Here is a 230,686-nt window from a genome sequence, read left to right as displayed (position 1 = left end):
TAAAAAATCTAAAGGTTTTGGTGGTGAATGCTTTGCGTGTCGAACCTCATGACACACATTTTAATTTGCAGGAAGCTCTTGATTTCATCAATTTAGTCAAACCAGAAAAAGCGTATTTAACGCATATTAGCCATGTTTTAGGGTTTCATGAAGAAGTACAAAAAGAACTTCCTGAAAATGTCTTCCTGGCTTATGATAACTTAGAAATTACAATTTAATTATATTACAAAATGAAAAAATCCTTAATGCTTTACCTTTTTATCCTTGCGATATTAATGAATATTTTTACTTATATGTTTTACAGCAGAGAAGTGAAATTTGGACAAGAACGATATGATAAAACGACTAAGAAGCTTAGAGACAGTATAAATTTAGTATCAGGAAAATTGGCCGAAGCCGATTATTTTTCTTTAGAACATAATGAAAATGCTCAGAATTATTTTGACAATAGCGCTTCTGGTGGAAAAGTAATTTTATATGAAAAATTGATTCCGGTTGTAACAGAGAAATTATTGGATTTAAATGCTAATCCAAACGGGAATCCTTATACAGGTCAGGATAAAATTGGTCCGAACAAATTTATCATCAATAAAATAAAAATTCTAAACCACAGATGGATCATTGCAGATTACAGTAATGGAGAATTATGGGGAGAAGTCTTGTTAAAATATTTTGTTGATAACGATGATAATATTACTTTTGAGGTTAATCAAAGCTGGTTGTATCAAAAATAGTATTTAGAATGCTATTTTTTATCACCACTTTTTAAAAAATAGGATTTATGAAAAAGATATTTTTATTTTCGATTATTATTGGTCTTTCATTTTCTTGTGCGAAAAAAGTTTCTGAAGAAAAGAAACCCTCACAAGAAACTACAAAAGCTGCAAAAGAAGAAACTAACTCTCCGGCTGTTGTTGGAGGAGATTCAGATACTAATGGCTGTAAAGCTTCTGCAGGTTATACCTGGTCTATTCTTAAAAAAGAATGCATCCGGATTTTTGAAAACAGTACTAAATTATCTCACGCCGAAGACGGAAAAACCTATACAACAGTTGCCTACGTAATCTTTGATGGGGATAAGGCAGAACTTTTCTTAGATACTCAAAAAGAATCTATTATTCTGGAAAGAAAATCAGAAGGAGACTCCTGGGTAAAAGATGATCTACAGTTAATTCCCTGGAAGGGATATGTTCTAAAAAAGGAGATAAAATTATTTATACAGGACAATAGTCATGTAAACATAAAAAGGCGAGAAATATTTTTCTCGCCTTTTTTGTTATAAATCTTTAGAGTGTTTTTCAGTCAATTGTTAATGTAGAAATCGCAGGATTTCATTAATTAAACTATTTCTTTTATAAAATCAGAAGTAACAACCTGAGCAAATTCTTCATTCAAACTAGCTAAAGCAGTTTGGTGAATTGTTTCTGCAGAAAAATCTTCTCCGTTTATGCCTTTCTTATTAAAAGTTGCCGTTGCGTCAGAAACTAAATAGGTTGTATAGCCAAAGTTCCCTGCCATTCTGGTAGTTGTAGAAACACAGTGATCTGTTGTTAAACCTACAATTACAAGATTTTCGATTTTTGCATCATCAAGTAACTCTTTTAAGTTCGTTCCAATAAAAGCACTGTTTACGTTCTTTTTGATGACAATTTCACCTTCAATCGGTTTTACAACGTCCTGAAATTCGTTACCCGGATTTGTTTCATTTAAAATCGAATTCAGATTAGAGGAACAATGTTGTATATGGAAAATGGGCAGTTTTTTAGCTCTCCAAATTTCAAGAAGTTCACCAGCCTTTTGTTCTGCATTTACATTATTACGATCGCCGCCCCAATAGGAAACATCATTAAATCCTTTTTGAATATCAATTAGGATTAATGCGGGATTATCAATTTTAGTAATATCCATTTTTTAAGGATTTAGATTGTTGTAAACTGCGGCTGAAAACTGAAAACTAGCCCACAAGCCAATTCTTAAAATCAAAGAAATTCTGAGGAGCAACTCCGTGACCAACAGGATATTCTTTATATGTAATCGGAATATTTAGGTTTTCCAGAACAGCAGGAGTTTTTCTTGCCCAATCTACAGGAATTACCTGATCAACAGTTCCGTGTGAAGCAAATATTTTTAGGTTTTTGAAATCATTTTTCTCGAAACCTTCTTTAATAATCTCATTATTAAAATAACCACTCATGGCAACTACTCTTTGTACTTTTTCAGGATAAGAAAGTGCAACTGAATAACTTAAAATTGAACCTTGACTGAAGCCAATCAGCGTTATGTTGTTGGCATCAATAGGATAATTGGCTACTAATTCGTCAATAAATTTTGCAATTAAATCACGTGAAGTTTTAGCTTCATTATCTGAAAATTTATTCTGATCAGCATCAAAATTAATCGCATACCAGGCATAAGCTCCATATTGTAAATCATAAGGCGCTCTTGCAGAAATAATATAGTAGTTATCTGGAAGTTCAGTCGCAAACGAGAACAAATCGGCCTCGTTGCTTCCGTATCCGTGTAATAATATTAAAACCGGATTTTTATCTAAAATAACTTTTGGTTCTTGTATTTTATATTCTAAAGATAGATTCATTTTTTAATTGTGAATTGTAAGTTATAAATTGTAAGCCTCAGTTTACGTTTTCAACTTTGACAAAGTTTTTGGAATTTGGAATTTTCCCGAAACTTCGGGATTGGAATTTTATTTATCCTATCGATTTAAACCATTTTTGAAAAAGATTTCCAACTAAAGGAATTGGTCTTGTCTGTCCCTGAATAGCACTGAAAATCCCGTAAGTCCATAAAATTGAAATACAGATCCACATTGGGAAGGTGATCATAAAGCTATCAAAGTTGCTGATAATGGCTCCGAAAGAAATAAAAGTCAAAGACAAACCCAGAGCCTGACGAATATGAAAAGACGCAAAACTATTTTTATTTTCAGAGTTCATCGACATCGCAATTAAAACACCAATGATCAAAATATAACTGGTAATGGCGATTGATTTTCCCTCTTGTACTGAATTATTCATTTTAATTATTTTGTGATAACAAGTTTATTTTGATTTAAAATTCCATAAACAGAACCTTTAATTTCAGTTCCTAAAAAAGCAGAATTTTTAGATTTTGAAAGAATATTTTCTTTCGTAAAAGTTGATTTTCCTTCAGGAGTAAAGAAAGTAAAGTTGGCTTTAGAACCTTCGGCAATTGGATTATTTTTAATTCCGAACACTGCTTTTCCTAAAGTTAGTTTTTCGATTACTGTTTCTAAAGGTAAAACAGTTAATAAAGCTCCAAAAGCACTTTCTAAACCAATTGTTCCATTTTTAGCGGTATCAAATTCCATTTTCTTGAATTCAATATCAATCGGATTATGGTCTGAAGTTATCATATCAATTGTTCCGTCTAAAACTGCTTTCACAAGAGCAGTTCTGTCGGCTTCAGTTCGCAATGGAGGAGTTACTTTATATCTGGTATCAAAACCTTCTAATTTTTCATCGGTTAAAACTAAATGATGTACCGTAACACTACAAGTTACTTGTAATCCTTTGGCTTTAGCTTCTTTAATTAATTCAACTGATTTTGCCGTAGATATTGTTGGAATATGAAGTTTCCCTCCTGCATATTCTAATAAAAATAAGTTTCGGATAACTTGCAATTCTTCGGCTAAATTGGGAATTCCTTTTAAACCTAATTTTGTAGATACAATTCCTTCATTTGCAACTCCATTTCCTTTGATGTTGGCATCTTGAGAATAAGCAATTACTAAACCATCAAAATCCTGTACATATTGCAAAGCAATTTTTAACAGATTGGCATTATCAAGGCTTTTATTGTAATCTCCAAAAGCGATTGCGCCTGCTTTCTTCATGTCAAATAATTCAGCCATGTCTTTTCCTTCGCTGGCTTTGGTTAAAGCACCGATTGGAAAAAGTTCTGTAGCAAAACCATTTGCTTTATTTTTTACAAAATTTACCTGAGATTGATTATCAATTATAGGGAAGGAGTTAGGCTGTAACGCCACGCCTGTAAAACCACTTTTTGCTGCAACATTCAACCCATTTGCAATTGTTTCTCTGTCTTCGTAACCTGGCTCTCCAAACGAAACACTGCTGTCAAACCAACCATGAGAAAGATGCAAATTATCAAATTTTACTTCGGTTGTATCATCAATATCAAGAAGTGAAGTTCCTATTTTTTCAATTAAACCATCTGCAATTAAAAGATCAACGGTCTGATTGTGAAACGGACTTTTTGAATCGATAATTTTGGCGCTTCTGATTAATATTTTCATATGTAGATAAATTTATTTTAATTGGAATCTTAATTTTTAAACATTTTTAGTCATAAAGGTTGTCATTTCGACGGAGGAGAAATCTCCGCAAGTAACTCCGCAACGGAAAGCCAATCTTTGTCGAGCTTCTCGCGGAGATTCCTCGTTCCTCGGAATGACAAACTAAAAGCAAAAAAGAAAGACGATAAGTTTTACTTCACAAACTTGATAATTGCCATTTCTAATGCTAAAAATAACAGTGCAAAGATAACAAACCATTTCCAAATTTGGCTGTCAGTTCGTTCAGTTTGTAAGGTGTTAAATATGGTCGAAATTGTGTCGGCAGTTTTAAAATCTGAAACCACATTGGTATTGACCTGACTTAAATCACTTTCGCTTCGTTTGTAATTGAAACTTAGATTTTCAACAGATTGTTTTTTATCAAAAATGCTGTAATTCCCAGCCGTTTCCGGGAAGTCATTGAAAGTTAATTTTACTTTGTTATTCAATATTTGCTGAATCGGAATAAAAGAATCTTCATTTCCTTTTACTTCCAAAATGGCATCTTTCGTCAACAAAACATCCACAAAATAAGGCTGATTACTGCCAATTGTCAAAGCGTTTACACCCGTTTTTTGATTGTTTTGTCCCATTTTATAAAAAAGAGGCACAATTAAAGGTGATTGCTGAAAGTTTGAATTTTCCGAATTTATTGGCGCTGAAAAAACAGTGATTCCAGAAACCGGATTTTGAATGGCCGTTACAAATACACTTTGATCTTCATAAGATAAAACTGCCGGATATGGACTTGAAATATCAAACGAATTATTGGTTTTTGGATATTGAAAATTAGTGATTTTATTTTCGAAAACCCCAGAAAATAATGGATGATCAAAGTTGATCTTAGTAATTAATTTGCTTTTGTTTTCAAGATTTTTAAACTGAACTTTTCCAAAATTTCCAAGAAAAGAATTGAGATTTGAAACCGAAGTTTTTTCAGAAGGAATTACAACTAAATTTCCACCTTTAGAAACAAATGCTTTCAAAGTAGTTTGTAGTGCTTGTGGAACTTCAACTAATTCATTTAGAATAATAGTATTTTGTTTTTCAAGGCTATTGTAGTCTAAACTGCTGACTGAATAATTATTGTAATTGAATTCAGCTGAAGTGTAAATTCGGGATAAAAAATTACTTTTTTCTGGTTCTCCAATGCTGATAACGTTTGTTTTTTTTGCTTTTGAAATGCTGAAGTAAAGTTTGTTGTCGTAAGTCAGACCGTTATCTTCAATAGTTACATAACCATGAAAAGCTTCTTTTGGAATCGTAAAATTGATTTCCTTTTTCTTCTTGTCAAAATTAATAATGGTTTTGGCAATCAATTTATTTTGATTGTATAATGCCATTGAAATCGGAATAAAATCATCGCCATAAGCCGATAAGTTTATTCCGATTTCATAAAAATTTTCTAATGTCTGATTAATAAAAACACTGTCAATGGCAACATTATTTTTTTGTTCAGCTTCCGGAATAATAAAATAAGGTTTCTCTTCAGAATCGATGTTTTTTATATCCTTTTCGGCTAAGCCAACAGCATCAGTAATGATAACAATATCTTTTTTATGTGCCGATTTATGCGCTTTTATTTTTGCCATTATTGACGAAAGTTCAAAAGGCGTAGCGCTGTATTTTAAATTCTGTAAAGCACTTTTAGAAGATTTTATATCTGTATTCCAGTAATTCTCAGTGTTGGTTAATAACGAAAATTGAGCGGTTTCCGGCGTATTTTCCAGTAATTCCTGAACGGCACGTTTCAATAATTCACCTTTTTTACCTTTAGCCTGCATACTAAACGAATTGTCTAAAATAATATACATTTCGTTTGACGCATTTTTGCTGTCTTTGGCTTCGAAATAGGGCTGAGCAAAAGCTACGATAACACAAGTTAATAATAATAAGCGGGTTGCTAATAATAGTCTTTTTTTGATCTTAGAACTTTTTCGTGTCTGAACAGCAAGTTCTTTTAAGAATTTGACATTCGTAAAATAAGAAGTTTTAAAACGTCGTAATTGAAACAAATGCACCAAAATTGGAACAATCAATAAGAATAGAAAGTATAGAATTTCGGGGTGTTTAAAGTGCATTCCGGCTTCGATTTATTCACTACGTTTTGTAGATACTGGCCAAAAATACAAATTTGTTGAGAGTTAAAGCTTTCAAATCATAACTTTTTATTTAATTTTTTTGCCACAGATTAAAAGATTAGCACAAATTAGAATATGGAAAAAATCATTTTAATATGTGGAGTCTATCGCTATAAAAGTTTGAAAAATGTAACTTTTGATAATTCATTTGTAACAAAAAATGTAATTTCTAACAATATTATTGAGTATTTTAGCATATTAAAAAAACCACAAAAAACTATGAAAGGATTATATATGTTGCTTTTTTCGGCGTTAGCTTTTACCACTACCCAAGCCCAGAATAAATTTAATTTATTGATAGGGACTTATACGAATACTTGCCAGAGCAACGGAATTTATGTTTATGAATTTGATGCGACCTCGGGCGGATTTAAGTTTAAAAATTCTTCAGAAAATGTGATAAGTCCGAGTTATTTATCGGTTTCAGCAGATAACAAATTTATTTATGCTGTAAATGAAAATGGTGATCAAAGTGCTGTTAGCGCTTTTGGATATAATTCAAAATCAGGAAAAGTTACTTTTTTAAATACGAATAAAGCGTTAGGAGCTGATCCTTGTCATTTAATAAATGATGATAAAAATGTTATTGTTGCCAATTATTCCGGCGGTAATATTGTAGTTTTTAAAAAGAATGCTAATGGAAGTATTTCTACAGTACAACAAGTAGTGCAGCATGAAGGAAAAGGAGTAAATGTAGCGCGTCAGGAGAAAGCACACGTACATATGGTTGTTTTTTCTCCGGATAAAAAATTCGTTTTATCTAATGATTTAGGTTTAGATAAAGTGTTTATCTATAAATACAATCCTAGTTCTAAAAATGAAATGCTGACATTAAAAGGAAGTGTAGATGTAAAATCCGGAAGTGGACCAAGACATTTGACTTTTAGTAAGGATGGGAAATTTGTATATCTAATTCAGGAATTAGATGCAACGCTGACGACTTTTAGTTATAACAAAAACGGAAGCTTAAAAAAGATTGCCGAAACGAGTATTCTTGCAAAAGATTTTAAAGGCGGAACGGGAGCAGCGGCAATCAAAATTTCGCCTGACGGAAAATTTTTATACGTAACAGACAGAGTAGATGCAAACAGTATCTCAGTGTACAAGATTCTTAAAAACGGAAGTATTGAATTAGTAGAACAACAAAGTACTTTAGGAAAAGGGCCAAGAGATTTTGCGATTGATCCATCAGGAAATTACCTTTTAGTAGGGCATCAATACACTAACAATATCGTGATCTTTAAAAGAGATAAAACAACAGGTAAACTTACAGATACGGGTAAAAAAATCGAATTGTGTTCGCCTGTAGGGCTTGTTTTTACTAAAATATAGTTTTCAGTCGCAGTCACAGTTTACAGTTAGTACTGGAAACAGTGACTGTGACTGAAAAAATCCAATAAAAAAAATCCAAATTCCATTATATACTATTGGAATTTGGATTTTTTTTATTGGATTTTTACTTGTCCTTATCTTTTCTCTTCTTATCTCTCGTTTTCAACATATTTCGATTGACAGATCCGTGGGTTTTCTTTTTTGTTTTAGAAGGTCCTCCTAAATTGACTTTCTTATTCTTTTTGTCTTTTTCATGAAAAGCACCGTCACCTTTTAGTGTTTGTTTTTTCATTAAAAACTTAATAGGCTGTTTGTCTTTTTCAGGTTCAATTAATTTAGATGAAACTTCTACTTCTTCAGGAAATTCAGCTATTTCAAGTTCGTGATTCATTAAAACTTCTACTTCTACTTTAAATTCTTCTTCACGAGGTGTGATAAAACTTATTGCAGTTCCTGTAGCATCTGCACGACCTGTACGACCAATTCTGTGCATGTACAATTCAGGAAATTCAGGAAGTTCAAAGTTGATAACGTGAGAGATGTTCGAAATATCCAAACCTCTCGCCATAATATCTGTAGTAATTAATCCGCGAAGATTTCCTTCCTGGAATTCAGCCATTGTACTCAAACGATAATTTTGAGATTTATTCGAGTGAATTACACCAAACTGACCTTCAAAATCTTCTTCAATACGCGTGTGAAGCATATCTGAAATCTTTTTATTATTGACAAAAACCAAAACACGTTCCATGCTTTCGTTTGTTTCTAATAAATGTTTTAGCAGATTTACTTTTGTATTGAAATTAGGAACGTTATATGTAATCTGAGTAATATTTTCAAGAGGAGTTCCAGAAGCAGCAAGTGTTACTTCTTCCGGGAAATCAAAAAAGTCATTCAAAACAGCATCAACTTCATCAGTCATAGTTGCCGAGAATAGAATATTTTGACGTTTGGTTTTCATCATTGCCAAAAGCGCTGTCAATTGTGTACGGAAACCAAGGTTCAGCATTTCATCAAACTCGTCAATAACCAATTTTTGAGTTTCATCAAAACGAATTACAGCATCAAGAGCCAAATCCATTGTTCTACCAGGCGTTCCTACCAAAATATCAACTCCTTCGTAAACCGCTTTTTTCTGTGTATTAATGTTTACTCCACCAAAAATACCAAGTGTTTTAACCGACATGTATTTTGTCAATTTCTCAATTTCTTCTACAACCTGAACTACAAGTTCACGAGTTGGAACCAAAACAACAATCTTTGGCGTATTAGTTGGTGTAAATTTGTATAATTTTAAAAGAGGCAATAAATAAGCAAATGTTTTACCGGTTCCGGTTTGCGCAATTCCCATCATATCCCGGCCAGACATAATCACTGAAAAAGATTTTTCCTGAATAGGAGTAGGCGTAACAAATCCTAATTCGTCGATTGCTTTTTGTACTGATTTTGGAAGATTGAATTTTTCGAAAGTGCTCATTTGCATTAAATTTTGTGCAAAGATAGCTATAAATAGCTGAAAAATTGATGTTTCTTAGAAATTACGAAAGTTTGAGGCATTCGTATTTCTCAAAATTAGACTTTAAATTGCTATAAAAATCGTTTAATTCGCAATAAAAGTTCGTTTGGATTAAATGGTTTAGCAATAAAATCATCAACACCTAATTGAAATGCTTCTTCAACTGTATTTTCTTCCTCCCCAAGTGATGAGAGTGCAATCACCCGAATATTTTTGAAATTTTTCTTAATGTCACTAATAATTTCTAATCCTGACTTGAGTGGGATAGTTATCGTAGTAATAACCAAATCAGGCATAATTATCGGAATTCTCTCTAACGCACTAATACCATCTTTTGCAATACTTATTTTGTAACCTTCCCTTTTCAGAATAAATTTTAGAATTTCGATAGTCATTTCATCATTATCGATAATCAGAATTTTTTTTTCGCTATTATTCATCTCCCTGGCATTTATTTTTTATATAATTCTATCTCATCAATCATTACCATTGGTTTTTTGTTTTTTCGTTTTCTCCAATTTGGTATTTCTGTTTGGGGTTTAATAATTATTTTGATTTTTATAAAGCTACTGAATTTTTCATTGAGAATTTCCCATGATTTTGTTGTAATTTGATCACTTTCAGTTAAATTATCACAATTTTTTTCTTCTACAAGTTTCCATTTTTGATTTTCGTAGCCGTAAATGATTATTTTTTTTGGAATAAAAATCCAATGCCTCTGATCATCCAGAAAATTTAATTTTAAGGTATTGAAGTCTAGTTTTTTTGTTTCTATTTCAAATGATGGTTCCGTTCCATACCATCCAATCCAGTTGATATTGAAATCTTTATATCCTCTGGTGCCGTCAACTAAGCCCAAATTTCCTTTTCCTTTAAAATCACCTGAAGGTTCTGTTATAAAATTAACTTTCAAATCTTCTCCCAGATGAGTGGTGTTGTTTTTACAGATTTCCAACCATTCTTTATAATAATTATCCGGCGAAAGACCTCCTTCGCTCAATTCGTAAATTCCAAATTCATTACAGGATTTTGTAAATTTCAAAACTCTTTCCGTTAATCCTTTTTTTACTTCTTTTTCTCCTTTACTATTTACGACAAACATTCCATGTTGGTTTTTTCCGTAAAATTTAGATTGTTCGAAAAAGACGTATTCTAAAGCTAAACGTAGTTTTTGAACTCTTGAATTTAAGGTTTTATCTTCTTCAACTGCTGCCAGTGCCTTTTCGAGCAATTGATCATACTGATTCATGGCTTCCGGAGTTAAAAAGGTGTTTCTGGCCTGAACCGGACCAGAATAAATATCTAGATAAGCATTGCTTTTGTTTTGATTTTCAGTTAAAAGAGTCAAATAGTTTCCAACAAATGGCGCGGCTTTTCCATAAAATCCTCTTAAAAAATCGGCAGTTACTGCTTTAATATCAATATCAGTATCCCACAATAATTTAGCTAGCAGATATTGTCTTAATTCTGAAAAATCTCCCGGAATATCTGAATATCCCTGAGCGAATATTCCCTTTACTTTATTCTTTTTAAAAAGTTTATAGTTGTTTTGAAAAGGCTCCAAATTTGGAAATGGCGACATATAATTAGAAAACTGAACTGTATAATCCCAAAGAAAGAAATGTGGAGAAGTAACGCTCCAGTTTTCCAATGTTTTAACAAATGAAGCCGAATTTTGAGCCGTAATTGTTTTTCCGCGATTCAATTCAATCGGACAAAAAATAGTGTAAATATTAGGTGCTATTTTTAAGTTAACCGGTGGTTTTAAAGTGTGCAAATAGGCGAGTGTCGTGATTTTTGTTTTTGGAAAATGTGTAGCAATTTTATTCAGGAAATAATAGAAGGAACCTTGGGGACCTCCATGTTTTTCATTCATTTTTCTACATTCGGTACATTCACAATACACCACATCATCATTTTGGCTAACCGAATAAAATTGGGCATTTGGTGTATCTGCAATAATTTTGGTCATTTTTTTCTCGATCAAATCGACTACCGTGTCATTGGTCATGCATAAAGATTCTCCATTTCTTTTTCCTTCATACAAAGCAAAAAGTTTTGGATTAGTTTTGAAATATTCTTTTGGAGGAACCAGAACACTAAAAGAATGTCCCCAAATACCAAAATCGTCTACTTGCCAATCAAGTTTATGCCACTCTCTAAAATCTTCATCATAGCAATCAGGATAAAAAAGTGCCCTGTAATCAAATGAAGGCTGATAGCTTTTTTTTGTGTTTTTTGAAAAAGTCAGCTGTTCAACTTTTGGTATATAAGTTTCTGTGGAAGTAAATTTTCGAAACTCCCAAATTTCGAGTAAAGTATGGACAGCGTAGCGAAGGTACTTTGGATTTTGAGCAATTAAATAAATTGATTTTGAATCACTTTTGATGATAAATTCGTTTGGTTTTAATTTTTCAAGGTCCGAGATTTCTAAGATTATTTCTGATAAATCTTCTTCTTTCTTATTTTCAGAGATATTATCAAATGGTTTTGCAAAAGCCTTATCGAGATATTTTTTTAAAAGTAAAGCAGCACTCTGACTATCTTCAGATTTTGAAATAATACTGTTTTTATTGGATATAATTATTTCGGATTGTGCTATCATAGTATAACTAAATAAGAAAAAAAAGATTTGGGATACATAAACGTGAAACTTCTTTTTCATACTATTTAAAATTTATATTGCATTAAAAACGCAAAATCAAGTTCTGTTTGAAATTTATTTGCTACATATTCCTGTTCATTATCTGTAATGAGAATTCCAAAAATATAATGACTTTTAACCAATTTAAAAAAGCCGGCACTTAATCGATAGGAACGTAACGATATTCTTGTTTGATATTCTGCAGATCTTGTTCTGTCGTCTGGTGAAGTTCCGTAACCTGCAATAAACGTAACATAATCATATTTTGTTTTATAATAATATCTGGAGGTCAAAGTAAAAGATGTGCCGTCTTCCTGAATGTAAGATCTTAGATTTACCCAATAAGAACCAAAGTATTTTCCGATTCCAACATTCAGTGTTTTTAAATTACTCTTATCCTGCATTTCAATATAACGTGCTCCTAAATCAGCCTCCCAACCTTTGTTAAAAGTATGAAAATAAGAATAACCTAATCTCCATTCAGGAAAAGCAGCATCCTGGCTGTAAGCAACATCAATATAATGATAATTATTTTTCTTAGCAAAAAGATAGGATTCTGCCTCAAACTGAAGACCGCTTGACATAACAGAACTCGAAGACAATCTTTTGGCATAGTTAACTCTTCCAATTAAACTCCCCCATAAACGTTGTCTAACATAATCAGCGCTTGCTAAATGCCATGGGCCAACTTCGTCCCGATCAATTGTTGTTATATTATAATAAACGCCAATTCTGTCAAAGTTTACTTTTGAATATAAAATGTACAGACGTTGCTCTATTTCAGGATCATTTGGAAATTTTGCCCTAATAGATTTTAAATATTTTTCTTCGTTTGCACTATCATTTTGCAAGGAATAAATAGCAATTCTTCTCAAACGAAAAGATTTACTTTCGGGATATAATTCGATAGCTTTATTAGTCAGAATTAAACCTTCATCGTATTTTTTTTCTTCAATATCTAAATTAATAAGATCTAGAAAAGCGTCTTCGTAACCAGAATTTTTAGCAATTACATAGTTGTAGTAATATCTCGCACTGTCTTTTACTTTGATTAAATCATAATTTCGACCCAATACTAAATGAAAATCCAGATAATCGGGGGCTAATTTTTTGCCTAATAAGGCTCGTTGAATATTGAGCTTATAATCAGGATTATTGGTTTTCATATCTTTAACAATAACAGTCAAAAGACTATCTGTATCGATTTTTTTCTGCGCCCTTAGATTTTGATTGAAAAGTAGAAACAGACAAAACAACAGTTTGGCTATATGTATAAAATTGTTTTTCATCTTCAATTATTTTTTTACTGGTTTTTCATAACCTTTGCGCACCATTACGCCCCATTTTTGTTCTTTTTGTGAAAAGAAATACCAATATCCTTTTAATGACGCATAAACATTTATAGGATGATATACAAAAGGTTCTATTATTGCCATTCCGACCAGTACCAGTAATTCTTTGTAATTCGCATAACTCTTGTATAGTATTTCGTCAATCAAAATAGATATTATTGTTATTGAGAGATAAAATAGATAAACAATAGTGCTTATTATCAAGAGATATTGAAAATCTACTAAACCAAATGCCAGACTAAAAATTAAAGTTATTATACCTAGCAATTCGATTATTGGAACTAAAAATTCAAAACTGAAAAAGAAAGGCAGAACCAGAAAAGCTGTTCTTCCGTATTTTGGATTTAAAAACATTTTTCGATGCAAATAAAGCGTTTGTATCAATCCTCTTGCCCAACGAATTCTTTGTCTTAAAAAGACTTCTTTTGTGCTCGGAACTTCTGTCCAGCAAAGTGATTCCGGAATATATTGAATTAAAAATTTTTCATTTGTATCATGCATATATTTTCTCATGCGGGTAACGAGTTCCATATCTTCTCCTAAAGATTTATGCCAATAACCCCCGGCTTTTATAACGATATCTTTGTCAAACATTCCTAATCCGCCAGAAACAAGCAACAAACCATTTATCTGACTCCATGCCATTCTGCCAAATAAAAAAGACCTTACATATTCTAATTCCTGAAAGCGTGGATACCATTCTTTTGGATAATGCACTCTGAATAAAAATCCTTCTTTTATTTCACACGAATTCGAAATCCTTATTCCGGCACCAGTTGCAATAACCCTTATTTCATTTTCCATAAAAGGTTTTGCCAGTTTTAAAATAGTATCACTCTTTAAGATACAATCAACATCGGTACATAAAAATAAAGGGTATTGTGACGAATTAATACCTGCATTTGAAGCATCGGCTTTACTTTTACCGTTCATTTTATCTACAACGAGTAATTTTGAGTAAACAGGATTTTTTGATCTGTAATGGCCTCTCACAGGTTGTGTCACAATTTTTTCCTGATAGTAAAAATCAATTTTTGCCAAATCAAATTCGGATATCAGTTTTTCGAGCGTATCATCGGTACTTCCATCATTTACAATAATAATTTCGAATTTTGGATACGTTAAGGAAAGCAATGATTTTACATTGTATACAATGTTTACACCTTCATTAAAAGCTGGTGCTACAACCGAAACGCCTAAAATATGGTTAGAACGAAGCAACACCTCTTCTTCGAGATATTTTTGATATTTTAAATGTTTTATTATTGCCCAATAGGATAAGATTGATAAAAAAATATAAAACAAAATATAGCCAAGAGAAAAAGCAGTTACAAAAATATCATAACCACGAATCAGATAAGATAGAATATCATATATCATAGTTCTAATTTTCTGTTATGATTAATCATTTTTTGTGTGTCTGAATCCTGTTTTCCTAATGTATTTAATACCTCCCTGTCTAAATTATCTAAAGAACAGACCATTTTTAATTTTAAATCTTTTATTTCCTGCTTCGGAATTTCATTTTTCAGAAAATCGATCGTTTTTTCAGAACCAATTGCAGCCAAAGCTTCAAGCATTTCCAATTGAATTTCGATAGATTCGTTATAAAACAAAGACAACATTTCGTCTTCTGCTTCTTCTAAAAAAAGATCCTGAATTGCAGTAATTACATCAATTTTTAAGGCTTTATCTTCATGGTGTAATAGTTTTATTATTTCTGCCGATTTATTTCTGTAATTATAAAAAACCATCGCCATAATGGCCAATTTTAAAATCGTTGGGTTTTTAGACTGAATCCAAAGATCGATGTCTGACGGTAATGGAATATTTTCGGTGTGCAGCACATCCATTACTTTTATGGTTGTGATAATCGATATTTTAATCGGAAGTTTATCAACCGCCTGCCAATCACCTTTTGATAGTGCTAAATAGGCAATATTAGCATTTGACCTAATAATTTTATTGGGATCAAATAAGTATTTTTTAAGAAGAGAAATACCTGGTTTATAGCATAATGCCTGGAAATGATGAATTCCTTCGTATTTTTTATATTTTCTAAAATCCCGGATTAAACTAGCGGAGTAATGATTTAAATCTAATTTTTTGTAAATAACTAAAATGTTCTTTGCTGCTTTTCCTTTCAGATTGCTTCTCATCCGGATCAAATCCTCGATAAGCATCTTCTTACACCATGATTTACTTATAGGAATTTCAGATTTAAATTTGGCAATTTTGTATTTTAGAATGTTTTTGTCAGGTGAAGAGAGTGTAATCTCGGTTAGAAAAATTTCTGACTTTCGAATAATTCTGTGTTTATAAGGCAGGGTATATTGATAGTAGATTCTTTTGAATATTAAAACAACTATTAAAGACAGGCTGATAATAAAAAAAAATGGAATGACGAAATGCTTTATATACTCTATTAGTTTTTCCATACAGTATAAGTTTGTACTGTAATATTACGAAAAAAAAACTTATAAAGCTAATTTAAAAGCTTATATTTTGTAGTTAAAATCCTTCAAAAATACCAAGACCAAAAAGAGCAAAGTCGTATTTTACAGGATCTTGTGAATCCATTTCCCGAAGTTTGAAATCCAATTCGGCTAGCGCTTTTCCGTCATTTTGTTTTCGGGAAAGAATACCTAATTTTCGTGCCACATTTCCTGAATGAACATCTAGTGGACATGACAATAAAGATGGAGAAATTGTTTTCCAAATACCTAAATCAACACCTTTTGTGTCCTGACGAACCATCCAGCGCAAATACATGTTGATTCTTTTTGCTGCCGAATTATTTAACGGATCTGAAATGTGTTTCTGGGTTCGTGGCAAATGATCAATTTCGAAGAATATTTTTTTGAATTCATGAATGCTTTTCTGCAGGCTACCTTCTTCCTGATTTTTAGCAAATACAGCTTCTAAGCCATTATGATTTTTGTAGATATGCTGTAATCCTTTTATGAATCCGCCGAAATCTTTTCCGTTGAAGGTACGATGAACAAAGTTCTCCAATCTATTCAAGTCTTCATCAGAATGTGACATAACGAAATCGTAAGGTGTGTTTCCCATTAATTCCATCATTTGATGTGAATTTTTAATGATCATTTTACGATTTCCCCAGGCAATTGTAGCACTTAAGAAACCGGCAATTTCAATGTCTTCTTTTCGAGTAAACAAATGCGGAATCTGCACGGGATCGCTCTCAATAAAATCCTGATTATTATATTGAATGACTTTTTCGTCGAGAAATTCTTTTAGTTCTTTTTGATTCATTAAATGAAAGTTCTTGTTATTTCGAGAGCCTAGCCCTGATGGGATGGAAAATCCTTTTGTGTTAGCCACGGCGGATACAAAAGATTTGGAAGACAGCAGACACGAGCGATAGCGACTGACGAAGTAAATAGCTCCTAATTACTAATCTGTCCGTCGACCATTATCAATTTTCTATCGGCCATATTAGCCAACTCTTCGTTGTGTGTTACAATGACAAATGTTTGCCCGAATTCATCCCGAAGCTGGAAAAATAATTGATGTAAATTTTCGGCAGAATGGGTATCTAAATTTCCTGAAGGCTCATCAGCAAAAATAACATCAGGTTTGTTGATTAAAGCCCTCGCTACAGCAACACGTTGTTGTTCACCACCAGAAAGTTCGTTTGGTTTATGATTGATACGGTGTGATAATCCTAAAAAAGTTAGTAGTTTTTTAGCTTCTGTCTCAGTTTCAGCTGGTTTTTTACCTGCAATATAAGCCGGAATACACACATTTTCTAAGGCTGTAAATTCTGGTAAAAGTTGATGAAACTGAAAAATGAAACCTAAATTTAAATTTCTGAATTTTGATAATGTCTTGTCATTCAACCCCAAAATGTTTTCTCCATTAATAGTTAGCGAAGTCTCGGTTTCTGATTTTGAAGGTTTATCTAAAGTTCCTAAAATTTGTAACAAAGTCGTTTTTCCCGCACCGGAAGCACCAACTATGGAAACAATTTCACCTTTTTTAATATGCAGATCAACTCCTTTTAAAACCTCAAGCTGATCATAGAATTTATGTATATTTTTTGCGTGTATCATTTTAGAAACTGTTTCTACAAAGAAACAAAGATTCTGCCGATATAAAAATGGCTTGTAACAGAAATTTAAGAACAATAGTTATTTAGTGAATATTATCTTTTTACATTTATGGAAAATAATTCAAAAAGATGAAATTAAAAATTACAATACTAATATTTGCAATTGCAATTGTTGCCATTTTTCTTAATGCTAAAATTTACACTGATAATTCTTTTGTGACATATAAAGTTGATACAAAAAAACAAGATTTAAAATTGTTTTGGAAGGATGAAAATGGACAAAATTTTGGTAGTATTGAAAATTTGAAGTTTTGGATTGAAAAGCAAAATTTAAAATTAAATTTTGCGATGAACGGCGGAATGTACAAAAAAGACTATTCTCCACAAGGGCTTTATATTGAAAAACAAAAAACTGTAGTTCCTTTAGATACGACTAAAGCAGCGGGAAATTTTTATCTAAAACCAAACGGAGTTTTTTATTTAACAATTGATAACACAGCTAAAATTTGTACCTCAGAACTTTTCCGAAATAATGGAAAAATAAAATATGCAACTCAATCTGGGCCAATGCTGTTAATTGATGGCAAAATTCATTCTGATTTTAAAGAAGGTTCATCTAATTTGAACATTAGAAATGGTGTCGGTATTCTGCCGGATGGAAAAGTAGTTTTTGTTTTATCAAAAAAGAAATTAATTTTTATGATTTTGCTAATTATTTTAAAAGTTTAGGTTGTAAAAATGCTTTGTATCTTGATGGATTTGTGTCGCGCGCCTATGTGCCATCTGAAAAATGGATTCAGACTGATGGAAATTTTGGTGTGTTATTTGCAGTAACTAAATAAACGTGTGGGAATTAAGAAAAAAACTTGAAGAAATAAATAATTCTTTTCCAAGTATTATTTTTAATTTCCAAGTAATTTAAAATTAGAGTAATATGCAAGATTTACAAGTAATAAAAGAAGAAGATAGAATGAGAAAACTCCTTTTGGGTTTACTTTTGGATGGAATTGGTATGATTTCTTTCAGCATTCCGTTAATTGGTGAATTTTCAGATGTGATTTGGGCACCAATCGCCGCTTTTATCATGACCAGAATGTATAAAGGAAGGGTAGGGAAAATGGCCAGTATTTTGACTTTTGTCGAAGAGATAATTCCATTTACAGATATAATTCCTTCGTTTACACTTACGTGGATTTATACTTATTATTTTCAAAAAAGCAGCAAGGAAATTTAGTTTTTGAATAGAAATCCTAGTCCCATATTTTTAAGCATTTTCTTTTCGAAGTTCCAAAAGAAACGAAATTGACCAAAAACGGTTCCAATGGCAACTAATAAAACCTGATAAATAGGGAAGATAATCAATAAACGAATTAAAGTAAACCAACCTCCAAAATCTTCTTTGGTGATGCCCAGCCAAACACAAAAGGGTTTAGACAACCACGCAGATGCTGATCCTGTGATAGCAAAAACGATAAATATAATTATGGCTTGTACATTTGAGGTAATGCCCCAGCGTTTCTTTAGTTTATCCATGCTTTATTTAAAACGATTACAAATATAGCAACATTATCGTATTGGAACATACCCGCCAAGCTTTTGTTTGTATGTATTTTGAAAATAAATCATGTAATTGTAGATTAAGTAATTTACCTCGTAACCATAATGAATTTGTGGTTGGTAATCTATCCTCATTTCATATAAATTTGGATTATAACGTTGTGGTTGCAATACACGATTATTCCATTCAGTTACATATTGATAATTCTTGTTTTCGAGATAAGATAAGGAATAATAGTTTCTAGGTTGTGCCATTGACGCCAGCCAGAAACTAAAACCATTATCGATGATAATTACTTCATATTCTAAAGAGTCATTTGCAATTCGAACAGTATCATTTACTTCCGGATGTTTAGGCGAAGCAGTAGCAACTGCAGTATTTTTTGAACCCGTAGAACACGCAATGATGGTAAAAATTACGATAAGTATGTAGATTATCTTTTTCATGACGCATTTTTTGAACCTTAAATTTACGAATATTTTTTGGAAAAAGGCTCAAAGAAGCAAAGGTTCATAGGTTCAAAGGAAAAAAGGAGGAATTAAGACAAAAAAGCTGTTTGCAATTTATACAAACAGCTTTTTAAATATTTTTTAAAACCTCTGGGCCTTTGCTTCTTTGAGCCTTTGTAACTTAAAATTTATTTACTTTTAAACAATCTCCCTATAAACCCTGAAAAACCACCGCTGCTTTTAGCGACAACCATAACATCAGCTACATCCAATTTTCCATCGGCGTTTTGGTCTAAGCCAAATTGAGTACCGTATTTAGAAATTGTATCCATTATATTCGATGCTTGTCCGCTATTTCCTGAAATCGAGCTTATAATATCTGAAATATTAAAGCTGCTGTCATTTGGGTCTTTTGCTTTGTTTACCAAAGAATTTAAGACTTGCGGAATCATGCTTGAAGCTACACTGGAAGAATCGGCGCTGCTTAATCCAAATTTTTCACCAAGACTTCCACTCAATTGTTGCGTTAATTGCTGAACGACCGGATTAGAACTGTCTATTGAAGACGTTCCGTTAAATAAACCTGCCAATTGTTCTCCACCGCCTTCTGAAGCAATTTTTTGCAATCCGGCAAATATAGAATTACTAGTTTCACCAATTACAGCTTCATTATGTTCATTTGGGACAGCAGTGTTGTTTACAACAGCATCGCCTCCGTATTGTTGTACTAATTGTGTTAATTGTTCAAACATGATTTAAAGAATTTAGATTAGATTTATAACTCAAATTTAATCAAAAAAAGAAAGGGATTTATTAAACGATGTTAATAAATCCCTTCTAAACGTTTTATTTTTAATTAATTAGCTTAACAAAGAAATAATTTGTGATGCTAATTCAGTACCAATTCTGTCTTGTGCTTCCCCTGTTGCAGCTCCAATGTGTGGAGTCAACGAAATTTTAGTATGCATTAAAATGGCCATTTCTGGTTTTGGTTCGCTTTCAAAAACGTCTAATCCTGCAAAAGCAACTTTTCCAGAATCTAAAGCTTTTACTAAAGCTACTTCATCAATAACACCACCACGAGCACAGTTTACGATTCCAACACCATCTTTCATGATCTCAAATTCTTTTTCTCCAATGATGTAACCATCCTGAGCAGGAACGTGTAATGTAATGAAATCAGCTTCTTTAAATAAAGATTCTAATGATTGAGAAACGATAGTTGTAGTGATAGACTGTCCGTCAAAAAACTCAACTTTTACATCAACTTGCGGAATAAAACTATCAGCGGCGATAACTTTCATACCTAAACCAAGCGCCATTTTTGCAGTTGCTTGTCCGATACGACCAATACCAACAATTCCAAGAGTTTTTCCTCTTAATTCAGTTCCGTTAGCATACGCTTTTTTCAAACCATCAAAGTTTGAATCTCCTTCAAGAGGCATATTTCTGTTAGAATCGTGTAAAAAACGAACACCAGAAAACAAGTGTCCAAACACTAATTCAGCAACAGATTCTGATGATGAAGCAGGTGTATTAATTACGTGGATTCCTTTGCTTTTAGCATAATCAACATCAATATTATCCATACCAACACCACCACGTCCAATAATTTTAAGACCAGGACAAGCGTCAATAATATCTTTACGAACTTTAGTTGCACTACGAACTAAAACTACGTCTACATTGTTTTCATTGACAAAATTAGCTACTTGTTCCTGCGCTACTTTTGTAGTTATAACTTCAAATCCGCCTTTTTCTAAAGCCAGAATTCCACTTTTTGAAATTCCATCATTCGCTAATACTTTCATTTTAGTGTATGTCTTTGCGAGGAACGAAGTAATCGCATCCTCAATATTAATTTTTCTTTTTCTTTTTTTTGGAGCTAATTCCCGCTATCCGTTACAATCTTTTTTGTCCGCCGCGGCGGAAACAAAAAAGGATTTCCACTTCTATCGGGGCTAGGGTCTTGTTTCAATTCAAGTTTTCGGTATACTGAAAACTGCGACTGAAAACTAAACTTCACTTTCCAAAGCTTTCATTACATCTACTAAAACCTGAACACTTTCGATAGGCATAGCGTTGTAAATAGAAGCTCTGTAACCACCAACAGAACGGTGTCCTGGCAATCCTGAAATTCCTGCTTCTTTCCATAAAGCATCAAAAGTTGCAGTATGGTCAGCGTTGTTTAGTAAGAAAGTAACGTTCATATTTGAACGATCTTCAACAGCTGCTGCACCTTTGAATAATGGGTTTCTGTCGATTTCAGTATATAATAAATCAGCTTTTGCGTTGTTTAATTTTTCAACAGCAGCAATTCCACCTTTTTCTTTGATCCATTGTAATGTCAGTAAAGAAACGTAAACAGCAAAAACAGGAGGAGTATTGTACATACTTTCTGCTTTAATGTGTTTAGCGTAATCTAACATACTAGGAATTGTTCTTCCGCTTTTCTCTAAAATTTCTTCTTTAACCACTACCAAAGTAGTTCCTGCAGGACCCATATTTTTTTGAGCACCGGCATATATTAAATCAAATTTTGAGAAATCCAATTCGCGAGAAAAAATATCAGAACTCATATCGCAAACAACAGGAACGTTAGTTGCCGGGAATTCTTTCATTTGAGTTCCAAAAATGGTATTGTTACTTGTACAGTGAAAATAATCAGCATCACTTGGTATAGAATATCCTTTTGGAATATGGTTGTAATTTTCTTCTTTTGAAGAAGCTACAACAACAGTTTCTCCAAAATATTTAGCTTCTTTTATTGCTGCAGTTGCCCATGTCCCTGAATCTAAATAAGCAGCTTTTCCGTTTTCTTTCATCAGGTTATAAGGAGCCATTAAGAATGCTGTACTTGCACCACCTTGTAAAAATAAGGCCTGATATCCTTTTCCCTGAAGTCCTAATAATTCTAAAGCAAGGGAGCGAGCTTCATCCATAACAGCAACGAAATCTTTACTTCGGTGCGAAATTTCAAGGATAGATAATCCTGAATCATTAAAATTTAAAATTGCTTTTGATGCCTTCTCAAAAACTTCCTGAGGTAAAATACTTGGACCTGCGCTGTAGTTGTGTTTTTTCATGGTTGTTATTAATAGTCGAAAATTTTAAAGATGCAAATTTCGGCAATAGGAGCTGAAAAAGCGATAAATTATTCGAAATAATTAAACATATTTTTACTTTGTTGTTAACAAAAACGTTATAGTATCCACGTTATCTGCATAATCCCACAATTGAGGATTTTGCGTTTGCCCGAACGGGATACTATTTTCGATTAAGTCGTTGCTCACGATACACTGAATTTGTTCAGCATCAGCTTTTAGACGAGCCTGTAAATCTTCGATGTTTTCATAAAATTCATAAAAAACACTCGAAATCGGCGAGGCATAACTCGGATCTTCCTTTATAGTCAAGAATCCATTATCCAATAATTTGAAATTACTCATTAAAAATACGGCTTTGTTATAGTCGTAATTGTTAGCGTATTTTTCATAATGAATAACGTCCTGATATTTGAAAATACCCTCAAAAAAAGCATCAAAAGAATACCCTTTCGGAACAAAAATCTTAGAAACATTACGGCATCCTAATCCGAAATAACGGAAAATATCTTCACCTAAAGCTTCTAATTCTTCTTTGCTTTCTTTACCGTTTAAAACGGCTGCCGAATTTCTGTTTTTTCGTATAATTGAAGGTTTGTCTTTAAAATAATATTCGAAATAACGGGCTGTATTGTTACTTCCAGTGGCAATTACGGCATCAAAATTTTCAAGTTTGCCTTCCACGAAAGTGATTTTATCTTTTAAACTTTCATCAACAGCAATTAAATATTTAGCCAAAAACGGCAACAAATACTGATCGTTTGAAGAGGTTTTAATTAAAGCTTTGTTCCCAGTTATTAAAACCGATAAAAAATCATGAAAACCTACTAGCGGAATATTTCCGGCTAAAATTAGCGCCACTTTTTTTTCATTTTTATTGTTTTGAGAAAACTCAGTCTGGTAATTTGAAAGCCATTTATCGAGATTTTCTTCAGTCAATGCATCTGCCCAGGAATGTATTGCAAAATACACTTGTTCAGGAGTATACCATCCATTATGAGATTGTGATAAAAAGATCAGCTTTTCGAAATCATCAAAAAATAAATCGTTATGCAGAACATCCGATTTTCTAATTGTATCGTTTTCGGAAAATTGTTTTAGAAATTTTCCTAATTCAACAAAAACACTTTTTTTTGTTTCTAATGTCATAATGTTTGTTTATGAATAGTTTTGATTGTAATTTTGCACAAAAATAAGCTATATTAAGTTATAAGACAAAGCAGAATAAAATCTTCGCATTATTATTTCTCAACTTGTAACTTTTAACTCATAACTAAGAAAACAATGGCAATAATTATAACTGACGAATGCATCAATTGTGGGGCTTGTGAACCAGAGTGCCCAAATACAGCAATTTATGAAGGAGCTGATGATTGGAGATACAAAGATGGAACAAGTCTTTCAGGAAAAGTAATTTTACCAGACGGAACTGAAGTGGATGCAGATGATGCGCAAACTCCAGTTTCTGATGAAGTATATTACATCGTTCCTGGAAAATGTACAGAATGTAAAGGTTTCCATGATGAACCTCAGTGTGCTGCAGTATGCCCGGTTGATTGTTGTATACCAGATGATAACCACGTAGAAGATGAAGAAACCTTGTTGAATAGACAAGCGTTTTTACATGGAGAATAATATTTTTTTAATTCAATTTAAAGATCAAAAAAATCCTGAGTGTCGTTGCTCAGGATTTTTTTTTATCAAATATAAGTTTTTTATTATTTTTATGCTGTATTTTGCTGGTACATAATGATTTATTTTGTTAATTTGATAACAATATTTTAATAATTGCGTATGAGAGGACTGATACTTTTATTTGTTATTTTCGTTAATACTGCCATTTTTGCTCAAAAAGTGGAGTATTCTATTGTCGTAAAAGATATTGAAACACAATTGCCTATAGAAAATGCAACTGTGTTTATTATGAAAACGAAACAAACATTAATAAGCAATCAGGAAGGAAAGGTAACTTTTGAATTGAACGGTGCATCCAGCCTTCAGGTTTCAGAGACCAATTACGAAAAAGTGACACTTCGATGGGGACCTTTAAAACCAGATTTATTTGTGGTTTATCTTAAAAGCAACAACAATAAGCTAGCCGAAATTGTTGTCTCAAAAGAAAAGCCGGAAAAAAATCTTCAAAAAATTGTTTCTAATTCAAGGCAAAAATTGGCTAATGCTTATAGATTAAAAGTCTATGTACGAGAGTTTTTTATGCTGGATAATAAATATTCTTATTATAATGACGGATTGGTTAATTTTCAATTTGAAGGGAATCAAAAGAATTCAACTACAACATTATTAGTAGAGCAAAATAGATCTTATGGATTGTTGGAAACTGATGTTTCTGCTGATTTAATGGGATATAATTTGAATAACATTATGGAGAATTATTCAAATTTAAAATATTTTGACCCTCTTTTAGATTCAAAAACGAAGAAAGAATATGAGTTTACTACAACAGGGCACCCAAATAATAAGGATTATTATATAATGTCTGTAACTCCATTGGATAAATCTAAAAAAGCGCTTGATACTTTTGAAATTATTTACGATCCGACAAAAAAGTTAATTGTAGAATTTAGTATTGTTATAAAACCTGGAAATCTCGCCCAAATTGAAGAACAAACAAAAGTGGGTTCAAAGAATGTTACCAGATCACAAGTTAGGGTAACGTACAGAATTGATGGTGAAGATTATTATTTACTAAGTTCAAATGAAGAAATTGCTTATGATTTGATTTTAAAAGATCAGGTCAAAAAAAATATTCAGGTTCGCAATAATTTTATCACAACGAATTTCAACAGACAAAACTTTACTTATAAAGAAAGTGATGTTTTTAAAGAGAAAACCCTTTTCAATAAAAAGAATAAGATTCTGACCAAGTATTGGGATTTATCAGGATTTACAGCGACTGACGAAGAAAAAGGGATTATAAATGGATTAGAATTTAAGCTTTAATTTTCATAACAAAGAAAAAAAACACTGAATTTCAAACTCAGTATTTTTTTCTGGCTACAATAACATAAGTATCATAGGCATAGGTTTTTCTATCAATTGTTTGAAGTATTTCAAAATTATTTAAATATAAAAATAATTCCATTTCATTGAGTGTAAAAACACGAACTGTAGAAAAATCATTTTCAATTATCTCTTTTTTATTATTGTTTATAGCGTAATATTTTGCAGTCCATTCGAGCATAAAATTTTCCAGAGAATTATTGGTGTCCCAATGACTTTCTCTTATGTAATTAATGTTTTCGTATACAGCTTCATGAATTATAATGGGGTTTTCTTTTGTAAACGGAATAAAGCGGTTGGCATCAATAAAATCAAAAATAATCACGCCTTCCTTAGTTAGGTTTTTATAAACCGACTCAAAAGTTTTGTTTATATCATCATTGGTAATCAGATAACTTGTAGACCTTCCGGTAATAATAACAGCATCTACAGGTTCTTTTAATTTAAAGTCACGCATATCTCCCTGTATAAAAGATGAATTTTTATTTCGTTTTCTGGCAATTTCGATCATATCTTCACTGTAATCAAGGCCTTGATAATTTTGATTGTTTTCCTGAAATCGGCGGGCTAAATTTCCAGTACCACTTCCAATTTCCAGTACTGTAGAGGCATTATTTTTTTGAATGAGATTGTTGTAAAAAGTATATTCTTCGTCATAATTGACAAAAGTTTGATACATCGCATCGTATATCGCTGCCATTTTTCCATCATATAAATTTGCCATAGCTGTAATTTTAATCATAAAATTATAAAAAAAGGGCTTATCAAATGATAGCCCTTTTTAAAAATATTAAATCTTTTTTAAATTAGAATTTATAGTTTAATGATAAATTAAACATAGTTCCTAATTGGCTAAAATGGAATCCGTCGTATGTCATTTGAGAATAGCGTCCATTAAAAGTAATTAAGTTATATTGTGTTTTTGTCTGATCAGGATCTGCTAATATAGCATCCCCGGCAGCATTTTCGGATTTAAATTCCCATTCTGGTAAAACATTAAATAAATTGTTTACGTTTAAAGCCAAAGTTAATTTTTCTGTAGCATTAAAATTAACTCCTAAGTCAGTAACAATTTTAGGAATAAATTCCGTTTTTAAGTTTGCGTCTAAACCATCCTGATTAAAGGTTGTTTTTCCAAAATAAGTGTTGTTAAGAGAGAAACCAAACTTTCCGATTTCATAATTACCTCCTAATATCCATTTTGTATCAGGTCTTGATGTAAAAGTCAAAGAAGTCAATATGTCTCCAAATGAATTGTTTGTTACCGGAGAAATTCTTTCATTTTCAAAAGTAATATTTCCAGATAAATTAATTCCTAATTTACCTTCTCCAATTCCGATATTACTATAACCAGCAACTACATCTAAACCAGAAGTTCTTGAGTCAAAAGAGTTAGAGAACCAAGCTACATTTCCAAATGGAGTGTCTTGTCTATCTCCCAATACAATTCTGTCTTCTACTTTAATGTTGTAATAGTCTAAAGTAATATTAAAGTTTTGAAAAGGCTTTGCACCAACTCCTATTGTTATATTAGTTGATTTCTCAGCATCTAAAGGTGGAATATTTAACTGACGTGCCTGAGGTGAAACATTATTGATGATTCCACTAATTTGAATTCCTTGTCCTGCAACAAATGAATATTGCGATTTTTGAGTGTAAATTTGGTGTAATGTTGGTGCTCTGAAACCAGTTGATACAGATCCTCTTAAAGTTATTTTATCATCAAGGAATTTATATCTTGAACTTACTTTCCAAACAGTTGCTCCGCCAAAGTCACTATATTCCTCATGACGAATTGTACCATTAATTAAAAAGTCTTTCGTTATGTCATAAGCAAGGTCAAAGTAAACACCTACATTATAACGATTCCATTTTCCTGAATTCTCAGGTCTGTTTCCTGCAAAAGAGTCAGCACCCGTTCCATCCCAAGAGGCTTTGTCTCCTTCAATAACTGTGAAATATTCACTTCTAAACTCAGATCCAAATCCAATACTGATTTTGTCTGAAACAATTTTCGAAATATCAATATTTCCAACAAGATGATTAAAAGAAGTTCCACCTGGTTTAAAAGAAATTGGGCTATTTTCTCTGTAAACATTATTGCCGTCTGCATCAACAATATTCGATCTGTTAACAGAATTATTTACAGAATAAACTTGTTTGTTCCCGCCTACAGTAACACTGGCATCTGTATTCCATCCGTTTTTAACGTTTTTAAAACCAAGTGTTCCATTGTAATCCGTCAAATCTCCTTCAAAAGTAGGTCCATATCCATCGTAAGAAGGGTTGGCATCATCACCATTTCCAAAGAAGTCATTAAGATATGGATCACCTGATAAAGGTCGCCAGTACGGAGTTCTAAAGTTGGCAAAAGAGTTTACTTTTTTGTAAACGTAGGCAGCATTGTAGTATAAGTTTGTATTGTCACTAATTTCATTTCCACCATTAATTAAAAACTTCGCCGCAGCTGTTTCTGGTGAACCATTAACGTTTCTTGCATCAGGATGCCTTTTTAAATAATCATTAACGACTTGTATTCCGGCAGCATTATCTGCTCTAATAGAGGTCGGCGTTGCCCCGTTACTCCAATTTTCCGGATTTTCCGGATCTACATATACAAAATCAGCATATTCCCCGCCTTGTAGTGGTTCATTATCTGGTCCTAAATGACTTGTTCCTCCATCAACTGTTCCAGCCCTGTTTGCTAATTTTACTTTAGAAAAATCAATCGTATAGTTTAGAAAACCTTTTTCTCCAACAGTTGTGCCACTGTTTAAACTTACTCCAAGCATTTCTCCATCTCCTTCAGAAGTAATTCCACTTCTTAAAGTTACAGATCCTGCGTTATTGTTTTTCTTTAAAATGATATTCATAACACCTGCAATCGCATCAGAACCGTACTGTGCAGATGCGCCATCACGCAAAATCTCTACTCTTTCTATCGCATCTGTTGGGATAGCAGAAATATCTGCCCCCGTTTCTCCACGTCCCGGAGAAGTCTGCACATAAAGTAATGAGCTTAAGTTTTTACGTTTACCATTAATAAGGATTAAAGTTCTGCTTGGTCCCATATTTCTAATTTCGTACGGATCCAGTAATGAAGTTGCATCATTTACAGGAGTCTGTACTGTATTAAATGATGGAATTTTGTACTGCAATGCCTTATCGAAAGTAGCTTGCCCTGTTGAAGTCAAATCTTTAGCAGATAAAACATCAATAGGTAATGCACTAGTAGTATTACTTCTTGCAGCTGTTCTCGTTCCTGTAACTACAACTTCATCCAGATTTTGACCGCTCTCTTCAGATAGAGAAACATCAAGTACTGAAGTATTAGCTGTTTTTGTAACACTGCTGTAACCCATATAACTAAAAATTAAAGAAGCGCCTTCTTTAACAGTTATTTTGTATGAACCGTCTAGATCGGTAGATACGCCGTTGTTGGTTCCTTTTTCTAAAATGTTAACTCCAGGCAGAGGTGTTCCTGTGTTATCCTTTACTACACCTGTAATTTGCTTCTGCGCAAAAATGAAGACGGTGTTAAATAGAAATAATAGTACTGCAATTTTTCTCATGTTAAAACTAATTTTGGTTAAAAATTCAATAGTGGTTTGTTAAATATCTTGATAAATGTAATGTTATTTAACAAAATATTAGTAATAAGTTTGTTTTTTTTTAAGAAAAATCGGCAGAAAACATTAATCGTCATTTTTACTTCACTTACGAGCTATTAAATCTTATATTTGCAAAATTTTAAAGCTAAAAAATATCATTTTGGCAGAAACAAAAATCAATAAATAAAATTATAAACCATTAAAAATGACTTCTATATAAGTAGAAGTATTGATGGAAAAACCTGAGTAACTTCAGGATCAAATAAAAATAAACAGAAACAACAGATGAAAGCAGGAATTGTAGGATTACCAAATGTTGGAAAATCAACATTATTTAATTGTTTATCTAATGCAAAAGCGCAAAGTGCTAACTTTCCGTTTTGTACAATCGAACCTAATATTGGTGTTGTAAACGTTCCGGATCCAAGAATCAACAAATTAGAAGAATTGGTTAAACCAGAGCGCGTACAAATGGCAACAGTTGATATCGTAGATATCGCAGGTTTGGTAAAAGGTGCAAGTAAAGGTGAAGGTCTTGGAAACCAGTTTTTAGGAAACATTAGAGAGTGTAACGCTATTATTCACGTTTTACGTTGTTTTGACAACGACAATATTGTTCACGTTGACGGAAATGTAAACCCAATTCGTGACAAAGAAACGATTGACATCGAATTGCAGTTAAAAGATTTGGAAACCGTTGAAAAACGCTTGGAAAAAGTAAATCGTGCTGCTAAAACCGGAAATAAAGAAGCGCAAACTGAAAAAGCACTTTTAGACAGAATCAGAGAGTCATTATTGCAAGCTAAATCAGCTCGTACTATTATTCCTCAGGGGAATGATGAAGAAGTTTTAATGGAATCTTTTCAGTTGATTACAGCAAAACCGGTACTATACGTTTGTAATGTTGACGAAAACTCAGCTGTAAACGGAAACAAATATGTAGATCAGGTTCGTGAATTAGTAAAAGACGAAGATGCTGAAGTTATCATACTTTCAGTAGGAGCAGAGGCTGATATTACCGAATTAGAAAGCTACGAAGAGCGTCAGGTTTTCCTTGAAGATATGGGATTAACTGAGCCGGGAGCTTCAGTTTTAATTCGTGCAGCTTACAAATTATTAAAACAACAAACTTACTTTACCGCTGGTGTAAAAGAAGTACGTGCCTGGACAATCAACATTGGCTCAACTGCGCCACAAGCAGCAGGAGTTATCCATACTGATTTCGAAAAAGGTTTCATACGTGCAGAGGTAATTTCATACGAAGATTATGTTCAATACGGTTCTGAAGCAAAAGCAAAAGAAGCAGGAAAATTTAAAGTAGAAGGAAAAGAATATATTGTTAAGGATGGCGATGTAATGCACTTCCGTTTCAACGTGTAGTTTTTAGAGAATAGAATCAAGAATAAAGAGAATAGACAAACTGCTGAATTTTTTCAGCAGTTTTTTTTATGTTCAAATAAATCTGCCAGATCTGCTAAATCTGCGAGAAACAAAAAAGACAAAGCAAAAAAAATCACGCAAATCAGTCCAAATCCGTGTCATCTGCGTTCCATTTTTCAGGACCTGTTCCCAGCTTTACTCTCCAAGATTTTTTGTGAATTTATTTTTTTGTCCGGCATAAAAAGAGCTTCCTTCGGTCGCTTTTTTATCACCACAAAAAATATAAATCCACAAAAAAATGCTTTCCGTTTTAATCTGGGGTAGTCAGTAAAATATTGATGTTCTATGTTTTTCGTAAAAGGTGAGATGCAAAAAAAGTTACTTCTAAATTTTTTGGCTTAAAAATTGGTTACTTCAAAAAACACCTTTTATAAACCCAAAAAACATCAACCAAATGCTAAAAAAATCTTTCAAGGTTCTAGGCTGGACTATCCTCGGAATCATCACTTTTTTTGTTTTATATTTAATCTCTATGTACCTGATTTCAAAAATTACGGTCAATTCAGATATTGTACAAGTTGATGAAAAAGACGGAATTCCAATTTACATTCTTTCCAACGGAGTTCATACTGATATTGTAGTTCCGGTTGCCAATGAAATTAAAGATTGGCGAAAGGAAATACAATTCAGCCAGACACAGTCCAAAGATACATTGGCAACACTGGTAGCTTTCGGTTGGGGAGATAAAGGTTTTTATTTGCATACGCCGGAATGGTCAGACTTAAAAGCAAGTACGGCTTTAAAAGCAATCTTTGGAGTAAGTTCTTCGGCCATGCATACATCATTCTATAAAGGACTTTCAGAAAATGAAAATTGCAAACGCATTTATATTTCAAAAGAGAACTATAAAAAGCTAGTTTCTTATATTTCAGAAAGTTTCAATAATCCAACAAATCCCGAATGGATTCAAGGATACAGCTACGGAAAAAAAGATGCTTTTTATGAAGCCAAAGGAAGCTACAGTCTTTTTTATACATGTAATACCTGGGCGAATAGCGCTTTAAAAGCCGCCAATCAAAAAGCAAGTTTGTGGACGGTTTATGATAAAGGGATTTTTTGTCATTATCAGTAAAAGGACACAATTAAAATTATTTATAACATGGTAAAAATGTAATTTTTGTCTCAAAAGCGACAATTCAAAATTTTGGGAATTTCATAAATTTGAGAGAATATCAAAAATACTGTAAATGAAAATTAAAAATATATTCGCCAAAACCTGGTTTCTCTTAAAAAATACCTTTTTAGAGTTTGACGATGATAATGCGATTAAGCTAAGTGCAGCATTAGCTTATTATACCATATTTGCCTTGCCGCCTTTATTAATTATTATCATCACAATTTGTGGTTTCTTTTTTGGAGAAGAAGCTGTAACAGGAGAATTGTACGGACAAATTAATGGTCTGGTAGGTAACGGCGCGGCGAGTCAAATTCAGGAAGCTATAAAAAATGTGCAGTTATCTGGCGATAATGTTTTTGCAACAGTATTCGGAATCGTTATGCTATTAATTGGAGCATCTGGAGTTTTTGCTGAAATACAAAGCTCTATAAATTTTATTTGGGGATTACGTGCAAAACCAGATAAAGGAATTAAGAAATTTATTCAAAACCGCTTAATGTCGTTCTCGATGATTGCTTCGGTTGGATTTTTAATGTTGGTGAGTCTTTTTATAAGTACAACTTTAGACTTGCTTAGTTCACGTTTAAAAGTACATTTTCCGGAGAGTACAGTTTATTTATTCTATGTGGTTAACATACTTATTGTCCTGGCGAGTATTACAACTCTTTTCGCAATCATTTTTAGAACATTACCTGATGGAAAAATAAGATGGAAAGACGCTTTTATAGGATCAGGAGTTACAGCTATCCTTTTTATGATTGGTAAATTTGCAATTGGTTTTTATTTAGGAAGTTCTACCGTTGCATCTATTTATGGAGCGGCAGGTTCTGTAATTATTATTTTGATTTGGGTATATTATTCGGCAATAATTCTGTATTTTGGAGCAGAATTTACGAAAGTCTACGCAAAATCTTACGGAGGAAAAATCTATCCAAACGAATATTCAGTCGAAATAGTAAAGGAGATTTATGAAATCGACGAACCAAAAAAAGAACCAATAGAAGAAACATTACAAAAAGAGAAACCATGAAAATAGTAGCCTTTGGAGGAAGTAACAGTACGCAGTCAATCAATAAACACTTAGCCACTTATGCAGCAGGTTTATTCGAAAATGCAGAAGTTGAAGTTTTAGATTTGAATGATTTTGCCATGCCTTTATTCAGCGTTGATCTTGAAAAAGAAGTGGGTCAGCATGAACTTGCAAAAGCATTTCTTGCAAAACTTGGAAGCGCAGATATTTTAGTCGTTTCTTTAGCTGAGAATAATAACAACTATTCATCAGCATTCAAAAATCTATTCGATTGGTGTTCCCGAATCGTCAAAGAAGTTTTTCAGCAAAAACCAATGTTGTTAATGGCGGCTTCACCTGGCTCAAGAGGAGGTGCTTCAGTTTTAGAAATAGGACGTAATGCCTTACCAAGATATGGAGCTGACATAAAAGCCACTTTTTCATTACCTGCTTTCAATGCCAATTTTGACTTGGAACAAAATAAAATCTCAAATGCTGAGTTAGATAAAGAACTTAGAGACCTTATTAAAGAATGCTTTTAATTTCATGAAAATAAAAAAAATCCTCCTATTCCTTTTTTTAAATATGCTTTTTCTTCAATATTCTATAGCGCAAAAATATAGCGCGGTGGACAATATTGTTTTGAAATACCCGAAAAATTTTAGTACCACAGAAGAATTAGCAAAAAGAATCGATAAAGATTTTAATTCAGATTACGACAAAGCAAGGGCAATTTACAGTTGGATGGCATTTAATATTAAATATGATTTTAATGCTTTTTTGAATCCTCCGGGAACACAGAGTTTTTCTTATCGAAATGAAGCAGAAAAACAGAGAAAAATACAAGAGTTGAATGATAATATGCTTCAAAAAGCATTCAAATCTCAAAAAGCAGTTTGTGAAGGTTTTACGCTTTTATATCAGCATTTAGCAGCATTAGTCGGAATAAAATCAGAAATTATTCGCGGGGATTCCAAAATAAGATTAGCGGACATTGGCAGAAAAAGCACTTCTTCAAATCATGCCTGGAACACCGTTTTAATTGATGGAAAATGGCGATTGGTAGACGTTACCTGGGGGCAAGGTTATTATGATAGTACTAAAGGCCGAATGGTAAAAGATTTTGAGCCTGCTTATTTTGATACAGAGCCCGATTACTTTTTCGCGAAACATTTCCCTGACTCAGGCTCTTATTTAGGTCATAAATTAAGTAAAGAAGATTTTCTTAACGGACCTTTAATTTATAATAAAACAATTGCAGGAGATAATAAAATTATAGCCCCTGAATCTGGAATTGTCGAAGTGAATAAGGGGGATAAAATAACATTTCAAATAAAAAATATTTCAAAATCTAGTCCCTTTTATTATTTAAATAAAAGAAATCAGGCTGTTAGAATTACAAATGGAAAAGAGCGAAAAGGTGGTTTGGAATTTCAAGTTACTTTTGATAATTCCATAGGAGATTACATTACATTTTTTCTGGATACAAATAGTATTGCTTCTTTTAAAGTAGTTTCGAAATAAATACGCCAGGATCTTTGTTATGGCAATTTTATTCTTTTCCCAAATTGCCGTATCTTAGCAGTTAGGGAATTTGAAAACATAGCAACTTGTCTTATGGAAACTACTTTTCTGAAATCAATCTTAGATAATGATTTCTATAAATTTACGATGCAGCATGCCGTAATAAGACTTTTTCCAAAAGCAAAAGTACGTTATGGTTTTATTAATCGAGGTAAACACATTTTTCCAACCGGTTTTGCAGATTTACTTCGAAAATCTGTTGATGCAATGGCTGATCTTCGATTGTCAAAAGACGAAAAAAGTTATCTATCACACTATTGTCCTTATCTTGATCCTACTTATTTAGATTTTCTGCAAGGATATAGTTATGATCCGTCTGAAGTTCATATTTCTCAGGAAGGTTCTGAAATAAAAGTTACAGTTGAAGGTTTTTGGTATCGTACTATTTTATGGGAAGTTTCTTTGATGGCTTTAATCTCTGAACTTTTTTATAAATCAAGTCATTTAATCCGCTTAAATGATGAAGCTATCAAAGAGCTTACTAAAAACAAAATTGACAATTATAATAAACTCGGAGTTTCTATTTTGGAATTTGGAACCAGACGACGCCATTCTTACGATGTTCATGTTTTGGTTAATGAAACATTATCTGCTTTTGGTGCTCAAAGTTTCATCGGAACAAGTAATGTGCATTTTGCAATGGTCAATAATAAACGACCTTTAGGAACACATGCACATGAATGGTTTATGTTTCATGCCGCACAATACGGATTTAAAATGGCAAATTTTATGAGTCTGGAACATTGGACACAAGTTTACGGAGGTGATCTCGGAATTGCCTTAACAGATACTTATACCACTGAAGTTTTCTTCAATCAATTTGATAAAAAATATTCCAAACTTTTTGATGGTGTTCGACATGATAGTGGCGATTCGGTGGAGTTTGCTCAAAAAGTGATTACGCATTATACCAAAATGGGAATTGATCCAAAATCGAAAGTCATTGTTTTCTCCGATTCATTAAATTATGAGAAGGTAAAAAACATTACTGATTTTTGTAAAGACAAAATTAAAATGTCTTTTGGTATCGGAACCAATTTCACAAATGACGTAGGACTTCCGTCGATGAATATGGTTATAAAGTTAACCGATACTAAACCTGATAATACACATTGGCAAGGTGTCGTGAAACTTTCTGACGAAAAAAACAAAAATACCGGAACGCCCGAAATGATTGCTTTGGCTAAAGAAGTACTTGGAATCAAGTAGTAATTTTTTGTTTTAGAACTGATTTTATCTACTTTTAAAGCTTGAATTTTTTTAAAATCAATTTAAATAAAATTCAAAGCTGTTATTATTCATAACAAAAAAAAAATACGCTTTTATTTTTTACGTAGAAATGGTACATTAGCCAAAAATCCAATTCATTTATGCTAGAGCAAAATCAATATAACGAAGATAATATCCGATCACTCGATTGGAAGGAACATATTCGTATGCGTCCCGGAATGTACATCGGGAAATTGGGAGATGGATCTTCGCCGGATGACGGTATTTATATTCTTTTAAAAGAGGTTTTAGACAACTGTATCGATGAGTTCGTAATGGGCTCTGGAAAAACTATTGAAGTGACTATCAAAGACAAAACGGTTTCGGTCCGTGATTATGGACGTGGAATTCCGTTAGGAAAAGTAGTCGATGTAGTTTCAAAAATGAACACGGGTGGAAAGTACGATTCTAAAGCTTTCCAGAAATCTGTTGGTTTGAACGGTGTCGGAACAAAAGCGGTAAATGCTTTGTCAAATTATTTTCGTGTAGAATCTGTTCGTGATGATAAACAGAAAGCAGCTGAATTTTCAGGAGGAAATCTGGTTTTAGAAGAAGATGTAATCGAAACAACAAAACGAAAAGGAACAAAAGTAACCTTTACGCCAGATGAAACGATCTTCAAAAACTACAAATTCCGTATGGAATATGTAATTAAAATGGTTAAAAACTATTGTTACTTGAACAATGGTTTGACGATTATTTTCAACGGAGACAAATATATTTCTGAAAATGGTCTTCGTGATTTATTAGAAGAAACCATTAGCGAAGAAGATTTAGAATATCCAATAATTCATTTGAAAGATCATGATATTGAGATCGCTTTAACGCATAGTAAAACACAATATAGTGAAGAATATCACTCTTTTGTAAACGGACAAAACACTACACAAGGAGGAACACACTTAGCAGCTTACAGAGAAGCACTTGTAAAAACCATTCGTGAGTTTTATAACAAAAATTTTGAAGCATCTGACGTTCGTAAATCGATTGTAAGTGCGATTAGTATCAAGGTTATGGAACCGGTTTTTGAATCTCAGACCAAAACCAAATTAGGTTCTACAGATATGGGTTCTGATGACGGAACGCCAGCAGTTTCAGTTCGTACTTTTGTAAATGATTTTGTGAAAAACAAACTGGATAATTATTTACATAAAAATACAGCCACTGCGGAAGCTTTATTGCGTAAGATTTTACAGGCCGAAAGAGAGCGTAAAGAGTTATCAGGAATTAGAAAACTGGCTACAGATCGTGCTAAAAAAGCCAATCTGCACAATAAAAAATTGAGAGATTGCCGTGCGCATCTTCCAGATACTAAGAATCCTAGAAATTTAGAAAGCACCCTTTTTATTACCGAGGGAGATTCGGCTTCCGGATCTATTACCAAATCACGTGATGTGAATACTCAGGCTGTTTTCAGTTTGCGTGGTAAGCCGTTAAATTCCTACGGAATGACTAAGAAAATTGTGTATGAAAATGAAGAATTCAATTTGTTGCAAGCAGCATTAGATATCGAAGATGGTTTAGAAAAATTAAGATACAACAACATCGTAATTGCAACCGATGCCGATGTCGACGGAATGCACATTCGATTATTGTTGATTACTTTCTTCCTGCAATTTTTCCCGGAATTAATCAAAGAAGGGCATTTGTATATTTTGCAAACGCCACTTTTCAGGGTTCGAAATAAAAAAGAAACCATTTATTGTTATTCTGAAGAAGAAAGAAGAGATGCCATTGAAAAACTAAAACCAAAACCAGAGATTACCCGATTTAAAGGTTTGGGAGAGATTTCACCAGATGAGTTCAAGAATTTCATTGGAGAAACCATTCGATTAGACCCAATTATGATGGACAAAAACACTTCGATAGAGCAATTATTGTCTTTTTATATGGGAAAAAATACGCCGGACAGACAAGAGTTTATTATCAAGAATTTGAAGGTGGAGTTAGACGCGGTTGAAGAAGTATAGAACACATGAATAAAAAAACATTGATTTACGTAGTATTAGCATTTATTGTAAGTTTTGCACTGACTTATATTCTTATAAAAAGCTACAAAAAGAAACAAAACCATACCATAGAAAACGTTCAGGTTAAATAAAATAATTCGGAATCAAAATAAATGAAAGACGAAGACGACAACATAATTCCAAATAACGAAGAGAATAATTCAGAAGAAAATCAGTACGATGAAAATCAGGAAAGTGATGATTCTGAAGAAATAATCAACGTAGATGCTAAGCATTTTGAAGGACAGCATTTTTACGAAAATGAAGAAGAAGAGGGCGAAGACGTAATAACGAAAGTCACCGGTATGTACAAAGACTGGTTTTTGGATTATGCTTCGTACGTAATTCTGGAACGTGCAGTTCCGGCTATTGAAGATGGTTTTAAACCAGTTCAGCGTCGTATTATGCACTCTTTAAAAGAGCTGGATGATGGCCGTTATAATAAAGTTGCCAATGTAGTTGGTCATACCATGCAGTATCACCCACACGGAGATGCGAGTATTGGTGATGCCATGGTACAAATTGGTCAAAAAGATTTACTAATTGATTGTCAGGGAAACTGGGGTAATATCTTAACGGGCGATGGAGCTGCAGCTTCTCGTTACATTGAGGCACGTTTGTCTAAATTTGCTTTAGAGGTTTTATATTCTCCAAAAATTACGGATTGGGGCGTTTCGTATGACGGCCGTCGTGCAGAACCAAACAATCTTCCGGTAAAGTTTCCGTTGCTTTTGGCACAAGGAGCAGAGGGAATTGCAGTTGGTCTTTCAACTAAAGTTTTGCCTCACAACTTCAATGAGTTAATTGATGCTTCGATCAAGATTTTAAAAGGAAAACCTTTTACATTATATCCTGATTTCATGACGCAGGGTATTGCCGATGTGTCTAATTACAATGATGGATTGCGTGGCGGACGTGTGCGTGTGCGTGCGAAAATTGCTCAGCTAGACAAAAATACATTGGTGATCACGCAAATTCCGTTTTCGACCAATACAACGACTTTAATTGATAGTATTTTGAAAGCCAATGATAAAGGCAAAATCAAAATCAAGAAAATTGAAGACAATACTGCAGCTGATGTTGAGATTTTAATTCATCTTTTCCCGGGAGTTTCTCCAGACAAAACTATTGATGCTTTGTTTGCTTTTACAGCCTGCGAAACTTCTGTAGCACCTTTAGGCTGTGTAATTGAAGATAACAAGCCATTGTTTATTGGCGTTTCTGAAATGTTGAAAATTTCAACGCACAGAACGGTTGATTTACTTAAACAGGAACTTGAAATTCAATTAGAAGAATTAAAAAATAAATGGCATTTCTCGACTTTGGAGAAAATCTTCATTCGTGAAGAAATGTATATTGATTTCAAATTGTATTCTGACAGAGAATCGTTGTATAAATATTTATACGATCGTTTTGAGCCATTCAAAAAATCTTTTGTCAGAGAAATCACTGACGATGATTTACAAAGATTGACTCAAATCCCGATGATTCGTATCACTCGTTTTGACTCTGATAAAGCCGATGATTTTATCGCTAAGTTAGAAGATGAGATGAAGGAAGTTGAACATAATTTGGCAAATTTAACCGATTTTGCTATTGCTTATTTTACCAAATTAAAAGAGAAATACGGAAAAGGCCGTGAACGTCAGACAGAGCTTCGTGTTTTTGATAATGTTGAAGCTACAAAAGTAGTTTTAAGAAATACAAAATTATACGTAAATCGCGAAGAAGGTTTTGTTGGAACAAGCTTGAAAAAAGACGAATATCTTACCGATTGTTCAGATATAGATGATGTAATTGTGTTTTTGCGAGATGGTAAAATGATCATCACCAAAGTAGATGCTAAGACATTTGTCGGAAAAGATATTATTCATGTCGCTATATTCGATAAGAGCGATAAGCGTACGATTTACAACATGATTTATCGTGACGGAAAATCAGGTCCTTCATATATAAAACGTTTTAATGTGACGGGTGTAACGCGTGACAAACCGTATGATTTGACCAATGAAACGGCTGGTTCACAGGTCGTTTATTTTTCACATAATCCAAACGGAGAAGCTGAAGTAATTACCATTTTATTGCGTCAGGTTGGAACAATCAAGAAATTGAAATTTGATATTGATTTTGCCAAGTTAGCCATTAAAGGTCGTGCTTCAAAAGGGAATTTAGTTACTAAATATCCAATCAAAAAAATTGAATTAAAAGAGAAAGGAATTTCGACTTTATTGCCAAGAAAAGTTTGGTTTGATGATACCGTAAAACGTCTGAATGTAGATGCTCGTGGTGAATTGCTGGGCGAATTTAAACCAAGCGATAAAATTCTGATCATAAATCAAAGTGGTAAATTGAAAGTTATTATTCCGGAATTATCGACTCATTTTGATGAAGACATGATTGTTCTGGAAAAATGGAATCCGAAGAAACCAATTTCAGCGATTTATTATGATGGAGAAAAAGAGCGTTATTATTTGAAGCGCTTCCTGGTTGAAAATGAAGGCAAAGAAGAAAGTTTTATTACGGAGCATCCAAATTCACAATTAGAAATCGTGTCGACAGATTATCGTCCGGTAGCACAGTTGATTTTTGCAAAAGTTAAAGGGGTTCAAAAAGAAGATTTGCATATAGATGTTGAAGATTTTATATCTGTAAAAGGTTTTAAAGCATTAGGAAATCAATTGACAACAGATAAATTAAAACAAGTCAATTTGTTAGATCCGCTGCCTTATGAAGAGCCAGTTGAAGAAATTCCGGAAACACCGGAAATTTTAGATGATGATTCTGTTGAAACTGAATTAGATGATGATGGCCAAATAGGTTTGGTTTTAGAATAAAAACGAAAAACGCTAAGAGAAATTTCTTAGCGTTTTTTTTATGTATACTTTTAATGATAAAGTCTTATTTTAATGTTTTTAAGACTTATTGAGATTATTTTTTGATTGGTTAATTATCTCCTTTGTAGGAATAATTTTAAAATAGAAACCAATGAAAAAATTACTTTGTTTATTTACTGTGGCTTTATTAGCCTTTACTTCTTGTTCAAAAGATGATAATGATTCTCCAAATCCAGCTTCATCAATTTTAGTTAAAAAAATAACTGATATAGATATTGATGGGAGTTCTGCAACTAGAAGTTATGTATATAATGGAAATAAAATTGTTAGTATTACGGACGAAGATAGTTCTATTTTAAAATATACTTACACTGGAGATTTTATTTCAAAAATTGAAGAAATTGATAAGAAAGGGGATCTTGCAGTAACGACTGAATACAGCTACACTAATGGAAAACTGACTAATGAAATCGAAAAAACTCCTAATGGGACTTACTACTTTAAAACTAAATATACTCATAATGCTGACGGAACTGTTTCTTATGACAATTTTAGAGGTACAGTTGCAACAGGTGTCGAACAAGAATATGGTGCGACTGGAAAATACACATTTAAAGATGGTAATTTTGTAAAACTTGAAGTTTCTTATTATGGAAACGAAAGTTCATATGTATATGAATACGATACTAAAAATTATCCTTTTAAAAATGTTACAGGCTTGAATCTACTGTTAGATGATGAAACAACAGCTAATAATGTTGTAAAAGAAACTTCCACTTCAGGGTCAGGAGCTAATATTGGTACGACTGTAACAACATATGCTTATAAATATGATGTAAATAATTACCCAACAGAAAAAATAAAAACTTATCCAAGCGGTAGTTCTACTGCAAGTAAAACTACCCAAATAACTTACTAATCGTATAAATTCATAAAAAGAAAAAGCAGATATTCCATGATTATAGGATGTTTGCTTTTTTAACATGGAAACAATTGCATAATGGCAAAAAAAATACTAAGCTAAATGACGACTATTATAATGTTGATATTTATCCGTATTTATACAAAGACTATCCTTTAAATAATAATTTTTCTATAAACAATAGAGACACAGATGAATTAGGTATCATTCCGGCAAAAGCAGTTTTGCTTAATTCCTATTATATGACTAGTATTGAAAATGATATAAATCAATCCTGGACAAAAACAAATTTTCCATTTAAATACAATTTGCCTTTGCTCTACAAACAAGACTGGGTTGATCTGAATAATCAGATTATTAATGCTTATATTAATGGAGACAGGAATGTTGAATCAATTACAAAATGTTTCCTCAATAGTAACTATTTATTCATGCGTTATGGGAATTATGAAATTCTAATGAAGTACAATTTGCCGGGAGATAAGAAATTAACAGAGTATATATATAAGTACAAAAACAATAATAAGTTTAGATAATCAGCAAAATATAATTTTTATGAAAATCAGTTTTGTTTTTATTTTAGTATTTCTTTTTTACGGATGTACAGACAATAAGTTATGTGGTCATGTTTATGATTATGACTCTGAAAAACCTATAAAAAATGTATTTATTGATATTAATGGTAATAAAACCCACACAGACAATGCTGGATATTTTTGTATAAAAGTGAATTCAAATTCAGCGTGTAAAATAGTATTTAAAAAAGAAGGTTATGCTATTAAAAAAATATTATGCAAACTAGGATTATCTAAGAATTTAAATTGCAATAAAGTTTACATGTTTAAGAAAGAAAGTGATTTTCCTAAAAATTAAATTCATCGTATGTAAATCGTAAATTAAATAAGAAATTTGATCAATAGGGTCAAGTTTTTTATTTAAACAAATAATTCAATTAAGCTCTCTTTCAGTTTCTTTACAATTTTTAGGAACTAATGGGAGTGTTTATGTGAGAGCTTTATGAAACATCTTAAAAATAGATCCTCAAACGTATTTCCGTATCGAATATTTTTCTAATGAATAATAGATACGCCGAAAAGTAAATTTTTCGGCGTTTTTGTTAATTTGGAAATATTTGGTTTAATGGTATTTTTTATCGGTCAAAGTTTTCATAAAAGCAACAAGAGCTTGTTCTTCTTTCAAAGTTAAATTCAATTTATCAAAAGGAAGTGTCTGATTTTTTACTTCATAACCCAGACCTTTTCCACCTCCTTTGTTGTAAAACGAAACAACTTCTTCTAAGGTTTTAAAAACGCCATTGTGCATATAAGGCCCTGTTATGGCTACATTTCTAACGGTTGGAGTTTTGAAAGCATTTTTTAATTGCTCCATTTTATATTGATTGTACTTGCCTAAATCGGGACTTATTTCTTTTCCATTTTTATCTTTTGGAGTTCCAATTACTTCCTGTTCTGTTTTAGCATATCTTGGAGGTACAGTTCCATTAAACAGCGGTATGAAATGACAGGTAGCGCATTTTGCTTTACCGGCAAAAAGATTAAATCCGAGTTTTTCTTCCTCACTGAAATCATTTGATTCGCCTCTTATGTACAAATCAAATTTCGAATCAAAATCATTTAAAGAACGAATGTAAGAAGCAATAGCATTTTGCAATTGCCATTCTTCGATTTTAGTACTTTTCGGGAAAGCTTTTTCGAATTGCGCCTTGTATTTTTTATCTTTATAAATTAAAGGAATCATTTGGCTAAACGAACCATGCATTTCCTGCTCATTCTGGACAACATCCATACTTTGTTTTTCTAAATCAATTTGCCGTAAATCCCAAAAAAGAGCATTTTGGAAACCTGCATAAGTGAGGGTAGGCGTATTTCTTGGCAAATCGAAACCATCTAAAGAAATGTTTGTTTTTTTTCCGTCGGTAAATGCTTTTTCAGGAATGTGACAGCTGGCACAACTTCTTTTTTGATCTTTTGAAATTGAAGCATCAAAAAATAATTGATTTCCTAATGCTACTTTATCTTCAGAATAGGCATATTCATTGGAGGGAATGAAAGCATTAACATTAAAAGAATTTTTTTCGAAAAGCGTAGCAACCTTTGGGTTAATTGCGCTGCTTTTATTTACATTAAGAATATTATTTTGTTTTTGTAAATCATAAATAATTTGGGCAATTACATTCAGATAATTTTTAATAAATGTGGCTCTGTCAAAAGTATTAAAGACTTTATTTTTTGTGCAATACGAAATACTATTCGAAATGGTCTTTTTTAACTTTGATTTTAAATTAATGGATGCTTTAGAATTGTCTTGGCAGGTTTTTAAAACAATATCTTCAATCGAAATCAAACCGGGAGCTACTTCATTTATTGATTCCTGAGCTACAGGAGAGTCAAAACCTGTAATTCCTAATGTCAAAACTCGGTAAAGTTGAAATCGGGCGGCATCTATAACATGGTTTTCACCAATATTGATGGCGTCTATATGTTGTGTTACCTGCGAAATGTTCGCGTGCATTATGGCTATTTCCCGAAGCAAATCTGTTTTATTATTGCGATCATAAACCGGAAAAATAAGTTCTTCAATAACCTGAAAACCATTTGGAGCTAAAAATTTATTTTCCTCTACTTCAAGTTCGTCTAATGCCGGACCATTAATAAATCTGGCCGTTTCTGGCACGAAATATTCAACTGCCCATTCTACTTTCTTGTATAAAGCTCTATTTTCCCTAAAACAATTCTGAATTTTTTTGGAATCATTTTCGCTTTCAGCTATTTTTTTGAATTGGGTTATTTTGCTTTCAAGTTTCTCCAGATCAATCAAAAGTTCCTGTTTTACAGAAGTTTCGGTTTCTTCTTTTGTACAACTTCCAAGGAAAGTCAGAAGACCAAGGAAAGCAGAAACAGTTATGGTTTTAATTAAATCAATTTTCATTTTTGAACTACTTTTATAAATAGCAAAAACAACCCAATAAAAATCGGATTGTTTTTTTGCTGCTATTGTTGTAAAATTATCTTTGTACGTTACGAATAATCACAGTTTGACCGCCTTCTATCTGGGCTTTTGAAGTGGTGCCAAGATTGATACCACTACCATCAGCATTCTTAAATTCGTCTTTTCTCCATGTGTGAGGATGAATATTCACAATAAAAGTATTAGGAACACCAATAACATCTGATATATCTTCCATCGCACCAAACTCCCAGCTTCCAAATCTCATTTCACCGGATTGATTGTATGATGTATTCCAGGCTGTATCAGTTCTTTTGTGGTTCATGTTCAACCATGGTTTATTCGTTTTTGCAGCAATATTATATTGCCAGATATAAGAGTCATGTTTGGCTGCCGGATAAAAACTGTCACCATCTTCCTGAATGTAAACGTAATTTTCGGTCACACAAAGGTTATCAGGATTGATAATACCTGTTCCTGGTGTAGAATCCCCTTCTACAACTAATTCCAGTTTTCCTTTCAATGGATCTTTTTCATCCAATACTAATTTATACACTCTTCCCCACATGGTATAACCTTCTACAGGATTAGTTCCATCAGGAGATTGCCCTGTAGCTGTAAAATAAACTTCTCTGTTATTATTTGCAGATCCTTTTCTGTAATCGATATCCTCAACTCTTGAAAAACGGATTGCTTTTAAATTATTTACAGAAGTATTTATCTCAGCACCTGTGCTGTTTTTTGCATTTGGAATTTCGACAAATGATATATCAAATGAATTTCCAACAGTCATGGTTGTTTCTACCTGATTGTTATCATTTCTTTTTAAAGCGTATAATTTTCCATTGTTCAAATCTCCAACCGTAGAAACATACATAATTACCTGTCCGGCACTTGCATGAGAAGTAGCATAAGATTGATCTTCTCCCATAATAATGACAGATTTACCAGGATATGCTTCTTTTGTCAACGGAACAGCGTTTTCCATACTTGCTTTTCCTAAAGCAGGCAATACTCTGTCTTTTCTGTTTTTATCTGCTACAGTTCCAAAAGGATTAATACCATGAACCATACTTTCTTCTCCGCTTTCTCCTGCAGTTAGAAATATTGGGCCAAAACCATGAGTTTCCGGTGTTGCCAATGTTGCAGAGCAAAGTCGGGTCTGACCTCCAACAGCATCAACAATATAATCTCCTTTTACAGGTTTTAAGGTTTTGTCAAAGTAAACTCTCGAAACAGATTGTATGATTTCATGGTTGGTAATCATTACATAACCTTCACCATTCGGGTTTTTCATAAATCCTGCACCATCGGGTTGGCCAGCATAAATAAAAGCAGGACTTTCCGGTAGCACATCAGTTGTTGCTATTAATGTTGAAATTTTTAAATTTTCGAATCCTGACTGTGGAAACACAAAAACAGGAACATTGGATTTTGATGTAAAATCAATGTCAGCATTTACTTTGTTTGAATCGTTGTTGTCATCGTTCTGACAACTCATTACAGCTAAACCTGTAAATCCTAGTAATGCTAGTGATTTTAAAAAATTTGATTTCATGTTTTTTAATTTTGGTTATAGCAACAAAGCTATCTCTCAAAAACAAAATGTATGTTATGCTAATCTTTTAAAATTGCTATTAAATGATAAGGGATATATTACTAAAAAGTAAATTTTGTAGTCTAAATGTAAATTTAAGCTTCATAAATAAAACTTAAAATAAGTATTAATCTATTTGAATAATGAATTCAAATTAACCTCTTTTTTCTCTTTTAGTTTTTTTACGATTTTTAAAAAAGCAATAGCAGTTATGTAAGCATCTCCCAAAGCGGTATGCCTGTCTTTTTTAGAAATATCAAATTTATCAGCAAGGTCATCTAAAGAGTAATGGTCTTTTCTTTCAAATAAATGAGACTTGATTAAAGTTTTTTTGTACAGAATTGCCGTATCTAATCTATGGTTTACCAGCTGAGGTAAACCATTTCTTTCTAAAGCTTTATTGATCATTGTAACATCAAAAACAGTATGATGTGCTATAATAATCGAATCTCCTAAAAAAGCTAAAAATTGCTGTAAAGCTTCTGACTCACTTGGTCGTTTTAAAACGAAAGCTTTTAATATGCCATGAATCTGAGCTGTCGATTTATCATAATGCTCTTGCTCTATGTATACTTCAAAGCTATTTTGAATTGAGATTACGCCATTTTGTAAAACAAGTGCGCCAATACATAAAATTCGGTCGTTTTCGTAATCAAAACCGGTAGTTTCAGTATCTAAAACAACAAAACGAGTTTCTTCAATACTACTATTTTCATCGAATAGATCTTCGTCTTTTTTCCAGAAATTAAATAAACTCATAATTATACGACGTTTGAAACATTAAATCTTACGCTTATTAATTCCTGAAGCTCTTTGATGGTTTTAAAAGTTCTCTTCAATTTTATTTTCTCCATTTTTGATAGAGATTCTAAGGCAATAAATTGTCCTGAATCATGATGCAAAAGCCCTTGTTTGGTTCTGAATTTTAATAAAGCCTTAAAAGAATAAGAACACGATAAATACAACTCACTGTTATTAGGCTCTAATTCGGCCAATTTTTCAAATCGTTCTGCAGTGTTGCTGATCCCTTTAACCGAATGTGATAAAATTAAAACACGTGCGGCATCTGTCAAAGGCATTAAAGCTCTTCTTTTTATATCAAAATTGTCTTTGTTGGCTCCGTCCTGTTCTACTAAAAACTGTCTAAAAAAGCCTGTTGGCGACGGGCTCTGTAACGCACCGCTAACCAAATGAACATAAAAAATCGGATTTGCTTTTACATCTTCAAAAATAGAATCAGATAATTGGCTCGCTAACTCCGTATCACCATAAGTTACGCTGTAATCGAAAAATATAAACGATAATAAAACCTCATTTTTTCCAGGATTTGTAATCCAATGATGTACTTGGTTTTTCCACTCATCAAGACTCATACACCATTTTGGATTTGAAGCCATCATTTCTGCCGGACAATAGTCATAACCAATTTCAAAAAGCCCTTTGTTGACAAGACCAGCAAATTTCAAAAAGTATATTCTGGTTTCATCTCTAAAAACTTCTGAAACATTTTCGTACACAATAGCATTATCCTGATCGGTATGCAACATTTGTTCGCTTCGTCCCTGACTTCCTAAAGCTAGCCATGCAAATTTTGCAGGTGGCGGACTGCTCATTTTTTCGATACACATTTCGATAACGCGAGTCGTACAGGCTTCATTTAATTCGGTTATGATTTTAGAAATCAGTGTCATCGGAATATTTTGATCCAAATAGCCCTGAAGCAGTTGCATGATTCTGTTTCGGATGGGCTTAATTTCTTTGATTTTTTTAGTTCTTTTTAAAGCTTTGATCAAAACGGCTGGGTTATTCCCCAACGCCACCATAACATCATGTTTGGATAAAATCCCAACCGCTTTAGTATTTATTGTACCATCTTTCGTTAAACACAAATGACTTATGTTGCTTTTCATCATCGCCATTTGAGCCTCGGTAACTGTCATTTTCTTTGGATATGTAATAACAGGTTTCGTCATAATCGCTTCAGCTGTTGTTAGTATCGAGTAATCTCCGGTTACGATTTTATTACGCAAATCTTTATCGGTTAAAATACCTATTGGAAGCATTTCATCAACAATTAAAATTGCACCCACTTTTTTCTTGTTCATAATCCTGGCAACATCTCTTGCTGTGGTTGATGGCGAACAAGTAACAATTTTTTTAGAATATTTTATAGGTGTTAAATCAAAAGAATTGGTATCAGAATGCATTGTATCATGCGCCAAATCATCGCCATACAATTTATCTTTATGTATATCAGAATACGGGTTTCGAGTGTTTGAAGCGTAACTTTCAATCAAAAAATTTCCAACGATTCTATTCTCCAGAGCGTATGGCTTGAAAACGTCAATCGGAATGGCGTATAAAATACTTTCTTCATGCGCGACAGCTTCCATAATATAGTTTTCCTGCGCCAAAAGTGGACGTAATCCAAATATATCTCCTTCATCACACATGTCCAGAACCGTATTTTTTGTGCTTTTCTTTAAAGCGACAGCACCTTTATGAACGACATAAAAAGAATCATGTGTTTTTTCATTTTCGGCAAAAATAACAGCATCTTTATCTTTGTAGATAATCGAGATTTGCTCTGATAGCTTTTCTAAATCCATTTTATGCAAAAAACTAAAAGGAGGGAAGTCCTTTAAAAAGTCAGCAACTCTATGTGATATGGTATTTTTCATGCGTGAGATTTAGGTTCTAAAATACTACTTATAAATAGAAATGTAAAAGAAACACGTTATTTTTTTTAAAGCGACAAAGGCGCTAAGTCGCAAAGAATTATAAAACTTTGTGCCTTAGCGCCTCTGTGGCAGAATGTCCCAAATTGGAACTAATTAGTTTTGTGCTTGTTTTTTTCGGATTCGCATATTGACAAACTCAACTGCTAGTGAAAATGTAATAGCAAAGTATAAATACCCTTTCGGAACTGCTCCAATATGTTCACCGGCAAGTGTAGCATCTGATAAATGCATACTTTCAGTAATTAACATAAACCCAATAAGGATTAAAAACGAGAGTCCTAATATTTGAATCGATGGGTTTTTATTGACGAAATTTCCAACAGGAACTGCAAATAACATCATAATTAAGACAGAAATAATAACAGCTGTAATCATAATTGTTAAGGCTCCATGAACACCATTAGTCATACCAACTGCCGTTAGGATCGAATCGACAGAAAAAATTAAATCAATCAATAAGATCTGAACAATAACATTAGAAAAAGATTTCTTTGCAGCCGTTTTAATCGTTTTTTCCTCTTCTCCCTGATGATCTACCTTTTCACTGATTTCTTTAGTACTTTTATAAATTAAGAACAGGCCTCCTAAGAATAAAATTAAAGCCTGACCTGTAAAATCACCTTCAAACCAACCCCAGTGGATGCTGAATAATGTGGCTTTCATAGCAATTAAATATGAAATTCCCATTAAGAGTGCAATACGCATAAACATGGCCAAAAACAAACCAATTCTTGTTGCTTTTTTACGATCTTCTTCAGGTAATTTACCGGTTACAATCGATATAAAAATGATATTGTCAATTCCTAAAACAATTTCAAGAAAAGTCAGTGTCAATAAGGCGATCCAGGCGTCTGGATTAGAAAGTATTTCCATTTTTAAAACATATATTTATTCAATTCAATGAATTATCAGTCTACTCGGGTAACTGTACCGCGTTGTTTTTCTTCAGAACCAACCATTCCAAATTCAAAAGTATAAGAATCTTTTGAAGTTGTTAAAATCTTCATACTGATTGCTTTTTCCTCAGCCATATTTTTTGGGTGTTTCTTCTGCAAAACATATTCGCAGTCGCTTACCCAACGTACAGTTGAAGTATCTGTTTTACCATCAAAAGTTTCGATTTCAATGTTGTCTTTACGTTCAAAAAAAGTTGTTTTTTTTACGCCATTTACTTTAAACTCAAATTTGAATTTTCCGTTTTTAAAATCTTTACAGTTATGTTCGGCGTTATAACAAGAAACTAAAGCCAATACTGGAAATAAGAATAGTATTTTTTTCATTTTAAATTAAGTTGTTTTTTTAGGAGCTAATCCTGCTGTCCGCTGTATCTTTTGTGGCCTCGTTAAAAAGACGAGGCCATAAAAGGATGCCGCTTCCATCAGGGCTACAAAGATCTCGTATTCATAAGAAATAGTATTACAATAGATGCAGTGATGATATGAAGAAAACTTAAAAAATATAAATTTCGCCTCCTGTTTTTATCAGCTTGTTCATCAGCTAATTTTGTTCTGCAAAATCGAATGAGAATCCACCACCAAAGACCTCCAAAATAAGCATGAAATTCTATCATTTCAATCGCTGTAATTCATCATCGGTAAAGTTCTTGATTTCTTTTTCTTTGGCAAACTTTTCGGCATTGTAATTTCCGGATTTATTCTTCGGAATTGATAAACTTTCCCAATCACTATTTTTCAGTTGTTTGGCGTAAAAAACAATTTGGCCAACATGATAAGGATAATGTGCCAATTGACGATTTATAGCTTCAATAACCGTGTGACCTTCATTTCGAATATAAATAATATCAGAAAGTTGTTCCGGTTTTAAACTATTTAAAGCATCCAGAAAACAATTCCAGCCTTTATTCCAGGTTTCTAAAACCTCTTCTTTTGATTGTAAATCATTTTCAAATTCTGCATCACGGTTGCGCCATTCTTTTTCTCCGTCAGAAGTTAAAAAGTCTGTCCAACGCGAAAGCATATTGCCGGAAATGTGTTTTATTATGGTTGCAATACTATTGGTATCTTCATTTATTTGGACAAAAAGCTGTTCTGGTTCTAATTGATCCATCGCTTTTTCGCCCAGCATTTTATAGTACAAAAACTGTTTTTTAACGCTTTCTAAATATGATTCGTCGGCTTTCATCATTTATATTTTTATGCTTTAATATTTCGCTCCGATGGAGCTTTTAGAAATTCGTTTTTTTTCTATAAACATATTACCCCGCTGGGGCAGCAGTATTTATCAGTTCATATTAATAAAAATTGGTCAAAATAAACTCCTTTAGGAGTGTAATATTTATAGTGATTATGTATTTACAGTAGCTTCAGCCTCGTAGAGGCGACATCATCTAAGTTAAATTACAAGATTTTAATATCATACTTATCTAAAAGTCCCACAATTCCCTGATTAGAAAATTGCGCTTTTCTCATTGGATTAAATTCGGGATCAATTTTATAATTGTAAGCCGTTCTAAAATCAACAGCTGCCAATTGTGTTTCATTAAAAATAGCACCGTCCAAATCACAATTATCAAAAACCGAACTGGTTAAATTGGTTCCTATAAAAGTAACCTCTCTCACAGAACAATTTATGAATTTCGTTTTCGGCATTTTTTTGTTCGAGAAAATAGCGTAATCTAATGCCGTTTCTTCAAAATAAACCTGAAACAAAAAATCGTCACATTCGTTAAAAGCGATTCCTAAAAGTTTGCAGTTTTTAAAAGTAACATTCTTTAAATTGGTGCCCGCCAAACTGGTCATCGACAAATTACAATCGATAAATTCGCAGTCTAAAAAAGTGTTGTAAGCAAAATTGCTATTGGAGAAATCACAGTTTTTAAAAACACAATCTTCAAACTCCCGATTGTTTATTTTTTTGTCAATGTAAATAACCTTTTCGAATGTTTTTTGAATGTGGATTATACCTTCCATGAATGTTTTTTTGGTTTTTGTGCATTGTGACGCACTCTAAGAATATAAATAGTCTCATCAGTTATTTGATAAGAGATGCCGTAATCATAAACAGAATATACTCTAAAACTACCATCATTATTGGTTTTTTGTTTGTCGAGCTTATAAATTTCCGGCTGTGTTTTTAAAATTTCAGTGCTATCAAAAATAGTATTAACTACTTTGTCTGCAACTGTAAGTGATTTGCTTTCAAAAAAAATATAAAAATGAATGTCTTCCAATTGATCAATAGCATCGCTTGACCAAATTATTTTCTTCCCCATTTTTTTGCAATTTCTTTAGCTTGATCTTCAGTATAAAAATTACCTTTTCTAATGTTTTCTAAGGCATTTTCAATATCTAAATTATAAGCTGCATCTGAATCAATTGTAGAATTGTTGATTGATTGTAAAAGATGTTTTAATTTTTCTACAAAAGAAGGATCTTTAACTTTATCAATCTCTTGATGAATCCAATTTATTTCTGCTTGTATATCCATGATAAAGAATTTTAGTAAAGATACAAATTAGTCATTAAACAAACCCTTCATAATGATTTTCAATCCATAAAAAATCAAAAACATTGCACTTAAACAAGCCACAATCCCGATTCCTAAAACCAAATAATGCCAATTCGTATGCTGATTCATAAAAGCATTATAAATCAGTGAAGGCCCAATAAATAATAAAGGCAGTGAACCTGATACGTATTTAATTCCTTTTCCTAATAGTTCTTTATTTGTTGCCATTTTAATTTTGTTTCAAGTTTCAGGTTTTTTTAGTTTGCTTCGCCAGTTCAGCTTTCAGCTTCGGGTCAGGTTTCAAGTTTGCTTAATCTTTGTCAAGTTTGAAACTTTGACAAAGACGATCAGACAACAACTTTGTGATCTTAAAAAACTTGTTTTTAGATTTTAGACAAAGCTTTGTAAGCTTTGCGAAAAACCTTCGTGAACTTTGTGGTTAAATATCATGTTGTTTTCATCTCATATTTAATCAAAAACATTTCACTTTATAGATTATAATTATCAACAGCATTTCTTACACTGCCATATTTTTTCAATAATTCAGAAGCTTCTTCATACGAAACAGGAATTTCCCCCATAATCATTTTCACACCACGATCAACCAATTTGATGTTGCTCAACTGCATGTCGACCATTTTGTTTCCTTTTACTTTTCCAAGCTGAATCATAGCAGCAGTCGAGATCATATTCAAAACCAATTTCTGTGCTGTTCCGGCTTTCATTCTGGAACTTCCGGTCACGAATTCAGGTCCCACAACAACTTCAATAGGAAATTGGGCAGTCAAAGCCAACGGACTTCCAGCGTTGTTCGTGATACAGCCTGTAAGAATGTTATTTTGATTGCAGGTTTCTAAACCTCCAATAACATATGGAGTTGTTCCAGATGCTGCAATTCCAATTACTACATCATTTGCCCCAATGTTATTAGTTTGCAAATCGATCCACGCCTGCGTGGCATTATCTTCGGCATTTTCTACAGCACGACGAATGGCAGTGTCGCCACCAGCAATAATTCCGTTAACCAAATCAAATGGAACTCCAAAAGTGGGAGGACATTCTGAAGCATCAACAACGCCTAATCGGCCAGAAGTTCCCGCACCAATATAAAATATTCGCCCGCCTACTTTTAATTTAGCAACAACCTGAGCCACTAAAGCTTCAATTTGTGGTATAGCTTTTTCAACTGCATTGGGAACAGTTTTGTCTTCAGTATTAATATTGATAAGCAATTCATGAACCGACATTTTTTCTAAATGTTCGTATTTTGATGCTTGTTCTGTGGTTTTAGTAAATGTCATTTGCTGTGTTAATTGAACTTGCCCAAAATTAATCTTTTTTATTGCAATTTTTAGAACCTTTTTCAAAGAACTAAAATATTATATTTGTTAAATATTAATAGATAAATGGATAAATTAGATTTGCTGCAGGGGATTGGCCGAATCTCAGTTTTTGTTTCTTTATTGCTTGCATTTTTTTTATTGAGGGTTAAAACCGAAAATAAATTGGCAAACCGATTATTTGCATGGTTTTTCATTTTTTCTGCTATTGATCTTAGCGGATTTTTTATTGATGCTGTAACCCGAACCCAGCTTAATTGGGAGATTTTTAGGTCGACTGCCTGTTTATTCGGAATGCCTTTGTTCTACCTGTTTGTATTGGCAGTCTGTTATTCTGATTTTAAATTACAATGGAAGCATTTAGTTCATTTACTTCCTTTTGTGGTGGTCAATTTAGTTTTTATTCCGAGAATTTATCTCAACCTGGAGACAGATAGAGGTAGTTTTGCTTCAACTCTTAATCAATTGCCTGAGATTTATTTTATCCAGATTTTAATTGAATTTCAATATATATATTACATTGTCAGCGTATTTTTGATTTTGAAGAAATATAGAGAAATCTATTTAGAAAATTACGCTAATCCGAGTACTGCGACTTATAAATGGCTTTTTCAGATAACATGTGTTTTTCTTATTGCACATTCAATTGTCGCATTAAAAAACGTATTGCGCTATAGTGGTTTCAGAGAGATATTTCTTTGGGCAAATGTACTTGTAGGAAGTATTGCTCTGTTTATTACGTGCTGGTTTATAATGAAAGCGCTCAATCATCCTGAACTTTTTAGAGGCGTTAATTCGAAATTAAAATTAGCAAAAGACTTTCTGCCTGAAGTAGAAGAAGAAATAAAAGCAACTGTTGTTCAGGACGATTTGATTTCCAGTCAAATTTCAACTTTAAAACAATATATGGCAGAGAAAGAACCTTTTCTGGATCCGTCTCTTACAATTCAGGAACTCGCGAATCAAATTGATATTCCGGTTCGGGATTTATCTGTTTTGATCAATCACCAAATGGATCAGCACTTTTTTGATTTTGTGAATGAATATCGCATCCAAAAAGCAATGAATATTTTAAAAAATCCATCAAAAAAAGATTTAACCGTTTTGGAGATTTTATATGAAGTAGGTTTCAATTCAAAATCTTCCTTTAATACTTCTTTCAAAAAATATACTAATTTAACACCTACTGCTTATCGAAACGCTTCATAATTAGTAGTTTGTAAAAAGTCGTACTTCACGCCTTATAAAGTCGAACCAATTTCTAGTGAGGAAATTGGTTCGACTTTTTTTTGTCGGTCGAATCTGGAAAATTTCTAAGGCAACTTTGCTTCAAATTAATCGAACAAGTTAAAACTAGAAATTATGAAAACATCAAACCTCCTTATCTTTTTATTATTACCATTCTTTTGTTTGGCACAATCAACTTTAAAATTAAAAGGGAAAATAACAAATGAAACAACCGCTTTAGAATGGGCAGATGTTTCAATCTTAAATGCAGAAGGAAAAATTATTGACGGAACTACAACGAAACAAGATGGAACTTTTGAACTCAATCTTAAAAAAGGTTTTTATAAAATAAACATTAGTCTTTTAGGATTTGAAGATTACGAAAAAGAAATTTCAATAGAAAATGATATTTATTTAGGAATAATTATTCTAAAGGAAAACACAACCAATTTAGTTGAAGTTGTCGTTCAGTCTAAAAAGAAAACAGTCGAACAAAAAACAGATCGTTTGGTTTACAATTTGGAAAATAATGTTACAAATGTTGGAGGCGATGCCTTAAGCGCTATTAATACTGCACCTGGAGTTGTCGTAAAAAATGATGCGATAAATATCTTAGGAAAAGGAACTTCCCGCGTTATGATTGACGGAAGAATTATTGAATTAGCTGGCGAAGAATTAAATAATTTCCTGAAATCAATATCAGCAAGTGATATTAAAAATATTGAAATTATCAGTAATCCGCCAGCGAAATATGAAGCGGAGGGATCTGGCGGATTAATTAATATTATTATGAAAAAAGGAGTTCGAGATTCCTGGAAAAACACCACTACAGTTTCTTACGATCAAAATAAATATGGAATTTATACTGTGAGAGATAATTTCTTTTACAATAAAAATAAGTTTAGATTTTCTGCCAGTATGAACGGAAAAACAGGTTATTTAAATGCTACAGATGACTTAAAAATGTATTTTCCTGACGGGCTTTCACATATGAAAAGCACAACAAAAGTAAAAAGCGAAAATCTATCTGGAAAAATAGCTTTAGATTATGATCTTTCTGAACGTACGACTATTGGATTTCAGTATTTAAATGATAGAAATAATCCGGATTTTAAATCGGATATTACAATTAATAAATACAATACTCAAAATGAACTGGAGAATATTACGCTGAATAACAGTTTTACTGATAAAGGATCACGCAATCAAACGTATAATGCGCATTTGATTACGAAGCTGGATTCTTTAAAAAGAAAGCTTTCATTTGATGTAGATTATTTTAATTACAATTCGGAATTCGATAGAAGTTTTATTGCTAATAATTACACGCCGGAAATGATATTTGTTGATGTAAATCAGGCGGGAAAAAATATTTCGAATCAGGATATTGATAATTGGAGCTTTAAAACCGATATGGAACATCCGTTTCAGGCGATCAATTTATCTTACGGTGCAAAAATGAGTTTTACAAATAGTATCAGCGATGTACTTTATTACAATACAATTTCAGGAACTCCGGTCTTAGATCCGAACCAGTCCAACCGTTTTAAATACACTGAAAACAATCAGGCGATTTATTTTAATGCAGATAAAAAAATCAATGAGAAATGGAATCTTCAATTAGGATTAAGATTGGAAAACACTAAAACAAACGGATTTTCTGAAACAATGAATCAAACAACAGAAAATAATTATTTGAAATTATTCCCAACGTTTTATGCCTCTTATAAGAAAAATGAAAACAATAGCTTTAGTTTAAATTATGGGAAAAGAATCAACAGACCTCGTTTTGACTTATTGAATCCGTTTAGAATTTACATCAACAGTAATAGTTATTCAGAAGGAAATCCGTTTTTAAAACCTTCTTTTAGTGATAATTTTGAGTTTGCACATTCTTATAAAGAAATCCTGAGAACTAGTGTTTTCGTTAATGCAGTTACAAATGGTTACGGCGTTTTGTTTACTTCAAACCCGGAAACGAACACACAAATTGTAACCCGTGAGAATTATTTTAAAAATTTGAGTTACGGAATTGGAGAGAGTTATTCGGCTGGTTTTGCAGATTGGTGGCAAAGTGAAAATTCATTGTACTTTTTAGGTGCAAAAACAGAATTCATTAAAGACATTAATGCTACGCCATCAAATAGTTTGCAAATTGATTTTTCTACAAATAACACTTTTGTGTTAGGTAAAACGACAAAATTACAAATCGATTTTTCGTGTACTACGCCTTTTAAAAGTGGCTTGTATGAAGTAGGATATGCTTCGAGCTTTGATATTGGTTTTAAACAGGATTTGTTTAATAAAACGATGCAGATTGCATTTTTGGCCAATGATCTTTTTAATACTTCTTATTTAAAAGATTTTACTTCAGTGGTAAATGGTGTAAAACAGGTTTATAATCAAAAAGAAAGTAATCGATTTGTTCGTCTATCCCTGGTTTACAATTTTGGAAATAAAAAGATAAATATGAAAGAGAGAGCTTTTGGAAATCAGGAGGAGAAAAAGAGAACAGGAAATTAATTAGATAATCAGAAAATTAGTTAACTTAGATAATTGAAATTATGAAGTTTAAATAGAATTGTGAAAATGCAGGCACGAGACGTTCTTTTGTTTTGTTGCGTGAGGGATAGGAGCAATCCGCCGCAGCGGAGCGGATAGCCCGACCAGATTTGCGAAAGGCGCACATAAGCGGTTCGTTAAATAGCGCCTTTTGTAAATATGGGCACGCCCTAATTATAATAAAAATGCCAATAAAATTCCGAGAACAATCATGGAAACTTTGGCAACATTGAATTTATGTCCTTCACTACTTTCAAAAATAATAGTTGATGAAATGTGGAATAAAATCCCGATTACAACCGCCGTTATTTCAGTGTAGTATCTATTTAAAATCGGTAAATATTCGGATGCAATTGTACCAAGCGGAGTCATAATAGCGAAAGTTAGCATGAATGCAAAAATTGCTTTTTTGTTCAGATTGGCGTTGATGAAAAAAGTGGTTAAAATCACAGCAATTGGCAAATGATGAATCGCAATTCCGAGTGCCAAACCATGATGATGACTTACCGGGAAACCTTCTAAAAAAGCATGAATACACAAACTGATAAAAAGCAACCACGGGATTTGAGACATTTGTGCATGCCCGTGAACGTGCCCGTGTTCAGCACCTTTTGAGAAAAACTCCAATATGATCTGGAATAAAATCCCGACCATAATGAACAAACCAATATTATGCTTGTGTGATTCGTAAACTTCAGGCAACAAATGCATTACTGTCAACGATAATAAAAATGAACCGCTAAAAGCCAGCAATAATTTTAGATTGGTTTTGTTTTTTGGTTTTATAAATAAAGCCACAGCATAACCTAAAAGTACAGAAAATAAGGGTAGTAAGTAATTCATTGTTATTTTGTGTAATCGTTGATTTGTTTAATCGGTTAATTGTTATTGTTTGCTCAATCGGTTAAACAATTAAACGATTTACCAATTATTTAAAAATCATGATTAATCGTTCGCTTTCGATTTTGTGGAATTTTTTGAGTTTGTAATCTCCAAAAATATCTAACAGAAAAATTCCGGCTTCGGCCATTAATTCTTCGAAATCTTTTAAGGTTAAAGCTTTTACTTTTTCGGTAAAATGAAATTTTCTGCCTTGATCTTCAAAATCAATTTCTTTAAAAATATGTCCGTCTTCAACATATCGTTTGATTTTAAAATCGATTCCCTCAACAGTTTTTACTTCTTCAGGAACTAACGTTTCGATTACCTGAGCCACATTCATAAAATCAATGACTGCAAAACCATATTCAGATAAACTTTCTTTGATTGCTTTTAAAGTCGTAAGATTGTCATCATCATTTTCGAAATAGCCAAAACTGGTGAACAAGTTAAATATGGCGTCGAATTTTTCTTCGAAAGGCTCGCGCATATCATGCACCTTGAAATGCAGGGTGTCGTTACTGTTTTTGCTGGCCTCGGCAATACTGTTTTCAGATAAATCAGCGCCTAAAACGTCAAAGCCAAGTTGGTTTAAATAAATAGAATGACGCCCTTTTCCGCAGGCCAAATCCAATACTTTTGCCTTTTCAGGAAGATTTAGGTAATGCGTAAGATTATCCATGAAAATCTGAGCCTCCCGGTAATTTCGGTCTTTATAAAGAATGTGATAATACGGAGTATCAAACCATGATGTAAACCAGTTTTCGGTGTTACGCTCCTGATTTGGTGTTGATGAGTTTGGTGCTTCAGACATTTATTCTATTTCAATTAATTCAAAGTACCGCAAATTTAGTGTATTTTTGCCGAAAAATAACTATTTCGCGATGATACCTATATAAATGGTAATATACGTTTATGATTGGAGTTATTTTTTTAAACAAAAATAAAGATGGAAGAAAATTTTAGAATGATAGCCAAATGTTTTTTTGGTTTTGAAGAAATATTAGAAAAAGAATTACGTGATCTTGGTGCTCAGGATGTCGAAAAAGGAGTAAGAATGGTAAGCTTTAAAGGCGATAAAGGTTTTATGTATAAAGCCAATTTATCGTTGCGTACGGCACTTAAAGTTTTAAAGCCTATTTACTCGTTTAGAGCAAACAACGAGCAGGCACTATACAAAGGAATTTCAGGCGTTAACTGGTCTAAATTGCTAAATGCCAACCAAACTTTTGTAATTGATGCAACAGTGCATTCGACTTATTTTAATCACTCTGAGTTTGTTTCTCAAAAATGTAAGGATGCGATTGTAGATCAGTTTAGAGAAAGAACGGGTCAGCGTCCGAGTATTGATAAAGCTTTTCCGGACTTAAGAATCAATATTCATATTGACAAAGATCAGGTTTCGGTAGCATTGGATACTTCTGGAAATTCATTGCATCAGCGTGGTTACAGAACCGCTACGAATATTGCACCAATCAACGAAGTTTTGGCGGCAGGAATTCTATTATTATCAGGTTGGGAAGGTCAAAGTCACTTTTTAGACCCAATGTGTGGTTCCGGGACATTTTTAGCAGAAGCGGCTATGATTGCTTGCAACATTCCGGCAAACATCAATAGAAAAGAATTTGCTTTCGAAAAATGGAAAGACTGGGACAATGATTTATTTGATCAGATTGTAAACAGTCTGATGAAAAAAACAAAAGAATTTCATTATACCATTAAAGGTTTTGATAAAGCGCCAAGTGCTGTTAATAAGGCAAAAGACAATATCAAAAATGCTAATTTAGAAGATTACGTTACCATTTCTGAAGATAACTTTTTTGATTCTGAAAAAGCTGTTGAAGGAAAATTGCATATGGTTTTCAATCCGCCATACGATGAGCGTTTGGATATTCACATGGAAGAATTCTATAAAAATATAGGAGATACTTTAAAGAAAAGTTACCCGGGAACAAACGCCTGGTTTATCACAGCAAATCTTGAAGCTCTGAAATTTGTGGGATTAAAACCTTCAAGAAAAATCAAACTTTTTAACGCTAGTTTAGAAGCACGTTTGGTAAAATACGAAATGTACGAAGGAAGTAAGAGAACGAAATTTCAGGTTAACGAATAAATAGGTGCAAAGAAGCAAAGCTTCAAAGGAACAGAGGGAAAGCCTTTTTCCCTTTGAACCTCTGTAACTTTGAACTTTTAAAAAGAAAACAATGACAAAACTACAAGTAAGAGGTTTTTTATATCAATTAGGATGTTTCGCAATTTTATTTATTGCAGGAAGATTTGTAATTGCAAACTACACACAATTAACCGGAATCTGGATTCCGATGACGGCTTTTATCGTGGCCACTTTGATTGCACCTAAATTTCAGGCAGTAAAAACTAAAGATGGAGAAAAGCTTTTCATGAAATGGATTTTTATAAAAGGAATTAGAGAAATTGGATAATTAAACTATTTTATATGAGGAAAATTGGACTTATAGGCGGTATTAGCTGGGTTTCTACAGCAGATTATTACAAACTTATAAACGAGGGAATAAATGAAAAAATGGGAGGGTTGAACTTCTCAGAATGTTTGATTTATTCTTTTAATTATTCCGATATAAAAAAGAATAACGAAGCAAACGATTGGGATTCTACTTTTAAAATGCTTTTTAAAGGTTGTGAATTCTTAAAAGCGGGCGGGGCAGAAGCGATTGTTTTGTGCGCCAATACGATGCATCTTATCGCTGACAAATTGGAAGAAGCAATTGGTTTACCTCTTATTCATATCGCAACGGCTACGGCTGTTGAAATTCAGAAGCAAGAAATCAAAAAAGTCGGTCTGTTGGGCACCAAGTTTACAATGGAACTTGATTTCTTTACAGATAAATTGAAGGATAAAGGAATAGAAGCCATAATTCCGGAAAATCAGGAAGATAAAGATTTTATTCACACCACAATTTTTGAAGAACTAGGAAGAGGCCTTGTAACGGCAGAAACTAAAAAACGTTATTTAGAAATTGCAAATCAATTAATAGAAAAAGGAGCTCAAGGAATTATTTTAGGTTGTACTGAAATTCCATTAGTAATTAAACCAGAGGATCTTTCGGTTCCGATTTTTGATACGGCCTTGATTCATTCAAACGCTGCGGTTGAATTTCAGTTATCTTAAATTAAAACATAAAAAAGCCACGAATTCATGAATTAAAACTAATAATTCGTGAATTCGTGGCTTTTTTTATCTGTAAAAGTTACTTTTTTGGAGCGTCTTTTTTGATAGAAGGAATAACTGTCTTTTTCTTATAAATCGGAATAAAGTAAGAAACGGTATAATTAAAACCGATTCCGAAACTTCCATCATAAGTCCTGTTAAAGCCCGGGATATAAAGGTTGTCAAAACCGTCCGGTTTTGTGTTCATTACTAACATTTTAAGCTGTACTCCAAAACCAACAAAAACGTTATTAAAAACTTTCGCTTTTAGTCCCATGGCCACTTCAAGCCAGCCTGCTGTAAGACCGTTGTATTTTTGATCCTTAACAATTGAAGGTTGTTCTCCCCAATATGGATTTGGATTGTAAATCTTATAACTATTTAAGTCCTGACTAAAAGTGCTAAAACCTCCTCTTAATCCAATAGTGATTAAGTTTTCCATGTCCAGCCAGTTTTGATACAAATTGTAATCAAAACCTCCTTTAATATAAGTACCTGTAGCGGTAGAATTTAATCGGTCATCATCAGTTGTTTTATCTTCAAAACCAAGTTCTGCGGCCAGATAATATTTTTTTGTTAAACGAAAATCTCCAACTATTTCAATTCCTTTATAGTCTTTGTCATAGAAACCTCGGGTCAATTTGTATAAATCAACACCAACACGAAGGCCGTAGCGATCTGTTTTTATACTGTCTGGTTTAGCTTCCTGAAGAGCTGGTTTCGCAGTTTCAGTTTTTGGTTTAACCGGAACAGTTTCTTTTTTTTCTATTGTAGTTGATGTTTCCTGGGCCTGAACCAAAACCATTGAAACCATTAAACAACTACTAAAAAATACTTTAATGTGTGTTTCATTTTCGGTTTCAATTTTAGGATTAATTACAAAAACTTCCTGCATCCAAAGTCCGTTACCATCAGTATCTGCTTGCACAAAAGGTCTTGTTATTGGAGGAGTGTTTGAGAAAGGGTTTAGTTCAAAAATAGTTTTAAAACCACAAGCTCTGGAAACATATAGATCCTGATGCGTATAGTTAAATGTAATCTCATCTGTATTTATTGCAGCAGGATTATCATTTTGTGAATCTAAAACAAAAGTATAGGTCGTCGTTTCTGCATTTGTTTTTAACGGAATAGAAATTGTGCTTCCGTTAGCTAAATATTTTGTTGTATCTGTTGCAGTTTCATTAAAAATAATTCCCGCAGGTTCATCTTTACCAATAACCATTAGATTCTTAACATTTTGAAGCACTGTTGGATTGTCAGCATCATAAAAAGTAATTACTAACCGTGGCGTCGTGGGTGTGTTTGCATCACAAATATCATCTTTCTCACAGCTTGATAAACCAAAAGTAAAGACTAATAAAAGAGAAATTATTTTTTTCATTTATAAATTTGTTATCTAAGTTCTAAAAGTACAACATTTTCAACATGGTGCGTCTGCGGAAACATATCAACTGGTCGAACGCGGGTAACTTTATATTTTTCGTCCATCAAAGCAAGGTCTCTCGCTTGTGTAGCCGAATTACAACTCACATACACAACTTTTTTAGGAGCAATTTTTAAGATCTGATCAATAACCGCTGCGTGCATACCATCTCTTGGTGGATCTGTAATGATAACATCTGGTTTTCCGTGTTGTGCAATAAAACTTTCGTTGAATACCACTTTCATGTCTCCAACAAAAAACTCACAATTGGTAATATTATTGCGTTCTGCATTTGCTTTAGCATCCAAAATAGCTTCAGGAACACTTTCTACACCAATTACTTTTTTTGCTTTTTTTGAAACGAATTGAGCGATGGTTCCCGTTCCGGTATATAAATCGTAAACTGTTTCATCACCTGTAAGTCCGGCAAAATCACGTGTTATTTTGTACAATTCATACGCCTGATCAGAATTAGTCTGATAAAAAGATTTAGCATTAATGCTGAATTTTAAGCCTTCCATTTCTTCCAGAATATAATCCCGACCTTTATATAGTTTAATATCCTGATCGTAAATAGTATCGTTCTGTTTTGCATTTACAACATATTGCAATGAAGTAATCTGTGGAAATTTTTCATATAAATGATCCAAAATCAATTCACGATTCTTTTTGTCATTCTCGAAAAACTGAATCAAAACCATGATTTCACCAGTCGATGCAGTACGAATCATAAAAGTTCTTAGCAAACCGGATTGTTCTCTCGGATTAAAAAAGGCTAAATTATGCTCGTTAGCAAAATCTCTAATTTCGTTTCTAATGGCATTTGAAGGATCTTCTTGTAAATAACATTTTTGAATGTCAAGAATTTTATCCCACATTTTCGGAATATGAAATCCTAAAGCATTTCTGTTTCCTAAATCTTCTGTGTTGCCAATTTCTTTCTCCGTTAACCAACGGCTGTTTGAAAACGAAAATTCCATTTTATTTCTATAGAAAAATTGTTTCTCTGAACCCAAAATAGTTTCGAATTCAGGAAGTTCAACTTTCCCGATACGTTGCAAGTGATTTTTTACCTCATTTTGTTTGTAATACAACTGTTGGCTGTATTTCATATTTTGCCATTTGCATCCTCCACAAACTCCAAAGTGATCGCAAATTGGTTCAATGCGATGTTCTGATAATTCGTGAAATTTTACGGCTTTGCCTTCATAATAGGCTTTTCTTTTTTTGAATGTTTGTACGTCAACTACATCACCCGGAACTACGTTCGGAATAAATATTACTTTTCCGTCCGGAGCCTTAGCTACTGATACTCCTTTTGCTCCAGCATCAAGAACCTGGATTTGATGAAAGACAACTTTGTCTGTATTTTTTCTTCCCATAGGGCAAAAATAAGGGTTTGTAAACTTTTATAAATTTAAATTTTAAAATATTTTATCAAATTGTTGAATTTATTAGTTTAATTAAGTTTAAAAGTTAACTTTGTTTATAGTATTATCCCCAGATCCTACTTTTTTAACCAATAGTTTTGTTATGTTTTTATGAATTTGTATCACAATCTATCACAAATTGGCTTTCTAAAAAAAAGTTACGCGTTAAAATTCCTCTTTGTCGCTTTTGTAGGTATTCATATTCCTTTAATTGGAATTTTATTTTTTGTGCTATTTTACTCTCATAATATTTCGCCTACATCTATTTTGATTTTTTGCCTGATAATGACTTTATTGGCTACCGCGATAACACTTTTGGTTTTAAACCAATTGATAAAACCTATTTCAAAAGCATCAAAATCATTAGATGAATATCGAAACAACAGAAGGCTTTCTGTGCTGCCTACTGAATATACAGATGAAGCTGGTTTATTAATGTGTAATATTCAGGAATCTATTTATGAAGCTGAAAGTTTTATAAACGAAAAGCAGGATTTGATTTATATGCTTTCGCATGATTTGAAAAATTTTGCTGGAAATCCTCAGGGGTTGGCGAAATTGATTTTAAGTGAAAATCCATCTGAATCCATAAAACATTTGGCCGATTTAATTTGTGAATCAACAAACTTGCAGTTTCGTTATATAGAAAATTTTATAAAACTGCTTAATGAACAAGATCAGGTTGTGAAATTTAATCAGGAGCCACGAGAAATAATGTTTTCTAATATTTTACCTTTTATTAATGAGCAGGTTGAACAACGTTTAATTGATAAAAATATTAAATTAAGTCTGAGTTTAGAAACGGAAGCGGCTACTCTTAAAATTGATGAAGGTTTATTGATTCAGGTTATTGTAAACTTAATAAGCAATGCGATTAAATTTTCTTATTTTGACAGTGAAATCAAAGTCAGGATTTACAATGAAGATTCAAAATTGATGATTAGTGTTGTAGATCACGGAATTGGTTTCAATAAAAATCAAATTGAAGAGTTGTTTAAGAAATTTACCAAAATGAGTCGATTGGGTACAGCAAACGAATCATCGACAGGAATTGGTTTATACTTGTGTAAGAAAATTATTGAAAGAAATAAAGGAACTTTAAGCGCTATCAGTGAAGGCAAAAATAAAGGTGCCGAATTTAAGATTGAGTTTGATATGTAAAAAAAAGATAAATTACACTTTCTTAAAAAAGTGTAATTTATCTTGGTAACCTAATAAGCTTTTATCTAAAATAAGCCAATATAATTTAGCTCCTTAGTCTGTGATTTTTCCTCCAGCCAAAAGAATGTTGAAAACTTTTTCTTGGTATTCAGGAGTAATAGTGGCCCAGTATTCAATTTGAAATTCAGTTATTTGTGCTAGTACATTTAATGCAAATCCTTCATAATTTAAATCCCAATTCTCTGCGGTTAGTTTTATTAAAATTTTGTCATATAACCCTGAATTCACTAATGCCCATTTACGCATATTAGTATTTAATCTATCAAAAAAAAGTCGCGCTCTAATATTGTTTTCTTCTACTGGATCGTCCAACACTGGATAAGAAGAAAAGTTGTAGCCTAAAGTATATGGATTCTGCATATAATTATATGCGGTTTCTGGTGTTGCTTGATATGTAGTATTTGGAACTATTGGTGGAAGTGTATTAGGATTTAATATAGTATATGTTGGTGATCCAACATTTTCAGTACAAGTTACTTCAGTAAATTCAAATACAGTAATCTCATCACCCTCATCACCCAATCCTGTTTCTTTCTTTTTAGCAAGTTGATAGCATTTATTGCCGTAATTTATTAGTTTGCTTGTAGATTTAGAATTTAGATTGACTATTAGTTTCTTTATATTAAGAATTTCTACCTTATTATTTAAATTTACTTCCTTGTTAATTGTAATTTTACTTTTATCTGAATCTGTTACATTGTATTTTACATGGTAGGATTCATAACTTCCATCAGTGCCAATTTGAAGAACCAAATTTTCAACAAATTCACTTTTTTGAGAGCGATAAAGAGGGAATGTTAATGTCTTAAATCCTCTCTCTTCAACTAATAATATTTTATCTGTGTTTATTAAAAAAATAAACTGATTGGCAAAAGTTTCTGAATTTCTTAACGTGTTTAGATCTGTTTGAAGTTGTTGAAATTTAGAAAATGCATGGCTGTCTTTTTTTAAGTCATCTAAATTAATGTATTTAGAGATTGTTTTTTCTTGAATGGCATTTTCATTATTCTGATCTGTATTATCATTAGTACAAGCAAAAAATAAGAAAATAGAACAGAAAATTAAAAGCGTTTTAATCTTTTTCATAGGTTTATTTGTTAATTAATAAACGCTAATATAAGTTATGTTTTGTTAAAAAAGTTAAATTAATTATTAAAATATTACAATTTTAATAAAGCGATTTTTTGTTAATTATTTTACAATGTTATGTTGTTTTAAAAATTAAATTTTAGTATGATAATTTTTAATTAGAAACGAATCTTCAAAAGGAATTGTATACTTATGTAAAAAAATTATTGAAAGAAATAAAGGAACTTTAATCGCTATCAGTGAAGGCAAAAATAAAGGTGCCGAATTTAAGATTGAGTTTGATATCTAGTTTTTTCTTTTTTTAATAATTTCATAATTAACAATCGTAAAAAAGTAAAAACACAAGTCGGCTGAGATTTTCCCAAAAATAATTCCGAAGAAATAATTCCCAAACAGAATTGGCATCCAATACATGCAAAAAGGACGAATTACCAAAAAGTCTAAAAAAGCAGGATAGCCAAATTCTAAAACTAAATTTTTCAGCAATAAAAGAATTTCTTTAGAGGTAGTGATTTTGTTCAGCAATTTATTTTGATGAACCAGTTTTTTATACGAAGAAATAAAAATGACACTGTAAAAAGCCAAATATTCCGAAAAAGTAATGATATATGCTGTGGTTAACCCGCTGTAAATTTTACTAAAAAGAGAAGCTGTAAGTGCGGCACTTGTACTTGCTAATTCAGCATACTTATAACGATCAAACCATTCTTTAAATTTTGTTTTTTTTAGCATTTCTTTTTCAGTAACGAAGTTTTGAGGTGGCTAAGTTACTAAGTTTCGTTTTTAAAAAATTATTTCTCAAACATGGTGGCGTAAAAAAGCTTAGGTTTTCCATCAACACATTCTACGCTGCTGGGAGGCAATAAAATATCACAAGTTGAGAATACGTTCCATTTTACATTAAATGCAGCTTCTGCATCGGTGTACGCTTTTACTTTAGCAAGAAATTCAGTTTTATTTATTTTTGTTGAAAAAGCGATATAACCATTCGCCCCACCACAAGGCTTAGAACCAATTGCTGTAAAATTCCATTCCTTTTGATCGGTACAAGGTTGAGAATTAACTAGCGAAGCTGTTATAATCTCCTGGTACATTTTATCTAAATTTCGTTGTTCCTGGTTTTTGGCAGAATCATCATCGTTGCTACAGGAGACCATTGTCAGGCAAATGGCAAATAATATAAAACTTAGTTTTTTCATGGTTAGTGAATTTATGATTAGCTTTATTATAAGATGCTAAAATTTAAAAATGGTTGCGTTAAAAAAGATGCTAAGTTTCTGAGTAGGTAAGATTCTAAGTTTTTTGAGCTTTGAGTCTTGAATCTAAATCTAACCTTAATAACTCAGAATCTCAGATTACCATAAATGATGAACAGAAGGTTTAATGTATTCTTCGTAAATCGCGTTCATAGCTTTAATCTTTTCAGGAGCTAATTTAGGCAAATCATAAACCGATAAATTTGACATAACATGATTTGCATTTGAAGCACCTGGAATAATACAGCTGATTTCTTCAAAATTTAAAATCCATTGTAAAGCGATAGGGGCAAGATTAGTTGAATCCGGAAATAAAGCTTTTAGTTTTTCAACAGCTTCTAAACCTAAATTGTAATCAATCCCAGAGAAAGTCTCGCCTTTGTCGAAAGCATCTCCGTTGCGATTAAAATTACGATGGTCTTGGGGTTCAAAAATAGTTTTTGGATCAAATTTACCGGTTAAAAGCCCGCTTGCTAATGGAACTCTCGCAATAATCCCAATGTCTTTTTTTCTGGCTTCCGAGAAAAATAATTGCGACGGACGCTGGCGAAACAAATTAAAAATAATTTGTACCGTCGTTACATTTGAATATTCAATTGCTTTTAATGCTTCTTCTGCTTTTTCGACACTTACGCCAAGATTTAAAATTTTACCCTGATCTTTTAAGCGATCAAATAGTTCAAAAATCTCAGGTCGGTAATAAACTTCAGTAGGAGGGCAGTGCAGCTGAATTAAATCCAAAGTCTCTAAATTCATTCTTTTCAAACTGTCTTCAACAAATTTCTGAAGTACTTTTGGTTGATAACCTTCATTCACGTGCGGATTAATTTGACGCCCACATTTTGTAGCCACATAAATTCTTTCAGATCGTGAACGAACAACACGCCCTACAGCAGTTTCGCTTAAGCCGTTTTCATAAACATCGGCGGTATCAATAAAATTTACGCCATTATCAATAGCAGTATTCAAAAGCTCGTCTGCTGTTTTGTTATCAAAAGCAGATCCCCACTTTCCGCCCACTTGCCAGGTGCCAAGTGAAATTTCAGATATATTAAAATTTGTTTTTCCTAGTTTTCTGTAGTTCATGTTTTTTGAGGTGCTAAGTTGCTAAGGTTCTGAGGTGCTAAGTTTTTTTGAGTTTATAAGGTGTAAGGTTCTCAGGCTTGTGTTTAGAATCCAAGGAAAAACTTAGAACCTTAGTATCTCAGAACCTTAGCACCTTATTTTTAATCGAACAAATCCGAAGAAAGATATCTATCGCCGCGATCGCAGATAACAGCCACAATAACTCCCGATTCTAATTGCTCGGCAATTTTTAAGGCTACGGCAACGGAACCTCCGCTGCTCATTCCGGCAAAAACGCCTTCTTCAAGTGCTAATTTTTTGGTCATTGCTCTGGCTTCTTCTTCGCTAACGTCAACAACAGTATCGACTTTTGAAGCATCGAAGATTTTTGGTAAATATTCCTGAGGCCATTTACGGATTCCGGGAATTTGAGATCCGTCGCTTGGTTGTGCGCCTACGATTTGAATTGCAGGATTTTTTTCTTTTAAATAAGTTGAAGTTCCAATGATTGTTCCGGTTGTTCCCATTGCCGAAACAAAGTGCGTTACGGTTCCTTCAGTATCATTCCAGATTTCAGGACCAGTAGTTTTGTAATGTGCTTTCCAGTTGTCGTCATTCGCAAACTGATTTAGCATGATATAACCGCCTTCTGCGACTTTTTTGTCGGCATAGTCACGCGAACCAATAATTCCTTCACTAGCGGGCGTTAAAATCACTGTAGCGCCATACGCACGCATGGTTTGAGTTCTTTCTTTTGTAGAATCTTCAGGTAAGACTAATTCGATTTCTATTTGAAACAATTGGGCAATCATGGCAAGGGCAATTCCGGTATTACCGCTTGTAGCTTCAATTAATTTATCCCCTTTTTTAATATCGCCTCTTTCCAGGGCTGATGCGATCATATTATAAGCCGCTCTGTCTTTTACACTTCCCCCAGGATTATTTCCCTCTAGTTTTAGTAAAAGTTTTACGTTTTTATTTTTAACCAAATTGACAGTTTCCATTAATGGAGTATTTCCAATTAGGTTTAGCAATTTCTGTGGACCCATTTTATTTTTTTTCTTTTATTTTAACTTCAGTTGTAGTGGTGTTTAAAACGATAGAATCTGCAGGAATAGATTTGGTAATCCAGGCATTTCCTCCAACGATACTATTTTTTCCGATAATAGTTTCTCCTCCTAAGATTGTTGCATTGGCATAAATGCAAACATTTTTTTCTACGGTAGGATGGCGTTTTGCGTTTTTCATTTCTTTGCTCACGCTCAAAGCACCTAGTGTTACACCCTGATAAATTTTTACGTGTTTTTCGATTACTGTTGTTTCTCCAATAACAATTCCGGTCGCATGATCGATAAAAAAGGGTGAGGCAATTTTTGCACCTGCGTGTATATCGGTTCCTGTAATTCGATGTGCATATTCACTCATTAATCTTGAAAACAATAATAAATCAAGAAGATATAGTTCGTGGCTTAATCTATAAATGGCAATTGCATAAAAACCAGGATAACCTAAGTAAACTTCGTCGATGCTGTTTGATGCTGGATCATTTTCTAAAATATATTCGGCATCCTGATTTAATTTTTCCAAAACTCCCGGAAGTTTTTCCAGAAACCGATCCCAAATAGATTCGCATAAGTTTTCTGGTTTCTTACAGGCCAAAACTGCAATTTCTTTAAATCGTATTTCGAGTTCGTCAATACTTTGATCTAAAGGTGCATTTGAATCAAAAAGGGTATAGAAAAGCTTTTCGGTAAAATCTTCTGTTTTAGTTTTGATTCCGTAGTTTATGTTTGAATGGCTTTTTAAAGCTTTTATATTTTGTATGATGAGATTTCTTGGCACAATTGTAAAAATTGAATGGATAAATTTGAAACGCTAAAAGTAAGGTGTTTTTTGTAAATAAAGGCACGAAATGCCTAAAGAAATTTTGTTCTGAGAATTCGATTTGTGATAATTAAAGGAATATTGGGAGCCTATAATTTATATCATTCTTAAGAAGTTAAATGCTTAAATTAGCCAGTAAAATTTATAAAAATGAAAAACAATTCAACTTTTAAAAGTGCTATTTCTGATCTTGAATTTCCGGAAAGTGAGAAAATTTCCGGAAAATCGATACATGATCCCGTTCTGGGTCTCATTGTAAAAGAGCATCCATCATTTTGTGATACTGATTCTATCGGGGTTCAGGAATTAAATGTGTACCGCCAAAAGTACATTTCGAACTATTTGTCTGCAGAAATGGGAGCGCTGTCTGATCTTGAAAAAATGTTATAACTTCTCTGAAAGAAGATAAATCTATAGTGAGTATTGTTGAAGATGAAGAGGAAACGAGAAATTTTGGTCAGAGAGTAGCAGATCAGGTTGCTGATTTTGGAGGAAGCTGGACTTTTATCATTTCGTTTTTAGCTTTTATAGTCGTTTGGATTAGTTCGAACGTGTACATTTTGGTGAATAAAGGTTTTGATCCATATCCGTTTATTTTGCTGAATTTAATTTTATCCTGTATCGCGGCTTTGCAGGCTCCTGTAATTATGATGAGTCAGAATCGTCAGGAAGAAAAAGATCGAAATCGTGCTAAAAAAGATTATATGATCAACCTAAAATCAGAATTGGAGATCAGAATGATTCACGATAAAATTGATCATTTGATTATGCATCAGCAGCAGGAATTAATCGAAATTCAGAAAGTTCAAATCGAAATGATGAATGATATTTTGAATCAGATCAAAAAATAATTCTTACAAAAATTAAAAGTAAAAATGTTTGAAATAATATCCGCCAAGCATAAAAAATACATTTACGAGGGCAGAAATTAAAAATGGTTTTTGATGATTTTTAGATTTATCAAAAAAATATAATGCACCGATTCCTAAAAATAATAGGGTAGTATATACCGCCGGATACATCATAAAAGCACCGAAAAAATCACCTTTAAAAAGTAAGAATAAAGCACGCTGGAAACCACATCCCAAACACTCAATTCCGAAGAGCGTTTTGAATAGGCATGGTAACATGTATTTCTCTAAATCCACAGCGATTATTTTTTACAATTTTACAAAAAAATTATGGATAACAATTCACGAGTTTGAAACTGCTACTTTAAAGTTTCATACTTTTGAACTCTTAGGATTTAAAATTATGAAAGCTTTAAAAATTATAATAATGATTCTTGCGATTTCGGTTGCGTTATACGAACAGGTTTCAGCAGAAAAAAATGTTTATATCATGGTAATTGCAATTGCAGTTTTCATGTTTGGAATGATGCAGTTGAGTGCAAAAACACCGAGTAAAAATCAAGATAAAGAAGAGGAAGATGTTGAATAAAGGAGATAAGGTTTCAGTGTTAGATGAAGCCATAAACGGAATAGTAGTTTCAGTTAAAAACAATGAAGTTTTGATTGAAACTGAGGATGGATTCGTGATGACATTTTCTGTCAATGAATTGATTAAAATTCAGGATTCCAGTAATTTAATGAATTCTATTAAAAGAATAGATTTAGATACTGTTTCAAAAGAGAAAGAGGAGCCAAAAGCACGAAGTTTTGTAAAAGAAAAGAAGGATAAGCGCGAAATTTCAGCTCCTGAATTTGATTTGCACATTGAGAAATTAGTTCCTAATAAACGCGGAATGTCAAATTATGATATCTTGACCTTACAGACAGAAACAGCAAAAAGACATATCGAATTTGCGATCAGAAATCGCATTCCAAAAATTGTTTTTATTCACGGTGTTGGCGAAGGAATTCTAAAAGCAGAACTTGATTTTTTATTAGGCCGTTATGACGGAATAGATTTTCAGGACGCCAATTATCAAAAATATGGCTTAGGTGCGACCGAAGTTTATTTTAGGCAAAACAATAAATAAGGTCGTTTTTTAAGTTTAAAACAGCTCGTTTTAAAGCATAAAAAACATCCATTTTTCTTATTGATTTTGTATTAAAATCAGTTTTGAAAAATGGATGTTTTTTGTAAGAAATTAAAAGTAGTTTTTATATTCTAAAATCGTTATTGCTTATGGCTCAACGACAGTTACATTTCCTAAAAGAAATTCTGTTGCTAGTTTAAAAGTACTGTTCCCTTTTTGAAGGGTTACGTTTTTAAGAACGACTTTATGGGTATATACTTTTAGAACATTTGTGGTTGTCACTTCGATAATACCACTTACATTTGTAACACCTGCCTGACCAACCCAGGTATCTTTTACAATTGGAGATGTTGGTGTTTTTTCCTGGCAATAATAATTTGTTGTTGGTGTTGGTAGATTAGTAGTATATGTTCTGTAATACAGATTATTTGTAGTTGCAGTTGAATTGATTAAACCTTTTCTAGGTTGTCCAACAGGTGTAGCTTCGCTTTTAAATAAATTTGTTGCATCAAAATTTTCAATGACTAAAGAATTTGAAGTGTTATTATTGTAAACTTTTTTATTGTCGAAGTCTTTACAATATTTTGCGTTATCAGGCTCTAGAAAACTTACGACTACAGGAGTAACATTGGTAAGGTAATCTCCAAAAATATATTCTTCCTCAACTTGTGGTCCGGCCGGTTTTTGAAAAGTGATATTTTTGAAAATGATATTGTGGTTATAACCAATAATTTCAGTATGACCATCAGTTGGAGCAGGGCTTTTATATACCGCATCCGTAGTGATTTCAATTTTTCCGCCCTGTAATGCAACCCATTCCTCAGTTACATTAGGTGTTTTTGGAGGTATTGCCCCACATATATTTTCTTTTGCAACTGTACCATCGTATGCTCTGTAAACCACGCGGTACTTGTCATTGTCGATAGTATAAATTAGTGGGTCATTATCTGGCGTAGGTTCGTCAATAATCATACCTGCAGGCATATTCAATAATAAGGATTCCTGCGGCTTTAATTTGTAAATTAAAGTATTAGTAAGAGGATCACAGCTTGTAGAAGTAACTTCATCAAAATCTATTGTGTCAACTGTAAGATCGCCGTCATCACAACCGTTTAATAAAAGCGCAAATAATAAAAGGCTTGCATATTTTTTCATCGTAATTTTATTTGCGTCAAAAATAGTGAAAAATTTGGCAAATGATATTTAAGAATAGACAATTGATATTTCATAACTTTGCAGTAATGAAAAAAGTATATCTCGATAACGCCTCTACAACTGCTATACGCCCTGAAGTTATTCAGGAAATGACTAAAGTTATGACAGAAGATTTTGGTAATCCCTCTTCTACACATAGTTTTGGACGAAATGGCAAGACTATTTTAGAGCTTTCCAGAAAAAGTATCGCCAAACATTTAAATTGTTCTGCCCAGGAAATTATTTTTACTTCTGGAGGTACAGAAGCAGACAATTGGATTCTTCGATCAGCCGTTGAAGATTTGAAAGTAGAGCGCATTATTACTTCTAAAATTGAGCATCATGCTGTTTTGTATCCAACTTTGGCTTTACAATCAGATTATAATATTCAGGTAGATTATGTAAAAATAAACCCAGATGGGAGTATTGATCTAACACATTTATCTAATTTATTGTCCGAAGAAAAAAAGACAATTGTTAGTTTGATGCATGTTAATAACGAAACCGGAACCATTTTAGATTTAGATAGAGTGGGAATAATCTGCAAACAATATAATACTTTATTTCACTCAGATACGGTTCAGTCTGTTGGTAAAACAGAGATCGATTTGCAGAAAACTCCGGTTCATTTTATAGTAGCAAGTGCACATAAATTTCACGGACCAAAAGGAATTGGCTTTGCTTTTGTTCGCAAAAACTCAGGTTTGCAACCTTTGCTTTTTGGTGGAGAACAGGAAAAAGGCCTGCGCGCCGGAACCGAAGCGGTACATCAAATTGCCGGAATGGCTAAAGCGTTATCAGTATCTTATGAGAATTTAGATTCAGAAAGAAAATACATTTCCGACTTAAAAACATACCTGATTGAGCAACTTGAAATTTATTTTCCAGATTTCAGAATCAATGGAAAAAAAGACGATTTTTACAATATTATAAATATTATTTTGCCTTTTTCTTCAGATAAAACAGCGATGTTATTGTTTAGTCTGGACATGAAGGGAATTGCAGTTTCTAGAGGAAGCGCCTGCCAATCCGGGAGTATAAAACCTTCTCATGTTTTAAAAGAAATGCTTTCGGAGACTGATTTAAAATTACCAAATCTCCGAATTTCATTTAGTCATTATAATACCAAAGAAGATATTGATTGGTTGATTGAGAGTTTGAAGACCATTTAAAGTTTCTAAGATGCTAAGTCGTTAAGGTTCTGAGTTTTTTTTACAGATTTTAAATAATCTAAAATCTGCAATCTAAAATCTAAAATTATTTACGTATCACTTTCACTTGTGAGTCTTTTGTCAATTTTATAATTGTTGAAGGTTTTCCGGCGACTTTGTCATGATATAAATTCACTACATAATCAACACCTTTGATAATTTCCGGATTAATATCTTTGAAAGCAATAGGGGTTGGTTGTCCTGAAATATTAGCTGAAGTTGACACTAAAGGCTTTTTCATTCGCTCTAATAATTTAAAGCAAAAAGGTTCTTTTACTAAACGAATTCCAAGAGAATTATCTGCTGCAATGATATTTGGTGCCACATTTCGTGGTTCATCAAGGATTAAGGTTGTAGGTTTTTCAGATAAATCTAAAATTTGCCACGCAACTTCAGGAATGTTTTTAAAAACATTATACATCATTTTTTCTCCGTTCATCAAAACAATCATACTTTGTGTTTCGGCACGTTGTTTCAATTTGTAGATTTTTGCAACAGCTTCCGCGTTTGTCGCATCACAACCAATTCCCCAAACTGTATCAGTAGGGTAAAGGATAATTCCACCTTCCTTGATGACTTCGTATGCTTTTAAAATTTCTTCGTTCATTGTAATTGAATATAAATTAGTGCAAAAATAATCTTTCTGGTTGGTAAACAAACCTAAAGCAGTCCATTTTTGAAAGCCAATTATAAATCAATATTGAAATTTTCTATAAATCTATTATTTTGTATGATGGAACTCCTTTGATTTTGAATTTGTTATGATACATATATAAGTTGATTAGCCTTTCTGAAATAAAGCCGAAAATTCGGGCTTGATAAGCATCTTCAGGAATTTTAATTTGGGATTCAAGTTCAAAAAGAATAGAAAACAACCAGCTATAATATGCATCAAATTTTTCTTTTGATGTAATCATCATATTTCCAATGTGAAAAGTAGTTCCTTCATCTAAAAATTTCACAATGTTATCTTTATATTCAGGATATTTTTCCAAAATTATTTTCTTTGTCAGGTCCCAATCTTCACATCGATGGTCGTCACAATAATTTTTGGTTAAAGTAGAAGTTTTGAATTTGTATGGTCTGCAAAGAATTACATCATATTCTGAAAGGATTGATGCTATTTTTTTTTCTAATTTATCTGAAGAAACATTGTATAATTTGGTGTTTTTAAAATCTTCAGTTTTAATTTTTTTCTGAGCTGATGGTTTTAAATTGTACCAATTGTTGTAAAAATTTAAATAGCGTCTATAATGACAAATACCAACATAATCAGCATCTTTTACATTTTTCCAAATCCAGTATGCCGCGGTTAATTCACAATAATTTCCATTTTTTGCGGCTATATTATCAAGTGTATTATCTCTTAATATAGCTGGCGTAATCGTTTCATTTGTTCCCACCTGGATAGGAACAAGTACTTCGTTAGATAACAAAGGATTTTCTTTATGAGTGACTACAAAAATTTTAATCATTATTTAGTTCTTTTTTAGATCTTGTTAAGGCCATTGCAATTACCTGATGCATGTCATAATATTTGTATTCTGATAATCTGCCTCCAAATATTACATTTTCTTCTCTTAGAGATAATTTTTTGTATTCGTCATACAATGCCTGATTTTTGTCATCATTTATAGGATAGAACGCTTCGTTAGATGGATTCCATTCTTGTGGGTATTCTTTTGTGATAACCGTTTTATCTTGTTTGCCAAATTCAAAATGCTTGTGTTCAATTATTCTGGTAAAATCATAAGTGGCATCATTATAATTAACGACAGCATTCCCCTGAAAATTGTCTGTATCTAAAATTTCATTTTCAAAACGAAGCGATCTGTATTCAAGAACACCTAGTTTATAATCAAAGTATTCATCAATTTTTCCAGTGTAAACTATTTTATCAGCAATGTCATTAAATTTTGCTCTGTCAGAAAAGTAATCGGTGTTTGTTACTACTTCAATTCCTTTTAATAAACCATCAATTAGTTTATTATATCCACCAATAGGAATTCCCTGATAAGTATCATTAAAATAATTATTATCAAAAGTGAATCGAACAGGAAGTCTTTTTATAATAAACGCTGGGAGTTCTGTAGCTTTTCTTCCCCATTGTTTTTCAGTATATTCTTTAATGAAATAATCATAAATATCTTTTCCAACAAGACTTAAAGCCTGTTCTTCGAGATTTTTTGGATTTTCGACCCCATAAATTGCTACTTGCTCATCAATTTTTGCTTTAGCTTCCTTAGGTGTTTTGGTGCCCCAAAGCTGATAAAAAGTATTCATATTAAAAGGTAAATTATATAATTTTCCTTTTGCCAGTGCCATTGGTGAATTGGTGAAATTATTAAATTCAACGAATTGATTTACATAATCCCAAAGTCCTTTATCGTTAGTGTGAAATATATGTGCTCCATATTTATGAACGTTTATTCCCTCAATATTTTCGCAATATATATTCCCTCCTGAATGTTCTCTTTTATCTATTACAAGGCATTTTTTTCCTGCCTTTGTAGCCTCATGAGCGAAAACACTTCCGAAGAGTCCTGAGCCGATAATTAAATAGTCATATTGCTTTTTCATGGGGTAAAAATAGATATTAATTACTAAATTGCAACAAATTTCACAAAAGCTTCAATGACAGGAAAAATTCAAGTTGGCTATCTGGTTTCGTATGATTATGAATTGTTAAAAACTTCACTACCAACAGTGTATAAAGATGTGGATACGGTTTTTATTGCCATTGATAAAAATAGAAACACATGGAATGGTGGCACTTTTAATATTGATGAATCTTTTTTTGAGTGGATTAGAATATTTGATATCGATAAAAAAGTAGTTATTTATGAGGATGATTTTTATGTTCCGACTTTAACCACAATGCAATGCGAAATTAGAGAAAGAAAAATGCTTGCTGAAAAAATGGGAACAGGAAATTGGATTATTCAGGTAGACTGCGATGAATATTTTGTTGATTTTAAAAAGTTCGTTTCAGACTTAAGGAAATACGATTCTTATCTTATTAATCCGGAAAAAAATCCAATACAAATTTGCGCCTTTTGGGTCATGCTTTATAAGTATACAGAAAAAGGTATTTTATATGTAGATAAACCTTTAAAAGCAATTTTTGCTACGAATTACCCTAATTATAAAAACGGACGAAGAATTAAGGGACGTCAGATCTATACAAACAACATTGTTTTGCATGAATCATTGTCAAGAACAGAAGAAGATTTACGTTTTAAGTTTGAGAATTGGGGGCATAATGTAGACGTAGATAAAGGATTTTTGGACAAATGGCTTGTTGTGAATGAAAATAATTATAAAGATTATAAGGATTTCTACTATTTGCAACCTAAAAGATGGAAGAAATTAGCATTTTTTTCAACTAAAAATATATCTCAAATAAAAGAGATTATTGAAAATGAAAAAAGATTACATGTCTCTAAATTAAAGATTTACTTTAAAAATTTCGGACAGTGGCTGAAATTCTTATTAAAGAAAAAAACAGCGTAAAGTATTTTTTTAACTCTAAATGAGGCTTGGTTGTGGCATACACGAGCTTAAAGTTGTGCTTTTTCAGAACGAAATGAATCAATAGCAATGATAATAATTAATATATTTAATGATCTCAAAATTTAAATTTTCACCAGTAATAAAGAGTTCCAGAGATATTTTGGCTTTTATTAAAGATTTTAATACTTCAGGCATGTTGTTTGGAAATGGAGATCGCAATATTATAAAATTGTTTGATCTGGATGGGAAAACAATCAACATTAAATCATTCAAAATTCCGAATCTAATTAATAAAATAGCGTATCGTTATTTTAGAAAATCAAAGGCAAGACGTTCGTATGAATATGCTACAATTTTATTAGAAAAGGGTATTGGAACTCCTCAGCCAATAGCATTTTTAGAGAACTTTAATTTTGTTGGTTTAAGAGATAGTTATTATGCGAGCGAGCACTTGGTAACTGACCTGACTTACAGAGAACTTGTAGAAATTCCGGATTACCCGGATCATGATAATATACTGAGACAATTTACCAGATTTAGTTTTGATCTTCATGAAAAAGGTATTGAATTTCTGGATCATTCGCCTGGAAATACTTTGATTAAAAAGAAAGAAGATGGAAATTATGAATTCTTTTTGGTTGATTTAAACCGAATGGAATTTCATCAGTCCATGACTTTTGAAATGCGTATGAAAAATTTGTGTCGCCTGACCCCGATAAAGGAAATGGTGGCCGTAATGAGCAATGAATATGCAAAATTATATCCGGAAACAGAGCAAAAAACTTTTGATACATTATGGAAGTATACTGCTGATTTTCAGGAGCAATTTTATAGAAAAAAGCGCTTAAAAAAGAAACTTAAATTCTGGAAGAAGAAGTAAGACGGTTAAGTTCTTTATATCGAATAAAGATACTATAAGCATTTAGATAACATATCGTAATTCCTTTTGAGCCGTCTAAAAAACCAAAACGAATTAAAAATTGATATAAAAAAGTATAAACAGGATGGAAAATCATTAGTAAATAAGATGATTTCTGTCCTTTTTTTTGTTTCTCAACAGCTTTTAAAATTCCATAACGGTACATTTTTGCTTTGTAATCTTGATAAGAAGTGTAGGAGAAGTGAATGATTTTGTTTTTTAAAGTTGCAATAGATCCATTAACTACTAACTTTTCGTGTACCATTCTATTTTGATCGTACCTGCAATTTGTTTTATTAAAAAGCCTGAAAATTTTATCAGTTTGCCATCCGCTAAAATGTAGTTTTTTGTTTTTAAACATAAAAGTTCTGTAAATCAAATAGGCGCTGGCAGCATTTTTTTTATTTATCGTAGCTATAATTTCAGATTTTAGATCCGGCGATAATCTTTCATCAGCATCAATAAATAAAATCCATGAATTTTGTGCCTGATCAATTGCAAAATTACGCTGCGCTGTATAATTAACAAATTGGTTTTGAATCACTTTTATGTTTTCAAATGATTCAATGATGGCAACCGTCCGATCAGTACTATAAGAATCTATTACAATTATCTCATCAGCAAAATCGATATCATTAAGTAGTGATTTGATATGAAGCTCCTCGTTAAGTGTAATAATTAAAACGGATAACTTTTGCTTTTCGCTAGCACTCATTGGATGGTTTTTACTTTTTTCAATTTTTATATTCTTGAAAATAAGTCTCTAATTTTTCGAGCATTAGAGCCAAAGGATACTCGTTGTAGTATTCAAAAGTATGCTCTTTTATGTATTGCTCTGTATGTTGTTCGTATATTTCAGGTTTTAAATCTTTTAAGTGAATCGAAGCGTTTTTGGCTTCGTTTTCAAATAATTGCCAGGTTTCTTTTCTAACAGAAGGTGTAAAGATTGAAAAAGTCGGAATATCAAGGGCTTTGGCCATATTTACGGCACCTCCTTCATTTCCGATCAACATTTCACATTGAGAAAGCAGCGCTAAAAAAGGTCTTAATTCTGTACAATACAAGTCAAAAACAATGTGTTTTTTTGTTTCTTCTGTGCAATAGTTATAAACTTCAAGAGCTTGTTCTTTTTGGTCTGGAATATAATTAAATATTATAGTAGCGTTAGTTTTAGCGACAGTAAAATCTATAATTTTTGCCATTCCTTCTAATGGATACGTTTTATAAACTTCACTACCTAAAATTCCAAACATAATTAATGGTTTTTCATTGTCTATGTTATAGCTTTTAAGAAGGTTTTGAGCTTCAGTAATTTCAGATTCTTTTAAGAATATTTTTGGCTTTACATCTGTAATTTTTTCTGAAATGAATGGTTTTAAAAGTAATAATCTATTCTCAATCGCTAGTCCGTGTTCTGATTCAATTGCATCAAAACGTTCGTAAGTATAATTGTAAAATATTTTAGTATACCATTTGTGATACGAAACTTTGTATTTTGCTCCTGAAAATAAGGTAATCAGATTAGTCTCTAATTTCGAGTAGACATCAATAACAGCATTGTATTTTTTGCTTCGAATCTCAAAAATAAATTTAAATAAAGAAGGGATTGATTTTCGTACCTTATTGGTTAAAGGAATTATATTATCAATATTTGGGTTTTCTTTTAATACATCAATAGAGTTAGGATAGCACATATAATCTATCACCGAGTCAGGAAACTTTGTTTTTAAGTTATTACAAATTATGGTACTGGTTAATACGTCTCCAATTCTCTTTTGCTGAATGACTAATATTCTCATTTATTTACAATTCAATTTGAGGGCTAAATTACAAACTATTTTATGAAGTGCGCAATCGTATAAGCAGAATAAGAGTAAACTAAATTAAAAAAGTTATATTTTTGTGGCTAATAAATTAAAATTTGCAATGGAAATTAGTGGTCTGGTTATTACTTTCAATGAAGAAAAAAATATAGGAAAATGCATTGATGCTTTATTAAAAGTTTGTGATGAAGTAATTGTTGTAGATTCATTTAGTAAAGATCGTACTGTTGAAATTGCAAGAGAAAAAGGTGCAATTGTTATCCAGCAGGCCTTTTTAGGAGATGGACCACAACGTACTCATGGTCTTCCGTATTGTAAAAACGATTGGATTCTTAACCTTGATGCAGATGAATTTCTGGATAAAGATGCTAAAGAATTTATAGTAAACAAAAAATATCTGGAAGGGAATCATGACGCTTTTAGTTTTAGGGTAAAGAACTTTCTGGCAGATAAACTTATTGATTTTTCAGGATGGTACCCGGATCATAAAGTTCGTTTTTTTAATAAACAAACGGCAAGGCCTTCAGACTCAATTGTACATCAAAAGATAATTACTCAAAATGAAAAGAAAGTAGCCGTACACATTTTACATTACGGTTGGGATTCTTTAGATCAGATAATTGCAAAGAAGAACCAATATTCTGGCTGGCATGCGCAACAATTATACGATCAGGGAAAAAGAATAAATGCTTTTAAACCAGTTTTAAACGGAACCGTATCTTTCATTCGCTGTTACTTTTTTAAGAAAGGAATCTTTAATGGCATCGATGGTTTATCAATTGCAATGATTCAAAGTTTCTTCTCTTATATGAAATATGCTAAGCTTTTAAAACTTCAGAAGGAAAATTCCAAATAAAAAATTCCAAATTCCAATTGATAATGATTGGAATTTGGAATTTTAGCTATTAGATTTTTTAAAATTTATACTGCAACGTCGTATTCACGAAGTGCATTATTTAATGACGTTTTTAAATCTGTAGATGGTTTACGAGTACCAATAATCAAGGCACATGGAACCTGGAATTCACCAGCAGCGAATTTTTTAGTATAACTTCCCGGAATCACAACTGAACGTGCAGGAACAAAACCTTTCATTTCAACAGGTTCATCACCAGTAACATCGATGATTTTTGTTGAAGCAGTTAAACAAACGTTAGCACCAAGAACAGCTTCTTTACCAACGTGAACACCCTCTACAACAATACAGCGAGAACCAATAAAAGCACCATCTTCAATGATAACCGGAGCGGCTTGTAAAGGCTCTAAAACTCCACCAATTCCAACTCCACCACTTAAGTGAACGTTTTTACCAATTTGAGCACAGCTTCCAACAGTTGCCCAAGTGTCAACCATAGTACCTTCGTCAACATAAGCACCAATATTTACATAACTTGGCATCAAGATAACACCGCTTGAAATATAAGCTCCGTAGCGTGCAACAGCGTTTGGTACTACACGAATTCCTTTTTCAGCATAATTCCTTTTTAGCAACATTTTATCATGATATTCAAAAATACCTGACTCCCATGTTTCCATTTTTTGAATTGGGAAATACATTACAACTGCTTTCTTAACCCATTCGTTTACTTGCCACTTATCACCAACTGGTTCGGCACAACGTAATTTTCCTGCATCAACCAATTCGATCACTTCTCTAATAGCATCAGTCGTAGTAGTTTCTTGTAATAAAGCTCTGTTTTCCCAAGCTTGTTCAATTATAGTCTGTAAAGAATTCATAAGTTTTAATTTTTGGCAAAGATAACGTATTTGTGGAAAAGCAGAAAAGTAAAACCTTTTGAAAATGTTATATATGTAACTTTTTGTTTTGAATTTGATAAATAATTTTTTCGTCTTGTGGATTTAATGTTTAAAATATTTATTTCAGGGAATAATTGAAATTCAATTTTTAAAAAATTACGTTTCTGTTGTTGCTTAAAATTGGAAAATTAAAATAGTTATCTTTGTCAAAAAATACCAAATGCCAAGAATTCTCTCCATAGATTACGGACAAAAACGTACGGGAATTGCCGTTACTGATGAGATGCAAATTATAGCCTCTGGTTTAACAACTGTGCCGACAAGTACCTTAATTGATTTTCTAAAGGACTATTTTGCCAAAGAAAAGGTGGAAGCCGTGCTAATTGGCGAACCAAAACAAATGAACGGTCAGCCATCTGAAAGTGCCTCTCTGGTTAAAGGTTTTGTGACTCATTTTTCTAATATTTTCCCAGACATGAAAGTCGTTCGCGTAGATGAACGCTTTACTTCAAAAATGGCTTTTCAAACCATGATTGATAGCGGTTTGAGCAAAAAACAACGTCAAAACAAAGGTTTGATTGACGAAATTTCGGCTACAATTATGCTTCAGGATTATCTTTCCTCCAAAAGATTTTAAAAGCATATTTCTACTAGGTCCATTTCTTTTTCTTTTTTAGAAAAACATAACTTTTATCATAGAAAATTAGTTTTTTTTTGCAATTATAAAAAGTACCTTTGCATTTTAAATAAAATACTGTTATGCCTGACGAAACAATACGTTCAAATAGTGAAGTAGTACTCATTGGAGCTGGAATTATGAGTGCCACTCTTGGAGTAATTTTGAAAGAATTACAACCTGATATTAAAATTGAAATTTACGAAAGACTTGATGTTGCTGCAGCCGAAAGCTCAGATGCCTGGAATAACGCCGGCACAGGACATTCTGCTTTTTGTGAATTAAATTACACTCCCGAGAAGGCAGACGGAAGTATTGATCCTAAAAAAGCGATAAGTATTGCAGAATCATTCGAGGTTTCTCGTCAGTTTTGGTCATACTTGGTACAACAAAACAAAATACCATCTCCGGATAATTTTATTAAAAGTGTTCCTCATATGAGTTTTGTTTGGGGAGATAAAAACGTGAAATATCTTAAAAAACGTTTTGAAGCTTTGCAAAGCAATCCCATTTTTTCTCAAATGGAATTCAGCACCGATTTTGAGCAACTAAAAAAATGGATGCCGCTTGTAATGGAAGGCAGAGAGGCTGGTGATAAATTAGCGGCTACTCACATGGAAATTGGTACCGATGTAAATTTCGGAGCTTTAACCAGAAGTATGTTTAATTATCTGGAAAAACTAGATGGAGTATCTTTATATTTTAATCACGAAGTAAAGAAATTAAGACAACGCGAGGATAAATCATGGCGAATTAAAATCACAGATTTAGATACTGGTAAAGTTAGAAAAGCCTATACCAAGTTTGTATTTATTGGGGCCGGTGGTGGTTCATTGCCGTTGTTAGAAAAAGCAAATGTACCTGAAGGAAATGGTTATGGCGGTTTTCCGGTAAGCGGGCAGTGGTTAAAATGTACAAATCCGGAAGTTATTGCCAAACATGGAGCAAAAGTGTATGGAAAAGCTAGTGTTGGAGCACCTCCAATGTCTGTTCCGCATATTGATACTCGTGTAATTGATGGCGAAAAAGCATTGCTTTTTGGACCGTTTGCAGGGTTTTCAACCCGTTTCTTAAAAAATGGTTCTTATTTAGATTTGCCATTATCTATAAAAGCTAATAATTTGATTCCGATGTTGTCAGCGGGATTTCATAATATCCCATTGACTAAATATTTAATTGAGCAGGTTCGTCAGTCACCAAAGGACAGAATGGCTGCTTTACGCGAATACTTACCTTCAGCACGATCTAAAGACTGGAAATTGGAAAAGGCCGGGCAACGTGTTCAGGTAATCAAAAAAGATGAAAAAGAAGGTGGCGTTTTAGAATTTGGAACAGAAGTAATTAATACACATGATGGAACTTTAGCGGTTTTACTAGGAGCTTCTCCAGGTGCCTCAACTGCTGTTTCAATTATGATTGATTTAATTGGCAGATGTTTTACAAATCAGATTAAAACACCGGAATGGGAAGCAAAAATGAAAAATATGATTCCTTCTTACGGTCAGACTTTAAACGATAAACCAGAACTTTTGTCAGAACTTAGAAAACATACTTCTGAAGTTTTGAAATTAAAAAATAACTAAACTTAATTTTCTATTATAAAAGCAACAAATCCAGATGAATTAATCTGGATTTGTTGCTTTTAGATCTTTCGTTATCTTCAAAATCTTTTCGGCCAGATTACTCATCCAGATTAATTGTTCAATAACCATTTGAGCTTCCTGCATTTTAGCCTGACGTGTTTCTTTATCCAGATCTTCATCTGTTGCCAGACGTGTAAAGTTTTTGCGTTTTAGCTCTTCAAATTGCAGTGTTACATCTTCTTTATCAAAAAAAGTGTCTTTTATAATGGTCTCATTTTTTAAGATAGAAATCGACTGGTCTAAATTAGATAAGATAGTTTTTATAATGTAATTGAATGATTCTGATGCTGATGTGGTTTGATGCGATTGAATATAAGTTGATAAAGAAGCGAGAGCCGAAAGTATTGAATGATTTAAAACAACCAATTTGTTAACCAATGGCAATGTTTTTTGTTTCGATTTTGGTTCCTGCATCATACGCTGAAATGAAGTCATTAAATTACCGATTTCTACAAAAGCATTTTTTCTGGCTAATCTGTAAGAAGTCGGAACTTCTCCTTTTTTATTATAATAATCAGCAATTTCTTTTAAGTAATTTTTGTTTGCCCGAATAGAATTTTCAATATGTATTGGTGTATTGATAAATTCCCAGGCCGGCCATAAAAACTGATTGGCTAAAAACGCTAAAATAGCTCCTGCAAGCGAATCTAAAATTCTAAACTGAATTACTTCTACCACATCGGGTGTCAAAATTCCGTAAATAAAAACCACATACATGGTTACAAACGTTGCGCTGATTTTGTAATTGATTTGCGTAAACGAGATTCCAAGCAGCATGCAAACAATTGAGAAAATACTCAAGGCAACATGATTCTGAACAACCGATACGATTCCAAAAGCAAATAATCCTCCTAAAATAGTTCCAAATATCCTGTTGTAAGAACGTTCTTTTGTAAGACCGTATCCTGGTCGCATAATCACGACAATAGTCAATAAAATCCAATAGACGTTTTGAAACGGAAGAATTTTTCCGACAAGAAAACCAATTAAAATGGTAATGGTCAAACGTATAGAATGTCTGAAAATAGAAGAAGAAAAACTCAAATTTTCAATTAAGGTACGTAACGGATAATATTGTGGTGTAAGGAATTTTTCCAGTTCTTTATCTTTGTCTTTCAATTTGAAGGATTGCATTGCCAATGAAAAAGCACGTTGGATAATTTTGATTTTTCCAACTTGATTTTTAGCATATTTCAGCATATTGGTCAACATCAAAACTCCTTCTGAAGCTTCGTCTTTTCCTAATTTTTTTTCATAGTCAAAAATGGCAAATTCAAGCGCGTCCAATTCATTTTTCAAATCATTTTTATCGACGTAAACGGCAATATGATGAACGTTTTTAGAAAGTTTTTTTAAGGTTGAGGCTAGTTTATAAGCCACATTCTGATACGTTCGCAGCACTTCAGGATGTTTAGCAAATTTTTCATGAAGTTTGCTGTGATCAAATGAGGTGTACAAAGCAAGTTCCTGAATTTCAACCAAGGTGATGAAAACCAATAACATTTTTCGATTTTGCGCATTAGCGGCAGAAGTATTTTGGTTGCCAATGAGCATTTTTCTTAAATCTTCATGAATCAAATTCAATTCCACCTGAACAGCTAACTGTTTTTCGATAATGGTTTGCCGATTTGCTTCAGGATTCCATAAGTCTCCCCTTAATTTTAGGTATTTTGCGGTTAGCTTTATTCCTTCAGCAATTTGTAACTCAACATATTTATAAGGTTGTATAAAATGAAAGACAAGAGATACAATTAAGTACAAGATTCCTCCAATAAAGATAAAACCGGAATATTCAAAAGCTTCCCAGCCTGTATGTAAATGACCAAATGATAAGGAAATAGATAACAAGGCAGAAAATGATACCAGTGTAGCTCGTTGCCCGTAAACCGAAATCATAGAACATAAAAAAAGTAAAAATCCTAAAAAAGGATAAAACAAAAATGGATAAGGATAGGCAAGATTAACTAATAAGTTGACTCCTGAAACGATTAATGACGCTACAATTAATCCTTTTATTTTATGACTCAATGAACTCGGAATATCACTCGGATAGGTGTAAAAAGCTCCAAGGGCAATGGTAAAACCTATTTCAAAATGACCTAAAAAGTTCAAAATCAGTACAGGTACTACAGAAGCAATGGTTACTTTGGAGGCGTTTAAAAAAGAAGTACTGTTCGTGAATTTCGAGATGCGATCAAACATATAGTGAGGTTTACTAACAAAGGTAAGAATTGTACGAATTAATTTGGCATAATTATAGCTGAGATTTTAACAGACAGGCAAAAAATACGATTTAATATGTTGTTTAGAATTATTCATTGACTATTTTTTACTATTTTTGCCAGCTGAATTATGGGAATTAAATTCAGGGTTTTCAGTAGATAATACATAAATTAATACAAATGATTTTACCAATTGTAGGATATGGTGATCCTGTTTTAAGAAAAGTGGGCGAGGCAATTACGCCAGAGTATCCAAACTTAAAAGAAACAATAGCAAACATGTATGAAACCATGTACAACGCTTATGGTGTTGGACTTGCTGCACCACAGGTAGGTATAGCGATTCGTTTGTTTGTTATTGATACGACTCCTTTTAGTGATGATGAAGATTTACCGTCTGAAGAACAAAAAGATTTAAAAGGTTTCAAAAAGACTTTTATCAATGCTAAAATTGTTAAGGAAGAAGGTGAGGAGTGGAGTTTTAACGAAGGATGCTTAAGTATTCCTGATGTTCGTGAAGATGTTTACAGAAAACCAACGGTTACAATTGAATACTGTGAAGAAGATTTTGTAATGAAAACGGAGGTTTTTGATGGTTTAATTGCAAGAGTTATTCAACATGAATATGACCATATTGAAGGTGTTTTGTTTACCGATAAAATATCTTCTTTGAAAAAACGTTTGATTCAGAAGAAATTGAAAAACATTACTGAAGGTAAAACTTTTCAAGAATACAGAATGAAATTTGCTGCGGCTAAAAAAGGAAGATAATTGTTCTTACGAAAGCTTAGAACATAATAAAATATAAAAAGAAATTCTTAATACTAATTTTAATAAACATGAATTTAGATAAAATTTTAGCCATTTCTGGTAAACCAGGTTTATATGTATTGAAAGTACAAACTCGTACAGGTTTTGTGGCAGAATCATTAACAGACGGAAAAAAAATCACAGTAAACTTAAAAAGTAATGTAAGTTTATTATCAGAGATTTCAATTTATACATATGAAGGCGAAAAACCTTTAACAGAAGTAATGCAACGTATTGCTGTTAAAGAAAACAAAGGTCAGGCTATTTCTCATAAAGAAGATAATGCAAAGTTGACCGCTTATTTTAAAGAAATTTTACCTGAATATGATGAAGAAAGAGTTTATCCTTCAGATATTAAAAAAGTATTAAACTGGTATAATACACTTGAGGCTAAAGGTCTGGTTACTGACTTAGCTCCGGCTCCTGCAGAAACTGCTGAAGAAGCTCCGGTAGCTGAAGAAAAACCAAAAAAAGCTCCGGCTGCTAAAAAAGCAAAAGCTAAAAAAGAAGAATAGTAGTTTTACATTCAAATATAATAGTCCTGTTAAGATGTTTTCTTGACAGGATTTTTTACTTTTACATCATTCGGTTTCAACCCAAAAAAAACTTCAATAATGAGCAAAGAACTTCAATTAAAAGCTTTCGAAAGATTGTTAATTATTATGGATGAACTTCGTGAGCAATGTCCCTGGGATAAAAAACAAACTTTGCAAACACTGAGACATTTAACAATTGAAGAAACTTACGAATTAGGAGATGCTATCTTGGATAATGATCTAAATGAAGTTAAAAAAGAATTAGGAGATTTGCTATTACATATTGTATTTTATGCTAAAATAGGATCTGAAACTAATGATTTTGACATGGCTGATGTTTGTAACGAAATCTGTGATAAATTGATTCATCGTCATCCTCATATTTACAGTGATACCGTTGTTAAAGATGAAGAAGAAGTCAAACAAAATTGGGAGAAACTAAAATTAAAGGAAGGCAAAAAATCAGTTTTAGAAGGAGTTCCAAGAAGTTTGCCGGCATTAGTAAAAGCCAGTCGAATTCAGGATAAAGTAAAAGGTGTTGGTTTTGATTGGGAAGAACCGCATCAGGTTTGGGATAAAGTTCAGGAAGAATTGGAAGAACTACAAGAAGAAGTAAAATCGGGTGATCAGGATAAAATTGAAGCCGAATTTGGAGATGTATTGTTCTCCATGATTAATTATGCCCGATTTTTAAATGTAAATCCGGAAGATGCTTTAGAACGTACCAATAAAAAATTCATTAAGCGTTTTCAATATTTAGAAAGTAAAGCAGGCGAATTAGGAAAGCCATTAATGGATATGACATTAGCAGAAATGGATGTATTCTGGAATGAAGCTAAAAAACTATAATTAAGCAGATAGTTTTTTTAATGCTTTTGCATCTTTTAAGACAATTTTTTTACCAACCAATTCAATCAATCCTAATTTATTAAAGTCAGATAATAAACGGATGCAGCTTTCTGTAGCAGTTCCTATCATTCCGGCCAATTCTTCTCTGGTTAATTGCACTTTTAATGTCTTGTCTTCGTTTTCTCCAAAAAAGTCATGTAAGTAAAGTAAAGTCTCAGCTAATCGCTGTTTTACCGTTTTTTGAACTAATGCAATCTTGTCATTTTCAGATTCTTTCAAATCTTCACAAACGGATTGCATCAATTTCATAGAAAATTGGTTGTTATTATTGAAAAAACCAATAATTTCAGATTTCGGAATAAAGCAAACTTCCATGTCAGCTACTGCTTTTGCAGTTAAATTGGCAGGTTCATTACTGATCATGGAGCGCTGTCCTAAAAGCTCCCCCGATTTAACCAGTTTCACAATTTGGTCTTTTCCGTTTGCACTCAGTTTAGAAAGTTTTCCAACTCCGTCTTTTACACAAAAAACACCATTTGTCACATCACCTTCTTCAAAAATAGCTTCGCCTTTTTTTATTTTATATGTTGTTTTGCTATTGGCTAATTTTATTACTTCTTCCTTATTTAAGGCTTGCAAAGAAGTTAATTGTCGCACGATACACTGGTCACATTTATTCATGACAAAAATTTTAAGCAAAATTAACCATTATTCATGTCTTAAAGTATAATAATTACATAAAAAAGATCAGAAATAATCTACGACTGTAATTTGCCTTTTTTTATTTCCTAAATTAGAATCATAATTTATTAAAACGTGATAAATGTCATATTTATAGTCTTTTGCAATTTATAAACTTTGTAAAAGTTAAAAAAACAAATTATGAGTGAGCAAGGTTGTTTTCATTGTGGCCTGACCATTGCTAAAAATGAAGAAATCAATTTTGATGGAAAAAAGTTTTGCTGTAATGGATGTAAAACAGTTTATGAAATTTTCAGTCTTCATGATTTGACTTGCTATTATGATTTCGAAAAATCTCCGGGTGCTACTCCGCAAGACATTCAGGGTAAATATGATTTTTTAGAGAACGAAACTATTCTTTCAAAAGTATTAGAATTTCAGGAAGGAAACACAGCTATTGTTTCTTTAAATATTCCTCATATTCACTGTAGTTCTTGTATCTGGATTCTCGAAAATTTAAACAGAATTCAAACCGGAATCAGTATTTCACAAGTTAATTTTCCGGAAAAGAGAGTCCGAATCACTTATAATTCGGATCTTATTTCACTCAAATCTATTGTTTATCTTTTAAGTTCCATTGGTTATGAACCTTATATTAGTTTAGAAAACTACGAAACAGGCAAAAATAATGTAGACAGAAGTTTGACTTATAAACTTGGAGTTGCCTTTTTTTGTTTCGGAAATATTATGCTGTTATCGTTTCCGGAGTACTTCGAAATAAAGGAATTTTGGTTGGATAATTACAAACCTTTTTTTAGAATTTTAATCTTTCTCTTAGCATTGCCAAGTTTTTTGTATTCGGCTAGTGGTTACTATGTTTCTGCTTACAAAAGTATTAAATCACGAATGTTGAATATTGATATTCCGATTGCTTTAGGGATTATTGTAATGTTTATCCGAAGTACTTTTGACATTGTAATGAACTATGGATCTGGTTTTTTTGATAGTTTAACAGGTTTGGTTTTTTTTATGCTACTCGGAAAAATGTTTCAAATTAAAACCTATAGTTTTTTAAGTTTCGAGAGAGATTTTAAATCTTATTTTCCGATTGCTGTTACTAAAATTAACGCAGATACCTCAGAAGAAAGTCTGCCAATTTATGATGTTATACAAGGTGATAGATTATTGATTAGAAATCAGGAATTGATTCCGGTTGATGGCATTTTAATTAGTGAAAACGCGGAGATTGATTATAGTTTCGTTACCGGAGAAGCAATACCGATAACTAAAAAATCAGGAGACAGGGTATTTGCTGGTGGAAAACAAATCGGGAAAGTAATCGAAATGGAAGTAATACATTCTGTTTCACAAAGCTATCTGACGCAGTTGTGGAGCAATGAAATTTTTCAAAAAAATGTTGATCAAAAACACAAAACGATTACAGATAAAATTAGCCGTTATTTTACTCCTATATTATTATTAATTGCCTTTGCAGGATTCGGTTACTGGATTTTTATTGACATTAATACGGCTTTTAATGTTTTTACGGCGGTATTAATTGTGGCCTGCCCGTGTGCTCTTGCATTGACGGCGCCATTTACTTTCGGGAACATTTTGAGAATTATGGGCAGGCAAAAAATGTATCTTAAAAACGCTTTAGTCATTGAACAATTAGCAAAAGTAGATACTATAGTTTTTGATAAAACGGGGACAATAACAACAAATAAAAAATCGAATATTGTTTATGAAGGAAATCCTATTTCTGATGAGAATTATATACTTATAAAAAATGTATTGCGTGCTTCAAATCACCCTTTAAGCAGAATGTTATATGATTTTCTGCCAGAATCAAAACGAATAAAAAGTATTGAATTTGAAGAAATAACAGGGAAAGGAATTTTAGCTTCAATTGAAAATAAAACAATTCAAATAGGCTCGGCAACATTTGTTGGAAGTCCGGATTTGGATGTTGGAGAAGTGGAAAAAACGGCACTCCACATCAAAATTGATAATGTGTACTATGGACAGTTTAATTTTCAAAATCAATATAGAGATGGCCTTGCAACGTTATTTTTAACACTTAATAAAAATTACCAGTTAAAAGTGCTATCAGGAGATAATGATGGAGAAAGAATTAATCTTGAAACAATTTTACCAAAGAACACTGAATTTATTTTTAATCAGAAGCCAGAACAGAAATTGGAGTTCATTAAAAACTTACAGGAGAAAGGAAAAAATGTAATGATGGTTGGTGACGGTTTAAATGATGCCGGTGCTTTGGCACAAAGCAATGTTGGAATATCCATTTCTGAAAATGTTAATGTTTTTTCTCCTGCATGTGACGCCATTCTGGATGCCAGTGAATTTTCCAGATTAGATTATTTTTTAAAATTATCTGAAAAATCTATTTTAATTATCAAAATGAGCTTTGTATTATCTCTGCTGTATAATGTAGTGGGTCTTTCTTTTGCTATTACAGGTAATCTGCTCCCTTTAGTAGCAGCGATAATTATGCCTTTAAGCACAATCACTATTGTTAGTTTTGTAACTTTAATGTCTAACTATTTCAGTAATAGTAATTTAAAATGAATATAGATAATTGTAAATCTTTTTTTACTAAATTTAACATAACTCTTTCACTATGATAATTATCATATTTTAAATGCCTGTAAGCGAGTAATTTTGTTAACATAATTTAAGGTATGAGTGTAATTTATCTATTAATTTCAGTTAGTATTTTCGTAGCAATCGGTTTCTTTATTGCCTTTATCATCGCTGTCAAATCCGGACAATACGATGATGATTATACGCCTTCAGTCAGAATGCTTTTTGACGATGAAACCAAAATTACTCCTCAGAATAATAATTCACCAACCGAAGAAAAACAAGTATAATTATGGAAATGGAACAGTTTTATTACGACAACAAAATTGTAAAAAAATTCATTTATGCCACTATTCTTTTTGGAGTAGTAGGTATGTTAGTGGGGCTAACCCTTGCGGTTATGTACCTTTTTCCCAACATGACTGATGGGATTTCATGGCTGAGTTACGGACGACTAAGACCATTGCATACAAATGCTGTTATTTTTGCCTTTGTAGGTAATGCCTTTTTTGCGGGTTTGTATTATTCGCTTCAACGATTGCTGAAGGCCAGAATGTATAGTGACTTTCTGAGTAACCTGCATTTTTGGGGTTGGCAGCTCATTATAGTTGCTGCAGCAATAACATTACCATTAGGATATACTTCTTCAAAAGAATATGCAGAGTTAGAATGGCCTATTGATATTGCGATTGCATTAATTTGGGTAGTAATGGGCATCAATATGATTGGTACAATGTTGCGAAGAAGAGAAAGGCATTTATATGTTGCAATTTGGTTTTATTTGGCCACTTTCGTAACGGTTGCAGTCTTGCATATTTTCAATAATATTGAATTGCCAGTTTCGGCTTTAAAAAGTTATTCAGTTTACGCAGGTGTTCAGGATGCTTTGGTGCAATGGTGGTACGGTCACAATGCCGTTGCATTTTTCCTTACAACTCCGTTTTTAGGGTTAATGTATTATTTTATTCCTAAGGTAGCAAATCGACCTATATATTCTTACAGATTATCTATTATTCACTTTTGGTCTTTAATATTTATTTACATCTGGGCAGGTCCTCACCATTTATTATATTCTGCTTTGCCAAACTGGGCTCAGAATTTAGGCGTTGTATTTTCAATAATGCTTATAGCTCCATCCTGGGGAGGTATGATCAACGGACTTTTAACGTTAAGAGGTGCCTGGGATAAAGTTCGAGAAGAACCAGTTTTGAAATTCTTTGTTGTGGCAATTACGGGTTATGGAATGGCAACTTTTGAAGGACCTATGCTTTCTTTCAAAAATGTAAATGCTATTGCACATTATACTGATTGGATTATTGCACACGTGCACGTCGGTGCTTTAGCCTGGAATGGATTCATGTCATTTGGTATTATATACTGGCTGATTCCCCGAATGACAAAAAGTACTTTGTTCTCAAAGAAATTAGCGAATTTTCATTTCTGGATTGGAACTTTAGGTATTATTTTATATGCATTACCAATGTATGTAGCAGGTTTTCAACAAGCTTCAATGTGGAAACAATTTAATCCGGATGGGACTTTAACTTATGGGAATTTCCTCGAAACGGTTACGGCAATTATGCCTTTATACTGGATGAGAGCTATTGGAGGTACCTTATATCTGATTGGGATGCTGACATTGGTTTATAACATTATAATGACGGTAAGAGCAGGCGAAACTATTGAAGATGAATTGGCTCAGGCTCCAGCGTTACAAAGAATAAGTAGTAATAGACTTAATGGTGAAAAATTCCATACTTGGTTAGAAAGAAAACCAATTCAGTTAACCATTCTGGCAACGGTTGCTATTTTAATTGGAGGAGTGATTCAAATAGTACCAACAATAATGGTAAAATCAAATATTCCAACTATTTCAAGTGTAAAACCATATACACCTTTAGAACTTGAAGGCCGTGATTTATACATCAGGGAAGGTTGTGTAGGCTGCCATTCACAATCAGTGCGTCCGTTTAGAAGTGAAGTTGAGCGTTACGGACCGCAAGCCAAGGCTGGCGAATTTGTGTACGATCATCCATTTTTATGGGGATCAAAACGTACTGGTCCGGATTTACTAAGAGTTGGAGGAAAATACAATGATAATTGGCATTTTAATCACTTTTGGAACCCACAAAGTACTTCTGCAGGTTCGATCATGCCGGGTTATAAATGGTTATTTGATAACGAAGCAATGGATCTGTCATTGACTCAAAAGAAAATGCAGGCCATGGTTTCACTAGGTGTTCCTTATACAGCAGATGAAATTGCAAATGCTCAAAAAACATTGAGAACGCAGGCTTTATCAATAGAGAAAAGTTTAGAAAATGATCCTGATTTTGTAAAAAGTTACCAAGACAGTAAGAACAAGGCAGCTGCAAAAGGTGAGAAGTTTGTTCCAATGAATGAAAGAGAAATTGTTGCCCTGATTGCTTATATACAGAGACTTGGAACTGATATTAAAGTAAAAGAAACTGCTAAAAAATAGAGCCATGTTTGAACAGATAAAACATAATATGGAGAATATATCGGGTATAGAAATTTACCCGATTCTGTCTCTCTTAATTTTCTTTTTCTTTTTTGTGGGATTAGGCTTTTGGGTATTCTCCTATCAAAAAGATAAAATTAAAGAAATGAGTGAAATTCCTTTAAATGAAGGACTTAGTGTAACTTCAAAAGATAAATAAAATGAAAAAGTTTTTCCCGGCATATGTAAGAGTACCATTGTTTTTTTTCATTGGTTTTGCTTTGATGGAATATTGTATAGATTCTGGAGATAAGCCAGCTTTTATAAAGTATCCAATGGTTTCTGTTTTTCTGTTTGTATTTCTATTTATTCTGATTGCTATCGAAATTACACTGAATGCAGTTAATCGTGTCATGTATCAATTGATGACACCTGAAGAAAAAGCAAAATTGGATTATGAAAATAGTTTGAGTTTACAAGAAAGCACCTGGTTTAAAGATCTAATGCAGAAGCTTACTAAAACGCAACCGATTGAAAAAGAAGGAGATCTATTATTACACCATGATTATGACGGAATTAAGGAATTAGATAACAATTTACCTCCATGGTGGATATATTTGTTTTATGCCACTATAATTTTTAGTGTTGTTTATCTTGCCCGTTTCGAAATTTTTGGAGCCGATAATCAGGAAATGGAGCTTAAGAAAGAAATGGCTCAGGCAAAAATAGATGTGGACGAGTATTTAAAAACGGCTCCGGATTTAATGGATGAAAAAACGGTTGTTTTGTTAACGGACAAGGAAAGTTTAGAAGCTGGTAAAGAAATTTTCATAACTAATTGCGCTGCTTGCCACAGAGCAGATGGTGGAGGACAAATTGGTCCAAACTTAACAGATGATCATTGGATTTTAGGTGGAGGAATTAAAAATGTTTTCCATACTATAACCAATGGGGGTCGTGATGGTAAAGGAATGGTTTCCTGGAAAACTAATGGTTTGAAGCCAAAGGAAATCCAAAAAGTGGCAAGTTATATTTTGTCTTTACAAGGAAGCGGACCTAAAGATCCAAAAGAACCTGAAGGAGAAATATGGGTAGATGAAAGCGCTCCTAAAAAAGATGCCACAATTAAGACAACAGATAGTATAGAAGTTAAAAAATAATAATCATGTCAAATTTACCAGACGAAGCTTTTAGAGATACCATCGGAACTATTGATGAAGGCGGTAATCGAAAATTCATTTTCCCTAAAAAACCGTCTGGTAAGTTCTATGATTATCGAAAAATTGTCAGTTATGCTTTATTGGCAATTTTAATTGCAAATCCATTTATAAAAATAAATGGTAATCAGTTTATGATGTTCAATGTAATGGAACGTCGTTTTAATATTTTTGGTTTTCCGTTTTGGCCACAAGATTTTTATCTTTTTGTGATATCAATGCTTGTTGGTGTTGTCTTCGTTATTTTGTTTACAGTTGTTTTTGGAAGGATTTTTTGCGGATGGATTTGTCCTCAGACTATTTTTCTCGAAATGGTTTTTCGTCGAATTGAATATTGGATTGATGGAGATCGTGGGGCACAATCACGTTTAGCGAGACAAGAGTGGAATGCAGAGAAAATCCGAAAAAGGCTTATCAAATGGATTGTTTTTTTTCTAATTTCTTTTGGTATAGCAAATGTCTTTTTAGCCTATTTAGTTGGTAGCGATGCCTTATTTTTAATGATTGAAGAAGGACCGGTTAAGCAGTCCAGCAATTTTATAGCACTACTAATTTTTACAAGTGTTTTTTATTTCGTTTTTGTTTGGTTTAGGGAACAGGTCTGTATAATCGCATGCCCATATGGTAGATTGCAGGGGGTACTTTTAGATAATAAATCTATAAATGTCGCCTATGATTTTGTCCGTGGAGAAAAAGAAGAAGGCCGTGCCAAGTATAATAAAAAAGAAGACAGGGCCACAACGGGAAAAGGAGATTGTATAGATTGTCATCAATGTGTGCACGTCTGTCCAATGGGAATTGACATTAGAAACGGAACACAATTAGAGTGTACCAATTGTACCGCTTGTATTGACGAATGTGACACAATAATGGAAACAGTAGGTTTGCCTAAAGGTCTTATTCGTTATGCTTCGGAAGATGAAATAGCCAAGAAAGAACCTTTCAAATTTACAGCCAGAATGAAAGGTTATACAGCTGTTTTATTCATATTATTAAGTGTCTTTGTTGGAATGTTATTTTTGCGAACTAATGTTGAAGCTATCATTCTGCGTTTACCAGGTCAATTATTCCAGCATAAAGGTGATAAGATAAGTAATGTTTATACTTATAAAATTGTAAACAAAACAATGAAGGACTATAATGATATTCATTTTGAATTGATTGATCAGAAAGGTGAAATTAAAAATGTTGGTAAAGAGCATTTTAAAATACAAAAAGAAGGAATTTCTCAAGGAACTTTGTTTATAGAAATTAATGAAGTGCTTTTAGAAAGTGATAAAACCAAAGTTAAAATTGGCGTTTATAATGGCAAGGAATTGCTTGAAACTACAACAACAAATTTTTTAGGTCCACGAAGTTTTAATTAAAAATAATACCACCATGAAAATAAATTGGGGAACCGGAATTGTCATTGCTTTTGCATTATTCATGACTTTTATATTATACTTTGTGTTTGAGGTACAATCTAATAGTAAATATGACAATGATTTAGTCGTTGAAGAATATTATAAACACGACTCGCATTTTCAGGAGGAAATGGCGCGTATTCAAAATGCGCATGATTTGCAGCAGAAACCTTCAATTGTATATAATGAGCAAGGTGTAAAAGTTGCTTTTCCTGCAAATTTTGAAAGTGATAAAATAAAAGGAAATATTTTATTATATCGTCCATCCAATAAAAAATTTGATTTCAACACTCAAATAACGTTGACAAATTCAACTTTGTTAATTCCAAAAGATAAATTGGTGAAAGGGCGTTGGGATGTTAATATGGAGTGGCAATATAACGGAACAAAGTATTTAACTAAAGAAGTTATTTACGTAAATTAACTACACATGTTATATTCTGCATTTATATTAGGTTTAATAAGTAGTTTGCATTGCATCGGAATGTGTGGTCCAATTGCTATGATGCTGCCTGTAGATCATCAGAATGAAGCTAAAAAAGTTACTCAAATTGTGACTTATCATTTAGGGCGATTAATTGCTTATGCAACAATCGGATTGATTTTTGGATTATTAGGAAGAGGTTTTTTCCTGGCTGGACTGCAACAGAATATGTCAATTTTTATTGGTGTAGCGATGATAATGACAGTCTTGATTCCGGAGAAAGTCTTTTCGAGATATAATTTTTCAAAACCTGTTTTCAAAATCATTTCGAAAATTAAATCAAATTTAGGAAATCAATTTAAAAATGGAAGTTATAAATCTCTTTTTACAATTGGATTATTAAACGGATTTCTGCCATGCGGAATGGTTTATGTTGCTTTATTTGGAGCAATCGCTATGCAGAGTGCTGCTTTTGGTGTTTTGTATATGTTACTGTTTGGATTAGGAACTATGCCATTAATGACCATTGTAGTTTATATTCATTCTTTAATAAAATTACCCTTCCGAAATAAAATTCAAAAAGTTATTCCTTACGTTGCCATCATTATTGGAGTTCTATTTATTCTTAGAGGCTTAGGTTTGGGAATTCCATATGTCTCTCCATCCAATATGAGTTTGTTTGTACAGGAAACTCCTAATTGCCACTAAACGGTCATCGAGAACAAATTTGTTTCCGGTGATTTTCTTTTCAGATGTAAATCAAAAGCCATACAAATATTTCGGACAAACGGTCTTCCAGCTTCAGTTATTGTGATTTTGTTCTCGTCAATTACAATTAAATTATCTTTTTCTAGTTCTCTTAAATCAGAAATTACATTTCCAAGATCGTTAAAGTAAAGACTTTCTTTTGTCCATGAAGTTTCAAATTCGCAAGTTAAGTTTAGAATGTGTTTTCGGATAATCAAATCTTCCTCATTTAGAATATGCCCCTTTACAATAGGCAATTTATCCCACTCTAATAATTGGTAATAATCTTCTAAATTTTTTGTGTTTTGGGCAAAGCTGTACCAGCTATCACTGATAGAAGAAACTCCTAAACCAATCATTAAGTGTGTTTTTGAAGCACTATAACCCATGAAGTTTCTGTGTAGACATTTGTTTTCGGATGCTTTGTATAAACTATCAGATTTTAAGGCAAAATGATCCATTCCGATCTCGTAATAACCATTTTTAGAAAGTAATTGTTTTCCTATTTCATATAGTTTTCGTTTTTCAGCATCTTTTGGAAGGTTTTCATCATTGAATCCACGTTGTCCATTTCCTTTGATCCAAGGTACGTGCGCATAGCTATAAAATGCTAATCGGTCTGGTTTTAAAGAATTTGTTTTTTCAACAGTATCGACAACATCTTCGATAGTTTGAAAAGGTAAACCAAAAATTATATCATGACCAATAGAGGTATATCCAATTTCTTTTGCCCAAAATGTAACCTTGGCAACATTATGAAATGGTTGAATTCTGTTAATCGCTTTTTGCACTTTTTCGGCATAATCCTGAACGCCAAAACTTACCCGGCGAAAGCCTAAATCATACAGCTTTTGAAGTTGCTCATAAGTTGTATTATTAGGATGTCCTTCAAAACTAAATTCGTATTTATCAGTCTTATTCGCAAAAGAAAAAATACCGTTAATAAGATGTTCTAAGTTGTTTTTTGAAAAAAAGGTTGGAGTGCCTCCCCCCAAGTGTATTTCTTTTACAAAAGGTTTTTCGGGTAATAACCTACAATATAAACTCCATTCTTTTAAAAGTGCTTTGATATAAATTTCTTCGACAGAATGATTTTTTGTTATTCGTTTATTACAGCCACAAAAAGTGCACATGCTCTCGCAAAATGGCAGATGAATATATAAACTAATTCCGTTTTGAGAATTACTTTCTGAGAAAGCTTTTTGAAATGATTCGACCCATTTTTGCTGTGAAAATTCAGCTTCATTCCAGTATGGAACTGTTGGATAACTGGTATACCTTGGACCTGGAACATTATATTTCTGAATCAATGAGATTTTCATAAAAAAGCATTTTGGATTCATCAAAATTACTTCTTCATACTAAGACATAAAATGACAAATATCATACTTGAAAACAAAAAAAAGAGACTCAAAATGAGCCTCTTCCCTGAATTAAATAACTAACATTAAATAGAATCCTGAATGATTTTAAGCCATTTTTTTGCAAACATATGATCTTGGTATGCACTAATTTGCTTGATTCGGTCATCATCAAAATCATAGAATGGAATTGTAATTTTTTTAGAAGCTTCTCTTTCCTGAAATTCAAAATCAATTTTTAGAATGGTGTTTGAATTTCCGTCAGTGGTCAAGATTAATTTACATGATGAAACTGATTTTAAATCAACAAATGTTGATTCTTGTTGATTTGGATTAAAATTCATCAAAATGAATTTTCTATGTTTTTGGTCTATGGTAAGCGTTTTATTGCTTTGAGACTCTGTTAAATCAAAATCTTCCGGATGGGTTGGATTGAACTTCTTTTTAATATTTAGAATTTTTGATTTGTTTGCTGCGCTTGTTCGTGCAGAAAAATATATTGGAATGGCTACTATGATTGCGATCACAACACCAATAATGGTTACACTTGTTTCCATGTTGCTGAATTTGATAAATAATGTGAATAGTAAACTGTTTTCAGAAGAAAAACAGTTCGATTGTTTTGAAGAAATAAATTCTTCGGGCTAAATTTTCATGTATTTATCTACCAAAAAAAATGGAAAGGGTAGAGCAGTAGTAAGATTTTTTTACTCTGAGTAGAGAATTGATTTGCAAAGTTAGATGCTGTTTTAGCAACTTGATGTTGTGGAATAACAACAAGTAAAGAATCAAACCATTTAATTATACCTGGATGGTTTGATTTAATATTTGCAGTAAATTGATAGCTTGCTTGTGGCTGTATAAAAGCTGATGAATCTGTGTAATCTTTAGAGAAATTGGTATCCGTTTTTTGACTTTCTATTTTTTGCATAGCAACATCGCTTTCTTGTGATGCAAGAAAGGCAAGGATCAAAAGTGATACAAAAATAACGGTTTTACGAATCCAATTCATGGTTGCGAATTTAGTTCATAAAACACAATTAAAGAAATTTAGAATGCTAATTACTTCTTAAAAGTAGCTTTATTATTTTATCCTCAACTTTTATTGAGGTCAGTTGAGGATAAAATCTATATTATTGCTGCATTTTGAAATAATAATCAGCTGAGTGTTTTCCGCCTCCATAAAATAAGAAGAAGATACAAAGTAATAGTACAACTATTGCTAAGATTAAACTTTCAGAATGCATATGTCCCATAAAATTAACAAGGATTGCACCAAAAAGTATAGGTAATTGGGCAGCAATTGCCCAGCGGGTGAGTAGCCCAAAAACAATCATTATTCCTCCAATCATGTGGGCTGGGGCGATATAATGTAAAAGAAACATTCCGCCTCCATATTGATCAATGGGAGAAATTAAATCATGTAAATACTGAGCATTGGTTACAAACGAAACTCCTTTCATAAACAAAAAAACACCCAATACAATACGTACTAAATCTACTGGTAAATAAGTGTGCGAATTTGCCCATTTATTCAAACTTTTTACATTTTCCATGATACTACGTGATTAAAAATATATACTAAGTTACTAATTTTTAATGATATATTTATTTTTAAGTAGTTGGAAATAAGTTTTTTACTTTTTATTTAACGTATTTTGAGAATTCCTAAAATGAAAATTAAACCTGAATAACACCTAAATTAAATGCTTTTTGGATTGGAGCGTGGTTAGCAGCTTCAATTCCCATAGAAATCCAGGTACGGGTATCCAAAGGATCAATAATTGCATCTGTCCATAATCTTGAAGCGGCGTAATAAGGTGAAGTTTGTTCGTCGTAACGAGCTTTTATTTTATTGAATAACTCCGTTTCCTTTGCTTCATCTATGATTTCTCCTTTTGCTTTAAGTGACGAAGCTTCGATTTGTGCCAATACTTTTGCAGCCTGTGTTCCTCCCATAACGGCAAGTTCCGCACTCGGCCATGCAAAAATTAATCTTGGGTCATAGGCTTTTCCGCACATGGCATAATTTCCTGCACCATATGAGTTACCAACTATAACAGTAAATTTTGGAACTACGGAGTTGCTTACAGCATTAACCATTTTGGCTCCATCTTTTATAATTCCGCCATGTTCAGATTTTGAACCAACCATAAAACCGGTAACATCTTGTAAAAAGACTAAAGGAATTTTCTTTTGATTACAATTTGCAATAAAACGCGTTGCTTTATCAGCACTGTCTGAGTAAATAACGCCTCCAAACTGCATTTCACCTTTCTTTGTTTTCACTACTTTTCTTTGATTGGCCACGATTCCAACTGCCCAGCCATCAATTCTGGCGTATCCCGTAATTATGGTTTGACCATAACCATCTTTGTATGCTTCAAACTCAGAATTATCAACTAAACGATTGATGATTTCCATCATGTCATATTGTTCGTTTCTGGCTTTTGGCAAGATTCCGTAAATGTCTTTGGGTTCTAAAGCCGGTTTTTCTGCTTTGATTCGGCTGTAGCCTGCTTTATCAAAATCACCAATTTTATCTACAATGTTTTTTATTTTATCTAAAGCATCTTTATCGTCTTTGGCTTTATAATCAGTTACACCAGAAATTTCACAATGTGTTGTGGCTCCGCCTAAAGTTTCATTATCAATAGTTTCTCCAATAGCAGCTTTAACCAAATAACTTCCCGCAAGGAAAATACTTCCTGTTTTATCTACAATTAAGGCTTCATCACTCATGATTGGTAAATAAGCTCCTCCTGCAACACAACTTCCCATAACAGCAGCAATTTGGGTAATTCCCATGCTGCTCATTTGCGCATTGTTTCTAAAAATTCTGCCGAAATGTTCTTTGTCTGGAAAAATTTCATCCTGAAGTGGTAAGTAAACACCGGCACTATCTACTAAATAGATAATTGGCAATCTGTTTTCCATAGCAATTTCCTGTGCACGCAGGTTTTTCTTTCCTGTAATAGGAAACCATGCCCCTGCTTTAACAGTAGCATCATTAGCAACAACAATACATTGTTTACCTCTTATATATCCTATTTTTATGACAACTCCTCCAGAAGGGCATCCACCGTGTTCGGCATACATTCCCTCTCCAACAAAACCACCGATTTCTATGTTTTTAGAATTTTCATCTAATAAATAAGCAATACGTTCTCGAGCTGTCATTTTGCCTTCAGCATGAAGTTTTTGAATGCGTTTTTCGCCTCCGCCCAGTTTTACTTTGGCAAATTTTTGTTTTAATTCTGAAAGTAAGAGTTTATTGTGATCTTCGTTTTTATTGAAGTTTAAATCCATAAGATATTGATGTTTTTACAAAATACTGTTGGCTAATTTACAAAATCAATTGAAAATAAACATGATTCGTTATTTTATAAATTAAATCTTTTCGAATGATTGTAAAATGATTGTAATAGGAGCAACCAAAAAATCGAAATTGTTGTAAGTCATTTTTTTTACCTTAATTTGTTATTTCATACTAATTAGTATTTTTTATGTCAAAAGCAGCAAATACAAGACTCACAATTCTTCAAAAAGCATTTGAATTGATTTATTCAAAAGGATATCAAACCACAAGTATTGATGATATAATTGCAACAACCCAAGTCACAAAAGGGGCTTTTTATTATCATTTTAAAACTAAAGATGAAATGGGAGTTGCTATTATTGAGGAAATTTTGAAACCTACAATGCTGGAAAGCTTTATAAAACCAATAGAAAATTCACAAAATCCAGTTGCCGATTTATACAATATGATTTCCTATTTATTGCTTGAAGATCCTTTTTTGCAAGTAAAATATGGTTGTCCGGTTGGGAACTTAACCCAGGAAATGACACCCTGGAACAATCAGTTTAGTCAGGCTTTATCTGAACTCGTGAACCAATGGATGACTACAATTGAAAAGGCAATTTTAAACGGTCAGACTTCTGGCCTAATCAGAAAAGATATAAACGGTAAACAAGTTGGGCTTTTCATTATGTCCGGGTACTGGGGAATACGAAATTTCGGAAAACTTCAGGATGATAAATCCTCTTACATCGCTTATTTAAAGGAATTTAAGATCTATTTAAACAGTTTGAAATAAATTCGTATTTCAAAAACATACTAATTAGTATGTTTTTGGATATATTTGCATTGTCTTAATCAAAAAAACAATGTATCAATCACTTTTATTCTGTCACTCCGCTTTACGATGGTTTGTATTGGCAAGCTTATTTTACTCTCTTTTTAAAGCTTATAAAGGATATTCATCAAAACTGCCTTTTACCAAAACAGATAATGCTGTTCGCCACTGGACAGCAACGATTGCACATATCCAGCTTATTTTTGGAATCCTTATTTATGTGCAAAGTCCGATAGTGAAATACCTTTGGAAAAACTTTAAAGAAGGAATTGAAAATCCGGAAATCGCTTTTTTCGGATTACTGCATATTCTCTTAATGTTGGGTGCCATTATTTTAATCACTATTGGCTCGGCTTTAGCCAAAAGAAAACTTAATGATACCGATAAGTTTAAAACGATGTTGTTATGGTTTTCTTTTGCCTTAATTATCATTTTTATTGCCATTCCGTGGCCTTTTTCACCTTTAGCAAACAGACCTTGTTTTAGATAATATTTTTATGAAAAACTTACTACAAACCAATACCGGAAGATTACGAATCATAGGATTTCTTGAAGGAACCTCTTTATTAGTATTGTTATTTATTGCGATGCCTTTAAAGTATATTTTTGGAATGCCATTTTTAACAAGACCAGTAGGAACAATTCATGGCGCTTTATTTTTACTTTTTATTTTTAATACTTTAAGTGTAGGAGTGGAGCAAAACTGGAAATTTAAAGACACGACCTGGAAAGTGCTTTTAGCATGTGTAATTCCTTTCGGAACCTTTTATATTGATACGAGAATTTTAAGTAAAATAAAGGCATAGCCTCAAATATTAAATCAATGCAAAAAGAAATCAAAGATGGTTTTAGTGTTTAAAACAAATGTAGATTCTCTTTCAAAAGTAAAGCGAATTACTCCAAAATTGAATAGTTTATTTCCAAAAGCAAAGTGGAATTTTGATCTTGAAGATTGTGATCGTATTTTACGTTTAGAATCTGATAATGATGTTATGAAGGAAATTCTTCTTCTGATGAAAATATTAGGCTTTAAATGTGAAGCTTTATAACAGCCTTTGTAATTATTGGGAGATAAGCATAAAAAAACCAGAAGTTAACTTCTGGTTTTATATATAAAATATGTTTTCGATTATTTTTTAGAATCACAAACCATTCTTTTTAAAATGGCCCATTGCTTCAATGCATCACGCGCTTCAACAGCAGGATATCCTAACATGGTTTTTCCGGCAGGAACATCTCCTGTTACCCCTGAACCAGCTCCAATAACAGCACCATCCCCAATACTGGTATGATCTTTTATAGAAGCACTTCCGCCAATAATTACGCCATTTCCTAAAGTTACCGAACCAGCTAAACCACTGTTTCCAGCCATAATACAAAATTTCCCTAATTTACTATTATGTCCAATTTGAACTAAATTATCAATTTTGCAGCCGTCACCAAGAACAGTTGAACTGAATTTTCCGCGGTCAACACAAGTGTTTGCTCCAATTTCAACTCCATTTCCAATAATTACATTTCCAATTTGTGGAATTTTTACCAGCCCTTTTTCTTTGCAAGGACGAAATCCAAAACCATCCGCTCCAATAGTTGCATTTGGATGAATAATACAATCACTACCAATATGACAACGTTCACGAACAACTGTTCCTGACCAGATAATCGTATTTTTTCCGATAGTGCATTCATCTAAAATAGTAACATTTGGATATAAGGTAGCATTGGCACCAATTTCAACATTTGGACCAATATAACAACCTGCACCAATTCTGGCTCCTTCACCAATTATTGCGGTTTCATCAATTGTGGCAGTTCTGTGAATGTTTGTATGAAAGATTGGAGTAGGCGGGGCAAAAAGCGCTAAAATTTGAGACATCGCTAAGTCGGCATTTTTTACCTTAATAAAGGCGCGATTTTCTCCAGGTTCTATAGAAATATCTTCGTTAACAACTGCAATAGGTGCATTTGAAGTCGACCAATATTTTTCATATTTTTTGTTTCCTATAAATGAAATTTCCGAAGTGGTCGCTTTTTCTAATTGTTCGGTTGCAGTTACGCATTGTGAAGTAGTGCCGTAAATTACGCCATTTATAACTTCATTGATTTCTTGAATTGAATAGGATTTCATTGAATAAATTTAATTGACTTAGGGGTTTATTTTTGCCAAATAAAATCAATTAGATTTGAATTACCTAATCTTATTCTGAAGTTTTATACGTACTGTTTAAAATAATAGTTTAAATATTACAATTTTAACATTAAATCTACTAAAATTTTAACATTTTTTGAGTTTATAATGGATTGTTCTCTTTTTTAATAGTAAAAGAATTTAAAATCGTAAGATTTTGATTTTCAGTAAATATATATTCTAAGAATAGAGATCATTGAATGTAAAAATATCACTTTTTACTTAAAAAAAAACGAATTAAATGGGTCTGAAATCGAAATTATTATCTTAGATGTTTTAAAAAGATAACGTGACAGTGTTGGAAAAAAGGTGTTTCATGGTTGTGAAATTTTGCGAATTTAAATTTTTATATGCTGGTAATCAGATAGTTTTGTGTGAAATTGTCAGGCTAATTTTAAAATTGAATATTATTAGTAAGATAATATTTAGAATTAGAAATATTCTGCTCTGAATTAAACAAAAAAAGCGCTTCACTTTAATTAAAAGTGAAGTGCTTTTTTAAAATAAGTGAAATTAATTATTCTTTTATTTTCGATAAAGAAATAGCATTAATACAATATCGCAAACCACTAGGTTCCGGCCCATCAGGGAAAACATGCCCGAGATGTGCATCGCAGGTATTGCAAACCACTTCAACACGAATCATTCCATATGATTTATCAGCATTATAAGCGATCGCATTTTCTTTGATTGGTTGTGTAAAAGAAGGCCAGCCAGTTCCTGATTCAAATTTTTCAGAAGCATCAAAAAGTAAAGTACCACAGCATTTACATTCGTAAATTCCCGGATCAAATAAACTACATAGTTCCGAACTAAAAGATCTTTCAGTACCTTTTAAACGTGTTACCTGATATTCTTCCGGAGTTAAGAGCTGTTTCCATTCTTCTTCCGTTTTTTCCACTTTTGTCTCTGGAGTTGGATTTCCTTTATTTGTATATCGAATAATATCTGCCCATTTTATCATAACTATTTTTTTTAGTTTGCTTCGCCAATTCGGCTTTCAGCCTCGGGTCAAGTTTAAGGTTTTAGTTTTCAGTCACAGTTAACTGAAAACTGAAAACTGAAAACTGCGACTGAATACTAATAACTATTCTTCCTCTTTTTGTCCCATCATCATTAAAAATGCTTTTAAGAAGGGATCTATATTTCCATTCATTACGCCATCAACATCGCTGGTTTCATAACCGGTACGAACATCTTTAACCAATTTATAAGGTTGCATAACGTAGTTACGTATTTGTGAACCCCATTCGATTTTCATTTTTCCGGCTTCGATATCGGCGCGTTGTGCTTGTTGTTTCTTCAATTCAATTTCATACAATTGAGAACGTAACATCTGCATGGCACGTTGTCTGTTATCTTGCTGAGATCGTGTTTCAGAACATTGAATCTGGATTCCGGTTGGTTTGTGAACCAATTGTACTTTTGTTTCTACTTTATTTACGTTTTGTCCTCCGGCACCACTTGAGCGGGAAGTTGTAATTTCGATATCGGCAGGATTAATGTCAATCTCGATACTATCATCAACAAGCGGATAAACATACACCGACACAAATGAAGTATGACGTTTTGCGTTACTGTCAAAAGGTGAAATTCGAACTAAACGATGTACGCCGTTTTCTCCTTTTAAGTAACCAAAAGAATAATCTCCTTCAAACTCTAAAGTTACGGTTTTAATACCGGCAACCTCACCTTCCTGAAAGTTCAATTCTTTTATTTTATAGCCATAACTTTCGCCCCACATCATATACATACGCATTAGCATTCCAGCCCAGTCACAGCTTTCAGTTCCGCCTGCCCCGGCAGTAATCTGAACAACGGCACTCAAACTGTCACCTTCATCAGATAACATGTTTTTAAACTCGATGTTTTCGATATGCTCCTGAGTTGTTTTGTAATGCTCGTCTAATTCTTCTGAAGAAAGTTCTCCTTCTTTATAAAAGTCATAGGCAAGCTGTAGTTCATCAGTAAGCTCGATGGCTTTGTTGTAATCTTCGATCCATTTTTTCTTGTTTCGAAGGTTTTTCACAATGACTTCGGCTTCTTTTGCATTGTTCCAAAAGTCGGGTGCGAAGGTTTTTTCTTCTTCGTTGGCAATTTCGATTAGTTTGGCATCAACGTCAAAGATACCTCCTCAACGCACCAAGGCGCTCCACAATACCTTTTATTTGTTCGGTAGTTGTCATAAATTAATAGTAGTTTTATATGTTTTTTATAAATATTACGTTAATTTGGTTGTATGATAATTTGCTAGTTAAAATTTACTAAAACTTGCCGAGAATAACAAACAGTAATACGTAATTTTGTTGCACAAAAATAAGATATAGTTTTTAGAATATGGAAATAAATTTAATTAGCGATACCATTACCAAGCCAACACACGAAATGTTGCAGTATATGTTTAATGCTCAGGTTGGAGATGACGTATACAAGCAAGATCCGACAGTTATCGAATTAGAGACTAGAGTAGCTGAATTTTTTGGTATGGAAGCGGGACTGTTTTTTCCGTCTGGAACTATGGCAAACCAAGCCGCAATTAAATTACACACACAACCTGGAGAGCAATTGATTGCTGATAAATATGCACATGTTTATCATTATGAAGGAGGAGGAGTTTCTTTTAACAGCGGCGTATCTTGTTGTTTGTTGGATGGAGACAGAGGAATGATAAATGCAACTCAGGTGGCAGCAGCAATTAATGATCCTGAATTTTATCATAGTCCGCTTACAAGTTTGGTTTGTGTAGAAAACACAACCAATAAAGGTGGTGGCGCCTGTTATGAGTTAGAAGATTTAAGAGAAATAAAAAAAGTTTGTGACGCTAATAATTTGAAATTCCATTTAGATGGTGCCAGAATTTGGAATGCCTTAGTTGCAAAAAGGCAAAATCCGAAGGAATTTGGAGCTATTTTCGATACCATTTCTGTCTGTTTATCAAAAGGATTAGGCGCTCCAATTGGTTCTGTATTACTTGGTAGTAAGGATGATATTCGCAGAGCGTTGAGAATCAGGAAGATATTGGGTGGGGCAATGCGTCAGGTTGGTTATTTGGCAGCAGCAGGATTATATGCTTTAGCACATAATATTGAGAGATTAGCCGAGGATCACAGAAGGGCTAAAGAAATTGCAGCAGTTTTAAGTACAAAACCGTGGATCGCAGCAATTGAGCCTGTAGAAACTAATATTTTGATTTTTTCATTAGCAGAAGGCTATAGCGACCAGCTTTTAATAGAAAAATTAAAACAAAAAAATATTTTAATAAGCGCACTTGGGCATAATAAACTCCGAATCGTGACGCATTTAGATTATAAAGAAGTAATGCATACTTATGTAATTGAAACGCTTCAAAAATTTTAGGAAAAAGGTTCAAAGTTGTAAGGTTCAAAGGGACAAAGATTTTATTTGCATTAGAAAAAACCTTTGTCCCTTTGAACCTTTTTTAAGCCTTTGAGCCTTATTTAAACAAGTTATCCATCCCCGGAATCATTGGCATATCCATTTTGGCAACAGCATCCAATTCTCTTTCGTTTACGTCTGTTGCTTTTTCAATTGCCTTATTTAAAGTTACAATTAAGTAATCTTCCAATTGTTCTTTGTCTTCTAATAAAGCGTCATCAATAGAGATTGACGTAACCTTTCTATTAGCAGTTAATGTCACTTTCAATAATCCGTCAGCGCTTTGTTCATCAATTAAAACAGTATCTAAACGCTTTTTTGTATCTTCAATTTTTTGTTGGGTTTCTTTAAGTTTACCCATCATTCCCATTAAATCCATTTTGTTGATTTTTAAATTATTTCAGACAAAATTAGTATATTGCTATATTAAATCAATACAATATTTTATGAAAATATTAATTCTGTTCTATTGTGTTTATAGTATTTTTGCCTCGTCTTATATAAAAATTAATGCTTAATCAATGCAAAACGATATAACGGCTCCACAGGCCAAAGTAATTCCAAAATCCTTAAAAAAACATAAAGAAACCCGAATCGATAATTATTTTTGGCTCAACGACAGAGAAAATCCGGAAGTTATTGATTATTTAAATCAGGAGAATGCTTATTATGAAAACATGACTTCGCATACAAAAGAGCTGCAGGCATCTTTGTACGAAGAAATGAAAGGCAGAATTAAGGAAGATGATTCATCTGTACCTTATTTTTATAATGGCTATTATTATATAACCCGATTTGAAACCGGGCAAGATTATCCAATCTTTTCAAGAAAAAAAGGAAGCCTTTCTGCTGATGAGGAAATTATGTTCAACTGCAATGAAATGGCAGAAGGACATGCTTACTTTAAATTGGGAGGTTTAAGTATTAGTCCTGATAACAAATTTGCAAGTTTTGGACTTGATCTTGTTGGAAGAAGAATTTATACCATTCAGATTAAAAACTTAGAAACAAACGAAATTCTGATCGATAAAATTGAAAATGCAACCGGAGGATCTGTTTGGGCAAATGATAATAAAACCATTTTTTATGTCAGGCAAGATGAAGTTACTTTAAGATCTGACAAAGTTTTCAGACATAAAATAAATAGCGATTCTGCAAGTGATGTTTTAGTTTTTGATGAAACCGATGATACTTTTAACGTTTCGATCAGTAAAGAAAAATCAAGAAAATATATTGTAATTGGTTCAGGAAGCACTTTAACAACCGAATACAGAATTCTGAATTCAGACAATCCTGATGGGGAATTTGAAGTTTTCCAGCCTCGTGTTCGCGGTTTAGAATACAGTATCTCTCATTTTGAAGATTCGTTTTATATTTTAACGAATAAAGATAAGGCAACCAACTTTAAGTTGATGAAAACGCCTGAAAATAAAACAGGCAAAAGAAATTGGGTAGATCTTATTCCGCATCGCGACGATGTTTTACTGGAAGATATTGAAATCTTCAAAAATTATTTAGTTGTAGAGGAACGCTCTAACGGATTAAATCACATTCGAATCATGCCCTGGAATGGCGAACCTGATTATTATTTGCCTTTTGGGAGTGAAACTTACAATGCTTACACCACAACTAATATTGATTTTGATACAGATGTTTTGCGTTACAGCTATCAATCGCTTGCAACACCTTCGTCTGTAATTGATTTTAATATGAAAACTAAAACCAAAGAAATCTTAAAAGAGCAACAGGTTTTGGGCGGAAAATTCGATAAAGAAAATTACATCGAAGAACGGGTTTGGGCAACCGCCAGAGACGGTGTCAAAGTTCCGATTTCTATGATTTATAGAAAAGGATTAGAGAAAAATGGTAAAAATCCGTTGTTGCTTTATGCATATGGCTCATACGGAATCACAATGGATACTTATTTCTCGTCGACCAGACTTTCGTTGTTAGACCGCGGATTTGTTTATGCCATCGCACATATTAGAGGAGGAGAAGACTTAGGAAGACAATGGTATGAAGACGGAAAACTGTTAAAAAAGAAAAATACCTTTACAGATTTCATCGATTGCTCTAAATTTGTAATTAACGAAAAATTTACTTCTTCTAAACATTTGTATGCAGAAGGAGGTTCTGCAGGAGGACTTTTGATGGGAGTTATCATAAATGAGGCCCCTCAATTGTATAACGGAGTAATAGCTCAGGTACCTTTTGTAGATGTGATAACAACAATGCTTGACGATAGTATTCCGTTGACAACCGGAGAATATGATGAATGGGGAAACCCAAACAATAAGAAATATTATGATTATATGTTATCCTATTCACCATATGATAATGTAAAAGCACAAAAATATCCTAATATGTATGTTTCCACCGGATTGCATGATTCACAAGTGCAATATTGGGAACCTGCAAAATGGGTTGCCAAGTTGAGAAATATGAAAACAGATGATAACCTTTTGTTTTTAGATACTAATATGGATGCTGGACATGGTGGTGCTTCAGGAAGATTTGAAGCTTTAAAAGACTTAGCAAAAGAATTTAGTTTTTTATTAGATTTAGAGAAAATTAAAAGCTAATTAGAAATTTTTTGTTAAATTTGCAACCTATCAGGGGTTATTTTGAAATGCCTTTGATTAACTATTTTTTTATGAAAGAAGAAATAAATGCTTATAATAATGTTTTAGAGTTAATAGGTAACACCCCACTTATTAAGCTAAATAAAATCACCGAAGAGTTAGAAGGAAATTTCTACGCAAAGGTAGAAGCTTTTAATCCGGGACATTCCTCAAAAGATAGAATAGCATTATATATTATTGAAGAAGCCGAGAAAAAAGGAATTCTTTCTCCAGGAGATACCATCATCGAAACTACATCTGGTAATACTGGTTTTAGTTTGGCAATGGTAAGCATTATTAAGGGCTACAACTGTATTTTGGCAGTAAGTTCTAAATCATCAAAAGACAAAATTGACATGTTGAGAAGCTTAGGTGCAAAAGTTTATGTTTGCCCGGCTCACGTTTCTGCTGATGATGAGAGGTCTTATTATAATGTAGCGAAACGTTTACACGAAGAAACTAAAGGTTCTGTTTACATTAATCAATATTTTAATCAGTTGAATATTGATGCACATTATAACTCTACAGGTCCTGAAATTTGGGAACAGACAAAAGGACAAATTACACATCTTATCGCTTGTAGCGGAACTGGAGGAACTATCTCAGGAACTGCTAAATTCTTAAAAGAACAAAATCCAAATATTAGAATTTTAGGTGTTGACGCTTTTGGATCAGTATTAAAAAAATACCATGAAACAAGAGAATTTGATAACAAAGAGATTTATCCTTACCGTATTGAAGGTTTAGGTAAAAACCTGATTCCATCTGCTACAGATTTTGATATCATTGATAAATTCATGAAAGTAACCGATGAAGAGAGTGCACACTCAGCAAGAGAAATCACTCGTAAAGAAGGTTTGTTTGTGGGATATACTTCAGGAGCAGTAATGCAGGCCATCAAACAATATGCTGAAGAGGGTGAGTTTACGAAGGATAGTAATATAGTTGCCATTTTTCCTGATCATGGTTCTCGTTATATGAGTAAAGTATTCAGTGATGACTGGATGAATGAACAAGGATTCTTTGATAGTATTAATGAAGAAGAAGTTCAGAAAATTGAATTTGTAAAATAACAAGAATTACTCTTATAAAATATAAACTCCGGATATTAAATTATCCGGAGTTTTTTTTAGAAAATTAAAAAATCCCCTCCGTTATTGTGAAACATAAATTAAAGAGATTTTTATAAATACCGTATTTATACGTAAGAAATTTTTAATTCTATTGAAGGAAGTTTATTATTTTAGCAATATCTCTTGGGGTATAAATAAATGTAATTAATAGTTTAAAATCATCAATTATGGTTATTGAACGATTATTTAGGTTCGTTGTCGAAAATTTTTTCGTTCAAATGCATAATAATATAGATTAGTAGTGTTAGAAACCATTAGGTATAAATCTGCTACTATGAAAAAAATACTACTCACTTTAATGTTTGTAAGTTTTTTGAATGTGAATGCTCAAAATCCGATTCAGGAATTCACTTTTAACGGAACTTTGATCAATACTAAAAATACAACTTCATTTATGGGGACAAATAATTTTGTTACCGATAGAAATGGAGTTGCAAATAATGCCCAGCGATTAGTTAATAAAGCTATGGAAGCTGTTATACCGGACCTTCCTCAGGATAATAGTGCCAGAACAGTTACTATCTGGGTAAAACTGAACGATATTACAAAGGCAAATTATATTTGGGGTTATGGAACTGCTTACAATGCGCAATATTGTGGTTTACTACAGCAAGGGACTACCTCTTCTAATTCTGATTTAAGTTTGGCTGGTTGGGGTGCTTCAAATGATGTTATTGTTTCTACTTCTTTATTGAAAAATACATGGTATCAATATAGTATTACGTTTGACGGGACAATTTCTAAAATATACCGTGACGGACAATTATTGAAATCCGTTAGTGGAATATCACGTTCTACAAAAGGTACTATTTTTAGATTAGGAGAAATAAATACAGCGGTAGGTATAAATGCTGATATCGACGATTTAAAGATCTATAATGTTGCTATGACAGAGGAACAGATTTTAGAAGAATATAATAACTCTAAGCCAGCGATTGTAGTTGCAGAGTCAGTGATAGCTCTAAAATCTGAGAAAAACACAGAAAAAGTAAAAGTTGCTTCAAAGGTTACACCATCAAATACAATTATTGCAACAAGTGATATAAATGCAGTGACTAAAAATGTTGAGGTATATTCACAAGGAGAAAAGGTAGTCGGCGACAATGCAAAGAGCATTAATGATCTGCCAGAAGGAACTTATTTATTGAAAATAACAAATAACCCTTCAAATAAAATAACGTTAAAATAGAAACTAAAATTTGGTTGATAAAATAGTTAGTTATTTTTTTTTGTGTTAGTAGAATTTAATTTTTTTGAATAGTGAAGAAAGCCTCCTAAATTTTATTTTAGAAGGCTTTTTTATTTTACTAGTGTTTTTTCTGTTGCCCCGGAGCGTAAGCTTTAGCGCTTTTGCTTCCCGACATTTTTTTTGCTTGACCCGGTGGAATTTTTCCAGACCCAGTGCTATGTGTATGAACACTACAGCTTATTACGCTAATTACTACAAACAGAACAACCATAATGATTACGGCAACTTTTGTATATTTTGATGTTTTCATATTTTTTTTTTTTTGAAGGTGGCACAAATATAATGGTTAATATGATTTTTCATAATTATCAGTTCTAGTTTAAAATCATTACAAACAAAGGTCTAATTTATACCACCTTTTTTTACAAGCGCTTCAATGTATTAAATCTTAAAAAATACTGTATTAATCTTTTTTAATCTGCAATTCATTCTCAACACAAATTGATTTTTTGTAAAAATGTTTTTACAAATATTAATTTATTTACGTTTTAAATGTGTTATTTTTTTATTTCAATGAGAATGCCGTATTTATACGTGATTACTATTTGTAAAATTGAATTAAATTTATAGTTTTAACAAAATTTATAAAAGTATAAATAAATCTAATGAAAGGTTTTTAATTATCAATTTTGATTATTTAAGAATTTGATATAGTTGAATGTTATTTATTCTTTTTTTAAACGCCTCAAAAATCCATAAAATATGAAGAGATTATTACTCACTTTAATGTTTGTAAGTTTTTTAAATACGAATGCCCAAAATCCAGTTCAGGAATTCAATTTCAATGGAACTTTAAGTAACACCGATAATACAATTTCCCTATTAGGAACACCAAACTTTGTAAATGACAGAATGGGAGTTGTTAAAGGGGCTCAGCGGCTTACCAACAAAGTTCTGCAAGGTGTAGTAGGAGATCTTCCACAAGATAATAAACCAAGATCAATATCGGTTTGGATAAAATTTAATACTATTGCTTCAATAAATTATATTTTAGGCTATGGTAGCATTGTTAATGCGCAGTATTTTGGTTTATTGCAACAAGCTGCAGCTGCAGGTAATTCAGACATAAGTTTGCTCGGTTGGGGGGATACAAATAATGTTGTAGTTTCAGTTCCTCTTCATAAAGATGTTTGGTACCAATATAGTATTACTTATGACGGTACTAGTTCAAAAATATACCGTAATGGTGAATTATTAAAATCAGTAGATGGAATTCCACGCGCAACTAAAGGTTATATTCTGAGATTAGGGCAGTTAAATGCTGCAATTGGTATTAATGCTGATATAGACGATCTTAAAATATATAATGTTGCCATGACAGGCGAACAGGTTATGGAATCTTACAACAGTTCGAAACCAATTGGGATAGCTGTAACAGGAACTGCTCAGGCTTTAGGGACAGTAAAAAAAGTATCTGCTGCACCAATTACAAAGGTTGCAGTTACAGCAAAAACTTCTACTTCTGCAACTGTGCCAATAAATGACGTTCATGTTTCTAAAACTGTTGAGGTTTTCTCGCAAGGGAGACAAATAATGGGAAGCAACGCTTCTAATATTGGTGATTTACCGGAAGGAACTTATTTGATTAAGGTGACAAATAAAAAATAGCTTCAAATTAGGATAAGAATTTCTGTAGAAAACCGTTGGGCCTCGAAAAAGTTTAGAAATAAATCTAAGTTGTTCCCAACCTTTCTGCGCAAAACATACTCTATATAAGTAGTAATCATTTTGAATGATTTTAACTTTAAAAAGATATAGTATGAAAAAGAAGTTCACCTTAGAAATAGCTAATCCCTGTACTGAAAATTTTGATAAAATGATTCCTAATTCTAAAGGCTCGTTTTGTGATTCTTGTGCTAAAAATGTAATTGATTTAAGTAAAAAGACGAACACAGAAGTAGCCAGATTTATTGCAGAAAATAAAGGTAAAAATATTTGCGCAAGATTAAAAACGACGCAGTTAGGAGATGAATTTGAATACAATGAAACTTCTAAAATCAATAACTTTAAATATGCTGCAATTGCTGCATCGGTTTTATTAACATCCAATGTGATCGGACAGGAAAAAACGCCAGTTGAAACCGAAATTAGTGTACAAAAATCAACCAACCATATTGTTGGTAAGATTGCCTTTAATCCTCAGCCTGAAGAAGAAATTTCGATAACAGTAAAGGGAAAGTTAATAGATGCAAAAACCAATAAGCCTTTAGATCATAAAAAATATCCGAATTTAACTCTTACTATTAATAATTCAAGAACTCCAATAAAAATAAATGGAAAAACAGGTGACTTTTCTATTCCAATAACTGTTTTGAAAAGTACCAAATCCCTAATTCTTACTATTGAAAGCAGTGATTATTATTTATCCAAAACAATACCTTTTGATGTGAAATTAGTTAAAGAGAATGTTTTTTTACAAGATATCAGTATTGATATAGAGCAGGGAACCAAAGTTTATATGTTAGGCGGATTAGGAATTAATTACATTGATAGAAGAGGAATTAAAGAAATTTGATGAAAATAAAAAAGCCCTGAAATTTTCAGGGCTTTTTGCTATTTATAAAAAGAGATATTATTCTTCCTTCATCGTATGATAAACGTTCATTACGTCATCATCTTCTTCAATTTTCTCGATTAGTTTCTCAACATCAGCAATTTGTGCTTCTGTTAATTCTTTAGTAATTTGAGGAATACGCTCAAAGCCAGAAGATAAAATTTCAAGACCTCTGTTTTCTAATTCTTTTTGCAAAGCTCCAAAGCTTCCAAAAGGAGCATAGATTAAGATTCCGTCTTCGTCTTCAAAAACCTCTTCGGCACCAAAATCAATAAGTTCCAATTCTAATTCTTCAGGATCAAGATTACCTTTTGCAATTCTGAAGTTACAAGTATGATCAAACATAAATTCAACAGAACCCTGAGTTCCCATTGTTCCGTTGCATTTGTTGAAATAACTACGAATGTTTGCTACTGTTCTGTTATTGTTATCAGATGCTGTTTCAATCAAAATTGCAATTCCGTGAGGAGCATAACCTTCAAACAAAATTTCTTTATAGTTGGCAGTATCTTTATTGCTTGCATTTTTTATAGCGCGCTCCACATTGTCCTTAGGCATGTTGGCGGCTTTTGCATTTTGTATTACAGCTCTTAATCTAGAATTGGCATCTGGGTTAGGTCCGCCTTCTTTAACAGCCATAACGATGTCTTTACCAATTCTGGTAAATGTTTTGGCCATTGCTGACCAACGTTTCATTTTTCTTCCTTTTCTAAATTCGAACGCTCTTCCCATTTCTAATTTTTAGTTTTGTGATGCAAAAATACGGTTATTCCTTATTTTTCCAAAATCAATCGTATTCTTTTTTAGTGATAGTTAGAAGTTAGATGTTAAAAGTTAAATGTTTCAAGTTTCAAGTTGTTGGAAACTATAAAATTAAAATTCCGTTCGTTTTGCGAACGGAATTTTTTATATGAGAAACCTGAAACTATTTAGACGCATTAAACTCCGTAATAATATTTACAGCTTCATTCAGGTATGGGTTTGTCTTCAGATTATCGATCTGGTACTGATTTATTGTTTTTTCAGTGGGGTATACACCTAGCAAAAACTGATTTACAGTAGAATTATAAACATCAAGTGGGTTATTTTCGTCATTAAAGGTGTTAATCTCCTTCCAAAGCGAATTGACTATTTTTTTCTGATTAAAAACGGCATCGATTGTCATCGGAATTTCTGATTTTGGGGTATTAACCAACTGATCAATTTTTAAATTTATTTTTTTCACGTCGTTAAAAAAATAGTTATCAGCCAAACGTGCCGTACTATTTTTAGCAAGTTTATCTATTAAAGGACGTTTTACAAATGGTTTGTATTTTAAAAAGGGCTCAATGCTGTCGTTTTTAATTGCGGTCGGAAAATCACTTTCTTTTTGATAAACACCCTCATAAAATTCAGGCACTATAACATCTGGAGTTACCCCAACATATTGATGGCTTTTTCCGGTTACCCGGTAAAATTTATTGATAGTGATTTTCAAAAAATCAGTATTTTTTTCTTCGTCAAGCGAAAGAATGGTTTGCATTGTTGCTTTGCCAAGCGTAGTACTTCCTAATATTAACGCGCGATTATAATCTTGTAATATTGAAGAAAAAAACTCGCTTGCCGAAGCTGTATTACTATTAACCAAGACTACAATTGGGCCTTTATAAATCATTCCTCTGTAAGGATCATTAATGACAGATGTACCCTGTTTGTTGTCAATTACAATCGAAAGCGGACCATAATCAACAAACATTCCGGCCAATTTAATAGCTTCTTCCATAGATCCGCCGCCATTATCAATTAAATCAATTACAAGGCCTTTTATATTGTCACGATCTAGTTTTATCACTTCTCTGGCAACATCATCAGCACAGCCTTTTCGGCTGTTGCCGTCTAAATCAGCATAAAAACTTGGAATCTTGATATAGCCAATTTTACTTTCTTTCCCCACAATAAAGCTAAATACAGAGTTTTCTTCATCTTTCATGACTTGTTTTTCGATATAAACATCGAAACTTTTGCCTGAATTTCTTTTTAGGGTAAGCGTAATACTTTTATTTGATTCTGATAAAATCATGGTCGAAATAGACTCTAAAGAGGAGCAAGAAACTTGTAATGTATCTTTATGATTGGTAATCGAAACAATTTGATCGCCTTTTTTTATTTGTCCTGTTTTAAAAGCCGGCCCGTTCGGATCTATTTCGTCAATTATAATTTCGTTTTTCTCATTCAAATTGACCGTCATTCCAAGCGATAAATGTTCCTTTGATAATGAAGCTACGAAGCTCGATTTAGAATCATTGCTAAAATAGGCCGTATGCGGATCAAAATAAGTGCAAAATAAATTGTATACTTTCTCCTCCAGATTTGTATTGGTCTCTAAAAGTGTATTGAACCGACAAATTTCATTGGTTAAAATGGTGGTTCTGGAAGTCAGTTCAATCGATTTGAAATTAGCCTTAATAGAATCTAAATTATCACTCGTTTCAGCCATATCATCTAAAATCTGATAACGTAATTTCTTAAGCCAGACTTTTTCCAAATCTTCTTTTTTAAGATAAAAAGGGAATGATTTTTTATAAAACCGAATAGTGTCTTTTTTTGTATAATCAATAGTTTCGGCCTTAATTTTTTCTAAAACTGTTTTAGTTCTGCGTAGTCCGTCTTTGTATTTATTAGAAATATCATCCACAAAATTACAATCACCTTCCATAATCATATCATCTAAACTCACACGATATTTTTTGGATAATTCATCATATTCCGTTTTAAAAAAAATATTTCTCGAAGGATCCAGTTCATTAATCAGATTATCAAATACAAAAATCGATAAACTGTCATCAACTGGTTTTGGTCTGATATGTTCGGTTTGAATAAGTCTGTTTATCTTGCTTAAGATTTCACATGTCTTTGCGCTATTTTGACTAAATAGAACGCTTGTAGTCATCAAAAAAAATAAGAGTATTTTTTTCATAAATCGAACATCTTCGTTTAGCTTAAAATTACGCTTATTTTTTTTATTAAAAGTTATATTTTTTCTAAAATATCTTACATTTAAACGATTTGTTTTCGATGAAATGCATAATGAATTGTAACAAAAAAATGCATCACTTTTTAGTAATACATTTTTCTTAATCTTATAAGTCTTAAAAACTATTTCTTGTAAAAAGGCAATTTTACCACTTTCGCAGGAACATCATTTTTTCTGATTCTGATAAAAATAGCACTGTCAACAGCACTATTGCTTACGGTAACATATCCTAAACCAATACCTTTATTCATAGAAGGAGACATGGTTCCGGAAGTTACAACACCAATTACAGCACCAGAAGCATCAACAATTTCGTAGTCATGTCTTGGCACAGCGCGTTCCTGCATTTCAAAAGCAACTAATTTTTTAGTAACACCTTCTTCTTTTTGTTTTTTCAAACTTTCAGAATTCGTGAAATCTTTGTTGAATTTTGTAATCCATCCTAAACCAGCTTCAAGCGGAGAAGTGGTATCGTTAATATCATTTCCGTACAAACAGAATCCCATTTCTAAACGTAAAGTATCACGAGCTGCAAGTCCAATTGGCTTAATTCCGAAAGCTGCACCAGCTTCAAAAACTTTGTTCCAAATTTGCTCAACTTCACTGTTTTTACAATATATTTCAAATCCTCCTGATCCAGTATATCCTGTAGCTGAAATGATTACATGTTCAATTCCTGCAAAATCAGCTACTTCAAAATGATAATAAGCAATTGCTGATAAATCTATCGAAGATAAAGATTGCATTGCTTCAACCGCTTTGGGTCCCTGAATTGCCAATAAAGAATAATCATCAGAAAGGTTTTTCATTTCAACACCCAAATCATTGTGAGAGGAAATCCAGTTCCAGTCTTTTTCAATATTCGAAGCATTTACAACAAGCAAATACTGCTCTTCCTTCATTTTATACACAATCAAATCATCAACGATTCCGCCATCATTGTTTGGCAGGCAAGAATATTGCGCTCTTCCAATGGTTAAAGTCGAAGCATCATTCGAAGTCACTTTCTGAATCAAAGCCAAAGCATTTGGTCCTGTCAGTAAAAATTCTCCCATATGCGAAACGTCAAAAACGCCCACACTGTTACGAACTGTTTCGTGTTCAGCATTTATACCTTCATAAGTAATAGGCATATTATAACCGGCAAAAGGCAGCATTTTCGCTCCCAAACTCTCATGTATGTGCGTAAGCGCAGTATTTTTCATTGTGTTGTTTTGTAAAAGTGAGTCGCAAATTTATTCAAAAAATATCGGAAATTAATAGTCTAAATTATAAATTTCGCAATATTTAGTAGCTATTTCCTGCTATCCGCTATATCTTTTTGTTTTTAAAGAAAAAACAAAAAGGATATCGCTTCTATCAGGGCTAGGGACTCAAGTATTAAGAAAGAACTTTTCTTCAAATTTTATGTAACTTTAGATTGCAATTTTGACATATTTAATTCATTATTTTTCATAGTTAGCTAATGTGTTTTAAAAAAAGTGAAATGCCTTTCTGTACAAAGAGAAACTATGGTTCTATGCGTTTAATAAATAAGCCAACTAAATCAGCTAAATGAAAACTCCGTTTTTAATCACAAAAGAAGAAATTCTAAAATGCTATAAACCTGTAAATCCTCATACACACAAAGGACTTCAAGGACACGCCGTGATTATTGCCGGAAGTTACGGCAAAATTGGAGCAGCTGTTTTAGCATCAAAATCCTGTCTAAAATCAGGCTGCGGACTCGTAACGACTTTCACACCAAAATGTGGTTACCAAATTCTACAAATTTCCATTCCTGAAGTTATGGTTGTCACCGATGAAAATTCGAATTTCATAACCAATATACGTCTTCCCTTAATTCCACAAGCAATCGGAATGGGTCCGGGAATAGGGCAGGAGCTGGCAACTCAAAAAGCATTATTTGAATTTTTAAGAAGCAATAAAACACCTTTAGTTCTCGATGCTGATGCTCTGAATATTTTAGCAGAAAATCAATCATGGCTCGAATTAGTTCCGGAAAACACAATCCTGACACCTCATCCAAAAGAATTAGAACGCCTAATTGGCAAATGGAATTCAGAAGCCGAGAAATTTCAAAAAACAACCGCCTTTTCAGAAAGATACAAAGTAATTATCGTGATGAAAGGTGCGCCAACATGCATCATCAACAAACAGGAAATCTACGAAAACACAACCGGAAACGCCGCCCTGGCAACCGCAGGAAGCGGAGACACCTTAACCGGAATCATAACAAGTTTTCTGGCACAAGGCTATGAACCCAAACATGCTGCAAAACTTGGCGTCTTTCTTCATGGTTTAACTGCTGATATTGCTTTACCACAAACAGGATATCAATCTTTTATTGCTTCAGATATTATTGAAAATCTGGGAAAAGCTTTTTTGGAATTGGAAAAAAAAGTTTAACCGCAAAGTTCGCAAAGATTTACGCAATGAACGCAAGGTTAAAAAGTGCTATAAGCAAAAATAAAACTTTGCGACTTCGCGCCTTTGCGAGATTATTTCGCTCCAACAGTTAAAAAAAACTTAGCGAACCTCGCGTAAATCTTTGCGAACTTTGCGGTTAAATAAACAAACCGTAGATTTGTATTTCAGTAAAACTGCTTATGAAAAACAATTTCGATCTCAGAACGGTAAATGTCACTCGTTACATCACGCCTTTGCGCGAAGGCGGTTCTTTACCCGCTTTGGCAGAAGCCGATGACGATTTTAAATATGTCCTAAAATTCAAAGGAGCTGGTCACGGTGTAAAAGCTTTAATAGCCGAATTAGTTGGTGGACAAATTGCAAAAGCCTTAAAACTACAGCTTCCGGAACTGGTTTTCGCCAATCTTGACGAAGCTTTTGGAAGATCTGAAGGCGACGAAGAAATTCAGGATTTACTACAGGGAAGTCAGGGATTGAATTTAGCGCTTCATTTTTTGTCAGGCTCGATTACTTTTGATCCTGTTGTAACGACTGTTGATGATAAATTAGCATCTCAAATTGTTTGGCTCGACGCTTACATCACTAATGTAGACAGAACCTTTAGAAACACTAATATGTTGATTTGGCATAAAGAACTATGGCTGATCGACCACGGTGCCTGTTTGTATTTTCATCATTCCTGGAACAACTGGGAACAACATTCCAAAAGCCCGTTTGCATTGATAAAAGATCACGTTTTACTGCCTCAGGCTTCACTTTTAAAAGAAGTCGATGCCGAATTCAAAGCGCTTTTAACCAACGAAAAATTAGAAGAAATTGTCAATACAATTCCTGAAGAATGGCTGGTTTGGGAAGATACCGATGAAACGCCAGAAGCTTTGCGAAATGTATACTTACAGTTTTTGCAAACCCGATTAAATAATTCCGAAATCTTTGTAAATCAAGCCCAAAATGCAAGATAGTCATTTATATGAGTATGCCGTAATTCGCGTGGTACCGAGAGTGGAGCGCGAAGAATTCCTAAACATCGGAATCATTTTGTTTTGCAAAAAAGCCAAATTTATAAAGGTATTGTCCCACATTGACGATGATAAAGTTGAAGCGCTGTCCAACGATTTTGATATCGAACAATTGCATTGCAACATAACAGCCCTTAAAAAAATCGCAGCCGGAGACAAAGACGGAGGCCCGATCGGACAAATGGATATTCCAGAGCGTTTTCGCTGGCTAACCGCAATCCGAAGCTCAGCAATTCAAACGTCAAGACCACATTCCGGACTATGTGAAGATTTGGAGAAAACGATTCAGCGTCTGTTTGAAGAGCTTGTACTGTAATTGTTTTTTACCATATAAGTAATATAAGAAAATTTAGTTTGAACTTAAAATTTCGCAAAAAAACGTCAAATAGCAAGGACATATAAGAAAAAAAACTTAGCGACTCTGCGCCTTTGCGTGCATATTTCACACGGTTAAAAAAACTTAGCATCCCGAAGCTTCGGGATTGCGTAACTCCTTGCGAACTTTGCGGTTAATTCAACACAAAAAAAGCCAAACCCTGTAAGCATGTACACTTACAGGGTTTGGCAAAACTAAACTAACTAACTCAGATCTTTAAAACCATAGTTTCAAGCAATGAATTCGAAACTATGGAATTCTAAAAAAAAGAGGTTTATTAAAATGATCCACAGATATTTCCGCCTAAAGTTGGGCCTGCATTAGCAGAAACATCAGCTTTAACGGCAGTTTTATCAAGTTTCACAATAGTGTACGGAGGCGTAAATGCAGTATTGCTTCCTGCCTGGTTTCCTGAGGTATTAGTAAAAACGTTGTCAACTGCAGTAACAGCTGTATAACCAGTCATTAAATCGATAGGCGTTTTTACTCCTTCAAAAACGTTTGTTTCTACTCGAATATCAGCTTCAAAACCTGCTGCAACACATTTATTACTCACCGTACTGTTAAAAAAGTTGTTCACTAAATGCACTTTTCCAAAACGTACTCTTGGCATTCTTTCTTTACAGCCAGGAGCCCACCAGCAACGAGCAAAAGTAATTCTCAATTTTCCACGATCTGCAGTTGCGCCATCGCTGGAACCAATTAAGTTCGAATATCTGTGGTCGTCTGATCCTCCAGAACCTCCAGCTTTTGGTGGTTTTAGATAATGGAATTTAGAATAAGTAACCGAAATATAATCCGATTTGTTTTTGATGTCAAAGTTTCCATCAACACCATCTCTGAATTCGCAGTGGTCAACCCATACATTAGTACACTCATCAAGAATAGCATTGTCCCAGCCATCAGTATCGTAAGCGCCAGGCCCTTCAAAAATTAAGTTTCTGATGATTAAATTCTTACATCTTTTAATGTTGATAATTCCGGACCCATCTTTAGTTTGATTCGTCGAAACCAATTTTGCACCGCTTGCTCCATAAATGGTTTTACCGGTTTGATCCTGAAAGGACAGTCTTGTCGTAATGGTAATTGTACCAGTAACCTTTACTACTTTAACAGCAGTGTTTTCAAGAGCCGATTTCAGCTGTGCGTAAGTCGTAACAACTGTTTCTGCGGCAGTTCCTCCACCGGTTGTTCCTCCGTTTTGTGAAGCCCATCCCGGGACCTGTGCACAGTTTCCAACTCTTGCAGTTAAATTACTTGCTGTTGTTGTGGTAGTTTCAATAATAGCATTCTCACTACTTTGAGGAGAAGCAATTTCTTCAGTATTACACGCTGTAAAACCGAAAACCAGTGTTAAAAGAAACACTGAAAATGTTGATTTGAATTTCATAATAATTAAGTTTGGTTAAATAGTTAAGACTGCAAATCTGCTTATTATTTGTATGAAAAAAGTTGAACAAGTTCAATGTTTTGAAAATAAATTACTATTAATTATACTTTAACAGCAATTACATTACAAAAAAGTATATTTTTGCGTAATCGATTACATTATTTTTCATTCATTCACATACTTACGCCCCTGAGTAAGAATAAAAGTAAAAACATGTACAAACCACTAAGATTAAATATTGAACGTAAAATAGCATTAACGGATGAAGAATGGACATTTATAGTTGAGAAGACTGAATTTATAAAACTCAAAAAAAACGAATTTTTACAGATTCAGAACTCGAATAGTTCCTATGAATGCTTTATTTTAAAAGGAGCTTTTAAAACCTATATTCTGAATGATAATGGGAATGAAAGTGTTATTTTTTTCTCTTTCGAAAACGAGTGGATGTGTGATCTTGAAAGTTTTTATCATCAAAAGCCAACAACCTACAACATCAGGGCAATAGAAGACAGTGAAATTTTGGTCATTAGCAAAGCCAATAAAACGCTCTTATTTGAGCAGGTTCCTAAACTGATTCAGTTTCACATTATAATGGTTGAAAAAGCCAATATCGCCATTCAGCAAAGACTTTTAGATGTTTTAAACAAAAATTCCAAACAACGCTATCTGGAATTTATAGAACGATACCCGAACAAATTTAAAGTGATAAACAATAAAAATTTATCATCCTATCTTGGTGTTTCCCATGAATTTTTGTCGAAGATTAAAAGAAGGGTGTAGGGAGAAAGGCTCAAAGGCTCAAAGGGGCAGAGAAACAAAGGTTCAAAGGTTTAAAAAAAAGAATCTCGCAAAGGCGCGAAGGCGCAAAGTTTTCTTTTTTATATTACTCTGCGACTTTGCGCCTTTGCGTGAATATTCCACACCAGCAGAAAAAAAACTTAGCGAATCTCTGTGCAAAATCTTCGTGAATCTCTGTGGTAAAACCTTCTATGATCTAATTAAAAATCCAATATTCCAAAGAGGCATTCATTAGACAAATCAAGCATTATATTTCCCTTTTTTATATTTTCAATCACTACTACATCATAAGGTTTTAGATGGTATGGATTCTCATTAATTTTAATAACTGTTGTATGTAAAGAAAATAAAAACATTATCTCAGCATTACAATTCTGACTATTATCTGTTATTTTCAATTTGTGATGGCGTATTTTTTCAGAAACCATCCAATTAAAATCAATCCCTTTTGTATAAGAAGTCACTTCGTCATCCGAATTAAATTCCATGATTTCGTATTTCTCATATATTCTTTTTTCTTTGTTTACCTCAACATCTAAGCTGTTATCAAGCATAACCAAATATCGGTAATAACCCTTAAATTTGGTAAACTCTGAAGGCTCTTGCTCTATGGTAGCACTGCTTATTCTGAATACAAAATCTCTGTCGGCATAGCGTGCTGTTTCCGGATATATCATATATTCATATGTCAGTCCACCACTCCAAACAGAGGCTTTACTATCTTTTTTAGGCAAAAGGTGTATGTTCATTTTTTATTTTTTAAAAAAGGTTCAAAGTTGCAAGTTACAAAGAGGCAAAGATTTTTTTTGTAGAAACGCACAGCAGTGCGTCTAACGTGTAGAATTTAAAAATCACGCAAAGACGCAAAGTCGCAAAGCTTTCTTTTAAAATTTTCTTTGCGCCTTTGCGCCTTTGCGTGATTAAAAAAACTTAGCGTCCCGAGACTTCGGGACTGTGCAAAATCTCCGTGAATCTCTGTGAAATAACAATCTCAAATCCTCTTCTCTAAAAATATAAACTCTAAAGGCACCTCAGAAACCGTAACATGAATTTCGCTTTCGGGAAAAGCTTCCCTTTCGCCTGTATCCACATAGCCGTGACGTTTGTACCAGGCAATTAATTCCTCACGAACCGAAATAACCGTCATAATAATACTCGATAAACCCAAAGATTTAGCATGATTTTCGGCTTCAGCCAATAGCTTTTTTCCGATTCCACTGTTTTGCAATTCGGGAGAAACAGTTAACATTCCCAAATACAATTGATGTTGTTTTTCGACCAATAAAACGGATCCAATAATTTGATCATTTTCAGTATATTTCAGAATTGTATTCTTCGGATTCAGAATCGTTTCCATCAATTCTTCTTCGTTGGTTCTTTTTCCTTCTAATAAATTGGCTTCGGTAGTCCAGCCTTTTTTAGAAGTTTCTCCTCTGTAAGCGGAGTTGATTAAAATATTTAATGCGGGAATATCTTGTAAGGTTGCTTTTGTAATCATGATATGCAATGCTATATTTTTTAATTTTAATTTGAATAGCCTCCTGCTTTAGCTGGAGGAACAAAATTACAATATGAAAGTGGTTTTAGCCGAAATTATTACATTTTTGGCTAAAGCCCGCTTGAATCATTCATTAACCTCCAGCTAAAGCAGGAGGCAATTAAAGATTTAGATTGTGTTTATTAAGAACCTATTTCTTTCCAATTAATATTTTGGAGTAATTCTTTTTGTCTTTTCAAGCAATTGATTTTCTTTTTCAATTAATTTTTCAAAAGGAGATTTATTTGGCAGATGTTGCTTTTGATATTGCTCAATAAGCGGAATAGTTAAAATAATTTTTAAAGCAGTATGATAATTCGTTATCTCACTTCGTTTTTTATTAATAGTATTGACTAAATTTTCCAGATCAACTTTTTGTGTGAAATATTTATCTTGACTTTTCTTAATTAAATTTATCATTTTCTGTTTCATTATGCTATCCCTTATTCCACTAATATGACTTTCTGCAGAATTGTAATAATCATCAGATTTTTGATCATAATTATAAAAAATATCAGTTGTATCTCTGGCCTTTACTTCATTTAATTCGTTTTCTAAAGCTGTCAATTCAGGAGATTTATCTACCAGTTCCTGATACAAGTTTTCGACTAAATCATTGCCTTTTCCAGGTCTTCCAATATCAAAAGTTTTTTCTTCGAATGCCTTTGGATCCTCATTCTTTTTTTGAATGGTTTCATTTTTTTGGCAAGATACCAACAGAATTAACGAAAGGAAAGCGATTTTTTTCAGCATAGTTTTTTTAAAATTATATTAATAATCATAAACATGTTCAATAGTACTATTTTCATTCTTAGCATTTCTGATAAAAAGCAATAATTTTTCAACAGACAAAAGATAAACATTTCGTTTCAGCGTATCATTTGTCACTATTTTAGATTGGTATAACAGCTTCGAATCTTTAAAATTAATTCTTTTGGATGCATTTTCAATTGTCGAAACCGCAATTTCATCATTCCCTGAAATCTCATAGATTTTCACATCCTGATTCGAAAGTTTTATTATTTCTTTTGTGAAAATTTCCCATCTTGTAATTGCAATAATCATTTTATCGCCATTTCCTTTTTTGATGATTTTTAAGTCTTTATTTTCTTTAATAGCATCAGTATTAGAAACAATTAAATAAATAAGATTAGATGGCGTTTCGTAGCTGGATTTTGCGCCCCACTCAATAAGTTTGGAATAAAAAGCCTTAAACGAAAATTCAACTGTAAACAACATCGTTCTTTCCCATTTTCTTAATGTACTGCAATCGGAATTATCAGAAGCAGACCACACTTTTTTAATCCATGGCAGAAATTCAAATTCATACCAGGCCGTTTGGTAAACAAAGTCGCTGTAGGCTTTTTGAGCATCAATTATTATTTCTTCTTGTTTTGAAATTTTGTCTTCTGCAAATAAAGAAAAGAATCTTCCCGTAGTATTTTCATAAAGAATTTTCGCGCCATATTCCATGGTCATGCTTACGCCGATGACTTGCAACATCGTTTTATATTCGGCGTTTTCAGGATAAGCTTTTGAAGTTAGTTTTATGGAACGGTCGTACAATTTCCAATATTCATCAATCGATTTATAAAAAGGAAAATCAGACGGATTTTTGCCACTTTTTAAATAGTCTGCATACTCTTTTGGATTGTAAACCAAATACCATTCAGGAACCGTTAGAACCGTTTGTTCTTCTGCTCTGAAATATTCTTTTATTTTCTTTTTTTGATGCGCTAAATTGTTCTCAGTATACGGATTATACTTGTCCAATAACTTGTTTGTAAAGCGCTGGTCCGGATCTAACTTATTTTTTAAAGCGAAATATTTGGCACTATTTGGATACCCTTTTTGAAATTGTTTAACAGTCGCGTGAGGCTGATAGGGAAGGTACCAGGTTCCGTTTTCGCTTAAAATAGCATCCGTCATTTCAAGTGTCCATTTCTTGACATGGTCTTTTGCTTCTGGATTGGTATCTTGTTTATAGTAAATTACAAAAGCAAAAACCTCTCTGTTGGCCCACGAAAGATAACTTTCATGATCCGGCAAAGCATGTCTCAGCGAAACATTTATAACATTCACCTTATTGTTCTGAAAAACGACGCTCATTTTCGGAATAAATGATTTTATATTCTCCACCGGAATAAAGTATTCCTGCAATACATACGTTGACTTTTCTCGGGAAGAAGGTTCTAATTCCTTTACATCATAACTTGCTTCTTTATTGCGCCATCGAACCGTTTTCGGAATAAAATACAAAGGATCAATGGCGTATTCGCGGATCCATTTTCCGGAATTTCCCCAGGAAACAACTCCGGATAAGTTGGACTCCAGCCAATAATTTTGAGTTTCATCTATTAAGCGGTCAGTATCAGTTAAGGGTTTTGTGGTTTTCTCCCATGAAATACTCATTATTTTGTCGTATTTCGGTGGATATAAATTCCCATTCTGAAAAATAACATTTTGGTTATTTCTAATGTTTTTATCAAAATAAGCTTTGTACTCTTCAATAGGCATGACCTGATGGAATCGTTCTACTTTTTCGTTGTCGACCAATTGCAAAGTTGCTTCGGCGATAACGCCAATTCCGCCATAACCGCCAATTGCGGCATTAAAAACATCCTGATTTACTTGTCGGTTCGCAATGATAATGTCGCCATTTGCCGTAATAATTTTTAATTCTAAAACCGAAGAAATAATAGGACCATAACCCACATATCTTCCGTGGCAATTTACCGAAATCGCACCGCCAACCGTAAAATTAGAATACGTCTGCATAATTTTGATAGACAAATTCAAAGGATCAATAACCGTCTGAATATCTCTCCAACGAATTCCTGCCTGAACCGTAATCTGCTTTTTAGTGGTATCAATACGGACGATTTTATTGAAAGATCGCATATCGATATGTAAACTGTTTTCGAAGGCCGTTTGTCCGCCCATGCTGTATTTTCCACCGCCTATTGAAATAGGTCCGGTCGTGTTTTTTATGGCAGAAACAATTTCGTTTACCGTTTTGGGTTTGATAATTTGATTGACCTGAATGGGGTTGATTTGTGTAATATCATTCAGGGTTTTATTGTCGATCGTGGTGTCGAATTTTGAATCTCCGGAAAATTGGATTAATAAGAAAATGTATAAAACAAATAAAAGCAAACCGTAAAACGGAATTGCCCTGCGTTTTTTTCTATTGATAAACCGAATCGCTTTTTTGATTCCGGCGTAAATGAATTGTATAATTTTGAGTAACCAGGCGAATAGCAATTGAATAAAACGGTAGATTTTCTTCATAAAGGCGTATAGAAAAGAGATTATATTTTTGTGAAAACCATTAAAGCATTTTTGGTAGGATCGCCTTTTTGATACAATGTTTTTTTGTTGAATTTAAATCCGATGTTTTCAACAAAAGCACAAATAAAGTCTAAAGAATAAAAGTTCCGAACCTCTTTGGCATTGTATTCCCAGGTTTCGTTTACGCCTAAATTAAAGACATCGTGCGCCAATGCAACCAACACTTTTTGATCTTCGGTATCGCAATTATGATCTCTTAAAATCAGTTTTCCGCCCACGCGCATCGTATCTCTGATCGAAGAAATGTATTGCGTTCGCAACTCTAAAGGACAATGATGAAAGCCGATATAAACAGTTACGAGATCTACACTATTGTGCGGAACATAATCCCCAAATTTGGTTTCGTAATTAGTAAATTGAATGTATGCTGCGCCAACAGCAATTTGCCCGCGCTCGACCATTTCTGTAAAGGAATATTTTGGTTTTCGGCCATCAGCATAATATCTTTTCCCTTTGATGGAAATGCTTTCTTCCAGATAATCCAGATATCGACCCGAAGATCCAATTTCTAAATAACCATTATAAGAAGTGCCTTCTCCCAACAGAGCAACCGTTTCTACCGACATTTCATTTTTTTGATGCATCAAAGCAGGAAGCTGATAGCGAACACTTGATAACATAGGTGTAATGTCGTCTAACTGTGATTGTGTTGCTGTATAAATCTCTTTATCAGTGCTTTTTGAAATCGTGTTGTCATAAATTAATTTATGGAATTCCTTCTCCGGATATAAATTAAACACGTTTTTCAAAAACAAAAAGAACTGATTTTTAAGTTTAGAATTCGTATAAATGTATTTGAAATTACTTCTAAGGAATGAAGTGGAATCAAGCAATTTGTTAGGAAACAATTGTACCGATGTGATAAAAAGTAATGATGTTTTAACGAAGTCCCTTCTTTTCATAGTTGGTTTTTGATCTATCAAACATAGTAATTATGCTTACAAAAAGCTAATTTCAGAATTAAAAAACAAAGTCACTAATTATAGAAATTCTTTAAGTGAATTAGGGAAAGTTTGTGTAACTCGCGGTTAAGAATATTGAAATGTGCATTTTGGGCTAAGGCCGAATTTGTCAATTATGAAAAGAGTATCTTACAAAACAAATTTGTTTTTTACCGAAATTTATTTTCGTTTAAGAATTTTAAATATCTTTGAATTATGAGTACAGCAATAAAACCCAAACATATCGGCAGAAATATAAGCCGTATCAGAGAGCTTAAAGATATGAAACAGGAAGCACTGGCACAGGCTTTAGGAACAAGTCAGCAGGCAGTTTCGGCTATTGAAAACAGCGAAATTGTAGACGAACAAAAACTAATTGAAGTAGCAAAGGCTTTGGGAGTTTCTGTTGAAGCGATTAAGAACTTTTCAGAGGAAGGTGTTATTAATTACTTTAATAGTTTTCATGATAATATTGTTACAACAGGTAGCATTTTTGCAACAAATTGTACTTTTAGTCCTCTTGATAAAGTAGTTGAACTTTACGAACGCTTGGTGCAAGCTGAAAAAGATAAAGTTGAGTATTTAGAGAAATTATTGAACGGGAAATAACGTTTTTAGATATATATTGATTGTAAAAAAGGGATCTTATCAAGATCTTTTTTTTATGCTTGTTTCTTATGCTGTGCGAAGTCTCCCGACTTCGTCCCCGTTCAATTAACCACAAAGCAAATTGCAATACATTGAAACGGAATATAGGAGCGGGAATTTATATCTAATTCGGGTAAATAAGCGAAGAGTTATTTCATTTTCTTGCTGACCAAATATATGTTTTTTTTGTAGATATTTCTACACTTAATACAGAGCATTTTTTTATTTTTTTAACAAAACAGATCTAAAAAAATATTTCGGAAAGCATGATCTCTCGCTAGCAAGCGATGTTTTTATATCTGATTAAATAGTTCAATTAATGCATATCTCACAGCTAATTCATATGCATATTTTTCAGAGGTTTTATAATCTCCATCAACAACCGAAAATTTTAAAATAACATTTTTATTTTTGTTGAAAATTGAAAAGATTTCAATAAACCGCATTATTTCAGGTCTAATAAGGGGTTCGTAAACTTTTGGAAGTTTTTTTTCTTCAACTTCCCATTCATATGTGTAATAATTCTGTGAAGATAATCTTTTGCTATTTAAGCTTTCTACATATTTTATTTTATCAATATCTTTTTCGATATCTAATTTTATTTTTACTTTACCATATCTTTCCGCAGTAATTTTGTAGTATTCATATTCTCCATATAAAGGAAGTTTAGATAGGTCTATTTCTTTTAAAAGTTTATCACTAATTTGGCAATAAAGACTTTCTGTTATTAATTCACTCATTTATTTAAAATTAAAAAAAGTTATTGGATGTTCAGATAATTAATTAAGTTTAAAGTGATTTTGAATTTCTTTGTGTTCACGAGCGGGACGCTCGCGCTAGCTAGAGAAAAATATTTTGGAAAGTTAAGAAACAGGTTTGTAAATAACTTCTAAAATTTTTTCTAGAATTAAATCAACTGTTTTTTCTCTTATTTCATTCCTTATTTCAATTTCATCTGTTTTAATAAAATCTATAATTTTATCAGTTTCATAAACTTCATTATTATAATAAATTGCAATATACACTTGTCCCCATTTTTTAATTACTCCTGAATTTTCTAATGGTTCAGATGCGACTCCTGTAACTGCTACATATAATTGTGCATTTGAATAAGTTTTTACTAAACCGTTAACCATTTCTACTGTGGTTTCAATTGATTCAGCAGAATGTTTAAATAGAGTTTCTGGCTTTACACCTAAAATAGAAATTTTAAGCTCAGGATTGTATGTTACAATACTACCTTTAAGGACACTTGAAGCTCCAGGAATAGATGCAATTGTACTTGCTAATAATCCTGCTGTAATACTTTCGGCACAGCATATTGTAATTTTTTTCTCAATTAATTCAGAGTTGAATTTTTTTATTTTTTCTATATCCATTTTTTATTTAAATAATTTTTAATCTTTGACATCATAAAATAAATGTACACAACTTAATTCATCCTTATAAATTAAACATTCATCTTTATAGTCTTTGCCATATGGGCATTTATCAACTTTTAGTTTCCTTACAGTATAAAATTCTAAATTATTTACTTCGTGATCATTTTCAAAATCATAAGCGGAATTAGGCAATCTTTTTTTTATAATTTAAGATATCTGTATTGACTTTTTCTACCTCCTCTGCTAGCGCGAACGTCCCGCTCGTGAGCGTTCCAATTGGTTTTGAATTTCTTTTTGTTCACGAGTGGGACGCTCTCGCTAGCGGGGAAATTTCAGTTATATTAATTTGAATTTGTCCAAAAGAAAATGCTGAGTAAAGAGGATTAAAATTGATAATTTTTTTTTCATGCGGATATTTTATAATTGCCACAAAGGTTCTCGTGCTACATGCAGGCTGGGATTAGGAAAGCCTAAACTTTTGGTTAAAAACTATTTTTCCAAATACGAGACCATCTTCAAATTTTGCCAAATCCCCAGCTTGCTTGTAGCGTGTGTTAAGAATAGTGTTTTTAATATAATTTAGGTGGATTTCCTTTAGTTTCAACTACTTTTCTAACAAAACCTTCCCATTTTCCAATTATCTGTTGCCATTCATTATTTTCAAGATAAGAAGCACCTTTTTCCAAATCAAATTCTGGTAGATAGGTGCCAGTAACTCCTCTTTCTAATATTCCGTCAGCAATTACTCCTGCTTCTCTCAATATTAATATAGGTAGTCCAATTTGAAATGCCATTGCGGGTTCTATTTGGGAGTATGGACTTGTAATCCACTTGCCTGATATGTCATATTCGCTTTCGCCAATATCACTTTTGGGTTTTCCTTTTCCAGCTTCTACAAATGTTCTTCTAAAAGCAACAGTTAGAAGTCCGTTAGATTCTAACATTAATCTTCTTATTGCAGTTAAAGGTTCATCCATATCATAATCCGTAACACCTAAAGTTCTTGGTTCAAAACCTCTTTTCTTTAAATATTCCTTAATGTCGTTAATAAACTTTTCTTGTTTAGAGTTGAATGGTTTTGGGTAACTTAAAAAAATTGAAATCATATTCTATTTATGAGGTTTTTATACATTATGCCTAACTTGTTTCGTTTTCTTGCTTTTCAAATATATGGTTTTTTTCTTACTAGATTTTTAGACTTGATGTAGAATAATTATTTTTTGGAATAAAACAAATCTAAAGAATGTTTTGGACAATAAGTATTGACTTAAAAAACAAAACGACTGAAAAAATATCAGTCGTTTTATAATGTACAAATATAATAATTTGGTTATCCCAAAAATTCCTTCAATTCCTCATAACTCTTAATCTTCACACTCACTTTATCCTCATTCATAACACTCTCAATTTGTTCTGGAATCGGAAGTGTAATGCCTAAAGCAGGTTCAACCACATCTAAGAATTTAATAGGATGCGCCGTTTCTAAGAAAACACCAATCGCGTTATCGTGTTTTTGTAATTCTTTTTTCAAACCTAAATAACCCACAGCGCCGTGTGGTTCTGCGATGTAACCGTCGGTGTTGTAAATTTGTTTTAGGGCTGCTAGTGTTTCTTCATCGGTATAACTGTACGATGAGAAATCTTTTTCGAAAGCCTTTAAATCATTGTTGTACAATTCCTGAATTCTAATAAAGTTGCTTGGGTTTCCAACATCCATAGCGTTCGAAATGGTTGCTTTAGAAGGTTTTGGATCGTATTTTCCACTTTCCAAGAATCTTGGTACGGTGTCGTTTACGTTGGTAGACGCTACAAAATGTTCAATTGGTAAACCTAATTTTTTTGCCATAATTCCGGCACAGATATTCCCGAAATTTCCGCTTGGGCAGGAGAAAATCAATGGTTTGTTTTGTTTTTTCAACGCTTTGTAAGCAAAGAAGAAATAGAACATTTGTGGCAACCAGCGCGCAATATTAATAGAATTCGCCGAAGTCAGGTTTTTATGCGCTAAAGTTTCATCTAAAAACGCTTTCTTCACCATGTCCTGGCAATCATCGAAAACACCATCTACTTCAAGTGCTTTAATGTTTTTCCCTAAAGTGGTCAATTGTTTTTCCTGAATGTCGCTCACTTTTCCTGACGGATATAAAATCACAACATCAACACCGTCAACACCTAGAAATCCGCTCGCAACCGCACCTCCCGTATCTCCGGAAGTCGCTACCAAAACCGTATTTTTACTGTTTTTTTTATCTTTATTAAAATACGCCAGACAACGTGACATAAATCGCGCTCCAACGTCTTTAAAAGCCATTGTTGGCCCGTGGAATAGTTCCAGCGAATAAATGCCGTTTTCAACTTCCACAACCGGAAAATCAAAAGACAAAGTATCTTTAATAATTTCTCTTAAATTGTCTTCAGGAATGTCATCGCCCACAAATTGCTGAATCACATCAAAAGCAATATCGTTATGGCTTAAATTCTCGATTACATTAAAAAACGCCGGATTTAAAGGTGTAATGATTTGCGGAAAATACAATCCTTTATCACTCGCTAATCCTTGTATTACAGCTTCTTTAAATGAAACTTCCGGTGCATTATGGTTTAAACTATAGTATTTCATGGTTAATTTTAGATTTTAGATTTTAGAAAAAAGAGAATAGAGTATAGAAAATAGACTTTTCTTTGACGAGTTTCTCGCGAGGATTTCTCCTTCGTCGAAATGACAAACTGTACGTGATGTACTTCGCGTGGACTTCGACTTCGCTCAGTCTACAAAGTTCTACACAATTTTTAATTCTAAATTTTTAATTTTTAATTGAATACAACCAAATTTGTGTAAATTCGTGAAATTCGTGTTATAATATCCTAACCCCATCCGGATTAATTTTCGAAACGTGAATTTCATATGGCAAATTCATGTTTTCGTAAACATCGCTCATGGCTTTGGCGATTTGGTCGGCGGTGTTTTTTCCTCTGCTTAAAGCAAAAATCGACGGACCGGAACCTGAAATCCCGGAACCTAACGCGCCGTTTTCTAATGCCGTTTGTTTGATTAAATCAAAACCTGGAATCAAAACGCTTCTTAAAGGTTCTACGATTTCGTCATGAAGTGATCTTCCGATCAAATCGTAATCTTTGGTGTATAAACCGGCTATTAATCCACCAACATTTCCCCATTGCATAATCGCACTTTTTAGGGACACGGTTTGTTTTAATACCGAACGCGCATCTGACGTTTTCAATTCAATTTGAGGATGAACCACAGTCGCGTACAATTCTTCCGGACTATCAATTCGGATAATATCAAGCGGAGCATAACTTCTTACCAAAGTAAATCCGCCTAAAAGGGCAGGAGCAACGTTGTCGGCGTGTGCATTTCCGCTGGCTAATTTTTCGCCCTGCATGGCAAACTGCACCAAATCTTTACGGGAATACGGTCTTCCTAATAATTCATTAATCCCGAAAACTGCTCCGGCAGAACTTGCAGCACTGCTTCCAATCCCGCTTCCGGCTTTGATGTTTTTGTAGATTTCGATTTCAAATCCGCAATCTACATCCAGCGTTTCTAACATTGCCAAAGCCGCAACACCCGAAACGTTTTTTTCGGTTTCCAAAGGCAAATCGGCACCCACAATTTTAGTAATACGAACTCCTTTTTGATCTGTTTTTCTAACAATCATTTCATCGCCCGCAGTGTCTAAGCAAAGTCCAAGTACGTCAAATCCGCACGAGAGATTCGCGATGGTTGCCGGGCAAAATAGTTTAATCTGTGTCATTTGTTATAAGGTTCAAAGTGGCAAAGGTTCAAAGGAACAAAGGCTTTGCCTCTAGATATTTTTATATTTAGCTTCAAAGGTTCAAGAAGGCAAAGTGACAAAGTAAAAACCTTTGAACCTTTGCACCTCTGTGCCTTTGTCCCTTTTTTTAATTATTTCCTATTCTAATAACGTCCGCAAAAATTCCTGATGCCGTAACCGCTGCTCCGGCTCCGGCGCCTTTGATCAATAACGGCTGATCTACGTAACGATCTGTATAGAACAATACGATATTATCTTTTCCTTCTAAGTTGTAGAAAGGATGATCTTTAGCGATAAATTGCAGGCCAACGCTAGCTTTTCCGTTTTCGAATTGTGCTACGTATTTCAATCGTGAATCTTTTGCCAAAGCTTCTGTATAAATTTTTTCAAAATGAGGAGCATGTTTGATTAACGATGCAAAAAAAGCTTCGTTATTTGTTGTCTCCAAACATTCGGCAGGCAAAAACGATTCGTTGGCGATGGCGTCAATATCCATTTCATAACCGCTTTCGCGAATTAAAATCAGGATTTTGCGGGCAACGTCAATTCCACTCAAGTCTATTTTTGGATCTGGTTCTGTAAAACCCTGAACTCCTGCTTCTTTAACCACATCGTGAAAAGAATTATTCTTGTCAAAATTGTTGAAAATGAAGTTCAGACTTCCTGATAAAACGGCCTGAATTTTATGCACTTTATCGCCAGAAGCAATTAAGTTTTTTACGGTATCAATAATTGGTAATCCCGCACCAACATTCGTTTCAAACAAAAACGGAGCGTTGTATTGGCGTGATAAACTTTTTAGCTTTTTATAATTGTCATACGCAGAAGAACAGGCAATTTTGTTACAGGTTACAACGGCAATACTTTCTTTTAAGAATTTCTCATACATTTCAGAAACGCTTGCATTTGCCGTAATATCCACGAAAATACTGTTACGTAAATTCAGTTCTCTTGCACGTGCGATGAATTCTAATGGAATAGCTTCTTCACCTTTGTCTAAAGTCGATTTCCAGTCTTTTAATGAAATTCCGTCTTCGTCAAAAAGCATTTTTCTTGAGTTTGACAAAGCAATTACGCGAACATTAATCTTTAAATTATCTTTTAAAAATTTCCTTTGGTTGTGAATTTGCTCGATGAATTTTTCACCCACATTTCCAACTCCCATTACAAATAAATTCAGCTGTTTGGTGTTTTCTTCAAAGAAGTTTTCGTGCAACGTATTCAACGCTTTTTTAACGTCTCTTTCGTTGATTACAGTCGAAATATTACGCTCAGATGCACCTTGCGCAATCGCACGGATATTCACGTTGTTTTTTCCAAGAGTACTAAACATTCTACCACTCAAACCTTGGTGGTTTTTCATGTTTTCTCCAACCAAAGCAATAATGCAAAGGTCTTTTTCTACTATGGCAGGATCGATTTTGTTTTGAAGAATTTCTACTTCAAAAGCTCTGTTGATCGCAGCTTCTGCATTTTCGGCATCCGAATTTAAAATTCCGATACAAATAGAGTGTTCAGAAGAAGCCTGAGTAATGAAAATCACATTGATTTTTTCCTGAGACAAAACCTCAAATAAACGTCTTGAAGAACCCGCAACTCCAATCATTCCAGGACCTTCAAGTGTTACAAGCGAAATATTATCGATATGGCTGATTCCTTTTACAACCGAATCTTTAGATGAAACCTGATTAGAAATTAAAGTTCCTTCAGCTTCCGGTTCAAAAGTATTTTTAATTAAAATTGGAATACTTTTTCTTAAAACTGGCTGAATTGTTGGCGGATACAACACTTTGGCACCAAAATGCGATAATTCCATTGCTTCCTGGTAAGAAATTGTCGCAATTGGCTGTGCTTGTTTTACAATTTTCGGGTTGGCAGTAAACATTCCGTTTACGTCTGTCCAGATTTCTAATTGCGATGCATCAAGTGCTCCGGCAATAATAGCTGCAGTATAATCTGAACCTCCACGGCCTAAAGTAGTCGTGATTCCATCAAGAGTTAAAGCGATAAATCCAGGTAAAATATTGATTTGCGATTGATTTTCGGCAAAATATTCCTGAATCAATTGGTTTGAAATTTCAAAGTTTACTACAGCTTTTCCGAAATCAGCATTTGTTTTGATTATTTCGCGGCTGTCTTTGTAAACTACATTTTTATCAATTTGCTGATATGCCTGCGCAATGATATAAGAAGAAAGTAATTCTCCAAAACTCAAAATAGTATCAGCCGTTCTTGGAGATAATTCGCCTAATAAGAAACATCCATCCAACAAAGTTTCTAAGTGATTGATGATTCTTTTGATATGGCTCAACAAACTGCTTTGTTCACTAACCGGAATAAGTTCTTTTAAGGTATCAAGGTGTTTTTTCTCGATTTCAGCAACAATTTCTCTGAAGCTTTCATCATTTGCTGCCGCTTTTGCTGCTGCTAGCTGCAATAGATCGGTTACTTTGCTTAAAGCTGAAACCACAACAACTAATTGATCTTGCTTTGATTTTTGGTTAACAATTTCGAGAACGAGTTTTATATTTTGAGCATTGGCAACCGAAGTTCCGCCAAATTTTAATACTTTCATTTTGATGTTTTTTTTCTTTTTACGCAAATATTTTTATGTATCCAATGACTCTCTTCTTTCACGAAAAAAGTATAGATAACCAGGATTATATGTAAAATGTATACCCCTAAGGGGTAGTAGTTGTAGAAATTGTTGTAGCAGCAATTGCAACTCCAGTTTGAGTTGTCATTGTAGATTGATATTTTGCGCTGTTACTTTTCATTTTTGATGTTTCAAAAGTACAGATTTTTATAAAAGCGAAAAACCTTTATTTTCTTTTTGCGAATATTTTAATATTTCAAATATGATTCATTCAATATTGAGGTTTTGTTAAGATTGAATATCATAAATTGATGTATTCGTATATTTAAACCCGTAATTGTTGGGAATAGATAAGGTTAAAAGGTTGATTTTTATCAGGATATTGGATAAAAACAGTCATTAGTCTATAAAATAAGTAGGAAATTAATTTTTTATTGTAAGTTTTGAAGCTTGATTTTGAAGTAGAAAATAAAGCCTTGATTTTGTATGATTAGTAATGTGAAATAGATAAATAGGTAGAATTTCTTTCATTCATTTTTTAATTATTATGAACAAATGTTGCTTTTTAATATTGATTTGTTGAATTTTGATGCCTTAAATTAAAAATGTTATGAGAGAAATCCATTATATAAGTACTGAAACCCTAAGTTTAGAAGATCTGCAGGAAATTATTGTGAATCAGAAAATGCTTGAATTATCTGAAGAAGCTAAAGTTAACGTCCAAAAATGCCGTGATTATTTAGATAAAAAAATGGCCTCACATTCTGAACCTATTTACGGAATCAACACCGGTTTTGGATCACTTTGTAATGTAAAAATCTCAAATGAAAATTTATCAAAACTTCAGGAGAATCTGGTAAAATCGCATGCTTGCGGAACCGGAGAAGAAGTTCCTGCTGAAATTGTAAAACTGATGCTGTTGCTTAAAATTCAATCTTTGAGCTACGGACATTCAGGAATTCAGTTGCAAACTGTCTCTCGTTTAGTTGATTTCTATAATAATGATATTCTTCCTATAATATATACACAAGGTTCACTTGGTGCATCGGGAGATTTGGCGCCATTGGCCCATTTGTCTTTACCTTTATTAGGAGAAGGAGAAGTACTTTTTGAAGGAAAGAAAGTGGCTTCCGCCGAAGTTTTAAAACACTTTAACTGGGAACCAATCGTCTTACAGTCAAAAGAAGGTTTGGCTTTGTTAAACGGAACTCAGTTTATGAGTGCTTACGGAGCTCATATTTTATTAAAAGCGTATAAATATTCGTATTTAGCAGATTTAATCGGAACTATTTCTTTGGAAGGTTTTGATGGAAGAAGCGAGCCTTTTAACGAATTGATTCATTTTATTCGTCCCCACAAAGGTCAAATTGTAACGGCGCAACGCATCAATGAGTTTTTAGAAGGAAGTGAAATTATTGCTCAGGAGAAAAAACACGTTCAGGATCCGTATTCTTTCCGTTGTATGCCGCAGGTTCATGGTGCTTCAAAAGATGCAATTGATTATGTTCGAAAAGTATTCAAAACTGAAATTAATTCGGTTACTGATAATCCAAATATATTTATTGAAGCGGATCAGATTATTTCTGGTGGGAATTTCCACGGACAACCTTTGGCTTTAGCCTTAGACTTTATGGCAATTGCTTTAGCCGAATTAGGAAGTATTTCTGAAAGAAGAACGTATCAATTGATTTCAGGTTTAAGAAATCTTCCGGCATTTTTGGTTGACAATCCGGGATTGAATTCAGGATTTATGATTCCGCAATATACAGCTGCAAGCATTGCAAGTCAGAACAAACAATTGGCAACTCCATCAAGTATTGACAGTATTGTTTCGAGCAACGGACAGGAAGATCACGTGAGCATGGGAGCAAATGGCGCAACTAAGGCGTTGAGAGTTATGGATAATTTAGAGCGTATTTTAGCGATTGAATTATTAAATGCTTCTCAGGCTATTGCGTACAGAGAACCTCTGAAATCAAGTGATTTCATCGAAATGTTTTTGAGCAGTTATAGAGAGGTGGTGCCTTTGGTTAAAGAAGATCGCATCTTGCATTATGATATTGAGAAGACCGTTGCATTCCTGGATAGTTTCCAAATAGAAAACGATTTGTTAACAATGGCTTAACACTGCAAAATAATATTGAAGTAATTTTGCACTATCAAAAATAAAAAAATGTCAATAAACAGTATTTTCCAATTTTTAGTGCCGAAAGACAAAAAATTCTTTCCACTTTTTGAAGAAGCTTCAAGCAATTTAATTGAATTAGCTTCTAATTTACACGAAGCTGTAAACCTTCCATTAAAAGAAAGAGAAGTTCTTTTTCAAAAAATTGATGAATTAGAGCAAAGAGGAGAAGACATTACACGTCAAACCAATCTTGAATTGAGCAGAAACTTCATAACGCCATTTGATAGAGAGGATATTCATACATTAATTACTTCAATTGATAACGTTGCTGATTACCTTCATGGTGCAGCAAGCAGAATGAGATTATATCAGGTTGATAAGATTACAAAATCTATCAGAAAGATGACAGAAATCAACCTTGAAGCTTGTCAAAATATTGACAGTGCTGTAAAAGAGTTGAGCAACTTAAAAAACATGAACATTATTAAAGAAGCTTGTGCCAGAATTAATAAACTGGAAAACAAGTCTGATAATGTATATAACAAAGCAGTTTTTGAAATTTTTGAAAACGAAACAGACGCTAAAAATATCATTAAATATAAAGAGGTGTTATCTGTTTTAGAATCAGCAACAGACAAATGTAAGAGTGTTGCGAACATACTGGAATCTATTTCTGTAAAACATTCTTAATTCAATTTATTTCATTCTGAAGTTATAATTTTATGACGCTACTTATAATTATTATAGTATTAGCTTTAATTTTTGATTACATCAATGGTTTTCATGATGCGGCAAATGCTATAGCGACTGTTGTTGCTACAAAGGTTCTAACGCCTTTTCAGGCCGTTCTTTGGGCAGCATTTTTTAACTTTCTGGCTTATTGGGTTTTCGGATTTGGTGTTGCAGATACTGTTGCAAAAACAGCGCACACTATGGAAATTAATCTTGTTGTTATCCTTGCCGGTGTTATTGCAGCTATTTGTTGGAATTTATTGACTTGGTGGTTAGGAATTCCTTCAAGTTCATCACATACTTTAATTGGTGGTTTCGCCGGAGCAGCAGTGGCGCATGCGATCGCTGTACATGGTTTTTCAGGTTATGCCGGAGAAGATGGAACTACTCATTATTGGTACGAAATCGTAAGCTGGTATAAAGCAGGAAAAGATGGGGGAATGCCTTCGGGAGTCCTTATCATTATAGCTTTTATTGTTTTAGCGCCATTATTGGGAGCATTAGCTTCTTATTTAATATCAATTTGGCTGTTAAATGCTTCTCGTAAAATTATAGGACCTAAACTATTTACTATAGCTTTAATGATCGCAACTGTTTGGGTTGTGAGCAATCTAATGGTACCTTACGAAGAGATTCTTAAGCATGGCAAACCTCGATTTGATTCTCATTTTTGGAGTGTAGCTTTTGATCCACACAATATTAAATGGTTTTTAGTAGCCTTTATTATCTTAACAGTTAGTGCTTTTTGTTTGATATTCAGTAGTTTGAATCTTCATCAGGCTGATGCTGCTTTGAAAAAAATGCAATTATTATCTTCTGCTGCTTTTAGTTTAGGCCACGGAGGAAATGATTCTCAAAAAGTAATGGGTATTATTGCTGCAGCCGTAGCAGTATATATAAATACAAATCCCGGAGTTCATATGGCGTCTTGGTTAGACGTTGTTTTACCAAATGATGATTTAGGAATAAAAGGAGTAATGCCAGGCTGGATTCCTTTAGCATGTTATTCTGCTATTGCAGCTGGAACTTTAAGTGGTGGATGGAAAATTGTGAAAACAATGGGTTCTAAAATCACAAAAGTAACTTCATTTGAAGGTGTTGCTGCTGAAACTGCTGGAGCTTTGACATTATATTTTACAGAACACTTAAAGATTCCGGTAAGTACAACACATACTATTACAGGTTCTATCATCGGGGTTGGATTAACTAAACGTGTATCTGCTGTTCGTTGGGGTGTTACTGTAAGTTTGATCTGGGCGTGGATATTAACTATTCCTATTTCAGCTATTTTAGCTGGATTGGTTTACTTTGTATTAAGCGTATTTATTTCTTAGTAAAATGATTTTTGTAAAATGTGAGAAGTTTTAATCGCATTTTATAATTAAATTCCAATATTTTGAATTCCAAATTCCAATGCAAATGTGAAAAGCATAAAGCGTTGGAATTTGGAATTTTTTGTTTGAAATTTCCTTTTTCTAGTTTGGAATTTGGAATTTAAAATATTGGATTTTCTAAATTTTATTTTCTAAAATTCTTATGATTGTGTTTTCTTTTGTAATGCGTTTGTTTGAGATGTTTTTTGTCTTCGGAAATAACACTTATAGTCCCGTCAATTTCGAGCATGCAGAGCTTTACATCAGTGAAATGTTCTAAACCATGTTCTCGCATGGCTTCTTTTAATTCGTCGTTAGAAATGTCTAATTTGCTTAATGCTTTAAAATCCAGCTTTCCATCATGAATTAAGATTTCTGGTTTGTCTAAAAGTAAATCATTCAGTATTTTGTATTTGTGTGTTAGTTTTTTAATGATAAAATTAATCACAAACAAGGCTAAAGCAGCAACTAAACCTCCCCAAAGGCTGGTATCAGGGCCAACCATAGCATTTTGAACCGAATTACTGATCAATAAAATGAGAATGATATCGGCGGTATTTAATTGCGAAAGTTCTTTTTTGCCGAAAATTCTCAAAGCAATAGTCATGAAAAAATAAACGGCAAGACTTCTTAAAATAATATCTAAATAGGAGTAGAGCATCATTTTTAGGTTTTAAATTTAAAAAAGCTTTGTCAAAAGTTTTAAAACTCTGACAAAGCTGCTAAAATAAATAGGAGATATTAAGTTAGAATGAACTAACTAATTATTTTGAAATTCTTCTCGATTGCTTTAATCATTTCACCGGCAATATCTTTGTTGGTTGCGCCTTCAATTCCTTCTAAGCCTGGTGATGAATTCACTTCCAGTAATAATGGTCCTTTTGATGAGCGAATAATATCGACACCGGCCACTTTTAAGTCCATTGCTTTTGCGGCTTTTATGGCAATTTTTTTCTCTTCGGCTGTTACTTTTATAACTGATGCTGTTCCGCCCAGGTGAATATTTGCTCTAAATTCGCCAGGCATCGCTTCACGTTGAATAGCGGCAACCACTTTTCCATCAATTACAAAACAACGAATGTCTTTTCCGTTGGCTTCTTTGATGAATTCCTGAACTAAAATGTTTGCATTTAAACTTTTGAACGCGTTGATAACACTTTCCGCCGCTTTTTTGGTTTCTGCTAAAACAACTCCTTTTCCTTGTGTTCCTTCTAATAATTTTACGATTAAAGGTGAACCTCCAACCATTTTAATTAAATTATCGGTGTCCAAAGGAGAATTGGCAAAACCAGTAGTTGGAATATCAATTCCGCTGTTTAAAAGCAATTGCAGGGAATATAATTTATCACGTGATTGTGTAATGGCTGTAGCTGAATTCAAAACGAAAACCTTCAAAGCTTCAAATTGACGGGTCAAAGCACAACCGTAAAAAGTAATACTTGGTCGAATTCTCGGAATAATAGCATCAAACTGATTTAATATTTTTCCACCACGATAATGAATTTCAGGAGTTTTAGCGTCAAGCTTCATATAGCATTCCTTGATGTTCAAAAAATGCATTTCATGACCGCGCATTTCGCCCGCTTCCATGATTCTTTTATTACTGTATAATTCAGGATTACTTGCTAAAAGTCCAATACGTAAACCAGAAGTTGCTTTTTCAGAGTTTTGATATAATTCTTTTAGCGCTTCAGGACTTGGTTGTCCCAACATATATTTTTCTTCGGGATCAACTAATACGCGTCCACTCATGGCTTCACGACCTAAAAGCATACGAAAACCCATCGAGTCACGATTGGTCAACGTCATTTCTATTGGCCATTTTACATCGCCAATTTTTAGATTTGTTTGAATAACATAACGATGTTCTCTAAAACCACTTGAGCTCTTTACAATTCTTTTATCAACCAACGGAGCTTCGCAATGAATGATGGTTTTAATATTATTTTGAATTGGGTTAATATCAAATTTGACCCAATTAGCATCATTTTTTATGAAAGGAGCTATGTTTATGGCGTGCATTGCCGAAGTTTTGGCACCAGAATCCACACGAGCTTTAATTGTTGGAATTCCGAGTTCTGGAAATGAGCACCATTCTTCGCTACCTAAAATGACTTTATTTTGAAGCATACGTTGTTTTTATATTATATAATTTAAATTCAAAAATAGCTATTTGCTTTAACTAAAGATAGTAAATTATTCAAAAAAAATACCCGTTATGTTATGAAAACGTAACGGGTATATTATTTTTGTTATAAATTTAAACTAATTTATTGATTAGTCGGCTCTTCTGCTTTGTGTATTTCTACTGAAAGTTCTTGAGAGTCTTCTTTCAGATCCATTAGTATTTCATCTCCTGAATGTATTTTTGAGGTGATGATTTCTTCAGCTAACAAATCTTCAACATATTTCTGAATCGCTCTTTTTAGAGGTCTTGCTCCAAATTGTCTGTCAAAACCTTTCTCAGCGATAAATGCTTTTGCTTTATCAGTAAGATTTAATTTGTATCCTAATTCAGAAACACGAGAATATAGTTTTTTAAGTTCAATTTCGATAATCAAATCAATATCAGCTTTTTCTAAAGCATTGAACACGATTACATCATCAATTCTGTTTAAGAATTCAGGAGCAAAGGTTTTCTTCAATGCATTTTCGATAATGCTTTTTGAGTTTTCATCAGCCTGAGCCACTTTAGCAGCAGTTCCGAAACCTACACCTTGTCCAAAATCTTTCAACTGGCGTGCTCCAACATTAGAAGTCATAATAATGATAGTGTTTTTAAAGTCAATTTTGCGACCTAAACTATCTGTTAAATAACCATCGTCTAACACCTGAAGCATCATATTAAACACATCTGGATGCGCTTTTTCGATCTCATCTAAAAGAACAACACAATATGGTTTTCTACGAACTTTTTCAGTCAATTGACCACCTTCTTCGTATCCTACGTATCCCGGAGGTGCTCCAACTAAACGAGAGATAGCAAATTTTTCCATGTATTCGCTCATGTCGATACGAACTAATGCATCTTCAGAATCGAATAATTCTTTTGCTAAAACTTTTGCTAATTGTGTTTTACCAACTCCTGTCTGACCTAAGAAAATGAACGAACCAATTGGTTTGTTCGGGTCTTTAAGTCCGGCTCTGTTACGTTGAATAGAACGTGCAATTTTCAATACAGCTTCATTTTGACCAATTACTTTATTCTGAATCAATTCAGGTAATTTGGCTAATTTGTTGCTTTCTGTCTGTGCAATTCTGTTTACTGGAATTCCGGTCATCATTGAAACAACATCGGCTACATTATCTTCTGTAACCTCAATTCTGTTATTTTTAGAATCTTCTTCCCATTGTTCCTGTGCAACAGCAAGATCTTTTTCAATACGTTTTTCATCATCACGAAGTTTGGCAGCCTCTTCATATTTTTGTTTTTTAACTACCATGTTTTTGTTTTCACGCACTTCTTCTAATTGACGCTCTAAATCAAGAATTTGTTTAGGAACATCAATATTAGTAATGTGTACACGAGAACCAGCTTCGTCAAGAGCATCAATAGCTTTGTCCGGTAAAAAACGCTCAGACATATATCTGTTTGTTAATTTAACGCACGCTTCAATTGCTTCCTGAGTGTAGGTAACATTGTGGTGATCTTCGTATTTATCTTTTACGTTATTCAAAATTGCAATCGTTTCTTCAACAGAAGTTGGCTCCACGATTACTTTTTGGAAACGTCTTTCTAAAGCACCATCTTTTTCTATATATTGTCTGTACTCATCAAGAGTGGTAGCACCAATACATTGGATTTCACCTCTTGCCAAAGCAGGTTTGAACATGTTTGAAGCATCAAGTGAACCTGTTGCTCCTCCAGCACCTACAATAGTGTGAATTTCATCAATAAAAAGAATGATATCGTCATTTTTTTCAAGCTCATTCATTACAGCTTTCATTCTTTCTTCAAATTGTCCTCTGTATTTCGTTCCGGCAACTAAGCTGGCAAGATCAAGGGTAACAACACGTTTGTTAAAAAGAATACGGGATACTTTCTTTTGGATGATACGCAAAGCAAGTCCTTCTGCAATAGCAGATTTACCAACTCCAGGTTCTCCAATAAGCAGCGGGTTGTTCTTTTTTCTACGGCTTAAAATCTGTGAAACACGTTCAATTTCTTTCTCGCGTCCCACTACCGGATCTAGTTTTCCTTCTTCTGCCATTTCTGTTAAATCTCTCCCAAAATTATCTAAAACCGGAGTCTTAGATTTTTTGTTTGACTTATTGGCTGGATTGTTAAAACTACTTTCTTTAAGACTGTCATCTTGTCCTGAATCGTCATTGTACGATTCGTTTCTTGGCAAGTTTTCTAAGAATTCTTCTTCGTTTGGCGTCATGTTTAAGTATTGTTCTTTAGCTATGTCATAATCTATTTTTAGTTTATTCAACAGCTTGGTTGTTGGATCGTTTTCGTTTCGTAAGATGCATAAAAGCAAGTGTGCCGTGCTAATCGACGAGCTTTGAAATACTTTAGCTTCCAGGAAAGTTGTCTTCAGGGCTCTTTCCGCCTGACGCGTAAGATGAAGATTTTTCTTTTCAGCATTTACTTCAACGCTCTGGTTGGCTGGACTCAGTATTTCTACCTTCCTGCGTAAATGGTCTAAATCGACTGCTAGGTTATTAAGTATATGAATAGCTTTTCCGTTACCATCTCTTAAAATGCCTAGCATTAGATGTTCAGTACCAATAAAGTCGTGTCCTAAACGAAGGGCTTCTTCCTTACTGTATGTAATAACATCTTTTACTCTTGGTGAAAAATTATCATCCATAATATATAATTGGTATTGTAAATTTAGTGAATTACAGTTTGAAAAACAAAAACCGTACCCTTCAAGAACTACTGTCAGCTAATTGACAAAAAAAATAACAATAAAAGCGTTAAAAAACGCTTAATTTATTAACTAAAAGTAGAAAAAAAGTTGTTAATAAATCATTGAAATAAGTGTAAGTAAATAGCTGAAAAAATTCCAAAAAACCGTATCTTGGCACGCTTTGAAACTAATATAATTATTTAATATAACAACTTATGTCTGAAGGAGAAAAGTTAATTCCTATTAACATAGAAGATGAAATGAAATCAGCTTACATCGATTATTCGATGTCAGTAATCGTATCTAGAGCACTTCCTGATGTTAGAGATGGCTTGAAACCAGTACATCGAAGAGTTCTTTACGGAATGTATGACTTAGGAGTAACATCAAGATCTGCCCACAAAAAATCTGCGAGAATCGTAGGAGAGGTTCTGGGTAAGTACCACCCGCACGGAGATACCTCTGTTTATGATGCGATGGTGCGTATGGCCCAAGAGTGGAGTATGCGATATTTATTAGTGGACGGTCAGGGTAACTTTGGATCTGTTGATGGTGACAGTCCTGCAGCAATGCGTTATACTGAGGCCAGAATGCGTAAAATCTCTGAAGATATTATGGCAGATATCGAAAAAGAAACAGTTGATTTTCAATTGAACTTTGACGATACTTTATATGAGCCAAAAGTAATGCCAACAAGAGTTCCTACTTTATTAGTAAACGGAGCAACAGGTATTGCAGTTGGTATGGCTACTAATATGCCTCCACACAATTTAACGGAAGTGATCAACGGTACTTTAGCGTATCTTGATAATAATGATATTGAAATAGACGAATTAATAACGCATATTAAAGCTCCCGATTTTCCAACTGGTGGTGTAATATATGGTTATGAAGGCGTTCGTGAAGCTTTTAAAACAGGTAGAGGACGTATTGTAATGCGTGCTAAAGTTGGTTTTGAAGAAGTTGACGGAAGAGAATGTATTATTGTGACTGAAATTCCATATCAGGTTAACAAAGCCGAAATGATCAAACGTACGGCTGATTTGGTTAACGATAAAAAAATTGAAGGTATTGCGAATATTCGTGACGAATCGGATAGAAACGGTATGCGTATCGTTTATATCCTGAAACGTGATGCTACGCCAAACGTAGTTTTGAATACCTTATATAAATTTACCGCATTACAATCTTCTTTTAGTGTAAATAATATTGCACTTGTAAAAGGTCGCCCACAAATGTTGAATCTAAAAGATATGATTCACTACTTTATTGAGCACCGCCATGATGTTGTAGTTCGCAGAACGCAATTTGAATTGCGTAAAGCAGAAGAAAGAGCGCATATATTAGAAGGTCTAATTATTGCATCTGATAATATTGATGAAGTAATTGCTATCATCAGAGGTTCTAAGAATACAGAAGAAGCTCGTGAGAAGTTAATCGAAAGATTCAAATTATCAGATATTCAGGCTCGTGCTATTGTTGAGATGCGTTTGCGCCAGTTAACAGGTCTGGAACAAGATAAGTTAAGAGCAGAGTTTGAAGAATTAATGAAATTAATTGAGCACTTAAAAGCATTGTTAGCTGATGTTGATTTAAGAACTAACTTAATTAAGGAAGAACTTGAAGAAATTCGTGAGAAATACGGAGATGAGCGTCGTTCTGTAATTGAATATTCTGGTGGAGATGTAAGTATTGAAGATTTAATTGCAGATGAAAATGTGGTTATTACAATTTCACACGCAGGTTACATCAAACGTACAAACCTTACAGAATACAAAACTCAAAATAGAGGAGGAGTTGGGCAAAAAAGTGCCGGAACAAGAGATCAGGATTTCCTTGAGCATATGTTCGTTGCAACCAACCACCAATATATGATGTTCTTTACGCAAAAAGGAAAATGTTTCTGGATGCGTGTTTATGAAATTCCGGAAGGAAGTAAAACAGCAAAAGGCAGAGCAATTCAAAACTTGGTAAACATTGAAAGTGATGATAAGGTTAAAGCTTTCATATGTACGCAAGACTTAAAAGATAAAGATTATATCAACAGTCATAATCTTGTAATGGTTACTAAAAAAGGCCAGGTAAAGAAAACTTCTTTAGAGAAATATTCTAAACCAAGAGTAAATGGTGTTGCTGCTATTACGATTAAGGAAGGTGATGAATTAATGGGGGCACAATTAACTAACGGAGAAAGCCAAATTATCTTAGCAGTTAAGTCTGGTAAATTGGTTCGTTTTGAAGAAACCAAAACACGTCCGATGGGAAGAACGGCTTCGGGAGTTCGTGGAATTACTTTAAAAGATGATACGGATGAAGTAATTGGTATGGTTACTGTTGATAAAAATGATATTAATGATTCGCAAATTTTAGTTGTAACTGAAAATGGATATGGAAAACGTACCAAATTAGTTGATGAGGATGGTGAAGATGTTTACAGAATTACAAATCGTGGAGGTAAAGGTGTTAAAACGCTTAATATCACAGAGAAAACAGGAAAACTTATTTCGATTAATGCTGTAACAGATGCTGATGATTTAATGATTATCAATAAATCTGGATTAACTATTAGAATGGCTATTGAAGATTTACGTGTTATGGGTCGTGCTACTCAGGGTGTGCGATTAATTAACCTAAAAGGAAAAGATTCTATTGCTGCTGTAACGAAAGTTATGAAAGATGATGTCGAAGAGGTTATTGTTGATGAAGAAGGAAATGTAGTAGGGCCTGTTATCGAAAGAGTTAAACCAGATTTAGAAGTTCTTGAAGATGATGGAACAGTAGAAGATGACGACGATGATGATTCTGATGAAGAAATAGTAGACGAGGATGACTCTGAGGAAGAGGAATCAGAGGAATAATAGAAAAACCACGTAAATTAAATTAAATACACAAATTGAATATTATGAAAAGTAAATATGTAATACTTGCATCAGCATTATTGATTTCAGTAGCTACTTTTGCTCAAAAAGATCAGATTAAAAGTGCTGAAAAAGCATTAAAAAGCGGAGATGCTCAGGGAGCAATTGCGATATTAAAAGATGCAGAAAATTTGGTGGTTAACGCCAAAGATGTTGAACAGGCACAGTACTACTCTGTACAAGGAAATGCTTACCTGGATTTAGCGAATAAAAAAGTAGAGGAGAGTAAAAATTTATCACTTGCCGCTGAAAGCTATAAAAAATTAATTGATATTGAAAAAGCGTCTGGGAAATTGAAATATTCAACTCAGGCTGCTGCTTCAATTACTGAAATAAAAGGGAAATTGATTAATTCTGCTATTGCAGATAGTCAGGCAAACAAGAATGCAGAAGGTGCGAAAAAATTGTATGATGCTTATTTATTAGATAAAAAAGATACTATCAATTTATACTATGCAGCTTCTACAGCAGTAAATGCTCAGGATTATAAAACTGCTTTGCCAATGTATGAAGAATTGAAAAAATTGAATTATTCTGGTAAAGGAACTAGTTATACCGCTTTAAATAAAGCTTCTGGTAATGAAGACGGTTTTAATACTGCTAATGAAAGAGATTTAGCTGTAAAATTAGGAACTCACGAAAAGCCTAAAACTGAAACTATCCCTTCTAAAAGAGGAGAAATCTATAAAAACTTAGCTTTAATTATGGTTCAGGAAGGTCGTACAGAAGATGCTAAAAAAGCAATTGCTGATGCGAGAAAAACGAATCCTGAAGATAGTTCTTTGATTCTTACAGAGGCTAACTTATATCTTGAAACTAAAGATTTCGATACTTACAAAAAATTAGTTGGTGAGGCTCTGCAAAAAGATCCAAACAACGCTGACTTGATTTTCAATTTAGGAGTTATCAGTGGTAACGCAGGTAACAAAGCAGATGCTGAGAAATATTACCTGAAAGCGATTGAAATCAATCCAAGCTATACAAATGCATATCTTAATCTTGCAGCTTTAAAATTAGAGGCTGAAAAACCAATTATCGATGAGATGAATAAATTGGGGACTTCTGATAAAGATACGAAACGTTATAATGTTTTAAAAGGACAAAGAGAAGACGTTTTTAAAGGTGTTATTCCTTACCTTAAAAAAGCACACGAATTAGATCCTAAAAACGAAGATGTATCTAAAACATTATTAGGTGTTTACAAAGCGTTAGAAATGACTGCTGAAGCAAAAGCATTAAAAGCGACAATGAACTAATAATTTCATTTGATCTATTATAAAAAAATCCCGTTTTGAAACGGGATTTTTTTATGCTTGAAAATTTTTATTGTCTAAACTAAAGTAGCAGATAATGTAATAGTTGTGTTTAAAAGCTTGGAAATCGGACAGATTTCTTTTGCTTTTACAGCTGTTTTTTCAAATTCTTCAGCTGAAATTGAAGGCACTTTCCCTTTTAAATCTAAGTGAATTAGGGTAATGGTTCCGTCTTCAAAAGTTACTGTCGCTTCTGTAGATAGATCATCTGCTGTAAAACCTCCTTCATTCAATAAGAAACTTAATTGCATTGTAAAACAGCCTGAATGCGCTGCAGCAACAAGTTCTTCCGGATTTGTACCAACGCCATCTGCAAATCTTGTTTTAAAGGATAATTGCGCATTATTTAATGTTGTACTTTGAGTACTGATTGTTCCGGCTCCTTCCATGCCTGTTCCTTTCCAGTTGGCATTTGCTTTTCTAGTAAATTTCATTTTATAAAATATTAAGGTTTATAATCTTTTGATACTCAAATATAATCAATATTTTATAGAATAATTTTATGAAATTGTATTACAATGTTAAGTTTGAGGGATTTAACCGCTTTGCGGTAGAATTATTTAGTAAAAAATAAGGTGCAATGATTACTTTCATTACACCTTATTTATTTGTGGTATTTAAATCTTATTCCTGACCTAAATTACGTAATTGTTTAAGCTTATCTTTCCAAACATCAAGGCTCTCTTTATGAATAGCAATGTTTTTGCGAACTTCAAGAACTATTGAATTTTCTTTTTTAGCGTTTTTAGTATTCGTGAAAAATTGAATATTATTTTCTAATTGAAAGATTTCGTTTTGAACTTCTTCAATCTTACGCATTAAGAAAATCTTTTCGTTATCTAATTTGCGAGTATCATTGCTTTCAGACAAAGAATCAATTCTGTTAGAGAAACGCATCATTTCAGTTTCTTTTTTACTCAAACTTAGTTTTTCAAAAAGGGCATCTAAAATTTTATTGAATTTCCCTTCAATATGACGTCTTGAAAAAGGTACTTTTCCAAACCCTTTCCAGGTTTCGATATGTAATTTTATTGCGTCTAAATCTGTTTTATGATCTCCGGTTAACTGATAAGCTCTTAAGGTATCCAGATATGCTTTTTTGTTATCAAAAGCAGCTACTTCATCACCATTTTCTTCAGATTTGTGTTCTTTTAACTTGTTGAAATAATGATTACAAGCATCTTTAAATTCTTTCCAGATTTTATCTGAATATTTTTTAGGAACATGCCCAATTTGTTTCCACTCTTCCTGAATTTGTTTCATTATTGGAGTAGTGGTACCAAAATCAACACTTTCTTGTAGTTCTTTTGCTTTGGCAACAAGAGCCATTTTTTTATTTAAATTGTCGTTTTGATCTTTTTTAATGTCTTTATAAAATGAATTTTTAAAAGAATTAAAGTTTCTAACGGCAGTTTTAAACGCAGCCCAGGTTTCTTCGTTTACGTCAGATGGAACTTTTCCGGCTGCAAAGAATTCATTTCTTAACGCTTCTACTTTTTGTATTTGTACCAGCCATTGTGAATGAGATCCTACTTTTTCAGTGGCCAGAACCTCTATTGTAGCAATAATAGCTTTTTTAACTTCAAGATTCTGTTGTTCGTTTGCTCTTTGGCTTTCAAATAAAAGTTCTCTTTTATCGTGAATTTTTTTAGTTAGTTCACTGAATTTATTCCAGATTGTATCACGGTGTTCTTTAGAAACAGGTCCGATATCTTCTTTCCAGATTCTGTGTAAATCCTGCAATTCACGAAATGCTTTACTGATATCAGTTTCATTTACCAATTCTTCAACACGGGCAATTATTTTTTGCTTTTGATCAAGGTTGTATTTGAAGTCAAGATCTCTGGCTTCACGGTCTAAATGCAGATAGTCATAGAAATTTTCGACATGAAAGTGGTAGTTATTCCAAACGTGATTGTATTTATCTTTAGGGATTGCTCCGGCATTTTTCCATCTTTCTCTTAAGTCATTAAAATGCTTAAGAGTGTCTTTAATGTTTTCCTGCGGATTTATAAGCTCTTTTAGTTCTTCAACAATTGCTAGTCGATTCTCTAAATTTGATTTTAAATTGGTTTGTAAATGTTTAAAATGTGCATTCCTTTTTTCTCTGAAAACATTGTAATATTCATCAAATTTAGATTTCAATGGAGAATGATATTCAAATTCTTCGTTTGGATCTTGTTTAGAAGCATTAAACTCCTCTTTTTTCTCCTCAATAAGATGATTGTATTGTAATAAAAATGATTTTTTAATTTCCTCGATATGATCTTTTACAGACATTACTTTATCTGTATTGACAAGTTTTTTTAATTCGTCAACAAGGGCATCTAATGAAAAAGTATCATAATCCTGCATAGGAATATCATGGCGCTCTTTTAGCGTCTCATCTTCACTTTCTTCAGCATTAGAATTTGTTATAGCGTCAAGTGCTGTTTGATGATTGGTTTCTTCAACTTCCACTGTACTTTCCATTTCACTTTCAGGCGAAATTTCATTTTCCGGCGCTATTTCAGAACTCAATATTTCAATTGCTTCATTTTGTGTAGAATCGCTAATTTCGATTCCTGATTTTCCATCTGCTTCTTGCAGGTTATCATTCTTTTCTTCTAACATTTTAAATGTGTAAGGTTTTTATTTTAAACATTGCGAAAGATAGTAAAGGTGTTTCTAAATACAAAATAATTCCCTTATTTATAACAGATTTTACGATAAAATTCCTATTTTATCAAATCATATTGTAGATATCTATAAAATTTTAATTCTTTATTTAAAGTAAATGTAAATTGAATATAAATAAAGAAAACAATAAAACGGTGAAATATTTTTAGTTTATATAGAAAAAGGAACAAGATTTTTAATGGAATTTCATGTTACTGTTTATGAATAGAACTAAAATAAAATCAAAACACCTGCTTCTATGCCATAATTATATGTTTTGTCTCCGCCAAATGCAACGCTTGGGTGAATATATACTAAATTAGTGGGGGTTATTCTTCTGCCATATTCTACGTAAGCATTATTTTGATATCCATTTAGTGTGTTATTATATCTCAATGCAACGTCACCGGCAACCCAATTTTTACCAAAGAATTGAAACAATACACTTTCAAGAACAGCAATGCTAACATCGTTACGTTGACTTGAGCCTGCAAAACTTTGTTGGTATTCAAAGGAGGAAATCCAGAGGTTTTTTTTGGAATTGAAATATCTACCATAAAAAAAGGCTGGCATGACTACCCATTTTCCGGATCCGAAAGCGGGGTCTACTGCAGAATTAGTATAAACCCTTGCTCGTACAGCAATACCTTGGCTATTTTTCATATAAGGGATATAACTAATCCCCATACCAACGTCTCCAATTCCGGTTTTGTTTGTTTCGTTAGTATTGGCTGATATCAAAGGGAGATCAAATCTTAAATTCCATGCCTTGCTTCCAATTGGAAGTAAGCCGCGTACTTGTGTGGTATTAAAAGAACCATTATCTGTATCGAGATATTCGTTAAAAAAAAGTAAAGTTTGCAGATAATATCGAAAACGAGGCTCAGTAAATGGAATTTTTTCTTCAACTTCCGTTCCTTGCGCTTTTGAAGTTGTAATTCCTAGAAATATAAAATAAAAAGCAAGTATATTTTTTTCATAACTAGTTATTAATGAATAGACTAAGTTACGAAAATTACTTTAAAATTTTATTTGGACAGCTTTTTTATTTATTCCATATTTTCCATGCTTTCTCCGCTTGAAAAATAAGCATGTCATATCCGTTTTTTGTAATCGCTCCGTATTTTTTGGCGTTTTTCATAAACTGCGTTTCTGCCGGATTATATATTAAATCGTATGCAATATGTTTATCAGTAAAGAATTCGTAGGGCAAATCAGGACAAGCTTCAATATTTGGACTTGTTCCAACAGGGGTACAGTTGATTATGATTTGGAAATTGTCAAAAGTTGTGGCATTAATTAAGTCATAATCAATGATATTTTCTTTTGCTTCTCTCGATACAAAAGTATACGGAATATCAAGTTCATCAAGTGCAAACGCAACGCCTTTTGATGCGCCACCAGTTCCTAAAATAAGTGCCTTTTTATGATATGGTTGTAATAATGGCTTTAATGATTTTTTAAAACCATAATAATCAGTATTGTAACCTTTAAGTTTTCCATTTTTGGTAAACTTAATGGTATTGACAGCCCCAATTAATTTTGCTTTTGTTGATAGTTTATCCAAATAAGGAATTACTTGTTCTTTATAAGGAATGGTGACATTTAAACCCTTTAAATCAGGATTGTTTTTTAGCAATCCGGCAAAATGATTGATTTCAGAAATATCGAAATTTTCGTAGCTGTTACCGACAAAAACTTCATCACTAAATTTTTCCGTAAAATATCCCTTTGAAAAAGAGTAACTTATATTACGACCCAATAAGCCAAAACGCCTTCTTAAAATATCAATCATTATTGTTTTCTATGTTTTTCAATATAATTTTTAACCATTTTTTTTGTCCAGACCACAGGAAATAAATCTTCGATCAAAATGTAATTGTCAAAGTTTAAACGTAAACCATTGCTTAAATGAAATTTTGCTTTTGTGTTATCCTGAACCATAAAATACAGTCCGGCTAAACGATATTCGATTTCGTTTTCTTCCGGAAAATATTCTGAAGCTTGCAATAAAGTTTGAATTGCACTTTCAAATTCACCTAAGAACTGTAAAATGTCAACCCAAAACAACCACGTATCCAATGCATAATCACCAAATTCAACCGCTTTTCTGTATCCAAATTCAGCTTCCTCAAAAAAGTTCATTTGCTTATTAATCGTTGCATAACGTTTCCAATACAAACGATTTTGATTATCGATAGCCAAAGCTTTATTTACAAAAAATAATGCTTTTTGAAAGTTTTTTTGGCGAACATAAAAGTCGGTAATCGCGATCCATCCCTTATCTAAAAGAGGATCTTCATGAACGGTTTGGTTATAATATTGAAGTGCTTTTACGGAATTCCCTAATTTTTCATAACATTTTCCAATACGCAATAATGCGTATGAAGTTGCATCATCCAATTCGATGGTTCTGTTGTAGCTTTCAATAGCTTCATGGTATTTTTTCAAACGTTCATGTGCTTTTGCTTTTTCCATGAAAGCACCTAAAAACTCGTCATCAATTAAAGTTGCATAATCAAAGGCACGAATAGCATTTTCATATTCTTTTACTCCATAATGCAGGCGACCAAGCTGATGCCAGGCGATTTCACTATAGGGGTTTTTATTGATATAATCATTTAGATAAACGATGGCTTCCTGATTTTGATCTAAAAATTCAAAACAATAAACCACGTTATACAAGGCAGACTGATCTTCTAAATCTTCTTCAAGACATTTGATAAAACTGTCTTTTGCCATCTCAAGGTTATCCATAAAAAGATATTCCATTCCAATCAGGTTGTACACGTCGGCGTAGTCGTCAGTATATTGCAAGGCAATTTTAAGCAATTCTACCGCTTTTTCGTGTTGATCTCTCTTAGAACAAATATTAGCTTTCTGGATGTAAATTTCCTCGTTGTTAGGTTCGATTGCATACAACTCATTCAAGAGCTTTTCGGCGATCTCGAGTTTGTCGTCGTAAACCAGCATTTCTACTTGTACTAATTTTAAGCCTGTAGATTTTGGGTGTTGGTCTAATGCAAGTTTTAAGGCCTTTTTTGCTAAATTAGCCTTACCTATGTCTAAATAATGAAGAATAATTTCTTCAAATTCTTCAGAGTCAAAAAAGAGTACCTTGTTAGTTTTTAACATTGACTCAAATTTGGATAGGGATAGGTTATAATCTTCTTCTTCGTTGCTTAATTGCATACTGTCTTTATTTGAAATTAGCCTGTTATAAATTTAGGCAACCATATTATTGTTGTGGGGAAAGGAAATTAATTGTTTTGAACAATTTAATTAACAATATGGACAGAGTTTTTTATTCTGTTTTTAGTCATAATCTTTTGATATATAAAAGATTATTTTGTTATTATTCCAATTTTATTTTTTAATGGAAACTCGTTCCAATAGCTTTAAATTAGCTTTTACTCTTTTTCATGATTTCATCCATAATGTTTAATATTATGGCACAACCTTCTTTTATTTCTTCTTCAGAAATGGTTAATGGCGGTGTTATTCGTATAGCGCAACCTTCAAACAACAGCCAGAACAAAATCAATCCTTTATCCTGACAATTTAAAATAACCTGATTAGTTATTTCAGCTGTTTCAGTCATCGCAGCAAGCATTAATCCTTTTCCTCTAACTTCCTTTATCAAAGGATGTACCAAAAGCGATCTAAAGAGTTTTTCTTTCTCTAAGGTCTCTTGTATTAAATTAGTCTCAGTTAATTCCTGCAAAGTCGCTAAACAAGCTGACGCAATGACAGGGTGACCTCCAAAAGTGGTGATGTGACCTAACTTCGGGTTTTCTGTTAAAAGATCCATTTTTTCAGCAGAAGAGGTGAATGCGCCCACTGGCATTCCGCCTCCCATTCCTTTTCCCATTACCACAATATCCGGAACGACATCATAGTTTTGAAAGCCGAAAAGTTTTCCCGTTCGACCGAAACCTGGCTGAATTTCATCGACAATCATCATTGCTCCGACTTCATCACAGCGTTTACGAACTTTCTGTAAAAAGTTGTTTTCCGGCTGAATAAATCCGGCACCGCCCTGAATGGTTTCTAAAAGAATTGCTGCGGTTCGGGTTGTTATTTTCTGTAAATCTTCTTCGTTGTTGAAGGTTATAAAATCTACATCCGGAAGTAATGGGCGAAAAGCTTGTTTACGCTCTTCAAATCCCATAACACTCATCGAGCCCATCGTGTTTCCGTGATACGCATTGTGGCACGAAATAAGCTGACTGCGACCTGTTGTTCGTTTGGCCAATTTAAGCGCACCTTCAATTGCTTCTGTACCGGAATTGACTAAATAGGTTTTATTTAGAGATTCGGGTAGGAGAGAAGCTAATAATTTGCAATATTGAACAGCTGGACTTTGTGAATATTCGCCATAAACCATTACATGCGAATATTTATCCAACTGATCTTTTATGGCCTGATTAATTCTCGGATGCTGATGCCCAAGTGTACACGCAGAAACGCCGGCAACAAAATCTAAATATTTTTTATTGTTAGTGTCGTAAATATAGGAACCAATGGCATGCGAAACTTCCATTCCGAGTGGATAGGGAGAAGTTTGTGCCTGGTATTTTATAAAATCTGAATTCATTTTTTTGAGGTTCTAAGTTGCTAAGCTACTAAGATTCTAAGTTTTTTAGTTTCAGGTTTGAATTGAAAACTGGAACGAGAAAATGCAACGATATTTTACAGCAAAGTTAGCAAAGTTGAAAAACTGAAAACTGCCACTGCGACTGAAAACTACTTCTTAGTCTTTGTACTGGTTTTTGTAGTTTCTGCTTTAGCAGTACTTGTTTTAACTGCAGGTTTCTTTTTGTCGTAGTCAAGTGTTTCTTTTCTGACTTGCATCGGGACATCTTTGTCTTTTGCTTCCTGGTCTTTTCCTTCCTGAATTAATTTGTCGTTCATTTCATTATCCTCGGCGGTAAAAATATCATCTTTCGACTTTATTCTTTCATCACCTCGCCAGACGAAACCTCTTAATTTTCGGGCATTTTCAGGTAAATCGATTTCCGGATAAATATCGCCGTCAACATTCTTAAAAAAAGTAATGGTTTCAATAGCATTATTTTCTAAAATAAGATTGATTTTACTGCTTACGCTTTTATTAATTCCCACAAGTTCATTGGCCTCATTTCGCGAATAATATATAACTTCGGTATTTTTGATAACATCAACATCATGAAGTTTTCCGTCCCTGAATTTTCCAAATAAATTGAGCCCTTTTACCTGATTAAATCCTGTTCCAAGAGTGTCCCGCGAGATCAGGAAAGTGTTATTGAGAACTTTTAGGGAATCTAATTTTTTGGTAGTATTATCTCCAATTAAATGCATTACATCGCCAGTAATTTGATTATCACCATTCCATAGAATTGGATTTCCTATCAATTTTGTTAAGGCAGTTTTAGAATTAGAATGTATTGAATCACATTTACCACTCATATCTATTTTAAAGAAACGAACATTGTTGTAAGCTCTCAAAATTCGTTCGCCCTCTTTTCCTGTAACCATTAATTTTTTTCCATGAATATAAACCGAATCATTATCTACAAAATTAACTGCGACAGCTCTTTTGGTTACAAACATGGAGTCTTTTAACTTATAAACTTCAGCGTAATGTCCTTTTACAATTCCGCGATTAATAGAATCAGTAATTTTTACATTTCGTGTTGCCGATGCAAATTCCGTATTCCGATTGTAATACAAACTGTCGCCTTCTATAAGGCGGTCATCGTATTTTATATAAGATTTTCTGAGGAAGTGCGCCAGATTTTTCTTGGTGTCATAAAAGCCTTTTTCGGTATAAATATAATTAGCTTTACTTGTAATAGTTGATGGGCCAAGTAAATAGGTGTGTCCTGAATTACTGTAGTAATCCAAATGATTTGATTTTACAACATATTTAGGATTCGTTAGTGTTACTTCTGTCAAAAACTGAAACTTTTTTTCGGCTACATAATATCTTCCAGATTTACTAACCAGAGTGTTATCCTTATTAACGATTGTCCCTTTTGTGTTATAAAAAACCTCCTGAACATTTCGGTCAAAATTGATGGTATCAGTTGCTAAAGTTGCATCTGGAGAGGTCATAACGGCATTTCCGGTAGCAAATGCTTTTTTTATGTTCCCGTTATATTCGGCATATTTACTATTTAAATATAAAGTATCACCCTGAACCAATTGTACATTACCAAAAGCTTTAAGATAATTTTCTTTTTGAAAAAAATATGCTTTATTGCAAGTTAGTACAACACCGTCATGATTTACCTTTACATTTCCTGTAAGTAGAAGTGCATCTGGCATTAATTCTTGATTGACATCAGAAAAATCGGCATTTTCTACAATAATTTTTTTAGGCGCCTGCGCAAAAATGCTCTGAACACTTAAAAGAAGTAAGCAATAAGATATGAAAAACAGTGATTTCTTCAATTGATTAAATTTTTGTCAAATTTATGAAAAAGGATACAACCTTTATGGATATTAGGATTAATTTATAATTGTTTTCTTTTGAAGGTTCAAAGGTTTTTTAATTTCGAAATAGGTTAGATCTTAAAAATCCATTTGAAAAATGTTTTTAAGTCATTTTAAAAACCTTTGCCCCCATGAACCTTTGTTCCTCTGTACCTTTTTTAATTATCAACAAAAGACAGGACTCTCACGTTGTAGTAAATCATTTCTAACTCATTTTGAACCAAATTGAATTGAATTCCATTTGAATTTTAAAAATTAAACTAAATTTAGAAAATAGTTTTTAGAAGAAGTAATTTAATTCTGAGACCTCAAAAAGATCAGATGATAAAAAATAATATGATAAATAAACGATTTATAGTTGCAGGAATGGCTGTAACCGTGCTGTTTTCGGCATGTAAAACAAAAGATTTAAAAATGAATACTGCTAGAGAAGAAAGTACTACAGAAAAGAAAATTGTGGTGTATCAGGTTTTTACACGCTTATTTGGAAATAAAAACACAACAAACAAACCTTGGGGGACCATTGAAGAAAACGGAGTCGGAAAATTTAATGATTTTACGGATACAGCGCTTCACGAAATTAAAGATTTGGGTGTAACCTATATTTGGTATACTGGCGTTCCTCATCATGCCTTAGTTCGAGATTATACAGCTTACGGAATTTCAAATGATGATCCTGAAGTAGTAAAAGGCCGCGCCGGATCGCCTTATGCAGTTAAGGATTATTATAACGTAAATCCAGATTTGGCTGTAAATCCAGCGAATAGATTACAAGAATTTGAAGCACTGATCAGTCGTACGCATAAGGCTGGTTTAAAGTTAATTATTGATATTGTGCCAAATCATATTGCCCGAAAATATGAAGGCAAGAATAATCCTGAAGGTGTAAGGGATTTTGGTGCAGATGATGATGTAAATGTGGAGTATAAAAGAGATAATAATTTTTATTACATACCGAAAAACCATTTTGAAATTCCAGATGGTGATATTCCATTAAATGGAGAAAAAAATCTGATGATTGATGGTGTATTTGATGAAAATCCTGCAAAATGGACGGGAAATGGTTCACGAAAAGTAAAGCCGGATCAAAACGATTGGTATGAAACGGTAAAGGTTAATTACGGAATTCGTCCGGATGGTTCTAAAGATTTTCCTGAACTTCCGGCCGGATTTGATCAAAAGTCTTATGAGGAACATTTTGTTTTTTGGCAAGATAAGGACGTTCCGGATTCGTGGAAGAAATTCAAATCTATTGCCTTATACTGGACAGCCAAAGGAGTTGATGGTTTTAGATATGATATGGCTGAAATGGTTCCGTACGAATTTTGGAGTTATATGAACTCGGCAATCAAAATGAAAAATCCAAAAGCTTTCTTATTGGCTGAAGTTTACAATCCAAATGAATATCGCAATTATATTCGTTTAGGAAAAATGGATTATTTATATGATAAAGTAGAAACTTACGATAAGTTGAAAGATATTATTAAGGGGAAATCGTCTCCGGATGGTTTGTCAGATATTCAAAAAGGGATGTCGGATATCGAACATCATATGCTTCATTTTTTAGATAATCATGATGAACAACGTCTGGCAAGTCCTGAATTTGCAGGAAATGCTGAACGCGGAAAACCTTTGATGGTTGTTTCGACTACAATTAGTACGTCACCAACAATGGTTTATTTTGGACAGGAAGTAGGAGAGGCCGGAAATGAAAATGCGGGTTTCGGAACGCATTCCAGAACTTCTATTTTTGATTATATTGGAGTTCCAAATCATCAGCGTTGGATGAATGAAGGAAAGTTTGATGGAGGACAGCTTTCTGATTCAGAGAAAAATTTGCGTGATTTTTACAAACGATTATTGAATTTTTCAGTTAATAGCTCTGCCTTGATGGGAAGTTTCCAGGAAATTCAATCTGTAAATCGTCAGAATAATGCCGGCTATGATCAATTACTTTATTCGTATGTTCGTTGGTCTGAAAATCAGAAGTTAATAATTGTTGCTAATTTTTCTTCTGAAAAAACAAGTGAGTTTGATTTAAAAGTCCCATCTGATATTATTTCAAAATGGAATTTAAAGGATGGGGAATATAAATTAACAGATCAATTATATCAAAAGAATACAGTTCAGCTGAAAGTAATTAATGGAGAGGGAATTACAAAAGTAAAAATTGCACCTTCAGAATCATTTATTTTTGAGTTGAAATAATTCTTTATCTGGAGACATAAAAAAAGCTGATACATATAATATATCAGCTTTTTTTGTTTTATACTTTTTTGACTTTCTTCAAAGCCTCTTTATAATTTTCATTTACTTTTTCCCAATTAATATGTTTGTAAAAAGCATCAATATAACTTCCTTTTCTATTTTGATAATCGAGATAATAAGCGTGTTCCCATAAATCAATTCCCATTATTGGAGTTCCGGGTATCAAAGCGTTTTTCATTAATGGATTATCCTGATCCCCTGTAAGACTTACCTGAAGTTTTCCATACCTGTCAACGACTAGCCAAACCCATCCCGATCCAAATTGTTTTGTAGCCATAGCTTTAAATTGGTTCGTTAGATTATTAAAAGAACCAAATTCTTTATTTATAGAACCTGCTAAAGTGTCTTTTGGAGTTTGCTCTTTTGGTGTCAAAAGATTAAAATACATGGTATGGTTGTAATAACCTCCCGCATTTTGACGAAGTTTAGCGTTACTAAGATCCATTTTTTTCAGGATATCTTCAATCGGCATGTTTTCAAATTCCGTCGAAACAATCTCTTTATTTAAATTATTCGTATAGGATAAATAATGTTTTGAATAATGTGTTTCTAAAGTAAGAGAACGTATATCAGGAGCTAGTCCATCATAAGTAAACGTCAATTTGGTAAGTTCAAACGAACCGGGATCTGCTTTTATATCATCAGGTGTGCCGATCGTTATTTTTTCTTCTTTTGTTGGCAGTGGAACCTCAACAACTTCGGTTAGTTTATTGCTATCATTACAAGAAAATAATACGAAGAATGAAGTTAAAATACTAAAACGAATAAATTTTTTCTTCATAATGTAATTTATTTTGATGTTAGAGAATTTATAATTTCGATATAGTTTTCTTTTGCTTCGTCAATTGATATATGACTAATTTGCATCCACGCATTTGTTTTAAACGCATCGCGTAAATCAAAATTCTCAGATTGATTGTATACAGCCGTTCCAAAAGTAGCCTGTTTGTAATAAGCATACAGCCTTAACTGCACATCTTGTGGCAGTGAGGACTGAGTCATTTTTAAAGCGATTTCTACAGCCTCTGAAAAACGAGTATCTAAATCTTTTTCGGTCATTTAAGCTTTTGTCGCAATGATGGTTTTTCCTCCAACTGCTTTTTGATTCAACTCTACGTTAATTTCGGTACCTAAAGGTAAAAATAAATCTACTCTTGAACCAAATTTTATGAAACCAGCATCAGTACCCTGAACAACCTGCATTCCTTCTTGTGCATAGTTTACAATTCTGCGTGCTAAAGCACCAGCAATTTGTCTGTATAATATCTGACCAAAGGTCTCGTTTTCAATAACAACAGTAGTTCTTTCGTTTTCTTCGCTCGCTTTTGGATGCCAGGCTACCAAAAATTTACCAGGATGGTATTTACTGAATTTGATAATTCCGTCCATCGCATAACGAGTTACATGTACGTTTATTGGTGACATAAAAATAGAAACCTGTAAACGTTTGTCTTTAAAAAATTCACCTTCATAAACTTCTTCAATAACCACAACTTTTCCGTCAACCGGAGCAAGAATGTGATCACTGTTTCTGATTGCGATTCTTTTTGGATTTCTGAAAAATTGCAGAATAATAATCAAAATTACTACACCAGCAATTTGTACCAGAATTCTTAACCAACTGATATCAATGAATTTGTCAGCAATTAAAAGTACGGCAACAGCAAAAACAGTACCTAATAAAATGGATGGGCCTCCTTCTTTATGAAACATAATATAAAATTTGATAAAATAAAAATATAATTGGTGCTACAAATATAACACTATCTAATCGATCTAGAATACCTCCGTGGCCAGGCATTATGGCGCCGCTGTCTTTTACGCCGGCAATTCTTTTAAATTTTGATTCAATCAAATCTCCAATCGTTCCAAAAATGCTTACAATTAAAGCGATTATTGTCCAGATAAGGATTGATTTACCGCTAAACTCAGGTTTTGGCTGAATGTATAATTTGGAAATTAAAAATCCGGCAAAAGCAGCAAAAACAACTCCACCAAGAAATCCTTCGATAGTTTTTTTAGGAGAAACACGTTCAAATAATTTATGTTTTCCAATTGATTTTCCAACCAAATAGGCAAAAGTATCATTGGTCCAGATTAAGATAAATAACCCAAGAATGATTTTTGGATTGTAATCATTCGCACCAAAAGAAATTTTAACAATAAATATAAAGGGAAGTGTAATGTATCCTAGTAAATATAAATATTTTGAGGATGTACTAACGTTTTGAATATTGTCATAAAACAAAAATAAAATGCATTTTATGGAGATAACCAATGTTACAGCCAGCAATACAAGATCTAATTGCTGAATATTGGGATTTAGAATTATGTCTGAATCGAATGTGGTGTTTAAAAACGAGGTAGTCTGTTTGTTATAATGACTAATTAACAAAATAGTGGTGTACAACAGAATTCCAAAAAGAATGGAAAAGACTTTGCTAAGGTTAACTAAATTGCAAAATTCGTAAATTGTAATTATTAAGAAAAGACCAAAAAGGATAATAAAGCTTTCAGTAGAAAACAGAATTGCGGTTAATAATAAAGCGATATAAACAGCACCAGAAATGGTTCTCTTGAGTGTTTCGTTCATCTTAAAGGTCTTCTAAAAGCAATAAATAGAGATTTTTTGCAACGCTTCCGTATTGTGTAAAATCTTCCTCTTTTGCTTTTTCGAAATATTTTATAGTGGTAATGTTAGTTGGATAGTCTCTTTCGTATTTTCGTTTAATAGCGCTCAAACCATCACTTTTCATTGGTAGTATTTGACTTGTTGTGGCTATTATAACAATATTTGCAGGTAACTCGTTTGGTTTGTCTTGTCTGATTTGTTTTGAGGAAAACAAAATAGAGCCTTCATCAGCAATAAGGTTTTCACAAGAAGCTAATAAAAATTTAGGAGCTTTTGGTGAGATATAAATAAGTTTGTTCTCTTCTAATAAATGAAAAAGACCTGGTTCATAACATAAAACTTCATTTTCAAACCAGTCGTTTTCTTCTAAAATATTTTCAAATTGTTCTGCAACTTCTTGTTTGTTCTCACAATACAAAAATTTACCGCCATTTTTCTTAAAATTGAAAATGAATTGTTCGTCGATAGATAAATGACTGTTCGGAATTGGATTACCTCCTCCATATTCGCTTTCATGTTCTTCGTCAGATGCGGCGTCGCTAGAACCAAATATTTTTTTGAAAAAATTCATTTTATATGAAATACTTTACATGTTAATTGAAAACGTTCAAAGATAAAAAAATCTTAATTCAAAAGCCTGTTTTGAATTAAGATTTTAAAAAATATTACATATTTCTGAATAATTTACGAAACCACTTCTTCCAGATTTTTGTCAAAAGTACGTTTTCCGAAAATTGTTTCTAAGTCATCTTTAAAAATAACTTCTTTTTCTATAAGTATATCGGCAAGCTGATTTAACTTGTCTTTGTTCTCTTCTAAAATTTGAATCGCTCTTTGGTATTGACCTTCAATTAATTCTGAAATTTCTTTGTCAATAACTTTTGCAGTCTCATCAGAATATGGTTTAGAGAAATTATATTCGCTTTGTCCAGTTGAATCGTAATACGTAACATTTCCGATTTTTTCATTCAAACCGTAAATAGTTACCATAGCACGGGCTTGACGTGTAACTTTTTCTAAATCGCTTAATGCTCCAGTTGAAATTCTGTCAAAAGTCACTTTTTCAGCAGCTCTTCCTCCCATAGTAGCACACATTTCGTCTAACATTTGATCTGTTCTCACGATTTGTCTTTCTTCTGGCAGGTACCATGCGGCTCCTAAACTTTGTCCACGAGGAACAATTGTTACTTTAATAAGTGGTGCAGCATGCTCAAGCATCCAGCTTACAGTAGCGTGACCAGCTTCGTGAATTGCAATTGCTCTTTTTTCTTCCGGAGTAATGATTTTATTTTTCTTTTCAAGACCACCAATGATTCTGTCAACGGCATCAAGAAAATCTTGTTTGTCAACTGCAGTTTTATTATAACGGGCAGCAATTAAAGCAGCTTCATTACAAACATTAGCAATGTCAGCACCAGAGAAACCCGGAGTTTGTTTTGCTAAGAAATCTAAGTCAAGACCTTCAACTTTTTTGATAGGAGCTAAGTGAACTTTAAAGATTTCAGCTCTTTCGCGAATGTCCGGTAAGTCAACAAAAATTTGTCTGTCAAAACGCCCGGCACGCATTAAAGCTTTATCAAGAACATCAGCTCTGTTTGTTGCGGCCAAAACAATTACGTTTGAGTTTGTACCAAAACCATCCATTTCTGTCAATAATTGGTTCAAGGTGTTCTCTCTCTCGTCGTTTCCACCTGACATATTGCTTTTTCCTCTTGCTCTACCAACCGCATCAATCTCATCGATGAAAATGATAGCAGGAGATTTTTCTTTAGCTTGTTTGAATAAATCACGTACACGTGAAGCACCAACTCCTACGAACATTTCCACGAAATCAGAACCTGATAATGAAAAGAAAGGTACCTGAGCTTCGCCGGCAACAGCTTTAGCTAATAAAGTTTTACCAGTTCCCGGAGGTCCTACAAGAAGAGCTCCTTTTGGGATTTTACCTCCTAGGTTGGTATATTTTTCAGGATTTTTAAGGAATTCTACAATTTCTTGTATTTCTTCTTTTGCACCTTCTAAACCAGCAACATCCTTAAATGTTGTTTTGATATCTGTTTTTTCATCAAACAATTTAGCTTTCGATTTTCCGATGTTGAAAATTTGTCCGCCACCGCCACCAGCGCCGCCTGACATTTTACGCATAATGAAAATCCATACACCAATAATGATGATGATTGGAAGCAGACTGATTAAAATGTCGCTCCAGTTGTTTTTCTGCAAGAAATTAAAATCTTTCAGTTTGCCTTCGCCAACTGCTTTTTCTAATTTAGTTTGAAAAATCTGATCGTTACCAATTTCTAAAGTATAGTGAGGACCTTTGTTTGCTCTGTCAAAAATATCTTTAGCTACTTTTTTATTGGCAGCATCTTTAAGAGCTGCAGCAGTTAAATATACTTCAGCTTCAGCTTTATTATAAACGATAACTTTTTCAATTTGTCCTTTTTCTAATAAAACATTAAATTTAGAAGAAGTTAATTGAGCAGGTTCGCTTAAGTTAGATCCTCCGGTTGCAAAACTTATAAATAAAAAAACTAAAAGTATTGCAGTATATATTAACCAGGGACTTATTTTAAATTTACTCGGATTTGGATTATTATCTTTAGCCATTAGAAAAAATTTTCTTTAGTATTTGTTTTCGATTGTAGTTATTTTGGCGTCACCCCAAAGGCTTTCGATATTATAGTATTCACGAATGTGTTTTTGGAAAACATGTACCACGATGTGCACATAATCCATAAGAACCCATTCCGCGTTATCGGTTCCTTCTACGTGCCATGGTTTATCTTTTAAATCTTTAGATACTGTTTTTTGGATTGAGTTCACAATGGCGTTAACTTGAGTGTTAGAACTTCCGTTGCAAATAACAAAATAGTCACAAACAGCCGTGTCTATTTCTCTTAAGTCAAGAATATCAATATCATTTCCTTTTACTTCTTCAATCCCTTTGATTATGTTCGCCAGTAGAACATCATTATTAATAGTCTTTTTCGCCATGAATTATTTTATATGAATTTGTAAAGTTACCAAAATTTGTGATTATTTTTGAACCTTAACAAAATATTAAATTAAGTTATTTAAATTACTTGAATGAAACTAATCAAACTCGATGCCATAGATTCTACAAACGACTTTCTTAAGGCATTATCAAGCCAGGATGAACTTGATAATTTTACTGTGGTAACTGCTGAAAATCAGACAAAAGGCAAGGGGCAAATGGGGGCGAAGTGGGAATCTGAATCGGGTAAAAACTTAATTATGAGTGCCTTGGTAAAGGATTTTCTATATGATAATGAACAGGTTTTTAATTTAAGTTTAATCGTTTCCTTGTCAGTGATTGAGTCTTTAAAATCATTAAATATTCCTGATTTAAGTATAAAATGGCCAAACGACATTATGTCATACAATAAAAAGATTGGTGGCATATTAATCGAAAACACCATCAAAAGTGATGGCAGAATCGTGTCAGTAGTCGGTTTAGGACTAAATGTCAATCAAACAAATTTTGAAGAATTGCCAAATGCTTCTTCTCTGGCAGTCATTTCAGGTCATACTTTTGATAAAGAGTTATTACCGGCTTTAATTATTGAAAAAATGCAGCAGAATATAGAATCATGGGAATCAAACTCGGCTATTTTCTGGAAAGAATATTTTAATACTTTATTCCGTAAAGGTGTTCCAATGCCTTTTAAAAACCTTAATACGGAAGCATTTGGACAAAACTTCATGGGAATAATTCAAGGTGTTTCTTCAGTCGGAAAAATACAAATTATGCTTGAAGATGATTCTGTTTCAGAGTTTGATATTAAGGAAGTTCAAATGCTTTATTGAGAGGTTCAAAGGTGTAGAGTTACAAAGGTTCAGAGGTTTTAAAAACTTTGTGCCTTAGTGCCTTCGTGGCAGATTAAACTTTTACTAGATTTTCTTTTTTCGGTGCTATTTTTCTACTCCAGTAAACGATATAAATTGTCCCTAAAACAGAAGGCATCATCCAGGAAATTAAGTTCCCAATTCCCATTCCGGCAACAATAAAAGCTGTAATCGAGGCTATTAATGCACCAACCATTTTTCCGATATGTTTAGAAAGCCACTTCTTCTTAAATTCCGAGGCATTCTTGTAAAAAATAAAATCTTTTGTGGTCATAAAAAGGCCAAATCCTCCGAAGAAAGTAAATAAGATACCATTTTCAATTGCGTTTAACTGGCAGTATAATCCGATGGAAATCATTATTACAGAAAAGAAAAACATACTTCCGGAAATTAATTTATCCATAAAATCAGCTTCCGATTTGTATTTGAAAGACGAAGCCCTGTTTCCTGAGATCACAAGATAAATGGTAAATAATCCAATTAGGAATAAAAATATGTTTTGATGACCAGGAAGCCAGCAAATAGGAAGAGAAATTAGACAGCTCGTAATCATTCCGATAGAGAATAATTTTCCCATTTTTGTATGCAATGCACTTCCTTTTTTTACCAAAACGCTTCCAATTCCGGTCATTAAACCGATGCCTCCAAAAAATGCGTGAATGTAAATTAAAATCTTAATCGTTGTTTCCATTTTTAGTTTGTGTTAGTTTTATGGATCAAACTTCGATTAATTATTTTTTCTGCTATAATTTATAATTCCCAACTGTTGTTTTTTGAGGATGAAGTGTGGGTTTTGCCACGAAGGCACTAAGGCACAAAGTTTAATTTTCTTAGTGTCTTAGTGTCTTTGTGGCAACAAAAAAAAAGCCTGATAATTAAATCAGGCTTTAGAATTTTATGTAAATAGCGAATTAACAATTAATAATTCACAATTAAAGTTTAGTCATATTGTTGGCTAAAGTTTCAATGAATTTACTGATTGGCCCTTTGATCATCATCGCCATCATGGCATTGAATTCTCCTTCAAAGAATAATTGTACAGCACTTTCTGAATCAGAAACGCTGTCAATATTTGAAGTCAGGGTAAAAGGAAGTTTATCACTTGCAGCCCCTAAAACAATTTTGTTTGGTGCTGTTTTTTCCTTCATTTTTAATTTTATTTCCGGCATACCTTTCAATCCAAAAATAAAAGCATCTTCACCAATCACTTCAAATTTAGCGATATTATCCGGCATTAATTTTTCAAAATTCTTTACATCAGATAATTGATCAAATAGATCTTGAGCTGATTTCTGAACAGTAACTTTTGGACTTTCTAAGTTCATATTTTATTTTTTTATTTTTTTTAACCGCAAAGGGTGTAAAGGTTTTTTTATGTTGTAGCTAAAATAAATTCCAATTTTTAAATTCCAAATTCCAATTTCTATCGAAACAGCAATCTAAAATCCAAAATCTAAAATTACTAGTCCTGTCCCCAAGTTGATGGAATTGCGTTCCATTCCTGCAAAGTAGACTGCTGCTCTTCTGTAATATATTGTTTCTGAACCGCTAATTCTAATAAGTTTTCGTAGTTGCTCAACGTGTATAAATCGATGTTTGCATTTTTGAAGTTCTCTTCGGCAACACCAAAACCGTAGGTGAAAATTGCTGCCATCCCTTTAATATTAGCCCCTTCGTTGCGTAAAGCTTCCACAGCCATTAAACTGCTGTTTCCGGTACTAATTAAATCTTCAACGACAACCACATTCTGGCCTTTTTGTAAAAAGCCTTCAACCTGATTTTGTCTTCCGTGTTTTTTAGCTTCCGGACGCACATATACAAATGGTAATCCAAGGCTTTCAGCAACAAGAATTCCAATTCCAATAGCTCCAGTGGCTACTCCGGCAATTACATCTGGTTTTCCAAATTGTTTTTCAATGTTCTTCGCAAATTCATCACGAACATAATTTCGGATGATCGGAAATGAAAGAATTAACCTATTATCACAATAAATAGGCGATTTCCATCCAGAAGCCCATGTAAAAGGATTTTCTGGATTCAATTTAATTGCATTTATTTGCAAAAGCAATTCGGCTGTTTTTTCGGCAGTATCTTTATTAAAAATCATAATACAAATGTATAAAGTTTTTGTGAACGACAAACCACTTTTTTTGACAAATGAAATCTCAAAAGAGACTAATTTTCAATTGTTCCTGTTGGAGAGTATTGATATTGAGCAGCTTATAGTTAAAATTTTTCAAAATAAAATTCAAAAGGCCTACTTATATCATCCCGACGAAAGAGAGATCATGAAGACTCTCAAAGCTAAAATCCCTGTTAGTAAAGCGGGTGGAGGCTTTGTATACAATAAAAACGGAGAAGTTTTATTCATTTTCAGAAACGGAAAATGGGATTTGCCTAAAGGCGGAATCGAAAAAGGCGAGGAAATTGAAAACACTGCGATGCGCGAAGTTGAAGAAGAAACCGGTGTAGGCCAGCTCCGAATCATAAATAAACTCCAAAAAACCTATCACGTTTTTAAACGAAACGGAAAATACAAACTTAAAATCACACATTGGTTCGAAATGTTTTCTGATTTTGAAGGAACTCCGCAAGGTCAAATCGAAGAAGGAATCGAAAAAGTAGCCTGGCTAAATCCCGAACAAATCAAAGAAGCGCTGAAAAACTCGTATGAAAACATTAAATTATTGTTTGAAGAGGAGAGTAAGATTTCTGTTGAAGAGTAGAATAGAGGCAAGAAGCTAGAATCAAGAAGGAAGAGACAAGAGGCAAGATAAGACTTTATTGCAACGCTTCGAGGCAGAATATTAGTTGTTTAGTAAATCTAAATTTTTATTTGTATTTTCGTACATATAGATTAACCAACTAATAGATATTGTTATGTCATTTCAAGGATATTTAAAAACAATTAAAGAAAAGACGGGTAATGGTCCTGCTGAATTTAGAACTTTAGCAGAACAAAAAAACTTCACAGAAGACGGAAAACTCAAACCTGAAGTGAAAGCTGGAGATATCGTCAACTGGCTTAAGGAAGATTTTGATTTAGGTCAGGGACATGCAATGGCAATTTACGCACTGCTTAAAGGCATAAAGGACGAGAATAGCCAGTAATTAATTCAATTTATTATTTATCGGATACATAATTAGGGCGTGCCACCATCCCGATAAGAGGGCAACATTACTTTGCACATATACGCCCTCTTATCGTGATGCTGTCGGGCTTTCGCTGCTACTGCGGTAGCTTAGCTCTATCCCTCACGCGGAGCTACACTTTGAGAATAGCTTTGGTTTTAAGTTTAATTTGGAATTTGAAAATTGAGATTTAAAATAACTATTTCCTGTCTCAAAAATCGTACTTTTGTTTCTTAAGTAAGCAATACATTATCTTTGAATTATGAGCACATTTGCAAAACCAAACCATATAGGACGAAAAATTAGCCGAATTCGTGAACTTAGAGACATGAAACAAGAAGCATTAGCACAGGCTTTAGGGACAAACCAACAAGCTATATCTGCTCTTGAAAACAGTGAAACTATAAGCGATGAAAAACTTATTGATGTAGCAAAGGCTTTGGGCGTAAATGTTGAAGCTCTTAAAAATTTTTCAGAAGAAGCTGCTATTAATTATTTTAATAATTTCTATGATAATAGTGGAAGTAATGGTGCATTTGCGCATGGACCACTATTCACTTTTAATCCATTAGACAAATTACTTGAGTCTTATGAGGAAAATAAAAAACTTTACGAACGTTTACTTCAGGCTGAAAAAGATAAAGTTGAGTTTTTAGAAAAAATGTTAAAAGATAAATAGTTCTTGACATTATAAAAAAAACTACATGCGATAGTGCGGATTGCAAACCCACGCTATCTGATTAAGATTATTTATTAACTAATATATTTTAATTATTAGGAAAAGAAAAGATTTGGTTACTTTTCATTTTGTAATTTATCTAAATCGTGTTCATCTGAATTTTCATTAAAAGCTGTAAGCAATTTTTCTAGTTGATCTTCAATCTTTTTTTCTATAAATTTTTCTTTTTGTGATTTATCAAGTAATGCTTCATTATAAGCTGGACCAAAAGTCAAATCATACTTAATACTATTGATAGTAATTTTATTTATAGAATGTACTTTGACTTTGTTTTCTTTTATTGGCCATCCAAATAAAACTATATTAGGAACACTTTGTGACTCGGCATAATCTTTTAAATTTGAGATATGTCTAATAGACATTCCATGTATGGTTTCAAAAGGCACATTTCCAGTCCTAATATTACTGAAATATGATGGATAAATAATTCCATCGAAGCCTTCTTTTTTTATAGATTGAGCGATTTTTGAACATATAGAATAAGAGTGTTTTCCTGCTAAGAATAAGAAATGAATAGCTAAATCGAGACTATTGAATTCATCAACATCTTCCTCTATAATTAATGCTGCAAGGTTTAGCATTTTTAAGGGTTGAGTAGGAATCAGTTTTGCTACATAAAGATCGTCTTCTACACTTGCTCGGCATTCATGTATACATAATTCGAGATCTGGAGAAGCATATAAAACTGCTTCTCCATTCCAGTTAAGTCTATTTCCGCCTCCAATCCCCTCTGGAGGACTATCATATTCCGGAAATTCATGAGGTATTTTGGGATTGATACGAATTCTATAAAATGGATGCTCAGCGTTCAGTATATGTTTGGGATAAAGTTCTAAAATTCGTTTTATTACATTATTAATTTGTAACTCATCATGAAGAGTTTTTAGAGGTTCAATTTCTCCAAACATCCAAAATCTAGGGCTGTAATAAAATAATCCGATCTCTCCAATTTGTTCTATCAATTTAACATCATCGTTTAACCAAGAGGATACTTTAATTTCGGAATCTCCATGTCTTTCCTCGTTCATTTGAACTAATGGAAATCCACCATATTCAAAACGTTCAATGGTTCCACGAACAAAAAAACTATAACATAATTCCCGCACAATTTGTTTAGTTAGTTTTCTTCCATGTTCAGATGAGCAGTTGGGACATTTAAGTTCACGTTCTAAGCCTATTTGAATTGCATCTAAACGAAGTCCCTCATCGTGAAAACAATCTGAACAAAGTACATATTTTTGATCATCTCTAATTGTATCAGAAAAATAGGGATATAAGCCTTGTGTTTTTTTTATATTTTGAAATGCTGATTCAAAATTTGCCATAATATTAGTTTTCGGAATAAAATTTTAGTTACAAATAACGATTAAATATTTCATGTGCTTAATAATTAATTTAATTGAAAATGGTTAATAAATTTCCTTTGTTTTTCGAGACTAACCATAGGTTATTGTGTTTATGTCAAAATACAAAATCTCGAATATTGTAAAAAATGTGTATACGTTGTTTTAATAATCTTAGTCGAAATTGTAAATTTTGACTAAGATCTTCACGAACAACTTTGCGATCTTAACCTTTACATATAGTACCAAAAGTAAAAAAATCTTAGCGAACTTTGCGGTTAAAAAACTAAAGCACTCGATAAACAGGATACTGCATATGAGCCTTTTCATAATGTACAGAATTTTTATAAATCCAGTTTAACTGCGCTTCGGAGCTTTTTGCAAATTCACGATCGTTTTGTTTTTTGGTTTCTAATTCTGCTTTTAATTGTGGATTATCTTTCAGCAATTTGGCAGCTGTATCTTCAAAAATATATTCTGAATAATGCTCTTTTTGCTGTAAAATAGGATCAAAGAAATTCCAATTGAAAAAGGAATCAACACCTTCCGGTTCAAAAGCTTCCACTAAATATTTAACACCTTTCTGTTTTGTTGAAACGAGATAATCTCCTTTGGCAAAAGCCATTTTTACAATTTTAGAATTTATTGTTGTATTGTAATGTGGATAATGCCCTTCGTAAGCATTTGAAAATGTTTTAAAATCAGCAATTTTATAGCTTTCGACTTCAATAATAGTATCGTTTTTAAGTTGGGTAAAGAAGATGTTATTGTTTTTCAAAAGCTCAATAATATTCCAATACCCATGTGAAATGATATAAGCAGATGGTATAACAACATCTTTTAGCGATTTGAATTCTTTTATATAAGGAACGTCTTTTTTATACGGTTTGGTTCGGTCGTAATACAAACGGTTTCCCGTTGTCGCATCACTTTTTTTGTATCCGGCTTCGTATCCTAAAAAAGAAAAAGTCGTTGCTTTTGTGCTGTCCAGTTCCCATTTTAAAGTATAGGTTTTTTTAGGCTGATATTGTTCCAGGTTTTTTACACGCAATTCTTTGATTTTTTGATAATTGGCATCGGTAAAATCCATAGTCGATTTCATGTATTCGTACGTCATTTTTACACGCTCCGTATATTTTTTAAGCATATGTGTCTCAACTACAAATCCAATCGTGTTAAACAAAGAAGTATAACCCGTAGTATATCGCGGACTATCAACAAACTGCCCAAAACCTTTGTCCGGAGTATCTTTAAAAGAATCTACATAAGGTGTTGTTTCGATTTTCTTTTGTTGTAAATCTTTCACCAAAGCCGGCATCATTACATCATTCATAAAATCACCCAAAACAGTTCCTAATTTATTATGCTGTGTCATAATATAGGTTAGTTTGTATTGATAATCTGAGCCATTGCTCACGTGATTGTCAATAAAAACATCAGCATTTATTTTTTGGAAAATGGCAACAAAACTTTTTGTATTTCGCGTATCTGATTTCATTAAATCGCGGTTCAAATCATAGTTTCGGGCATTTCCTCTAAACCCATACACTTCCGGTCCGTCCTGATTTGCTCTTGTAGTTGAGTTTCTATTTAAAGCTCCGCCAATATTATAAACCGGAATACAAACCAAAACAGTATTTTTAGGTGCTTTTATTTTTCCAATGGCTAAATCTCTGTAGAATTGCATAGTTGCATCGATTCCGTCAGGTTCGCCGGCGTGGATTCCGTTATTGATAAAAAGAACGGCTTTAGTTTTCTGAATTTTATCAAAATCAAAGTCCTTATCCGGATTAAAAGTTACCATATGTAATGGCTCACCAGAATCTGTCAAACCCATTTCTTTTATTTGAATCGTCGGAAAATCATTGGCTAAAAGCTTAAAATAAGCAATAGTTTCGGGATAAGATGCAGATTGATTTCCATTGCCTTTTTCAAAAAAAGTATCGTATTTTTTATTGTTTTGAGCGAAAGTGGTAAGTGTGAAAAGTGAAATGACAATGGTAAAAAATTTCATGAATTTGGGTTTTTAATAGGAATCAAATATAAAAAAATAGTTTCAGGTTTCAGGTTTCAAGTTTGAAATGAGAATAGAGCAACTTTTACATTTTACCGCAATGAGCGCAAAGGTTTACGCAAAGTTCGCAAAGCTTTATAAATATAACTTTGCGACTTCGCGACTTTGCGAGATTAAATAGAAACAGCTTTGCGAACTTTGCGTTGTCAACACATTCTAAACACAATCTATATAAAAACCTTTGCGCTCTTTGCGGTTAAATTTTTATTACACTTGAAACCTGAAACCTGAAACAATTTTTTTTACCTACTTTTGCAAAATGAATAAAAATCACCATTCCAACAACATACTTTCGAATTTAGGAATTGAAAGCCTAAACGAAATGCAGGAAGTTGCTCAAGACGCAATTTTAAACGATAACAATGTTTTATTACTTTCTCCAACAGGATCAGGAAAAACATTGGCTTTTTTGCTTCCTGTTTTAGAATTATTACAACCTGAAATTCTTTCGGTTCAATGTTTAATTTTAGTGCCTTCTCGCGAATTAGGTTTGCAAATTGAGCAGGTTTGGAAGAAAATGGGAACGCAATACAAAGTAAATATTTGCTACGGAGGACATTCCATAGATACTGAAATTAAGAATTTAAGCAATCCGCCAGCAGTTTTAATTGGAACTCCGGGGCGAATAGCCGATCATATTGACAGGGATACTTTCCGTACGGATAAAATCCAGACATTGATTTTAGATGAATTTGACAAATCATTGCAATTGGGCTTCCACGAGCAAATGTCCTATATCATTGGAAAATTAACGAAACTGAACAAACGTGTATTGGTTTCGGCTACTTCAGATATTGAGATTCCGAGATATACAAGAGTGGTAAATCCGACAGTTTTGGATTTTATTCCGGAAGAAGAAGAAAAAGCAAATCTATCCATGAAAATGGTGGTTTCGCCAGCAAAAGATAAATTAGAAAGTTTATTCAACTTGATTTGTTCGTTGAAATCGCAATCAGCTATTATATTTTGTAATCACCGAGATGCTGCTGAGCGTATCAGTGATACTTTAAATGAAAAAGGAATTTACGCCACCTATTATCATGGCGGAATGGATCAGGACGAGCGTGAGCGTGCTTTGATTCAGTTCAGAAATGGAAGTATGAGTTATTTAATCACAACTGATTTAGCAGCACGTGGATTGGATATTCCTGAAATGAAACACGTAATTCATTATCATTTACCTTTAAAAGAAGACGAATTTACACACCGTAACGGTCGTACCGCACGTATGCAGGCTTCTGGAACGGCTTACATTATCATCCATGAAAGTGAAAAAAAATTAGATTATATCGACTACGGAATGGAAGTTCTAAAAGTCGAAAATACTACAACATTGCCAAAACCACCGGAATATCAAACCATTTATATTAGTGGTGGAAAGAAAACAAAACTGAATAAAATTGATATCGTTGGTTTCTTTTCTCAAAAAGGAAAATTAGAAAAAGGCGATTTAGGTTTAATTGAAGTAAAAGATTTCATTTCGTTTGCAGCTGTTAAATACAATAAAGTAAATGACTTGTTGAAAAACGTTAAAGATGAAAAAATGAAAGGCAAGAAATTTAAAATTGAAGTTGCCAGAAAAGTAGTGAAGAAGGAAGAAGAAAGATAGTTTTTTGTTTCAAGTATCCGTTTTCAGGCTTTTTTGAAGTTAATTTGGCATAAAATGCAAAACGTGAGCTCGGATTTTTAGTTGTTTTTGTAGTAATTTTTTTTCTTTTTTATATGCTTTTATGGCTTTTAAATTTGATATTTTAAAGTGATTTCTTTGCTCTTTTAGATGATTATATGTCGATTAATTTATTGATTTTCAATGTTTTAATTTGTTATTGTGCTCGCGTTAAATCAATTTTAAACAACAATCTTAATCTTTTGTTAATAAATTAACCAGTAACGCTTTATTTTATCATAATTTCTGCGTTTATTGTGCTAGTAAATAATAAACCCCAAATTAATTATGAAAAGAATTATTACGATTGCCGTTTTGTTGATGAGTGTTGTCTCTTTTGCACAAATTAAAGTTCTTGAAACTGTTCCGGTTGAGAAATTAGGAAAAGTAAATAACAACTACATTCAAAAAATCGGAGATGAGTATACAGTGTATTACACAAGTATTCAAAACGATGATGAAGGTTCAACTTTGAGAAAATTTACGTTTAAAAACGTTAATAATGATTATGCAAGTCTTTACAGTATTATCATGAATGGTTTTGGTGCAAATCCTTTGTATGATATCAAATTAGAATTGCCAAACAATTATATTTGGTTGCATTACACAGGAAGTGTTATTCCTGAAAAAGCAACAGTTCAGTTTATGGTTTCAAGCAAAGAAGCTTCTGCAGCAACTAGCAGTATTTCTGAGCCATTCGTAAAAGATCAGATTAGCAAATTATTCCAAAAATAATTTTTTTTAGTTTGCTTCGCCCATTCGGCTAAAGCCTCGGGTCAGGTTTCAGGTTTTATTTGTTTCAGGTTAAACCTTTGTCATGAAAATTTAATACAATAATAAAAAAGGCTATTCAAATTTGAATAGCCTTTTTTTATAGTTTACAGTTTTCGGTCACAGTTTACAGTTTGAACTGGATACTGTGACTGTCACTGAATACTTAGATTTTTTTCACGTACTGCGTAATAATCACAATTTGCTGACCATCAACTTTTCCTTCAATATATTCGGCATTTTCGTGGTCTAAACGGATGTTTCTAACTGCCGTTCCTTGTTTTGCCACCATACTTGAACCTTTTACTTTTAAGTCTTTAATTAAAACTACAGAATCTCCGTGTTCTAAAATTACTCCATTGCTGTCACGGTGAACTAATTTATTTTCGTCGTCTTCGCCTTCGCCAGTTGCTTGCGCCCAAGCTAAAGTATCCTCGTCTAAATACATCATATCTAGCAGTTCCTGTGGCCATCCTGCAGCACGCATACGGCTTAACATTCTCCAGGCAACTACTTGTACGGCAACATTCTCATTCCACATGCTGTCATTTAGCGCTCTCCAGTGATTTAAATCTACATTATCCGGATTTTCAATTTGGTCAATACAAGTAGTACAAGCTAATATGCTTTCGTCAAGTCCGCCTTTTTTGGTTGGCAGTACCTGATATACTTTTAGATTTTCTTCGGCGCCACAAAGTTCACATTTAGATCCGCTTCGTTTGTTCAATTCTCTTTCGATGCTCATTATTTCTGTTTGTTTAAAAATGCGAAATTACTGAAAATCTGCATAGACCCAAAATCATGCGTATTGCATTTAACAGATAATTCTATGTATTAGTTTAAAATTCTTTTAAGCTTATTTTATAATAAGTAGTTATTTCGTCTCCAGTTTCTAAAACTACTTTTATAATATATTTGCCTGGTTTTGTTGTTTCTGGAAAGCTAAAAGAAATATAACGATCTTTTGTATTATCATACGACACATGTTCTCCTATTTTGGCTGTACCTTCTTCTAATGATGTTTCGTTAATAAATTTGATAGCGGTAATTTTACTGTTTGCTATATAACGAAAAAAACTTCCTCCAGTTGAATATTGATAACTGCGTGAATCGCCTTCTCCCGAGATAAGTATTTTATCTTTAAGGACTCTTAGTTTTACCTCTCTTTTTAATCCTGTTTCAGATGTGATAGTGTAAGTGATATCCTGATTAAAATTTTGTGGTAAAGAAGGATCTGGACTAACCGTAGCACTAACTGAGGCTGAAAATGATCTAAGAACTACATTTGAAATGTTTTCCGTATCTAATGTTCTTATAATTCTATCTGTCGGCTGTAATCCGGCTGTCAGTTTTGCAGGAAAGTTTGAAGCAGTATAGTCATATATTTTGACATCTAAAGTGACATAGGAAGTAGGAAAACTAATAATACTTACGTTGTTATCTGTACCTTTTACCAGGACATGATAAATTTCAAAAGCACCATTGCTTTTTGTTATTATTAAATCTGTCGGATTGGTAGTATCATAAGGATTTCCGCTTACTAAATTAGTTGTAATTCCTGGTGTAGTTTCAAAAACAGCTGTTTGAATGGCTGATGGAAAAGAACGAAGCATATCTTTAGAAAGTTCAACGGTTATAGTTTTATTTGCTACATCAATTTTCCCGCTTATTTCACCACCAAGAGGTTTCCCTAATTTTATTGTAAAGGATTTTATACCCTCTTCTTTAATAACTTCAACAATATATTTTTTGGTTGTTCCATCTTCAGCTGTAACTATATATTCCGTGGGAATACTTAAATTAATAGTGCTATGATCGGGTACGTTTAATTTTGATTTTTCTGAAGTCTTGATAAAAACTTCTAGCTGAACACCGGAAGTGGGAGGCAAGACAACAGTAATTTTATTATTTACCTGATCAATGCTTGTCTTAATGTTTGAAATTTCGAAAGTAATTAAATCTTTTGAGGAAGATTTGACTACGGGAGTTTCACTGTCACTTGCGCAACTAAACAATAAAAGAAAAAAGGAAATCAAAAATGAGAAGCGTAATAATTTTTTCATAGTTTAATATGGTAGGTTTAAAATTTTGGGAAGGAAAGGAGATTGTATAAATTCTTTCGTGGTCCAGTTTTTTTTGCGAAAGTATCTATAATAATATTGCTAACCAATTTTTTTTGTAATATTTTTAGTGTAAAAAAATATTTAAAATCTGGTCACGATTTCTTTTATTTCTGCACCCTAACGGCATCTGGAACAAGCATTTCATATTCACCGCCATTTCGCAATACATCTCGAACTATACTTGAACTGATGTACGAAGTTTTTGCTGCGGTTAATAAAAATACCGTTTCAATTTTAGAAAGTCGTCTGTTAGTATGTGCGATGGCTTTTTCGAATTCGAAATCGGCTGGGTTGCGCAGACCTCTTAATATGAAATGCGCTTTTTCCTTGTGTGCCAAATCTATTGTCAATCCTTCATACGTGATAACCGAAATTTTAGGTTCATCTTTGAAAGTTTCTTCAATAAAACGTTTTCTTTCTTCAAGTGAAAACATGTATTTTTTTTCGGCATTAACACCAATGGCAATTACGATTTCGTCAAAAAGAGAAATTCCTCTTTTGATAATATCTTCGTGACCGAGTGTGATTGGGTCAAATGATCCCGGGAATATGGCTTTTCGCATTTTTTTTCTTTTAAGGTTCAAAGCTGCAAAGGCACAAAGGCGCAAAGGCTTTTTTATTTTGTAATTTGGTCCCGATGCTTCGGGATAAATTTTGGAATTTGTTTTAGGTTATTCTCAATGTTTTGATTGCCGGAACCCATTCGTCTTTTTGGCAAACTTTGCATTTTGCGGTTCCGGGTTTTTGTTCTTCAGTATGTCCGCAAAAAGTGCAGGCGTGCACACCTTCATTTAAAATGTTTTTACTTTTGTCATTAAATAGTCCCGGTAGAATTGGTAAACCGTATTTCACCTCTTTATCTTCATAGTAAAATACGCTAATTTCTCCGCTGGTTTCTATAAAAGCATGTTTTATCTGTCCTAAATGTTCAATAGATTTTATGCGAAGTTCAGAGAAAAATTCGTCCTGCGCTAGACTTTCTTTTTTAAAAGTGGCTATAGAAAATTTACCATCCTGAATAAGACATTCTGTTTTGCCTTCAATAAATTCTTCAAATTTTTTGCTTTTTCCTGTCAACCAGGTTACAGAACGATAAAGAATGATGATAACTAAAAATACAATTGCTGCAGGTACAATACCGACATCTTCATAAAACATTGGATCACCGGCTGCAGAACCTAATGCGATGATAATTACCGTTTCGAAAATTGACAATTGTTTTACACCTCGTTTTCCTGCTAATTTTAATGTCAGCAATAAAATGATGAACATAACGGTAGAACGAAATACAACTTCTAAGGCAAAATTTGCCGGCAAATCATTGTAAAATAATCTATTCCATTCGAAGATTTCTTTCATTTCTTTTTGAGGTTCAAAGGTTTTTTTAGAAACCAGATAAATTGTTTTTATGTAAAAAAGGTTCTGAGATCTTATCATCTCAGAACCTTAATATCTTGGCTACGCCAAAGCTAATTCGATTGCATTTGTGAACAAATCTTCCAGAGAAATTCCGGCTGCTTTGGCTTGTTGCGGAATTAAACTTTCGGTTGTTAAACCTGGAATGGTGTTCATTTCAAGCATATAGGGTTCGTTGTCTACGATGATGAATTCGCTTCTTGAGAAGCCTTTCATTTTTAAGACTTCGTATGCACGTTTTGCAGTTTCTCCAACTTTCTGTGTTAATTCGTCTGAGATTCTGGCTGGTGTAATTTCTTGTGATTTTCCTTCGTATTTCGCCTCGTAATCGAAGAAATCATTGTCTGAAACAATTTCTGTGATTGGCAATACTTTAATTTCGCCTTTGTAATTGATTACGCCGACAGAAACTTCAGTTCCGTCAAGGAAACTTTCGATGATGATTTCGTTGTCTTCTTTGTAGGCAACTTCAATAGCGATTGGTAATTCAGCCTCTGATTTTACTTTTGAAATTCCGAAACTTGAACCGGCTTTATTTGGTTTTACGAAACATGGTAAACCAACTTTTTTAACGATTTCTGCGGTATTGATTGCATCACCTTTGTTTAGGTAATAGGAGATTGCGGTTTTGATTCCGTATGGTTTTAAAACCGATAATAAATCACGTTTATTGAATGTCAATGCCGATTGGTAATAATCGCAAGAGGATTGCGGAATTCCTAACAATTCAAAATACGCCTGCATTAATCCATCTTCGCCCGGAGTTCCGTGGATTGCGTTGAAAACACAGTCAAAAGTGATTTTTTGATCGTTTACAGTTACAGAAAAATCATTTTTATCAATAGCATATTCAGCATTGTTTTCGTCTACATAAACCCATTTTTCCTTAAAAATATGAATGCGGAATCCGTTGTATTTTGTTTTGTCAAGATATTGATGAACGACGTTTCCGCTGATAAGAGAGATTTTATATTCGCTTGAATACCCGCCCATGATAATGGCAATATTTTTCATGTTTTACTGTTTATTTGTTTAATCGAAATGTTGTTTAATTGTTTAATCGTTGATTTGTTAAATCGTTTAATCGAAATGTGCTTTTGAAACTGAGTGCCCTAGCCCCGATAGAGGCGGTATCCTTTTTTGAGGCGATTTTTCGCCTATAAAAAGATATAGCCGAAAGCGGGAAATAGCTCCTTATAATTGAAATTCCAAATTTAGAAATTCCAAATTCCAAAAATCTACGTTTTCAATAGGGATGCCAATTTGATACTTTCTTGTCTAAAACAAAATTATCATTTTTTTTGAAACGAAATAGCTTTATCTTTGCGACTAATAAAAATAAATTTATGAGTTTACGTCAGTATTTAACAAGCCGGGTTTTTTTCGTGCAAATTTTAATAGCGTTTGCTATTATTGCTGTTTTAGGTTATTTGTTTATGCATTGGTTGACTTTTACGACTGATCACGGACATGAAATTGAGGTACCGAATTTAGCAAAATTAACTGAAGAACAAGTCGAGGAGAAATTGGATGATTTAGACTTAGATTACGTGCTTTTGGATAGTGTTGATTATAGAAGTCAATTCCCAAAATACAGTGTTGTTGAGCAAGATCCGTTGCCGGGAACGAAAGTAAAAGTGGGAAGAAAAATATATATTAAAATTAATTCTTCAGGATTTTCATCGGTTAAAATCCCTGATTTAATTGAGAAAACGTATCGTGAAGCGGTTCCAACATTGAAGGCTTTAGGTCTTGAAGCAGGAACAATTACTTATATTCCGAACCTTGGAAAAGATATGGTTTTGGAGATGCGTTATAAAGGAAGAAACTTAAAAGTAGGAGATCGTGTGCTGAAAGCTTCTAAAATCGACCTGGTTTTAGGAGATGGAAAAGCAACGTATGTAGATGATAGTCAGGCAACAGATAGTTTAGCTGTGCCGGAGACAGAAACCCCAAAAGATGAATAATACTATTGAAAATTTAGATCTGGAAGACGAATTATTCGAACATTTCAGATTTGAAGTCCCTAAAGGTCAGGCGTTTTTGCGTATTGACAAATATTTAATGAATTTGATTCAGAATGCGACTCGAAATAAGATTCAGAATGCCGCAACTGAAGGAAATATTTTTGTAAATGATATTCCGGTAAAATCAAATTATAAAGTAAAACCGTTTGATGTTGTGACGGTTATGTTATCACATCCGCCGTTTGAAAACCATATTCTGCCGGAAGATCTTCCGTTGAATATTGTGTATGAAGATGATGCGCTTTTATTGATTAACAAAGAACCGGGTATGGTGGTACATCCGGGTCACGGAAATTACACCGGAACCCTGGTAAATGCTTTGGCACATCATTTTGATAATTTGCCAATGAACAGCAGTGAGCGTCCGGGATTGGTACACCGAATTGATAAAGATACGTCCGGACTTTTGGTTGTAGCTAAAACCGAAGCAGCCATGACACATTTAGCGAAACAATTTGAAGCTAAAACGTCTGAACGTGAATATATTGCTCTTGTTTGGGGGAATGTAGTTGAAGAAGAAGGAACTATTGAAGGAAACCTTGCCAGACACTTAAAAGACCGCATGCAAATGGCTGTTTTTGCTGATCCTGAAATAGGAAAACCAGCAATTACACATTATAAAGTTTTGGAGCGTTTTGGATATGTAACTTTGATTTCCTGTAAATTAGAAACAGGAAGAACACACCAGATTCGTGCGCACATGAAGCATATTGGGCATCCGTTGTTTAATGACGAACGTTACGGAGGTCATTTGATTTTGAAAGGAACTACGTTTACCAAATACAAACAGTTTATAGAGAATTGTTTTAAAGCATTGCCACGTCAGGCGCTGCATGCCAAAACACTTGGTTTTGTGCATCCAAACACAGGCGAAATGATGCGTTTTGATACAGAATTGCCTCAGGATTTTCAGGATTGTATTGAGAAATGGCGTAACTATGGAAAGACGCATAATATTGAAGATGAGGAGAATTAATTAGATAATTTGTCAATTAAAAAATTAGATAATTTTTTATAAACACGAATTCCACTAATTTACACAGATTAATTTCTTGTAAATTAGTGGAATTTGTGTTTTAACTTAGTTCAGTAGATTCATATTACTGTTTACTGAATTTTTTTAATGGTCAAATCCATTATTTTGGCTTCGCCGTTGGTGAGGAAACCTAACTTTCCTTGTTCGCTTAGATTACTTTTTTCAATAGAACATTCCAGGAAAGTTTCGTTATTGACTGAAAAGTACAGTTGATTATTAGCAACTCTAATTTTCACAGAGTACCATTTGTTATTTTCTAACTTGATTGGTTTTTTGAATAAAGTTGGGCCACCATGTTTACCATATTCATCACTGTTTTTATTGTAAACACCTTTTCCAATCACGATATTTTGATCAATTTGATACAGATAAGTTCTGATGTATTTTTCTTTATCTATGTTTAACATTACCTCAAATAAAGATTCTTTGGTGATGTTTACTTTAAAATCGATTTCATAATTTTTAGGAAGCTGCTTTTTAGATTCTATAACTCCCCAATGCATTGGACCTCCATTTCCAATTAAGGTGTCTTTTTGCAGCAACCATTCCTTTGAATTAAAATTCCAATCTGATTTGAACTTAGAAACTTTGGTTATTTTGTATTCTTTATTTGCTGTCGAAATTGTGGTGGAACACGAAATTGTTATTAATGCTATTATTAAAACAGCTATTGATTTGATTTTCATTTTTGGTTTTTAGTTCAGTTCCGAATGGTATTTTATTTTGCCGATTGACCCAGTAGATGCTGGCAATAATTCAAAAACCGAAGTAGGAGCGAGGCCGGATTCTATTCGGTGCGAAACATATAAAATACTCACATTCGTTTCTTGTTTTATGGTATTGATAAGCTGAATTACCATATCTACATTTTCGTCGTCTAAACCTTCTACTGGTTCATCTAAAATTAATAATGGCGGATGTTTTAAAACGGCACGAACAATCAATCCAACTCTTTGTTGGCCGATGGAAAGATCTATAAAACGTTTTTTTCTTAAATGCGTCATCTCGATTACTTCAAGCCATTGCGAAACGATTTGTTTTTGGTGCGTGGTTGGTTCTATATAAAGTCCTATCGAGTCGAAGAATCCGGAAAGAATCATTTCTTCTAAAGTATGTCCTTTTTGAAATAAATCGGTCATGGAAGTGGTGAAGATTCCGATTTGCTTTTTGATGTCCCAAACGCTTTCTCCGGTTCCTTTTTTTCTTCCGAATAAATATAAATCCTGACCAAATCCTTTTGGATTATCTCCTGTTATCAAAGATAAAATAGTGCTTTTCCCTGAACCATTTGGACCGATCAATTGCCAGAATTCTCCTTGTTTGATTGTCCATGAAATGTTGTCTATGATTTTTCTGTCATCGTAACTTACTGAGACATTTTCCATTTTAATTAATACACTTTCCTGGAAAGTATGCGGTTCAATCGCTTTTGGAATTGCGGCTGTATTTAAAGTTTTAAAATGATGATCTTCTACTTTTGAAATTGGATGTAAATCAAACGAATTGTCTTTGATCTGCGCTTTGTTTGGAACAAAAGGAAGAATATCAACAACACGGTTTACGATTTGAATAATAGCAATAATATTTGCTAAGTCCTTTAGAGATTCTGCTAAGATTACTCTTGAAGCCTGGTCTAAATGATCAAAAGGATTGTCAAAAATGATAAAATCGGGTTTTTGATTGATACAGTATTTTAAAAATTCTTTTTTACGTTCGCCCGATGAAAAAGTTCGAAGTTGTCTGTGTGATTCCGGAGAAGCTTCTACCGAATCGTATTGATATTCTTTTTCGATGAATTTCTCAATTGCAATGTCTGAAAACAGAATTCCTTTTTGGTTGTTAAAAACGGCTAATTCTCCTTTGGCGTTGCCGGAAAGTAGTAGATCTATAAAAGCTTTTTTATTTACTAAGTTTGATAAAAGTATATCCCAATGTTGCATTTCTGTATTTTAAAAATAATTATTCTGTTTCTTTTGTAAACATTTCTCGATCGTTTCTCGACCATTCGCTCCAGGACCCCACATAAAGTTTCGGAATTTCAATTCCGGCATAATCTATTGCCAATAAAGTATGGCAGGCTGTAACACCTGAACCACAATGGATAATTACATTCTCAGGTTTTGTATCGCCTAAAAGGGTAGTGTATTTTTTATTTAAATCTTCAGCGGTTTTATAAAATCCATCTTCATTTAAATTTTCACTAAACGGAACATTGATAGCGCCAGGAATATGTCCGGCAATCAAATCCAGCGGCTCTGTGAGGCCATCAAAACGATTCTTGTCTCTAACATCAATTACTATGTTTTCGCTATTATTTCGTGCTTTTTCGACTTCTTCAATATCCGCTACAGCCAATTTCCAATTTGAAACTTTATAATCAGTTGGAGTGAAATCTTCCATTTCTGAACTTAAAGGAAAACCAGCTTTTATTGCTTCCTGCAAACCACCATTTAAAACCTGAACTTTTTCATGACCAATTGATCTTAGCATCCACCAGAATCTTGCTGCGGCGTTTGAGCCGTTTTTGTCATCATAAATAATGACGTGACTTTTTGGAGAAATTCCGAGTTTAGAAAGTACTTCGGAGAATTTTTCTAAAGAAGGCAACGGATGTCTGCCGCCATTTGCAGGATCTTTTTCGACAGTTGCTAAATCCCTATTTAAATCGACGTAACGAGCATCTTTTAAATGTTCCTTTTTATAGTTTTCTTCGGCATTGGCCCCGGCTCTGGCATCGATTAAAACAATTTCTGATGAATCTTTTAATTGCAATAAACCTTCGGGATTTATAATAGGAGAAAGTTTGTGTGACATTTTGAAATCATTTATTTTTTTGAATTTCCGAATAATTGTAAGGCATTCAGGATTAATTTATTTTGATTCTCATTTTCAAAAGTATTTGAAAGCGTTTTATTCGTTCCGTGTTCGTAATCAATATCATTATGCCCCATGTTTACATAAAGCATTTTATACTTTTTATTTGTCCAAACGACTGGATAATAACCGCTGTGCCAAATTTCATGAGTTTTTGGCCCGGTACCGAGCGGAAAACTGCTTTCGTCAATTGCCAGTAGAATTTTGATGTCTGGATTTTTTGTCAAATCGTTGCTCCATCGGTACCATTCGTTAGGCTGTGACGAAAAAGTTTTAGGAAGTCCTTTTGTTATCGGGTCCTGATTTTCAACTCTTAAAACAGCCGATGTTGGTCGCCAGGTATTGCTTCCGTATTCGCCGGAACCTAAGAAAGTATTATGATACCAATCCCAGTTTTGCGGATAAGAAGAATCATTTAAAGCAAAGGCCGAAAAATGAAATCCAATAAAAGCGCCGCCGTTTTCCATATATTTTTGAAAAGCTTCACGCTGACCAGGAGTTTCTGGTCTTGTGTCTAAAAACACCACCACTTTATATTGCGCCAAAAACTTAGCATTCAGATTGTCCCAATTGCTCGTTGAATCGTATTCAAAATAATTTTCTTCGGCAATTTTTGGAAACCATTTATTGGCTTCGTGTACAAAACTGATGTGTGCCTGATCATTTTTTGCAGTATAAAAAGCAATGACTTTAAATTTTGAACTTGTTTTTTTAGCTTGTGAAAATCCCAGAAAGCAGATAGAAAAAAGAACAATCAGAATATATTTTTTACGCATATAATTTTTTTAATGGAATTAGCCAGGGATTTTTTCGATCAATATTTCGTTTTGAGCCAAGTCAAAATAAGTACAGGTCATTTCGATAATATCAACTCTCCATTTTGCTATTCCACATTGTCCGCAATGATTGCAAAAAGTGATATAATCAGACTGTCCGTCCTGATGAGCAACTAAAAATTCGATAAAACGTTCTTTATTGACGGTTGTTGAAATAGGTATTAAATCATATTTTTCATCAGAAGCAGCAGTATAATTGTTTACACCATAATATTCAGTATGTCCGTCATTTACAAATGTATCATAACCTTTTACGCCTAAAATGATTAAGTCTTGTATGTAATTTGGAAAATCTGCTCCGCTTTTTACTTTAGCATGCGCTTCTTTGATTTGTTCTATTGTAAACATATGTTTTAGTTTTAAGGTTATTTAAAAAGGTTGCCACGAATTACACGAATTAACACTAATTTTTTATTGTGATGCATAGAATTAATTCGTGTAAATTCGTGTAATTGCTTCGCCTGTTCGCTACCGCTCGGGTCGTGGCAAAAAATAGTTTGTGGCGAAAAAAATTATTGTTTCAAAAATACAATTAATGGTTTTATAAATTGATCGAAAGATTCAATATGTGGTAAATGCCCTGTGTTTGGAACTTCAACTAATTTTGAATCCGGAATCGCTTTTTGTGTTTTTTTACCTAATTCGGCATAGTTTCCCATTGTTTTTTTGACTTCTTCAGAAACCAGATTTTTTCCTAAAGCCGTCTTATCTCTTGTTCCGATGATTAAAAGCGTTGGGCTTTTGATGTTTTTGAATTCATAAACGACAGGCTGCGTAAAAATCATGTCGTACAAAAGTGCCGAATTCCAGGCGACATGATTATAATCTGCAGCAGTTGTCCAACCGGCGCTAAGTTCAGCCCATTTTTGAAAATCGGCATTCCATTTTCCATCATAATAATTCTCCATTTGGTATTTTTTGATGGCTTGATAATTTTGCTTTAGCTCCGATTCGTACCACCAGTCTACCGGTTTATACGGAACAACCAATTTCCAGTCTTCTAAACCAATCGGGTTTTCCAGAACTAATTTTTCTGTAGTTTCAGGATACATTAGAGCAAATCTTGTCGCGAGCATTCCGCCCATCGAATGTCCGAGAATAGTTGTTTTTTCAACTCCTAAATGATCTAATAATTTTTTGGTATTCTCGGCTAATTGTTGAAAAGTATATTGAAAATTATCTGGTTTTGATGATTTTCCGAAACCAATCTGATCCGGAACGATGACACGGAAGCCTTCTTTGGTTAGAGCTTTTATAGTTGATTCCCAATAAGCACCGTTGAAGTTTTTACCATGAAGCAGTACGATATTTTTCTTGTTGTAATTTTCAGGAATTATATCCATATAAGCCATTTTTAAAGATTGGCGTTGGTTGCTTAGCTCTACAAATTTTACAGGAAAAGGATATTCGTAATTGGTTAAGTTAATGTCTAATGACTTAATATTTCCTTCTTGAGAAAAACAAAAAACAGAAAAAAACAGAAAAAACAGTTTTATAATTTTCATTTTTAGGCAGATTTAGGATTATGAACTATAAAATTACCGTTAACCATTTTGAAATGCAAAAATTAAAGTCTTAAAGTTATCAGAAAATTAAAATGAAAAATGATTCCATAGGTTGAATATTTATTTTGGGTTTTAATTGAATATAAGAAGTTGATTGCTAAAATATTACACTTAATCGAGTAATGTGGTAATTTGAAGGACTTCTTTTATTAACAAGAAAAATATCCGTAAATTAGAGTAAGAATGTTGTCTTCTAAATTTGGTATTATGAAAAAAACAATACTATTACTCTTGCTCACAGTCCCCACATTTGCCCAGGAAATCAACACATTTGATTTCGCCGTTATAAACTCTACATTAATATCTGCAAATATCGACCTCGATAAAGGCCGGAGCGTTGTCGCGGCCAATGAAAATCAATATTCGGCCTATTTTCAGTACGCATTTAATATGTGTGATGACGATATTATTTTTGGTGCCGGAATAGATAAGTCGGAAATTGACCGAACTTATATTGGTTATATCGGGAAAATTTGTGGTAAGTTCAGAGCTACGATTGGTATTGGTTATCTCGAATCCCGAAGCGGTTATGACGGAACCTTTACCGGTTTTAGTGTTTCCTGGCATTTTTCTGAAAACACTTATATTGGAGGAAACCTTGAAAACCTGCATTCAACAAGTGTCGATTACGAAACGGATGAAAGTTTTTATTACTATAAAAAACTAGTACCGAAGGTTTTTGCAAGTTATGAAGTTATTCCAAATGTTATTGTCTTTGGGCAGTTAAGCAGCAGAGTAAATGATATTGCTTTAAAATATCAGGTTCGTCGTTTTTCAGCTGGCGGATTTTATTCCGGACATGGAGTAGAAGGTGTTTTTGGAACCGTTAATTTGGGCCGATTTGCCATTTCCTGCAGTACGACTTTTGATAAAGTAAACTTTGGATTGAAGTTTCAGTAAATTATGCCATAACCGAAACCATATTCAAGGCAATTTCACCTAATTTTTTGTCTCCAATAATTTCAACTTTTTCTTTTGCTTCAGAAGGAGTTATTCCTTTTGAAAATAAAAGCCAGGCGTCTTCAGGACTAATTTTTACAATTGCAGTTGGATCTGCCTCAAAAGAAGTGATAAGTTTCCAATTTTCATCTTCTTTAATAATACTCCATTGGCTACCAATTTCGGTAGTTACAATTATGGAAACGATTGTGCCTTTTTCAGCCTTTACGTTTGCGTAAACATGAGGTAAGGCCTGCATAAAAGTATGAATGAAAGGATAGAACAAAGTTGTAGTTAAAAGTGCCTGTTTACCAATAGCATCTCTAATTTGCTGTTGATGCAGAAATTTTTCTGTGTATTCCCGGGCAATATGAAACCAGTTTAATGAAGTTACTTCGCCCGCCCATGCAACTGAAAATATCGCGTTTTCAAAAGGGTTTAAAGTTTGCAAATGCTCAGAATATTGCTTTCCTGTAGTTTCTAATAAATTAATTAAAACGGTTGGACTAAGTCTTTTAGTCGCATTTGTCCACGTCATATTCAATTGATTTAAAAAAGCAACCAAATCATCGTACGAGTTTATGTCTTCTGGATTTTCTCCAAAGAAATGATCTCTGGAAATCGACAATCCTCTTAAATTTCCATCTAATAAATGAGAAGCAATATCTTTTACCGTCCATTTTTTACAGACTGTTTTTGCATTCCATTCTTCCTCTGTTAATGATTTTAAAAGTTCGATTAACAATTCATCCAAAATTGGAAATAAATGTAAAGTTTCAATAGGTACAATTTCTGGAGCTTTCATAGCATCATTATTTGTTTTTTGAATCTTTTGATTCGTTTTTCAAAGTCACAACTCTTTGTGGATACGGAATATCAATATTTGCTTCATCAAAACGCTTTTTGATGCTTTGCAGTAAATCGCAATACATTACAAAACCATCTGTCGAATTTTTTGCCCACGCCCACGCTTTTAAAGTTACGCTTGAATCTGCCAATGCGACAACACGTGCCACAACTAAAGGTGCTTTTTGTTTCTTGGTTTCGGCAGTTCTGGTATCAATAAAAAGAGGATGTTTAGCAATTTCGGCTTTCATGATTTCTAATGCTTTTTCGATATCAGAATTGTAACCAATTCCAATTTCGATGATTTTGCAGGATTTGGTATCATGCATATTGGTGTTTACAATAATCTGATTACTTATGACTGCATTCGGAATTATGATTCGGTTATTTTCGGCATCTTTCAAAACTACTTGCCTCAAATTTATGTCTTCTACAGTACCAACAAAATTATTGATGGTAATTTTATCATTGATTCGGAATGGTTTAAAAATGACCAGAAAAATACCACTAACAATATTACTCAATGCTTGTTGAGAAGCCAAACCGGCAACTAAAGAAATCATACCGGCTCCGGCTAAAACGGAATGACCAATGATTTTAAACTCGGGAATTTGTATTAAAGCAAAGGCAAATCCTAAAAGGTAAATTACAGTTATGATGAGATGTTTTAAAAATTTGAATCCAGTTGCATCATAATCTTTATTGTTTTGTTTTCGGTATAAAAGATACCGAAGTAGTTTATCTGTTGTGGCGCCTAAAATAATTGTAGTAACAGCAATAATAGCGATAAAAATAAGGATTCTAAAATCTTTTAAGTAATCGATCATAAGTTTTTATTTTGAGGAAAAAAATCCAAAAACAGTTATCACTACTTTTTGGATTTCATAATTTATAACAAAATGAGTTTGGAACTACAGAGAAACAAAGTTATCAATTCCCTTTTTAATATTATAAAAGATTATTCATTCATAATTGTATGATACTATGTATGCCGTAATTTTTTTTCATCTTATTTGTTAAAGGAAATGTAAGAAAATAATTGATTTTGTGTTTTTATTTTTTCCAATGCGACAAACACATCTCTTTTATTTCGAAATATTTAATATATTGATAATTAGAATTGTAAATGCAGGATAGGACAGGATAGTAGCTCTTTTTCTTATAGGTAAATTGGTTTATAACCAATCTAACCTCGTTTATTATGAAAAAAAGTACTTTGACATTTAACCATGTGTTTAAAATTTTTATGATTTGTGGCTTATTTGCCCATCTTGGTAATTTAAATGCACAAACATTAGCATTTCCGGAAGCAACCGGTTTTGGACGATATACTACAGGCGCAAGAGGTTCCACAAATCCTCAAATTTATTTAGTGACCAATTTAAATGACAGCGGTCCGGGTTCATTTCGTGATGCCGTTAGTCAGGAAGGAAGATTTGTGATATTTCGGGTAGGAGGCATTGTTAATTTACTTTCTCAGGTCGTTGTAGCAAGTAATACCACTATTGCAGGACAAACTGCCACTGGAGAAGGAATCGTATTTTTAGGACCAAGAGTAACATTTACGGGAGCCAACAATACTATAGCGAGATATCTGCGTATTCGTTATGGAGGTACTGCCCAAAATCAGGATGCATCCGGACTTGCCAATGGAGCCAATATGATTTTTGACCACATGACTTTTACCTGGGGTACAGATGAAGTTTTTTCTATCAACTGGGATAATAAAGGTATAAGTCCGGATAATATAACAATTCAGAATTCTATTATTGGTCAGGGTATGCATCGTCATAATCATTCTGCAGGTGGATTAATTCAGCCTTCAGGTGGTAAGATCAGTTTAATTGGAAATTTATATATCTGCAATAAAACACGTAATAATAAAATAAAAGGTATTAATGAGTTTGTAAACAATGTTGTTTATAATTGGGGGAATTACGGCAATACCTATGGACATACAAAATCTGGGGATGCCTACATTATGGGTGGAGATTCTGCCGGAAGTTCTGATGTAAATATTATCAATAATTATTTTATTGGAGGTCCAAATACAAGCACTTCAATTTCTACACCTTTTAACAGAGGAAATGACAATTTCTCTTTATATGGCGCTGGGAATTATTTTGACAATAATAAAGATGGGGTATTAAATGGCACTTTAGTTCCTTCAGATTTAACCGGATATCCTACCGGAGATGCAGCAACGATTCTGTCAACTCCCTATGATTATCCGATGAAAACCCCCACTTTAACTGCTCAGGATGCCTATACTAAAATTGTTTCCGGTGTAGGAGCTTCTTACCCTAGACGAGATCAGGTAGATAACTTAATGATTTCAGACCTGATGTCTAAAGGAACAATAGCTACATATGTTTATGTTCAGACAGATTTAACGACACAGTTTGGTTTTATAAACGGAGGTGCCGGACATGTTTACGGTGCGCCAGCTCCATTAGATACAGATAATGATGGTATGCCAGATGCCTGGGAAGATGCCAATGGCTTGAATAAAAATAGTGCCGATGCCCTGGTAGTTAGTACATCACATGCACCATATCTAAACATTGAAGTATATATTAATGGATTGGCAAATGTAACTCCTCCAAATTTCATTATTCCACCATCAAATATAAATTTTACTAATGTGGCTTCAATGGAGGCTCTGCCATCTAGTTCGTTGACAATTAACTGGATTGATAGTGCAACAAATGAAAACAACTATGTAATAGAACGTTCTGCAAATGGTACCGATTTTACGGTAATTAGTACACAGGCAGCGAATACTACAAGCTATAATGATACAGGTTTACTTCCAAACACGCTTTACTATTATCGGATTAAAGCAATAAATAGTACAGAGTCTTCGGTATATGAAACGGCAACGATAACTACGCCACCTATTCCGTTGCCACCATCTAAAGCAAGTACTCCGGTTCCGGCTTCAGGATTTAATAATGCAGAACTGACAAGTGGTAACTTAACTTTAAAATGGAGCGGGAGTTCAAATACGGTAACTTATGCTGTATATTTTGGTACTTCTTCTTCAAATTTAACCAAATTAGGAGATGTTGCTTACTCAGCAAATCCATCTTATCTGGTTACTGGTTTAAGTCCGGCTATAAATTACTATTGGCGAATTGATGCTATAAATGATAAAGGAACAGCAACGGGCGATGTATGGAGTTTCAGAGCATTGACACAGGCTCTTGTAGGTCATTGGCCATTTAAAGAAGCGCCATTAGCAGGAGAGCAAATTATTGACTTAACAAGTTATGCAAATCATGGAGTATTAGATCCGGCTTTTGATAATGCCACTGTAAGAGTTACCGGAAAGGCAAACAAAGCAATAGATTTTTCAACCTCACCAAATAATAAGCCGATGGTTAGTATTCCAAATCAGGACCACTTATTATTTGACAGAAATTCGTTTACGTTATCATTCTGGATGAAAGCCGCACCTGAATCATTGCCAAGTTCCTCTTCAACGAGTATTTATGTATTATGTAAAGGCTCGTTTACAAAAAATACGACAACGGGTGCAACTGGTAAAAGATACAACATAGAGATTAAAGGTGGTCTTTTGCGTTTTGCCATAGATGATGATATCACTAAAAAAGAAGTAACTACAGCAGCAGCCAAATACTTTACAGGAGACTGGGTAAATGTTGTTATTATGAGAGATGTAATCGCTCATAAAATGAGAATATATACTAATGGTGTTTTTTCGGCAGAGCTTGATGAGACTGCTGTTACGGGTATTGGTGAAACAAGTGATTTAATAATTGGAAATATTGGCGAAATTGAATTGTCTTCTGGTACTGCTCCAGCACCTTATAAAGGGCAGTTTGATGAACTTCAACTTTTTAATTATCCATTAAATGCTACTGAAGTTACTGCCTTATTTACGCAAGAGTTTTTGGATACTGAAAAATTCAGCCAAAATAACAGTACTACTATTATATATCCAAATCCTGTAAAAGATCAAATTTTTATCCAGATTCCGGATTATAATTTATTCGATTTGACAGCGACTTTGGTAGATATATCAGGAAGAATTATTCTCAAAGAAAAAATTGCTTCAAATGGAAATGGAATTTTTGCATTAAACGTTGCAAATAAAAATATATCAGGAGTTTACATTTTAAATGTTTCGGGAGAAAATTTAAACAGCAACTTTAAGATTGTAACAGAATAATTATTTCAATTAATTATAAAACCAAAAGCAGCTAAATACTTAGCTGCTTTTGGTTTTATAATTAAAAAAATGACTTTAATTTTAAAGTCCGACAAAGTCATCACTTTTCGGGAAAATACTTAAAGCCTCAATCGCAATTTCAGGAGTTGGAGAAGCTAATTTACGAAGTTTAGTATCCATCCAGGCGCCATCAACCGTAATGACAGCACAGAGTGTATCATCTTCTCTTCTGAATTCGTGAATGATCGACCAGCGAGAAGCATCGGCTTTCATTTTGGATGTTTTGGTGTGAATAAATATCTTGTCTGAAAGTTTTAATTCTTTTCTAAAAACGCATTCTTCTCTAAATAAAACAGGACCAAAACCTTGTGTTTGCATCACTCTTAAAGTTAAACCCAGTTCTTCCAGGATTTCGATACGATGTTGTGCACCAAAATCGTAATAAGCACTATGACGAACGTGAAAATTAGGGTCAAGATCTGACCAGCGAAAAGAAATTTCTTTAATAAATGAAGCCATTTTAGTATTGTATTTTAATATTATAAAGATTGTTATTGAACAAAACAATCACTTTTTTTGGAAATCGAAATTACAAATAAAACCCTATCGGTTTATTATAAAAGGAATAATTGGTTGAAATATTAAGTTAATTCAGTTTCCTGAACTGTTGAAACAGTTATGTCATCTTCATTTAAAGATTGCAAAAAGTCAACCGCATCAAACACTTCTCCTATTGTAGTTACTCCTGTTTTTTTTGTTTTACCTGATACAATTCGATTAACAGTTTCAACAACTAAAGGAGCGGTAACAGCATAGATATCCTGTCCCTGAGCTATTATTGTCCTTTTGTTATTATTTTTGGTCGCTACGACTTCTATACAAAAATTTTGAGAAGATCTGTTTTTTTCGTCCACAGGTTTTGGTTCAGGTGTTTCTTTATTTCGGAGATCATCTAAAGAATTTTGACTTAGATAGGTATTGATTGTATTTACATTTAAATGGCGGGAAATAGTAATGATTTCGGATAGAGGCAGAGCCACAACTTCTTTAATCCCAATAGGGTTCTTAAAATCCCAGTTTATTGGAAGACCAGGTTGTAGATCTTGCAAACTATTATCTTTTAAAGTCAATCTTGTGTAGTGATTTCTATCCCCTGTCAATCTTGTTCCTTTTGTTGGGTGCCAGGAATCCAGACCGATGTAAATATTTATCTCATCAATTTGATTCCAATTCTGCGTTATGGCAGTACTTAACAAGTCACCTAATCCACCATAGAAAGCAGCAGCTGGTATGATTAAGGTTTTGGCCAGTTTTGCCTGTTCAGAAAACTGTTCAAAAACATCTAATACCGCTTTTTGCTCAGCACTTAAATCAATATAATGAGCCTTTAATCTTAATGCAGATTGAATGATTGGTTCAGCTGTATCCAGATAAGGTCCTGCACAATTTATAATAATTTTTGCTCCTGAAAATGCTTCATCTAATGTTTTTGGATTATTAATATCAGCTAGTTTTATTTTAAACTGGGGATATTCTTTATTCAACAGAATTAATTTTTCCTGATCTCTTCCGGAGAGAAGTAGATTATATCCTTGTTTGCTTAGGGCAGCAACAATAAATTTCCCGGTATGTCCGTAAGCACCATAAACTGCAATAGTATCTTCCATAAAAAAAATGAGTTTGTTAGAAATATCTAAAATTAAGATGTATTTGTCAAAGTTTAATTTTGAGGATCATTTTTTTTTTTACTATTAGGATTCTATATTTTAATCAAACTAATATTTTTAATTATAGTTGCCTTATCTGCTGGAGAACTGGTAATTCTTAGTGCTTTTTCGAAATTTTCTATGGCTTTCTTATTGTCAATATCAGTATAAAGATTCCCTAATAACGAATAATAAAAAGGATTTTCAATAAGATTTAGTTTTTCAGCTTCGATAATAGCTTCGTATTTGCCATTTGTTTTAGCCAAGGCAAAAGTTCTGTTTAAGGCAGCGATAGGAGAATATTCTAAAATGAGCAAATGGTTATAAAGTTGCAGGATATTTTGCCATTTTTCGGCAGTATCTTCCTTTTGCGTATGCCAATAAGCAATGCTGGCTTCCAGATGATATTTTGAAAGTTTGTTTCCTGTTGAAGCCTGAACGAGGTAATATTGGCCTTTTTCAATTAATTCCTGATTCCATAATGATTCATCCTGGTCCTGATACAAGATCGTTTCGCCATTTTCGTTTGTTCTGGCGTCAAATCTTGAGCTATGAAAACACATTAAAGAAAGTAAGGCGTTTACTGCCGGAAGATTAGTTGTTGGATTTTCAATTAATAAAAAAGTCAATCGCATGGCTTCGGCACATAGATTTTTTCTGAGAATGGTATTTTGCGAAGTCGAATAATAACCTTCAGAAAACAATAAATACAAGGTTGTTAAAACGGTTTCCAGACGATTGTTGATTTCATAAATTGTGGGTTGTTCAATTTTAATATTGGCTTCTTTAAGTTTTTCTTTGGCCCGATTAATTCTTTTGTAAATGACTTCTTTGTTGGTTAAAAAAGCATCTGATATTTCCTGAATTCCAAATCCGCACAATAAATTTAAAGCGAGTGCAATTTGGGCCTCACCTGAATTTATAGGATTACAAACCGTAAATATCATGGCCAATTGGCTGTCATTAATATTTTTGTTTGATAAATCAATTTCAATTTCTTCTGATTTATTTGCTGTATGTTTTATCTCAACAGAAAGTTTTTGTTCGAAAAGAGCATTTCTTTTCAGATAATTTTTGGTTTTGTTTTTAGCTACTGTATAGAGCCAGGCTGTCGGGTTTTCAGGAATTCCTTTTATACTCCATGTTTCGGTTGCAGCCAAAAAGGTATCACTTGTAATATCTTCGGCAATTTCAATATTATCGATTCCAAACAAATAACAGAGTACCGAAACTATTTTTCGATACTCTGTTCTGAATAAATTGGGTAAAAGCTGACTTTCTTCCATAATTTTAATAAAGTGCAATCAGGAATAAAATTAAAAATTAATAGGTTCCTGTAACAGCCATACGTATTTCAACATTGCCGCCTAAATCTAATATCGGACACCCATTTGCGATAGCAACAGCTTCGTCGTAATCGGCTGCTTTTATCATAATTAATCCGCCAATTGACTCTTTGATTTCAACGTAAGGGCCATTGATGACGTTTTTATTTGTAGTTACGATTTTTCCTTCGCCATCCCAGCGTTGCAAAGGTTTTGCCAGTTTGTCCTGAGCTGCAATTCCACCCAGCCAGTCCTGCCACAATTTTAATGATTCTTGTAATTCCTGTGGTGAAGGTTGGGTTTCTTTAGTGCTAAAATCTCTGCGAAATATTAATACAAATTCGTTCATAATGTTATTTTTTGATGTTGTAAATCAGTTTTCTTTTTACGTTTAATTAACCAAATTGTCCCACTTTGTAAGTTCCGGGTTCGTTAGGAAAAGCAAGATTAATACGGTTCCAGGTATTAATGTTTGTGATAGCTAAAGTTAAATCAATTAATTCTTCTTCTGAAAATTCTTTTGCAGCTTCATTATATACTGAATCTGTTACATCACATTTAGTTAGAGCTTCTGCCCATGCAAATGCAGCTCTTTCGCGATTTGTGTAATAAGAAGTCTCTCTCCATGCGCTTAATCCGTATAATCTTTGTTCTGTTTCGCCTTTGTCACGTGCATCTTTATAATGCATGTCAAGGCAATAAGCACATTGATTGATTTGAGAAACTCTAAAAAGAATTAATTCTATAAGTGATTGCTCTAGTGGAGATTTTTTCAAATATCCGCCAATTGGATAAAGTGTTTTTAATGCGTTTTGTCCTTTTTCGTGAATGTTAATTCGATTTTCCATTTTGTTTAAATTTTATATTTATAAATGTTGTTATAATGGAATAACAATCGAACTTTCAGAATTGGACAAATTATTTTATTTTTTTTTGAAAATTATTTTTCGTCCTCTTTTAAATTTAATTTTTTGACTATCCAGGGAAGTGAAAGTCCTTGTCCTACAATGGTTAAAAGAACAACTGCAACAGAAATGAATAGTATCGCATTTCTTTCAGGAAATGGGGTTCCGTCCGGGAGATGTTTTGGTAAACCCAAGGCAATGGCAAGCGAAACAATACCACGCATTCCGGACCAGCTGATAATAAAACTATTTTTAGAATCGAGTAAGGCATGTTCACTGACTTTTCGCTTCTTTTTATCATTCTTTTGAAAAGCTTTTTGGAGGTTAATTTTTTGAAAAAACACCCTCACCATTCTGGTCAATAACGCTACAATAGTAATAATAGCAGCATAACCAATATAAGGCAGAATCATATTGTCATCAATGTCCTTTAGAATGTATCTAAAATTGAGTCCGATTAGGATAAAAATTAATCCGTTTAGAATAAAAATAATTACATCCCAAAGGTTTTTGGAATTGTTTTTCAAACTTTCAGGAAAGATTTTATTACTGAAACGTGATATTGCTAAACCTAAACAGACCACTGCAATTACTCCGGAAACATGCAGGTGTTCTGCAATTAGGTAAGTAACGAAAGGCATTAAAAGCATGAAACTAACCGTAACATTTATGTTTTTACGAACTTTGGTTAGAATGAAAGCCAGAATTTTAGCCATTATAAAACCAACCAGGAATCCACCACCTAATAAGAGCACAAACTCCAATGTTGCTTTCCAGATTATAAAAGCAGAACCCATTGCGGTCGCCACGGCAAAGCGATAAGCAACTAATGCTGAAGCATCATTAATTAAACTTTCGCCTTCGAGTATTGTAATTGTTTTTTCAGGTATTCCGAGACCTTTTGTTACGTTTACGGCGGCCACGGCATCTGTTGCCGAAAGTATGGCTCCGAGTACAAAGGCCAAAGGCCAGGTCATACCAGGAATCATATAATGGGAAACTACGGCAATCCAAAATGTCGTTAAAAAAACAAGTGGTATTGCTAATGTACTTATTGTGCTAAGATTCGTTTTGAAATGTTTTGGAGAAATATTAAACGAAGCATCATATAATAAAGGAGGCAGAAATATCAGAAAAATAATCTCCGGATTTATTTCGATTTCAGCCATTGTTGGGATAAAACCAATTCCGATTCCGACAATAACTAAAAGAATAGGGTAAGGAATTTTTGATTTGTCAGCAAATGCAGAAAGACCAATGACAATGGCCAGAATAAAAATGATGATGGTGTAGTTTTCCATTAAATAGATTTAGTGAATTTTAGGAATAGCGAATTTATAAAAAAGATTCTGATTTTAATTTGAATGAATTTTCTTTTGAAAGCGGGTGCCCTAGCCCTGATGGGAACGGCATCCTTTTGTGTCCGCCGCGGCGGACACAAAAGATATAGTGGACAGCAGGAAATAGCTCCTTATAAAACAACAAAAGCTCTTTGTAATGACACCTAAAGTACTGATATGCCACAACTGTCAGGTTTTGAAAATGTCATGTTGTCAGATGATTTTTGATGTGCCGACATGAAAACTGACAATTTACTTTGGTTTTTTATATTGGCACAAAGATTGACTTATGCCACCTGAGTTATAAAATGTATATCAAAATTAAATATATAAAAAATGGGTAAAATAATCGGAATTGACTTAGGTACGACGAACTCTTGTGTTTCTGTAATGGAAGGTAACGAAGCAGTTGTTATTCCTAACGCAGAAGGAAAAAGAACAACGCCATCTATCATCGCTTTTGTTGAAGGTGGAGAAATTAAAGTAGGTGATCCTGCAAAAAGACAAGCGGTAACGAATCCTACAAAAACGATTGCTTCTATTAAACGTTTTATGGGACACACTTTTGCTGAGACTACAAGCGAAGCAAAAAGAGTTTCTTATTCAGTTGTAAAAGGTGACAACAATACACCACGTGTGGATATTGATGGTCGTTTATATACTGCTCAGGAATTGTCAGCAATGACTCTTCAAAAATGAAAAAAACTGCTGAAGACTATTTAGGTCAAACTGTAACTGAAGCGGTTATTACTGTTCCTGCTTACTTTAACGATGCACAACGTCAGGCTACGAAAGAAGCTGGTGAAATTGCTGGTCTTAAAGTTATGCGTATCATCAATGAGCCAACTGCAGCTGCACTTGCTTACGGATTAGATAAAAAAGGAACTGATCAAAAAATTGCTGTTTACGATTTAGGTGGAGGTACTTTTGATATCTCTGTTCTTGAATTAGGAGACGGAGTTTTTGAAGTATTGTCTACAAATGGTGATACTCACTTAGGTGGAGATGATTTTGACCACGAAATTATTGACTGGTTAGCTAATGAATTTTTAGCTGAAGAAGGTATTGACTTGCGTCTTGACCCAATGTCATTGCAACGTTTGAAAGAAGCTGCAGAGAAAGCAAAAATTGAATTGTCTTCTTCTTCAGAAACTGAAATCAACTTGCCATACGTTACAGCTACTGCTTCAGGACCAAAACACTTAGTAAAAAAATTATCAAGAGCTAAATTTGAGCAATTAACTGATTCATTAGTTAAACGTTCTATGGAGCCAGTTGCTAAAGCATTAAAAGATGCAGGTTTATCTACATCTGATATTGACGAAGTTATTCTTGTTGGAGGTTCTACTCGTATGCCAAGAATCGCTGACGAAGTTGAAAAATTCTTTGGTAAAAAAGCATCTAAAGGAGTTAATCCTGATGAGGTTGTTGCTATTGGAGCAGCTATTCAAGGTGGAGTTTTATCTGGAGATGTAAAAGATGTATTGTTACTTGACGTTACTCCTTTATCTTTAGGTATCGAAACTATGGGTGGTGTATTGACTAAATTAATTGAGTCTAACACAACTATTCCAACTAAAAAATCACAAGTTTTCTCTACTGCTGCTGATTCTCAACCATCTGTTGAAATTCACGTATTGCAAGGAGAAAGAGCTATGGCGGTTGATAACAAAACTATCGGACGTTTCCACTTAGATGGTATTCCACCAGCACCAAGAGGAGTTCCTCAAATTGAGGTTACTTTTGATATCGATGCTAATGGTATCATCAAAGTTTCTGCAACTGATAAAGGAACAGGAAAATCTCACGATATCCGTATCGAAGCTTCTTCTGGATTAACAGCTGAAGAAATCGAAAAAATGAAAAAAGATGCTGAAGCTAATGCTGACGCTGACAAAATAGCTAAAGAAAGAGCTGAGAAATTAAACGAAGCTGACAGCATGATTTTCCAAACAGAAAGTCAATTGAAAGAGTTAGGAAGCAAATTAGCTGACGACCACAAAGTTGCTGTAGAGTACGCTTTAACTGAATTGAGAATGGCTCACCAATCTCAAGACATTCCAGCTATTCAAACAGCTCTTGACAACATCAATGCAGCTTGGAAAACAGCTACAGAAGCTATGTATGCTCAAGGTGAACAAGGTCAACAAGCAGCTCCACAACAAGAGCAATCGCAAGGTGACAATGTTGAAGACGTTGAATTCGAAGAAGTCAAGTAGGTCTGATTAACATCGGCTAATAATAAGTGCTAAACCGCTGTAAACTTAATGTTTACAGCGGTTTTTCTTTTTTCTTTTTTATTGTTTCTGCTCTTTTTTAATCTTTTTTCATCATATATTTGTACCACATTTGCACCGGCACTTAAAAGGAAATAAAGTGGCACTTATGTATACTTATTGTACCTTAATGAATGGAAATGGACGATGGGAACCCGTCTTGTCGGGATTGACCGGAAAATCATGGCCGAGATGTTTGTCATTTTCCACAGCCTGCCGGAATCTGAAAATACATTGAAGAAAAAATTATACAGACTTGAAAAAGAAGACTGCTATTCCCTAAGCGAAATAGCTGAGAGATTTCAAATATATTAAGGTTCTGTCTACAGCCATATCAGGAAATATTCAATCTCGACCAGATAGAGCGGAAAGTATGTATATGCTCCAAAATGGAAATTGATAACTTGTATAACGGAAATGATTTTATATGAAACAATTACTGAAAACCAAGGCAACTGTGCGTCTTCGACAAGCAGAAAACAAAAAAGAATGGTATGTTTACATAGAAAGCTATCCTGTTGAGGTTTCCGGAAAGAAAACTCCCCAAAGAATCCGTGAATATATAAACAGATCCGTAACAACAGTGGAGTGGGACAAAAAAAGAACCGCCCGAACGGATGCAGAGGGAACAAAATCCTACAAACCAAAGCGCAGCGATAACGGAATAATAATGTGTAGAAGCGATAGCGACCGTGAAATAATGCTGTATGCTGACGGAATCCGTAAAGTTCGGCAGAAAGAATATGATAATAGAGATCTATACAGTGATGCTGAGAATATATTAGTTGAACAGAAAGAAAAAGGGCAGGAGGATTTTATTAAATACATTGTAGCTTTGGCGGCTAAAAGACACGCTCGAAGTTCAAAATCTGTACAGATCAATTGGAAGCGGACCAAAGAATTTTTAAAAAGCTATTCAGGAGACAGCCTGATATTTTCTCAGATTGACTACAGAATGGCACAGGATTTTAAACTGTTTTTATTAGCTGCTCCGCTAGAAGGAAATAGAAAAGGAACCATTTCCAGCAACACTGCGGGAGCCTATTTTTCCATATTTAAAGCGGCTTTGAAACAGGCTTTTATCGACGGATATTTAACAGTTGACTTATCTTCAAAAATAAAAGGCATCCCGAAACAGGAATCAAGACGTGAATATCTGACCATTGAAGAATTGAATGTACTGGCATCAACAGCGTGTGAAAAAGACGTCCTTAAAAGAGCGGCACTTTTCTCAGCGTTTACAGGACTGAGACATTCCGACATTCAGAAGCTCCGCTGGAAAGAGATAAGTTTGGAAGAGGGTATTGCCAGACTTCATTTCACACAGAAAAAGACAAAGGGTGTTGAATATATGCCTATTTCCCAGCAGGCTTTCCAGCTCTGCGGAGAACCGAGGCTTCCGCAGTAGCTTGTTTTTGAGTATTTTACGGACATATCGTGGATTTCACGCCCTCTAAAAAAATGGGTTGAATCCGCAGACATCAAAAAAGATATTACCTTCCATTGCTTCCGCCATACATTTGCAACATTGCAGCTGTCGAGCGGGACAGACATTTATACAGTCAGTAAAATGCTGGGTCATAGCAACGTAAAAACTACTGAAATCTATGCAAAAATAATAGATGAGAAGAAAAACAAAGCATCAGAAGCTATACAATTGGAATCTTTAAAGAAAAAAGCGCAATGAAAATAAAGTACTTCGAATATATTGCAGTTTACCGGTCTGTTTTTTAGTCTGCGTTTTTGTCGGCATAATCGGAAGACTGGTTCTACTGGAAAAAGATGCTGATCAAAAAGGGATTCGAACAAAACCGTCACATCCCGCTTTTATACTGCATTTCTAATATTTTTTTTCTGCTGTTCCACGAATATGCCACAAATTTCAAATTGTCAATTTTAAAGCTGATAACTTGGTTAAAATGAGATGTGTAATTCTTTATTGTTTCAAATGTAAAAATACAAATTATTATTAAAGCAGCTCCAAAAAGTAGTAGTGAATGATGAGTAATTAGATGAAATGGATCTAGTCTTAATATATAATTTTGCCAGAAAATGTAATCGGATAAATTTTAATTATTTACTCAATGCAAAAAGAGATTGCCTTAACTTTTTGTGGCAAAAAAGGTACCAGCTCCATTTTATTGGTTAGTTAAAACTTGCTCTAAATTCTAACGGACTTAGTTTAGTTTTAGTCTTGAATAATTTGCTGAAACTTTGCGAATGTTCAAAACCTAATTCGTAAGCAAATAGTTTTTCTTAGCATAAATTTAATTTAAAATTATAATCACAGTTTGTTCTATCTAAATTTGCATCTTTAATTATTTGCCTAAAGTTCGACTTAAAAGAAATTTTGTTTTTACGGTTTTCCATAATTTGCGATTTTAAGTTTAACATTCCAGAGCTCTTTTTGGAAGGTTGAATAAAAAAAGCAACTCATTTTTAAAAATGGGTTGCTTAGCAGTTGGTCTTTAATTCATTAGCTATTTATTATTCTTTAGTATCGTCATGATCTGTACTTACTATAGTATCATACCAATTTGTAATGTCGTCTTCAAATTTTTTGGTTTTCTCTCTAAACCTTTGAAGTGTATCGGTTCCAAGTGGAAGGTGAACAGGAGGATTTTCAGAAGCTGCTAATTTTATAAAAGCAGCTGCAAGTTTTTCAGGATCTCCTGGTTGCTTTTTATTAGCTGTAGTTGCAAATTTTCTCATTTCACCAACTGTTTCACTATAATCTTCAATCACATTTTCTGTTCTTGTTAATGAAGATTGATCCAAAAAGTCTGTTCTGAAGAATCCAGGTGCTACAACAGTTGCATGAATTCCAAGAGGAGCAAGTTCCATTGCAAGTCCTTCCGTAATTCCTTCTATTGCAAATTTAGAAGCACCATAAACACCCCACCCAAAGTACGCGCTCAAACCACCAATTGAGGAAATGTTAATCAAATGACCAGAACGTTTCTCGCGCATATAAGGAAGAATTGCTCTTGTCACATTAAGAACACCAAATACGTTAACATTAAAATTATCAAATACTTCTTTTGATGTAGCCTCTTCTACAGCTGAAAGTAACCCATAACCAGCATTATTTACTAATACGTCAATTTGTCCAAATTTAGAAATTCCGGACGCTGCTGCTTCGGTAGCTTGTATTTCATCGGTGGTGTCAAGCACAACAACATGAAGGTTTGGGTTGTTGCCTAATCTATCAGCTAAGGCTTCCGGATTTTTTCGTACTGTAGCTACAACATTATCACCTGATTTTAGAACAGCTTCTGTAATATTCAATCCAAAGCCTCTTCCTGCTCCGGTAATGAACCATGTTTTTTTAGTTTTCATTATTTTAAATTTTATAAATTATTACTGATACAAAATTGCTTCAAAAACTCAGGTTACTCTATATGAAAAGGAAAGCAATGATTATGAATATCAACTTTTAGAAAATAAGTTTATAGAGATCGTTTTGAAAGTAGCTTATTCACTAGAAATTAGTGTTAAAATAACGGAACGTAATTTTGGCTACAAACCAATACATTTTGGCTACATTCTAATAAAGTATTTTCTTGATTTTTGTAGATAATACAAACTTAATTCCGCAAACAATTAATTAAATCACAATGGATATTAATGCCTTTTTACAAAGTTGGCTAGTTACCAGCAATACTTTCGACACTGAAGCTTATGTAAAATATTATGATGAGAGCGCAGTTATAGATGATCCATCAGTTGGCGAGAAATTTAGGGGTCATTCTGGTATTCGTAAATATTTCGAAGATTATTTCGTTGGATATAATACTCAAACGAAAATTATTAAAATTGATATAGTTGATAAGGGATCAGCTCACTTAGAAGCCTTTTTTACAGGAAATTTTTCGGAAAGAGGCATAGGCGGTACATTAGATTTTACTTTTCACAAAGATAAAATCATACATCTAAAAGCAGATCTGCTATAGAAAAGTCTATGAAAGAGAATCCAGCTATCTTCAAAGATCTTACAGAGACATTTGCAGCAATGAACCTTCCTGTTTCTCACATGCTGCATGACGGTGATGGATTTTCCTTAAGCAATTTGAAAGATCTGTTTAAAGTGCTTCCATTTAAGTCAATTGTATTTCGTCCAAATTACTTCACGATGTTATTTGTCAAAGATGCACATGCAGATTACACAACCGACAACATCACTTTTGCAATGGAACCTGGAACTATTTTTTTTACAAATCCAGGCCATTACAGATCATTTGAGTGGTTTGATATGAACGATGTCTATCTGGTAGCCTTTACAGAAGCTTTCCTAAAGAAGAACATTCATGGCGATGTATTTCAGGAATTCCCTTTTTTGGTTTCAGAAACAGTAAACCCACGTACACTTGCGCCTGATGAGTTTGCTCATTTTGAGGATAGCTGTCTGCAGCTGTTTAAAGCTTTTGAGTCCAATTCGATATATAAGCAGAAGATTATCGGAAATTATTTGATGATTTTGTTATTTAAAATAAAAGAAGCTTTCTGGAAAGATTATAATCCTATATACGAAGGCAATAAAAGTTCGCAAATAGTTAAAAATTTCAAAGCCAGCCTAGAAAACCATTTTAGGGATCTTGTGGAAGGTAAAACTGAAATACAATTTCGTGTAACAGATTATGCAGAAATTCAAAGCCTTCATGAGAATTACCTCAATACGGTTATAAAAACCAAAACCGGAAAATCAGTACGCGTTTGGATTTCGGAAAAAATGATCACTGAAGCACAGAGCCTTTTGCTTCATACCAGCCTTTCTAATAAAGAAATAAGTATAAAGTTAGGCTTTATAGAAAGTGCACACTTCGGCAATTACTTCAAAAAACACACAGGATTAACACCTTTGGCATACCGTCAGGCATATTCTTAATCTAATATTCGATTTTTGCAATACATCATAGGTTTCTCGCAACAACCAAACTTGTTTTTATATGCAAATTTGTATTATAAAATCAAGACACATGTTCAAATTCCAACACAAAACAGCTATTATAACCTATTCATTAAATGAAACAGGTAAAGCTATCGCTGAAAGGTTTGCCTCACTCGGAGCAAAAATGGTCCTGCATTATTCAGAGAAGGAAAATTATGGGATCGATAAATTAGTAAGTGATATTAAAGCCATGGGTACTGGCGTTTATAAGGTGAGAGTAAATTTCAAAGAACAAACCAATTATGAAGTGCTTTTTCTGCCGCAAAAAAGAAAACCCGACATAATAGTATTGAATCCTGAACAAGATGAATCTCTCATGCAGTTAATTCAGTTTGCGGTTAAGCATATTGCTGATAAAGGACGGGTGATTTATATAGTGCCGAAAACTGATCTACAAAATTTTCCGGACTTCATCGAACAAATGAAAAAACAGGCATCATTTGTACAGCAGCGTGGTATAACCTTAAATGCGATTGTAACGAAAAACGATTTGTTTGAAATTCCGACTGGAAGTATACATATCGCAGACGCTGCTGAGTTTTTTGCCTCCGATCTTTCAGACCTTATATCAGGACAATATATCATTATTAACGGGCTAAAGCTATAAACCAATCAGTATGAAAACAGTTATCGAACCTTTACTAATATTTGACAGGATCCAGGAGTTGTATAAACATTTGGGCATCGCTGTCGACATTGACATTGCTCAGAAATTCACCATATACAATATGGGAAACCTATATAATCCTAAGACATACGAATCGGCTGTATACCGGGGCAATTTCTTTTCATTTGTCTTCGTTAAGGATGCCAGGGGAAAATTCATATCCGATAATGAGCAATATGACATAGCACCCCAAACCATATTTTTTAATACACCTGGGCATATTAAAAAATTCCGTATTAAAGATACCAGAGATCTTTATCTGCTTACTTTTACAGAGTGCTTTTTAAAGGAAAATGTGCATTCGCAGATATTTGAAGAATTTCCTTTTCTTTTGGCAGAGAGTATTTTGCCTCAGGTAGTGCCTGCGGAAAAATTTTCAGAATTTGAAGAATTGTACATGCAGATAGAAAAGGCTTTTTTTTCAGCATCTCCTTACCGCAATAAATTGATAGCTCATTTATTTGTTGCCTTGCTAATCAAGATTAAAGATAATTTACTAACAGACAATATTATACCTTCATATGAAAGCTGCCGTGCTTCAGAAATTGTAAACAAATTTAAGATTATTATTGAGCAGCATTACCGTGACCTTGGCAACGGCAGTAACGAAAAGGCACACAGGGTAACCGAGTATGCAGAAATCCTAAATTTGCATCCCAATTATCTAAATAATGTTATAAAAAGTAAAACAGGAAAATCTGTGGGAAATTGGATAGCCGAAAAAACAATCGCCGAAGCTAAAGCTTTGCTCAAAAATTCTAATATTCCCGTAAAAGAAATTTCATACCGTCTTGGCTTTTCAGAAATCCAGCATTTTAGCACTTATTTTAAAAAGCATACCCAATACACTCCTGTGCTTTACAGACAGATAGGTTAGTGATTTATTGCACCATGTTTAAAAAGTCCGCGTTTCTTTCGCGGACTTTTAATTTAAAACTTATCTGTATTAAATTAATTTAAGTTTAATGTATTGTTTTTTAGGTATTTATATAATTGCTCTGCATCTATCTTTGATATTCATAATAAAGGCTTTGTAATTCGTACAATCTACCTCTTGGTTTCGTCGCAACTTTGCTTCATACAAAACGAGTACTAAATCACACAGTAACAATTTAAAAATAAGTATCATGGAAACAAATCAAAAACAAGCTTTCAAATCCCTATATCAAGCGATTGACAAAGCAAACGAAATTGGTGTAAATGCCAACATTACAATTTTAGATCCTGCAGGACACTTGAAAGCATTTGTAAGAATGGATGATGCATTTCTTGGCTCGATAGATATCTCAATGGGAAAAGCAAAAACAGCCATGCTGTTCCGTATGAATTCTGAAGCGGTTGGTGAATTCTTAAATCCTGAAAACAAAACTTACGGTATGGTTAACACCAGTGGAGGTCTTGTAGGTTTTAAAGGCGGAGTACCAGTAAAATCAGGAAATGATATCGTAGCCTACATCGGAGTATCCGGAGGCAGTCCAGATCAGGATTTTGAAATCGCAACGGCAGGCAGCTTAGTATAACAACAATTAATAATAAATAATCATATTAAAATCATTAAAACTTAGAAATCATGAGTACAACAAAAACAATTTTGATTACCGGAGCAGGTTCCGGATTAGGAGAAGGAGCAGCATTTGGTTTAGCTAAATTAGGTCATAAAGTTATTGCAGGAGTACAAATCCTGCCGGAAGTTACTGCCTTACGCAAAAAAGTTGCTGAAGCTGGACTTGAAAACAATATAGAAGTGGTAAAACTGGACATTCTTGACAAATACGACGTTGCCAATGCCTTAAAACGTGACATCGATGTATTCTTTAGTAATGCAGGAATCGGGGAAAGCGGTCCGGTATTTGAAATTCCGCTTGATTTGGTTCGTGCTAATTATGAAACAAATGTTTTTGCTCCGCTGCAATTGTCACAAGGCTTTGCTTCTAAATGGATCACAGAAGGCAAAAAAGGTAAAATCGTTTTTACTTCTTCTATGGGTGGATTATTCACACCATCTGGTTATGGAATCTACGTTTCAACCAAACACGCTCTTGAAGCAGTTGCAGAAGCATTGGCTGATGAATTGAATCCTTACGGAATCAAAATCCAAACCATTAATCCTGGAGCTTACTTAACTGGTTACAACGAAACGATGGCTGAAAATGCTTTCCGCTGGCTGGATGACGACAAAAACTTTACCAAACGTGCTGATATGAAAGCCAATTTCGATTCGCTTTTAGGTACACCAGAAGGAAGACTGGATCCACAGGAAATGATTGATGCAATTATCGAAATTGTACCGTCAGATAACGGTAAATTCAGAAACGTGGTGCCACAGTTTGTAGAAGACATGTTAAAAGATCACCAATTAAAAGCTTGGGAAAATACCATCTAATAACATACCTGAACTATAAAAAAGCCGATTTAACCATCGGCTTTTTTTATGCGCTAAGACCAATCGTTTTTTTGACTACATCATTTACGGTTTTGGATACTAAAATCTGGGTTAATGAAAGGAAATTTGCACTTGTAAAATTTAAATTCAAAAGAAAATGAAGACTATATTTATTACGGGTGCATCAGCTGGTCTGGGTAAAGCCACCGCTAGATTATTTCAGGCCAGCGGCTGGAGGGTAATTGCAACGATGCGTAATCCTGAAAAGGAAACGGAGTTAAACGCGCTGGAAAATGTAAAATTAATTCGGCTCGATGTTACTCAGAAAGAACAGATTGATACAACTATTAGCGAGCTGACTGCCAATGAAAGTATTGATGTTGTATTTAATAATGCGGGCTATGGCTTGAGTGGCTCTTTGGAAGCCAGTCCCATCGAAGCAATCGAAGACCAGATCAACACAAATCTTACTGGAGTAATTAAGGTTGTAAAGGCTTTTACTCCTTATTTCAAAGAGAGAGGCAGGGGAATGTTTATTACTACAACATCGGTTTTTGGCATAATATCCTGTCCATTGGCTTCAGTTTATAATGCGACAAAATGGGCATTGGAAGGATTAAGCGAAAGCTTGTCTTACGAATTGGCGCCATTCAATATTACGATTAAAACAGTAGCACCAGGCGGCATAAAATCCAGTTTTGTAAATGGTGTAAAGGCATTTGCGCATCCGGAGTACGATCCGATACAGGAAAAATTGATAGATCTCTTTTTCAACAATAATACGCTGCTTGATTTTAGCGAACCGGAAGTAATAGCTGATGTTGTTTTTGAAGCCGCTACAGATGGTAAAAATCAGTTAAGATACATGGCAGGTGCGGATGCTGTTAAGATAGCCGGTCAGCTTACCGAAATGGGAAGCGAAAATTTTAGAAAACATGTTGGAAGATTGTTGAACATTGAATTTCCGGGCAATTAAATTACATCAAAACAATACAATGAATACTTATATTTGTAAAACGTTCACTAAGCAATTTTCTTTAAAATGTCATATTGCAGTTATTTAAATAGTATGTCGGGTCCGAGAAAAGAACTTCATAAATCGTATCACGATAACCAGTACGGCTTTCCGATACACAATGACGACGAATTATTTGCAAGGCTGATACTCGAAATAAACCAGGCTGGACTGAGCTGGGAAACCATCTTAAAAAAGCAGGATACTTTCCGAGCAGCGTATGATAATTTCAGCATTAAAAAAGTCGCAGAATATAAGGAAAACGATAGGGAAAGATTGTTGAACGATCCCGGTATTATCAGGAATCGGCTAAAAATCAATGCCGCGATTGAGAACGCAAAAACCATACTAAAAATGCAGCAGGAATTTGGCTCGTTCGAAAAATGGCTGGACAGCCATCATCCAAAGTCATTAGCAGAATGGATGAAACTTTTTAAAAAGACATTCAAATTTACCGGTGGTGAAATTGTCAATGAATTTCTCATGAGTATCGGGTATCTTCCAGGCGCACACAGTACCAATTGTGAAATTTACCATAAAACGCTGGAAGCAAAACCAGCCTGGAACAGAAAATAACGGAAATTATGAAAAAGCTAAAAACCTATACCTATACAAGTATCTCAAATGCAATGGATCAGTTAGGCCTTCCAAAGCCAAAACATCCTTTGATTGCACTTGTAGACTATAAAGATATTAACATATCCGAACAGCCTAATACTGCATTTATTCTTAAGTTCTATAAAATATCATTCAAAAAGCATTTTGCCGGAGCTATCAAATACGGTCAGGGACATTATGATTTTGAAGAAGGCGGACTGTCCTTTACTGCGCCCGATCAGATTGTTTATTCTTCAGATCAGGAAGCAGACTATAGTGGTTATACTTTAATTTTTCACCCTGAGTTTCTTAGAAATTATCCTTTGGCAAAAAATATTGCCAATTATGGATTCTTCTCCTATTCAGTTGCCGAAGCACTCTATCTTTCTGATAAGGAAAAGCAGATTATTTTTTCAATTTTTGAGAATATCATCCTGGAAGTCGATAATAACATCGACCATTTCAGTCAGGATGTAATTATTTCCCAAATCGAATTGCTGCTCAATTACAGTAACCGATTTTACAATAGGCAGTTCATTACTCGAAAACCGATACACAACGATATGCTGTCTGAAGTTGAAGCGTTTCTATCTTCTTATTTTGATACTGATAAATCACTCATTGGAGGATTGCCAACGGTACAAGATGTAGCCGATCATGTAAAGGTTTCACCTCGCTACCTGAGTGACATGCTTCGCTTGCTTACCGGGCAGACTACTCAGCAGCACATTCATTCCCGACTGATCGAAAAAGCAAAATCTATTCTGGCAAACAGCGACCTGAGTGTTGCAGAAATTGCCTATCAGCTGGGATTTGAGCATCCGCAGTCTTTTAATAAACTCTTCAAGCAAAAAACAAAAAACTCTCCCGTCGAGTTTAGAAAATCATTGAATTGATAGTAGCATAATCTACTCGTTTTAACAAAAGCCCACAAACTGTGGGCTTTTGTTGTTTTATGATTTTAATGAAAAAATAGCATTTTGCAAATATTTAAAATTCAATAAAATATTTTTTGTTGAAATCTATCTTTGATATTCATAATAGAGACTTTGTTATTCGTACAGCCTGCCTCTTGGTTTCGTTGCAACTTTGCTTCATAGAAAATCAACATCTATTAAATCATATTAACAATAAATAAAACTTAGAAATCATGAGTACAACAAAAACAATTTTGATCACCGGAGCAGGTTCCGGATTAGGAGAAGGAGCAGCATTTGGTCTTGCTAAATTAGGACACAAAGTTATTGCAGGAGTACAAATCCTGCCGGAAGTTACTGCCTTACGCAAAAAAGTTGCCGAAGCAGGACTTGAAAACAACATAGAAGTGGTAAAACTGAACATCCTTGATAAATATGACGTGGCCAACGCTTTAAAACGTGACATCGATGTATTCTTTAGTAATGCAGGAATCGGGGAAAGCGGTCCGGTATTTGAAATTCCGCTTGATTTGGTTCGTGCTAATTATGAAACAAATGTTTTTGCTCCGCTGCAATTGTCACAAGGCTTTGCTTCTAAATGGATCACAGAAGGCAAAAAAGGTAAAATCGTTTTTACTTCTTCTATGGGTGGATTATTCACGCCATCTGGTTACGGAATCTACGTTTCAACCAAACACGCTCTTGAAGCAGTTGCAGAAGCATTGGCTGATGAATTGAATCCTTACGGAATCAAAATCCAAACCATTAATCCTGGAGCTTACTTAACTGGTTACAACGAAACGATGGCTGAAAATGCTTTCCGCTGGCTGGATGACGACAAAAACTTTACCAAACGTGCTGATATGAAAGCCAATTTCGATTCGCTTTTAGGTACACCAGAAGGAAGACTGGATCCACAGGAAATGATCGATGCAATTATCGAAATTGTACCGTCAGATAACGGTAAATTCAGAAACGTGGTACCGCAATTCGTGGAAGACATGTTAAAAGACCACCAGTTAAAAGCTTGGGAAAATACCATTTAATGATCACTTTTCATAATAATGCTGGTTTCAGCAGGGCATCTCAATAATAGGATGCCCGAATAAAATAATATAGTTTAAGAAAATCTAATACTAAATATCATGTCAACAAAAAAATCAATATTAATAGTTAGTGCAGGCTCGGGTTTGAGCCTTTCAGTTGCCGAACAATTCGGTAATGAGGGATTTGCTGTAGGTCTGATCAGCCGTAATCCCGAAAAGTTAAAAAACTTAAAAGAATATTTAGATGCAAAAGGAATTGAAAGTTATACTGCTGCAGGTGATGCCGGAAGTGCTGAAGACCTTACCAATGCAATACAAACTTTAGGTGAGTATTTAGGAGGTTTCGACGTTGTACACTACAATGCCGCCGTTGTAAAAGCTCAGGATATCCTCGCAGAAAGTTCCGAATCTTTAACAAAGGAATTTACGGTAAACGTTGCAAATACTTTACATACCTTACAAATTACCTACCCTGATTTAAAACAGAAGCAGGGAGCATTACTTCTAACTGGAGGTGGTCTTGCTTTAACGCCAAGTGCAGATTATGGTTCACTATCGATTGGTAAAGCAGCATTACGAAGTCTGGCCTATCAGCTGCACAGTCGTCTAAAGATAGAGAATATTCATGTAGGCTTATTGACCGTGGATGGTTTGATTGATCCGGCAAGTAAGACCCATTCTCCCGAAGAACTGGCAAAACTATTTTATGCGCTATATCTTGACAGATCTATTGTAGAAATACACCACGCAGCCGAAAGCACACATTATAAAAGCCTTTAATCCCAAAAGGGCAGAATTTAAAGTACTAATTTTTTAAAGGTTAGTGCTTTTTTTATTAATTTTACAAGACTAATAATTATGAGAATGGTAAGAGAAACACTTGATAGTAAAGAGATTAATACCCTTCGTGATTTGCCGGATATGATTCCTGTTTTTCGTGAGTTTTTTGAAGATTGGACCATAAGGGTATTTAACCGTGAACAGCACGAGTGCCGTAATTACCTTTCTCCAAACCGCAGGGAATTTTACAAAATATTATTAATTACAAAAGGGCAGGGGGTGTTTACGATGGGGCTTAATACCTACTATGTCGAAGAACCTACTTTGCTATTTATTCATCCAAATGATATCATTTCTTGGAAAAATATTTCTCAAGAAGGAGAATCTGGAGGCTATTATGTACTTTTCAAAAAATCGTTTGTCAACCATCATTTACAGTTAAAAGCTATAATAGATAAATTCGCATTGTTTACAGACAAACCAAAAAGTGTAATTCGCTTAAGTCAGGAAGAACTTCCCCGAATTACTCAGTATTTTGAGCGGATGCAGGAAGAAGAGCTGGATAAAGCTAATGTTGATTTTAGAGAAGACTCCCTACAGGCATTTCTTCAGTTATTAATGGTAGAAAGCATGAAGGTAGCCCGATTTCCGAAACCAGATGAAGTTACCGAAGACTATTCACACATACACCATTTCTTCGATTTATTAGAAAAGGAAACTTCAGGTATCAACTACGATCAGCCAATCCGTATCAAAACCGCAAAGGAATTTGCTTATGACCTGCAGATGCATCCTAATTATCTCAATGCAGTTCTTAAAAAACATACAGGTCAGAATGCAAGCACACATATTAGAAACAGAATTCTTGATGAAGCCAAAGCCTTACTGGTACAGACAGACTGGAGCCTTCAGGATATAAGTTTTAGTGTTGGTTTCGCAGAACAGCCTAATTTCAGCCAGTTCTTCAAGAAAAATACTGGTTTTACACCTGCCGAATTCAGACGCAGTTTCTAAAAATCCATATCCCATTATATATGCAAAGCCCTCGATTTACGAGGGCTTTTTTATTACACCTTCAATTATTTAAAATCTTTGATATTCATAATATAGGCTTTGTTATTCGTACAGAACAAGCTTGGGTTTATACTGAACTTTGTATCATCAAATAGGATAAACGATATCCTTACCGATAACAATTTAGATATAAAGATTATGAATACAAAAAATCAAAATACAGATACAGTTACTTTATTCGTGAAGCTTTTTGTAAAAACGGAAAGTAATGAGAAAGCAAAACAGGCGCTATTGGCAGATGTGCATGGCGCCTGGAGCGAAGAAGGTAATTACAAAATGGAACTTTACGATGCCACAGCAAAACCAAATGTTTTCTACCTATTTGAGCGATGGAAAAACCAAACTGCGCTAGAAAACCACTTTGAACAGCCCTACACTCAAGGTGCTTTTGATCTTCAAAAAGCAGATTTAATGGCACCTATAGAAATGAACTACCTCACAGATCTTTGGCCTGTTAACGAAACCCTAAAAAAAGAAGAACACAGAGCCTTAACAACGCTCATAGTTCCTTTTGAAGTAAAACATGGAAATGGCCCGCAAATTATAGAGCTCTTTGAAAAATTTGTGCCTCTTGTTAGACAGGAGCAAGGGAACGTTGAATTCAGTTTTCACAGCGTAAAAGGAAATGATAATCTATTTGTGCTGTACGAACGTTGGGAAACTCAGCAAAATCTTGAAGCACACAATAAACTTGAGACAACTGCTGAATTAGTCGATAATGTAGGGAAATTAGTAAATGGAACCGTTTTGGGCTCGGTACTTTTCGTAACAGACATCAGCAAATAAGAATCAAAAACAATATAAAATTTTAAGTCATGAAAAATAAAAAAGTATGGTTGATTACAGGAGCTTCCCAAGGAATAGGTTTTGCTGCAGTGAGATACCTATTATCAAGAGATCAGACAGTTATAGTAACTACAAGAGATGCTGGCAAGTTTGATCAAAGCGTTCGCAGCAATCCAAAACTGGAAGTAATCAGTCTTGATTTAACAGATGAAAATGCTGTCAAAACAGCCATTACAGCTGTTCACAAAAAATATGGTACAATCGATATGCTCATCAATAATGCCGGTTACGGATTTGCGGGAGCTATTGAAGAAGCAAGTGAAAAAGAAATTGCCAATGTTCTTGCTATTAATGTTGAAGCTACCATAAGGGTAACCCGATATGTTTTGCCAATTATGCGCAAAGCAGGCAACGGTCATATTATTAACCTTTCTTCTGCATCAGGATTAGTAAGTTCGCCAGGATTCGGAATATACAATGCAGCTAAATATGCAGTTGAAGGATTCTCAGAAGCACTTTATCATGAGGTAAAAGACTTAGGAATCAAAGTTACTATTATTGAGCCTGGCGCCTTCCGTACCAATTTTTTAGATAGCTCGCTGGCCGTATCGCAAAATACCATTTCGGACTACGATGCCACTGCGGGCAAATTTAGGAACACACTTAAAAACAACAATGGTAATCAACCGGGAGATCCAGAAAGAGCAGCACGAATTATCGCTGAAATAAGCGAGATGAAAAATCCGCCATTACGCCTCCTGCTAGGACAGGATGCATACACTCGGGTAACAAAAAAAATAAGCGAAATGCAGGCCGAAATAGAACAATTTAAATACATGACCCTTGCATCGGGCTTCACACTTAATTAATCAACTAAAAATAAAAACATCATGAAATCGCAGATTCACAAACACAAAAAAAACAATTTCTCCAGTGTGAGTAAAACTTTAAAAATGACATTATGTGCTTTTATTGCCCTGCTGGGTTTTAACATCTCTGCACAAACGCAGGCTGAAAACAAAAAGATCATTAAAGCCGGCTTTGAGCGTTGGGCAAAAGGAGAAGGAAGTTTCTTTGACCTGCTTACCGATGATATGGTCTGGACAATTAATGGAAGTGCCCCACTTTCCAAAACCTATAACGACAAACAACAATTTTTGGAAGAAGTCATCAATCCGCTTAATGAGCGTCTTTCCAAAAAAATTGTCCCTTCACTGAGGGCACTATATGCAGAGAAAGATATTGTGATTGCACTGATAGATGGTACAGCAACTGCCAAAGATGGACAGCCTTACAATATGTCTTATGCTTGGTTTATGCAGATGGAAAAAGGTAAAATTATTCGTGTTGAAGCATTTCTGGATGGAATTCAATTTGCGGACATAATGAAAAGGATTCCTGCAGGAAACTAATTAGATCAACTATTCAACCACTAAAAAATTATAATCATGCACGCAGGAAGACGTTATTCGTTATCAGAATTTTTGATATGGTCACGACGCGGTATATACTATTTATTTATAGTATCGGCTGTACCGGTTTTACTCTATAAATTATGTGGATTACAATGGATGTACATTCCTTGGGCACCCGTAACATTGATAGGAACTGCAGCAGTATTTATTGCAGGCTTCAGGAATAATGCCACTTATGCACGTTCGTGGGAAGCCAGACAAATCTATGGGGCAATTGTTAACAGCAGCCGTTCCTGGGGTATTATGGCAAAGGATTTTATCGACAAAAAGAATCCCGATCTGCAGAACCTGAGGAGAATCCTCATCTACAGACATATTGCATGGCTGACGGCATTGCGGTTTCAGTTACGCCAGCCAAGAAAATGGGAAAATGTCCGTGTTCAGTCAAGATACAGGGAATATGCAAAAAAGTATCGGGTGTCAGAATGGGATGAAGATTTAGTTGATATTATAAAACCCCTTTTGTCTAAAAATGAGCTCGCTAAAATCATTGATGCTGCCAATCCTGCTGCACAGATAATAGGCCTGCAGTCGGAGCACCTTAGCCAGCTGAATTCCGAAAACGAAATCGAGACGTTGAAATACGTCGAAATGGTTGCTGTGTTAAAAGAATTTTATGATCAGCAGGGGCGTAACGAGCGTATCAAAAACTTTCCGTACCCAAGGCAATTTGCCAGTATAAGCCTTTTTTTTATTCACCTTTTTATTATAATGACGCCATTCGGAATCCTCAAGGAATTCGACAACCTCGGGGTTTATGGTATATGGCTTACGATACCATTCAGCATGATTATAGGCTGGATATTCCTGATCTTGGAAGGTGTAGGTGAAAGTACTGAGAATCCATTCGAAGGAGGGGCAAACGATATTCCGATAACCGCAATCAGCCGGACTATAGAAATTGATTTACGTGAAATGATCGGTGAAACCGATGTGCCTCTTCCATTACAACCGATAAATAATATTTTGATGTAACCGCCGGCATCAAATTAAAAAAATCGTTCGCGTATCAAATTCTTTTCGTAAAGACACTATATACAATTCTAATAACCATTAAAAAATTATAATCATGAAGATATTTAGATCAAAGCACTTGAAACTACCTCTATTAGTAATGGCAGCATCTCTCTTATGGGGCTGTAAAAATTCAGAAACTTCAACTAATTCTAATCAGACAGACACTATGGAAAATACAAAAAAAACAGAAAATGAAAAGTACGTATTGATTGTACTTTCAGCACAAAACATATTGAGAATGAATGACAATTCAACCATTCATACAGGCTACTTTTTAGATGAATTGGCAGTTCCAGCACAGGCATTGGTAGCTGCAGGTTACACTCTTGAACTCGCTACCCAGGATGGAGTGGTTCCAACAATGGACAAAAACTCAAACGATGCGGTTTATTTCAGCAACGATCAGACCGCCTATAAAAAAGCACTCGATTTTGTAAAGACTTATCCTGCTTTCAGCAAACCTAAAAAGCTGTCAGAAGTGGCCAATTCAGATCTTAATAAATACAGTGCTTTGTTTGTACCGGGTGGCCGCGCACCAATGACTGATCTTATGCAAAGTACTGATTTTGGAAAAATCCTTCGCTACGTTCATGAGCAGAACATTACCACGGCATTTTTATGTCACGGACCAGTTGCGCTGACTGCAGCACTTGCTGACCCCGTAAATTACCGTAAAGCGCTTGTCGAAAATGACAAATCTGCCATTTCAAAATTCGGTAAAGACTGGATTTATTCCGGCTATGAAATGGCAATATTTTCGAATTCGGAAGAGGATAATGCGCTTAAAGACAGTAAGGCAAAATTACCATTCTATGTGGCAGACGCCTTAAAATTTGCAGGAGGAAAAACAGTACACGGAGAAAACTGGAAATCTTTTATTATACAAGACAGAGAACTGATAACCGGCCAAAATCCTGCATCCGATCATGCTATAGCAGATGCATTGGTGAAAGCATTAGCAAAAAATGAAAAAGAATAATCAACTTTTCAAAACGCGGTTTTGGCGAAATTCAATAATAAGTCTGTCTTGATCTGGTAAGTCTTGTAGCATTGTCATAATCTTTCCTTATAAACCACTTATAATTCATCTTTGAAATTCATAATAAACCCTTTGCAATCGGTATAATCTACCTAAGGTTTTATTCGGAATTTTGGAGTATCAAATAACAAACAATTATTAATTTTAAAATTAGAAATCATGAAATCGAAGATTCACGAACACCCAAAAAACAATTTATTCTTAGTGAGTAAAAACTTTATCAAAAACACAGTAATAGCATTAAGTCTTTTAATTGCTTTAGTATCAAATGCACAACACAAACATGACACAGGATTTAAAATGCCTGCCTTAAACCCGAAAAGCCCTTTGGCTGAATTGAACGGGAACCACGTAGGTATCAGAGTACCTGATTACGACGCTGCCATTAAATGGTATACTGAAAAATTAGACTTCCGTATTATACACGAATGGCCTTACGCCGATGAAAAACTGGCTTATTTAGCACCAGCCAATAGCAATGATTTTTGGATTGAAATTCTAGCAGGAGGTAAATTAAGTGAACCAATCGTGTACAATGATTTAGGAAAAAGCCTAGAGAAAGCAGGGTTTCACCATATCTGTATGGATGTAACAAGTGTTGACAAAACTGTAGCAGAATTGAAAAAGCGAGGTGTAACCATTGTAGGAGATATCTTTTATTTACCTGCTATCAGCCGCAAACTTGCGTTCTTTCAGGATCCATGGGGAAATATGATTGAACTTTCAGAAATTGTTAAAAAATAAGTTGAGATTTGCTATAAAAGCCTTTAGTTTTCCAAAGGCTTTTATGATTTACCAAAGTAGTAGTTTGTAGTGAGTACTAACTAAAATTGTAAAGATGATTAATAAAATGAAACAGCCAATTCTAATCTAGTTTTCAAACTATTACGTTTCTTGTTTTTATGTTCTCATGAACAGAATTACTTAAAAGTATAGGCATTAGTAAAATTGCAATAAATAGAATAAAAAATGATAAATAAAAAATTTGCGTACACAGGACTTTGTTTTTTTTTAGTTACAATAATGCTTCAGGCGCAGCGTGCTGAAAGTTTGCAAACCATACTGCTGAGCGAGAGAACACAAACCGCTCCAGAAAATATTTTTAAGAAATTTAGAGATGCTGGAATGAAGCCAGTTAATCATGAACTGACAAAAACTGAAAAGGAGAAAATCAACAAGGCAATCTCTATATTGCCACCCTTGCATCAAAAAGTTTTAAAAGACCATTTGCACAGCATCAGTTTTATGGATAATATGCCAAATACAGCACTTACATCTTTGATTGTAAATCCAGGTCCTGCAAAAACCTTTAATATAACTTTTCGTGCTGAAATTTTAAACGAAACAATTTCAAAATGGGCTACCTGGAAAGAAAATACCTGTTATAGTAAAGCTGAAAACAATAATTATCAGGTTGTTATTGAGGCTGGTGAGATGGATGCCATTGTATATGTTTTACTTCATGAAGCAACTCATGTTGTAGACATGGTTTTAAATACTACCCCTCCAATGGATGACACAAAGCAGGTTTGGCCAGCTCAAACTCCTTTTACAGTTGGTATTTGGCATAAACCAACAGAACCTTTGGGAGATGCAACTAATTCATTGCTGGAAACTACACGTTTTAGAAGTGGTGAGGTTTTGCCAATTTCATCTGCACCAGATGTTTACAAAGCACTTCAGGAAACACCATTCTGTTCTTTGTATAGTATGGCTTCATGGTCTGAAGACCTCGCCGAAATGCTGACTATTTATCATTTAACACAGAAAATGAACCAGCCTTTCAAAATAGTAATTAAACAAGATGGAATGGACATTTTTACCTATGAACCTTTTACTAACCCAAAAGTTGTAAAAAGACAAAACAACTTAGCGGTGTTTTATGAGTCTTAGACATTGTAGAAAAAAAGCTTTGGAGAAATCTGAAGCTTTAATAATTTAGAAGTGAACCATTTTAAAATGAAATTAAGCTTTTATTTATTTTAGAAGTTCTCAAAAAAGTATCGAAGCTTCCATTATACAAAATGTATTATTAGTGGATGGAAACAAAAAGAGGTCGCGCAACAGGGAAATAAGGAAGATTATCGAAGCAGTTGCCTTGACCGCTTATGCTTCGAGTTATCGTTCAAACTCCATAAAGGATCTTTAATTTATAAATCTATCATTTTTTTAGAATATTTTAGTCACTTAACCTTGCTTCCTCCTTTGTTAGTATATCATAAAATGAAATGTATTACGTTAATTAGAAGTTAAAGAAATGTATTCTATCCTTATTTTAAGTTCCTGAGAGTTTATTATAATATGAATATTTATCTACTTATTACTGCTGTTGGTTCAACGAATTGACCGTCTGATACGACTCAAAGATTGGGCAGTAATCCCTAGATAAGATGCAATATCAATAAGGGGAACATGGAGTACCAAACCAGGCTGCAGCGTTAGCAGCTTCGAGTACCTTTCGCTTGATTTTACACCCAGATAGCTGTTCTTGATATTGATCATTTCAACCATAGTTAAATGTGCTATCTTGTCTAGAAGCGATCTAAAAAAAGGAAGCTTTTCAAATAAAATAAATAAATTCTTTCGGTTAATCTCCATAACAATAACGTCGCTTGCAGCTTCTAAGCCCTGCTCGGCAGGAATATTATCATACAAGCTATATAGAAAACTCATGAATTGATTTTCCTCCATAAAGAAATAAGAGTGATCGCGATCCTGGTCGCTGGGAACGGTAATTTTTAATATACCCTGAACAATAAAAAATAAATTTTGAGTGACTTTCCCATGGTGGCACAGTACTTCTCCTGCCTTGTAGTGCACAGCATGGAAACTTTCCTGTAAAATTTGCTTTTCTTCTGCGCTCAATATTTTAAATTGCTGAAGATACTCGACATGTGAGGCAGACATAAGGATGATTTTGCAGTAATTGTAGGCTTTATTTTGAAAAATTTTATTTTTTTTATCAGCTTTTCTTACCAATTGTTAAGTTTAACCGTAATACTCTTTCGGTTATTTGTATAAATAAAAACAGATAAAATATGAACAATCATTTTTGGTTATTTGGCACGAAGGTACACATTCTTTCTGATGTAGAAATTAATAATTCTGATTTTGATCTGGTGGAAGGCATGTTTCCACCAGGAGCACAATCGCCACTTCATGTACATACAAAGTATTCAGAAACACTATATGTTTTAGATGGAGAAGCCATTGTTTACACTCCCAAACTTGTCCAGAATGTGAAAGTAGGAGAGAGTTTTCACATTCCGGCGAATATACCACATTGTATAGTTAATGGTTCAAATGAAAAAAATTTCAGAGCCCTTGCAGTAGCACACCCAGGAGGATTCGCAAAATTAATAAGAGCGATTGGAATAGTTGAAGATGAAAATATAGCTTTACAACAGCATGATATGGAGCTGGCTGGTCAAATTATGGAAGAGGTTGGCGATATAATTTTGGGACCTCCAGGAATACGTCCTTAAATTTGTAGTTACCGGCATAAATAAAATTTTGCCGGTTTTTAAGGGATATACCTATTTTTAAAGCTTACGCGTTTTTTATCATTGTTCAACTATAAAAGCAGCAATATTTGCAGCCAGTAAATAGTTAATAAGATGCAAAGTAGGTAAAGTAAAATTGTTCAATGAAGAAAAGGTTTTAGATTTATAACGCCAAAGGCTGGAGGAAGCGAAATTTTTATTCACATAATGGGCCTTACTGAAAAAGTTTAGGAGAATGACAAGTTCGTTAAGAAATGGCAGAAGGTAAAAACCTATTTTAGTAAATGTAGAGGTACTTAAATTTTTCAAATAAGATATAAAATGCACCTGTCATTTGGCAGTTACATTTTTTTTGCTTAGCAGGTTTTAATACAGATTCGAACTTAAATCCCTTATGCCTTTATTTTATTGGAATTCCTTTTTTGTTAATACCCATGTGCCACGATTCTTCCACAAAACTTAGACTGGTGAAATTTTTAATAACCGCCTTAAGTTTTTGTGGCAAAAAAGGTGCCAGCTCCATTTTATTGGTTAGTTAAAACCTGCTCTAAATTCTAACGGACTTTGTTTAGTTTTGGTCTTGAATAATTTGCTGAAACTTTGCGAATGTTCAAAACCTAATTCGTAAGCAATTTCACTTACTGATAATTCGGTAGTCGAAAGTTTTTCTTTTGCTTTATCAATTAATTTTTCGTGTATGTGTTGTTGTGTAGTTTGACCCGTTAATTGTTTTAATAAAGTGCCTAGATATTTGCTCGAAATATTCAGATTATCTGCTACATTATGAACTGTTGGTAAGCCTTTTGAAAGTAAGTCTTCGTTATTGAAATAATCTTTCAATATATCTTCCAATCGTTCTAAAAGTTTGTGGCTGGTAATTTTTCGGGTGATAAATTGGCGTTCGTAAAAACGTTGTGCATAGGTAAACATCAGTTCGAGTTGTGCAATAATTACATCTTGACTGAATTTATCAATATTGGCATTATATTCTTGTCGGATATTTTCAATAATGGCGTTCATCATTGTTTCTTCTTTGTCAGAAACAAACAAGGCTTCATTAGCTGAATAATCAAAATAATCGTATTGTTTAATTTTTTTAGCCAAAGATGTATTCCACAAAAAATCGGGGTGTACAAACATCATCCAACCTTGCAAATTTGGTGGCAATTCATCTTCTTCGCTACACAAAATTTGCCCAGGCGACATAAATGCCATTGAACCCTCATCAAAATCGTATTTTTGTTGTCCGTACAGTAAATTATTGCAACCTTTTTTGAGAGAAACAACATAAAAGTCAAAAATTACCGCATTTACTTCGGGCCGATTTTTGATTTGGGAAACATCCACGATACTGATAAGTGGATGATTTGGTTTTTCAAGCCCTGCCAGTCGATGTGCATCTGTTATGGATTTTATTCTATATGGTACTGAGTTTGCCATTGTACAAATTTATATTTTTAAAATTTAAATGGATACTTCAACCATATCAAAATCAACGGCAAAGTTAAAAATGGGATTTCCATTAATGCCATTTTATAATCGCCGGCTCTTAAAGATAATGCCATTATCAAAACAATCATAACTGCATTAAGCACATTGCCTAAAAAAAATGTTTGTGGAAAAAACAATATTAAACCAATAATGATAGACAATGCACCAAAGTAAGGCATTACGGTGTTGGAGATGCCTAAATTTGCCATTATTTTTGCCTGTTCTGCATTGGCTGGTTGAAAAGCATCCCAACCATGTTTGATGCTTAAAAATGCAGATGCTATTAATAAAAGGATACTTACTATTTTCATTTTTATTTGATAGTTTTTAGTT

220 protein-coding genes and 4 pseudogenes (2 of these 224 cut by a window edge) are annotated in these 230,686 nt (G+C 33.5%); 99 read left to right on the top strand and 125 right to left on the bottom strand.

What is annotated here, in order from left to right; translation table 11 throughout:
* The 3 genes in view from IHE43_RS18495 to IHE43_RS18485 are tightly spaced (at most 47 nt apart) and all read left to right on the top strand, a layout consistent with a single transcriptional unit that may run on beyond the window.
* Window positions 1-218, top strand: partial view of an MBL fold metallo-hydrolase gene (locus tag IHE43_RS18495; RefSeq protein WP_192185268.1) — the 3' end only. Its footprint begins 547 nt before the window's first position; 218 of the gene's 765 nt are visible here — the last part of the coding sequence; its start codon lies off the left edge, out of view; it ends in the stop codon at window positions 216-218.
* Window positions 219-230: 12 nt separating this feature from the next.
* The gene (locus IHE43_RS18490) at window positions 231-734 is read left to right on the top strand and encodes a hypothetical protein (protein ID WP_072971453.1); all 504 of its coding nucleotides are present in this window, start codon (window positions 231-233) and stop codon (window positions 732-734) included.
* Between the two features lie 47 nt (window positions 735-781).
* The gene (locus tag IHE43_RS18485) at window positions 782-1,282 is read left to right on the top strand and encodes a hypothetical protein (protein WP_225585202.1); all 501 of its coding nucleotides are present in this window, start codon (window positions 782-784) and stop codon (window positions 1,280-1,282) included.
* A 56-nt stretch (window positions 1,283-1,338) separates the two neighbouring features.
* On the opposite strand, the gene IHE43_RS18480 is transcribed toward IHE43_RS18485, so the two are convergent.
* The 5 genes from IHE43_RS18480 to IHE43_RS18460 form a co-directional block, all read right to left on the bottom strand.
* Entirely contained in the window at window positions 1,339-1,908 is a 570-nt protein-coding gene (locus tag IHE43_RS18480) for a cysteine hydrolase family protein (RefSeq protein ID WP_192185267.1), read from the bottom strand.
* 46 nt (window positions 1,909-1,954) lie between these two features.
* Window positions 1,955-2,596, bottom strand: coding sequence for an alpha/beta hydrolase (locus IHE43_RS18475; protein ID WP_192185266.1), 642 nt, complete (start codon window positions 2,594-2,596; stop codon window positions 1,955-1,957).
* Window positions 2,597-2,708: 112 nt separating this feature from the next.
* The gene (locus tag IHE43_RS18470; protein ID WP_192185265.1) at window positions 2,709-3,035 is read right to left on the bottom strand and encodes a hypothetical protein; all 327 of its coding nucleotides are present in this window, start codon (window positions 3,033-3,035) and stop codon (window positions 2,709-2,711) included.
* Between the two features lie 5 nt (window positions 3,036-3,040).
* The gene (locus IHE43_RS18465; RefSeq protein WP_192185264.1) at window positions 3,041-4,297 is read right to left on the bottom strand and encodes a dihydroorotase family protein; all 1,257 of its coding nucleotides are present in this window, start codon (window positions 4,295-4,297) and stop codon (window positions 3,041-3,043) included.
* Window positions 4,298-4,488: 191 nt separating this feature from the next.
* Window positions 4,489-6,417, bottom strand: coding sequence for a BatA and WFA domain-containing protein (locus IHE43_RS18460; RefSeq protein ID WP_192185263.1), 1,929 nt, complete (start codon window positions 6,415-6,417; stop codon window positions 4,489-4,491).
* Window positions 6,418-6,696: 279 nt separating this feature from the next.
* Here IHE43_RS18460 and IHE43_RS18455 point away from each other — a divergent pair, with 279 nt between their 5' ends.
* A complete protein-coding gene (locus IHE43_RS18455; RefSeq protein WP_192188254.1) occupies window positions 6,697-7,809 on the top strand; it encodes a lactonase family protein in 1,113 nt (370 codons plus the stop codon).
* A 124-nt stretch (window positions 7,810-7,933) separates the two neighbouring features.
* Here the strand turns inward: IHE43_RS18455 and IHE43_RS18450 are convergent, their stop codons facing one another.
* The 8 genes from IHE43_RS18450 to IHE43_RS18415 form a co-directional block, all read right to left on the bottom strand.
* Entirely contained in the window at window positions 7,934-9,286 is a 1,353-nt protein-coding gene (locus IHE43_RS18450; protein ID WP_192185262.1) for a DEAD/DEAH box helicase, read from the bottom strand.
* Window positions 9,287-9,396: 110 nt separating this feature from the next.
* Complete coding sequence (locus IHE43_RS18445; RefSeq protein ID WP_192185261.1) at window positions 9,397-9,765, bottom strand: response regulator transcription factor; 369 nt, start codon at window positions 9,763-9,765, stop codon at window positions 9,397-9,399.
* 11 nt (window positions 9,766-9,776) lie between these two features.
* The gene (locus IHE43_RS18440) at window positions 9,777-11,930 is read right to left on the bottom strand and encodes a DUF4838 domain-containing protein (RefSeq protein WP_192185260.1); all 2,154 of its coding nucleotides are present in this window, start codon (window positions 11,928-11,930) and stop codon (window positions 9,777-9,779) included.
* A 65-nt stretch (window positions 11,931-11,995) separates the two neighbouring features.
* Window positions 11,996-13,258, bottom strand: coding sequence for a YaiO family outer membrane beta-barrel protein (locus IHE43_RS18435; RefSeq protein WP_192185259.1), 1,263 nt, complete (start codon window positions 13,256-13,258; stop codon window positions 11,996-11,998).
* A 6-nt stretch (window positions 13,259-13,264) separates the two neighbouring features.
* The gene (locus IHE43_RS18430; RefSeq protein WP_192185258.1) at window positions 13,265-14,701 is read right to left on the bottom strand and encodes a glycosyltransferase; all 1,437 of its coding nucleotides are present in this window, start codon (window positions 14,699-14,701) and stop codon (window positions 13,265-13,267) included.
* Complete coding sequence (locus IHE43_RS18425) at window positions 14,698-15,759, bottom strand: HEAT repeat domain-containing protein (RefSeq protein WP_192185257.1); 1,062 nt, start codon at window positions 15,757-15,759, stop codon at window positions 14,698-14,700. The genes IHE43_RS18430 and IHE43_RS18425 overlap by 4 nt, the downstream gene beginning before the upstream one ends.
* Window positions 15,760-15,832: 73 nt before the next feature.
* Window positions 15,833-16,597 carry a TIGR02757 family protein gene (locus IHE43_RS18420; RefSeq protein WP_192185256.1) on the bottom strand — a complete coding sequence of 255 codons (765 nt, stop codon included), beginning with the start codon at window positions 16,595-16,597 and terminating at the stop codon, window positions 15,833-15,835.
* Between the two features lie 134 nt (window positions 16,598-16,731).
* Complete coding sequence (locus IHE43_RS18415) at window positions 16,732-17,397, bottom strand: ABC transporter ATP-binding protein (protein WP_192185255.1); 666 nt, start codon at window positions 17,395-17,397, stop codon at window positions 16,732-16,734.
* 128 nt (window positions 17,398-17,525) lie between these two features.
* Here IHE43_RS18415 and IHE43_RS18410 point away from each other — a divergent pair, with 128 nt between their 5' ends.
* The 3 genes from IHE43_RS18410 to IHE43_RS18405 all read left to right on the top strand — a co-directional run bounded on the left by IHE43_RS18410 (window position 17,526) and on the right by IHE43_RS18405 (window position 18,630).
* Window positions 17,526-18,125 (top strand): phosphodiester glycosidase family protein, encoded by a 600-nt coding sequence (locus IHE43_RS18410; RefSeq protein ID WP_255513804.1) that lies wholly within the window; start codon window positions 17,526-17,528, stop codon window positions 18,123-18,125.
* Window positions 18,074-18,238 (top strand): phosphodiester glycosidase family protein, encoded by a 165-nt coding sequence (locus IHE43_RS24080; protein ID WP_370526749.1) that lies wholly within the window; start codon window positions 18,074-18,076, stop codon window positions 18,236-18,238. The genes IHE43_RS18410 and IHE43_RS24080 overlap by 52 nt, the downstream gene beginning before the upstream one ends.
* Window positions 18,239-18,330: 92 nt before the next feature.
* On the top strand, window positions 18,331-18,630 hold the full coding sequence (locus IHE43_RS18405) for a hypothetical protein (RefSeq protein WP_192185254.1): 300 nt from the start codon (window positions 18,331-18,333) through the stop codon (window positions 18,628-18,630).
* On the opposite strand, the gene IHE43_RS18400 is transcribed toward IHE43_RS18405, so the two are convergent.
* The 6 genes from IHE43_RS18400 to IHE43_RS18375 form a co-directional block, all read right to left on the bottom strand.
* The gene (locus tag IHE43_RS18400; RefSeq protein ID WP_192185253.1) at window positions 18,627-18,929 is read right to left on the bottom strand and encodes a DUF6787 family protein; all 303 of its coding nucleotides are present in this window, start codon (window positions 18,927-18,929) and stop codon (window positions 18,627-18,629) included. The two genes, IHE43_RS18405 and IHE43_RS18400, sit on opposite strands and share 4 nt — an antisense overlap.
* Window positions 18,930-18,962: 33 nt before the next feature.
* Window positions 18,963-19,400, bottom strand: coding sequence for a DUF6146 family protein (locus IHE43_RS18395; protein ID WP_192185252.1), 438 nt, complete (start codon window positions 19,398-19,400; stop codon window positions 18,963-18,965).
* A gap of 191 nt (window positions 19,401-19,591) precedes the next feature.
* Window positions 19,592-20,155, bottom strand: coding sequence for a DUF937 domain-containing protein (locus tag IHE43_RS18390; RefSeq protein WP_192185251.1), 564 nt, complete (start codon window positions 20,153-20,155; stop codon window positions 19,592-19,594).
* 108 nt (window positions 20,156-20,263) lie between these two features.
* Window positions 20,264-21,214, bottom strand: coding sequence for a D-2-hydroxyacid dehydrogenase (locus IHE43_RS18385; RefSeq protein ID WP_192185250.1), 951 nt, complete (start codon window positions 21,212-21,214; stop codon window positions 20,264-20,266).
* 204 nt (window positions 21,215-21,418) lie between these two features.
* On the bottom strand, window positions 21,419-22,489 hold the full coding sequence (gene serC / locus IHE43_RS18380; RefSeq protein ID WP_192185249.1) for a 3-phosphoserine/phosphohydroxythreonine transaminase: 1,071 nt from the start codon (window positions 22,487-22,489) through the stop codon (window positions 21,419-21,421).
* A 93-nt stretch (window positions 22,490-22,582) separates the two neighbouring features.
* Entirely contained in the window at window positions 22,583-23,656 is a 1,074-nt protein-coding gene (locus IHE43_RS18375; protein WP_192185248.1) for an acyl-CoA reductase, read from the bottom strand.
* A 135-nt stretch (window positions 23,657-23,791) separates the two neighbouring features.
* On the opposite strand from IHE43_RS18375, the gene IHE43_RS18370 reads away from it, so the two are divergent.
* Window positions 23,792-24,142: a 4Fe-4S dicluster domain-containing protein gene (locus IHE43_RS18370; RefSeq protein WP_192185247.1), complete on the top strand. Its 351-nt coding sequence runs from the start codon at window positions 23,792-23,794 to the stop codon at window positions 24,140-24,142.
* Window positions 24,143-24,301: 159 nt separating this feature from the next.
* A complete protein-coding gene (locus IHE43_RS18365) occupies window positions 24,302-25,468 on the top strand; it encodes a hypothetical protein (RefSeq protein WP_192185246.1) in 1,167 nt (388 codons plus the stop codon).
* A gap of 37 nt (window positions 25,469-25,505) precedes the next feature.
* Here IHE43_RS18365 and IHE43_RS18360 read toward each other — a convergent pair whose 3' ends face one another.
* Together IHE43_RS18360 and IHE43_RS18355 are read right to left on the bottom strand one after the other, a co-directional pair.
* Entirely contained in the window at window positions 25,506-26,252 is a 747-nt protein-coding gene (locus tag IHE43_RS18360) for a class I SAM-dependent methyltransferase (protein ID WP_192185245.1), read from the bottom strand.
* A gap of 82 nt (window positions 26,253-26,334) precedes the next feature.
* The gene (locus tag IHE43_RS18355; protein WP_192185244.1) at window positions 26,335-29,100 is read right to left on the bottom strand and encodes a TonB-dependent receptor; all 2,766 of its coding nucleotides are present in this window, start codon (window positions 29,098-29,100) and stop codon (window positions 26,335-26,337) included.
* A gap of 324 nt (window positions 29,101-29,424) precedes the next feature.
* Between IHE43_RS18355 and ychF the strand changes: the two genes are divergently transcribed.
* From ychF to IHE43_RS18300, 11 genes are all read left to right on the top strand, one after another.
* Window positions 29,425-30,519 carry a redox-regulated ATPase YchF gene (gene ychF, locus IHE43_RS18350; protein WP_074656996.1) on the top strand — a complete coding sequence of 365 codons (1,095 nt, stop codon included), beginning with the start codon at window positions 29,425-29,427 and terminating at the stop codon, window positions 30,517-30,519.
* A gap of 454 nt (window positions 30,520-30,973) precedes the next feature.
* The gene (locus tag IHE43_RS18345; RefSeq protein WP_192185243.1) at window positions 30,974-31,651 is read left to right on the top strand and encodes a TIGR02117 family protein; all 678 of its coding nucleotides are present in this window, start codon (window positions 30,974-30,976) and stop codon (window positions 31,649-31,651) included.
* Between the two features lie 115 nt (window positions 31,652-31,766).
* Window positions 31,767-32,726, top strand: coding sequence for a YihY/virulence factor BrkB family protein (locus tag IHE43_RS18340; RefSeq protein ID WP_192185242.1), 960 nt, complete (start codon window positions 31,767-31,769; stop codon window positions 32,724-32,726).
* On the top strand, window positions 32,723-33,247 hold the full coding sequence (locus tag IHE43_RS18335) for an NADPH-dependent FMN reductase (RefSeq protein WP_192185241.1): 525 nt from the start codon (window positions 32,723-32,725) through the stop codon (window positions 33,245-33,247). Before IHE43_RS18340 ends, IHE43_RS18335 begins: the two co-directional genes overlap by 4 nt.
* Before the next feature lie 43 nt (window positions 33,248-33,290).
* Window positions 33,291-34,229, top strand: coding sequence for a transglutaminase domain-containing protein (locus IHE43_RS18330; RefSeq protein ID WP_225585201.1), 939 nt, complete (start codon window positions 33,291-33,293; stop codon window positions 34,227-34,229).
* 93 nt (window positions 34,230-34,322) lie between these two features.
* On the top strand, window positions 34,323-35,498 hold the full coding sequence (gene pncB, locus IHE43_RS18325) for a nicotinate phosphoribosyltransferase (RefSeq protein ID WP_192185239.1): 1,176 nt from the start codon (window positions 34,323-34,325) through the stop codon (window positions 35,496-35,498).
* Between the two features lie 161 nt (window positions 35,499-35,659).
* Window positions 35,660-37,528: a DNA topoisomerase IV subunit B gene (locus tag IHE43_RS18320; RefSeq protein ID WP_192185238.1), complete on the top strand. Its 1,869-nt coding sequence runs from the start codon at window positions 35,660-35,662 to the stop codon at window positions 37,526-37,528.
* A gap of 152 nt (window positions 37,529-37,680) precedes the next feature.
* Window positions 37,681-40,401 carry a DNA gyrase/topoisomerase IV subunit A gene (locus IHE43_RS18315; RefSeq protein ID WP_192185237.1) on the top strand — a complete coding sequence of 907 codons (2,721 nt, stop codon included), beginning with the start codon at window positions 37,681-37,683 and terminating at the stop codon, window positions 40,399-40,401.
* 151 nt (window positions 40,402-40,552) lie between these two features.
* Window positions 40,553-41,320: a hypothetical protein gene (locus IHE43_RS18310; RefSeq protein ID WP_192185236.1), complete on the top strand. Its 768-nt coding sequence runs from the start codon at window positions 40,553-40,555 to the stop codon at window positions 41,318-41,320.
* Window positions 41,321-41,367: 47 nt separating this feature from the next.
* Window positions 41,368-41,859 carry a hypothetical protein gene (locus IHE43_RS18305; protein ID WP_192185235.1) on the top strand — a complete coding sequence of 164 codons (492 nt, stop codon included), beginning with the start codon at window positions 41,368-41,370 and terminating at the stop codon, window positions 41,857-41,859.
* A gap of 19 nt (window positions 41,860-41,878) precedes the next feature.
* A complete protein-coding gene (locus IHE43_RS18300) occupies window positions 41,879-42,196 on the top strand; it encodes a hypothetical protein (RefSeq protein ID WP_192185234.1) in 318 nt (105 codons plus the stop codon).
* A 264-nt stretch (window positions 42,197-42,460) separates the two neighbouring features.
* Here the strand turns inward: IHE43_RS18300 and IHE43_RS18295 are convergent, their stop codons facing one another.
* The 12 genes from IHE43_RS18295 to murQ form a co-directional block, all read right to left on the bottom strand.
* Window positions 42,461-44,272, bottom strand: coding sequence for a cytochrome-c peroxidase (locus tag IHE43_RS18295; protein WP_192185233.1), 1,812 nt, complete (start codon window positions 44,270-44,272; stop codon window positions 42,461-42,463).
* Window positions 44,273-44,348: 76 nt separating this feature from the next.
* Window positions 44,349-45,848: a hypothetical protein gene (locus tag IHE43_RS18290; protein ID WP_192185232.1), complete on the bottom strand. Its 1,500-nt coding sequence runs from the start codon at window positions 45,846-45,848 to the stop codon at window positions 44,349-44,351.
* A 171-nt stretch (window positions 45,849-46,019) separates the two neighbouring features.
* A complete protein-coding gene (locus IHE43_RS18285; protein WP_192185231.1) occupies window positions 46,020-46,646 on the bottom strand; it encodes a PolC-type DNA polymerase III in 627 nt (208 codons plus the stop codon).
* A gap of 2 nt (window positions 46,647-46,648) precedes the next feature.
* Complete coding sequence (locus IHE43_RS18280; RefSeq protein ID WP_192185230.1) at window positions 46,649-48,568, bottom strand: DUF294 nucleotidyltransferase-like domain-containing protein; 1,920 nt, start codon at window positions 48,566-48,568, stop codon at window positions 46,649-46,651.
* 153 nt (window positions 48,569-48,721) lie between these two features.
* Window positions 48,722-49,501 (bottom strand): TerC family protein, encoded by a 780-nt coding sequence (locus IHE43_RS18275; protein WP_192185229.1) that lies wholly within the window; start codon window positions 49,499-49,501, stop codon window positions 48,722-48,724.
* 35 nt (window positions 49,502-49,536) lie between these two features.
* On the bottom strand, window positions 49,537-49,908 hold the full coding sequence (locus IHE43_RS18270) for a DNA topoisomerase IV (protein WP_192185228.1): 372 nt from the start codon (window positions 49,906-49,908) through the stop codon (window positions 49,537-49,539).
* Window positions 49,909-50,194: 286 nt separating this feature from the next.
* Window positions 50,195-50,770, bottom strand: coding sequence for a DUF1572 domain-containing protein (locus IHE43_RS18265; RefSeq protein ID WP_192188253.1), 576 nt, complete (start codon window positions 50,768-50,770; stop codon window positions 50,195-50,197).
* A 215-nt stretch (window positions 50,771-50,985) separates the two neighbouring features.
* Entirely contained in the window at window positions 50,986-51,558 is a 573-nt protein-coding gene (locus IHE43_RS18260) for a pentapeptide repeat-containing protein (RefSeq protein WP_192185227.1), read from the bottom strand.
* Complete coding sequence (locus IHE43_RS18255; RefSeq protein ID WP_192185226.1) at window positions 51,546-51,860, bottom strand: type II toxin-antitoxin system RelE/ParE family toxin; 315 nt, start codon at window positions 51,858-51,860, stop codon at window positions 51,546-51,548. Before IHE43_RS18255 ends, IHE43_RS18260 begins: the two co-directional genes overlap by 13 nt.
* On the bottom strand, window positions 51,845-52,075 hold the full coding sequence (locus IHE43_RS18250) for a hypothetical protein (RefSeq protein ID WP_192185225.1): 231 nt from the start codon (window positions 52,073-52,075) through the stop codon (window positions 51,845-51,847). Before IHE43_RS18250 ends, IHE43_RS18255 begins: the two co-directional genes overlap by 16 nt.
* A 27-nt stretch (window positions 52,076-52,102) precedes the next feature.
* Window positions 52,103-52,324, bottom strand: coding sequence for a DUF6095 family protein (locus tag IHE43_RS18245; protein WP_192185224.1), 222 nt, complete (start codon window positions 52,322-52,324; stop codon window positions 52,103-52,105).
* A gap of 260 nt (window positions 52,325-52,584) precedes the next feature.
* Window positions 52,585-53,397, bottom strand: a complete 813-nt coding sequence (gene murQ / locus IHE43_RS18240) for an N-acetylmuramic acid 6-phosphate etherase (RefSeq protein WP_192185223.1) — start codon at window positions 53,395-53,397, stop codon at window positions 52,585-52,587.
* 105 nt (window positions 53,398-53,502) lie between these two features.
* Between murQ and IHE43_RS18235 the strand changes: the two genes are divergently transcribed.
* Together IHE43_RS18235 and IHE43_RS18230 are read left to right on the top strand one after the other, a co-directional pair.
* Window positions 53,503-54,645, top strand: a complete 1,143-nt coding sequence (locus tag IHE43_RS18235; RefSeq protein ID WP_192185222.1) for an AraC family transcriptional regulator — start codon at window positions 53,503-53,505, stop codon at window positions 54,643-54,645.
* 153 nt (window positions 54,646-54,798) lie between these two features.
* A complete protein-coding gene (locus IHE43_RS18230; RefSeq protein WP_192185221.1) occupies window positions 54,799-57,186 on the top strand; it encodes a TonB-dependent receptor domain-containing protein in 2,388 nt (795 codons plus the stop codon).
* A gap of 213 nt (window positions 57,187-57,399) precedes the next feature.
* On the opposite strand, the gene IHE43_RS18225 is transcribed toward IHE43_RS18230, so the two are convergent.
* Both IHE43_RS18225 and IHE43_RS18220 read right to left on the bottom strand, forming a co-directional pair.
* Window positions 57,400-58,068, bottom strand: a complete 669-nt coding sequence (locus tag IHE43_RS18225; RefSeq protein ID WP_192185220.1) for a ZIP family metal transporter — start codon at window positions 58,066-58,068, stop codon at window positions 57,400-57,402.
* 85 nt (window positions 58,069-58,153) lie between these two features.
* On the bottom strand, window positions 58,154-58,918 hold the full coding sequence (locus tag IHE43_RS18220; protein WP_192185219.1) for a bifunctional 2-polyprenyl-6-hydroxyphenol methylase/3-demethylubiquinol 3-O-methyltransferase UbiG: 765 nt from the start codon (window positions 58,916-58,918) through the stop codon (window positions 58,154-58,156).
* A 135-nt stretch (window positions 58,919-59,053) separates the two neighbouring features.
* Between IHE43_RS18220 and IHE43_RS18215 the strand changes: the two genes are divergently transcribed.
* From IHE43_RS18215 to IHE43_RS18205, 3 genes are all read left to right on the top strand, one after another.
* On the top strand, window positions 59,054-60,217 hold the full coding sequence (locus IHE43_RS18215; protein WP_192185218.1) for a class I SAM-dependent RNA methyltransferase: 1,164 nt from the start codon (window positions 59,054-59,056) through the stop codon (window positions 60,215-60,217).
* A 91-nt stretch (window positions 60,218-60,308) separates the two neighbouring features.
* Entirely contained in the window at window positions 60,309-60,545 is a 237-nt protein-coding gene (locus IHE43_RS18210) for a hypothetical protein (RefSeq protein ID WP_056185923.1), read from the top strand.
* A 14-nt stretch (window positions 60,546-60,559) separates the two neighbouring features.
* Complete coding sequence (locus IHE43_RS18205) at window positions 60,560-61,252, top strand: aspartate/glutamate racemase family protein (RefSeq protein WP_192185217.1); 693 nt, start codon at window positions 60,560-60,562, stop codon at window positions 61,250-61,252.
* Between the two features lie 79 nt (window positions 61,253-61,331).
* Here IHE43_RS18205 and IHE43_RS23715 read toward each other — a convergent pair whose 3' ends face one another.
* A complete protein-coding gene (locus IHE43_RS23715) occupies window positions 61,332-62,672 on the bottom strand; it encodes a DUF6048 family protein (protein WP_225585199.1) in 1,341 nt (446 codons plus the stop codon).
* 11 nt (window positions 62,673-62,683) lie between these two features.
* Complete coding sequence (rlmD, locus tag IHE43_RS18195) at window positions 62,684-64,096, bottom strand: 23S rRNA (uracil(1939)-C(5))-methyltransferase RlmD (RefSeq protein ID WP_192185216.1); 1,413 nt, start codon at window positions 64,094-64,096, stop codon at window positions 62,684-62,686.
* Window positions 64,097-64,429: 333 nt separating this feature from the next.
* Between rlmD and IHE43_RS18190 the strand changes: the two genes are divergently transcribed.
* Window positions 64,430-65,305 (top strand): sensor histidine kinase KdpD, encoded by an 876-nt coding sequence (locus IHE43_RS18190; protein WP_225585197.1) that lies wholly within the window; start codon window positions 64,430-64,432, stop codon window positions 65,303-65,305.
* Between the two features lie 93 nt (window positions 65,306-65,398).
* Here the strand turns inward: IHE43_RS18190 and IHE43_RS18185 are convergent, their stop codons facing one another.
* From IHE43_RS18185 to IHE43_RS18160, 6 genes are all read right to left on the bottom strand, one after another.
* Entirely contained in the window at window positions 65,399-66,451 is a 1,053-nt protein-coding gene (locus tag IHE43_RS18185) for a hypothetical protein (RefSeq protein ID WP_192185214.1), read from the bottom strand.
* A 288-nt stretch (window positions 66,452-66,739) separates the two neighbouring features.
* The gene (locus IHE43_RS18180) at window positions 66,740-67,186 is read right to left on the bottom strand and encodes a hypothetical protein (protein WP_192185213.1); all 447 of its coding nucleotides are present in this window, start codon (window positions 67,184-67,186) and stop codon (window positions 66,740-66,742) included.
* A gap of 59 nt (window positions 67,187-67,245) precedes the next feature.
* A complete protein-coding gene (locus IHE43_RS18175) occupies window positions 67,246-67,653 on the bottom strand; it encodes a hypothetical protein (RefSeq protein WP_192185212.1) in 408 nt (135 codons plus the stop codon).
* A 156-nt stretch (window positions 67,654-67,809) separates the two neighbouring features.
* Window positions 67,810-68,796: an aldo/keto reductase gene (locus IHE43_RS18170; RefSeq protein WP_192185211.1), complete on the bottom strand. Its 987-nt coding sequence runs from the start codon at window positions 68,794-68,796 to the stop codon at window positions 67,810-67,812.
* 140 nt (window positions 68,797-68,936) lie between these two features.
* Window positions 68,937-69,824 carry a cysteine synthase CysM gene (gene cysM, locus IHE43_RS18165; protein WP_192185210.1) on the bottom strand — a complete coding sequence of 296 codons (888 nt, stop codon included), beginning with the start codon at window positions 69,822-69,824 and terminating at the stop codon, window positions 68,937-68,939.
* Window position 69,825: 1 nt separating this feature from the next.
* Entirely contained in the window at window positions 69,826-70,617 is a 792-nt protein-coding gene (locus IHE43_RS18160; RefSeq protein WP_192185209.1) for a serine O-acetyltransferase, read from the bottom strand.
* Window positions 70,618-70,809: 192 nt separating this feature from the next.
* Here IHE43_RS18160 and IHE43_RS18155 point away from each other — a divergent pair.
* A pseudogene (locus tag IHE43_RS18155) lies at window positions 70,810-71,510 on the top strand (DUF1003 domain-containing protein).
* Window positions 71,511-71,522: 12 nt separating this feature from the next.
* On the opposite strand, the gene IHE43_RS18150 reads toward IHE43_RS18155, so the two are convergent.
* Window positions 71,523-71,807: a DUF2752 domain-containing protein gene (locus IHE43_RS18150; RefSeq protein ID WP_192185208.1), complete on the bottom strand. Its 285-nt coding sequence runs from the start codon at window positions 71,805-71,807 to the stop codon at window positions 71,523-71,525.
* A 106-nt stretch (window positions 71,808-71,913) separates the two neighbouring features.
* On the opposite strand from IHE43_RS18150, the gene IHE43_RS18145 reads away from it, so the two are divergent.
* Both IHE43_RS18145 and IHE43_RS18140 read left to right on the top strand, forming a co-directional pair.
* On the top strand, window positions 71,914-72,099 hold the full coding sequence (locus tag IHE43_RS18145) for a hypothetical protein (RefSeq protein WP_192185207.1): 186 nt from the start codon (window positions 71,914-71,916) through the stop codon (window positions 72,097-72,099).
* Window positions 72,089-72,640 carry a Smr/MutS family protein gene (locus tag IHE43_RS18140; protein WP_192185206.1) on the top strand — a complete coding sequence of 184 codons (552 nt, stop codon included), beginning with the start codon at window positions 72,089-72,091 and terminating at the stop codon, window positions 72,638-72,640. Before IHE43_RS18145 ends, IHE43_RS18140 begins: the two co-directional genes overlap by 11 nt.
* A 147-nt stretch (window positions 72,641-72,787) precedes the next feature.
* On the opposite strand, the gene IHE43_RS18135 is transcribed toward IHE43_RS18140, so the two are convergent.
* Entirely contained in the window at window positions 72,788-73,795 is a 1,008-nt protein-coding gene (locus IHE43_RS18135) for a hypothetical protein (RefSeq protein WP_192185205.1), read from the bottom strand.
* An 86-nt stretch (window positions 73,796-73,881) separates the two neighbouring features.
* On the opposite strand from IHE43_RS18135, the gene IHE43_RS18130 reads away from it, so the two are divergent.
* Window positions 73,882-75,006, top strand: a complete 1,125-nt coding sequence (locus IHE43_RS18130; RefSeq protein ID WP_192185204.1) for a cysteine desulfurase family protein — start codon at window positions 73,882-73,884, stop codon at window positions 75,004-75,006.
* 85 nt (window positions 75,007-75,091) lie between these two features.
* On the opposite strand, the gene IHE43_RS18125 is transcribed toward IHE43_RS18130, so the two are convergent.
* From IHE43_RS18125 to glf, 3 genes are all read right to left on the bottom strand, one after another.
* Window positions 75,092-75,652: an L-threonylcarbamoyladenylate synthase gene (locus IHE43_RS18125; RefSeq protein WP_192185203.1), complete on the bottom strand. Its 561-nt coding sequence runs from the start codon at window positions 75,650-75,652 to the stop codon at window positions 75,092-75,094.
* A gap of 103 nt (window positions 75,653-75,755) precedes the next feature.
* Complete coding sequence (locus IHE43_RS18120) at window positions 75,756-76,520, bottom strand: DUF4422 domain-containing protein (RefSeq protein WP_192185202.1); 765 nt, start codon at window positions 76,518-76,520, stop codon at window positions 75,756-75,758.
* Window positions 76,513-77,625, bottom strand: a complete 1,113-nt coding sequence (glf, locus tag IHE43_RS18115) for a UDP-galactopyranose mutase (RefSeq protein WP_192185201.1) — start codon at window positions 77,623-77,625, stop codon at window positions 76,513-76,515. Before glf ends, IHE43_RS18120 begins: the two co-directional genes overlap by 8 nt.
* 54 nt (window positions 77,626-77,679) lie before the next feature.
* Between glf and IHE43_RS18110 the strand changes: the two genes are divergently transcribed.
* Complete coding sequence (locus tag IHE43_RS18110) at window positions 77,680-78,558, top strand: hypothetical protein (RefSeq protein ID WP_192185200.1); 879 nt, start codon at window positions 77,680-77,682, stop codon at window positions 78,556-78,558.
* 109 nt (window positions 78,559-78,667) lie between these two features.
* Window positions 78,668-79,438 (top strand): Kdo domain containing protein, encoded by a 771-nt coding sequence (locus IHE43_RS18105; protein ID WP_192185199.1) that lies wholly within the window; start codon window positions 78,668-78,670, stop codon window positions 79,436-79,438.
* Here IHE43_RS18105 and IHE43_RS18100 read toward each other — a convergent pair.
* Both IHE43_RS18100 and IHE43_RS18095 read right to left on the bottom strand, forming a co-directional pair.
* Window positions 79,416-80,192, bottom strand: a complete 777-nt coding sequence (locus IHE43_RS18100; protein WP_192185198.1) for a glycosyltransferase family 2 protein — start codon at window positions 80,190-80,192, stop codon at window positions 79,416-79,418. The genes IHE43_RS18105 and IHE43_RS18100 overlap by 23 nt on opposite strands.
* Window positions 80,193-80,211: 19 nt before the next feature.
* The gene (locus IHE43_RS18095; protein ID WP_192185197.1) at window positions 80,212-81,276 is read right to left on the bottom strand and encodes a glycosyltransferase family 9 protein; all 1,065 of its coding nucleotides are present in this window, start codon (window positions 81,274-81,276) and stop codon (window positions 80,212-80,214) included.
* A gap of 127 nt (window positions 81,277-81,403) precedes the next feature.
* Between IHE43_RS18095 and IHE43_RS18090 the strand changes: the two genes are divergently transcribed.
* Complete coding sequence (locus tag IHE43_RS18090) at window positions 81,404-82,156, top strand: glycosyltransferase family 2 protein (protein ID WP_192188251.1); 753 nt, start codon at window positions 81,404-81,406, stop codon at window positions 82,154-82,156.
* A 65-nt stretch (window positions 82,157-82,221) separates the two neighbouring features.
* Here IHE43_RS18090 and IHE43_RS18085 read toward each other — a convergent pair whose 3' ends face one another.
* On the bottom strand, window positions 82,222-83,037 hold the full coding sequence (locus tag IHE43_RS18085; protein WP_056185853.1) for a 2,3,4,5-tetrahydropyridine-2,6-dicarboxylate N-succinyltransferase: 816 nt from the start codon (window positions 83,035-83,037) through the stop codon (window positions 82,222-82,224).
* Window positions 83,038-83,278: 241 nt separating this feature from the next.
* Between IHE43_RS18085 and ruvX the strand changes: the two genes are divergently transcribed.
* Both ruvX and IHE43_RS18075 read left to right on the top strand, forming a co-directional pair.
* A complete protein-coding gene (gene ruvX / locus IHE43_RS18080; RefSeq protein WP_192185196.1) occupies window positions 83,279-83,695 on the top strand; it encodes a Holliday junction resolvase RuvX in 417 nt (138 codons plus the stop codon).
* A gap of 122 nt (window positions 83,696-83,817) precedes the next feature.
* Window positions 83,818-85,317, top strand: coding sequence for a malate:quinone oxidoreductase (locus tag IHE43_RS18075; RefSeq protein ID WP_192185195.1), 1,500 nt, complete (start codon window positions 83,818-83,820; stop codon window positions 85,315-85,317).
* A 39-nt stretch (window positions 85,318-85,356) separates the two neighbouring features.
* Here IHE43_RS18075 and IHE43_RS18070 read toward each other — a convergent pair whose 3' ends face one another.
* Window positions 85,357-87,579: an FUSC family membrane protein gene (locus IHE43_RS18070; protein ID WP_192185194.1), complete on the bottom strand. Its 2,223-nt coding sequence runs from the start codon at window positions 87,577-87,579 to the stop codon at window positions 85,357-85,359.
* Window positions 87,580-87,779: 200 nt separating this feature from the next.
* Here IHE43_RS18070 and def point away from each other — a divergent pair, with 200 nt between their 5' ends.
* From def to mazG, 3 genes are all read left to right on the top strand, one after another.
* Window positions 87,780-88,370, top strand: a complete 591-nt coding sequence (gene def / locus IHE43_RS18065) for a peptide deformylase (RefSeq protein WP_056185836.1) — start codon at window positions 87,780-87,782, stop codon at window positions 88,368-88,370.
* A gap of 68 nt (window positions 88,371-88,438) precedes the next feature.
* The gene (locus IHE43_RS18060; RefSeq protein WP_192185193.1) at window positions 88,439-88,924 is read left to right on the top strand and encodes a DUF5606 domain-containing protein; all 486 of its coding nucleotides are present in this window, start codon (window positions 88,439-88,441) and stop codon (window positions 88,922-88,924) included.
* Window positions 88,925-89,023: 99 nt separating this feature from the next.
* On the top strand, window positions 89,024-89,794 hold the full coding sequence (gene mazG, locus IHE43_RS18055; RefSeq protein WP_056185831.1) for a nucleoside triphosphate pyrophosphohydrolase: 771 nt from the start codon (window positions 89,024-89,026) through the stop codon (window positions 89,792-89,794).
* Here the strand turns inward: mazG and IHE43_RS18050 are convergent, their stop codons facing one another.
* Window positions 89,795-90,475, bottom strand: a complete 681-nt coding sequence (locus IHE43_RS18050) for a Crp/Fnr family transcriptional regulator (protein ID WP_192185192.1) — start codon at window positions 90,473-90,475, stop codon at window positions 89,795-89,797. It lies immediately after the preceding gene.
* A 201-nt stretch (window positions 90,476-90,676) separates the two neighbouring features.
* Here IHE43_RS18050 and IHE43_RS18045 point away from each other — a divergent pair, with 201 nt between their 5' ends.
* From IHE43_RS18045 to IHE43_RS18010, 8 genes are all read left to right on the top strand, one after another.
* Window positions 90,677-93,064 (top strand): heavy metal translocating P-type ATPase metal-binding domain-containing protein, encoded by a 2,388-nt coding sequence (locus tag IHE43_RS18045; protein WP_192185191.1) that lies wholly within the window; start codon window positions 90,677-90,679, stop codon window positions 93,062-93,064.
* Window positions 93,065-93,177: 113 nt separating this feature from the next.
* Window positions 93,178-93,369, top strand: coding sequence for a cbb3-type cytochrome oxidase assembly protein CcoS (gene ccoS, locus IHE43_RS18040; protein WP_026982149.1), 192 nt, complete (start codon window positions 93,178-93,180; stop codon window positions 93,367-93,369).
* A gap of 2 nt (window positions 93,370-93,371) precedes the next feature.
* Window positions 93,372-95,561 carry a cytochrome-c oxidase, cbb3-type subunit I gene (gene ccoN, locus IHE43_RS18035; protein WP_192185190.1) on the top strand — a complete coding sequence of 730 codons (2,190 nt, stop codon included), beginning with the start codon at window positions 93,372-93,374 and terminating at the stop codon, window positions 95,559-95,561.
* Between the two features lie 4 nt (window positions 95,562-95,565).
* On the top strand, window positions 95,566-95,760 hold the full coding sequence (locus tag IHE43_RS18030) for a CcoQ/FixQ family Cbb3-type cytochrome c oxidase assembly chaperone (RefSeq protein WP_192185189.1): 195 nt from the start codon (window positions 95,566-95,568) through the stop codon (window positions 95,758-95,760).
* A gap of 1 nt (window position 95,761) precedes the next feature.
* Window positions 95,762-96,700, top strand: a complete 939-nt coding sequence (locus IHE43_RS18025) for a cbb3-type cytochrome c oxidase N-terminal domain-containing protein (RefSeq protein ID WP_192185188.1) — start codon at window positions 95,762-95,764, stop codon at window positions 96,698-96,700.
* Between the two features lie 5 nt (window positions 96,701-96,705).
* Entirely contained in the window at window positions 96,706-98,124 is a 1,419-nt protein-coding gene (gene ccoG, locus IHE43_RS18020) for a cytochrome c oxidase accessory protein CcoG (protein ID WP_192185187.1), read from the top strand.
* A gap of 13 nt (window positions 98,125-98,137) precedes the next feature.
* On the top strand, window positions 98,138-98,587 hold the full coding sequence (locus IHE43_RS18015) for a FixH family protein (RefSeq protein WP_192185186.1): 450 nt from the start codon (window positions 98,138-98,140) through the stop codon (window positions 98,585-98,587).
* A 6-nt stretch (window positions 98,588-98,593) separates the two neighbouring features.
* On the top strand, window positions 98,594-99,295 hold the full coding sequence (locus IHE43_RS18010; protein WP_192185185.1) for a sulfite exporter TauE/SafE family protein: 702 nt from the start codon (window positions 98,594-98,596) through the stop codon (window positions 99,293-99,295).
* Here the strand turns inward: IHE43_RS18010 and hemN are convergent.
* From hemN to IHE43_RS17985, 5 genes are all read right to left on the bottom strand, one after another.
* Window positions 99,292-100,656 carry an oxygen-independent coproporphyrinogen III oxidase gene (hemN, locus tag IHE43_RS18005; protein WP_192185184.1) on the bottom strand — a complete coding sequence of 455 codons (1,365 nt, stop codon included), beginning with the start codon at window positions 100,654-100,656 and terminating at the stop codon, window positions 99,292-99,294. The genes IHE43_RS18010 and hemN overlap by 4 nt on opposite strands.
* Before the next feature lie 125 nt (window positions 100,657-100,781).
* A complete protein-coding gene (locus IHE43_RS18000; RefSeq protein WP_192185183.1) occupies window positions 100,782-101,252 on the bottom strand; it encodes a hypothetical protein in 471 nt (156 codons plus the stop codon).
* A gap of 107 nt (window positions 101,253-101,359) precedes the next feature.
* Entirely contained in the window at window positions 101,360-101,707 is a 348-nt protein-coding gene (locus IHE43_RS17995) for a hypothetical protein (RefSeq protein ID WP_192185182.1), read from the bottom strand.
* A gap of 121 nt (window positions 101,708-101,828) precedes the next feature.
* Window positions 101,829-102,251 (bottom strand): DoxX family protein, encoded by a 423-nt coding sequence (locus IHE43_RS17990; protein WP_192185181.1) that lies wholly within the window; start codon window positions 102,249-102,251, stop codon window positions 101,829-101,831.
* Window positions 102,252-102,375: 124 nt separating this feature from the next.
* On the bottom strand, window positions 102,376-104,004 hold the full coding sequence (locus tag IHE43_RS17985; protein ID WP_192185180.1) for an acyl-CoA carboxylase subunit beta: 1,629 nt from the start codon (window positions 104,002-104,004) through the stop codon (window positions 102,376-102,378).
* Window positions 104,005-104,201: 197 nt separating this feature from the next.
* Here IHE43_RS17985 and IHE43_RS17980 point away from each other — a divergent pair, with 197 nt between their 5' ends.
* From IHE43_RS17980 to IHE43_RS17965, 4 genes are all read left to right on the top strand, one after another.
* Window positions 104,202-104,792, top strand: a complete 591-nt coding sequence (locus IHE43_RS17980) for a TetR/AcrR family transcriptional regulator (protein WP_192185179.1) — start codon at window positions 104,202-104,204, stop codon at window positions 104,790-104,792.
* A 70-nt stretch (window positions 104,793-104,862) separates the two neighbouring features.
* Window positions 104,863-105,321 (top strand): hypothetical protein, encoded by a 459-nt coding sequence (locus IHE43_RS17975; protein WP_192185178.1) that lies wholly within the window; start codon window positions 104,863-104,865, stop codon window positions 105,319-105,321.
* A 7-nt stretch (window positions 105,322-105,328) separates the two neighbouring features.
* The gene (locus tag IHE43_RS17970) at window positions 105,329-105,637 is read left to right on the top strand and encodes a DUF3817 domain-containing protein (protein ID WP_192185177.1); all 309 of its coding nucleotides are present in this window, start codon (window positions 105,329-105,331) and stop codon (window positions 105,635-105,637) included.
* 36 nt (window positions 105,638-105,673) lie between these two features.
* Window positions 105,674-105,880, top strand: coding sequence for a hypothetical protein (locus IHE43_RS17965; RefSeq protein WP_192185176.1), 207 nt, complete (start codon window positions 105,674-105,676; stop codon window positions 105,878-105,880).
* A gap of 80 nt (window positions 105,881-105,960) precedes the next feature.
* Here IHE43_RS17965 and lpxD read toward each other — a convergent pair whose 3' ends face one another.
* From lpxD to prfB, 3 genes are all read right to left on the bottom strand, one after another.
* Window positions 105,961-106,959, bottom strand: coding sequence for a UDP-3-O-(3-hydroxymyristoyl)glucosamine N-acyltransferase (gene lpxD, locus IHE43_RS17960; protein ID WP_192185175.1), 999 nt, complete (start codon window positions 106,957-106,959; stop codon window positions 105,961-105,963).
* Between the two features lie 577 nt (window positions 106,960-107,536).
* Window positions 107,537-107,983, bottom strand: a complete 447-nt coding sequence (msrB, locus tag IHE43_RS17955) for a peptide-methionine (R)-S-oxide reductase MsrB (RefSeq protein ID WP_192185174.1) — start codon at window positions 107,981-107,983, stop codon at window positions 107,537-107,539.
* A 123-nt stretch (window positions 107,984-108,106) separates the two neighbouring features.
* A protein-coding gene (gene prfB / locus IHE43_RS17950) for a peptide chain release factor 2 (protein WP_192185173.1) occupies window positions 108,107-109,205 on the bottom strand; the annotation gives its coding sequence in 2 pieces (ribosomal slippage) (window positions 108,107-109,141 and window positions 109,143-109,205; 1,098 coding nt in all).
* A 151-nt stretch (window positions 109,206-109,356) separates the two neighbouring features.
* On the opposite strand from prfB, the gene IHE43_RS17945 reads away from it, so the two are divergent.
* Window positions 109,357-110,376, top strand: a complete 1,020-nt coding sequence (locus IHE43_RS17945; protein WP_192185172.1) for a low specificity L-threonine aldolase — start codon at window positions 109,357-109,359, stop codon at window positions 110,374-110,376.
* Window positions 110,377-110,473: 97 nt separating this feature from the next.
* Here the strand turns inward: IHE43_RS17945 and IHE43_RS17940 are convergent, their stop codons facing one another.
* Window positions 110,474-110,794: a YbaB/EbfC family nucleoid-associated protein gene (locus tag IHE43_RS17940; protein ID WP_192185171.1), complete on the bottom strand. Its 321-nt coding sequence runs from the start codon at window positions 110,792-110,794 to the stop codon at window positions 110,474-110,476.
* Between the two features lie 142 nt (window positions 110,795-110,936).
* Between IHE43_RS17940 and IHE43_RS17935 the strand changes: the two genes are divergently transcribed.
* From IHE43_RS17935 to IHE43_RS17925, 3 genes are all read left to right on the top strand, one after another.
* Window positions 110,937-112,997: a S9 family peptidase gene (locus IHE43_RS17935; RefSeq protein ID WP_192185170.1), complete on the top strand. Its 2,061-nt coding sequence runs from the start codon at window positions 110,937-110,939 to the stop codon at window positions 112,995-112,997.
* Window positions 112,998-113,068: 71 nt separating this feature from the next.
* Complete coding sequence (locus IHE43_RS17930; protein WP_056186848.1) at window positions 113,069-114,109, top strand: PLP-dependent cysteine synthase family protein; 1,041 nt, start codon at window positions 113,069-113,071, stop codon at window positions 114,107-114,109.
* Window positions 114,110-114,443: 334 nt separating this feature from the next.
* On the top strand, window positions 114,444-115,358 hold the full coding sequence (locus IHE43_RS17925; protein WP_192185169.1) for a LamG domain-containing protein: 915 nt from the start codon (window positions 114,444-114,446) through the stop codon (window positions 115,356-115,358).
* Between the two features lie 118 nt (window positions 115,359-115,476).
* Here IHE43_RS17925 and IHE43_RS17920 read toward each other — a convergent pair whose 3' ends face one another.
* Window positions 115,477-115,668, bottom strand: coding sequence for a hypothetical protein (locus tag IHE43_RS17920; RefSeq protein ID WP_192188284.1), 192 nt, complete (start codon window positions 115,666-115,668; stop codon window positions 115,477-115,479).
* A 452-nt stretch (window positions 115,669-116,120) separates the two neighbouring features.
* Here IHE43_RS17920 and IHE43_RS17915 point away from each other — a divergent pair, with 452 nt between their 5' ends.
* Together IHE43_RS17915 and IHE43_RS17910 are read left to right on the top strand one after the other, a co-directional pair.
* Window positions 116,121-117,026, top strand: a complete 906-nt coding sequence (locus IHE43_RS17915; protein WP_192185168.1) for a LamG domain-containing protein — start codon at window positions 116,121-116,123, stop codon at window positions 117,024-117,026.
* A gap of 151 nt (window positions 117,027-117,177) precedes the next feature.
* Window positions 117,178-117,933, top strand: a complete 756-nt coding sequence (locus IHE43_RS17910; protein ID WP_192185167.1) for a hypothetical protein — start codon at window positions 117,178-117,180, stop codon at window positions 117,931-117,933.
* Window positions 117,934-117,990: 57 nt separating this feature from the next.
* Here the strand turns inward: IHE43_RS17910 and IHE43_RS17905 are convergent, their stop codons facing one another.
* From IHE43_RS17905 to gcvT, 3 genes are all read right to left on the bottom strand, one after another.
* Complete coding sequence (locus IHE43_RS17905) at window positions 117,991-118,704, bottom strand: YebC/PmpR family DNA-binding transcriptional regulator (RefSeq protein WP_007811539.1); 714 nt, start codon at window positions 118,702-118,704, stop codon at window positions 117,991-117,993.
* 193 nt (window positions 118,705-118,897) lie between these two features.
* Window positions 118,898-120,928, bottom strand: a complete 2,031-nt coding sequence (locus IHE43_RS17900; protein ID WP_192185166.1) for a S41 family peptidase — start codon at window positions 120,926-120,928, stop codon at window positions 118,898-118,900.
* A 179-nt stretch (window positions 120,929-121,107) separates the two neighbouring features.
* Window positions 121,108-122,190 carry a glycine cleavage system aminomethyltransferase GcvT gene (gene gcvT, locus IHE43_RS17895; protein ID WP_192185165.1) on the bottom strand — a complete coding sequence of 361 codons (1,083 nt, stop codon included), beginning with the start codon at window positions 122,188-122,190 and terminating at the stop codon, window positions 121,108-121,110.
* 349 nt (window positions 122,191-122,539) lie between these two features.
* On the opposite strand from gcvT, the gene IHE43_RS17890 reads away from it, so the two are divergent.
* The 3 genes from IHE43_RS17890 (at window position 122,540) to IHE43_RS17880 (ending at window position 124,750) form a co-directional block, all read left to right on the top strand.
* Window positions 122,540-123,394, top strand: coding sequence for an NAD(P)H-hydrate dehydratase (locus tag IHE43_RS17890; protein ID WP_192185164.1), 855 nt, complete (start codon window positions 122,540-122,542; stop codon window positions 123,392-123,394).
* Between the two features lie 200 nt (window positions 123,395-123,594).
* The gene (locus IHE43_RS17885; RefSeq protein WP_192185163.1) at window positions 123,595-124,377 is read left to right on the top strand and encodes a HipA family kinase; all 783 of its coding nucleotides are present in this window, start codon (window positions 123,595-123,597) and stop codon (window positions 124,375-124,377) included.
* Window positions 124,367-124,750: a DUF3037 domain-containing protein gene (locus IHE43_RS17880; RefSeq protein ID WP_192185162.1), complete on the top strand. Its 384-nt coding sequence runs from the start codon at window positions 124,367-124,369 to the stop codon at window positions 124,748-124,750. Before IHE43_RS17885 ends, IHE43_RS17880 begins: the two co-directional genes overlap by 11 nt.
* A gap of 337 nt (window positions 124,751-125,087) precedes the next feature.
* Here the strand turns inward: IHE43_RS17880 and IHE43_RS17875 are convergent, their stop codons facing one another.
* Window positions 125,088-126,200, bottom strand: a complete 1,113-nt coding sequence (locus tag IHE43_RS17875; RefSeq protein WP_192185161.1) for a polysaccharide lyase family 1 protein — start codon at window positions 126,198-126,200, stop codon at window positions 125,088-125,090.
* A gap of 213 nt (window positions 126,201-126,413) precedes the next feature.
* On the opposite strand from IHE43_RS17875, the gene IHE43_RS17870 reads away from it, so the two are divergent.
* Window positions 126,414-126,983: a Crp/Fnr family transcriptional regulator gene (locus IHE43_RS17870; protein WP_192185160.1), complete on the top strand. Its 570-nt coding sequence runs from the start codon at window positions 126,414-126,416 to the stop codon at window positions 126,981-126,983.
* 218 nt (window positions 126,984-127,201) lie between these two features.
* Here IHE43_RS17870 and IHE43_RS17865 read toward each other — a convergent pair whose 3' ends face one another.
* From IHE43_RS17865 to IHE43_RS17845, 5 genes are all read right to left on the bottom strand, one after another.
* Window positions 127,202-127,750 (bottom strand): HutD family protein, encoded by a 549-nt coding sequence (locus tag IHE43_RS17865; RefSeq protein WP_192185159.1) that lies wholly within the window; start codon window positions 127,748-127,750, stop codon window positions 127,202-127,204.
* Between the two features lie 242 nt (window positions 127,751-127,992).
* Entirely contained in the window at window positions 127,993-128,499 is a 507-nt protein-coding gene (locus tag IHE43_RS17860) for a GNAT family N-acetyltransferase (RefSeq protein ID WP_192185158.1), read from the bottom strand.
* A gap of 204 nt (window positions 128,500-128,703) precedes the next feature.
* Entirely contained in the window at window positions 128,704-129,291 is a 588-nt protein-coding gene (locus IHE43_RS17855) for a hypothetical protein (RefSeq protein WP_192185157.1), read from the bottom strand.
* An 18-nt stretch (window positions 129,292-129,309) separates the two neighbouring features.
* The gene (locus IHE43_RS17850; RefSeq protein ID WP_192185156.1) at window positions 129,310-131,829 is read right to left on the bottom strand and encodes an FAD-binding protein; all 2,520 of its coding nucleotides are present in this window, start codon (window positions 131,827-131,829) and stop codon (window positions 129,310-129,312) included.
* A 20-nt stretch (window positions 131,830-131,849) separates the two neighbouring features.
* Window positions 131,850-132,791 (bottom strand): dehydrogenase, encoded by a 942-nt coding sequence (locus tag IHE43_RS17845; RefSeq protein ID WP_192185155.1) that lies wholly within the window; start codon window positions 132,789-132,791, stop codon window positions 131,850-131,852.
* A gap of 255 nt (window positions 132,792-133,046) precedes the next feature.
* On the opposite strand from IHE43_RS17845, the gene IHE43_RS17840 reads away from it, so the two are divergent.
* The gene (locus IHE43_RS17840) at window positions 133,047-133,439 is read left to right on the top strand and encodes a helix-turn-helix domain-containing protein (RefSeq protein ID WP_192185154.1); all 393 of its coding nucleotides are present in this window, start codon (window positions 133,047-133,049) and stop codon (window positions 133,437-133,439) included.
* Window positions 133,440-133,771: 332 nt separating this feature from the next.
* On the opposite strand, the gene IHE43_RS17835 is transcribed toward IHE43_RS17840, so the two are convergent.
* From IHE43_RS17835 to thrA, 6 genes are all read right to left on the bottom strand, one after another.
* Window positions 133,772-134,218 carry a hypothetical protein gene (locus tag IHE43_RS17835; protein ID WP_192185153.1) on the bottom strand — a complete coding sequence of 149 codons (447 nt, stop codon included), beginning with the start codon at window positions 134,216-134,218 and terminating at the stop codon, window positions 133,772-133,774.
* 123 nt (window positions 134,219-134,341) lie between these two features.
* A complete protein-coding gene (locus IHE43_RS17830) occupies window positions 134,342-134,857 on the bottom strand; it encodes a CinA family protein (protein ID WP_192185152.1) in 516 nt (171 codons plus the stop codon).
* Window positions 134,858-135,429: 572 nt separating this feature from the next.
* Window positions 135,430-135,966: a hypothetical protein gene (locus tag IHE43_RS17825; protein WP_192185151.1), complete on the bottom strand. Its 537-nt coding sequence runs from the start codon at window positions 135,964-135,966 to the stop codon at window positions 135,430-135,432.
* 224 nt (window positions 135,967-136,190) lie between these two features.
* The gene (thrC, locus tag IHE43_RS17820; protein ID WP_192185150.1) at window positions 136,191-137,480 is read right to left on the bottom strand and encodes a threonine synthase; all 1,290 of its coding nucleotides are present in this window, start codon (window positions 137,478-137,480) and stop codon (window positions 136,191-136,193) included.
* Between the two features lie 235 nt (window positions 137,481-137,715).
* Entirely contained in the window at window positions 137,716-138,636 is a 921-nt protein-coding gene (locus tag IHE43_RS17815) for a homoserine kinase (protein ID WP_192185149.1), read from the bottom strand.
* A gap of 148 nt (window positions 138,637-138,784) precedes the next feature.
* Window positions 138,785-141,232, bottom strand: coding sequence for a bifunctional aspartate kinase/homoserine dehydrogenase I (thrA, locus tag IHE43_RS17810; protein ID WP_192185148.1), 2,448 nt, complete (start codon window positions 141,230-141,232; stop codon window positions 138,785-138,787).
* Between the two features lie 631 nt (window positions 141,233-141,863).
* On the opposite strand from thrA, the gene hutH reads away from it, so the two are divergent.
* Genes hutH through IHE43_RS17795 form a run of 3 tightly spaced genes read left to right on the top strand, consistent with a single transcriptional unit; the run spans window position 141,864 to window position 145,447 of the window.
* Window positions 141,864-143,378, top strand: coding sequence for a histidine ammonia-lyase (gene hutH / locus IHE43_RS17805; RefSeq protein WP_192185147.1), 1,515 nt, complete (start codon window positions 141,864-141,866; stop codon window positions 143,376-143,378).
* Between the two features lie 48 nt (window positions 143,379-143,426).
* A complete protein-coding gene (locus IHE43_RS17800; RefSeq protein ID WP_042564245.1) occupies window positions 143,427-144,071 on the top strand; it encodes a DUF47 domain-containing protein in 645 nt (214 codons plus the stop codon).
* 32 nt (window positions 144,072-144,103) lie between these two features.
* A complete protein-coding gene (locus IHE43_RS17795; protein WP_192185146.1) occupies window positions 144,104-145,447 on the top strand; it encodes an inorganic phosphate transporter in 1,344 nt (447 codons plus the stop codon).
* 184 nt (window positions 145,448-145,631) lie between these two features.
* On the opposite strand, the gene IHE43_RS17790 is transcribed toward IHE43_RS17795, so the two are convergent.
* From IHE43_RS17790 to IHE43_RS17780, 3 genes are all read right to left on the bottom strand, one after another.
* Window positions 145,632-146,147: a DUF421 domain-containing protein gene (locus tag IHE43_RS17790; RefSeq protein ID WP_192188250.1), complete on the bottom strand. Its 516-nt coding sequence runs from the start codon at window positions 146,145-146,147 to the stop codon at window positions 145,632-145,634.
* A gap of 95 nt (window positions 146,148-146,242) precedes the next feature.
* Window positions 146,243-147,616 (bottom strand): 30S ribosomal protein S6--L-glutamate ligase, encoded by a 1,374-nt coding sequence (gene rimK, locus IHE43_RS17785; RefSeq protein ID WP_192185145.1) that lies wholly within the window; start codon window positions 147,614-147,616, stop codon window positions 146,243-146,245.
* 140 nt (window positions 147,617-147,756) lie between these two features.
* Window positions 147,757-150,303 carry an ATP-dependent Clp protease ATP-binding subunit gene (locus IHE43_RS17780; RefSeq protein ID WP_192185144.1) on the bottom strand — a complete coding sequence of 849 codons (2,547 nt, stop codon included), beginning with the start codon at window positions 150,301-150,303 and terminating at the stop codon, window positions 147,757-147,759.
* Window positions 150,304-150,560: 257 nt separating this feature from the next.
* Between IHE43_RS17780 and gyrA the strand changes: the two genes are divergently transcribed.
* Both gyrA and IHE43_RS17770 read left to right on the top strand, forming a co-directional pair.
* On the top strand, window positions 150,561-153,203 hold the full coding sequence (gene gyrA, locus IHE43_RS17775) for a DNA gyrase subunit A (protein ID WP_192185143.1): 2,643 nt from the start codon (window positions 150,561-150,563) through the stop codon (window positions 153,201-153,203).
* A gap of 44 nt (window positions 153,204-153,247) precedes the next feature.
* Window positions 153,248-154,519, top strand: a complete 1,272-nt coding sequence (locus IHE43_RS17770) for a tetratricopeptide repeat protein (RefSeq protein WP_192185142.1) — start codon at window positions 153,248-153,250, stop codon at window positions 154,517-154,519.
* Window positions 154,520-154,593: 74 nt separating this feature from the next.
* Here the strand turns inward: IHE43_RS17770 and IHE43_RS17765 are convergent, their stop codons facing one another.
* From IHE43_RS17765 to IHE43_RS17735, 7 genes are all read right to left on the bottom strand, one after another.
* Window positions 154,594-155,010: an OsmC family protein gene (locus IHE43_RS17765; RefSeq protein WP_192185141.1), complete on the bottom strand. Its 417-nt coding sequence runs from the start codon at window positions 155,008-155,010 to the stop codon at window positions 154,594-154,596.
* Between the two features lie 190 nt (window positions 155,011-155,200).
* Complete coding sequence (locus tag IHE43_RS17760) at window positions 155,201-157,189, bottom strand: DUF349 domain-containing protein (protein WP_192185140.1); 1,989 nt, start codon at window positions 157,187-157,189, stop codon at window positions 155,201-155,203.
* 276 nt (window positions 157,190-157,465) lie between these two features.
* Window positions 157,466-157,975 carry a hypothetical protein gene (locus IHE43_RS17755; RefSeq protein WP_225585194.1) on the bottom strand — a complete coding sequence of 170 codons (510 nt, stop codon included), beginning with the start codon at window positions 157,973-157,975 and terminating at the stop codon, window positions 157,466-157,468.
* Between the two features lie 304 nt (window positions 157,976-158,279).
* Entirely contained in the window at window positions 158,280-159,029 is a 750-nt protein-coding gene (locus tag IHE43_RS17750; RefSeq protein WP_192185139.1) for a shikimate dehydrogenase, read from the bottom strand.
* Window positions 159,029-160,426 carry a tetratricopeptide repeat protein gene (locus IHE43_RS17745; protein ID WP_192185138.1) on the bottom strand — a complete coding sequence of 466 codons (1,398 nt, stop codon included), beginning with the start codon at window positions 160,424-160,426 and terminating at the stop codon, window positions 159,029-159,031. The genes IHE43_RS17750 and IHE43_RS17745 overlap by 1 nt, the downstream gene beginning before the upstream one ends.
* A 211-nt stretch (window positions 160,427-160,637) precedes the next feature.
* Window positions 160,638-161,831: an aspartate aminotransferase family protein gene (locus IHE43_RS17740; RefSeq protein WP_192185137.1), complete on the bottom strand. Its 1,194-nt coding sequence runs from the start codon at window positions 161,829-161,831 to the stop codon at window positions 160,638-160,640.
* Between the two features lie 149 nt (window positions 161,832-161,980).
* Window positions 161,981-163,669, bottom strand: a complete 1,689-nt coding sequence (locus tag IHE43_RS17735; protein ID WP_192185136.1) for an OstA-like protein — start codon at window positions 163,667-163,669, stop codon at window positions 161,981-161,983.
* Window positions 163,670-164,047: 378 nt separating this feature from the next.
* On the opposite strand from IHE43_RS17735, the gene IHE43_RS17730 reads away from it, so the two are divergent.
* Window positions 164,048-165,919 carry an alpha-amylase family glycosyl hydrolase gene (locus IHE43_RS17730; protein WP_192188248.1) on the top strand — a complete coding sequence of 624 codons (1,872 nt, stop codon included), beginning with the start codon at window positions 164,048-164,050 and terminating at the stop codon, window positions 165,917-165,919.
* 58 nt (window positions 165,920-165,977) lie between these two features.
* Here the strand turns inward: IHE43_RS17730 and IHE43_RS17725 are convergent, their stop codons facing one another.
* From IHE43_RS17725 to rsfS, 7 genes are all read right to left on the bottom strand, one after another.
* A complete protein-coding gene (locus tag IHE43_RS17725; RefSeq protein WP_192185135.1) occupies window positions 165,978-166,760 on the bottom strand; it encodes a superoxide dismutase in 783 nt (260 codons plus the stop codon).
* Between the two features lie 8 nt (window positions 166,761-166,768).
* Window positions 166,769-167,038, bottom strand: a complete 270-nt coding sequence (locus IHE43_RS17720; RefSeq protein ID WP_072971205.1) for an acyl-CoA-binding protein — start codon at window positions 167,036-167,038, stop codon at window positions 166,769-166,771.
* Window positions 167,039-167,692, bottom strand: coding sequence for a phosphatidylserine decarboxylase family protein (locus IHE43_RS17715; RefSeq protein WP_192185134.1), 654 nt, complete (start codon window positions 167,690-167,692; stop codon window positions 167,039-167,041). It abuts the gene before it with no gap.
* Complete coding sequence (locus IHE43_RS17710) at window positions 167,682-168,572, bottom strand: phosphatidate cytidylyltransferase (RefSeq protein ID WP_192185133.1); 891 nt, start codon at window positions 168,570-168,572, stop codon at window positions 167,682-167,684. Before IHE43_RS17710 ends, IHE43_RS17715 begins: the two co-directional genes overlap by 11 nt.
* A 1-nt stretch (window position 168,573) precedes the next feature.
* Entirely contained in the window at window positions 168,574-169,182 is a 609-nt protein-coding gene (locus IHE43_RS17705; protein ID WP_192185132.1) for a lactate utilization protein B/C, read from the bottom strand.
* 113 nt (window positions 169,183-169,295) lie between these two features.
* A complete protein-coding gene (ftsH, locus tag IHE43_RS17700; RefSeq protein WP_192185131.1) occupies window positions 169,296-171,221 on the bottom strand; it encodes an ATP-dependent zinc metalloprotease FtsH in 1,926 nt (641 codons plus the stop codon).
* 15 nt (window positions 171,222-171,236) lie between these two features.
* Entirely contained in the window at window positions 171,237-171,608 is a 372-nt protein-coding gene (gene rsfS, locus IHE43_RS17695; RefSeq protein ID WP_007809313.1) for a ribosome silencing factor, read from the bottom strand.
* 93 nt (window positions 171,609-171,701) lie between these two features.
* On the opposite strand from rsfS, the gene IHE43_RS17690 reads away from it, so the two are divergent.
* Window positions 171,702-172,442 carry a biotin--[acetyl-CoA-carboxylase] ligase gene (locus tag IHE43_RS17690; protein WP_192185130.1) on the top strand — a complete coding sequence of 247 codons (741 nt, stop codon included), beginning with the start codon at window positions 171,702-171,704 and terminating at the stop codon, window positions 172,440-172,442.
* Window positions 172,443-172,515: 73 nt separating this feature from the next.
* On the opposite strand, the gene IHE43_RS17685 is transcribed toward IHE43_RS17690, so the two are convergent.
* The 3 genes from IHE43_RS17685 to pyrE all read right to left on the bottom strand — a co-directional run bounded on the left by IHE43_RS17685 (window position 172,516) and on the right by pyrE (window position 174,588).
* Window positions 172,516-173,172 (bottom strand): hypothetical protein, encoded by a 657-nt coding sequence (locus tag IHE43_RS17685; RefSeq protein ID WP_192185129.1) that lies wholly within the window; start codon window positions 173,170-173,172, stop codon window positions 172,516-172,518.
* A 241-nt stretch (window positions 173,173-173,413) separates the two neighbouring features.
* Complete coding sequence (locus tag IHE43_RS17680) at window positions 173,414-173,806, bottom strand: SRPBCC family protein (protein WP_192185128.1); 393 nt, start codon at window positions 173,804-173,806, stop codon at window positions 173,414-173,416.
* A 137-nt stretch (window positions 173,807-173,943) separates the two neighbouring features.
* Window positions 173,944-174,588: an orotate phosphoribosyltransferase gene (pyrE, locus tag IHE43_RS17675; protein ID WP_089354431.1), complete on the bottom strand. Its 645-nt coding sequence runs from the start codon at window positions 174,586-174,588 to the stop codon at window positions 173,944-173,946.
* Window positions 174,589-174,595: 7 nt separating this feature from the next.
* On the opposite strand from pyrE, the gene IHE43_RS17670 reads away from it, so the two are divergent.
* The 3 genes from IHE43_RS17670 (at window position 174,596) to IHE43_RS17660 (ending at window position 176,292) form a co-directional block, all read left to right on the top strand.
* Window positions 174,596-175,207, top strand: coding sequence for an NUDIX hydrolase (locus tag IHE43_RS17670; RefSeq protein WP_192185127.1), 612 nt, complete (start codon window positions 174,596-174,598; stop codon window positions 175,205-175,207).
* 154 nt (window positions 175,208-175,361) lie between these two features.
* Window positions 175,362-175,592 (top strand): DUF4287 domain-containing protein, encoded by a 231-nt coding sequence (locus IHE43_RS17665; RefSeq protein ID WP_192185126.1) that lies wholly within the window; start codon window positions 175,362-175,364, stop codon window positions 175,590-175,592.
* A gap of 283 nt (window positions 175,593-175,875) precedes the next feature.
* Window positions 175,876-176,292, top strand: a complete 417-nt coding sequence (locus IHE43_RS17660) for a helix-turn-helix domain-containing protein (RefSeq protein ID WP_192185125.1) — start codon at window positions 175,876-175,878, stop codon at window positions 176,290-176,292.
* 116 nt (window positions 176,293-176,408) lie between these two features.
* Here IHE43_RS17660 and IHE43_RS17655 read toward each other — a convergent pair whose 3' ends face one another.
* Entirely contained in the window at window positions 176,409-177,677 is a 1,269-nt protein-coding gene (locus IHE43_RS17655; protein ID WP_225585192.1) for an RES family NAD+ phosphorylase, read from the bottom strand.
* 304 nt (window positions 177,678-177,981) lie between these two features.
* Window positions 177,982-179,709, bottom strand: a complete 1,728-nt coding sequence (locus tag IHE43_RS17650) for a M14 family metallopeptidase (RefSeq protein WP_192185124.1) — start codon at window positions 179,707-179,709, stop codon at window positions 177,982-177,984.
* Window positions 179,710-180,028: 319 nt separating this feature from the next.
* Between IHE43_RS17650 and IHE43_RS17645 the strand changes: the two genes are divergently transcribed.
* Both IHE43_RS17645 and IHE43_RS17640 read left to right on the top strand, forming a co-directional pair.
* The gene (locus IHE43_RS17645) at window positions 180,029-181,378 is read left to right on the top strand and encodes a DEAD/DEAH box helicase (protein ID WP_192185123.1); all 1,350 of its coding nucleotides are present in this window, start codon (window positions 180,029-180,031) and stop codon (window positions 181,376-181,378) included.
* Between the two features lie 345 nt (window positions 181,379-181,723).
* Window positions 181,724-182,170 (top strand): hypothetical protein, encoded by a 447-nt coding sequence (locus IHE43_RS17640; protein ID WP_192185122.1) that lies wholly within the window; start codon window positions 181,724-181,726, stop codon window positions 182,168-182,170.
* Between the two features lie 202 nt (window positions 182,171-182,372).
* Here the strand turns inward: IHE43_RS17640 and IHE43_RS17635 are convergent, their stop codons facing one another.
* The 5 genes from IHE43_RS17635 to IHE43_RS17615 form a co-directional block, all read right to left on the bottom strand.
* Window positions 182,373-182,951 (bottom strand): alkylphosphonate utilization protein, encoded by a 579-nt coding sequence (locus IHE43_RS17635; RefSeq protein WP_192185121.1) that lies wholly within the window; start codon window positions 182,949-182,951, stop codon window positions 182,373-182,375.
* Between the two features lie 94 nt (window positions 182,952-183,045).
* The gene (locus IHE43_RS17630; protein WP_192185120.1) at window positions 183,046-184,269 is read right to left on the bottom strand and encodes a hypothetical protein; all 1,224 of its coding nucleotides are present in this window, start codon (window positions 184,267-184,269) and stop codon (window positions 183,046-183,048) included.
* Window positions 184,270-184,433: 164 nt separating this feature from the next.
* Entirely contained in the window at window positions 184,434-184,892 is a 459-nt protein-coding gene (gene coaD, locus IHE43_RS17625) for a pantetheine-phosphate adenylyltransferase (RefSeq protein WP_192185119.1), read from the bottom strand.
* A 103-nt stretch (window positions 184,893-184,995) separates the two neighbouring features.
* On the bottom strand, window positions 184,996-185,688 hold the full coding sequence (locus tag IHE43_RS17620) for a DUF421 domain-containing protein (protein WP_192185118.1): 693 nt from the start codon (window positions 185,686-185,688) through the stop codon (window positions 184,996-184,998).
* Between the two features lie 99 nt (window positions 185,689-185,787).
* Window positions 185,788-186,759: a D-alanine--D-alanine ligase gene (locus tag IHE43_RS17615; protein ID WP_192185117.1), complete on the bottom strand. Its 972-nt coding sequence runs from the start codon at window positions 186,757-186,759 to the stop codon at window positions 185,788-185,790.
* A gap of 332 nt (window positions 186,760-187,091) precedes the next feature.
* On the opposite strand from IHE43_RS17615, the gene IHE43_RS17610 reads away from it, so the two are divergent.
* Together IHE43_RS17610 and IHE43_RS17605 are read left to right on the top strand one after the other, a co-directional pair.
* The gene (locus IHE43_RS17610; RefSeq protein WP_192185116.1) at window positions 187,092-187,712 is read left to right on the top strand and encodes a PASTA domain-containing protein; all 621 of its coding nucleotides are present in this window, start codon (window positions 187,092-187,094) and stop codon (window positions 187,710-187,712) included.
* Window positions 187,705-188,748, top strand: coding sequence for an RluA family pseudouridine synthase (locus IHE43_RS17605; protein WP_192185115.1), 1,044 nt, complete (start codon window positions 187,705-187,707; stop codon window positions 188,746-188,748). The genes IHE43_RS17610 and IHE43_RS17605 overlap by 8 nt, the downstream gene beginning before the upstream one ends.
* A gap of 131 nt (window positions 188,749-188,879) precedes the next feature.
* Here IHE43_RS17605 and IHE43_RS17600 read toward each other — a convergent pair whose 3' ends face one another.
* From IHE43_RS17600 to IHE43_RS17575, 6 genes are all read right to left on the bottom strand, one after another.
* Window positions 188,880-189,494 carry a hypothetical protein gene (locus tag IHE43_RS17600; protein ID WP_192185114.1) on the bottom strand — a complete coding sequence of 205 codons (615 nt, stop codon included), beginning with the start codon at window positions 189,492-189,494 and terminating at the stop codon, window positions 188,880-188,882.
* Between the two features lie 9 nt (window positions 189,495-189,503).
* A complete protein-coding gene (locus tag IHE43_RS17595) occupies window positions 189,504-190,748 on the bottom strand; it encodes an ATP-binding cassette domain-containing protein (RefSeq protein WP_192185113.1) in 1,245 nt (414 codons plus the stop codon).
* Window positions 190,749-190,767: 19 nt separating this feature from the next.
* Window positions 190,768-191,622: a sulfurtransferase gene (locus IHE43_RS17590; protein ID WP_192185112.1), complete on the bottom strand. Its 855-nt coding sequence runs from the start codon at window positions 191,620-191,622 to the stop codon at window positions 190,768-190,770.
* A gap of 11 nt (window positions 191,623-191,633) precedes the next feature.
* Window positions 191,634-192,458: a ThuA domain-containing protein gene (locus IHE43_RS17585; protein WP_192185111.1), complete on the bottom strand. Its 825-nt coding sequence runs from the start codon at window positions 192,456-192,458 to the stop codon at window positions 191,634-191,636.
* A gap of 18 nt (window positions 192,459-192,476) precedes the next feature.
* Complete coding sequence (locus IHE43_RS17580; RefSeq protein ID WP_192185110.1) at window positions 192,477-192,866, bottom strand: DUF1398 domain-containing protein; 390 nt, start codon at window positions 192,864-192,866, stop codon at window positions 192,477-192,479.
* A gap of 164 nt (window positions 192,867-193,030) precedes the next feature.
* Window positions 193,031-194,023 (bottom strand): alpha/beta fold hydrolase, encoded by a 993-nt coding sequence (locus IHE43_RS17575; RefSeq protein ID WP_192185109.1) that lies wholly within the window; start codon window positions 194,021-194,023, stop codon window positions 193,031-193,033.
* A gap of 267 nt (window positions 194,024-194,290) precedes the next feature.
* Here IHE43_RS17575 and IHE43_RS17570 point away from each other — a divergent pair, with 267 nt between their 5' ends.
* Window positions 194,291-194,983, top strand: a complete 693-nt coding sequence (locus IHE43_RS17570; RefSeq protein WP_192185108.1) for a hypothetical protein — start codon at window positions 194,291-194,293, stop codon at window positions 194,981-194,983.
* Window position 194,984: 1 nt separating this feature from the next.
* On the opposite strand, the gene IHE43_RS17565 is transcribed toward IHE43_RS17570, so the two are convergent.
* Both IHE43_RS17565 and IHE43_RS17560 read right to left on the bottom strand, forming a co-directional pair.
* Window positions 194,985-195,827, bottom strand: coding sequence for a maleylpyruvate isomerase N-terminal domain-containing protein (locus IHE43_RS17565; RefSeq protein ID WP_192185107.1), 843 nt, complete (start codon window positions 195,825-195,827; stop codon window positions 194,985-194,987).
* 7 nt (window positions 195,828-195,834) lie between these two features.
* Window positions 195,835-196,695, bottom strand: coding sequence for a mechanosensitive ion channel family protein (locus IHE43_RS17560; RefSeq protein ID WP_192185106.1), 861 nt, complete (start codon window positions 196,693-196,695; stop codon window positions 195,835-195,837).
* Between the two features lie 374 nt (window positions 196,696-197,069).
* Between IHE43_RS17560 and IHE43_RS17555 the strand changes: the two genes are divergently transcribed.
* On the top strand, window positions 197,070-200,063 hold the full coding sequence (locus tag IHE43_RS17555) for a LamG-like jellyroll fold domain-containing protein (RefSeq protein ID WP_225585189.1): 2,994 nt from the start codon (window positions 197,070-197,072) through the stop codon (window positions 200,061-200,063).
* 81 nt (window positions 200,064-200,144) lie between these two features.
* Here IHE43_RS17555 and IHE43_RS17550 read toward each other — a convergent pair whose 3' ends face one another.
* The 6 genes from IHE43_RS17550 to IHE43_RS17525 all read right to left on the bottom strand — a co-directional run bounded on the left by IHE43_RS17550 (window position 200,145) and on the right by IHE43_RS17525 (window position 205,300).
* Entirely contained in the window at window positions 200,145-200,582 is a 438-nt protein-coding gene (locus tag IHE43_RS17550; RefSeq protein ID WP_133507135.1) for a thioesterase family protein, read from the bottom strand.
* Window positions 200,583-200,704: 122 nt separating this feature from the next.
* Window positions 200,705-201,730: a saccharopine dehydrogenase NADP-binding domain-containing protein gene (locus IHE43_RS17545; RefSeq protein WP_192185105.1), complete on the bottom strand. Its 1,026-nt coding sequence runs from the start codon at window positions 201,728-201,730 to the stop codon at window positions 200,705-200,707.
* 92 nt (window positions 201,731-201,822) lie between these two features.
* Window positions 201,823-203,055: an RNA polymerase sigma factor gene (locus tag IHE43_RS17540; RefSeq protein WP_192185104.1), complete on the bottom strand. Its 1,233-nt coding sequence runs from the start codon at window positions 203,053-203,055 to the stop codon at window positions 201,823-201,825.
* A gap of 37 nt (window positions 203,056-203,092) precedes the next feature.
* Window positions 203,093-203,443: a YciI family protein gene (locus IHE43_RS17535; protein ID WP_192185103.1), complete on the bottom strand. Its 351-nt coding sequence runs from the start codon at window positions 203,441-203,443 to the stop codon at window positions 203,093-203,095.
* A gap of 46 nt (window positions 203,444-203,489) precedes the next feature.
* Window positions 203,490-203,942, bottom strand: coding sequence for a carboxymuconolactone decarboxylase family protein (locus IHE43_RS17530; protein WP_192185102.1), 453 nt, complete (start codon window positions 203,940-203,942; stop codon window positions 203,490-203,492).
* A 92-nt stretch (window positions 203,943-204,034) separates the two neighbouring features.
* Window positions 204,035-205,300, bottom strand: coding sequence for a Na+/H+ antiporter (locus IHE43_RS17525; RefSeq protein ID WP_192185101.1), 1,266 nt, complete (start codon window positions 205,298-205,300; stop codon window positions 204,035-204,037).
* 375 nt (window positions 205,301-205,675) lie between these two features.
* Here IHE43_RS17525 and dnaK point away from each other — a divergent pair.
* Window positions 205,676-207,558: pseudogene (dnaK, locus tag IHE43_RS17520) on the top strand (molecular chaperone DnaK).
* 484 nt (window positions 207,559-208,042) lie between these two features.
* Window positions 208,043-209,302 (top strand): annotated as a pseudogene (locus IHE43_RS17515) (tyrosine-type recombinase/integrase).
* A gap of 458 nt (window positions 209,303-209,760) precedes the next feature.
* Here the strand turns inward: IHE43_RS17515 and IHE43_RS23710 are convergent.
* Both IHE43_RS23710 and IHE43_RS17510 read right to left on the bottom strand, forming a co-directional pair.
* Window positions 209,761-209,859: pseudogene (locus tag IHE43_RS23710) on the bottom strand (AraC family transcriptional regulator); the annotation flags it as partial.
* Window positions 209,860-210,102: 243 nt separating this feature from the next.
* Window positions 210,103-210,954 carry an oxidoreductase gene (locus IHE43_RS17510; RefSeq protein ID WP_192185100.1) on the bottom strand — a complete coding sequence of 284 codons (852 nt, stop codon included), beginning with the start codon at window positions 210,952-210,954 and terminating at the stop codon, window positions 210,103-210,105.
* Window positions 210,955-211,232: 278 nt separating this feature from the next.
* Here IHE43_RS17510 and IHE43_RS17505 point away from each other — a divergent pair, with 278 nt between their 5' ends.
* From IHE43_RS17505 to IHE43_RS17415, 19 genes are all read left to right on the top strand, one after another.
* The gene (locus tag IHE43_RS17505; RefSeq protein ID WP_192185099.1) at window positions 211,233-211,568 is read left to right on the top strand and encodes a nuclear transport factor 2 family protein; all 336 of its coding nucleotides are present in this window, start codon (window positions 211,233-211,235) and stop codon (window positions 211,566-211,568) included.
* A gap of 8 nt (window positions 211,569-211,576) precedes the next feature.
* Window positions 211,577-212,500 carry an AraC family transcriptional regulator gene (locus tag IHE43_RS17500; protein ID WP_192185098.1) on the top strand — a complete coding sequence of 308 codons (924 nt, stop codon included), beginning with the start codon at window positions 211,577-211,579 and terminating at the stop codon, window positions 212,498-212,500.
* 91 nt (window positions 212,501-212,591) lie between these two features.
* On the top strand, window positions 212,592-213,170 hold the full coding sequence (locus IHE43_RS17495) for a hypothetical protein (RefSeq protein WP_192185097.1): 579 nt from the start codon (window positions 212,592-212,594) through the stop codon (window positions 213,168-213,170).
* 10 nt (window positions 213,171-213,180) lie between these two features.
* Complete coding sequence (locus tag IHE43_RS17490; RefSeq protein ID WP_192185096.1) at window positions 213,181-214,107, top strand: AraC family transcriptional regulator; 927 nt, start codon at window positions 213,181-213,183, stop codon at window positions 214,105-214,107.
* A gap of 250 nt (window positions 214,108-214,357) precedes the next feature.
* Window positions 214,358-214,750 carry a heme-binding protein gene (locus tag IHE43_RS17485; RefSeq protein WP_192185095.1) on the top strand — a complete coding sequence of 131 codons (393 nt, stop codon included), beginning with the start codon at window positions 214,358-214,360 and terminating at the stop codon, window positions 214,748-214,750.
* 50 nt (window positions 214,751-214,800) lie between these two features.
* The gene (locus IHE43_RS17480) at window positions 214,801-215,613 is read left to right on the top strand and encodes an SDR family oxidoreductase (protein ID WP_192185094.1); all 813 of its coding nucleotides are present in this window, start codon (window positions 214,801-214,803) and stop codon (window positions 215,611-215,613) included.
* Between the two features lie 157 nt (window positions 215,614-215,770).
* Window positions 215,771-216,589: an SDR family oxidoreductase gene (locus IHE43_RS17475; protein ID WP_192185093.1), complete on the top strand. Its 819-nt coding sequence runs from the start codon at window positions 215,771-215,773 to the stop codon at window positions 216,587-216,589.
* Between the two features lie 66 nt (window positions 216,590-216,655).
* On the top strand, window positions 216,656-217,204 hold the full coding sequence (locus IHE43_RS17470) for a DNA-3-methyladenine glycosylase I (RefSeq protein WP_192185092.1): 549 nt from the start codon (window positions 216,656-216,658) through the stop codon (window positions 217,202-217,204).
* 8 nt (window positions 217,205-217,212) lie between these two features.
* On the top strand, window positions 217,213-218,121 hold the full coding sequence (locus IHE43_RS17465) for an AraC family transcriptional regulator (protein ID WP_192185091.1): 909 nt from the start codon (window positions 217,213-217,215) through the stop codon (window positions 218,119-218,121).
* Between the two features lie 254 nt (window positions 218,122-218,375).
* Entirely contained in the window at window positions 218,376-219,188 is an 813-nt protein-coding gene (locus IHE43_RS17460) for an SDR family oxidoreductase (RefSeq protein ID WP_192185090.1), read from the top strand.
* 99 nt (window positions 219,189-219,287) lie between these two features.
* Entirely contained in the window at window positions 219,288-219,968 is a 681-nt protein-coding gene (locus IHE43_RS17455; protein WP_225585186.1) for an SDR family NAD(P)-dependent oxidoreductase, read from the top strand.
* Between the two features lie 84 nt (window positions 219,969-220,052).
* On the top strand, window positions 220,053-220,982 hold the full coding sequence (locus IHE43_RS17450; protein WP_192185088.1) for a helix-turn-helix domain-containing protein: 930 nt from the start codon (window positions 220,053-220,055) through the stop codon (window positions 220,980-220,982).
* Between the two features lie 198 nt (window positions 220,983-221,180).
* Window positions 221,181-221,828 (top strand): putative quinol monooxygenase, encoded by a 648-nt coding sequence (locus IHE43_RS17445; RefSeq protein ID WP_192185087.1) that lies wholly within the window; start codon window positions 221,181-221,183, stop codon window positions 221,826-221,828.
* Between the two features lie 29 nt (window positions 221,829-221,857).
* Complete coding sequence (locus IHE43_RS17440; protein ID WP_192185086.1) at window positions 221,858-222,697, top strand: oxidoreductase; 840 nt, start codon at window positions 221,858-221,860, stop codon at window positions 222,695-222,697.
* Window positions 222,698-222,718: 21 nt separating this feature from the next.
* Window positions 222,719-223,240, top strand: coding sequence for a nuclear transport factor 2 family protein (locus tag IHE43_RS17435; RefSeq protein WP_225585184.1), 522 nt, complete (start codon window positions 222,719-222,721; stop codon window positions 223,238-223,240).
* Between the two features lie 36 nt (window positions 223,241-223,276).
* Window positions 223,277-224,278, top strand: a complete 1,002-nt coding sequence (locus IHE43_RS17430; RefSeq protein ID WP_192185085.1) for a bestrophin family protein — start codon at window positions 223,277-223,279, stop codon at window positions 224,276-224,278.
* A 94-nt stretch (window positions 224,279-224,372) separates the two neighbouring features.
* Entirely contained in the window at window positions 224,373-225,299 is a 927-nt protein-coding gene (locus tag IHE43_RS17425; protein ID WP_192185084.1) for a type 1 glutamine amidotransferase domain-containing protein, read from the top strand.
* A 219-nt stretch (window positions 225,300-225,518) separates the two neighbouring features.
* Window positions 225,519-226,103, top strand: a complete 585-nt coding sequence (locus tag IHE43_RS17420) for a VOC family protein (protein ID WP_225585183.1) — start codon at window positions 225,519-225,521, stop codon at window positions 226,101-226,103.
* A 225-nt stretch (window positions 226,104-226,328) separates the two neighbouring features.
* Window positions 226,329-227,252, top strand: coding sequence for a hypothetical protein (locus IHE43_RS17415; RefSeq protein WP_225585182.1), 924 nt, complete (start codon window positions 226,329-226,331; stop codon window positions 227,250-227,252).
* A gap of 441 nt (window positions 227,253-227,693) precedes the next feature.
* On the opposite strand, the gene IHE43_RS17410 is transcribed toward IHE43_RS17415, so the two are convergent.
* Window positions 227,694-228,266 (bottom strand): Crp/Fnr family transcriptional regulator, encoded by a 573-nt coding sequence (locus IHE43_RS17410; RefSeq protein ID WP_192185083.1) that lies wholly within the window; start codon window positions 228,264-228,266, stop codon window positions 227,694-227,696.
* Between the two features lie 131 nt (window positions 228,267-228,397).
* Between IHE43_RS17410 and IHE43_RS17405 the strand changes: the two genes are divergently transcribed.
* Window positions 228,398-228,844, top strand: coding sequence for a cupin domain-containing protein (locus tag IHE43_RS17405; protein WP_192185082.1), 447 nt, complete (start codon window positions 228,398-228,400; stop codon window positions 228,842-228,844).
* Between the two features lie 549 nt (window positions 228,845-229,393).
* On the opposite strand, the gene IHE43_RS17400 is transcribed toward IHE43_RS17405, so the two are convergent.
* The 3 genes in view from IHE43_RS17400 to IHE43_RS17390 are tightly spaced (at most 17 nt apart) and all read right to left on the bottom strand, a layout consistent with a single transcriptional unit that may run on beyond the window.
* A complete protein-coding gene (locus IHE43_RS17400; protein WP_192185081.1) occupies window positions 229,394-230,302 on the bottom strand; it encodes an AraC family transcriptional regulator in 909 nt (302 codons plus the stop codon).
* Window positions 230,303-230,319: 17 nt separating this feature from the next.
* Window positions 230,320-230,664, bottom strand: a complete 345-nt coding sequence (locus IHE43_RS17395) for a hypothetical protein (protein ID WP_192185080.1) — start codon at window positions 230,662-230,664, stop codon at window positions 230,320-230,322.
* Between the two features lie 2 nt (window positions 230,665-230,666).
* Window positions 230,667-230,686, bottom strand: the end of a protein-coding gene (locus IHE43_RS17390; protein WP_192185079.1) for an SDR family oxidoreductase. It continues 763 nt past the right edge of the window; 20 of the gene's 783 nt are visible here — the last part of the coding sequence; the start codon falls outside the window, past its right edge; its stop codon occupies window positions 230,667-230,669.

Origin of the sequence: Flavobacterium sp. MDT1-60 (assembly GCF_014844035.1) — a bacterium.
Classification (GTDB): Bacteria; Bacteroidota; Bacteroidia; order Flavobacteriales; family Flavobacteriaceae; genus Flavobacterium.
This window is presented reverse-complemented; position numbering and strand designations above follow the sequence as displayed.

Bases quoted from the DNA above. Each gene is read 5' to 3' on its own strand.
- IHE43_RS18490 (WP_072971453.1), top strand. From the start codon at position 231: ATGAAAAAATCCTTAATGCTTTACCTTTTTATCCTTGCGATATTAATG.
- IHE43_RS18375 (WP_192185248.1), bottom strand. From the start codon at position 23,656: ATGACATTAGAAACAAAAAAAAGTGTTTTTGTTGAATTAGGAAAATTT.
- IHE43_RS17410 (WP_192185083.1), bottom strand. From the start codon at position 228,266: ATGTCTGCCTCACATGTCGAGTATCTTCAGCAATTTAAAATATTGAGC.
- IHE43_RS17865 (WP_192185159.1), bottom strand. From the start codon at position 127,750: ATGAACATACACCTTTTGCCTAAAAAAGATAGTAAAGCCTCTGTTTGG.
- IHE43_RS17425 (WP_192185084.1), top strand. From the start codon at position 224,373: ATGAAGATATTTAGATCAAAGCACTTGAAACTACCTCTATTAGTAATG.
- IHE43_RS17975 (WP_192185178.1), top strand. From the start codon at position 104,863: ATGTATCAATCACTTTTATTCTGTCACTCCGCTTTACGATGGTTTGTA.
- IHE43_RS18345 (WP_192185243.1), top strand. From the start codon at position 30,974: ATGCTAAAAAAATCTTTCAAGGTTCTAGGCTGGACTATCCTCGGAATC.
- IHE43_RS18365 (WP_192185246.1), top strand. From the start codon at position 24,302: ATGAGAGGACTGATACTTTTATTTGTTATTTTCGTTAATACTGCCATT.
- IHE43_RS17740 (WP_192185137.1), bottom strand. From the start codon at position 161,831: ATGAATTCAGATTTTATAAAATACCAGGCACAAACTTCTCCCTATCCA.
- IHE43_RS18275 (WP_192185229.1), bottom strand. From the start codon at position 49,501: ATGGAAATACTTTCTAATCCAGACGCCTGGATCGCCTTATTGACACTG.
- IHE43_RS18405 (WP_192185254.1), top strand. From the start codon at position 18,331: ATGCAAGATTTACAAGTAATAAAAGAAGAAGATAGAATGAGAAAACTC.
- IHE43_RS18225 (WP_192185220.1), bottom strand. From the start codon at position 58,068: ATGAATTACTTACTACCCTTATTTTCTGTACTTTTAGGTTATGCTGTG.
- IHE43_RS17505 (WP_192185099.1), top strand. From the start codon at position 211,233: ATGGATATTAATGCCTTTTTACAAAGTTGGCTAGTTACCAGCAATACT.
- mazG (WP_056185831.1), top strand. From the start codon at position 89,024: ATGAGCAAAGAACTTCAATTAAAAGCTTTCGAAAGATTGTTAATTATT.
- IHE43_RS17585 (WP_192185111.1), bottom strand. From the start codon at position 192,458: ATGCGTAAAAAATATATTCTGATTGTTCTTTTTTCTATCTGCTTTCTG.
- IHE43_RS17765 (WP_192185141.1), bottom strand. From the start codon at position 155,010: ATGAAATTTACTAGAAAAGCAAATGCCAACTGGAAAGGAACAGGCATG.
- IHE43_RS18015 (WP_192185186.1), top strand. From the start codon at position 98,138: ATGAAAATAAATTGGGGAACCGGAATTGTCATTGCTTTTGCATTATTC.
- IHE43_RS17400 (WP_192185081.1), bottom strand. From the start codon at position 230,302: ATGGCAAACTCAGTACCATATAGAATAAAATCCATAACAGATGCACAT.
- IHE43_RS17485 (WP_192185095.1), top strand. From the start codon at position 214,358: ATGGAAACAAATCAAAAACAAGCTTTCAAATCCCTATATCAAGCGATT.
- IHE43_RS17545 (WP_192185105.1), bottom strand. From the start codon at position 201,730: ATGGAAGATACTATTGCAGTTTATGGTGCTTACGGACATACCGGGAAA.
- IHE43_RS18100 (WP_192185198.1), bottom strand. From the start codon at position 80,192: ATGAGTGCTAGCGAAAAGCAAAAGTTATCCGTTTTAATTATTACACTT.
- IHE43_RS17660 (WP_192185125.1), top strand. From the start codon at position 175,876: ATGAGCACATTTGCAAAACCAAACCATATAGGACGAAAAATTAGCCGA.
- IHE43_RS18280 (WP_192185230.1), bottom strand. From the start codon at position 48,568: ATGAAAAATACCATATCACATAGAGTTGCTGACTTTTTAAAGGACTTC.
- IHE43_RS18355 (WP_192185244.1), bottom strand. From the start codon at position 29,100: ATGAGAAAAATTGCAGTACTATTATTTCTATTTAACACCGTCTTCATT.
- IHE43_RS18045 (WP_192185191.1), top strand. From the start codon at position 90,677: ATGAGTGAGCAAGGTTGTTTTCATTGTGGCCTGACCATTGCTAAAAAT.
- IHE43_RS17460 (WP_192185090.1), top strand. From the start codon at position 218,376: ATGAGTACAACAAAAACAATTTTGATCACCGGAGCAGGTTCCGGATTA.
- IHE43_RS17880 (WP_192185162.1), top strand. From the start codon at position 124,367: ATGCAAGATAGTCATTTATATGAGTATGCCGTAATTCGCGTGGTACCG.
- IHE43_RS18085 (WP_056185853.1), bottom strand. From the start codon at position 83,037: ATGAATTCTTTACAGACTATAATTGAACAAGCTTGGGAAAACAGAGCT.
- IHE43_RS17795 (WP_192185146.1), top strand. From the start codon at position 144,104: ATGACGCTACTTATAATTATTATAGTATTAGCTTTAATTTTTGATTAC.
- IHE43_RS17870 (WP_192185160.1), top strand. From the start codon at position 126,414: ATGTACAAACCACTAAGATTAAATATTGAACGTAAAATAGCATTAACG.
- IHE43_RS18075 (WP_192185195.1), top strand. From the start codon at position 83,818: ATGCCTGACGAAACAATACGTTCAAATAGTGAAGTAGTACTCATTGGA.
- IHE43_RS17645 (WP_192185123.1), top strand. From the start codon at position 180,029: ATGAATAAAAATCACCATTCCAACAACATACTTTCGAATTTAGGAATT.
- IHE43_RS18260 (WP_192185227.1), bottom strand. From the start codon at position 51,558: ATGGAAGGTATAATCCACATTCAAAAAACATTCGAAAAGGTTATTTAC.
- IHE43_RS17925 (WP_192185169.1), top strand. From the start codon at position 114,444: ATGAAAAAAATACTACTCACTTTAATGTTTGTAAGTTTTTTGAATGTG.
- IHE43_RS17610 (WP_192185116.1), top strand. From the start codon at position 187,092: ATGAGTTTACGTCAGTATTTAACAAGCCGGGTTTTTTTCGTGCAAATT.
- IHE43_RS17480 (WP_192185094.1), top strand. From the start codon at position 214,801: ATGAGTACAACAAAAACAATTTTGATTACCGGAGCAGGTTCCGGATTA.
- IHE43_RS18190 (WP_225585197.1), top strand. From the start codon at position 64,430: ATGACTTTATTGGCTACCGCGATAACACTTTTGGTTTTAAACCAATTG.
- IHE43_RS17715 (WP_192185134.1), bottom strand. From the start codon at position 167,692: ATGTTTCATAAAGAAGGAGGCCCATCCATTTTATTAGGTACTGTTTTT.
- ccoS (WP_026982149.1), top strand. From the start codon at position 93,178: ATGAGTGTAATTTATCTATTAATTTCAGTTAGTATTTTCGTAGCAATC.
- IHE43_RS18205 (WP_192185217.1), top strand. From the start codon at position 60,560: ATGAGGAAAATTGGACTTATAGGCGGTATTAGCTGGGTTTCTACAGCA.
- IHE43_RS17835 (WP_192185153.1), bottom strand. From the start codon at position 134,218: ATGAGTGAATTAATAACAGAAAGTCTTTATTGCCAAATTAGTGATAAA.
- IHE43_RS18145 (WP_192185207.1), top strand. From the start codon at position 71,914: ATGAAAGCTTTAAAAATTATAATAATGATTCTTGCGATTTCGGTTGCG.
- IHE43_RS17885 (WP_192185163.1), top strand. From the start codon at position 123,595: ATGAAAAACAATTTCGATCTCAGAACGGTAAATGTCACTCGTTACATC.
- IHE43_RS17435 (WP_225585184.1), top strand. From the start codon at position 222,719: ATGAAATCGCAGATTCACAAACACAAAAAAAACAATTTCTCCAGTGTG.
- IHE43_RS17995 (WP_192185182.1), bottom strand. From the start codon at position 101,707: ATGAATTGGATTCGTAAAACCGTTATTTTTGTATCACTTTTGATCCTT.
- IHE43_RS17860 (WP_192185158.1), bottom strand. From the start codon at position 128,499: ATGATTACAAAAGCAACCTTACAAGATATTCCCGCATTAAATATTTTA.
- IHE43_RS18255 (WP_192185226.1), bottom strand. From the start codon at position 51,860: ATGGGGAAGAAAATAATTTGGTCAAGCGATGCTATTGATCAATTGGAA.
- IHE43_RS18265 (WP_192188253.1), bottom strand. From the start codon at position 50,770: ATGAAAGCCGACGAATCATATTTAGAAAGCGTTAAAAAACAGTTTTTG.
- IHE43_RS17650 (WP_192185124.1), bottom strand. From the start codon at position 179,709: ATGAAATTTTTTACCATTGTCATTTCACTTTTCACACTTACCACTTTC.
- IHE43_RS17745 (WP_192185138.1), bottom strand. From the start codon at position 160,426: ATGCAATTAAGCAACGAAGAAGAAGATTATAACCTATCCCTATCCAAA.
- thrC (WP_192185150.1), bottom strand. From the start codon at position 137,480: ATGAAATACTATAGTTTAAACCATAATGCACCGGAAGTTTCATTTAAA.
- IHE43_RS18420 (WP_192185256.1), bottom strand. From the start codon at position 16,597: ATGAATCAAAAAGAACTAAAAGAATTTCTCGACGAAAAAGTCATTCAA.
- ruvX (WP_192185196.1), top strand. From the start codon at position 83,279: ATGCCAAGAATTCTCTCCATAGATTACGGACAAAAACGTACGGGAATT.
- IHE43_RS18485 (WP_225585202.1), top strand. From the start codon at position 782: ATGAAAAAGATATTTTTATTTTCGATTATTATTGGTCTTTCATTTTCT.
- ccoN (WP_192185190.1), top strand. From the start codon at position 93,372: ATGGAAATGGAACAGTTTTATTACGACAACAAAATTGTAAAAAAATTC.
- IHE43_RS17920 (WP_192188284.1), bottom strand. From the start codon at position 115,668: ATGAAAACATCAAAATATACAAAAGTTGCCGTAATCATTATGGTTGTT.
- IHE43_RS18335 (WP_192185241.1), top strand. From the start codon at position 32,723: ATGAAAATAGTAGCCTTTGGAGGAAGTAACAGTACGCAGTCAATCAAT.
- IHE43_RS18435 (WP_192185259.1), bottom strand. From the start codon at position 13,258: ATGAAAAACAATTTTATACATATAGCCAAACTGTTGTTTTGTCTGTTT.
- IHE43_RS17750 (WP_192185139.1), bottom strand. From the start codon at position 159,029: ATGATTGATATTTTAAGAAGGCGTTTTGGCTTATTGGGTCGTAATATA.
- IHE43_RS18230 (WP_192185221.1), top strand. From the start codon at position 54,799: ATGAAAACATCAAACCTCCTTATCTTTTTATTATTACCATTCTTTTGT.
- IHE43_RS18185 (WP_192185214.1), bottom strand. From the start codon at position 66,451: ATGAAAAAGATTAAAACGCTTTTAATTTTCTGTTCTATTTTCTTATTT.
- IHE43_RS17655 (WP_225585192.1), bottom strand. From the start codon at position 177,677: ATGGCAAATTTTGAATCAGCATTTCAAAATATAAAAAAAACACAAGGC.
- IHE43_RS17830 (WP_192185152.1), bottom strand. From the start codon at position 134,857: ATGGATATAGAAAAAATAAAAAAATTCAACTCTGAATTAATTGAGAAA.
- IHE43_RS17900 (WP_192185166.1), bottom strand. From the start codon at position 120,928: ATGAAAAAAATACTCTTATTTTTTTTGATGACTACAAGCGTTCTATTT.
- IHE43_RS18095 (WP_192185197.1), bottom strand. From the start codon at position 81,276: ATGAGAATATTAGTCATTCAGCAAAAGAGAATTGGAGACGTATTAACC.
- IHE43_RS17910 (WP_192185167.1), top strand. From the start codon at position 117,178: ATGAAAAAGAAGTTCACCTTAGAAATAGCTAATCCCTGTACTGAAAAT.
- IHE43_RS17930 (WP_056186848.1), top strand. From the start codon at position 113,069: ATGAAAGAAGAAATAAATGCTTATAATAATGTTTTAGAGTTAATAGGT.
- IHE43_RS17550 (WP_133507135.1), bottom strand. From the start codon at position 200,582: ATGGCTTCATTTATTAAAGAAATTTCTTTTCGCTGGTCAGATCTTGAC.
- IHE43_RS17790 (WP_192188250.1), bottom strand. From the start codon at position 146,147: ATGCTCTACTCCTATTTAGATATTATTTTAAGAAGTCTTGCCGTTTAT.
- IHE43_RS18315 (WP_192185237.1), top strand. From the start codon at position 37,681: ATGAAAGACGAAGACGACAACATAATTCCAAATAACGAAGAGAATAAT.
- IHE43_RS17590 (WP_192185112.1), bottom strand. From the start codon at position 191,622: ATGTCACACAAACTTTCTCCTATTATAAATCCCGAAGGTTTATTGCAA.
- IHE43_RS17875 (WP_192185161.1), bottom strand. From the start codon at position 126,200: ATGAAATTCAAATCAACATTTTCAGTGTTTCTTTTAACACTGGTTTTC.
- IHE43_RS18395 (WP_192185252.1), bottom strand. From the start codon at position 19,400: ATGAAAAAGATAATCTACATACTTATCGTAATTTTTACCATCATTGCG.
- IHE43_RS17500 (WP_192185098.1), top strand. From the start codon at position 211,577: ATGAAAGAGAATCCAGCTATCTTCAAAGATCTTACAGAGACATTTGCA.
- IHE43_RS17415 (WP_225585182.1), top strand. From the start codon at position 226,329: ATGATAAATAAAAAATTTGCGTACACAGGACTTTGTTTTTTTTTAGTT.
- IHE43_RS18285 (WP_192185231.1), bottom strand. From the start codon at position 46,646: ATGAGTTTATTTAATTTCTGGAAAAAAGACGAAGATCTATTCGATGAA.
- IHE43_RS17595 (WP_192185113.1), bottom strand. From the start codon at position 190,748: ATGCAACATTGGGATATACTTTTATCAAACTTAGTAAATAAAAAAGCT.
- IHE43_RS17430 (WP_192185085.1), top strand. From the start codon at position 223,277: ATGCACGCAGGAAGACGTTATTCGTTATCAGAATTTTTGATATGGTCA.
- IHE43_RS18250 (WP_192185225.1), bottom strand. From the start codon at position 52,075: ATGGATATACAAGCAGAAATAAATTGGATTCATCAAGAGATTGATAAA.
- IHE43_RS18135 (WP_192185205.1), bottom strand. From the start codon at position 73,795: ATGAAAAAATATGCAAGCCTTTTATTATTTGCGCTTTTATTAAACGGT.
- IHE43_RS18060 (WP_192185193.1), top strand. From the start codon at position 88,439: ATGAATTTAGATAAAATTTTAGCCATTTCTGGTAAACCAGGTTTATAT.
- IHE43_RS17825 (WP_192185151.1), bottom strand. From the start codon at position 135,966: ATGATTTCAATTTTTTTAAGTTACCCAAAACCATTCAACTCTAAACAA.
- IHE43_RS18050 (WP_192185192.1), bottom strand. From the start codon at position 90,475: ATGAATAAATGTGACCAGTGTATCGTGCGACAATTAACTTCTTTGCAA.
- IHE43_RS17730 (WP_192188248.1), top strand. From the start codon at position 164,048: ATGATAAATAAACGATTTATAGTTGCAGGAATGGCTGTAACCGTGCTG.
- IHE43_RS17685 (WP_192185129.1), bottom strand. From the start codon at position 173,172: ATGGAAACAACGATTAAGATTTTAATTTACATTCACGCATTTTTTGGA.
- IHE43_RS18370 (WP_192185247.1), top strand. From the start codon at position 23,792: ATGGCAATAATTATAACTGACGAATGCATCAATTGTGGGGCTTGTGAA.
- IHE43_RS18235 (WP_192185222.1), top strand. From the start codon at position 53,503: ATGGATAAATTAGATTTGCTGCAGGGGATTGGCCGAATCTCAGTTTTT.
- IHE43_RS18320 (WP_192185238.1), top strand. From the start codon at position 35,660: ATGCTAGAGCAAAATCAATATAACGAAGATAATATCCGATCACTCGAT.
- IHE43_RS17420 (WP_225585183.1), top strand. From the start codon at position 225,519: ATGAAATCGAAGATTCACGAACACCCAAAAAACAATTTATTCTTAGTG.
- IHE43_RS17940 (WP_192185171.1), bottom strand. From the start codon at position 110,794: ATGGATTTAATGGGAATGATGGGTAAACTTAAAGAAACCCAACAAAAA.
- IHE43_RS17405 (WP_192185082.1), top strand. From the start codon at position 228,398: ATGAACAATCATTTTTGGTTATTTGGCACGAAGGTACACATTCTTTCT.
- IHE43_RS18180 (WP_192185213.1), bottom strand. From the start codon at position 67,186: ATGCTAAAAAAAACAAAATTTAAAGAATGGTTTGATCGTTATAAGTAT.
- IHE43_RS17525 (WP_192185101.1), bottom strand. From the start codon at position 205,300: ATGGAAAACTACACCATCATCATTTTTATTCTGGCCATTGTCATTGGT.
- IHE43_RS18310 (WP_192185236.1), top strand. From the start codon at position 40,553: ATGAAAAAATTACTTTGTTTATTTACTGTGGCTTTATTAGCCTTTACT.
- IHE43_RS18400 (WP_192185253.1), bottom strand. From the start codon at position 18,929: ATGGATAAACTAAAGAAACGCTGGGGCATTACCTCAAATGTACAAGCC.
- IHE43_RS18470 (WP_192185265.1), bottom strand. From the start codon at position 3,035: ATGAATAATTCAGTACAAGAGGGAAAATCAATCGCCATTACCAGTTAT.
- IHE43_RS18390 (WP_192185251.1), bottom strand. From the start codon at position 20,155: ATGTTTGAACAATTAACACAATTAGTACAACAATACGGAGGCGATGCT.
- IHE43_RS17720 (WP_072971205.1), bottom strand. From the start codon at position 167,038: ATGACCGAAAAAGATTTAGATACTCGTTTTTCAGAGGCTGTAGAAATC.
- IHE43_RS17450 (WP_192185088.1), top strand. From the start codon at position 220,053: ATGGTAAGAGAAACACTTGATAGTAAAGAGATTAATACCCTTCGTGAT.
- IHE43_RS18330 (WP_225585201.1), top strand. From the start codon at position 33,291: ATGCTTTTTCTTCAATATTCTATAGCGCAAAAATATAGCGCGGTGGAC.
- IHE43_RS18130 (WP_192185204.1), top strand. From the start codon at position 73,882: ATGAAAAAAGTATATCTCGATAACGCCTCTACAACTGCTATACGCCCT.
- IHE43_RS18030 (WP_192185189.1), top strand. From the start codon at position 95,566: ATGTTTGAACAGATAAAACATAATATGGAGAATATATCGGGTATAGAA.
- IHE43_RS18385 (WP_192185250.1), bottom strand. From the start codon at position 21,214: ATGAAAGTATTAGCGAATGATGGAATTTCAAAAAGTGGAATTCTGGCT.
- IHE43_RS18270 (WP_192185228.1), bottom strand. From the start codon at position 49,908: ATGAAAAAAATACTATTCTTATTTCCAGTATTGGCTTTAGTTTCTTGT.
- IHE43_RS17815 (WP_192185149.1), bottom strand. From the start codon at position 138,636: ATGACACAGATTAAACTATTTTGCCCGGCAACCATCGCGAATCTCTCG.
- IHE43_RS18090 (WP_192188251.1), top strand. From the start codon at position 81,404: ATGGAAATTAGTGGTCTGGTTATTACTTTCAATGAAGAAAAAAATATA.
- IHE43_RS17580 (WP_192185110.1), bottom strand. From the start codon at position 192,866: ATGTTTACAATAGAACAAATCAAAGAAGCGCATGCTAAAGTAAAAAGC.
- IHE43_RS18445 (WP_192185261.1), bottom strand. From the start codon at position 9,765: ATGAATAATAGCGAAAAAAAAATTCTGATTATCGATAATGATGAAATG.
- ccoG (WP_192185187.1), top strand. From the start codon at position 96,706: ATGTCAAATTTACCAGACGAAGCTTTTAGAGATACCATCGGAACTATT.
- IHE43_RS18410 (WP_255513804.1), top strand. From the start codon at position 17,526: ATGAAATTAAAAATTACAATACTAATATTTGCAATTGCAATTGTTGCC.
- IHE43_RS17455 (WP_225585186.1), top strand. From the start codon at position 219,288: ATGTCAACAAAAAAATCAATATTAATAGTTAGTGCAGGCTCGGGTTTG.
- IHE43_RS17570 (WP_192185108.1), top strand. From the start codon at position 194,291: ATGAAAAAAACAATACTATTACTCTTGCTCACAGTCCCCACATTTGCC.
- rsfS (WP_007809313.1), bottom strand. From the start codon at position 171,608: ATGGCGAAAAAGACTATTAATAATGATGTTCTACTGGCGAACATAATC.
- pncB (WP_192185239.1), top strand. From the start codon at position 34,323: ATGGAAACTACTTTTCTGAAATCAATCTTAGATAATGATTTCTATAAA.
- IHE43_RS17605 (WP_192185115.1), top strand. From the start codon at position 187,705: ATGAATAATACTATTGAAAATTTAGATCTGGAAGACGAATTATTCGAA.
- IHE43_RS23715 (WP_225585199.1), bottom strand. From the start codon at position 62,672: ATGAAAAAAATAATTTCTCTTTTATTAGTCTTTACTTTTGGTTTATCA.
- IHE43_RS17620 (WP_192185118.1), bottom strand. From the start codon at position 185,688: ATGAAAGAAATCTTCGAATGGAATAGATTATTTTACAATGATTTGCCG.
- IHE43_RS18295 (WP_192185233.1), bottom strand. From the start codon at position 44,272: ATGAAAATTGATTTAATTAAAACCATAACTGTTTCTGCTTTCCTTGGT.
- IHE43_RS17850 (WP_192185156.1), bottom strand. From the start codon at position 131,829: ATGAAGAAAATCTACCGTTTTATTCAATTGCTATTCGCCTGGTTACTC.
- IHE43_RS17845 (WP_192185155.1), bottom strand. From the start codon at position 132,791: ATGAAAAGAAGGGACTTCGTTAAAACATCATTACTTTTTATCACATCG.
- IHE43_RS17395 (WP_192185080.1), bottom strand. From the start codon at position 230,664: ATGAAAATAGTAAGTATCCTTTTATTAATAGCATCTGCATTTTTAAGC.
- IHE43_RS17555 (WP_225585189.1), top strand. From the start codon at position 197,070: ATGAAAAAAAGTACTTTGACATTTAACCATGTGTTTAAAATTTTTATG.
- IHE43_RS17970 (WP_192185177.1), top strand. From the start codon at position 105,329: ATGAAAAACTTACTACAAACCAATACCGGAAGATTACGAATCATAGGA.
- IHE43_RS18125 (WP_192185203.1), bottom strand. From the start codon at position 75,652: ATGAACGAAGAAATTTTAAAAGCATACGAAGTCATCAAGGAAGGTGGA.
- pyrE (WP_089354431.1), bottom strand. From the start codon at position 174,588: ATGATTTTTAATAAAGATACTGCCGAAAAAACAGCCGAATTGCTTTTG.
- IHE43_RS18475 (WP_192185266.1), bottom strand. From the start codon at position 2,596: ATGAATCTATCTTTAGAATATAAAATACAAGAACCAAAAGTTATTTTA.
- IHE43_RS17985 (WP_192185180.1), bottom strand. From the start codon at position 104,004: ATGGATTTAAACTTCAATAAAAACGAAGATCACAATAAACTCTTACTT.
- IHE43_RS17495 (WP_192185097.1), top strand. From the start codon at position 212,592: ATGTTCAAATTCCAACACAAAACAGCTATTATAACCTATTCATTAAAT.
- IHE43_RS18455 (WP_192188254.1), top strand. From the start codon at position 6,697: ATGAAAGGATTATATATGTTGCTTTTTTCGGCGTTAGCTTTTACCACT.
- IHE43_RS18175 (WP_192185212.1), bottom strand. From the start codon at position 67,653: ATGAAAAAACTAAGTTTTATATTATTTGCCATTTGCCTGACAATGGTC.
- IHE43_RS17530 (WP_192185102.1), bottom strand. From the start codon at position 203,942: ATGGAAAATCGAATTAACATTCACGAAAAAGGACAAAACGCATTAAAA.
- IHE43_RS18300 (WP_192185234.1), top strand. From the start codon at position 41,879: ATGAAAATCAGTTTTGTTTTTATTTTAGTATTTCTTTTTTACGGATGT.
- serC (WP_192185249.1), bottom strand. From the start codon at position 22,489: ATGAAAAAACACAACTACAGCGCAGGTCCAAGTATTTTACCTCAGGAA.
- IHE43_RS18070 (WP_192185194.1), bottom strand. From the start codon at position 87,579: ATGTTTGATCGCATCTCGAAATTCACGAACAGTACTTCTTTTTTAAAC.
- IHE43_RS18440 (WP_192185260.1), bottom strand. From the start codon at position 11,930: ATGATAGCACAATCCGAAATAATTATATCCAATAAAAACAGTATTATT.
- IHE43_RS17635 (WP_192185121.1), bottom strand. From the start codon at position 182,951: ATGAGCATCGAAAGAGAATTGAACAAACGAAGCGGATCTAAATGTGAA.
- IHE43_RS18425 (WP_192185257.1), bottom strand. From the start codon at position 15,759: ATGGAAAAACTAATAGAGTATATAAAGCATTTCGTCATTCCATTTTTT.
- lpxD (WP_192185175.1), bottom strand. From the start codon at position 106,959: ATGAAATCCTATTCAATTCAAGAAATCAATGAAGTTATAAATGGCGTA.
- IHE43_RS17680 (WP_192185128.1), bottom strand. From the start codon at position 173,806: ATGAACTTAGAAAGTCCAAAAGTTACTGTTCAGAAATCAGCTCAAGAT.
- IHE43_RS17510 (WP_192185100.1), bottom strand. From the start codon at position 210,954: ATGAAAACTAAAAAAACATGGTTCATTACCGGAGCAGGAAGAGGCTTT.
- IHE43_RS17475 (WP_192185093.1), top strand. From the start codon at position 215,771: ATGAAGACTATATTTATTACGGGTGCATCAGCTGGTCTGGGTAAAGCC.
- IHE43_RS17630 (WP_192185120.1), bottom strand. From the start codon at position 184,269: ATGAAAAAATTATTACGCTTCTCATTTTTGATTTCCTTTTTTCTTTTA.
- IHE43_RS18210 (WP_056185923.1), top strand. From the start codon at position 60,309: ATGACAAAACTACAAGTAAGAGGTTTTTTATATCAATTAGGATGTTTC.
- IHE43_RS18450 (WP_192185262.1), bottom strand. From the start codon at position 9,286: ATGAGCACTTTCGAAAAATTCAATCTTCCAAAATCAGTACAAAAAGCA.
- IHE43_RS17535 (WP_192185103.1), bottom strand. From the start codon at position 203,443: ATGAACGAATTTGTATTAATATTTCGCAGAGATTTTAGCACTAAAGAA.
- msrB (WP_192185174.1), bottom strand. From the start codon at position 107,983: ATGATAAAATGGGCAGATATTATTCGATATACAAATAAAGGAAATCCA.
- IHE43_RS17465 (WP_192185091.1), top strand. From the start codon at position 217,213: ATGAAAAAGCTAAAAACCTATACCTATACAAGTATCTCAAATGCAATG.
- IHE43_RS18000 (WP_192185183.1), bottom strand. From the start codon at position 101,252: ATGGAAACAAGTGTAACCATTATTGGTGTTGTGATCGCAATCATAGTA.
- coaD (WP_192185119.1), bottom strand. From the start codon at position 184,892: ATGCGAAAAGCCATATTCCCGGGATCATTTGACCCAATCACACTCGGT.
- IHE43_RS18480 (WP_192185267.1), bottom strand. From the start codon at position 1,908: ATGGATATTACTAAAATTGATAATCCCGCATTAATCCTAATTGATATT.
- IHE43_RS18460 (WP_192185263.1), bottom strand. From the start codon at position 6,417: ATGCACTTTAAACACCCCGAAATTCTATACTTTCTATTCTTATTGATT.
- gyrA (WP_192185143.1), top strand. From the start codon at position 150,561: ATGTCTGAAGGAGAAAAGTTAATTCCTATTAACATAGAAGATGAAATG.
- def (WP_056185836.1), top strand. From the start codon at position 87,780: ATGATTTTACCAATTGTAGGATATGGTGATCCTGTTTTAAGAAAAGTG.
- IHE43_RS17670 (WP_192185127.1), top strand. From the start codon at position 174,596: ATGTATAAAGTTTTTGTGAACGACAAACCACTTTTTTTGACAAATGAA.
- IHE43_RS17890 (WP_192185164.1), top strand. From the start codon at position 122,540: ATGAAAACTCCGTTTTTAATCACAAAAGAAGAAATTCTAAAATGCTAT.
- IHE43_RS17540 (WP_192185104.1), bottom strand. From the start codon at position 203,055: ATGGAAGAAAGTCAGCTTTTACCCAATTTATTCAGAACAGAGTATCGA.
- rlmD (WP_192185216.1), bottom strand. From the start codon at position 64,096: ATGGGAAGAAAAAATACAGACAAAGTTGTCTTTCATCAAATCCAGGTT.
- IHE43_RS18245 (WP_192185224.1), bottom strand. From the start codon at position 52,324: ATGGCAACAAATAAAGAACTATTAGGAAAAGGAATTAAATACGTATCA.
- IHE43_RS18120 (WP_192185202.1), bottom strand. From the start codon at position 76,520: ATGATTAAAATTTTTGTAGTCACTCATAAAGAAAATCCTTTGTTATCT.
- IHE43_RS17980 (WP_192185179.1), top strand. From the start codon at position 104,202: ATGTCAAAAGCAGCAAATACAAGACTCACAATTCTTCAAAAAGCATTT.
- glf (WP_192185201.1), bottom strand. From the start codon at position 77,625: ATGAAAAAGCAATATGACTATTTAATTATCGGCTCAGGACTCTTCGGA.
- IHE43_RS17905 (WP_007811539.1), bottom strand. From the start codon at position 118,704: ATGGGAAGAGCGTTCGAATTTAGAAAAGGAAGAAAAATGAAACGTTGG.
- IHE43_RS17600 (WP_192185114.1), bottom strand. From the start codon at position 189,494: ATGAAAATCAAATCAATAGCTGTTTTAATAATAGCATTAATAACAATT.
- IHE43_RS17760 (WP_192185140.1), bottom strand. From the start codon at position 157,189: ATGTTAGAAGAAAAGAATGATAACCTGCAAGAAGCAGATGGAAAATCA.
- IHE43_RS17575 (WP_192185109.1), bottom strand. From the start codon at position 194,023: ATGAAAATTATAAAACTGTTTTTTCTGTTTTTTTCTGTTTTTTGTTTT.
- IHE43_RS17445 (WP_192185087.1), top strand. From the start codon at position 221,181: ATGAATACAAAAAATCAAAATACAGATACAGTTACTTTATTCGTGAAG.
- IHE43_RS17665 (WP_192185126.1), top strand. From the start codon at position 175,362: ATGTCATTTCAAGGATATTTAAAAACAATTAAAGAAAAGACGGGTAAT.
- IHE43_RS18170 (WP_192185211.1), bottom strand. From the start codon at position 68,796: ATGAACTACAGAAAACTAGGAAAAACAAATTTTAATATATCTGAAATT.
- IHE43_RS18215 (WP_192185218.1), top strand. From the start codon at position 59,054: ATGGAAGAAAATTTTAGAATGATAGCCAAATGTTTTTTTGGTTTTGAA.
- IHE43_RS17560 (WP_192185106.1), bottom strand. From the start codon at position 196,695: ATGATCGATTACTTAAAAGATTTTAGAATCCTTATTTTTATCGCTATT.
- thrA (WP_192185148.1), bottom strand. From the start codon at position 141,232: ATGAAAGTATTAAAATTTGGCGGAACTTCGGTTGCCAATGCTCAAAAT.
- IHE43_RS18415 (WP_192185255.1), bottom strand. From the start codon at position 17,397: ATGATACACGCAAAAAATATACATAAATTCTATGATCAGCTTGAGGTT.
- murQ (WP_192185223.1), bottom strand. From the start codon at position 53,397: ATGACATTTACTAAAACCACAGAACAAGCATCAAAATACGAACATTTA.
- IHE43_RS17935 (WP_192185170.1), top strand. From the start codon at position 110,937: ATGCAAAACGATATAACGGCTCCACAGGCCAAAGTAATTCCAAAATCC.
- IHE43_RS17705 (WP_192185132.1), bottom strand. From the start codon at position 169,182: ATGAATTTTTTCAAAAAAATATTTGGTTCTAGCGACGCCGCATCTGAC.
- IHE43_RS18220 (WP_192185219.1), bottom strand. From the start codon at position 58,918: ATGTCTGAAGCACCAAACTCATCAACACCAAATCAGGAGCGTAACACC.
- IHE43_RS17780 (WP_192185144.1), bottom strand. From the start codon at position 150,303: ATGGATGATAATTTTTCACCAAGAGTAAAAGATGTTATTACATACAGT.
- IHE43_RS18290 (WP_192185232.1), bottom strand. From the start codon at position 45,848: ATGAAATCAAATTTTTTAAAATCACTAGCATTACTAGGATTTACAGGT.
- IHE43_RS17690 (WP_192185130.1), top strand. From the start codon at position 171,702: ATGAAACTAATCAAACTCGATGCCATAGATTCTACAAACGACTTTCTT.
- IHE43_RS18340 (WP_192185242.1), top strand. From the start codon at position 31,767: ATGAAAATTAAAAATATATTCGCCAAAACCTGGTTTCTCTTAAAAAAT.
- hutH (WP_192185147.1), top strand. From the start codon at position 141,864: ATGAGAGAAATCCATTATATAAGTACTGAAACCCTAAGTTTAGAAGAT.
- IHE43_RS18010 (WP_192185185.1), top strand. From the start codon at position 98,594: ATGTTATATTCTGCATTTATATTAGGTTTAATAAGTAGTTTGCATTGC.
- IHE43_RS17855 (WP_192185157.1), bottom strand. From the start codon at position 129,291: ATGCTGAAAAAAATCGCTTTCCTTTCGTTAATTCTGTTGGTATCTTGC.
- ftsH (WP_192185131.1), bottom strand. From the start codon at position 171,221: ATGGCTAAAGATAATAATCCAAATCCGAGTAAATTTAAAATAAGTCCC.
- IHE43_RS18025 (WP_192185188.1), top strand. From the start codon at position 95,762: ATGAAAAAGTTTTTCCCGGCATATGTAAGAGTACCATTGTTTTTTTTC.
- IHE43_RS17725 (WP_192185135.1), bottom strand. From the start codon at position 166,760: ATGAAGAAAAAATTTATTCGTTTTAGTATTTTAACTTCATTCTTCGTA.
- IHE43_RS18430 (WP_192185258.1), bottom strand. From the start codon at position 14,701: ATGATATATGATATTCTATCTTATCTGATTCGTGGTTATGATATTTTT.
- IHE43_RS17470 (WP_192185092.1), top strand. From the start codon at position 216,656: ATGTCATATTGCAGTTATTTAAATAGTATGTCGGGTCCGAGAAAAGAA.
- IHE43_RS17710 (WP_192185133.1), bottom strand. From the start codon at position 168,572: ATGAACGAAACACTCAAGAGAACCATTTCTGGTGCTGTTTATATCGCT.
- IHE43_RS17640 (WP_192185122.1), top strand. From the start codon at position 181,724: ATGAAAAGAATTATTACGATTGCCGTTTTGTTGATGAGTGTTGTCTCT.
- gcvT (WP_192185165.1), bottom strand. From the start codon at position 122,190: ATGAAAAATACTGCGCTTACGCACATACATGAGAGTTTGGGAGCGAAA.
- hemN (WP_192185184.1), bottom strand. From the start codon at position 100,656: ATGAAAATCTCATTGATTCAGAAATATAATGTTCCAGGTCCAAGGTAT.
- IHE43_RS18105 (WP_192185199.1), top strand. From the start codon at position 78,668: ATGATCTCAAAATTTAAATTTTCACCAGTAATAAAGAGTTCCAGAGAT.
- IHE43_RS17565 (WP_192185107.1), bottom strand. From the start codon at position 195,827: ATGAAAGCTCCAGAAATTGTACCTATTGAAACTTTACATTTATTTCCA.
- IHE43_RS17800 (WP_042564245.1), top strand. From the start codon at position 143,427: ATGTCAATAAACAGTATTTTCCAATTTTTAGTGCCGAAAGACAAAAAA.
- IHE43_RS17615 (WP_192185117.1), bottom strand. From the start codon at position 186,759: ATGAAAAATATTGCCATTATCATGGGCGGGTATTCAAGCGAATATAAA.
- IHE43_RS17990 (WP_192185181.1), bottom strand. From the start codon at position 102,251: ATGGAAAATGTAAAAAGTTTGAATAAATGGGCAAATTCGCACACTTAT.
- IHE43_RS17965 (WP_192185176.1), top strand. From the start codon at position 105,674: ATGGTTTTAGTGTTTAAAACAAATGTAGATTCTCTTTCAAAAGTAAAG.
- IHE43_RS17490 (WP_192185096.1), top strand. From the start codon at position 213,181: ATGAAAACAGTTATCGAACCTTTACTAATATTTGACAGGATCCAGGAG.
- IHE43_RS18360 (WP_192185245.1), bottom strand. From the start codon at position 26,252: ATGGCAAATTTATATGATGGAAAAATGGCAGCGATATACGATGCGATG.
- IHE43_RS17945 (WP_192185172.1), top strand. From the start codon at position 109,357: ATGGAAATAAATTTAATTAGCGATACCATTACCAAGCCAACACACGAA.
- IHE43_RS18110 (WP_192185200.1), top strand. From the start codon at position 77,680: ATGACAGGAAAAATTCAAGTTGGCTATCTGGTTTCGTATGATTATGAA.
- IHE43_RS17770 (WP_192185142.1), top strand. From the start codon at position 153,248: ATGAAAAGTAAATATGTAATACTTGCATCAGCATTATTGATTTCAGTA.
- IHE43_RS17440 (WP_192185086.1), top strand. From the start codon at position 221,858: ATGAAAAATAAAAAAGTATGGTTGATTACAGGAGCTTCCCAAGGAATA.
- ychF (WP_074656996.1), top strand. From the start codon at position 29,425: ATGAAAGCAGGAATTGTAGGATTACCAAATGTTGGAAAATCAACATTA.
- IHE43_RS18140 (WP_192185206.1), top strand. From the start codon at position 72,089: ATGTTGAATAAAGGAGATAAGGTTTCAGTGTTAGATGAAGCCATAAAC.
- IHE43_RS18465 (WP_192185264.1), bottom strand. From the start codon at position 4,297: ATGAAAATATTAATCAGAAGCGCCAAAATTATCGATTCAAAAAGTCCG.
- rimK (WP_192185145.1), bottom strand. From the start codon at position 147,616: ATGCTTCAAAATAAAGTCATTTTAGGTAGCGAAGAATGGTGCTCATTT.
- IHE43_RS17915 (WP_192185168.1), top strand. From the start codon at position 116,121: ATGAAGAGATTATTACTCACTTTAATGTTTGTAAGTTTTTTAAATACG.
- cysM (WP_192185210.1), bottom strand. From the start codon at position 69,824: ATGGGTCCACAGAAATTGCTAAACCTAATTGGAAATACTCCATTAATG.
- IHE43_RS18305 (WP_192185235.1), top strand. From the start codon at position 41,368: ATGTTTGCTTTTTTAACATGGAAACAATTGCATAATGGCAAAAAAAAT.
- IHE43_RS17840 (WP_192185154.1), top strand. From the start codon at position 133,047: ATGAGTACAGCAATAAAACCCAAACATATCGGCAGAAATATAAGCCGT.